The following is a 189,793-nucleotide window of genomic DNA, read 5'->3' as shown; positions in this document are numbered from 1 at the left end:
GCCTGTTCCAGCAGCAGGCCGTTGTCGGCCACCGCATAGCGCTTGAGCGGGCCTTCGTGGTGCCACAGGTAGAGGTAGCCGCAACGCAGCCGGCGCGCCGCCATGGCATGGCTTTGCGGCACAACCCCAGGGTCGCAGCATGGGTGGCTGGCCCACTCCTCGGCCAGGGCGTAGCGCACTGGGACGACGAAGATCTCGGGCTGCGAGGCTTGGCAAAGCTCGACCGGGCTGTTGATGTCGACATGGGGGTGGGCCCTGGCGTCCCGCTCAGCATTGGCCAACTGGCAGACATAGGCTTTCTTTTCGGCGCTCATTCCATGCGCTCCTTGTTGTTGAGGGGCTGTGCTTGTCAGCGGGGCGCTGACCGCAAAGCGCCGAACGCTAGCAAAGATGCTTTGGGATTGATGTAGGGCGATTCCGAAAGTGTTGGTGCAGGCAGCGTGGCGCAGGTGCAGAAGGGCGTGTGGAGCGCAAAAACAAAAAAGCCCCGCAGTGTGCACTGCAGGGCTTTTGAGGGGCTGGCTCGACCTTAGACGATCGGGTCGCCGACGTGCAGGATCTTCATGCCATTGGTGCCACCGATGGTGTGGTAGCTGTCACCCTTGGTCAGGATGACCCAGTCGCCTTGCTCAACCACGCCACGCTGGATCAACTCGTCAACCGCGGCCTGGCTGACTTTGTCCGCTGGCAGGGCTGCTGGGTCGAACGCCACCGGGTACACGCCACGGAACATCGAGGCACGAGCCTGGGTGGCACGGTGTGGCGAGAAGGCAAAGATCGGCACCGAGGAGCGCAGGCGCGACATGATCAGTGGGGTGTAGCCACTTTCGGTGAGGGCGATGATCGCCTTGACACCCGGGAAGTGGTTGGCCGTGTACATGGCCGCCAGGGCGATGCTTTCGTCGCAGCGCTCAAAGCGGGTGTGCAGGCGGTGGCTGGACTTCTGGCTGGTCGGGTGTTTTTCCGCGCCCAGGCAGATGCGCGCCATGGCCTGGACGGCTTCGACCGGATAGGCACCGGCAGCACTTTCTGCCGAGAGCATCACCGCGTCAGTGTTGTCCAGTACGGCGTTGGCGACGTCGGACACTTCGGCACGGGTCGGCATCGGGTTCTGGATCATCGACTCCATCATCTGGGTGGCGACGATCACGGCCTTGTTGTTGCGGCGGGCATGCTGAATGATCTTCTTCTGGATCGCGATCAGTTCGGCGTCGCCGATTTCCACGCCCAGGTCACCCCGTGCCACCATGACCGCGTCGCTGGCGGCGATCAGGCCGTCGAGGGTTTCATCGTCGGCAACGGCTTCGGCACGTTCGATTTTTGCCACCAGCCAGGCCTTGCCGCCGGCTTCGTCACGCAGGCGACGGGCATACTGCATATCGCTGGCGTCACGCGGGAAGGACACGGCCAGGTAGTCCAGGTCCATCTCGGCAGCCAACTTGATGTCGGCTTTGTCTTTCTCGGTCAGGGCCGGGGCGGTCAGGCCACCGCCTCTGCGGTTGATGCCCTTGTGGTCAGACAGTGGGCCACCGATCAGCACGGAACAGTGCAGCGCATCCTCGGTAGCGGTTTCGACACGCATGACCACGCGGCCGTCGTCGAGCAGCAGTTCATCGCCGACGCCACAGTCCTTGACCAGGTCCGGGTAGTCGATACCGACGATGTCCTGGTTGCCCTCGGTCAGTGGGTGAGCCGTGGAGAAGGTGAAGCGATCGCCGACCTTGAGTTCGATCCGCTTGTTGGCGAACTTGGCGATACGAATTTTAGGGCCTTGCAGGTCGCCGAGCAGGGCCACATGGCGGCCGAGGCGGGCGGCGATTTCACGGATCAGCTGGGCGCGAGCCTTGTGCTCTGCGGGGCTGCCATGAGAGAAGTTCAGGCGCGCGACATCCAGACCGGCGAGGATCAGTTGCTCGATAACTTCCGGTGAATTACTGGCGGGGCCGAGGGTGGCGACAATTTTGGTACGGCGGATGGTCATGCACAGACTCCTTTAGTGAAGCGCTGCGAAAGGCTACTCCTGAAAAAGCCTGTAGTCATTGTTCCTGTGTACTACCTTGCAGGCGGAGTGCAGGTCGTTTGAACCGTAGGACGTGTGTCGGGTGGCTCGTCTTCAGATTTGCGGCCAAAAGCCGATACACTGCACATCACAGGAGAATCCCCCATGCGAGCCTTGATAGTCTTAGCCTTGGCGACCAGTGTCGTCGGCTGTACCCGCTGGTCGATGGACCACCATTTGAATAATGCCTACCGTGCCTATGATCGGGGTAACTGCGAGCGGGTGATGCTCGAGCTGTCCCAGGTCGACCGTACCAGCCGAGCCCGGCCGTTCGTACAGCCGGAAGTCGCGATGCTGCGGGGGCAATGCCTGGAGCGCCAGAAGCTCTACCCGGACGCGGTACAGACTTACCAGTACATCATTCAGCGTTACCCACAGAACGAATATGCGTTCCGTGCCCGGGCACGTTTGCAGACGCTGGAACGCCTTGGCCACTACCGCGCAGGTGAGGAGGCGATTACCCGCCCGGCAGCGGTTACCTCCTGGCGCTAGTGCGAAAGTACTAGGGTTCGATTGTGACGTATGGGGTATGTTGCGCTAGTCTTGTCATAGGCAAGCGCCTCCCCATCGGCAGTACTAGCGCGACCCTGCTCAAGGGTTTCCGACAGTGGTTCGAACCATGTTTACCGAGCGCCATATCGAGCGACACCAGCTCCCTTATTTCCTCAAAGTCTTCAACCGCCTTACCGATCAGCCTATTGGTTACTTGGGTAATGTGTCGGAAGACGGCCTGATGCTGATCAGCCAGCTGCCTCTGCTGGTGGGACCGGATTTCGAGTTGCAGATCCGTTTGCCCGGCATTGACGGTGCCCAGCACCTGATCAATCTGACGGCCAGTTGCCTCTGGTGCCATGAGGACCAGACGCCAGGCCACTACGACTCTGGCTTCATGCTGCTGCACCCTCCTCGTGAGTATGATCACCTGGTGCTTGCCCTGCGCAACTACTTCAGCTTCTACCCATTGAGCGCTTCGGCTTGAGGTAGACTCGGGGGATTTTCTGATCAGGGAATTCCCGTGAGCTCCAGCATCTTCTGGCACGACTACGAAACCACCGGCATCAACCCCCGTAGCGATCGCCCGTTGCAGGTTGCCGGTGTGCGCACTGACCTTGAGCTCAACGAGATCGAGGCGCCGGTCAACCTCTACTGTCGACCCAGTGACGATATTTTGCCGCACCCAGCGGCGTGCCTGATCACTGGCATTACGCCGCAGCACTTGGCCGATCATGGCCTTGGCGAAGCTGAGTTCATGACGCGCATTCATGCCGAGCTGGCGCGCCCGGGTACCTGTGGTGCGGGTTACAACACCTTGCGTTTTGACGACGAGGTCACGCGTTACAGCCTTTACCGTAACTTTTTCGACCCCTATGCCCGAGAGTGGCAAGGTGGCAATAGCCGTTGGGACCTGATCGACACGGTACGGGCCGCCTGCGCTTTACGCCCGGATGGCATCAATTGGCCTGAGCAGGACGGACGCATCAGCCTGAAGCTCGAACTGCTGACTGCCGCCAATGGTATCGATCACGGCCAGGCGCATGAGGCGTTGTCCGACGTGCGTGCCACTATTGCGATGGCAAGGTTGATCAGACAAAAACAACCGAAGCTATACGACTGGCTGTTTCAACTGCGTAGCAAGCAGAAAGTACTCGACCATATTCGATTGATGCAGCCCGTTGTACATATCTCCGGTCGCTTTTCCGCCGCGCGTAATTATCTGGGTGTGGTGTTGCCTTTAGCGTGGCACCCACGTAATCGCAATGCACTGATTGTCTGTGACCTGCACCTGGATCCCCAGCCTTTGCTGGAGGAAGAGGCCGAGGTAATACGCCAGCATTTATACACGCGCCGTGAGTCGTTAGCCGAGGGGCAGCTACCGGTACCCTTGAAGTTGATTCACATAAATCGTTGCCCGGTGATTGCACCGTTGTCGGTATTGCGCAATGAAGATCAGCAGCGCTTGGCGCTGGATATGCAGCTGTATCACGACAGGGCTGCTGAGCTGCAAGGTCATCAGGCGATTGTTCAAGATAAGTTGAAAACGGTTTATGCCTCCGAGGAATTTTCGTCCTGTGAAGACCCCGAACAGCAACTGTACGAGGGTTTTTTAGGCGAGCGTGATCGTCGCTTGTGCGAGCAGGTGCGCAGTGTTGATCCACAACAATTGGTGAGCGGGCAGTGGATGTTTGATGACGAACGCTTACCGGAGCTGTTGTTCCGTTATCGTGCCCGAAACTTTCCTGAGACCTTGAGTGCTGAAGAGCATCAACGTTGGGTCGAGTTCTGTCGACAGCGTTTGACGGACGAGGCCATGGGCGCGCCCAACACGCTGCCCGCCTTCGAACAGGCGCTGGAGGGCTGTTGGGCTCAGGCAACGGAGCAGCAGCGTGGATTGCTCGGTACGTGGCGTGAATATGTTCAGGCGCTGAAGGTGCGTTTACAGATGTAAAATATTGCGAACATAAAAAACGCCAGCATGCTGGCGTTTTTATTACAGGCATCAGTATATGCCGGTCGTGATTAACCGAGCAGCGTTGCCCAGCCTTCAACCATGTCGCCGCCCCACTTGGCTTTCCACTCTTTCAGTGTCTTGTGGTTGCCACCTTTGGTTTCGATGACTTCGCCGTTATGTGGGTTCTTGTATTGTTTGACCTTGCGCGCGCGCTTGGTACCGGTGGTTTTCACCGCGCCACGTGGTGCTTTGTTCAGTTTGGCTTCTGGGTCCAGCAGGGCAATGATGTCGCGCAGCGACTTTTGATACTCGCCCATCAGCTCGCGCAATTTGCCTTCGAACTCCAGCTCTTTCTGTAGTTTGTCGTCTTCCGACAGGTTTTTCAGACGGGCCTGCAGTTCTTTGATGGCTTCTTCTGTAGCGCGGTATTCGTTGATCAGGGACATGGGGCAATCCTTGGTGGAAAGGGAAACAGTGCCGCAATAATAGTCAGAGGTTTTCGTCAAGTAAACATTAAACTCGAAAATCACATGAACGCATTTTAATGTCTGGAATCTGTCAGGTAGAAATTTACAAACTTAAAGTGTCTTGGAACAAGTAACTTTTTGTCGCAGCTGGCGTAGCGCCAGTGGTCGAAGACCTTGCGGCCACCGTCCATCTGCCGACCCGGCAGTTGCAATCATTACTGCAGTTTTGCTGGGCAATCGTTAGAATGAGCACCTTTGCGAAGTTCTGGAGTCCATTTTCATGCGCACCTATCGGCTGGTGATTGCGTGCCCCGACCGCGTCGGCATCGTCGCCAAAGTCAGTAATTTCCTGGCGTCCTACAACGGCTGGATCAACGAAGCGAGCCACCATTCCGATGAATTGAGCGGCTGGTTCTTCATGCGTCACGAAATTCGCGCTGAAACCCTGCCGTTTGGTATCGAGGCTTTTCGCGAGGCCTTCGCGCCTATCGCAGAAGAGTTCTCCATGGTTTGGCGGATCACCGATACCGACCAGAAGAAGCGTGTGGTGTTGATGGCCAGTCGCGAGTCCCATTGCCTGGCCGACCTGCTTCACCGTTTTCACAGCAATGAACTGGATTGCGAGATTCCGTGCGTGATTTCCAACCACAACGACCTGCGCAGCATGGTTGAGTGGCACGGCATCCCGTTCTTCCATGTCCCTGTCGACCCTCAAGACAAGCAGCCTGCATTTGCCGAGGTTTCGCGCCTGGTCAAAGAGCATGCCGCCGATGTGGTCGTGCTGGCGCGCTACATGCAAATCCTGCCACCACAGTTGTGCCAGGAATATGCGCAGAAGGTGATCAATATTCACCACAGTTTCCTGCCGTCGTTCGTTGGCGCCAAGCCCTACCACCAGGCGGCAGTGCGCGGCGTGAAGCTGATCGGTGCAACCTGCCACTATGTCACTGAAGAGCTGGATGCCGGCCCGATCATTGAACAGGATGTGGTGCGCGTCAGCCATAGCGACACCATTGAAGACATGGTTCGTTTCGGCCGGGATGTCGAGAAGATGGTGCTGGCCCGTGGCCTGCGTTATCACCTGGAAGATCGCGTACTGGTGCACGGCAACAAAACCGTGGTGTTCAACTGATTCGGCGGTTTCGCGCGATTTCGGTATGAGCCATCCGTCCGCGCTTCGCGCCAGAGACTGCAGGTGTGGTCGGTTGGGTGTGCGGGGGGAGGGCAGGCAGCGACGGGCGTCGCTGCCTGCAGGTGGCGTTAAATGCGGAAGCTGCCGACCAGGTGTTTCAAGCGGGTAGCCTGTTGTTCCAGGTCTGAGCAGGCGCGCAGGGTCGATTGCAGGTTCTCGACACCTTCCTGGTTGAGCATGTTGATTTCATTGATGTCCATGTTGATCGAGTCGACAACCGCCGTCTGCTCTTCAGTGGCGGTAGCGACCGATTGGTTCATGCCGTCAATCTCGCCGATGCGCTGTGTCACGCTGCTCAGGCGCTCGCCTGCCTGGTTGGCGATCGACACGCTGTCCTGGCTGTGGCGCTGGCTCTGACTCATGGTGTCAACCGACTCACGGGCGCCAACCTGCAACTCCTCAATCATGTTCTGCACCTGTTGTGCCGACTCTTGCGTGCGGTGTGCCAGGTTGCGGACTTCATCAGCAACCACCGCAAAACCACGACCGGCCTCGCCGGCTCGCGCAGCTTCGATCGCTGCGTTGAGTGCCAGCAGGTTGGTTTGCTGCGAGATGCTGGTGATGACTTCAAGGATTTGGCCAATGTTGACCGTCTTGTTGTTGAGCGTCTCGATGTGGGCGCTGGACGTGCAGATCAGGTCAGACAGGCGATTCATGGCCTGGATATTGCGGTCGACCACCTGCTGACCTTCTTCGGCCAGGTGCCGTGCAGAACTGGCCTGTTGTGAGGCCTGCGCAGCGTTATGGGCGATTTCCTGGGCGGCGGCACCCAACTGATTGATTGCTGCGGCAACGCTGTTGGTGCGGTTGGACTGTTCGTCAGAGTTGACCATCGACGAGTTTGAGGCGCTGATTACACGCAATGCCACTTCATTGACCTGTTGGGTCGCCGAAGACACTTCGCGAATAGAGCCGTGGATGCGCTCGACGAAACGGTTGAATGCCTTGCCCAGGGTGCCGAACTCATCGTGGTTGTGAATGTTCAGGCGTTTTGTCAGGTCACCTTCACCTTCAGCGATGTCTTCCATTGCCTTGGTCATGATGTTCAAGGGTTGCAACAGCATGCGAATCAGCAGGCCTAGCAGGGCGATGATGATAACGATGGCGACCAGGGTGGCGATGATCGCCGAGGTGCGGAATTTGCTGAGCATGGCATAGGCTTTCTCCTTGTCGATGGACAGGCCGATGTACCAGTTGGCTGACGGCAGGCCTTTGACTGGCGCAAAGCTCAGTACGCGGGTGCGGCCGTTAAGCTCGACTTCGCTCATTTCCTTGGTGAGGCTTGGGGTGTTCTGCGGGAACAGGTCCGACAGTGACTTCATCACCAGGTTTTTGTCGGGGTGCACCAGGATTTTGCCCTGATCGTTCACCAGGAAGGCATAGCCCATGCCGCCAAAGTTCAGCGAATTGATGATCTCTGTCAGGCCGTCGAGGGCCAGGTCACCGCCGACCACGCCGATATTACGGGCTGCCGTGACCACCACGGAAATCACCATCTTGCCGGTGCTGGCGTCGATGTAAGGTTCGGTCAGGATCGGGCCATTGGCTGCCAGGCCATCCTTGTACCAAGGGCGAACACGTGGGTCGTAACCGTCGGGCATCTTGGTCAGCGGACGAATGGTGAAGCCACCATTGATGTCGCCCAGGTAAACCGTCAGGAAGCTTGAAACAAGCGATTGTTGGCCGAGTATCGTGCCGATGGCTTCTTGATTGGGGAAGGCGGCGATGTTCTGGGCCGCGTTTTGTACCAGCAGAATACGACCGTCAAACAGGTTCTTGATGTTGGTCGATGTGGATTCGCCCATTTCCTCAAGATAGTTTTTCAGATCATCGCGAATCGCATTACGCTGCAGGTAATCGTTGTACAAGGTAAAGAGGGCGAAGGCGATCATGACGATCAATGAAGCGGCCATTAGGATCTTATGGCTGAAACGGAGGCTTTTGTTCATAACGTATATGTCCGCTAAGGTCTTCTAATCCGGGTCTGTCGCACAAAGAACAGCTTCAAAGCAGTGCAGGGGCCGATGTCCTTGTCGGGTCTTTTTCTGGCTTTTGGTGCGGTGCATCACACCTAGCTATCGACCGCTTTCATGCAAAGCTTGAATAGAGGAAGAAAAAATAATGACTGACTCCGCACACGTCGTACTGGGCGCAGATGTTGATGGTCAGCCCGTCGTTCAGGCGCTGCGTCTGACCAACCGTCACGGGCTGGTGGCGGGTGCCACGGGTACCGGAAAGACCGTGACGTTACAGCACTTGGCCGAGGCTTTTAGCGACGCGGGTGTGGCGGTGTTTGCCGCCGATGTCAAAGGTGACTTGTGCGGCCTCGGCGCAGAGGGCGATCCGCAGGGGAAAGTCGCCGAGCGCATCGCCTCGATGCCGTGGCTTGAGCATCGCCCGCAGGCCTACCCGGTTACCTTGTGGGATGTTCACGGCCAGTCGGGCCACCCCTTGCGCACGACGCTCAGCGAGATGGGGCCGCTACTGTTGGGTAACTTGCTGGAGCTGACAGACAGCCAGCAAGCCGCGCTGTATGCCGCGTTCAAGGTGGCGGATCGAGAAGGGTTACTGCTTCTTGACCTCAAGGACCTCAAGGCACTGCTTGCGCACTTGAAGGACAATCCGCAGGTATTGGGCGACGATGCGGCATTGATGACCAGCGGCTCCAGCCAGGCGCTCTTGCGTCGTCTGGCCAGTCTTGAGCAGCAGGGCGCCGAGGCGCTGTTTGGTGAGCCTGCGCTGCAACTGGAAGACCTTTTTCAGCCGGCTGCCGATGGGCGCGGGCGTATCCACCTGCTGGATGCCAGTCGTCTGGTGCATGAGGCGCCAAAGGTGTATGCAACCTTCCTGCTCTGGCTCCTGGCCGAACTGTTTGAGCAGTTACCTGAGCGTGGCGACGCAGACAAACCCCTGTTGGCGTTGTTCTTTGATGAGGCGCACCTGTTGTTCAGCGGAACGCCAAAGGCATTGCAAGAACGCTTGGAGCAGGTGGTTCGGTTGATCCGCTCCAAAGGCGTTGGGGTCTACTTTGTTACCCAGTCGCCGGGAGATCTGCCTGACGATGTTCTGGCTCAGTTGGGGTTGCGTATCCAGCATGGCTTGCGTGCATTTACCACCAAAGAGCAGAAATCGCTCAAGGCCGTAGCGGATGGCTTTCGGCCTAATCCGGCGTTTGACACGCTTTCAGTGCTCACGGAGCTTGAGATCGGGGAAGCATTGGTGGGAACCCTGCAGGAGAAGGGAACGCCCGGGATGGTTCAGCGTGTGCGGATTGCGCCACCGCAGTCACGTATCGGGCCATTGAGTGACGCACAGCGAGCACATCTGATTGCAACTTCGCCGCTGGCTGGTCGTTACGATAAGCCGATAGACCGCGAATCGGCTTATGAAATGTTGTCGGCACGTAAAGGTACTGCGCCGGTGCCGGAGCAGGTGTCTGCAGCCAGTGAGGACAGTTTTGCCGATAAAGCCGGTGAGTTTTTACAGAGTGCTGCAGGGCAGGCGATCAAGTCGGCAGTGCGCCAGGCGGCCGGTCAGTTGGGGCGGCAGTTGGTAAGGGGGCTGATGGGGTCGTTGCTGGGGAGTAAGCGCCGCTAGTGCTGGGGAGCTTTCAAGCATAAGAAAGGCGCCGTGAGGCGCCTTTCTTTACTGTGCGGCTACGGGTCAGGCGATGGCTTTGGATGCCAGCCAGAACAGCCCGGCTGCCAGCGACATCGATGCTGGCAAGGTCAATACCCAGGCCAGAAGGATGGTGCGGACAGTGCCGCCTTGCAGGCCGCTCTTGTTCGCGACCATGGTGCCGGCAACGCCAGAGGACAGTACATGGGTGGTCGACACGGGCAGGCTGAACACGTTGGCCATGCCGATGGCGCAGGCTGCGGTGATCTGTGCCGACATGCCCTGGGCGTAGGTCATGCCTTGCTTGCCGATTTTTTCGCCAATGGTCAGTACAACCCGTTTCCAGCCAACCATGGTCCCGACACCCAGTGCCAGGGCGACAGCCAGGATTACCCAGAACGGCGCGTACTCGGTGGTGGCGGTGAGGTCTTTACGCAGCTTCTCCAGGTCGGCTTTTTCACGCGCTTGCAGGTTCGGCAGCTTGCCGACCTTCTTCGCGGTGTCGTCCAGGCAAAGCAGGTAGCGTCGCACTTCGACGCGCTTTTCAGGCGACAGCGAGTGGTAGTCGGAGACGCCCGCGAGCGATTGTGTCAGGGCATTGATGGTCGGTTCGGTCTGCTGCGGGTTGCAACTGAACTGCTCCGGCAGGTCGCCATTCTTTGCCTTGCCCAGTGCGAGGAACTCGCCAAGGGTAGCGTTGTTGCGCTGATAGAACTGGCTCAGGTGCAGGGTTGCGTCGCGGGTGCGCTCGATCTGGTAGGTGGTGCTGTTCAGGTCGAGGACGAACTGCGCCGGGACGATGCCGATCAGTACCAGCATGATCAGGCCAATACCTTTCTGGCCGTCGTTGGAACCGTGTACAAAGCTGACGCCCATGGCTGAAATGACCAATACCAGGCGGTTCCAGAACGGTGGGTGTTTCTTGTCGTCGACCTGGCGGCGTGTCTCCGGAGTCTTGTGCATCTTCGACAGCGGGCGCCACCATTTCAGGGCAAGCAGCACCAGTGCGGCGACCAGGAAGCCGGCCATTGGCGACAATACCAGCGACATGGCGATATCGATTGCTTTCTGCCAGTTGACGCCATCACCCAGCGGAATGTCGTTGAGCATCGCGTTGGCCAGGCCTACGCCCAGGATCGAGCCGATCAGGGTATGGGAGCTGGATGCCGGAATCCCGAAGTACCAGGTGCCCAGGTTCCAGGTGATCGCCGCGGCTAGCAGCGAAAAGACCATGGCCAGGCCGTGACCGGTGTTCACATTGATCAGCAGTTCTACCGGCAGCAGGTGGACGATGGCGTAAGCCACCCCGACGCCGCCGAGCAGAACACCGAGAAAGTTGAACACGCCGGAAAAGAACACGGCCAGGTGCGGTGGCATGGCTTTGGTATAGATGACTGTGGCAACCGCGTTGGCGGTGTCATGAAAGCCATTGATGAACTCGAATGCGAGCACGAAGGTCAAGGCAAGCAGCAGGCTTACCAGGACCCAGGCATCAAGTCCGCTGAATAATTCGATCATGAAGGTTTTCTGACCCGGTCATAAGGGGGCGCGATTATGCCAGAAATCATCGGTAATCGATGCACTAGCTGCTGGTCGGTAAGTACCTGTCCAGCGATGGATCGCGACGGTGAAAAAAGAGGGTTTGCGGGTTCAGGCGGATAAATTTCGGTGAAATTGCGGTTAAATTCCGCGAAATCAAGGATTTTAAACGAGCTCAAAAAAATCATACGTTTGTATGAAATTTGTGAGATTACGTAACCGTTAACTGATCCAGCGCAAGACTCCTCCAGCTATGGCGCTGCACTCATACCCGATAAGAGCCCTCAGGGCAAGGCGGGTAGGCGGTTTGAAAACGATGCTAAGGCTCCTCGGCCTTGAGCTCCTTTTCCATTTTCTGCAGTTCCTGGGCAAATGCCTGGTCAAGAACGCTGGCGCGTTTGCGCCACGGTTTGCGTTCCGGGTCGGGCTGGGCCGCGTAGGTGGTTACTTCACCACCGTAAACTTCCTTGTAACGTTGTTCCTGGCGCTCAAGTTCCGCGCGCAGTTCATCTTTCGTCACAGTTGTTACCTGATAGTTGAAATGACACTCTGGTGTTAAGGCGGATGCTGTCCCGCAGGCAGGCTTCATACGCGACAATTGTGTATGAAACACCGTGGGCAGTCCGGGGTATTTCCGGGTAAACGGATGACCACGCGTATTTTGAAGCTTTCAAGGCGCTGTCGTCGAGCCGTTGAGCACATTTGCATGAGGCTCGAGTGACGGCGTGCACTACCGTGTCATCCAAACGTAAGTTGGATTATAGCAAGTGAGTTGAATAACTCTATCGTTCGGTACTGCCTCGGCTGCAACAACAAAGTTCTGTTGCGCATTCATGAACGTAAATGATGATCGTCCATACATGCGCTGAACGGGTTGTTGAGTCGCTGCAAAAAATAAAAAACGGCCTCGCTTCGAGAGCAAGGCCGTGCCTGGGACTTCTACGGTGGGTACCTGACCAGTCTCTCCAAGAAGCCACATGGTGGCTGGAGAAAGGTATAAGCAATTGTGGGGTGCGGTCAATTGCGATTATCGGTCGATGGTTCGATAATCGCACTCGTGAGCGTTTTGCCGAGGTAAGCCATGAACGACGAACTACAGCCTAAAGGGCCAGGACTCAACGACCAGCTGCGAAGCTCCTTTGCTTCGTTGGCACCCCCGATCGTGGCTTCGCCGGCCAAGCGCATCCAGGCATTTACTGGCGACCCGGACTTTATGACTTCGTTGGCCAGGGGGCTGGCGGTCGTGCAGGCTTTTCAGGAGCGCAAGCGCCATCTGACCATTGCCCAGATCAGTCACCGTACCGAGATCCCCCGTGCTGCGGTGCGCCGCTGCCTGCATACCTTGATCAAACTAGGGTATGCGACCACGGACGGCCGTACCTATTCGCTGCTTCCCAAAGTGCTGACCCTGGGGCATGCCTACCTGTCGTCCACGCCGTTGGCAGTGTCGGCCCAGCCATATCTGGACCGTATGAGCGACCAGTTGCATGAAGCCTGCAACATGGCCACGCTGGAAGGCGACGATATCCTGTACATCGCGCGTTCGGCCACGGTACAGCGGCTGATTTCAGTGGACCTGTCGGTGGGCGGACGGCTACCGGCTTATTGCACCTCGATGGGCAGGATCCTGCTGGCGGCACTTGACGATGCCACCTTGCATGAGTACCTGGAACACGCGGATCTACAGGCCAAGACCAGCCGAACCATTCGTGATCCAGAGGCGCTGCTTGAATGCTTGCAGCAGGTTCGCCAGCAAGGCTGGTGTATTGTCGATCAGGAGTTGGAGCAGGGCCTGCGCTCGATCGCTGTACCGGTCTACGATTCGTCGGGCCAGGTGCTGGCAGCCTTGAATGTCAGTACACATGCCGGGCGTGTCAGTCGCAGCGAACTGGAACAGCGGTTCCTGCCCATCATGTTGGCGGCCAGTCGTGATCTGAGTGCGCAACTGTTCGCTTGAGTGGGCTGTTCAATGTTGTTCGATAAACGCACAGAGTTGCGTTTGTCGAATTGCGCGGTATCGGGTGCCTGATTAATGTCCCTCGCATCGAGTAGCCCGACTGCTCGAACATAATAATGAGCGAGAGGCCAAGCCCCATGAATACTATCCTTCCTGTTCCCGCACGCCTGTCCGACCGCGTCCTGCGCGAAAGCTGAGCCCCCGAAAAGACTGCGTCCTCCAACCGCCTGTGCCGTTTACGCGCGCATGCGTACTTTCACGCATTTTTTCTGGATAACAATAATGAACAGTCCTCAAGCTTCAGTTGGAAACTGCCTTGATGTGCAGTCCTTCATCAATGCACAACCCCTCTCACGCTACCAATGGCGTGTGGTTGTTCTGTGTTTCTTGATCGTTTTCCTGGATGGTTTGGATACCGCCGCCATGGGCTTTATCGCGCCCGCGTTATCCCAGGATTGGGGTATCGACCGTGCCAGCCTGGGGCCGGTCATGAGTGCCGCGTTGATCGGCATGGTTTTCGGCGCCTTGGGTTCTGGCCCGCTGGCTGATCGTTTTGGGCGCAAGGTAGTGCTGGTGGGGGCAGTGATTCTGTTTGGTGCCTTCAGCCTTGCTTCGGCGTATAGCAGCAATGTCGATCAGTTGCTGGTGCTGCGCTTCCTGACAGGCCTGGGGCTTGGTGCCGGTATGCCCAATGCCACAACGCTGCTGTCTGAGTACACCCCTGAGCGGCACAAGTCGCTGCTGGTCACCAGCATGTTCTGTGGTTTCAACCTGGGCATGGCCGGTGGTGGTTTTATTTCTGCCAAGCTGATTCCCGTGTTTGGCTGGCATAGCCTGCTGCTGATTGGGGGTGTTCTGCCCTTGCTGTTGGCGTTGGTGCTGCTGGCCTGGTTACCGGAGTCAGCGCGTTACCTGGTAGTTCGCAACCGTGGTAACGACAAAGTACGCAAGACCCTTTCCCCCATTGACCCGGTTACGGTCGCCCAGGCCGCAAGCTTCAGTGTTCCTGAGCAGAAAACGGTCAAGGCGCGCAATGTGTTCGCGGTGATTTTCTCCGGAACCTACAGCGTTGGCACCCTGCTGTTGTGGCTCACTTACTTCATGGGCCTGGTGATCGTGTACCTGCTGACCAGTTGGTTGCCGACCCTGATGCGCGAAAGTGGCGCCAGCATGGAGCAGGCAGCGTTCATTGGTGCGCTGTTCCAGTTTGGTGGTGTGCTGAGCGCCGTCGCGGTGGGTTGGGCGATGGACCGTTTCAACCCGCACAAGGTCATCGGCGTGTTCTACCTGCTGGCAGGCGTCTTTGCCTACGCAGTAGGGCAGAGCCTTGGCGATATCACCCTGTTGGCGACGCTGGTATTGATTGCGGGCATGTGCGTCAACGGTGCGCAATCGGCCATGCCGTCGTTGGCAGCGCGTTTCTACCCAACCCAGGGGCGTGCCACAGGCGTGTCGTGGATGCTGGGTATCGGTCGGTTCGGCGCGATCCTCGGTGCCTGGATGGGTGCAACGCTGCTAGGGCTTGGCTGGAACTTCGAGCAGGTACTGACCGCATTGGTGATCCCTGCTGGCCTGGCCACGGTGGCGGTGATCATGAAGGGCCTGGTTAGCCACGCTGACGCGACCTGATAGCGCATTGCGGCCGATCCTCGACAGGGTCGGCCGCTGATTGTTCCCTCCATTCCCCACCCTGCAGGCGTTGCCTGTGGGAGCGCGCAAGCAGTGATCGGAGTAGGAACAATCGGTTCGATTATCGAACGCTTAGTCGATTATCGGATTGAACCGCGTTCTGGACGGCCTTAATCTGAGGTCAATCCTCCCTCGACTTCAGCGACTACCAGGAGTCTGTAATGGCTGAAATCCTCTCGCTCCACGACGCCGTGAAGCAGTTCGTCAACGATGGCGACAGCGTCGCTCTCGAAGGCTTCACACATTTGATCCCGACCGCGGCCGGTCATGAAATCATTCGTCAGGGCAAGAAGAATCTGAGCCTGGTTCGTATGACGCCTGACTTGATCTACGATCAATTGATCGGTGCCGGTTGTGCAAGGAAACTGATCTTCTCCTGGGGCGGTAACCCAGGTGTAGGTTCCTTGCACCGCCTGCGCGATGCAGTGGAAAAACAATGGCCGCAGGCCATGGAAATCGAAGAGCACAGCCACGCCGACCTGGCCAACGCCTATGTTGCAGGTGCTTCCGGTCTGCCATTTGCAGTGTTGCGTGCTTACGCCGGCTCTGACCTGCCGAAGGTCAACCCGCTGATCAAGAGTGTCACCTGCCCGTTCACCGGTGAAGTGCTGGCTGCGGTGCCGTCGGTACGCCCCGATGTCACGGTGATTCACGCGCAGAAAGCCGACCGCAAGGGCAACGTGCTGCTGTGGGGCATCCTCGGTGTACAGAAGGAGGCCGCCCTGGCTGCCAAGCGCTGCATCGTCACCGTCGAAGAGATCGTCGACGACCTGAATGCGCCGATGAACGCTTGCGTTCTGCCGACCTGGGCTCTGTCTGCTGTCTGCCTGGTTCCTGGGGGCGCGCACCCGTCCTATGCCCATGGCTACTACGAGCGTGACAACCGTTTCTACCAGGCCTGGGACCCTATCGCCCGCAGCCGTGAGACCTTCACCGCCTGGATCGATGAATACATCCGCGGTACTGCTGATTTCAACGCGTTCAAGGCAAAACTGGCCAGCGCTTCGGAGGCTGAATAATGAGCTACTCCACCAATGAAATGATGACCGTCGCCGCAGCACGTCGTCTGCGCAATGGTGCCGTATGCTTCGTTGGCATTGGCCTGCCATCCAAGGCCGCCAACCTGGCGCGGCTGACCTCGTCCCCGGACGTGGTACTGATTTATGAGTCGGGCCCGATTGGTGCCAAGCCGACTGTCCTGCCGCTGTCCATCGGTGACGGTGAACTGGCCGAGACCGCTGATACCGTTGTGCCGACCGGCGAAATTTTCCGCTACTGGCTGCAGGGCGGGCGTATTGACGTGGGCTTCCTCGGTGCTGCCCAGGTCGACCGCTTCGGCAACATCAACACCACGGTGGTGGGTGATTACCATCAACCCAAGGTTCGCCTGCCAGGTGCAGGTGGCGCACCAGAAATTGCCGGCTCCGCCAAACAAGTGCTGATCATCCTCAAGCAGTCGTCGCGTGCGTTCGTCGACAAGCTGGACTTCATCACCTCAGTCGGTCATGGCGAAGGCGGTGACTCGCGCAAACGCCTGGGGCTGCCAGGTGAAGGGCCGGTAGGCATCATCACCGACCTGTGCATCATGGAACCGGAAGCGGGTACCAACGAGTTTGTGGTGACCTCGATCCACCCGGGTGTTACCCGTGAACAGATTATCGCCGCGACTGGCTGGCCGATCCGTTTTGCCGAAAACGTAGCGCAGACTGCCGAGCCTAGCGAAGTTGAACTGACTGCCCTGCGTGATCTGGAAGCGCGTACGGCGGCCGCTCATGGCCAAGCCCCAGGAGAAGCCTAATGCGTGACGTCTTTATTTGCGATGCAATTCGTACCCCCATCGGTCGTTTCGGTGGCGGTTTGGCCAGTGTGCGTGCCGATGACCTGGCAGCCGTGCCGCTCAAGGCGCTGATCGAACGCAACCCGTCGGTACAGTGGGACCAGATCGATGAAGTGTTCCTGGGCTGCGCCAACCAGGCCGGCGAAGACAACCGCAACGTTGCCCGTATGGCACTGTTGCTGGCTGGCCTGCCGGACAGTGTGCCGGGTGTAACCCTTAACCGCCTCTGTGCCTCGGGCATGGATGCGGTCGGTACAGCCTTCCGCGCCATTGCCAGCGGCGAGATGGAACTGGCAATTGCCGGTGGCGTCGAGTCGATGTCGCGTGCCCCGTTCGTCATGGGCAAGGCCGATAGCGCCTACTCGCGCAACATGAAGCTGGAAGACACCACCATTGGCTGGCGCTTCATCAACCCGTTGATGAAAGCCCAGTACGGTGTCGATGCCATGCCGCAGACTGCCGACAACGTAGCAGATGACTATCAGGTGTCGCGTGCCGATCAGGACGCCTTTGCCCTGCGCAGTCAGCAGCGTACCGCCCAGGCCCAGGCCGCCGGCTTCTTCGCCGAGGAAATCGTGCCGGTGCGTATTGCGCACAAGAAGGGCGAGACGGTTGTCGAGCAGGACGAACACCCGCGTGCCGATACCACGCTGGAAGCACTGACCAGGCTCAAGCCGGTCAATGGTCCGGACAAGACGGTTACCGCAGGCAACGCTTCGGGCGTCAACGATGGTGCCGCAGCGATGATCCTGGCATCAGCCGAAGCAGTGAAAAAACACGGCCTGACGCCGCGTGCGCGCGTGCTGGGCATGGCCAGTGCCGGTGTTGCACCTCGTGTCATGGGTATTGGTCCGGTGCCTGCTGTGCGCAAGCTGGTCGAGCGTCTTGGCCTGGCCGTGACCGACTTCGACGTCATCGAGCTCAACGAGGCCTTCGCCAGCCAAGGCTTGGCTGTACTGCGTGAGTTGGGGCTGGCGGACGATGCACCGCAGGTCAACCCCAACGGCGGCGCCATCGCCTTGGGGCATCCATTGGGCATGAGTGGCGCGCGCTTGATTCTGACCGCGCTGCACCAACTTGAAAAAACCGGTGGCCGTAAAGGCCTGGCAACCATGTGTGTAGGGGTTGGCCAAGGCTTGGCGCTGGCGATCGAGCGCGTGTAAACCAATGACCTCATCGCCCGGCCTCCACGCAAGGTCTGGGTGATGGGGTGATTGTTATGTGGAGCTAGGGTGTTGCCAAGCCTGTCTAGACTTTCATAACCCTCCAAGAGTAAGTAGCCATGACTTCTGTTCGCTACATTGTGCAGTTACTCACTACTCAGCCCGCGTCTGCCGAATCAGGCGGCCTGTTTGCATAACGATCATTGATCTACTGGCGTACCCTTGGCGGTGCGTTTTGTTGAAGGACCTGCCATGACTCAACGACCGGGCAACCAATTGTTCGATGCCTATTTCACAGCACCTGCCATGCGTGAGGTATTTTCCGACCGTGGTCGAGTGCAGGGCATGCTTGATTTTGAAGCCGCGCTGGCCCGTGCCGAAGCCGCTGTCGGGGTTATCCCGCAGGAGGCGGTAGCGCCCATAGAAGCGGCCTGCCAGGCCGATCATTACGATTTCGGCGCCTTGGCTGAAGCCATCGCCGTGGCCGGTAACTCGGCAATTCCATTGGTAAAGGCATTGGGCAAGGTGATCGCCAGTGACGTGCCACAAGCCGAGCGTTTCGTTCACCTCGGCGCTACCAGCCAGGACGCGATGGACACCGGCCTGGTGCTGCAACTGCGTGATGCGCTGGGCCTGATCGAAGCAGACCTCGCACAGCTGTGCGAGGCGCTAGCACGCCAAGCCCTGGCCCATGCCGATACGCCACTGGCCGGACGCACCTGGCTGCAACATGCCACCCCGGTGACGCTGGGAATGAAAATCGCCGGCACCTTGGGTGCCCTGACGCGGCACCGTCAACGCTTGCAGGAACTCAAGCCTCGGGTCTTCTGCCTTCAGTTCGGTGGGGCTTCTGGCACCTTGGCTGCCTTGGGGGAACAGGGTTTACGGGTTGCCGACGCTCTGGCTGAGCAGTTGCACCTGAGCCTGCCCGAGCAGCCCTGGCACACTCAACGGGATCGCCTGGTGGAGTTTGCTTCCGTGCTTGCGTTGATCGCCGGCACCCTGGGCAAGTTGGGCCGGGATGTCAGCCTGTTGATGCAAACCGAAGCGGCCGAAGTGTTTGAGCCTTCTGCTCCGGGCAAGGGCGGCTCCTCGACCATGCCGCACAAGCGCAACCCGGTGGGAGCCGCAGTTTTGATCGGTGCCGCGACGCGCGTGCCAGGCTTGTTATCGACCTTGTTCAGCGCGATGCCTCAGGAGCATGAGCGCAGCCTGGGCCTGTGGCATGCCGAATGGGAAACACTGCCGGAGATCTGCTGCCTGGTGTCCGGTGCCTTGCGTCAGGCGCAGATTCTGGCCGATGGCCTGGAGGTCGATGCCGAACGGATGCGTCGCAATCTGGAGCTTACCCAAGGCCTGGTCTTGGCTGAGGCGGTGAGTATCGTGCTGGCGCAACGCTTGGGGCGTGACCATGCCCACCACCTGCTGGAGAGCTGCTGCAAGCGTGCAGTGGCTGAACAACGCCACCTGCGCGCGGTGCTCGGCGACGATCCGCAGGTGAGCGCCGAACTGTCGGCAGACGAGCTCGATCGTCTGCTGGACCCTGCACACTACCTCGGCCAGGCGCGTGCCTGGGTTGAACGTGCAGTGGCTGAACATACCCGACTGAGTGCCTGAAGGAGACTTTTGTGGCTAGCGTACAACTTGCCGATGGCGTACTGAACTATCAACTCGATGGCCCGGAAGGGGCGCCGGTACTGGTGTTGTCCAACTCACTGGGCACCAACCTGCACATGTGGGACACCCAACTGCCAGCGCTTACCGCGCACTTTCGCGTATTGCGTTACGACACCCGTGGTCATGGCCAGTCGTTGGTGACCGAGGGCCCCTACAGCATTGAACAACTGGGGCGGGACGTGTTGGCCTTGCTCGATGCCCTGCAGATCGAGCGTGCACATTTCTGTGGCCTGTCCATGGGCGGCCTGATCGGCCAATGGCTGGGTATAAATGCCGGCCATCGTCTGAACCGACTGATCGTCTGCAACACGGCGGCCAAGATTGCTACGCCAGAGGTCTGGAACCCACGGATCGAAACCGTGCTGCGTGATGGTCAGGCCGCCATGGTTGGCCTGCGTGACGCGTCCATTGAGCGTTGGTTCACCCCGGCCTACGCGGCGTCCCACCCTGATCAGGCCAAACGCATCACCGACATGCTCGCGGCCACCTCGCCGCAGGGCTACGCGGCCAACTGCGCTGCGGTGCGCGATGCCGATTTCCGCGACCAATTGGGCGAGATCAAAGTCCCTATGCTGGTGATTTCCGGCAGCGCCGACGCGGTGACTCCACCGTCTGGTGGCCTGTTTATCCGGGACAACGTGGAGGGTGCCGAATACGCTGAGTTCCATGCTGCGCACCTGTCCAACGTTGAAGTGGGCGAACCGTTCAGTCGTTGCGTCATTGACTTTCTGTTGGCCCGTTGAGGAGTTAGGTGTGGACGAGAAACAGCGTTACGAAGAAGGTATGAAGGTCCGTCGTGCCGTGCTGGGCGACGCACACGTCGATCGCAGCCTGAACAACCTGACGGCCTTCAATAGCGAGTTCCAGGAAATGATCACCCGTCATGCCTGGGGCGATATCTGGACCCGTCCGGGTTTGCCGCGGCATACCCGTAGCCTGATCACCATTGCGATGTTGATCGGCATGAACCGTAATGACGAGCTGAAGCTGCATTTGCGTGCGGCGGCCAATAATGGCGTCACCCGCGACGAAATCAAGGAAGTGCTGATGCAGAGCGCTATCTATTGCGGGATTCCAGCGGCCAATGCCACCTTCCACCTGGCAGAGTCAGTGTGGGATGAGCTGGGGGTTGAGTCGCGCGAGTGACCTCGACGACCTGAAAAAACGGCGCCTGCACATAGACGTTCCCGCGTCTGTTGCAGGCGCTGGCCTTTACAGCACCATGTCCTTCTAACGCCTGGTCACCGGCCCGGCGCTGCCTTCCACAGCCGCTTTCAGGTCGGGCCGCAGCCCAAGCATGAAAGCCGCTTCTGCGACGATGAACAGCGGTCCGATGATCAGCCCGCTGATGTCATCGACAAACGCCGGTTTGCGCCTTTCGTAATAATGTCCGACGAACTGGATGGCCCAGCCTGCCACGAACAGCCCCAATCCTGCGCTAAACCAGACGGCAGTGCTTTGTGCTGCCAGCCGCTCGCCAGCCCATAGGCACAGACCGAGCAGTGCGCCCATCACCAGGCCAAAGTGTGTGTCCAGTCGCAGGTAAAACCAGGCCGAAGCAGAGGCCACCAGCAGTGCAGGTGACAGCCACATCCCCATCAGCGACAGGCCCGGGCGCGACAGCAGTACCGTCACTGCAACAACAATCAGCGGGATACCAATGAAATGCGTGGCGATGTTGCGTGGATCACGGTGATACGCAGCGTATTGACTGAGGTATGTGGCGAGGTTTTTCATTGTAGTTCCTCCCGTCGAGCGTCAAATGAATAACCGTCATACCTGGCGTATGCAGCCGATTCAAGGCCACAGGTGTGAGCGGTTGCGCATTTCTGTGCAGGATAGCGTGCTACAGGGGAGGGGGAGCGGCGTGCGGGGATTTAACGGGATCAAGGTTCTCGCCCCGGTTCGCCTCAAACAGCTGGCGAACCGTGGCGGAACCTCGACAGGCTAGACGTTGCGGTGCTTACAGAATACCGATCGGGTAGCTGACGATCAGGCGGTTCTCGTCGAAGGAGTTGGTGTTGAAGTCCCGGCGCATGGTCGAGTTGCGCCATTTGAACGAGAGGTCTTTGAAGGCGCCGGATTGGATGACATAGGCCAGCTCCGATTCTCGTGCCCATTCCTTGCCATTGTCGACACTGCTGGTTTGCACGTTGTCGCCGCTGATGTAGCGGTTCATCAAGGTCAACCCGGGTACACCGAGGCTGGCGAAGTTGAAATCATGGCGCAATTGCCAGGAGCGTTCCTTGGCGTTGTCGAAGCTGGAGTTGTAGCTGTCGTTGGCCAGGGTGCCGCCGCTGGTGCCGTTGACCCGCATCCAGGCGCTGTCACCACTGACGTCCTGCAGACCAACATAGAAGGTGTTGCTGCCGTAGCGTGCCGACAACAGGGCTGACGCGGTCTTGTTATCCAGTTTGCCGGCCCGTTCAGCGCCGTCTTCCTTGCCGATGAAGTAACCAAGGTTGGCACCCAGGGTCCAGTTGCCCAGTGGCTGGCTGTGAACAAGGTTGATGTACTGCTGGTTGTAGATGTCCTTGAGTTCGGCATTCCACAGGCCGATCAATGTTCGCTTTTCGTTGAAGCTGTATTCGCCGCCGGCAAAGTTGAAGCGGTCGGAAGTGAAGGCTGGCTTGCCGTTCATGTACATGTCTTCCATGCTAGCGTCATTGCGTGGGCTGTTGCCACGGAACTGGCCACCATAGAGCGTAAGGCCGGTAATCTCCTGAGAGGTGATCTGGCCACCGCGGAAGGTTTGCGGCAACGAGCGGCCATCGTCCGAACGTAGAATCGGCAGCACCGGCATCCATTCGCCGACTTTCAGCTCGGTCTTGGACACCTTCGCTTTCAATGCCACGCCCAGGCGACCGAAGTTGTCGGCTGGGCGGCCGTCATCATGAACCGGTAGCAATTGAGTGCCTGCGGTGCCTTTACCGCCGTCGAGTTTGACCGAGTACAAGCCCAGTACATCGACGCCGAAGCCGACGGTCCCCTGGGTGAAGCCGGACTTGGCATCAAGGATGAAACTTTGGGTCCATTCCTCAGCTTTGCCTTGTTTGTTTGCCGGGTCGACGAAGTTGCGATTGATGTAGAAGTTGCGCAGGTTGAGCGTGGCTTTGGCATCTTCGACAAAACCGCCTTCGCTGGCCAGTGCAGGCAGCGCGCAGGTGGTCATCAACAAGCCGGAAAACACGTGTCGTGCGGGTTGGAAGGTATTCATTGTGGTGTCTCTTGTTTTTATTGGGCCGAGGCCTTCAACCGTAACGTTCAGCCGTCACGGATCGAGGTGCTGAGCTGAATGATCAGTGTTTCAAAGCGGCGAGAGGATGGTGCTGCGAGCGGTGGGGGTGAATCAATTCGTTGCAAACGGTACTGTGCGATAAACGAACACTAACTAGGTGGTACATAATTTTTTGCGGCATTCACGTGGCTGCGATGGCCGTGCAGGCATCGGTGCTGCCAGGGTAAGCAGGCCAGGTAGCGTTTTTTCGTGGGGGCAAAAAAAACCACCGCGAGGGTGGTTTTCAACGAGTGGCTTGCCTGGGTCATGAGCCCAGGCAAGGCAGCAGATTGCTGCCGACGCAATCAGTTCTTCGAAGCCTGCGCTGACGCCTGCTGATCCTGAACGGTTTGTTCATGCCAGCCGCCACCGAGTGCCTTGTACAGGTTGACCTCGCTGACCAGTTGCAACAGGCGGTCGGCGATCAGCGCCTGCTGGCTGCTGAACAGCGAGCGCTGGGCATCGAGGAAGGTCAGGTTGCTGTCGATCCCGATACGGTAGCGACGCTCGGCCAGACGGTAATAGTCCTGGTTGGCAGCGACCAGGTCACGCTGGGCTTGCAGCTGCTCTTTGAAGGTCTGGCGTGCTGCCAGGCCATCGGAGACTTCCTGGAACGCGGTCTGGATTGTTTTCTCGTACTTGGCGACGTTGATGTCTTTCTGGATTTTCGAGTAATCCAGGCTGGCACGCAGGCTACCCGCGTTGAAGATCGGCAGGTTGATCTGCGGCTGGAACAGCCAGGTGCCAGAGCCACCCTTGAACAGGCCGCCCATGTCTGGGCTGAGGGTGCCGGCGTTGGCCGTCAGGCTGATGCTTGGGAAGAATGCAGCCCTTGCCGCACCGATGTTGGCGTTGGCGGCCTTGAGCAGGTGCTCGGCTTCCTGGATGTCCGGACGGCGTTGCAGCAGCTCGGAAGGCAGGCCTGCCGGTACTTCGCTAAGCAGGTCGGCATTGAGTTCCTGGCTGGCCGGGAGGTTGGCCGGCACGCTGGTGCCGAGCAGCACGGTCAGGCTGTTCAGGTCTTGTGCAACCAGGCGTTGGTACTGGGCCAACTTCACCCTGGCACCCTCCACCGACGTGCGCGCCTGGCTCAGGTCCAGTGCCGACGACACGCCGACTTCATTGCTACGTTTGGTCAGCTGGTAGCTTTCCTCGTAGGTCTTGAGGGTTTCCTCGGTCAGCTTGAGCAGGGCCTGGTCTGCTTGCCAGGTCAGGTAGGCGTTGGCCACGCTGGCCACCAGGCTGATCTGTGTCGAACGGCGTGCTTGCTCGCTGGACAGGTAGGTTTCCAGTGCCTGTTCGCTGAGGCTGCGGACACGGCCAAACAGGTCCAGCTCATAGGCACTGACGCCGAGTGTGGCCGAGTACTGGCTGTTGATCGTTGCTTCGCCGGTACTGGAGACATCGCCGGGTACACGCTGACGGCTACCACTGCCATTGGCCGAAACGGCCGGGAACAGGTCGGCGCGCTGAATGCGGTACTGCGCCCGGTAGGCGTCGATGTTCAATGCCGCAACCCGCAGGTCGCGGTTGTTGACCAGCGCCGTCTGAATCAGCTGCTGCAGTGCCGGGTCATGGAAGAACTGACGCCAGCCTTGCTCGGCTGCCGCGACCTCGGCCGACTCGGTTGGCGAGTAGGCCGGGCCTTGCGGCCACTGAGCCGCCGCTGGCGACTCGGGCGTCTGGTAATCGGGAATCAGCGAGCAGCCGCCAAGAATGAAAGCGGTGACCGCCAGGGACAACAGGGACTTACTCATTGCCCAGCCTCATAGCGTGGAGTTTCGGGGGTGGCGTCGGCTTTAGGCTTCTTGCTGGCGAACAGCGACGACACACTGACGAAGAACAGTGGTACCCAGAAAATGGCCAGTACCGTGGCGGTCAGCATCCCGCCGATAACGCCGGTACCGATAGCATGCTGGCTGCCCGAGCCCGCACCGCTTGAGATAGCCAGAGGTACCACGCCGAGAATGAACGCCAGCGACGTCATGATGATCGGGCGCAGACGCATCCGGCAGGCTTCCACTGCGGCGTCGATCAGGCTGCGACCCTGCTCATGCAGCTCTTTGGCGAACTCGACAATCAGGATCGCGTTTTTTGCAGCAAGCCCGATGGTGGTCAGCAGACCGACCTGGAAGTACACGTCGTTGGACAGACCGCGCAGGCTGGTGGCAGCCAGCGCACCGATGATCCCCAGCGGCACGACCAGCATGACGGCAATCGGGATCGACCAGCTTTCATACAGTGCTGCCAGGCAGAGGAACACCATCAGCAGCGACAGCGCGTACAGGGCTGGGGCTTGCGAGCCGGACAACCGCTCCTCGTAGGATAGACCGGTCCATGAATAGCCGATACCGGCGGGCAGTTGCGCTGCCAGGCGCTCGACTTCAGCCATTGCTTCACCGGTACTGTAGCCCGGGGCCGGCGCACCCAGGATCTCCATGGCTTCAACACCGTTGTAGCGCGACAGCTTCGGTGCGCCATAGATCCACTGGCCTTTGGCGAAGGAGGAGAACGGCACCATTTCACCGATCGAGTTGCGCACATACCACTTCTGCAGGTCTTCCGGGTTCATCCGTGAGCCGGGCTCACCCTGGATATAGACCTTCTTGACCCGACCGCGGTCGATGAAGTCGTTGACGTAGCTGGCACCCAAGGCAATCGACAGTGTGCTGTTGATCTCGGCGATGGTCACACCCAGGGCACTGGCGCGTTCGTCGTCGATGGTCAGTTGGTACTGCGGTTCATCGTTCAGGCCGTTCGGTCGTACTGCAGTCAGTACCTTGCTTTGCGCGGCCATACCGAGGAACTGGTTACGGGCTTCCATCAGCTTGGCGTGGCCGACACCGGCGCGGTCCTGGAGGAACACATCGAAGCCGGTGGCGTTGCCCAGTTCCAGTACTGCCGGAGGGGCGAACGCGAACACCATGGCATCACGGAAGGTGAAGAAATGCTGTTGAGCACGTTTGGCCAGGTTGAATACGCTGTTTTCAGCAGAGCGCTGGTCCCATGGCTTGAGCATGATGAAGGCCAGGCCCGAGCTCTGACCACGACCGGCAAAGTTGAAGCCGTTGACGGTAAACACCGAACTGACGGTATCCGACTCCTGCTCCAGCAAATAGCTGCGCATCTGGTCGATGACCACCTGTGTGCGCTCGGCGCTGGAGCCTGCAGGTGTCTGCACCTGGGCGAAGAGTACACCCTGGTCTTCCTCTGGCAGGAACGCCGTTGGAATGCGGGTGAACAGCCAGACCATACCGACGACGATGATCAGGTAGGCCAACAGGTAGGGGGCCTTGTGCCGCAGCATGCTGCCCACGCCGCGCTCGTAGCTGCGTACGCTGCGGTCGAAGTTGCGGTTGAACCAGCCAAAGAAGCCACGTTTGGCAACGTGATGCTCACCTTTTGGCACCGCCTTGAGCATGGTGGCACACAGTGCCGGGGTGAAGATCAGCGCTACCAGTACCGACAAGGCCATGGCCGAGACGATGGTGATGGAGAACTGTTTGTAGATCACCCCGGTGGAGCCGCCAAAGAACGCCATGGGCAACAGTACTGCCGACAGCACCAGGGCAATACCGACCAGGGCGCCCTGGATCTGGCCCATGGATTTTTTGGTTGCTTCTTTGGGTGACAGACCCTCTTCGGACATCACCCGCTCGACGTTTTCCACCACAACGATGGCATCGTCCACCAGCAAGCCGATGGCCAGCACCATGCCGAACATGGTCAGGGTGTTGATGCTGAAACCGGCGGCGGCGAGGATGCCGAAGGTACCCAGCAACACCACTGGTACGGTCATGGTGGTGATGACCGTGGCGCGGAAGTTTTGCAGGAACAGGTACATCACCAGGAACACCAGCACGATGGCTTCGATCAGGGTGTGGATAACCCCGCTGATCGATTCGGTGACCACTGGCGTGGTGTCATACGGGAAGACCGCCTTCATGCCTTGCGGGAAGAACGGCTCCAGTTCGCTGATGGTCTTGCGCAGCGCCCTGGCGGTATCCAGCGCGTTGGCGCCGGTTGCCAGCTTGATCGCCAGGCCCGAAGCCGGTTTGCCGTTGAATTGGGCACTGACCGCGTAGTTTTCGCCACCCAGACCGATCTTGGCGACATCACCCAGGCGTACCTGCGAGCCGTCGCGGTTGACCTTCAGCAGGATCTTCTCGAACTGCTCGGCGGTTTGCAGGCGGGTCTTGCCGATGATGGTTGCGTTCAGTTGCTGGCCGGGCAGGGCGGGCAGGCCGCCGAGCTGGCCGGAGGATATCTGGACGTTCTGCGCGGCAACCGCCGTCTTCACATCCACCGGGGTCAGCTGGAAATTGTTCAGCTTGGCCGGGTCGAGCCAGATACGCATCGCGTACTGGGCACCGAACACCTGGAAGTCACCGACACCGGCGGTACGCGAGATCGGGTCCTGCATGTTCGAGACGATGTAGTTGGCCAGGTCGTCCTTGCTCATGCTGCCGTCTTCGGACACCAGGCCGATTACCATGAGGAAGTTTTTCACTGCCTTGGTAACGCGGATACCCTGTTGCTGCACTTCTTGCGGCAGCAGCGGGGTGGCCAGGTTCAGTTTGTTCTGCACCTGGACCTGCGCGGTATCGGGGTTGGTACCCTGCTCGAAGGTCGCCGTGATGGTCATGCTGCCATCGGAGTTACTTTCCGAGGACACATAACGCAGGTTGTCGATCCCGTTGAGCTGCTGCTCGATCACCTGGACCACGGTGTCCTGCACCGTCTGCGCCGAAGCACCTGGGTAGGTCACGGCGATGGCAATGGCCGGTGGAGCGATGCTTGGATACTGGTTGATTGGCAACTTGAGGATCGACAGTGCGCCGACCAGCATGATCACCAAGGCGATCACCCAAGCGAAGATCGGGCGATCGATAAAGAATCTCGACATGGTTTACTCCCCTTTGGCCTCTGCAGTCGCTGCATTGGCCTGGGCTGGCTTGGCTGGCTGGGCCGACTGGACGTTGGTGGCTTCGCGTGCCTTGACCTCGATGCCCGGTTTGACGAACTGCAGGCCTTCGGTGATCAGGCGGTCGCCCGGGTTCAGGCCTTCCTCGATCAGCCATTGGTTGCCGACGGTACGGTTTGCCTTGAGCTGGCGAAGTTCGACCTTGTTGTCCTGATTGACGACCAATGCGGTTGGAGCACCTTTCAGGTCGCGGGTCACGCCCTGTTGCGGAGCCAGGATCGCTGCGTTCTTGACGCCCGCCTTGAGCTGGGCATGCACGAACATGCCTGGCAGCAGGTTGTGGTCAGGGTTAGGGAACACCGCGCGCAGTGTCACCGAGCCGGTGGTGGGGTCGACCGAGACTTCGGAGAACTCCAGGCGCCCGGCATGGGCATAGCTGCTGCCATCTTCAAGGGTCAGTTGGACCTTGGCGGCATTGCTGCCGACCTTTTCCAACTGACCGCTTTCCAGTTCGCGGCGCAGCGTGAGCAGCTCGACCGAGGACTGGGTGACGTCAACATAGATCGGATCGAGCTGCTGGATGACGGCCATGGCATCGGCCTGGCCATTGTTCACCAGCGCACCTTCGGTGACTGACGAGCGGCCAATGCGGCCGGAGATCGGTGCCAGTACCTTGGTGTAGCGCAGGTCGATCTGGGCGCTTTTTAGGGTGGCCTCAGCCTGCAAACGTTTGGCTTGCGCGTCGTCGTATTCCTGACGGCTCACAGCCTGTTCGGCAACCAACTGCTTGTAGCGCTCAGCCAGCGCACGGGTTGATTGCAGGTTGGCCTGGGCACTGGCCAGGGTCGACTCATACACCGATGGGTCAATCTGGTACAGCTGCTGGCCGAGCTTGACCTCGCTGCCTTCAGTGAAAAGACGCTTGAGAATGATGCCGTTAACCTGGGGGCGAACTTCTGCGACCCGGTACGCGGTGGTACGTCCCGGCAGTTCCGTGGTCAGGGTATAGGCTTGAGGTTGAAGGGTGACTACACCCACCTGGGGGGGCTGTGCGACAGGCGCCGCCGCTTCCTTCTTACAGCCGCTGAGCAGTGTTGCCAGGGCGACGGCGGAAACCAGAGCAGTAACAGCTGGTTTGAAGTGCATGGAGATCCTCGGGTCGCTGAGAGCTGAAGACGCTCAAGAGTAGTGGAAATTGAATGAGAGAAAAAATGGCGTCGAGTGGATAAGTAGCTTACTAACGAATATACTTACATTCACGGCTGTTTGTAAACACCTCTCGTTCGGTCTACCCGACTGCAGCGAGGCCTGAATTAACCCCCGGGAACTGGCTCAGTAGACACTTGCCCGGCACCGAACCCGAGCGCCCACGGCGCGCCCGGCCCCTTGATGAGGTTGTACTGCCATGGTCCGTCGAACCAAAGAGGAAGCCCAGGAAACCCGTAGCCAGATTCTTGAGGCTGCGGAGAAAGCCTTCTACAAACGCGGGGTGGCGCGCACCACCCTGGCCGATATTGCAGAGCTGGCAGGGGTGACCCGGGGGGCCATTTACTGGCATTTCAACAACAAGGCCGAGCTGGTTCAGGCCATGCTCGATACTTTGCGCGAACCGCTTGATGAGCTGGCAAGGGCGAGTGAGAGCGAGGAGGAAGCCGACCCGTTGGGGTGCATGCGCAAACTGCTCATTCAACTCATGCAGCACTTGGTACTCGACCCTAAGACGCGGCGCATCAATGAAATCCTGCATCACAAGTGTGAGTTCACCGATGACATGTGTGACATTCGCCAGCAGCGCCAGAACTCGACCATTGACTGCCATGCACACATCACGTTGTCGTTGGCCAATGCCATAAGGCGAGGTCAACTCCCCGCCAATGTAGACCCAGAGCGAGCCGCCATTGCAATACATGCTTACATAGACGGCATCATCAAACGCTGGCTGCTGTTACCCGAGAGCTTCGACTTGTTCAAGGATGCCGAACTGTGGGTGGACACCGGCCTTGATATGCTGCGCTTGAGCCCAGCCTTGCGCAAATAAGAGTTTGTGAAGGATTGTGAGTAACTGCGTCTATTTGTTTCCAAGGTCCAGTTGTGCCCAAGGCCTCGTTCAGGTGACGTCGACAGGTTCCGTTCTCACGGAGTGTCTGCGCTCTGGTAGTTAGCAGGCTAATTAATTATTTTTCATCGAGTCCTACCATGAGAGCCCTGAACCCGAAGCTTGGTGGTGCCGAACGGCCGCTCAAAGGTATTGCCTTGATCTGCCTGGCGGTGCTGTTGTTTGCCAGCCATGACGCCTTGTCCAAATACCTGTCTGGTTTCTATGCCATTGTGATGGTGGTTTGGGCGCGTTATGTGGTGCATACACTGCTGATGCTTGCGGTTTTTGTGCCGCGTGCGGGGTTTTCGGCGGTGGTGCGTACTCGGCGCCCGGGGTTGCAACTGGCACGGGCCTTGTGTCTGATTGGTACCAGCCTGTTCTTCACTACTGGCCTGCGTTACATCCCACTGGCCGAAGCCACGGCGGTCAACTTCCTGGCCCCCTTGCTGGTGACGGCACTGTCGGTGCCGCTGCTGGGCGAGAAGGTCAGTCGCAGCCAGTGGCTGGCGGTGCTTGGTGGTTTTGTCGGGGTGTTGATTGTGGTGCGCCCGGGGGGCGCGCTGTTCACCCCGGCGATTATCCTGCCGTTGTGTTCGGCGCTCTGTTTCGGTGGCTACCAGTTGCTGACGCGCAAGCTCAGCGGCTTTGATAGCCCAACCACCAGTAACTTTCTCACCGGTATTCTCAACAGCCTGATCATGACCGCACTGGTGCCGTTTTTCTGGACAGTGCCTACCCTGACCCACGGCCTGTTCATGATTGGCCTTGGGACCTGCGGCATGCTGGGCCACATGTTGCTGACCCAGGCATTTCGGCATGCCGCTCCAGCGATGCTGGCGCCGTTCAGTTATGGGCAGATCCTGTTTGCCGGGATGTTTGGCTACCTGGTCTTCAACCACACGCCGGACCTGTTCGGTGTGGTTGGCATTACCATCATCTGCGTCAGCGGGCTGGCGGTAGCCTGGGTTCAACGCCGGGGCGCCTAAGTGCGCCCACGCAGTTGTTGATTGGGCAGCCTGAGAGCGGCACCCAGGCCAAGCAGCGAGATCAAGGCGCTGCCCAGCAGGACGTCGCGGAAGGTCAGGCTCAATGCACTGCGCAAGGCTTGCAATGCTGGGCCATCCACGGTGTTCAGGCTGTCGAGCAGGATGTTGCTGGTAAGGCCGTGTTCACTCATGCCAGGCTGAATCGGGCCTGTATGCCCCAGCATTGCCAGCAGTAGCGCTGACATGCTGGCCACACCAATTGCGCCGCCGAGTGCGCGGAACAGGTTGGTGGTGCTGGTGGCGACGCCAATATCACATGGTTCAACAGAACTCTGCGCGGCGACCAGCGAGGTTGGAAACTGAAGGCCTGAGGCAATGCCGGTCAGCAGCATGAAGGTCGCACTGGTCAGCCATGCGTCTGGCGGGGTCAACGCCATACCGATGATTGCCAGCGGCATGCACAGCGCACCGGTCAGGATCTGCGGCTTGAAGCGACCGCTGCGGGCAGTCAGCCGCCCGCCCGTGTAGGCCCCGATGGGCAGGCCGATGGCCAGCGGCATCAGGTAAAGCGCTGCGCTATCGGCACCCGCACCCGTGATGCTTTGAAAGCGCAGGGGCATCAGCATAGACAGCGAAATGGCCTGGAAACTGGTCATGAAAATAGTGCACCAGCACAGTACTGCTGTGCGATTGCTGAACAGCTTCAATGGCAACAAGGGCTCGGGTGTTCGCCGCTGGTGGGCCACGAACAGCACCAGCCCGACCACGGCAGTACTCAGTAAACCGAGCATTTCCTGGCTGTTCCAGGCGTAGCCTTGGCCGATCAGGGTAATGGCCATCAGCAGGGTACCGAGCCCGGCCACCAGCAGCACGCTACCCAGGTAATCGATCACCGCCGTCCGCTGAGGGATGACCAGTACGCGCAAGGTGCGTCGAGCGATCCACCAGGCGAGCAGACCCAGAGGCAGGTTCAACCAGAACACCCAATGCCAGGACAGGTATTCGGTGAGGTAACCACCAAACACGGGCCCAGTGACGCTGGCCAAGGCATACATACTGCTGAAATAGCCCTGATAGCGCCCACGGTCGCGCGGTGCAATGATGTCGCCAATGATTGCCTGGCTGACCGAGATCATCCCGCCAGCACCGATGCCCTGCAGTACCCTGGCGACTACCAGTTGCTCCATACTCTGCGACAGGGCACAGAATACCGAGGCCAGGGTAAACAGGCCGATTCCGAACAGAATCATCCGCCGACGCCCATACAGATCGCCCAGTTTGCCGTAGATCGGCACGGCCACCGTCATCGCCACCATGTAACCGGATATCACCCAGGCCAACAGGCTGACATTGTTGAACTGGGTCGAAATGGCTGGCATCGACACGGCGACGATGGTCTGGTCCAGTGCGCCAAGGAAAATTGCCAGCATCAGGGCGACCAATACGCTACGCAGGACGGTTGGGGGCAAAGGAGCGTTCACGGACAAACCTTGGAGAAAAGTGAGTGGCCAGTTTACCTGCGTGCGTCGACTTTTCTAATCCGCCAGAGGCGTAACGAGCTAAAGGCCGATGTCCCATGCCGGTTCGGCGTTGAAGCGCTCCGCGAGAAAGTCGAGCATGCTGCGCAAGGTCGCGGGCATATGCTTGCGTGAGGTGTACACCGCATTCAGATTCAGCTCGCGTGGCTTGGCATCCGGCAGCAACCGGATCAGCGCTTTGCTGCGCAGCGACTCGGCCGCCAGGTAGGTTGGCAGCATTGCGATACCGGCCCCGGCCAAGGTAGCCCGTTGCAGCGTCAGTGCCTCATTGGCGCTGATAGCGCCTTGCACCGGAACCGAGACGGCCTCGCCGTGAACCTCGAAATGCCAGAGGCTGTGGCCGAAGTAGGAGTGGGTCAGGCAGTTGTGCCGGGCCAGGTCCTCGACCCGTTGTGGTGCCGGGTGCTCGCGCAGGTACGCGGGTGACGCGCAGATCACTGAACGACAGACCGTCAGGCGCCGTGCAATCAGGTTGGGATCAAGGTCATTGCTGGTCCGGATCGCCAGATCAATGCGTTCATCCACCAGGTTGACGGTGCGGTCGAGCATCTGCAGGTCGACCTTCACGTCTGGATAGCGCTTCACATAGTCGGCGACAGCTTCGACCAACTGCGCATGAGCGAACGAGGTGCTGACACTGATGCGCAGTTCACCGTGTGGCGCATCATCCGGCCGCCTGACCGCCGCTTGCAGGTCGCCGGCCATTTCCAGCATTTGTCGGCAGCGCGGCAGCGTTTCGTTGCCGGCTGCGGTCAGGCTCAGTTTGCGCGTAGTGCGTTGCATCAGCCGTGCACCGACCCAGTCCTCGAGCTCTGCCAGGTAGCGCGAAACGACCGGGCGTGAAAGCTCCAGGTGGTCGGCGGCAGCCGATTGGCTGCCGAGGTCAACCACGGTCACAAACACCCGCATTGCAGTCAGACGGTCCATGATTTGCCCGATTTCAGAAACAAACTATGTCCAAGGATCGCATTTTTTGCGACGGATCATGCAACTAAGCTGTTCCTCATTGATGACTTCAGTGCAACTCAGATCGGAGGTTTCCATGAGCAAGATCGCAATTATCGGTGCTACTGGCCGTGCTGGTAGCCAGTTGTTGGAAGAAGCCTTGCGCCGTGGTCACAGCGTCACGGCCATTGCCCGTAATACGGCCTCCCTGGCCGGACGCTCGGGCGTGACCACACGTCAGCTGGATGTCACTGATGCTGCCGCGCTAGAGCAGGCCCTGGTCGGCCATGACGTGGTGCTCAGTGCGGCACATTTCTCCGGGATCAAGCCGCAGGCGATCATCGAGCCGGTGAAGCGGGCCGGGGTCAAGCGTCTGCTGGTCGTCGGAGGCGCCGGTAGCCTGCTGCTGCCATCCGGGCACAAAGTGATCGACAGCCCGGACTTCCCGGAAGCCTATAAGGCTGAGGCTACAGCAGGCGGCCATTACCTGGACACCTTGCGCCAGGAGCACGAACTGGACTGGACCTTCCTTTCACCCTCGGCCGAGTTTGTTGAAGGCGCGCGTACCGGGGTGTATACGCTGGGCAAGGATCACTTGCTGATTGGTGCTGACGGCAGGAGCTGGATCACCTTTGCCGACTACGCCATTGCCATGCTCGACGAGGTAGAGAAACCAGCCCATTCTCGCCAGCGTTTCACCGTGGGCGCCGGCAAGGGCGACCTATAAGGCGCTGCGTAGCCGGGCCAGGTCTCGTAGCGGCGGTGCCCCGTACAGGCGGCTGTACTCGCGGCTGAACTGTGACGGGCTCTCATAGCCGACGCGATAGGCCGCCACCGAAGCCTCCAGCCCATCGTTGAGCATCAACCGCCTGGCCTCCTGCAGACGCAGTTGTTTTTGGTACTGCAGGGGGCTCATCGAGGTCACGGCCTTGAAGCGGTGGTGCAGCGTCGACGTGCTGAGGTTCACCTCCCGGGCCAGTTCGTCAATGCGCAACGGGTGGTGGAAATGCTCGTTCAGCCATTGAACGGCCTGACAGACACGGTGTGTCTGGCTGTTGGCCATGGCGATCTCGTAAAGCCGGTAACCCTGCTGCCCGCGCAGTAGCCGGTACAGAATCTCGCGGCGTACCAGCGGTGCCAGTACGGCAATGTCTCTGGGGGTGTCGAGCAGGCGGACCAGGCGCAGCAAGGCATCGAGCAGCTCGCTGTCGATGCGTTCGATAAACAGACCGCGCCCTGAGCGTGGGGATGGCACGCTCATTGGGCCGGCTTCGGCAATCAGGCTATGTATTTCAGCCGGGTCGATATCCAGGCGCACGCCAAGTGTCGGGTTTTCAGGGCTCGCATCCAGCAGTACACCACTGATCGGCAGGGCCACCGACACGACCATGTAGTGCAGTGGATCGTAGGTGTAGCACTCATCGCCCAATCGGACTTCCTTGCTGCCATGGGCCATGATGCACAGCGCTGGTTGCGCCAGTGTAGGCATCGAACGCACCCGCTCTTCATAGCGCACCAGGTACAGGTCGTCGATGGCCGATGCAACGCCAATCTGGCTGGCCGCGTGTCGCTTGATCAGGTCGGCCAGTTCCAGTCGTTGCTGCTCGAAAGCAGGTTCCAGTTGAAGGGCGGCGGGGGCTTCGGATGACATGCGACAGCTTCCAGAGGTGACCGGATAAAGCATAGGTTTGTGCAAGTGGTGACGCTAGTCCGATGCTGCCGGGTTCTTGCCTGATCCTGCGTGAGCAGTCTCTCTTGAGGGCACGATGGTGCTGAGTGCTTGCCTGAAACCCATCGGCATGGGCGAGGCCTCGCGTCAGGTTGGGCTTTCGCTGGCGATGAGCCGGTGCAGAATCAGGCAAGTCATCGGCAGGAATTGCCTATCGCCACGCGTGTCTGCGGTTCTACGCTGTGCAACCTGGCAATTTCCCCCTCTGGCCGCTTTCAGGAGAACCGCCCATGACTTCACCGCAACCGGTCAGCCATCTTGCGTTCGTTCGTGCCAGTTCCGGGCGTTCGGCAGAGCTGGGCGAACGCCTGCAGCAGTTGCTTGAGCCTTCTCGACAGGCACCCGGTTGCCTGAGCTTCAGCCTGCAACGCTCTACCAGCGATACGCAGCTTTGGCTGCTCAGCGGCTCCTGGCGCAATTCGGCTGCGATGGCGGACTATTTCGCCTCACCAACCTTGATGCTGTTCGGTGACTTGCTTCAGGCGCAGCTACTCGACAGCCTCGACGTACAGACATTCGGCGAGGCGCACACAGGTTAGAATGCTGGCTTTACAGTCACCGAGGCAGGTTTCAACTCCATGGCACGCAGAGAGTTTGCACAGTACGAGGCCGTTTCGGCCGTGGTTCCGGGAGAGGGCGGTTACAGTGCCGCCATCGCGGTAAAAGGTCTGGGCGCCGGTGGTGCACCACGCTTCCACAAAGTGCTGCCAGGCCAGACCTTCAAGACCGCTCACGAAGCTGACGTCGCCGCGTGTGGCGAACTAGAGCGCTTGGTCGGGGTCAGCGAGGACGCCGAACTGCGCTGGTAACTCACACCTGCGGACGGGTCATCTTGAACAGGTTGCCCAGTTCAAAGTAGTCCGCCGGGCCGCCACCACGAAGGATCGGCTCGGCGGCCGCCGTGTCGTAGATACCCTCTTTGAGCAGATGCTCGGCGATATGCACGGCCACCACTTCACCCAGAATCAGCCAGCTCGGTACCAGTGCCTGGTCGGCACGTTGCAGCTGGACGATCTGCGTCACCTTGCATTCGAACGACACCGGGCTTTCCTGCACGCGCGGTACGGCGATCACCTTCGAGGCGGCGGGTGTCAGCCCGCTCAAGGCGAACTCATCGACGTGCGACGCCACTGCTGCGCAGCTCTGGTTCATGGCTTCGGCCAAGGGACGGGTAGCCAGGTTCCAGGCGAACTCGCCTGTCTGCTCGATGTTGTTCAGGCTGTCTTTGCGCCCGACGCTGCAGAAACCGATGATCGGTGGGATGTAATTGAACGCGTTGAAAAAGCTGTAAGGCGCGAGGTTCAGGCGACCTTCTGCGTCCTGGCTAGAGATCCAGCCAATCGGTCGTGGGCCGACGATAGCGTTGAAGGGATCGTGGGGCAGGCCATGGCCTTTTGCGGGTTCGTAGTAGTACATCGAGGGGTCTGCTAGCAATTTTACGGCCTGCTAGTGTGCCAAGGTCCATCGTCGTTGAAAACGACCAAGCCCGACCGAAGCCGGGCGTTGAGCATGTCGTTGCCGTTGTATTAGCTGAAGCTGTGGGCCTGGGTGCGGTCGAAACCATCTTCGGCAAACTTGGCAGCGCCGGTACGGTCGAAACCATCTTCGGCAAACTTGGCAGCGCCGGTGCGGTCGAAACCGTCTTCGGCAAATTTGCCAGCGCCGGTGCGGTCAAAGCCGTCTTCAGCAAATTTGCCAGCCCCCGTCCGATCAAAACCGTCTTCGACATAGCCGGCTGATTGGCTGTGCTCGCTGGTAAAGCTGTGAGCATGGGTACGTTCAAAGCCATCTTCAGCGAATGCGTTTGCAGCCAGAACCGAGAAGGCGAGGGTCAGGATCAGTTTGCTTTTCATGGTTGTTGCTCCGGGGTAGTGAGGGGTTGTGTGTTTCTATGGGTTCAATGTTACGCTCGTTAAATTGATAAAAAAGCGCAAAAAATAACGCGTATAAATCAGTTAATTCGATACATATGGCGAAACAAAAAAATCCAACGAATTTTTCATCTCTGCTCGACTGGTTTTTCATCCGCCTTTAAGCAGCCTTGCCGCACTTTTTCCTGGAGCGGTGAACGCGTGAATAAACTTCCTCAGATAACCCTGGCGTTCTGGGTCATGAAGATCTGTGCAACCACCTTGGGCGAAACCGCCGGTGACTTGCTTTCGATGACCCTGAACGTTGGCTATGCCCTCAGTTCGGTCATTCTGATCAGCATTTTCCTGGCGACCCTGGTTACCCAGCTGTTTTCCCGTACCTACAGCCCGGTGCTGTACTGGTTGGTGATTCTGTCGACCAGTACCGCCGGTACGACGATGTCCGACTTCATGGACCGCACACTGGGCTTGGGCTATGCCAGTGGTTCGATGATCCTGATCGGTATTCTGGCGGCGATTTTTGTTGCGTGGCGCTTCAGCGGTGACTCGCTCAACGTCAGCCATGTTCAAACGCGGCGTGGCGAGCTGTTCTACTGGGCCGCGATTCTGTTCTCCAACACCTTGGGTACCGCGTTGGGCGACTACCTGGCCGACGACTCCGGCCTGGGCTTTGCCGGTGGTGCGTTGCTGATCGGTTCGGCCATTGGCGTGGTGGTGTTGGCGAGGTACTGGACGCGGTTGTCGGGTGTGTTGCTGTTCTGGGTAGCGTTTGTGCTGACTCGGCCATTCGGCGCCACCTTGGGCGACTTCCTGACCAAGCCGCACGAAAAGGGCGGGCTGGATTTTGGCACCGTTGGTTCATCGCTGGTGCTGGGCGGTGTGCTGTTGGTGCTGATTATCGCAGCCTCGTACTACCAGGGACGTGAGCAACGCCAAGTCTCCGCCGAACTTTCGTGAGGCACTGAACACAAAAAAGGGGGCCATTGCTGGCCCCCTTTTTTGTGTTCTGGCGCTGATCCCTGCGCCGACGCCATCGCAGGCAAGCCTGCATCCCACAAAGACCGCTGTATCAGTCGGTGACGATTCGTGAGTGCTGGCGGGTGTCCTTCATGAATACATACACCAGCAGCGAACAGGCGATGCAGGCGGTGACGTACCAGTAAAAGCCGGCTTCCATGCCATTGCTCTTGAACCACAGTGCCACGTATTCGGCGGTACCGCCGAAAATCGACACGGTCAGTGCATAGGGCAGGCCAACGCCCAGGGCGCGGATCTCGGTAGGGAACAGCTCGGCTTTGACCACGGCGTTGATCGAGGTGTAGCCACTGACGATGATCAGTGCAGCCATGATCAGGAAGAACGCGCCCCACCAGGTCTGGATGGTGTGCAGGGTGCTGAGGATCGGTACGGTGAACAGTGTTCCCAAAACACCAAAGGCAATCAGGATCGGACGACGGCCAATCTTGTCGGACAGGCCGCCGATCACTGGCTGCAGGCACATGAACAGGAACATTGTGGCCGCTGAAATGGTGGTCGAGTCGCTGATGGTCATGCCCACCGTGTTTACCAGGTACTTCTGCATGTAGGTGGTGTAGGTGTAGAAGGCCAGGGTACCGCCCATGGTCAGGCCAACTACCGTCATCAGCTCCTTGGGATGACGTATCAGTGTGCGCATCAGGCTTTCCTTGGACTTCTCCTTCTTGGTGAACGAGCTGGTCTCTTCCATGCCACGGCGCAGGTACAGCGCAACCACTGCACACAGCGCGCCGATCACGAACGGTACGCGCCAGCCCCAGGCGTAGAGCTCTTCGGTGGTCAGTGTCTGTTGCAGGACGATCAACACACCCAGGGCGATCAACTGGCCGGAGATCAGTGTCACGTACTGGAAGCTGGAGAAGAAACCACGGCGCTCCTTGCTGGCCATCTCGCTGAGGTAGGTAGCCGAAGTACCGTATTCACCGCCCACGGACAGGCCCTGCATCAAGCGGGCGATCACCAGCAATACAGGGGCTGCAACCCCGATGGTTTCATAGCCGGGAGTCAGGGCGATGAGCAGCGAGCCGGCACACATCAACAGCACCGAGGCCATCAGTGCAGCCTTGCGTCCCTTGCGGTCGGCGTACAGGCCCATCAGCCAGCCGCCGATAGGGCGCATCAGGAAGCCCACGGCGAAGATCGCGGCGGTGTTGAGCAGTTGTGCGGTGGAGTCGCCTGCAGGGAAGAAGGCCTTGGCGAAATACAGCGAGAATGCGGCGTAGACGTACCAGTCGTACCATTCGACCATGTTGCCGATGGAGCCACTGAAGATCGACTTGAGCCGGCTGGCAGTGTTTTTTTCTGCGGCAGGCGCGATGGCCGCCCCGACAGACAGGGTGCTTGAATTATCCATGATGGATCCTTCTCGTTGTTTTTGTGGAGCGCGTCGAAACGCAGCTTGCCTGTGCCATAGCAGGAGCTGTGCCAGATGCCGGAGGCCCGTTCTAGAAGGGTTTAGCCTCTCTGGTGAGCGGAAATTCGCTTATCGCTCAGGGGGTGATCGGCAAGAATCCGCTTATTGGCTCAGGGCCGGTCGAGAAAGTCTTCACGCTGCAGGCCGTGGCGCTGCATCTTTTCGTTGAGGGTGCGCCGGGGCAGTTGCAGCTCTTCGAGCACCGCCTTGATATCGCCCTTGTTGCGGGTGAGTGCCGCACGCAGGCATTGGGCCTCAAAGGCCTCTGTCTGGGCGGTCAGCGACTGCCCGCTTTCTACCGCCAGCGTTTGAGGGGGTGTCAGGCCCAGAACGTGGCGCTCAGCAGCGTTAGCCAGTTCGCGTACGTTGCCTGGCCAATCGTGGCTGAGCAGGTTGCCCAGTTGTGCGCCGCTTAAAACGGGAGGGGTGCGGGCCAGTCGTTCGGCAGCGGTACGGGCGAAATGCTGGAACAGCAACGGGATGTCTTCGCGGCGCTCGCGCAACGGCGCCAAGTGCAGTTCGGCGACGTTCAAACGGTAGGCAAGGTCTTCACGAAAGCGCCCGGCGCGGGCCTCTTCAAGCAGATCGGGTTTGGTCGCGGCAATGATCCGCAGGTCGATGGCGATGCTCTGGTTGGCCCCCAGGCGTTCGAGCTTCTGTTCCTGCAAGACCCGCAGCAGCTTGGCCTGTTGAGCCAAGGGCATGCTCTCGATTTCGTCGAGGAACACCGTGCCGCCGTTGGCATATTCCAGCTTGCCAATACGTTTGCCCTGAGCACCGGTGAAAGCCCCGCTTTCGTGGCCGAACAGCTCAGCTTCAAACAACTGCTCGGGGATCGCCGCGCAGTTAAGCGCGACAAAAGGTTTGTTCGCACGCGGGCCGAAATCGTGCAGGCAACGGGCAACCTGCTCCTTGCCGCTACCGGTTTCGCCACGTATCAGGACATTGACCGGTAGCGCGGCGAGCTCCAGTACCTGACGGCGTAACTGCTGCATGCCTTGGGACATGCCAAGCAACGTGGACTCAAGCCGCGCCTTGAGGTCGGCCTGTTCATGTAGCGAGCGGTTTTCCAGCACCAATTGGCGTTTTTCCAGGGCGCGGCGCAGGCTGCTGAGCAGGTCTTCGGGGCTGAACGGCTTTTCCAGAAAGTCGTAGGCCCCCTTGCGCATGGCCTGTACGGCCATTGGCACATCGCCATGGCCGGTCAGCAGGATCACTGGCAGGTCGGCATCGCGTGCTAGCAGCTGTTCCAGCAGTTGCAGGCCATCCATGCCGGGCATGCGCACATCGCTCACCACCACACCGGGGAAGTGCTCGGGTAATTGCGCCAGGCACGCCTCGGCACGGTTGTGTAACTGAACGCTGAAGCCCGACAGCGTCAGCCACTGCTCCACCGCAGTAAGGATGCTGGCTTCGTCATCAACGACGATCACCGAATTCAACATGCTGGCTCCGTATCGCTGGGCAAGGTCAGGGTGAAGCGGGCGCCACCCGGCAGGTTTTCGACCTGCAGGCGACCACCGATTTCATGGACGATACCGTAGGAGATAGCAAGACCCAGGCCAAGCCCTTCACCTACAGGTTTGGTGGTGAAGAACGGGTCGAAAACGTTGGCCAAGTGTTCATCGGCAATACCGCCACCGCTGTCCAGTACGCTCAGTTTCCAATCGTGCTGGTCGACCTCAATGCGCACTTCCAGGCGTTTGTAGGGCTTGTCGAGCATGGCGTCGAGGGCATTGCGCAGCAGGTTGATCAGCACCTGTTCAAGGCGGATCGCATCGCCACGCACCCAGGCTGGTCGGGCCAGGTACAGCGCCGTACTGACGCCCTCGGCGCGGATACGCGGATCGAGCAACTGCATGGCCTGATCCACCACCGTGGCCAGGTCCAGGCGTTCGCGCAGGCCGCTGGGGCTGTTGCGGGCGAACGTTTTCAAGTGCCCGGTCAGGGCCGCCATGCGGGTCAGCATCTGTTCCAGCGGTTCCAGTGCCTTACGCGCTTCGTCGAGGCGTTGATTGTCGAGGAGCAGGCGCAAGGTGGCCAGTTGCATGCGCTGGGTGGTCAACGGCTGGTTGATCTCGTGGGCCAGGGCGGCCGACATCTGCCCCAGGGCGGCCAGTTTGGCGGACTGCACCAAGCCTTCCTGAGCGGTACGCAGGTCGCGGGTGCGGGCTTCGACCAAACGCTCCAGCTCCTGGCGGCTACGTTGGCGCAGGCGTGCCATGCGCAGGCGCTGGCTGATGAACAGCAGCGCAAAGAACAGGCTTAGCCATAACGCGGCAGCCGCCAGGGCTGCGTTGCGCCCGTCTTCAGTCACCTGGGGCGAGCGCAACAGGTGCAATGTCCAGCCTTCGGTGCCCAGCGGCAGGCTTTCCCACAGGTAGTCCCTGGTGCCTGCTGGCCCCTGGACACTGACCAGTTGGCTGTTGTCATCAAAGCGGTTCAGTGGATGATGTTTCAGGGGTACCAGCGGCTGTTTGTCGTATTGCCGGGTTTGCTCCAGCTCCTTGCGGTCTTCGGCGCCAAGCGGTTGCAGTTCGCGGTAGCGCCAGCCGTCCTGGTTAGCGATGAAGATAATGCCGCGGGCATCACTGACCAGCAGGATATCGTTGCCCTGGCGCCATTCCCGCTCCAGCTCCGGAAACTCCAGTTTGACCACCATTGCCCCGAGAAAGCGCCCGTTACTGTCCTTGACCGCACTGGAGAGGAAGTAGCCAGGGATGCCGCTGGTGACCCCTACGGCGTAGAAACGCCCACTGCCCTGGTTCATGGTCTGTTTGAAGTAGGGCCGGAACGCATAGTTCTGCCCAACGTAAGTGCTGGGCAAACGCCAGTTGCTGGCGGCGATAGCCAGGCCCGTGTGGTCCAGCAGTTCCAGAGTCGAGGAATTGGCCGCGCCGTTGATACGCTCCAGCTTGTGGTTGAGCGCCTCTTGAACCTCTGCTGTGACCGGGCCGCTAAGGGCTGCGATCAGTTCCGGGTCGAGGGCCAGCACCGCGGGCAAGGCACGGTAGCGTTCGATCAGGGTGTGTAGCGAGTTGGCGTACAGGCCCAGTTGCTGGCTCGCTCTGGAGGCATCCTCCAGCAAGGCCTGGCGCTGGGCATGCTGCCAGGCCCACGCCGTGCTCAAGAGCATGCCTGTGAGCATCAGGAACAGCATCAGGCCCAAGCGCATGGCGCGAAAGGAAATAGGCATGGCAAACAGAATCCCGGCAACGGGGAAGGCATTCCGGCACTTCCCCTTGGACATCGCGGCGACCGCTTACAGCAGCTCGAAACTCTGCTGTTTCACGACCTCTGAGTCCAGCCCGACCTGCACGTTGAACTCGCCAGGCTCTGCAGCGTACTTCAATTGAGCGTTGTAGAACTTCAGGTCGTCTTCGCTGAGGGTGAAATGAACGATGCGTTCTTCGCCCGCCTTGAGGCTGATTTTCTGGAAGTTCTTCAGCTCCTTGATGGGCCGGCTAATCGACGCCGCGACGTCGCGAACGTACAACTGAACCACGGTTTCACCGTCACGCTTGCTGGTGTTTTTCACCCGGATGCTGGCATCGAGGGTTTGCCCAGGCTTCAGGGTCTTGCTGGACAGCGTCAGCTCCGACAGGCTGAACTCGCTGTAGCTCAGGCCATAGCCGAACGGGTAGAGCGGGCCGTTGGGTTCCTCAAAGTACTGCGAGGTGTAGTTGCCCGGTTTGCCCGGTGTGTATGGGCGACCAATGCTCAGGTGGTTGTAGTACATCGGCACCTGTCCGACCGAACGCGGGAAGGTCATTGGCAGTTTGCCGGACGGGTTGTAGTCGCCGAACAGTACGTCCGCGATGGCGTTGCCGCCTTCAGTACCGCTGAACCAGGTTTCGAGCATGGCATCGGCCTGTTCGCGTTCCCAGGTCAGCGACAATGGTCGGCCGTTCATCAGCACCAGCACCAGCGGTTTGCCGGTGGCTTTCAAGGCGGTGATCAGGGCGCGTTGGCTGGCGGGGACTTCCAGCGTGGTGCGGCTGGACGACTCATGGGACATGCCCCGCGATTCGCCAACCACGGCAACCACGACATCTGCTTGCTGCGCAGCCTTGACCGCTTCATCGATCATCACCGCCGCAGGGCGTGGGTCGTCGATGATTTCCGGTGCATCGAAGTTGAGGAAGTTCAGGTAATCGAGGATCGCCTTGTCGTGGGTAATGTTTGCACCCTTGGCGTAGATCACGCGGGCGCGTTCGCCCAGCACACGGCGCATACCGTCATGCACGGTCACGGAGTGACGCGGGCGGCCTGCCGCGGCCCAACTGCCCATCATGTCGATAGGGGCATCGGCCAGCGGCCCGACCAGGGCAATGGTGCCCTGCTTCTTCAAGGGCAGGGTCTGGTTGCGGTTTTCCAGCAAGACCATGCTGCGGCGCGCCACATCACGGGCGGCATCGCGGTGCAGGCGCCCTTCGGCGTAGGTGTCGGCTGGGTCTTCGCTGGCGATACCGATACGTCGGTACGGGTTGTCGAACAGGCCCATGTCGTACTTGGCGCCCAGCACTTCACGCACGGCATTGTCGATATCCGCCTGATTGATCTCGCCGGACTTGAGCAGGCCCGGCAGTTCCTGGCCGTACAGCGAGTCGTTCATGCTCAGGTCGATGCCGGCCTTGATCGACAGCTTCGCCGCTTCGCGACCATCACGGGCGATGCCGTGTTTGATCAGTTCAAAGATCGCACCGTGGTCGCTGACCGTGACGCCCTTGAAACCCCACTCCTTGCGCAGCAGGTCATTCATCAACCAGGTGTTGGCCGTGGCCGGTACACCGTTGATCGAGTTGAGCGCCACCATCACCCCGCCTGCACCCGCATCGACAGCGGCGCGGTAAGGCGGGAGGTAGTCGTTGTACATCTTGATCGGGCTCATATCGACGGTGTTGTAGTCGCGCCCGCCTTCCACTGCACCATACAAGGCGAAGTGCTTCACGCTCGCCATCAGGCTGGTCGCCGATGCCGGGTTGTTGTCCTGAAAGCCCTCGACCATCACTTTGGAGATCCGCGAAACCAGGTAGGTGTCTTCACCGAAGCCTTCACTGCTGCGGCCCCAGCGCGGGTCACGGGCGATATCGACCATGGGCGCGAAGGTCATGTCGATACCGTCGGCACTGGCCTCTATTGCCGAGGTACGGGCGACCGTGTGGATGGCGTTCATGTCCCAACTGGAGGCCAGCGCCAGGCTGATCGGGAAAATGGTGCGGTGGCCGTGGATCACGTCATAGGCGAAGAACATCGGGATCTTCAGCCGGCTGTTCTTCACCGCCGCATCCTGCAGCGGACGGTTCTCGCTACGGGTGATGGAGTTGAACGTACCGCCGATGTTGCCCGCGGCGATCTCCTTGAGGATCTGCGGCTGGGGCATTTCCGGGCCGATGCTGATCAGGCGCAACTGGCCGATTTTTTCCTCGAGCGTCATTTGCTGCATCAGGTCGGCAATAAACGCCTGCTTGTTCTTCTGCGGCTCGGTAGTGGTATCGGCAAAGGCGGTATGGCTGGCCAGGCTGACAAGCAGGCCCAGCAAACAGAGTTTGTTCATGACTATTCGTTCTCAAGGCTCAGAGCAGTATTCACCAGGGAGACTGCACAGCCGAAATTGGGGGAGCAGCTATTGTTGTAATGGGCTGGGATCTTTTAGCCGATTGTGCCATTGCATTCCAGCGATGGCCGGGGATTATGCCTGAAGTCCGGACTTTTACGGTTAATCAAGGAGCACGATGACGATGCAGGTACTTCATGCCAAAGCGATACGGCTCTGGGTCGTGTTGATGCTGTCCAGCCTGCTGGCCGGTTGTGGGATCAACAACATTCCTCAGTATGACGAACAGGTCAAGGCGGCCTGGGCGCAAGTGCAGAACCAATACCAGCGGCGTGCCGACCTGATTCCCAACCTGGTGGAGACGGTAAAAGGCTATGCCAAGCAAGAGCAGACCACCCTGACCGCCGTTGTCGAGGCCAGGGCCAAGGCTACCTCGATTCAGGTCGACGCCAGTACCTTGGACGACCCGGAAAAATTGCGCCAGTTCCAGGCGGCACAAGCTCAACTCAGCGGGGCCTTGAGCCGGCTGATGGCGGTTTCCGAGCGTTACCCGGAGCTGAAGTCGAACCAGAACTTTCTGGCCCTGCAGTCGCAACTCGAAGGCACGGAAAACCGGATTGCCGTGGCGCGCAAGGATTTCATCGCCGCCGTACAGCGCTACAACACCGAGATCCGCACCTTTCCCGGGCGTATCTGGCACAGCTTGATGTACAGCGACATGCCGCTGCGTGAGACCTTCGAGGCGACCAGTGCCGATGCCGACAAAGCCCCTGAAGTGAAATTCTGATGCGCCTGCTCAAGGCTGCTGTGCTGCTGGCACTGTTCTGTGCAGCCTTGACGCTGCGCGCTGAACCCAGCTTCCCGGCCCTGACCGGGCGTGTGGTGGACGAGGCTCATTTGCTCGATGCGGCCAGTATTGCCCAGCTCAGCCAGATGTTGGCGGCCCATGAGCAGGCCAGCGGTGGTGAGCAGGTGGTGGTGGTCACCTTGCCTGACCTGCAAGGCATGAGCATTGAAGACTATGGCTACCAGCTAGGACGGCACTGGGGGATCGGCCAGCGCGGCAAGGACAATGGCGCATTGCTGATCGTCGCGCCGCAGGCGCGCAAGCTGCGTATCGAGGTCGGCTACGGGCTGGAAGAGCGCCTGACCGATGCCCAGTCCTCCGTCATCATCAACAGCATCATTACCCCGGCGTTTCGGCGCGGTGAGTTCAGCCAAGGTATCGTTCAGGGCACGGCTGCGATTATTCAGGTATTGGGGGGCAACCCCTTGGCCGAACCGGCCCAGGCGACGGGCGCAGAGGCCGAAGGCGGCTCGCGTGGCTGGACCATCGGCTTGTTCATCTTGCTGGTGGTACTCGCCTTCACCTTGCAAGGCTTGGGCTTGAGCGGTGGGCGAGGCGGGCGCGGCGGCGGTTTTGGTGGCGGCCTTGGTGGCCTCGGCGGCGGTTCGGGTGGGGGCGGTTTCAGTGGCGGTGGCGGCAGTTTTGGCGGTGGCGGCTCATCGGGCGGCTGGTAGATAACTCATCAACAAGAGCCACAGTGCATGGCATTGCTCAGTGAATTTGAACAACGGCAGGTCGCCGAGGCGATTGCCCAGGTCGAGCGCAACACCGACGCGGAACTGGTCACGGTGTTGGCCGCTCGGGCTGACGACTACACCTATATCCCGCTGCTCTGGGCCAGCCTGCTGGCACTGGTGCTGCCGGGCATCATCTATTACCTCAGCGGCTGGCCGGGTGGGCATGGGCTGCTGATCGCGCAATGGCTGACCTTCATTGTGTTCAGTCTGGTGTTTCGTGTGCCGCGCCTGACCACCCGCTTGATTCCGCGCGCTGTGCGCCATTGGCGGGCCTCGAACCTGGCCCGGCGGCAGTTCCTTGAACAGAACCTGCACCGTACGGTGGGCAGCACCGGCATGCTGATCTTTGTCAGCGAAGCCGAGCGCTATGTGGAAATTCTGGTCGACGAAGGCATTTCCCGGCATTTGGACAATCAGGTCTGGGACCGCATTGTGCAGCGCTTCACCGGGCAGGTCGGGCAAGGCCAGACCTTGCAGGGTTTTCTCGACTGTATTCAGGCGTGTGGCGAACTGTTGAGTGCCCATGTGCCACTGACGCAGGCCCGAAATGAATTGCCCAATCGCCTGGTGATATTGCCGTAAGGGCAGGGCAATCATCGACAAAAGCTGTGCCTGCGCCGGTCATCCACGTAAAATGCCCGGCACTGGCGCCGACTGGCGCGTCCCCGCACTCCGAGGCACCCACTCCTGATGTCCGATACCCCTACCGCCCAGGCCGCGCCGGATGCGCGTGCGCAGTTTCTGGCCCTGCTCGCCACCTGCCTGCAGCAGAATGCCCTGATCAAACTGGTGCTGGCGCGCCATGTCGGCACCGAAGAAGCCCTGCAACGGGTGATCGCCAAGCCGCTGACCGTCAAGGGCCAGGCTTGCCTGTCGTTTGTCTACCGCTACCAAACCCGTGACATCACCCGCAATTTGCCGGTCGACGAAGCCCTGGCACTGGTGACTGAACTGCTGCCAGGCAGTTTTCGCAACGCCCACCTGCAGAGCCTCAGCGATGAAGCCCAGTTGGAGTTCAGCAAGAAAGGCAAGCCGATGCTGCACCACAGCGCAGCACAGCAGGCACGTCAGGCGCCGGCGGGCGAGCATGACCGGGAGAAGAAACGCTACCTGGAACTGAGCCGACCGTTCCTGGTCGACCTGGGTGTCACCGATAAGCAGCATGCGCTGATTCCGGCCATGTCGCGCAAGTGGAAACAGATCAACAAGTTCATCGAGGTGTTTTCCCATGCCCTCGGCAGCTCGACCCTGGGCGCAGAGCAGCCACTGCGTGTCGCGGATTTCGGCTCGGGCAAGGGTTACCTGACCTTCGCCATCCATGATTACCTGCGCAACACCCTGCAGCGTGAGGCTCAGGTCACCGGCGTCGAGCTGCGCCAGGACATGGTCGAGCTGTGCAACAAGGCTGCGGCTCAGTTGGAGCACCCGGGCCTGCATTTCGAACATGGCGACGTGCGCACCGTTGTGCCCAGCGCCATCGACGTGATGATTGCCCTGCATGCCTGTGACATCGCCACCGACTACGCCATCCACACCGGTATCCGCTGTGGTGCAGCCATCATCATGTGCTCGCCGTGCTGCCACAAACAGATTCGCCCGCAAATGCACACCCCGGGCCTGCTCAAGCCGATGCTGCAATACGGCCTGCATTTGGGCCAGCAGGCTGAAATGCTGACCGACAGCCTGCGCGCGCTGTACCTGGAAGCCTGCGGCTATGAAACCAAGGTGTTCGAGTTCATTTCCCTTGAACACACCAACAAGAACAAGATGATCCTGGCGATCAAGCGTCGCGATCCGGTCGATGCGAGCGTGTTGATGGCCAGAATCCAGGAGCTCAAAGCGTTCTATGGGGTTCAGGAGCACTGCCTGGAAACCCTGCTGCGGGCTGACGGTTTGCTCGCGGCCTAAACCTTGGCTGGGCGCTGGGCCGGATACACCCGTGTGCGCCGGCCCAGTACCACAGTCAGAATCACCCCGGTGGCAAACACCCAGGTAATCGGCTCGACCTGTTCGCCAAAGAACAGGGCGGAAAAGGCGATAGTGAAGAAGATCTGCAGCAACTGCACCTGACTCACCCGGGCGATGCCACCCAGCGCCAGGCCGGCGTACCAGGCAAAGAAACCGATGAACTGCGAGAACAGCGAAACATAACCGAAGGCCCACCAGGTTTTGCTGCTGACCTCGCCCTGGTGCTGCAGCGCCAGGTACACCACCGGCCCGAGCAGCAACGGGCTGGCCAGTACCAGCGCCCAGCAGATCACCTGCCAACCGCCCATTTCACGGGCCAGTCGCCCACCTTCGGCATACCCCAGGCCACCCACCGCAATGGCGGCGAGCATCAGCAGGTCACCGGCCTGGATCTGCCCGGCACCCATGATCATGGCGTAGGCCAGCACCAAAACGCTGCCCAGCGCGGCGCAGGCCCAGAAGGCTTTTGACGGGCGCTCGTGGGACAACCAGGCCGCGTACACCGCTACGCACAGCGGTTGCAGGCCGTTGACCAGTGCCCCGTGGGATGCCGGTACGGTTTGCATGGCCCACGCGGAAAACACCGGGAACCCCAGAATGACCCCCAGCGCTACCAGGCTCAGCCCTTTCATTTGCTGCCAGGTCGGCCATTTTTCGCGACGCCAGAGCAACAGCGCGGCAGCGGGAATGGCTGCGACCAGCGCCCGGCCCAGCCCATTGAGCAGTGGGTGCAGTTCCTGCACGACGATACGGGTCATGGGCAGGGTCAGGCTGAAAATGACCACGCCGAGCAGGCCGAGGGCCATGCCGGTGTTTTCGCGGGTAGACATGCGGGAACGCCTTGGGCAGATAAGTCCGTCCATTGAGCCACAGGCGTTGGGTGCGGTCTTGTAACAGTTGCATACAAAACAACGGATACAGTCCCTGCACAGCGTTTAGCGGCGACGTTTGCTCGCAGGGGGAACGGCCACCGCCAATTCAGCCTGCCCCAACGGGTGGCTGCTGGCATCGAAGAAACACAGTTCGATGTCCGGGCGCTCGGCAAACAACGCCGCATAGTGCTGCTTCTGGCCGATGATCGCTGCTTCGCTCAGTGGGTGTACCGCAATCGCGAGGTGGCCGGGGCTGGCCTGTTTGATGGCCTCCACCAGATGCCGGTCGGAACTGTCCAGGCGGTGCCCGAAAATACACAGGCCACCCTCATGGCTGGCCAGTTCGCCGTGGCACCAGCTCAGGTAGTCCGAGGTACGGATAGCGCGCAGTTTGTCGTCGCTGCTGCTTTCATTGATGAACAGCGGCACATCGCCGGGGGTGTTCACCGCAAAGCCGTCGAGCAGGGCGCTTTCGCGGGCACTGCGTTGGCGGGTGCTGCCGTCTTGTTGCTTGAGCAGGTGCAAGCCACCGTGCAGGTAAAGCAGGCGATGGCCTTCACCGCGGCTGCGGCGTACGTCAAACACGCCCTCCTCATCGAACAGCACCTGAAACCCTTCAGGCGCGTAGCTCACCGCCCAATGGGTGAGCAGGTCGTAGTTGCTCGAATAGATGCTGCGGTAATTGCGCAGCTCCTGGTTGAGGGTGTGCAGGGTCGAGGCAGGCAGCAGCTTCCACGGGATATGCACGCTGCGCACGGCATGAATCAGCGCTTCCTTGATTGCGTAATAGCGGTTCAGCGGCGCCGACGAACTGATGGCCAGGGCGGCATTGACCCGTACTGTGGTGTTCAGCGCCGTGAGCACCGGCTCGAACACCTCCGTGCCCATGGACTTGAACAAGGCCTGATCGGTAAGCCCCAAGGGTTTGTGGCGTACCCGCTGGGCCAGCTCGAACAATGAGAAATAGGCGAACGGGCGCCACACCGTACGGCTGGCACCGTTGCCCAGCAGCAACCCGCTGCAAGGACGGCGGGAGGTCAGTTCAGGCCAAGCGGCGAGGGTGGCGTCGAAGTTGGCAGAGGGCATGCAGGGCTCACAGACAGGTAATGCAAAGGAATGGGCGCGACTGTATCACGCACGTCCTGCTTGTCATCATCGCGGGCCATCGGCTGTGCGGCTGGCTGGCTTTTGGAAGCCCGCGTAGACTCTCGAGCCTTGCTCTGTTCAGGCCCCGTGTTCCGATGACGTTTTCGCTTGTATTTGCTGTGCTCGCCTCCGGCTTTATCTATGGCATTACCCCAGGCCCCGGTGTCCTGGCGGTGCTCGGTATTGGCGCGGCACGTGGGCGTAAGGCGGGGGCGGGGTTTCTTTGTGGGCACCTGCTGGGTGATGTGCTCTGGTGTGGCACTGCGTTGGTGGCTATCGTCGGCGCGCGCCAGGTTGGCAGCCTGTTGTTTGATGGCCTGGGCGTAATCAGCGGCGTGTACCTGTTCTGGCTGGGCCTGCGCGCCTTGCGCAGTCGCCCGTCTGCTGAAGACGGGCAGCAGGGGCCGGTGCGTCAGCCGTTCTGGCATGGCGTGGTGTTCGGCCTGACCAATCCCAAGGCCTACCCGGTGGCCGTTGCCACCTTTACGGCATTGTTATCCAGCCGCGCCGAGGCACTGACCTGGTCGATGCTGCCCTTGTTGATCGTGCTCAGCTTTGTGGGTGGCTTGCTGGCCTACGCGATTCTGGTGGCGCTGGTGGGCGCGCGCCAGGTCCGTACGTTATATGTGCGCTATGAACTGTGGATCACCCGTGCCTGCGGGTTGATGTTCATTGGTTTCGCAATCAATGCGCTGGTGCATGCCTTGCCGGGGTTGCTGGCGGGTTGATCGCGTGGCCCCAATCGCAGGCAAGACCTGCTCCCACCCGGCCCCGATCAAACCGCGTGGGATGCAGGCTTGCCTGCGATGGCGTCAGTGAAGGTATTAGCGCTTCATGGCCTGTGCCTCGAACCCGTCGAGCAGGGCGTCAATCAACGCTTTTGCCGCCTCCATCGCGTGCAGCGAGGCCCAGCGCAAGCCTTCCGGGGTGCGCTCATGGCAGAAGCAGGTCTGGTTGACGGCATCAATGCCTGCCTTCAGTTGCAAGGAGGCATGCACCAGCGCGTCTTCGGCACTAATGCCTTCGTTAACGGAAAACAATGGCGGGTGCCCCGCGTCGCAGGAGCCAAAAGGCAGCGAGGCTGTTTTATACGGCGCACAACGTGGTGGGTCGGGAACAATCTTCATCATGGTAAAGCTCCTATAGACATAGAGGAGCTGCCCTGACTCACTTCCACATGAGGGTGGCAGCCACACGCAGGGTGGAAGACCGGTCTATAGGAATCCGGCGCACCCCAAAGGGTGCCCTGCGCGTAGCCGCCATAACAAATCATACAGGCATAAAAGTACGCCAGCATTCACCTGTCAGGGAATACACGCCTATAGAGGGTCCAGACTTCCACATCTGGTCGCTGAATATGCAGCGACCCCCGAAGGCTAGTGGGCATGCCGTTGTGCAACAAGGTCAGCACTTCCCAAGGTTATGTAGGAAGTTTCGCTTACTCCGATGCAAACAGCTCTTTGTTCCGGTTGCGCCATACGCGGTAGGCGCGAATGCCGGCCCGTACCGAGCCGAACAGCAAGCGATCCTCCAGTTCCCGCGCGATCCCCGAGCGCACCAGCATGCGCAAGAACTTGCCGCGGGCACGGGCAATGCCGAACAGAATGCCTTGTGCTTTGAGGGTGTCCCGCACTTCACGCAAGGCCGCGATACCGCTGACGTCGATGGTGCTCACCGCTTCAGCGTCGAACAGCACCGCACGGGGTTGGTGTTCACGTTGTACGGCATCGAGTAGGCGCATTTTGAAGTAGTCGGCGTTGAAGAACAGAATCGCATCATCGAAGCGGTACACCACTAAACCCGGTACGGTGCGGGCATCTTCGTGGTGACGAATGTCCACCTGGCCTTCGACGCCGGGTAGCCAGCCGAGTACGGCATCGGTTGGCTGGTAGATGCTGTACAGCAGGCGCAGGATGGCCAGGGTTACGGCAATGATAATGCCCGGCAGCACGCCCGCCCCGAGCACGCCGACGGTGGTGAACACGCAAAGCCAGAACTCGAAGCGACTGAGTGCACGGATCTTGCGCAGTGACTGCACATCAATCAGCCCCCAGCCGGCCATCAGCAACACCGCGCCCAAGGCGGCTTGGGGAATCCAGGCCAGTGGTGCGGTGAAGAACATCAGGATCGCCGCGATCACCAGCGCGGCAATAATGCCCACCAGCTGGCTCTTGCCGCCGACCATATCGTTGACCGCCGTACGCGAGTCGGCACCGCTGATGGCAAAGCCCTGGGAAACCCCGGCAGCGAGGTTCGACACACCCAGTGCAAGAAACTCGTGGTTGGCATTGATCGCGTAGCCATGGCGCGCAGCGAAACTGCGGGCGGTGAGCATCGCACTACAGAAGCTCACGGTCGCGATACCCAAGGCGTCACGCATCAGGCTTTTCATTTCTGCCAGGTTGGTTTGCGGCCAGGCCAGTTCCGGCATCCCGGCGGGCACCGCGCCCAGAATGGCAACGCCGAAGCGGTCCAGCCGCAGCACGCCAACCGCCAGCGTGGCGATGGCCACGGTCACCAGTGCCGCCGGCAAGCGTTGGAAGTGCCGGGGCAACCAGATCAGTGCAAGCAGCCCGGCAACCCCAATGGCCAACGTCGGCCAATGGATTTCGTTCAGGCGCTGCAGCATGTTGATCAGGCTGAGAATGAAACCATCGCCCTCGATCTGAAAGCCGAGCACCTTGCCCAACTGCCCGGCCAGCAGGCTCAGGCCGATCCCGTTCAGGTAGCCGATCAGAATAGGCCGCGAGAAAAAGCTGGCGATAAACCCGGCCCGTGCCGCCCCGGCGGCGATCAGCATCAGCCCCACCAGTACCGTGACAATCACCGACAATTGCGCCAGCCGCTGCGGATCGCCCATCGCCAGCGGCGCAATTGCCCCGGCAACCATCGCACAGGTGGCGGCATCCGGCCCGACCATCAACTGCCGCGAACTGCCGACCAAGGCATAGACAATCATTGGCAAGATGCAGGCATACAAGCCCACATGGGGCGGCAGGCCGACAATTTGCGCATAGGCAATGGCGATAGGGATCTGAATCGCGGCCACAGACAGCCCGGCCTGAAGGTCGTGGCGAAACCACTCGGCGCGGTAATGCAGCAAATTGGCCAGGCCCGGAAGCCAGCGGGAGAGAAACATGAACGGGTCCTTTCGACTGTTTCAGAACAACGCCGCGTTCATTCCCGAGCGCCGAAACACTGCGGCGGGCAGGGCGCCTGGTCAGGGTGCAGCGAGATGAACTGTTTGTACCCGATTGCAGAAACGTTGCAAGAAATTTCGACAGTAAAGCGACTGGCGTTGTTTTGAGTCAGGCGAGAGGCAATGGCTTGATGGTAGATGCAGTATGGAGATGGGGAGATGCGAAAGGAGGGAGAGCAAGAAGTGGAGCGGGTGAAGGGAATCGAACCCTCGTTATCAGCTTGGGAAGCTGGAGTAATGCCATTATACGACACCCGCTCTGCAGGACGACTTTGTACCAGAAGTGAGGCGGGAATTGAAGCCTTTCTTCACGCGTGTTGTGCGGTCGGCCGGTAACGCAAGGTCTGCATCTTGCGGGTGCCCGAAGGCGTGTGATGCAGGTTGCTGCGTTACCGGCGACCCCGATGCTCAGAGGGCAAAGGCATGTTCTCCCAGGGTAAACGGCGTGCGTACGCGGTGTTCCCGAGGCGAGGGGGTGAGGAAACTCAGCAGTGCATCGCGCGAGTCGCGGCAAGCGGCCTTGTGTTCCATGTCGAGGAAGTGGCCGGCGCTCTGGATACGGCTGAAGTGGCTGTTGCGCACGTGTTTGCTGAACTTCTGGGCGTCTTCGGTGGTGGTGTATTCGTCCCATTCCCCGTTCATGAACAGTACCGGGATGTCGATGACACGGGCCGAGCGCAGGGCGTTGTCCAGGTCGTGCTTGAGCACCTGGTTGATGTGGAAGTGCATCTGCTTGTATTCGTGGTTGTCCAGGCTGCTGACATGCCGGTAGTTGAAGCGCTTGAACAGCGACGGCAGGTGCTTGCCGATGGTGTCGTTGACCAAGGCGCCGACTTCGTAGCGGTCGCACTTGCTCAGGTAGTGTGAGCCGCGCTCGAGGTAGTCGCGCATCGGTTCGTTGATCACCGGCGAGAACGAGCTGATCACCGCCTTTTCGATGCGCCGTGGCTTGTGGGCCAAGGCGAGCAGGGTGCAGGCGCCGCCCCAGGAGAAGGACATGATGTGATCGGCAGCAAAATGGTCGATCAGTTCCAGAAGGATCTGGCCTTCGATCTCTTTGGTCAGCAGATGGTCGTTGCGGTTGTGCGGTTTGGACTTGCCCGAATAGGGTTGATCGTACAGCACAACGTTGAATTGTGGGTGCAGGTTACGCACCGTCTGGGCGAACGAGGCAGTGGTTGCCAGCGATCCATTGATCAGGATGATCGTCTTTTCGGCGGCGTCTGCGCGATAGAACTCCGTGTAAACCCGGTACTGACCTTGTATATCCAGCACAGCAATTTCTGGCCTCATGTCGTCGACTCCTGGCGCAAGAAAGGGTAATCGCGCAAGCAAGATTGCACGTTCTTTATGACAGGTAGGCATACGCCTTGAAGTGAAACTGAGGGCCCTTGTCGATCCGCTACAGGCTGGTCGACGGGTATTGTTCTAGGCGGGCAATCTGCCGGACCCCATCACTTCGAGGTGCTGGTAGCCGGCAAAAAGGTGTCTTTGACTACGGTTGTGACTGGCGAGTCACATGCAGACCGACGTTTGGATTCAAGCAGCCATGTGCGGAACCCGCAAGTGCCGTTGGTGTAATTGGCGATATTTTTCTGCCAGGCGGTCGTGACGTCAGAACGCGCTGATTTCGTCTGGGCGCAAGGCGCGGTACTCGCCGGGCAGCAGCGACGGGTCCAGTTGCAGGGGGCCCATGTGTTCGCGGTGCAGGCGTATTACCTTGTTGTCAAAGAAGCCGAACATCCGTTTGACCTGGTGATAGCGGCCTTCGACGATGCTCAGGCGAGCGCTGTGTGGGCTGAGTATCGTCAGGTCTGCCGGTTGCGTGGTGAGGTCTTCAAAGGCGAAGTAGAAGCCTTCCCGAAACTTTTCGATGTAGTGCTCGTCGATGACGTGCTCGGTTTCGACGTAGTAGACCTTGGGGAGTTTGGTCTGTGGCTGGGTCAGGCGCCTGGACCATTGTCCGTCGTTGGTGATCAGCAGCAGGCCGGTGGTGTTGTAGTCCAGGCGGCCGGCGATGTGCAGGTCGTGTTTGTCCGGCTCGTCGAGCAGGTCAAGGACGGTGCGGTGCTGTGGGTCGACCGTGGCGCTGACGCACCCCGCTGGTTTGTGCAGCATGAAATAGCGCAGTGCTCTGCCGGCTTGCACAAGCTGATCATCGACTTCGATTCGGCTGAACTCGCGCACCTCATGCCGTGGGTCGCCGACCTGCGTGCCATCGACGCGTACGCGGCGTTCTGCCAGCAGCAGGCGAACTTGCTGGCGGTTGTAGCAGGGCAGGTTGCTGAGAAAACGGTCGAGGCGCATGGGGCGAGAGGGGCCAGTATCGGGTGCGCAGTTTAGCGCTTTGCGGCGTCCTTGGCTGCCTGCAGTTGGGCTTCTACCTGGGCGCAGCGCGGGCACAGGCAGGCTTTGTCACGCAGCTCGGCCGGCAGTGCTTCAAGCACCTGCGGGTCGATGCTGACGCCGTAGCACCAGCAATCGTGCGTAGCGCTGCGAGGGTTGGCGAGGCTGCAGTGGTTGCTGGCACCGCAGGCCGGGCAGAGGTTGGGCTCGTTCATGCGTGATCCGTGCAGACGCGGTTGCGCCCGCTTTGCTTGGCACGGTAAAGCGCGTGGTCGGCGCGACCGATCAGGGTGTGTAGCGTATCGTCCGGGCGCAGGCTGCTCAAGCCGATGCTGACGGTCAGCTTGATGTCGGCGTCGGCATAACTGAACGCCAGTTGCTCGGTTTTCTGGCGGATCTTTTCTGCAACGCCGAGTGCCTGTTGATGCTCGCTGCCCTGGAGTAGCACGACGAACTCTTCGCCGCCCCAACGGCAGATGATGTCGGAGACGCGCAGGCAGCTCTCCAGTACGCGGGCAAACTGGCGTAACACTTCGTCGCCACCCAGGTGGCCGTAGGTGTCGTTGAGGGCTTTGAAGTGGTCCAGGTCGAGTAGCAGCGCCACCAGTGGCTTGGGCTCGCGCTGGGCTTCGAGCAAGGCTTGTGCGGCAAGCAGGTCGAAGGCCCGGCGGTTCGGTAAGCCGGTCAGGCTGTCGAGGGTGGCCAGGGCCTGGATGCGCTCTTGGTGGCGTTTGATCATGGCATTGAGCAGCGAGAGTACGACCAGGGTGATCATCGCGCAGATCGCCAGGTTGATGTACAGCGATTGGAGGATGCTGTCCAACCGGCCGTCTTCATGTTTTTCGACGAACAGGTACCAGTTCAGTTCCGGGATGAAGCGCACGTTGAGGAACTGGTTGTGGCCGTCGGCACTGCGGTATTCGCGGCTACCGCTGACGGGGATGGGCATCTGCTGAGCCAGGTCACCCAGCCCTTTTATGTCGCTCAAGAGTTGCCCGGCTCGCATGCCCTGTGGGCCGCCATCAGACCCGGTCAGTACGATGCGGCCCTGGCGATCAGCGAAGTAGACACTGCGCATGTAGCGTTTTTGGTAGTCGTCGATGCACTTGATGACCGATTCGAGGCTTAGCCCGACACCGGCGGCACCGATGAAGTTGTTCTGGTAATCAAGGACCTTGTAGTTGATGAAGATGGCCATGTTGTCCTGGTTGGCCATGTCCAGGTCGACGTTGATTTCGTAAGGCGCATCGAGGTTGCGAAGGCGGAAGTACCAGGCATCACGGGCTTCCTGCAGGTCGATCTGCTTGAGTACACCCTGGGCCTGGAAGTAGGTGTGGGTGAGGTCGGAGACGAAGAAGGCGGTATACGCGCGATTGCGAGCCATCACCTCGTTCAGGTAGCGGGTCATGCGCTCAGGCTCGTGTTCCCCGGCCAGCACCCAGTCGCGCAGGAACGTGTCGTTGGCCATCATCGATGAAATGAGGATGGGGCGTACCAGGTCTTTCTGAATTTCCGAGTAGAGGGTGTCGGCAGTCAGTGGCAGCTCGGTGTTGATGATGTTGTCACGGATCGAACTGCGTGAGGCGAAGTAGCTGAGCAGAGACGTCGCGAGAAAGCCGCAGCCCAGCAGGAGCAGTAACGCCAGGATCAGCGAGCGTTGTGAAAACAAGGCAGAACGAGACGGCATGGCATTTCCGTTGCTGGTACCAGTGGCCTGTATTCTAGTGGTCTTGAAGAAAAATAACTGGATGATTTTTAAGGTTATAAGCCTTGTATCAAATTATTTCGTCTGCGGCACCGGGCGCGCTTTTGCGTGTCTGATGTTGTGCCGGTCGATGACCATCGATTGGCGCCGACCAGCGCCGCTGGATGGCAGCTTAGCGGTCCAGGAGGCCGCCATGTATCGCCGACTTTTGCTGATTGTAGTGTTGGGTTCATTAATGGCTGCGTGCGTACCTTATGGAGACCATGGCTACTACCGCAATGACGTTTACACCGTAGATCGTTACTCCTATCGGGACTACGACCGGCCTTCCTACTCGTATGGGCGAGGCTACTATGTGGTGCCTCAGCAGCGTTATTACGCCCCTGCGCCACGCTACTACCGAGCCGCCCCCGAGCCTTACTACAACAACCGTTATCAGGGGCGTGGTTATGACGCCCGTTACCGTCATGACAACCATGGCTACCGGGATGCGCCTCGCCGGGACCGTGATGGCGGCCGTGGTTATGACCGCAATTATGGCCGTGGTCATGAGCATGACCGTGGTCGGGCTTATGGTCGCGGTCAGGAGCACGGTCGTGGCCAGGATTACGGTCGTGGACACGACCGCGATGGCAGATCGGATCGCAACTGGAACCGCTGACACCTGCTAGCACCCCGGAAGGCATCGCCTTGCGCGGGCTGGCCTGCTACAGCACCTACGTGAGTGGCTGTGTTAGGTCTGCCAGCGGATGGCGACCTTCCCATGCCTTGTTGAAATGCGCCTCGACCACTGCTGCGGGTACATGGCTGATGTCTGGCCAATGCCAGTGGGGCTTCTGGTCTTTGTCGATCAGGCGTGCGCGCACCCCTTCGGCGAATTCCGGGTGGCGACAGCAGTTCAGGCTGATGGTGTATTCCATCTGGAATACTTGAGCCAATGACAGGTGCCGTGCACGAGCAATCTGTTGCCAGACCAGCAGCGCGGTGAGTGGGCAGCCCTCAAGCATCGTCTGTGCGGCACGGTCGAGCAGGCTATCGGGTTGATGCCGTAGCTGGGCGATGGCGCGCCAGGCGCAGACCGGATCACCGACATCAAGCAGGTTGTCCAGATGCTGGCGGCGGGGCAACCACTGCGCGGCTGGCAGAGCAGGCAGGGCTTCCTGTTGCAGGGCTTTTAACAGGCTATTCAGTTGCAGGGCCGTCTGTTCCTGCCAGTTCAGTTGCAGCAGGCCTTCTATGAGGCTTTCCTGCTGATCCGGGGTCATGAAGCGGTCGGCCAAGCCTAGGTCCAGTGCATCGTGGGCGTTGATCGGTGCGCCGGTCAGGCCCAGAAAAAGGCCCAACTTGCCGGGCAGGCGCGAGAGGAACCAACTGCCGCCGACGTCCGGGTACAAGCCAATACTGATTTCTGGCATGGCCAGGCGGCTGTTTGGGGTGACGATGCGCACGCCGGCCGCTTGCAGCAGGCCCATGCCTCCACCCAACACATGGCCGTGGCCCCAGCATAATAGCGGTTTGGGGTAGGTGTGCAGGCAGTAGTCCAGGCGATATTCGGCGGCAAAGAAATGAGCGGCCATCGGCGGTACTTCACCGGGCCGATCAAGGCAGGCCTGGGCCAGGCTGCGTACCTCGCCGCCAGCACAGAACGCCTTGTCGCCGTTACCACGCAGCAGTACGCAGGCAATGCGCGGGTCTTCAGCCCAGGCCTGCAGGTGCGTGTACAGCGCCTGGACCATCGGAAGTGACAACGCATTGAGTGACTGTGGTGCGTTCAGGCTGGCGATACCAATGCCAGCACCGTCAACACCGGTCAATACTTCAAACGCCACGCTCATGGGGAGGCCTCGACAGGTTTATCCCGAAAGTATGGTCGCTGATGGTGATCGTGCCGGTCGTCGGTCGGATCGATTGACAAGCACGAGCGGGTTTCCTAGTGTCCGCCCCATTGTTTTCTGGATGACACCATGACCGACGACGACCGTATCAAACTCGAACCCAGCTGGAAGCAGGCCTTGCGCAGCGAGTTCGACCAGCCCTACATGCAGGAGCTGAAAGACTTTCTGCGCCAGGAACATGCTGCAGGCAAAGAGATCTACCCGCCAGGGCCGATGATTTTCAATGCGCTGAATTCCACGCCGCTGGATAAAGTCAAAGTGGTGATTCTCGGCCAAGACCCGTACCACGGCCCCGGTCAGGCCCATGGTCTGTGTTTTTCGGTGCAACCAGGTACGCCTACACCGCCGTCGTTGCTGAACATTTACAAAGAACTGCAGCGCGACCTGAACATCGACATTGCCAACCATGGCTGCCTGCAGCACTGGGCTGAACAAGGCGTGTTGCTGCTCAATACCACCATGACTGTCGAGCGAGGCAATGCGGCGTCCCATGCCAACAAGGGCTGGCAGCACTTCACCGACCGGATTATCGAAGTGGTGAGTGAGCAGCAGCCAAACCTGGTTTTCCTGCTGTGGGGCGCGCATGCGCAAAGCAAACGCAAATTGATTGATGCCACCAAGCACCTGGTCCTGACGTCGGTGCATCCATCGCCGTTGTCGGCTTACCGTGGTTTTCTCGGGTGTGGCCATTTCAGCCAGACCAATCGCTTCCTCGAGCAGCGTGGCCTGGCGCCTATCGATTGGCGCCTGCCGCCTGCGTAAATGAAGCACCTTCTGTGGGCTGCGCAAACCGCTTGGTTCTTCGGCTTGCGCAAGCGGCAGGTTATTCGCTGTGCCGGGTCCAGTGGTGAAACAAGGGCTCGGCCAGAAACAATACAAACAGCAGGCGCATGACCTGCAACGCCGTCACCAGTGGCACTGACAGTTGCAGGGTTTCGGCGGTCAGGCTCATTTCCGCGATGCCGCCCGGCATCATGCCCAGGGTCAGTGAGCGCAGATCGAGGTGGGTAGCGAGGCTCAAGGCCCAGGCGGCGAGCCCCGCGATCAGCATGCTCAACGAGGTGGCAATCAGTGTCCGCCCAAGAAAGGACGGCGCGCGGCGGAAGAACGCCCGGTTGAAGTGACAGCCCAGGCCGCTGCCAATCAGCCATTGGCCGATCTGGCTGGCGCCGTCTGGCAAGCCGATCTGCAGGTTCCAGCCAATGCTGACACTGGCGGCGACCAGCAATGGGCCGAACAACCAGGGGTTGGGCTGGCGCAGCCGTTGCCATGCCCAGGCCGTTAGCCCGCCCAACGGGATCACCACGACCAGCCAGCGCCAATCGACGTTGCCGGCATGCAGCAGCGGTGCACCGTCGCCGAGCAGGAACTTGAAGGCGGCAGGTACGCACAGCACGACCACCAGCACCCGCAGGCTTTGCGCCGCTGCGACGTGGCTTAGGAACGCGCCATTACGCGCCCCCAGGTTGACCATCTCCCCTGAGCCACCCGGCATGCTTGAGAAGAATGCCGTGGCTCTATCTTCACCGGTTCGACGCAACAGCCAGACCCCGACCACGCTGGACAAGCTGGTAAGCAATGCACCGAAGAAGATCAGGCCAAAGTGGCTCGCCACCTGCTCGACCACCGCTGGGGTGAAGTGCAGGCCGATGCCGACACCGATTGTCCATTGTCCGCCTTTACGGCCGCCGGGGATTTCCTTCAGTTGCCAGGGTGTCAGGCAGCGCACCAGGATGACGGCGAGCAGCGAGCCGACCATCCAGGGCAATGGCCAGCCGACCTGGCTGGCGAGAAAGCCGCCTGCCAGGCCGACCAGTGCGGTTGCCCACCAGCCTTGTGGTGCTGAATCAGGCATCGGCCAGGGCACGTCGCTGCACGCTGCGTTTACGCCAGATACGCAGCAGTGGCAGTACCAGCATGAACGCAGTCAGTACCCATACCGACAGGCTGATCGGGCTGGCCCAGAGGATGTCCAGCGCACCGTTGGAAATCGACAGGGCCCTGCGCAGGTTCTGCTCCATCAAGCCACCAAGGATGAAACCGAGCAGGATTGGCGACAGCGGGAAGTCGAGCTTGCGCAGGATGTAGCCGAAGATGCCGATGCCGATCATCAGGAACAGGTCGAAGGTGGTGGCGTGGACGGCATAGACACCAATGGCGGTAATGATCGCGATCACCGGCACCAGCGCCCAGTTCGGCACGGCGAGAATACGGGTGAACAGGCGAATCATCGGGATGTTCAGAATCACCAACATGATGTTGGCGACGAACAGCGACGCGATCAGGCCCCAGACGATATCGGGTTGTTGTTCGAACAGCAGTGGCCCCGGGGTGATGTTGTACAGGGTCAGGGCGCCGATCATCACGGCGGTAGTGCCCGAGCCCGGCACGCCGAGGGTCAGCATCGGTACCAGAGCGCCGCAGCAGGATGCGCCAATCGCCGTTTCTGGCGCAGCCAGGCCGCGTTTGTCACCTTTGCCGAACGTGCCGCTGGCGCCCGCGATACGTTTTTCGGTCATGTAGGCCACGGCGCTGGCCAGCGTTGCGCCTGCACCCGGCAGCACGCCCATGATGAAACCGAGCAAGCCGCAGCGAATGTTCACCACGAACACTGATGCCGCTTCCTTGAGGTTGAACAGCATGCGTCCGGTGGCTTTTACGGCTTCGTGGCCGTGGTGGGTTTTTTCCAGCAGCAGGAGAATCTCGCTGATGGAGAACAGGCCCAATACCAGGACGACGAACTGGATACCGTCGGCCATGTGCACGCTGTCGCCGGTGAAGCGGTACACACCACTGTTGGCATCAATCCCGACACTGGACAGGAACAGGCCGATCAAGGCGGCGATAAAGGTTTTCAACGGCCTGTCCCCGGCCATACCACCGAGGCAGACGATGGCAAAGACCATGAGCACGAAGTACTCGGCAGGGCCGAAGGCTATCGCCCATTTGGCCAGTAACGGCGCGAACAGCACCATGCCGCAGGTGGCGATCAGGGCGCCGATGAACGAGCTCCAGGCCGACAGCGACAAGGCCACGCCGGCCAAGCCCTGACGCGCCATCGGGTAACCGTCGAGGGTGGTCATGACCGTGGAGGCTTCGCCCGGGATGTTGAGCAGGATCGAACTGATCCGCCCACCGTACTCGCAGCCCAGGTACACCGCTGCCAGCAGGATCAGCGCCGACTCTGGCGGCAGGCCCAGGGCAAAGGCAATGGGGATCAACAGGGCGACGCCGTTGATCGGGCCCAGGCCCGGTAGCAAGCCGACCACGGTGCCGATCAGGGTACCGGCCAGGGCGGTGACCAGGTTGTAGGGGCTCAGGGCGACGCCGAAGCCTTGGCCCAGATAGCTGAGGGTATCCATGTCAATTCTCCAGAATGTCGAGCAGGCCAAGGGGCAGCGGCACATCCATCACCCGGTCGAACAACAGGTACAGGGCAATGCTCATCACGCCGATGATGGCGGCGCTGGGCAGCCAGCGACCGCCGTACAGACGTGCCATCGGTACTCCGATCAGGATGCTGCTGAGGATGAAGCCCAGCGGTTCAAAGGTGGCTGCGAAGACCAGTAACAGCAGTACACAGACGCCGATTTTGTTCAGCGTGGCGCGGTCCAGCGCCGGTTCATCGTCGCTGTGCACGATGGGGGTGGGGCGAAACAGCAGGTACAGCAATGCTGCGCTCATCAGGCCAAGCATCAGCAGAGGATAGGCGCGGGGGCCGACCGGTTCGTAGGAAAAGGCGGCCTGGTAGGGCCAGGCCATGACGGCCAGGACGGCGCATGCCGCCAACAAAACGAAGGCGAAGAGTCGTTGCAGGATCATGGTGAATCCTCTTTGGGGCAGGGGATCGCCGGCAAGGCTGACGCCTACGGGGCGGTGTAGGTGCCTTGCCAGCGATAGGCTTTCTGGATAAGCGGGTTATTGAACCAGGCCGAATTCCTTGGCCAGGGCCTTGTAGTCCGCCACCTGTTTCTTCACGTAGGTGTCCAGTTCATTGCCCGTCAGGGCGAAGGGGAAGAGTTCGCGCTGATCACGCAATGTGGCGAAGTCTTCAGAGGCCAGCAGTTTGTCGAAGGCATCTTTCCACCAGGCATATTCTTCGTCTGTGACCTTCGGCCCCAAGTAGAAGCCGCGCACTACTGGCCAGACAATGTCGTACCCCTGTTCCCTGGCGGTGGGGATGTCTTTCATTTCCGGCTCATCCAGGCGTTTCTCGGCAAACACCGCCAGCAGGCGCATGTTGCCGCTTTGGATGTGCGGCATGGAGTCGGAAATGTCGGTACTGCCCACTTGAATGTGCCCACCCAGCAGTGCCGTGGCGATTTCACCGCCGCCCTCCAGCGCCACATAACGCAGGTCCCGCGGGTTGATCCCCGCAGCCTTGGCGATCAGTGCGGTCTGCATCCAGTCCTGGCTGCCGACGGTACCGCCCGAGCCAATAACCACTTTGCTCGGGTCTTTCTTCAGTGCCGCGACCAGATCGTCGAGAGTCTTGTAGGGGGAGTCGCTCTTCACTGCAATGGCGCCATAGCTGGTGCCGACTGCCGCCAGCCAGCGTACGGCGTTTTCATCGAAGCGACCGAACTTGCCTTGGGCCAGGTTCAGCAGCGAGCCGCTCGACCAGGCAACCAGGGTGCCCGCGTCGGCGGGGCGCTGGGCAACCACGGCGTTGTACGCCACGGCGCCGACACCGCCGGGCATGTAGGTCACGCGCATCGGTTTGGTGAGGATTTTTTCGTTGACCAGTGCGCTCTGTACCAGCTTGCAGGTCAGGTCGAAACCGCCCCCGGGCGAAGCCGGGGCGATGCATTCGGGGCGTTTCGGTTCGCCAGCCAGGACATGGCCGGCCAGTAACAGGCAGCTAGTGGCAAGGGCAATACGGCGCAGGGAAAAGGTCATGGTCATTCTCCTCGGATATTATTGTTATTGGGCTTACCACAGCGCCACGTTGTAGCTCACCAGCAGCCGCACTTCGTCGGCGTCACGGGCGAACGACGAGCGGTAGGTCGCGTTGCGCAGGCGTACGGCGACGTTCTTGAACGTGCCGCTCTGGACGACGTACTTGAACTCGCTGTTGCGTTCCCACTCCTTGCCCTCGCCGCCGTTGGCCAGGCTGACATTGTCGCCGTTTATGTAGCGGCTCATGAAGGTCAGGCCAGGTATCCCCAGCTTGGCGAAGTCGTAGTCGTAGCGCACCTGCCATGAGCGCTCATCGGCCCCGGCGAAGTCGTTGATCTGGACGAAGTTCACCAGGTACGGGTCGGAGCCGTCGACATACGGGAAGGCGCTGTCACCGGACATATGCTGGTAGGCGGCGCTGAGTTTGTGCCCGTTCAGGGCGTAGCTGAGCAGGCCATTGAGCGCGGTGTTGTCGATCTTGCCGCCACGGGCCTGGCCCTGGTCATCGCTGAAGGCCATACGCAGGTCGGCGCCGAAGGTGCCTGGGCCCATCGGCTGGCTGGCGAGCATGCCGACGAAGTGCTGGCGGTACACATCGTCGAGTTGGGCGTAGTGGTAGCTGCCGGTGATCCGATCGGTGAACCGGTAGTCCAGGCCCGCCATGTCGAAGTGGTTGCCGGCGACGGTGCCGAGAAAGCGACCGTTCTTGTTGTTGAGGGCGATGTCTTCCTTGTTGGTGTCGTCGCGGTCCTTGGCCTTTTCCAGGCGACCGCCCGTAAAGGTCAGGTTCTTGATTTCCTTGGAGGTCAGCAGGCCGCCCTCGAAGGTTTGCGGCAGGATGCGCCCGTCATTGGGCTGCAGGGTCGGCAGCTCGGGGATCAGCGTACCGAGCTTCAGTTCGGTGGCGGAGATCTTCACCTTGCCGGTCAGGCCCAGCTTGGAGTACTCGTCGGCGGCATAGCCATTGTCGTGGGTCGGCAGCAGGCCGGTGCCGGTACGGTCGGGGCTTGAGTCGAGCTTGATGCCCAGCATGCCCAGGGCGTCGATGCCGAAGCCAACGGTCCCTTCGGTGTAACCTGACTCCAGGTTGAGCATGAAGCCCTGGGCCCATTCGTCGCGTTTGGATTGCTGGGCGCTGGTGCCGTCGCGAAAGTCACGGTTGAAGTACATGTTGCGGGTTTCAAAGCTGGCACTGCTGTCTTCGATGAAAGCGGCCTGGCTCAGCGGTGCAACGCCAGCAAGGGCGAGTGCGCTGGCAATAGCGGTAGGGCGGGTACGCAAATGACGGGTAGGCGCGAACGCCTGCAGCTGCATCGACAGCATGGTGGATCACTCCGTTATTGTTCTTATTAGCGCGAGCCTTGAGGTTCGCTTATCGGCTTCCAGAGAGGGCCGTGAAGGGATGCTATGAGGTGAAGCTTTCACTAACCTTTCAATGCACTTTCATTGCGACGATGGCTTCACAGTGGTTGTCTCGGCTGTACACTCCGCGCCATTGACCGCGACGTAACCGGGGAAAAAACGATGCGTGTTCTGCTCGTCGAAGACCATCTGCAACTGGCCGAAAGCGTGGCTCAGGCACTCAAGGGCATCGGCTTGACCGTCGATATGCTGCACGATGGCGTGGCCGCCGACCTGGCCCTGGCCAGTGAGGAGTATGCGGTGGCCGTGCTTGATGTCGGCTTGCCGCGCATGGATGGCTTTGAAGTACTGGCGCGCCTGCGCGCACGCGGCAAGAACGTGCCGGTGCTGATGCTGACTGCGCGAAGTGACGTCAAGGATCGGGTGCACGGCCTGAACCTGGGCGCCGACGATTACCTGGCCAAGCCGTTTGAACTGAGTGAGCTTGAAGCGCGGGTGAAGGCGTTGTTGCGCCGTACGGTGTTGGGAGGGGAGCGCCAGCAGCGCTGCGGGCCACTGGTCTATGACCTTGATACCCGGCGCTTCACTTTGGGTGATGAGTTGCTGACACTGACCTCCCGCGAGCAGGCAGTGCTTGAAGCGTTGATCGCTCGCCCTGGGCGGGTGATGAGCAAGGAGCAGCTGGCGGCGCAGGTGTTCGGTCTGGATGAGGAAGCCAGCGCTGATGCCATCGAAATCTACGTGCATCGCCTGCGCAAGAAACTCGATGGTCAGCCAGTGGCGATCGTTACCTTCCGGGGGCTCGGCTACCTGCTTGAGCACCGCGATGCGTGACTCAGGAAGCCTTCGCGGGCGGCTGCTGTGGAACCTGGCGCTGCTGCTGGTGGTGTTGATGGTGGCCAGCGGCCTGAGCGCCTATTGGAACGGTCGAGAGGCTGCCGACACCGCTTACGACCGTACACTGCTGGCCTCGGCGCGAACCATTGCGGCCGGGCTGTCCCAGCGCGACGGTACCTTGAGCGCTGATGTGCCTTATGTAGCGTTGGACACCTTTGCTTATGACAGCGCCGGACGTATTTACTACCAGGTCAACGATATTAATCAGCGTTTGATCTCCGGCTACGAAAACCTGCCGCCACCACCACCGGGTACGCCGCGCACTGACGACTACCCGGCGCTGGCGCGTTTCTACGATGCCCAGTACCTGGGGCAGGACGTACGCGTGGTCAGCCTGCTCAAGGCGGTGAGCGAGCCGAACATGAACGGCATGGCCGAAATTCGTGTTGCCGAAACCGAAGAGGCGCGGGTACGCATGGCCCGCAGCCTGATGGCCGACACCTTGCTGCGGCTAGGGATGCTGGCGATTGGTGCGTTGTTTCTGGTGTGGTTTGCGGTGAGTGCCGCGCTGCGTCCGCTGGGGCGTTTGCGCCGAGCGGTAGAGGAGCGTCAGCCGGACGACCTGCGACCGCTGCCGCAGGTGCAGGTGCAACGAGAGCTTGGGCCGCTGGTGCGCGCCTTGAACCACTTCACTGAGCGCCTGCGCGGGCAGTTTGAGCGTCAGGCACAGTTCATTGCCGAGGCGGCCCATGAACTGCGTACACCGCTGGCAGCGTTGAAAGCGAGGGTCGAGTTGGGGTTGCGCACACAGGAGCCGCAGGTGTGGCGTGACACTCTCGAGGCAACCGCGCAAAGCACTGACAAACTGACCCATCTGGCCAATCAGTTGCTGTCGCTGGCGCGGGTGGAGAATGGTGCCCGGGCAATTGCCGAAGGCGGGGCGCAGTTACTCGACCTCAGTCAGTTGGCGCGTGAGTTGGGGATGGCCATGGCGCCATTGGCTCATGCCCGTGGTGTGGCGCTGGCGCTTGAGGCGCCGGAACCGGTGCAGTTGCGTGGCGAACCAACCTTGCTCAGTGAGTTGCTGAGCAACCTGTTGGACAACGCCTTGGCCCATACCCCGCCCGGTGGCAACGTGATCCTGCGGGTCATGGCCCCGGGTGTTCTTGAGGTGGAGGATGATGGGCCGGGAATCCCGGCGGCCGAGCGCGAGCGGGTCTTCGAGCGGTTCTACCGGCGTGGCGCGCAGGGCACCGGCCTGGGGCTGGCCATCGTGGGTGAAATTTGCCGTGCGCACCTTGCCCAGATCAGCCTGCACGATGGTGAAGGTGGCGGCCTGAGGGTGCGCGTCAGCTTCACCCCGGGCTAGCGGAACATGTGCCGAGCGCTGAGCAGGTCGCTGCTCAGCAGGGGGGTGTTGGCCGGCAACTTCAGGTGCGCGTAGGCCGGCAACGAGGTGAGGGAACGCTCGCGTCCGCTGGTATCGCTGATGGCGCGAGCAATCTGGACGATATCTACGTAATCGATCTGCTGGGTCCGGCGGTCGAGGTCCTGGGTCAGGCTTGGCAGTTTTGCCAGTTGCTCAGGGAACTCCCAGACACTGAGGATCTTGTCGCCCAGCGCGGGATGAATCTGCTCGATGATGTGGTTCAGGCATACCGGATCGGACAGCAGTTCGTTGTGTTCTTCGGCGTAGGTGAGGATGGGCAGCACGCCGATTTGGTGAACCAGGCCGGCGAGGGCGCCCTGATCAGGCTTGAGGTTGGTGAAACGTAGGCAGATTTCATAGCTGATGCCTGCAACCTCCAGGCTTTTTGCCCAGATTTCGCGCATTTTCTGCTCGACGACTTCTGAGCGCGCATGGAAGATCTGTTCGATCACCAGGCCGATAGCAAGGTTACAGCTGTAGTTGATGCCCAGGCGCGTGATGGCTGCTTGCAAGTCGGTGACTTCGCAGGCTGCGCGTAGCAGTGGGCTGTTGACCACCTTGATCAGGCGCGCCGAAAGGGCGGCGTCGCGGCGGATCACTTTGCTCAGGGTGCTGACGCTGATCTCGCTGTCTTCGGCCGCTTCGCGAATACTCAGGGCCACCTCCGGCAGGGTCGGCAGCACCAGGTCGTCGTTGTCGATGGCGGTCAGCAATTGTGCTTCGACCATCTTTGCCAGCGTGTTCATTGTGATTCTCTACCGCATTCAATGAGGGCCCTGACGTACTGTGCGGCAGGGCGGGGCTGGCTCAACGCTGGATTTCGCGGTCGCGATCCAGCTCATAAGGTAACGACAGCAATTGCAGGCTCGGGCCTTCCAGGCTACCCAGGTGCAGGTTGCCGTCTTCTGCTGCGTCGGCCTGGAGCACAGCCAGCAGTTCGCAGCCGTGTTCGCTGCGGGCCGCCAGCACCACCTCGCCAACGGACGAGGCGTGTACCGGAGAAAACAGTGCGCTGCCTGGCTCTGGAAGTGGGCCGTCGATCAGGGCCAGACGGTACAGTCGGCGCTTGAGCTTGCCCAGGTACTGCATGCGCGCGACGATTTCCTGGCCGGTGTAGCAGCCTTTCTTGAAGCTGACACCGCCTACCGCTTGCAGGTTGATCATCTGCGGGATGAACAGCTCGCGGGTCTGCGCCATGACCTGGCCAATACCGGCGCGCACCTGGCCAAGCAGCCAGTCGTTCAGCTCGCCTGCTGCCAGGTGGGCGGCCAGGTGGCTGCGTACCTGGTCGGCATTCGCCGCCGGGCACCAGAGTTCAATGCGGCCTTCCGAGACGGCAATTGCCATCAGCCCATCATGAGCTACAAATTCGTCGGGCTTGGCTGGCGCCGTGATGCCAAGCCCTTGCAGCGCCTGTTCAGCATGGCTCAGGCCGAAGCGAACCCAGGCGGCGCTTTCGTCGGTGAGCTTGGCCTTGGAGAACACGGCGTACTTCTTGAGGTCCGCCAATTGTGGCTCGATCAGCTCGCTGGCCATGGCCAACACATAGCCGTCAGCCTGCGGCAGGATGCGGAAGCTCGACTGCATGCGGCCCTTCTGCATGCAGCGGGCACCCAGGCTGGAGGTGTGTTCATTGAGGTAATTGATGTTGCAGGTCAGTTGACCTTGCAGGAACTTGCCGGCGTCCGAGCCGCGGACGGCGAGGACGCCCTCATGAGACAAGGTGCAGAAAAAAGCGGAATCGGCCATGGGTCATCGCAGGGTGATAAGACTGGGGCTCATCATAGAGCGCCGTCGGAAAAATAGGTAGGTGAACTAGACCAATGCCTTGTGCCTGGCCTTGCCTACCCTTGTATACTGGCGGCCTATTTGAGGAGGGCTCCATGGTCGAACAATCTGAACTCAACCGGCTCTTTTGGCACAGCCGCCGTGGCATGCTCGAGCTGGATGTGCTGCTGGTACCTTTTACCCAGGAAGTCTATGCGACCCTGAGCGAAGCGGACCGTGAGTGCTACCGCAACCTGCTGGCTTGCGAAGATCAGGACATGTTCGGCTGGTTCATGGAACGTACCGAGTCCGAAGACCCTGAACTGCAGCGCATGGTTCGCATGATCCTGGACCGTGTCCAGCCCAAGTGACCGCTTCGAATGTCGCTGGCAAGCCTCTCGGGGGTTGCTGGCGGCCTACCTGTTCGGCCAGCTGTCGGCGCTGCTTGCCCTGACCCTGCTGGACCTTCCCGTTGTCGTGCGCTTACTCGGGGCTGCCCTGTGCCTGTTGCATGGCGCCTGGGTGTTGCCGCGGCATATCGTATTGACTCATCCCCGTGCGTTCAGCCGTTTGCGTAGAGACGCCCAGGGCTGGCATCTGTGGAGCCCTGCGCAGGGCTGGCAGTCGGTGCAGTTGTGCCGCGACAGCCTGGCGTTGCCTGGCCTGGTATTGCTGCGCTTCAGGCGCGCTGGGCGACGGTGGACGGAAAGCCTGTGCATTCCCTTCGACGCGCTGGAGCCGGTGCAGCACCGGCGCCTGCGCGTGCGGTTGAAGTTCAGTCGGCGTAGGTGGGCGGCAGCAGAATAGTGTCGCGTGCTTCTTTCAGCATCTGCGGGTAGTCCAGCGTGTAATGCAGCCCGCGGCTTTCCTTGCGCTGCATGGCTGAACGTATCATCAGTTCCGCGACCTGGGCCAGGTTGCGCAGCTCGATCAGGTCGCGGCTGACCTTGTAGTTGCTGTAGAACTCGTCGATTTCGTCGAGCAGCAGGCGTACCCGGTGTTCGGCACGCTGCAAGCGCTTGTTGGTGCGCACGATGCCGACATAGTCCCACATGAATCGCCGCAGTTCGTCCCAGTTGTGCGCAATGATCACGTCTTCGTCCGAGTCGGTGACCTGGCTGGCATCCCAGCATGGCAATGTTGCGGGCATGCTTACCTGGTCCAGCTTGCTGATGATGTCGGCAGCAGCGGAGCGCCCATACACGAAGCACTCAAGCAGCGAGTTACTGGCCATGCGGTTGGCACCGTGCAGGCCGGTGAAGCTGGTCTCGCCAATGGCATAGAGGCCGGGCACATCAGTATGGCCCTGTTCGTCGACCACTACGCCGCCGCAGGTGTAATGAGCGGCCGGCACTACCGGGATTGCCTGGGTGGTGATGTCGATGCCAAAGGTCAGGCAGCGTTCGTAAACGGTCGGGAAGTGGCTTTTGACGAACTCGGCGGGCTTGTGGCTGATGTCCAGGTAGACACAGTCTGCCCCGAGGCGCTTCATCTCGTGGTCGATGGCGCGGGCGACGATGTCCCGTGGCGCCAGTTCGGCGCGCGGATCGAAGCGTGGCATGAAACGCTCGCCGTTCGGCAGTTTGAGCAGTGCGCCTTCGCCGCGCAGTGCTTCGGTAATCAGGAAGCTCTTGGCCTGCGGGTGATACAGGCAGGTCGGGTGAAACTGGTTGAACTCCAGGTTGGCGACCCGGCAGCCTGCCCGCCAGGCCATGGCGATACCGTCGCCGCAGGCCCCGTCGGGGTTGCTGGTGTAGAGGTAGACCTTGGCGGCCCCTCCGGTAGCCAGTACGGTGAAGCGTGCGCCGTAGGTGTCGACTTCGCCTGTCGAGCGGTTCAGAACGTAGGCACCCAGGCAGCGCTCACCCTCCTGGCCCAGGCGCCGCTCGGTGATCAGGTCGACCGCAACCCGCTGCTCAAGCAGTTCGATGTTGGGGCGCTGTCGAGCCTGGGCGAGCAGGGTGGTAAAGATCGCCGCGCCAGTGGCGTCGGCAGCATGAATGATGCGTCGATGACTGTGGCCACCCTCACGGGTCAAATGGAACTCAAAACTGCCGTCGTCGACGCTGGCATGTTCATCGCGCGTAAACGGTACGCCCTGGTCGATCAACCACTGGATGGCTTCGCGGCTGTGTTCGACCGTGAAGCGCACGGCATCTTCATGACACAGCCCGCCGCCTGCGTTGAGCGTGTCCTCGACATGAGACTGCACGGTATCGGTGTCGTCGAGTACGGCTGCTACGCCGCCTTGAGCCCAGAACGTTGAACCGTTGGCGAGCTCGCCTTTACTGAGAACGGCAATGCGCAAGTGCTCTGGCAAGGTGAGGGCCAGGCTCAGGCCGGCAGCGCCGCTGCCAATCACTAGGACGTCATGTTGAAACTGTTGGCTCATGTCTGGAACTTCCGCGCGGGGCGACCAAGAGGGCGTAGGTGCCCCCTAGTATATAAAGGGGGGGATCGGCACAATAGTCAGGCTTTTATGGCATTGTGAAACTATCGTGAATCGAAATGGGTAGTCTTTATAACAGCCCAATACCCGGTATTTCCATGCTATCTGCCGATTTTGCGTATGAGGTATCCCTGTCGGCAGCGGGAACTTTCCTTGAATTTCGGATATCCATAGAAGGCTGCCTGCATCACAGGACGCCGCGTCGATGGCAGGCAGGGCTTGTGTTAGCCGCTCTGCCCATGCCTTCGATGACCAGACTATCGACGCAGCCGGCGACGACCGTGCTGCGTTTTTTCGTGCGGGCTGACGACAGGCTGCAGGAAACTTGCTTGGAGGGGGAGAACTTTTGCGGAAAGCCCGAGTCTATGTTTGCAAGCCTGAGCGATGGCTGTTGCAGCACTCCTCCAGGTTCACCGAGGAGTATTCATGCTAACCCAGGAAGAGGATCAGCAACTTGTCGAGCGCGTGCAGCGCGGCGACAGGCGAGCCTTCGATCTGTTGGTGCTGAAGTATCAGCACAAGATTCTCGGGTTGATCGTGCGTTTTGTGCACGACACCCATGAAGCCCAGGATGTGGCCCAGGAAGCGTTCATCAAGGCCTACCGGGCTCTGGGCAATTTTCGTGGTGACAGTGCGTTTTATACCTGGCTTTACCGCATTGCCATCAATACGGCAAAGAATTACCTGGTGTCGCGCGGTCGGCGGCCACCAGACAGCGATGTAAGTTCCGAGGATGCGGAATTTTACGACGGCGATCATGGCCTCAAGGATCTCGAGTCCCCAGAACGCTCGTTGTTGCGTGATGAGATCGAAGACACTGTTCATCGAACCATTCAGCAACTGCCAGAAGATTTGCGTACAGCGTTAACTTTGCGCGAATTCGAAGGTCTGAGTTACGAGGACATTGCAAGCGTCATGCAGTGTCCGGTGGGTACCGTGCGCTCCCGAATCTTCCGCGCTCGGGAGGCCATAGATAAAGCCCTGCAGCCCTTGTTGCAGGAAACCTGAGACAGCGGCGACAGCCAAGAGAGGAACCGCCATGAGTCGTGAAGCTTTGCAGGAATCGCTGTCCGCGGTAATGGATAACGAAGCGGACGAATTGGAATTGCGTCGGGTATTGAATGCCGTCGACGATTCTGAAGCCCGTGCAACCTGGTCGCGTTATCAGATTGCGCGTGCAGCCATGCACAAAGAGCTGTTGGTGCCGCAGCTGGACATCGCTGCTGCCGTGTCGGCAGCGCTGGCCGATGAAGCGACTCCAGTGAAGGCTGCCCCTCGGTCATGGCGTAGCCTGGGGCGTCTGGCGGTTGCTGCCTCGGTAACGGTTGCGGTATTGGCAGGTGTTCGCCTGTACAACCAAAATGAGATCACTGGCGCTCAACTGGCAGCCCAGCAGCCTCAGCAAGGTCTTTCTGTGCCACAAGTGCAGGGCCCTGCTGTTTTGGCAGGCTATAGTGAAAGTGCCGACCAGCCAGGGCCGATGGCCAATGGTGTGCTGCAGGGGCAAGCAGGCTGGCAGGATCAACGTTTGCCAGGATACTTGCGTCAGCATGCTCAGGAAGCAGCCCTGAAAGGCACTGAAAGCGCTTTGCCTTATGCCCGTGCGGCCAGCCTGGAAAATCGCTAAGTAAGGAGGATCATGCGCACGCTACCTCTCATACCGCTTTTGCTCGGTGTATGGTTGACGGGCCCGGTCTTCGCCGCCAATTCCTCCACTGAAGCTACTGACTGGCTCAGTCGTCTGGCGAAAGCCGAGCAGCAGCAAAGCTATCAAGGTACTTTCGTTTACGAGCGTAACGGCAGTTTCTCCACTCACGAAGTCTGGCATCGCGTTCAGGATGGCAAGATCAGCGAGCGTTTGGTGCAGCTCGATGGGGCGGCTCAGGAGGTCGTGCGTGTTGACGGTATTACCCGCTGCGTGAGCGGAGCCTTGTTGGCGGAGGTGAGCAGTGTACCGGCCGTTCCCGGTCGTGTACTTGATCCGCTGAAACTGATGAACTGGTATGACCTGGGCATTGCCGGCCGTTCGCGTGTCGCCGGTCGCGACGTCACTATCGTTACCCTCAGCCCGCGTGACCAGCATCGTTATGCGTTTGAACTTCATCTGGATCGCGAAACCGGCTTGCCGCTCAAGTCATTGATGATCAATGACAAGGGGCAGTTACTGGAGCGTTTCCAGTTCACGCGCCTGGACACGACCAATGTTCCGAGCGACGCTCAGTTGCAGCCTGGCGATAACTGCAAGGCGGTTGCCCAGGCTTCTGAAGAGGCTGCACAGCGCGTGACGGGCTGGCGTTCAGACTGGTTGCCGCCAGGGTTTGAGCTGGTCAACAGCTCGATACGCCAAAGCCAGGACGGAAAAAGAACTGTCAGTAGCCTCATGTATGACGACGGGTTGGCGCGCTTCTCTGTGTTTGTCGAGCCTTCTGGCGAGGGTGGCGCTGTCGATACGCGTACCCAGCTTGGGCCGACCGTTGCGGTTTCGCGACGCTTGACGACGCCCAAAGGGGATATGGCGGTGACCGTTGTGGGTGAAATTCCTATCGGCACGGCTGAGCGTGTTGCACTGTCGATGCGTGCGCAAGATGCTCAGGCCAAGCAGTGATTGTCGTTTTAGAGGTGCACGGATGACTGGTACACCGACCAGGGACTGACATGATTGGTAAGCTTTGCGGTTTGCAAAATCTGATGGAATTTTCTATAGGTCAGGCCTTTCGGGGTCTGGCCTTTTCTGCTGTTGCAGCATCAAGAATGCCTATGCATCCAGCCTGTTTGTCGCCTTCACGGGTGCCGCCGGGCTTCTTGCGTTCGCAGGTCCCTACTGCTTAACCACGCTTGTTGTGACGGGAGCCGTATGTCAATACCACGCTTGAAATCGTATCTAACGTTGTTCGCCGCCGTGCTGATGCTCGGTCAGGTGGTCACCGCACAGGCCGAAGCCTTGCCGGACTTCACTACGCTGGTCGAGCAAGCTTCGCCGGCAGTGGTGAACATCAGTACCCGGCAAAAAATGCCGGATCGTCAGCTTGCCGGTGGGCAGATGCCAGACCTGGAAGGCTTGCCGCCGATGTTCCGTGAATTTTTTGAGCGCAACATGCCTCCAGCGCCCCGCTCGCCGCGTGGCGATCGCCAGCGCGAGGCGCAGTCGCTGGGCTCGGGGTTTATCATCTCCAGTGATGGCTACGTGCTGACCAACAATCACGTAGTGGCCGATGCCGATGAGATCATGGTCCGTCTGTCGGATCGCAGTGAGTTCCAGGCCAAAGTGGTGGGCACTGACCCGCGCACCGATGTTGCGCTCTTGAAAATCGATGGCAAGAACCTGCCAACCGTCAAGCTGGGCGATTCGGAGAAACTCAAGGTCGGTGAATGGGTGCTGGCTATCGGCTCGCCGTTCGGCTTCGATCATTCGGTGACCAAAGGTATTGTCAGTGCCAAGGGCCGTACACTGCCTAACGACACCTATGTGCCGTTCATTCAGACGGACGTGGCCATCAACCCGGGTAACTCTGGTGGCCCGCTGTTCAACATGAATGGTGAGGTGGTCGGGATCAACTCGCAGATCTTCACCCGTTCCGGTGGCTTCATGGGCCTGTCCTTCGCTATCCCGATCGATGTGGCGCTGGATGTCTCCAACCAACTGAAGAAAGACGGCAAAGTCAGCCGTGGCTGGCTGGGTGTGGTCATTCAGGAGGTCAACAAGGACCTCGCAGAGTCGTTTGGCCTGGATAAACCAGCCGGTGCGCTGGTGGCCCAGGTGCTTGAGGATGGCCCGGCGGCCAAGGGTGGCCTGCAGGTGGGAGACGTTATCCTGAGCATGAATGGTCAGCCGATCATCATGTCCGCTGATCTGCCTCATTTGGTGGGTGGCCTGAAAGAAGGTGCCAAAGCCAGTCTGGAAGTGGTCCGGGAAGGTAAGCGCCGTACGCTGGATGTCACCATCGGCGCACTGCCGGATGACGATCAGGAAATCGTAGCCAGTGCCAACGGTGGCATCGAGCGAAGCAGCAACCGCCTGGGCGTTTCCGTGGCGGACTTGAATGCCGAGCAGAAGAAGGCGCTTGAGCTGAAGGGCGGTGTGGTCATCAAGGAAGTTCAGGACGGCCCTGCTGCAATGATTGGCCTGCGTCCAGGTGATGTTATTACTCATCTGAACAACCAGGCGATCATTTCGGCCAAGAGCTTCACTGAAATTGCCAAGGACCTGCCGAAGAACCGTTCGGTGTCGATGCGTGTGCTGCGTCAGGGCCGCGCCAGTTTCATCACCTTCAAGCTGGCTGAATAAGCCGGGTTGATTGAAGAGGGCGGCCACGGCCGCCCTTTTTTGTGTCTTCTGATGAGCGCAGAGCGCTCTGTAAGCGCCTGCTGTGGGGGAATCGTACAGTTGGCAGGGGATGTTCCTACGGCGCGAAATCGTTGTTCACGTGACGCCCACGCTGAGCATCAGGTACAATTCCCGGCTATTTTTCGGCGGGCCTCGTTCCGCAGCCTTTTTGAGTGTTGACCCGTGAGTGATTTGAGTCATATCCGCAATTTCTCCATCATCGCCCACATTGACCATGGCAAGTCGACGCTGGCCGACCGCTTCATTCAAATGTGCGGCGGCCTGTCCGCGCGTGAGATGGAAGCCCAGGTACTCGATTCCATGGACCTGGAGCGCGAGCGCGGGATCACCATCAAGGCTCACAGCGTCACCTTGCACTACAAGGCAAAGGACGGTGTCACCTACCAGTTGAACTTCATTGATACCCCGGGTCACGTTGACTTCACCTATGAAGTCAGCCGCTCGCTGGCCGCCTGTGAAGGTGCCTTGCTGGTGGTCGATGCTGGCCAGGGCGTCGAGGCTCAGTCGGTTGCCAACTGCTACACCGCCATCGAGCAAGGCCTTGAGGTCATGCCGGTCCTGAACAAGATGGACCTGCCCCAGGCCGACCCGGAGCGGGTCAAGGAAGAAATCGAGAAGATCATCGGTATCGACGCTACCGATGCCGTTGCCTGCAGTGCCAAGAGCGGCTTGGGTGTGGAAGAGGTGCTTGAGCGCCTGGTGCACACCATTCCTGCACCGACCGGTGATATCGAAGCGCCGCTGCAAGCCCTGATCATCGACTCCTGGTTCGACAACTACCTGGGCGTTGTGTCCCTGGTGCGTGTACGCCACGGTCGCGTGAAGAAAGGCGACAAGATTCTGGTCAAGTCCACCGGCAAGGTCCACCTGGTGGACAGCGTCGGTGTATTTACCCCGAAACATACCCAGACCGTCGACCTCAAGGCCGGTGAAGTGGGCTTCATCATTGCCAGCATCAAGGACATTCATGGTGCGCCAGTGGGCGACACCCTGACCCTGAGCTCAACCCCTGAGGTTGAGGTGCTGCCAGGTTTCAAACGGGTTCAGCCACAGGTTTATGCCGGTCTTTTCCCGGTCAGCTCCGATGATTTCGAAGATTTTCGTGATGCATTGCAGAAGCTGACCCTGAACGACTCGTCGTTGCAGTACTCGCCGGAAAGCTCCGACGCACTGGGCTTCGGCTTCCGTTGCGGCTTCCTCGGCATGCTGCACATGGAGATCATCCAGGAGCGCCTGGAGCGCGAATACGACCTGGACCTGATCACCACCGCGCCAAGCGTAATCTTCGAGGTCAAACTCAAGACGGGCGAAACGATCTACGTCGATAACCCGTCGAAGCTGCCGGATATCTCTGCAGTCGAGGATTTCCGTGAGCCGATCGTGCAGGCGACCATCCTCGTGCCTCAAGAGCACCTGGGTAACGTCATCACCCTGTGCATCGAGAAGCGCGGCGTACAGCGCGACATGCAGTTCCTCGGTTCGCAAGTACAAGTGCGCTACGATCTGCCGATGAACGAAGTGGTTCTGGACTTCTTCGACCGCTTGAAGTCCACCAGCCGTGGTTATGCGTCGCTGGACTACCATTTCGACCGTTATCAGTCGGCGAATCTGGTAAAACTCGACGTGCTGATCAACGGCGACAAGGTCGATGCCCTGGCCCTGATCGTGCATCGTGACAATGCGCACTATAAAGGTCGCGCATTGACCGAGAAGATGAAGGAACTGATTCCTCGGCAGATGTTCGATGTGGCCATCCAGGCCGCCATTGGCGGGCAGATCGTCGCGCGAACCACTGTCAAGGCGCTCAGAAAGAACGTACTGGCTAAATGTTACGGTGGCGACGTGAGCCGTAAGCGCAAGCTGTTGGAAAAACAGAAGGCCGGTAAGAAACGCATGAAGCAGGTCGGCAACGTGGAAATTCCACAAGAAGCCTTCCTGGCCGTGCTCAGGTTGGATAGCTAGGTCCTATGTCGCTAAATTTCCCGCTGTTGTTAGTCATCGCCGTTGCCGTTTGCGGTCTGCTGGCCTTGCTTGATCTGCTGTTTCTGGCGCCACGCCGGCGGGCAGCGATCAGCAACTATCAGGGCAGCGTCAGCCAGCCCGATATGTCGGTACTTGAGCAGCTCAACAAGGAACCGCTGCTGGTTGAATACGGCAAGTCGTTCTTTCCGGTGCTGTTCATCGTGCTGGTGCTGCGCTCGTTCCTGGTAGAGCCGTTCCAGATCCCTTCGGGGTCGATGAAGCCGACCCTTGAAGTGGGCGATTTCATCCTGGTGAACAAGTTCTCCTATGGCATTCGTTTGCCGGTGATCGACAAGAAGGTCATTGAGGTTGGTGACCCTCAGCGGGGTGATGTAATGGTGTTCCGCTACCCCAGCGATCCGAACGTGAACTACATCAAGCGGGTGGTTGGCCTGCCAGGTGACCAGATCCGTTACACCAGCGACAAGAAGTTGTTCGTCAACGGTCAGCCGATTGCCGAGCAACTGGTGGGTACCGAGCCAGGCACCCTGGGCAGCGCCGAGCTGTACAAGGAAAAACTAGGCGAGGTGGAGCACCTGATCCGCAAGGAAATGGGCCGCTACCGGATGCCGCCGGACCAACAGTGGGTAGTCCCGGCCGGGCACTATTTCATGATGGGCGACAACCGCGACAACTCCAACGACAGCCGATACTGGGATGACCCCAACATTCCAAAAGAGCTGCACGGCATGGTTCCGGACAAGAACATCGTCGGTAAGGCCTTCGCTGTCTGGATGAGTTGGCCAGAGCCGAAATTGAGTCACCTGCCGAGCCTTTCGCGGGTTGGGCTGATCAAGTAACACCTAAACGGCGCTGTCTTGGGACAGCGCCGAATGCTTTTCTGGCATAGGCTGTGTTCAGGGTGTCTGTGGATGTCCCCGAATCACTGGGTCGGAAGGGCATGAAGCCAAATAGTCTTTCAGGATCCGGATTTGAACAACGCGTTAAACCTGACGGCCACGAGCCAATCCGATAAGTGTGGGCGCCGGGCTGAGTCCCAGGCGCAAAAAATCGGCCATAAACCGAGCGTGGGTACACTGTGAGCGTTTCCTTGAGCCGCCTCGAGCGCAAGCTCGGCTACACCTTCAAGAACCAGGAGCTGATGCTGCTGGCCCTCACGCATCGCAGTTACGCCGGGCGTAACAACGAGCGCCTGGAGTTTCTGGGCGATGCGATTCTCAACTTTGTTGCCGGTGAGGCGCTGTTCGAGCGTTTTCCGCAAGCCCGTGAGGGTCAGTTGTCACGCCTGCGTGCGCGGCTGGTCAAGGGCGAGACCCTGGCCGTACTGGCGCGTGGGTTCGACCTCGGCGAGTACCTGCGTCTGGGCTCTGGCGAATTGAAAAGCGGCGGTTTCCGTCGCGAGTCGATTCTGGCCGATGCCCTTGAAGCGCTTATCGGTGCGATCTACCTCGACTCGGACATGCACACCGCGCGTGATCGCGTGCTGGACTGGCTGACCGGTGAGTTCGAGAGCCTGACGCTGGTCGATACCAACAAGGACCCGAAAACCCGTTTGCAGGAATTCCTGCAGTCACGGGCCTGCGAACTGCCCCGCTATGAAGTGGTGGATATCCAGGGTGAACCGCATTGCCGGACGTTTTTCGTCGAATGCGAAGTGGCCCTGTTGACTGAAAAAAGCCGAGGGCAGGGTGTTAGCCGGCGTATTGCCGAGCAGGTCGCCGCGGCGGCAGCCCTGATCGCCCTGGGCGTGGAGAATGGCAATGACTGATACGAATACTACCCGTTGCGGCTATGTCGCCATCGTCGGCCGCCCCAACGTGGGCAAATCGACGTTGCTTAACCACATCCTCGGGCAGAAGCTGGCGATTACCTCGCGCAAGCCGCAGACCACACGTCACAACATGCTCGGGATCAAGACCGAGGGCGATATCCAGGCGATCTACGTCGATACCCCCGGTATGCACAAGAGCAACGAGAAGGCGCTCAACCGCTACATGAACAAGACCGCTTCGGCGGCCTTGAAAGACGTCGACGTGGTCATCTTCGTGGTCGATCGCACCCGCTGGACCGATGAAGACCAACTGGTGCTGGAGCGCGTGCAGTACGTGCAAGGCCCGGTGATCCTGGCCATCAACAAGACCGACCGTATCGAAGAGAAGGCCGAGTTGATCCCGCACCTGCAATGGTTGCAGGAGCAACTGCCGAATGCCGAGATCGTGCCGATTTCCGCGCAGCAGGGGCATAACCTCGATGCACTGGAAGCACTGATCGCCAAGCACCTGCCGGAAAACGAACACTTTTTCCCGGAAGACCAGATCACCGACCGCAGCAGCCGTTTCCTGGCCGCTGAACTGGTGCGCGAGAAGATCATGCGTCAACTCGGTGCCGAGCTGCCGTACCAGATCACCGTGGAGATCGAAGAGTTCAAGCAGCAGGGCAAGATCCTGCATATCCATGCCTTGATTCTGGTCGAGCGTGATGGTCAGAAGAAGATCATCATTGGCGACAAGGGCGAGCGGATCAAACGCATTGGTTCCGAGGCACGCAAGGACATGGAGTTGCTGTTCGACGCCAAGATCATGCTCAACCTCTGGGTCAAGGTCAAAGGTGGCTGGTCTGATGATGAGCGTGCCCTGCGCTCCTTGGGTTACGGCGACCTGTAAGCCTCCAGGCCCGATACCGTCCGGTGTCGGGCCGACTCCTTTCTGAAGTTCAACTCATGGAACTACCCGTCGGCCAACCGGCTTACGTCCTGCACAGTCGGGCCTACCGCGAAACCAGTGCACTGGTGGACTTCCTCACGCCTCAGGGCCGGCTGCGCGCGGTGTTACGTCGTGCACGGGGTAAGGCCGGAACGCTGGCGCGTCCCTTCGTTGCGCTGGAAGTCGAGTTCCGTGGCCGTGGTGAACTGAAAAACGTCGGGCGCATGGAAAGCAATGGTGTCGGTATCTGGCTGAACGGTGATGCACTGTTCAGTGGCCTCTACCTCAACGAGTTGATGACCCGACTGTTACCCCTTGAGGACCCGCACCCCCGGTTGTTTGAGCATTACACCGCAACCTTGCAGGCATTGGCCGCCGGGCGCGCGCTGGAGCCGTTGCTGCGCTCGTTCGAGTGGCGCCTGCTGGATGAGCTGGGGTATGCCTTCGAGTTGGATCGGGATCTTGCGGGGGAACCGCTGGCCGCCGATGGCCTGTATCGGTTGCAGGTGGATGCAGGCCTGGAGCGGGTTTACCTGCTTCAGCCGGGTGTGTTCAATGGCGTTGAGCTGACAGCCATGGCCGAAGCCGACTGGAGTGTGCCCGGTGCCTTGAGCGCGGCCAAGCGTTTGATGCGTCAGGCGCTGGCTGTTCATTTGGGCGGAAGGCCATTGGTCAGTCGCGAACTGTTTCGCAAGCCGTAAGCTCGTCGTATGCTGTGAGGCTCAATTTTCAGGAGAGCTTCTTCGTGACCCACAGCAACCGCATTCTTCTCGGCGTGAACATCGACCACGTGGCGACACTGCGCCAGGCCCGTGGCACGCGTTACCCGGACCCGGTCAAGGCCGCGCTGGATGCCGAGGAAGCCGGTGCCGATGGCATCACCGTCCACCTGCGTGAAGACCGCCGGCATATTCAGGAGCGCGACGTGCTGCTGCTCAAGGATGTGCTGCAAACGCGGATGAACTTCGAGATGGGCGTCACCGAGGAAATGATGGCGTTTGCCGAGCGTATTCGCCCGGCACATATCTGCCTGGTACCGGAAACACGTCAGGAGCTGACCACCGAGGGCGGCTTGGATGTGGCTGGCCAGGAAGCGCGGATCAAGGCGGCAGTCGAGCGCCTGTCGCGCCTCGGCTCGGAAGTGTCCTTGTTCATCGATGCTGACGAGCGCCAGATCGAAGCCTCTCGCCGTGTCGGGGCTCCGGCTATCGAGCTGCATACCGGTCGTTACGCCGATGCCGAAACACCCGCTGACGTGGCTGAAGAGCTCAAGCGCGTCGCCGACGGCGTGGCCTTTGGCGTCGCTCAGGGCCTGATCGTAAACGCCGGGCACGGCTTGCACTATCACAACGTGGAAGCAGTCGCGGCAATCAAGGGCATCAACGAGCTGAACATCGGGCATGCACTGGTTGCCCATGCCCTGTTCGTCGGCTTCAAGTCGGCAGTGGCCGAGATGAAGTCTCTGATTCTGGCGGCCAGCCGCGGCTGAGCAATAGGTCACTCATGTATGCCGCCAGACGAGGTGATACCTGGTCGGCGGCTTAGCATTGAGCATTACTTGCGCGCGACCAGCACCGCACGGCGTGGTGCTGGCAAACCTTCGATGGTGCGGCTGTGATCGTTGGGGTCGAGGAAGTCGCTGAGCGACTGATAACGCATCCACTCGGTGCTGCGTTGTTCCTCGATGCTGGTGACGCTGACATCGACGCAGCGCACCTCGCTGAAACCGGCGCGACGCAGCCAGCGCTCCAGCGCTGGTACCGAGGGCAGGAACCAGACGTTGCGCATTTGTGCGTAGCGGTCTTCAGGTACCAATACCTGTTGTTCATCGCCTTCGATGACCAACGTTTCCAGCACCAACTCGCCACCCTTGACCAGGCAGTCCTTGAGCGCCAGCAGGTGCTCGATTGGCGAGCGCCGATGGTAGAAGACGCCCATGGAGAATACGGTGTCGAAGCCTTCGAGGTTCGCTGGTAGGTCTTCCAGGGCGAACGGCAAGTGCCAGGCCGGCAGTTCTGGCAGGTAACGTTGCACGGCCTGGAACTGGCAGAAGAACAGCCAGTTGGGGTCTACGCCAATGACGCTGTCGGCACCGGCACCGAGCATGCGCCACTGGTAGTAGCCATTGCCGCAGCCGACGTCCAGTACACGCTTGCCGCGCAAGTCCAGGTGCGGCGCGACCCGCTCCCATTTCCAGTCCGAACGCCATTCAGTGTCGACGTGAACACCGAACAGGTCGAAAGGCCCCTTGCGCCAGGGCGACAAGCCCATCAGTGCCGTGCGCATCTGTTCACGCGTGGCAGGCTCGCAGTCGCAGTCTAGGCGCAGACCGTTGAGCAGGTCGACGTGCTCGGGTGTGAGCGCGGGCAGGGCATCGAGCGCCGCTTGCCAACGCTCCAGGTCGCCATGGCCTTTTTCCAGCTTGGCATCGAGTTGTGCCTGCAGGCCCTGGGACCATTCAGCCAGAGGGGTGCCCGCCAGGCGGCGAACAAGAGGGGAAAGATCAATCATGGCAGGGCAATCAGTGAGGCGAAATTAAGGCACTGGAACCACGGCACGACCTTGGAGAAGCCCGCTGCGAGTAGACGCTCACGGTGTTCTTCCAGGCTGTCGGGTTTCATCACGTTCTCGATGGCACTGCGTTTCTGGGCAATTTCCAGTTCGCTGTAGCCATTGGCGCGCTTGAACGCGACATGCAGGTCGGTGAGCAGGGCGTGTTCCTGTGGGTCGTTGAAGCGCAGTTTTTCCGAGAGGATCAGGGCGCCGCCGGGCAGCAAGGCCTGGCGAATACGCGACAGCAGTGCCAGGCGCTGCTCTGGGGCAATGAACTGCAGGGTGAAGTTCATCGCCACCACCGAGGCGGGCTGGAACTCAAGGGCGAGGATGTCGCCTTCGATCACTTCGACCGGCAGCAGCTCCTGGAACATTGAGTCTTGGGCCGTGAGGTACTGGCGGCAACGCTCGACCATGGCGGCGGAGTTGTCCACAGCGATAACGCGGCAGCCGTCCTGGCGTACATGCCGGCGCAGTGCCTGGGTGACAGCACCCAACGAGCTGCCCAGGTCGTACAGGGCGGTGTGCGGCTGAGCAAACTGCGCAGCCAGTACGCCGAGGTTCTCGACAATGGTCGGGTAGCCGGGTACTGAACGCTTGATCATGTCCGGGAACACTCGGACCACGTCTTCGTTGAAGGCGAAGTCGGGCACCTGGCCAAGCGGCTGGGCGAATAGGCGGTCGGGTTCTTTGCTCACGGGCAGTCCAGGCGTTCAGCGGTAAAGGGTCGGCATTTTAGCCAAACTGGTAGCGGGATGCATGGCCGGCTGACAAGTGCGGCTTACTTCACCGTAATTGCACAATCAAAGGTCTGTGCCGGGGGGACTTCCGGTGCCCAGGGTTGTTGATAGACCAGTATCAAGTGACCCTCGCCAGCGGTCTTCGCCTGGAAGCGCCATACCGATTGCCCGGCGCTACCGACCAGCCCTGTACCTTCGGGGTTGCTGTAGACCTCCGGGCCAAGGCTGCGCAGGATACTGGCGGCAGGGTTTTGCAATAACCAGCGGTAGCCCGTGGTGGGGTTGCTGGGCAGCGTCAGGGTGAGGGTTTGATCATTTCGCAACTGGACGGGGCAGTCTGCCGTTTTTTCCAGATTGATGTTCTGCCGTGGTTGTTGGGCACAGGCGCTGAGCAGGGCGAGGCTCACGGGAACGAGCAGGCGGGCAAGGGTCATGATGGCTCCGAATGAACAACGAAGACGCAGCATAACCGAAGCGCCCGCACATGTAGGCGTCGGCTTCACCCGCGATGCAGGCAGTGCGTGCGATGCGCCATGGCATCACGCGCATCGCCCGCAAGGCTGGCTCTCTCAGACGCCGCAGTAGTCAGAACAACACGTTGGCAACGTCGCTGAAACGCTTGGCAAAGTGCACGTTCAAGCCCTGTTTGAGGTAGTCCGGCAGCTCTTCAAAATCGCCGCGGTTGGCCTCAGGCAGGATCAGCTCGAAGATTTTCTGTCGGCGTGCGGCAATCACTTTCTCGCGTACGCCGCCAATCGGCAGCACATGCCCGGTCAGTGTCAGCTCGCCAGTCATGGCCACGCCTTTCTTCGGCGCCTGGTCGCGGGCCAGCGATAGCAAGGCACTGGCCATGGTCACGCCGGCACTCGGGCCGTCCTTGGGCGTTGCGCCTTCCGGCACATGCAGGTGGATAAAGGCCTCGTTGAAGAAGCTCGGGTCGCCACCGAACTGCTTCAGGTGCGAGCTGACATAGCTGTAGGCGATCTCGGCAGATTCCTTCATGACATCGCCCAACTGACCGGTCAGTTTGAAGCCGCGGTTCAGGGTGTGGATCAGGGTCGCCTCGATTGGCAAGGTCGCGCCGCCCATGCTGGTCCAGGCCAGGCCGGTGATGACGCCTTTTCCTGCCAGCACCTGTTCACTGCGAAACACCGGCATGCCCAGGGAGGCTTCAAGGTCCTTCGTGCCAATCTTGATGGTTGTGTCGGGGTGCTCCAGTAACTGCACCACGGCTTTGCGCACCAGCTTGCCCAACTGCTTCTCAAGCTGACGTACGCCAGCTTCGCGCGCATAGCCTTCGATGACCGCGCGCAGGGCGCTGTCGGTGATACTCAGGCTGGTTTTGGCCACCCCGGCTTTCTGCAGTTGCTTGGGCCACAAATGGCGCTTGGCGATAGCCAGTTTCTCTTCGGTGATGTAGCCGGAAAGGCGGATCACTTCCATGCGGTCGAGCAATGGCCCGGGAATTGAGTCGAGGGTGTTGGCGGTGCAGACGAACAACACTTTGGACAAGTCCAGGCGCAGGTCCAGGTAATGGTCGAGGAAGTCGACGTTCTGTTCCGGGTCGAGGGTCTCCAGCAGCGCCGAGGCGGGGTCGCCCTGGTAGCTCTGGCCCATCTTGTCGATCTCGTCGAGCATGATGACCGGGTTCATTACGCCGACGTCCTTCAAGGCCTGCACCAGTTTGCCTGGTTGGGCGCCGATGTAGGTGCGCCGGTGCCCCTTGATCTCGGCTTCGTCGCGCATGCCGCCAACACTGAAGCGGTAGAACGGCCGTCCCAGGGATTCGGCAATGGATTTGCCGATGCTGGTCTTGCCGACGCCTGGCGGGCCTACGAGCAGGACAATCGAACCGCTTATTTCGCCCTTGTAGGCACCCACCGCAAGAAACTCAAGGATTCGCTCCTTGATGTCGTCGAGGCCGGCATGGTGAAGGTCCAGCACCTTGCGCGCATGCTTGAGGTCAAGCTTGTCTTTGCCGTAAACGCCCCAGGGCAGGGCAGTTGCCCAGTCCAGGTAGTTGCGGGTGACGGCATACTCCGGTGAGCCGGTCTCAAGAATCGACAGCTTGCCCAGCTCTTCATCGATACGTTTCTGCGTGGCGCTTGGCAGAGTTTTGCCTTCCAGGCGCTGCTTGAACTGTTCCAGATCGGCACTGCGGTCGTCCTTGGTCAGCCCCAGTTCCTGTTGGATGACCTTGAGTTGTTCCTTGAGGAAAAACTCACGCTGATGCTCACCGATCTGCCGGTTCACTTCGGCAGAAATCTCGTTCTGCAGGCGTGCGACCTCGACCTCCTTGCGCAGCATCGGCAGGACCTTCTCCATGCGCTTGAGCATGGGCACACAGTCGAGCACTTCCTGCAGTTGGCTACCGGTGGCCGAGGTCAGTGCGGCGGCGAAGTCGGTGAGGGGGGACGGGTCGTTTGGGCTGAACCGGTTTAAGTAGTTTTTCAGTTCTTCGCTGTACAGCGGGTTGAGCGGCAGCAGCTCCTTGATCGCGTTGATCAGCGCCATGCCGTAGGCCTTCACCTCGTCGGTGGGCTCGCTGGGCTGATGCGGATAATCAACCTCGACCAGATAGGGCGGTCGATGGTGCTTGAGCCAGCCGCGGATACGCACACGGCTCAGGCCTTGGGCAACGAATTGCAGTTTGCCGTTTTCGCGGCTGGCGTGGTGGACCTTGACCAGGGTGCCGTAGGTTGGCAGCGTCGATGTATCAAAGTGCCGAGGGTCGTCAGGCGGAGTGTCCATGAAGAACAGCGCCAAGGCATGGTGCGGTGTCTTGGCCACCAGATCGAGGGTTTCTGCCCAGGGTTCTTCATTGACGATGACCGGCAACACTTGCGCCGGGAAGAACGGCCGGTTGTGAATCGGGATGATATAGACCTTGTCCGGCAGTTGCTGGCCGGGCAATGCCAGGTGGGTACGGCCACTGTGGCTGGCTTCGATATGTTCGACTTCGGCCTGTTCCTTTGGCGTTTCCGGGAGATCCTGCTGGTCGCTCATGGGGCACCTGCGTAAATGACTATGGTGCTTAGATGGGGCGGGTGAAAGGCTGTTTCAATGGCAAAGGTTGTGCCCACGCCATGCAAAAAAAACGGCCACCTAAAGGGTAGCCGTTCAATCACATGAAAGCGCCCGGTTTGCGCGGGGCGCTCTCAGTTGGCATCAGTCAGCCAATTTGTAAGCAATTACGTAGTCACCCATTTTGGTGCCCAGCGAGCCATGGCCGCCAGCCGTCACCAGCACGTACTGTTTGCCGTCCTTGCCGGTGTAGGTCATCGGGGTTGCCTGGCCACCTGCTGGCAGGCGCGACTTCCACAACTCTTTGCCGGTGTTTACGTCGTAGGCGCGCAGGTACTGGTCGAGTGTGCCGCTGAGAAAGCCCAAGCCGGAGGCCGTTACAATTGAACCGCCCATGCTCGGTACACCGATCGGCAGGCCAATCGGCAGCGGTGAGCTGTCGCGGCTGGTACCGTTCTTGTGTTTCCACACCACTTTGCCTTTGTTCAGGTCAATACCGGCGACGTAACCCCAGGCGGGGGCCTGGCACGGTATGCCGAGCGGCGACATGAACGGATGCATGATCACGGCATAGGGCGCACCGCTGTTGGGTTGTACACCGCTGGTTTCGCTTTCACGCTTGCTGCCTGCGGCAACATCGGCGCGCGGCACCAGCTTGGAGACGAAGGCCATGTAGTTCGGGCTGGTGAACAGCAGTTGGCGAACCGGATCAACCGAGACGCTGCCCCAGTTGAATACGCCGACGTTGCCTGGGTAAACCAAGCTGCCTTGCAGCGATGGCGGGGTGTACTGACCTTCGTAGCGCAGTTCACGGAACTGAATGCGGCAGAGCATCTGGTCAAACGGGCTGGCGCCCCACATGGCTTGTTCGGTCAGGTCTGGGCCCAGCAGGTTGAGGTCCGAGCGTGCCTGGGTCGGCGAAGTGTGATCGCCTTCGACCGCGCCCTGAGGTGCCGGGACTTCCTGGATCGGAATGATCGGCGTGCCGTCACGACGATCGAGGACATACAGGCTGCCCTGTTTGGTCGGTGCGATCAGGGCCGGTTTCACGCCATCGGCGGTGGCCATGTCGAGTAGGGTCGGCTGGCTGCCGACGTCCATGTCCCACAGGTCATGGTGGGTGAACTGATAATTCCAGCGCACCTTGCCGGTGGTCAGGTCCAGCGCCACGATGCCGGCGCTGAATTTCTCTGCGCCTGGGGTACGGTCGGCGCCCCATTGGTCTGGGGTCTGGTTGCCCAGTGGCAGGTAGACCATGTTGAGCTTTTCATCGACGCTGGCCAACGACCACATGTTGGGTGAGTTGCGGGTGTAGAACTTGCCCGCTGCCAGCGGTGCTGTGGCCTCAGGGTTGCCGGCGTCCCAGTTCCAGACCAGGTGCCCATCGTGTACGTCGTAAGCGCGGATGACACCGGACGGTTCGTTGGTCGACTCGTTGTCGGTGACGTGGCCGCCAATGATCACCAGTTGGCGGGTAATGGCCGCAGGCGAGGTCGAGTAGTAGCCGCCAGCGGTGAATGGGCCGATACCGGTGGTCAGGTCGATGACACCCTGCTTGCCGAAGCCTTCACAGATTTTGCCGTTATCAGCGTTCAGTGCGATCAGGCGTGCATCAGCGGTGGGCAGGTAGAGGCGGCGAGGGCAAGCGCGGACCACCGCCATGCCGGCTTCGGAGATTTTGGGGGCCGGGCTGCCGTCCATGTTGACGTAGTTGTTCTCGTCGTAATACGACACCCCCCGGCAGGTCATGTGGGCGAAGCCCTTGAAGCCGACCGGGCTTTTGATCTGCGGATCGAAACGCCAGATTTCCGCGCCGGTGTCCGGGTCCAATGCCAGTACTTTGCTGTGCGCGGTGCAGGCATAGAGCATGCCGTTGGCCTTCAGCGGGGTGTTCTGGTTGGTCAGTTCCACCGGATCGTTGTCAGTTGGCAGATCGCCTGTACGGATACGCCAGGCTTCCTGCAACTTGTGAATGTTGTAGGGCGTGATCTGGCGTAGGGGCGAGTAACGGTCACCATACTCAGTGCGGCCATAGGCCTGCCATTCACCGTCCGGCATTTGCGGCGCGGTGCTGGCCATGTCACTGCTGTCGCGGCCCAGCTTGCCATTGATTTCACCTGGGTGAGTGAACTGGCTGGCGATGGCTGTAGCACCCGACAACACGACGGCCAGGCTCAGCAGGCCGGTGTTCACTTTGCTTGGTTGGCCACGCAGTGGGCGGCGTGCCCATGGCAGCAGCAGGACAACGCCAAGGGCGAACCACAGGGCCAGACGGGGCACCAGTTGCCACCAGTCCAGGCCCACTTCCCACAGTGCCCAGAGGGTGCTGCCCAGCAGAACCAGGCCGTACAGGCCGAGGGCATTGCGGCGTAATGCCAGCAGCAGGGTGCCGGACAGGGCAAAACCGATACCGGCAATCAGGTAATACAGCGAGCCGCCAAGCTGGCTTAGCTTTATGCCACCGGCCAGCAGTGCCAGGCCCATCAGCAACAGCAGAATGCCGAGCAGTCTCGGCAGCCAGCGGGTTCTACTCAAGGCACCGTCAGTGCTCATCGTGTGTTCTCCGTACAGTTGAAACAGTTCGAGCCGCAGCTCGGATAAAATTCGGGGTGGTTCATGTTTAGAAGCTGCTCTGGATTTTCAGGCCGCCGATTAGTGCGTCGTCGACCTGCCCGACACCGCCTGGGTGGCGGATGTACTGCAGGTTCGGGCGCACGGTGAGCCAGTTGGCCAAGTGAATGCCGTAGTACAGTTCGGCGCTGTACTCGGTGTCCTGGACCGGCAGGAAGGCGGGGTTGTCGTAGTCATCCAGGCCCTGGGCCGCGTTGCTGGCCTGGGCGTTCTTGCGGTAGGCGGGGTTGGCATGCACGCGTGCCAGGGCGAAACCGATATCGTCCTTGGCACGAGCATCAAACGGGCCCTTGTACACCACACCTGCCTGAACATAGTTGTCGATGGCATTGGTCTTCTTGTCATGCAGCGTGGCGTTGGCGAAAACGCTCATGCCGCGGGAGTGGTCGCTGGCCAGCGACGTCACCTGTTGTTGCGCACCCAGCCAGAAGCCATGCTTGCTCGAACTGCTGCGATAGGCTTGGCCGCTGAGTGCTGCCGGTTGATCGTTGCTGTCTTTATAAACATCGGTTGCCTTGGCACTACTGTAGTAGTAACCGGCGCGATATTCCCCTTTCAGGCCGCTGAAAGTGGGGGCCCAGACCAGTTCTATCGGCAGTACTGCACCTCGGGTGCCGCTGCCGCTGAGCTTGAAACCATTGCCACTTTCAAGGTTGGAGGGGTTCTGCTCGTAAGCGCCGACCTGCGCATAGAGCTCAGGGCTGAGCCGGTACTTGACCCGCATCGCCCACTGGCTGACGGGCCAGTTGTACCAGATACCGCCCACCCAGTTGCCGACCTGTGAGCCACAGAAGGCCAGGTTCTGGAAGTCGCAGGGGAAGCTGTTGAAGTCTTCGCCTTCACCGAAGCGGCCGATCTTCACATCCAGTGCGCCATCGAAATACTGCTGCTTGATCCATAGCTGGGTCAGTCGCCAGGTTTCGCCGCGACCCCAGACCTCCTGCGCAGAGGTGAAACCACCTACGCGAGGATCATTGATGCGGTCGTTGCTGATGTTGTCACCGTGGCGTTCGGTGACGGTCAGTTGAAACTCGGTGGCATGCCAGCCGAGGATCTTCTGCAGGTCCAGGTGCGTACCCAGCGTGAACTGGTCGCTGTAGCGTGCGGTCTTGTCGTGATCGTAGCCGCCGTGCAAGTTACTGCCCATCTCGCCGACGTAACCCAGGGTGAAGTCGTAGCCGCGCTCGGCCAGTTCTGTGCGGGTGCCGCCCCAGTCGCCAAGCATCCAGGGGGAGTCACTGTCCAGCATCGCGGCGCAGGTGTGCGGGGCAATTGCGGCAAGTGTCAAACCTGTCAGCAGTACGGAGGAAGAACGACGGGAGGGTGAAAACTGAGGCATGAGATAGCGCTATCTTTTGATTGTTGGAAAAACGGCAACGCCTCCGAATGTGCTCTATCACCGGAGACAAAACTGCTAATTAGGGAGAGTGAAGCGTTTCAGCGTGCGGCGGGCAGGATATAGATGAATGTGTAAGAAAAAAAGTCCAATCAACGTGAGGCACTGTTGCCGCTTCTGTAACAGTCCTTCAGCAGGGGGCAAAGGTGGTGTTCAGGCCGACGTCGATGCTGCATCTCGCTGGCTGAGCCTTTTGCGACGTGCGCCAGAACGCTCGGGCACACTAGACTGTCGGAAACAGGTCGAGATCTGAGTGCATGGCGTTGCTGAAAAAGCAGACGTGGAGCCAAGGCTCGGCTAAGGTGCGCACCTTTCGTTGGCTGGAGCACAGGCATGACTGCCGGTAATCAAAATCCTCTGCATGGCGTGACCCTGGAACAGATCCTCAATGCCCTTGTTGCGCGTTACCAATGGGAAGGGCTGGCGCAGCGTATTGATTTGCGCTGTTTCAAGAGCGATCCGAGTATCAAATCGAGCCTGACATTCCTGCGACGTACGCCGTGGGCGCGGGAAAGGGTCGAGCAGTTGTACGTCAAGATGCAACGGGGTCGTTAACTGATGCGTCTGGAGCAGCGGGTGCCTTGGGTAGGGCTGCTGGCCTGCCTGGGGTGGGCTGCACTGGCCATTCAGATGTACCTGGTGTTGTGGGCGCGCTGGCAGGCGCAGGCCAGCCTGATAGGCGGGCTGGTGAATGTCTTCAGCTACTTCACCGTACTCAGTAACACCCTGGTTGCTGTAGTGCTCAGTCAGGCGGCGTTTGGCCGAGAAGGCCCGGTGCGGCAGTTTTTTCTGCGGCCATCGGTGAGTTCTGCAGTTGCAGTCAGCATTTCGCTGGTGGGGGTGGCATACAGCCTGTTGTTACGCCACCTGTGGCAGCCGCAAGGCTGGCAATGGCTGGTCGATGAACTGCTGCATGACGTCATGCCGCTGTTGTACCTGGGGTATTGGTGGTGCTGTGTACCCAAGGGCAGTTTGCGGGCAATACAGATTTTACCGTGGTTGCTTTACCCGCTGGGTTACTTTGGCTATGTGCTGCTGCGTGGGCACGAAATTGGCGTCTATCCCTACCCGTTCATTGATGTCGCCACACTGGGGTATGCGCAGGTGATGCTCAATGCGCTGGCTATCCTGGTGGGTTTTGTTGCACTAGGGCTGCTGTTGATTAGCCTCGATCAATGGCAGGGCAGGCGTCTGGCAGCCGCCAGAGCGCAGCCCTGATGCCACGGTTTACGCGTTGTGGTTGTCGTCTTCGCCCAGGCGCCAATAGGCGACCGCTTTGAGCCGGTCCTCCTGAACGCCCTTGTCTTCCAGCAGCAGGCGTTTGGCCTGGCGGGTCAGTGCCTTTTCCAGGGCAACCCAGGTGTACAGCTCACCAGCGGGCAGGGGCAGCTGTTTCAGTACCTCAAGCAGGTCTTGCTGGTGACGCTGAACCCAGATGACCTGTACGTTTGCCAGGCTTGCCAGTGGTTGTTGTTCCAGCGCATTTTCCACTTCAATGACCACTAGCGCGTTACGCGTGGCCGGCAGTTCTTCAAGGCGTCGGGCAATTGCCGGAATGGCGGTTTCGTCACCGATCAACAGGTAGCTGTCGAACATGTCCGGCACCACCATTGAGCTGCGCGGCCCCGCGATGTTCAGCGTCTGGCCCACTGTTGCCTGAGCCGCCCAGGTAGAGGCCGGGCCGTCGCCATGCAGCACGAAGTCGATATCCAGCTCGCCTGCCACTTCGTCGATACGGCGCGGCGTGTATTCGCGCATGGTCGGTTTGACGCCGTCCTGATCCTGTCCCGGGTTGTCCAGTGCGGCCTGTTCTTGTGGCGAGCAGGCAAACAGCAGTTTGATGTGGTCATCACTGCCCAGGCTCAGAAAGCCCTGCAGTTCAGGGCCGCCCAAGGTGATCCGGCGCATACGCGGGGTCAGATCGGTGACGCGCAGTACCTGCAGGCAACGGCGTTTGATCTCATGGTTGACGCGGTGAATCGTGGTGGTGTCGTTAACCGTCATTCGGTTTTCTCCTGAAGGGCCGTTGCCGGGCCGGCAACAATGGCTCTGGCGGTGTCATTGAGCAGGTTGCGCACCCGTACGATTTCTTCGGGGTTCCAGCGCCCGCTGTGCATTTGCAGCGCATGGCGCAGGTTGTGTACGGCTTCGTGGATTTCCTGCGGGCGGTCATGCACGCCGATAGAGCGCTTGCTGACCTCAAGGCGCATGCGCACGCCGTCCAGGGCGATGGCCTGTTCAGCCAAGGCCTGGAGGCCCGCTGCTGTGGCGCTGTAACGCTTCTTGCTGCCTTCGGCCTGGCCGATGATCCACTCGCTTTCTTCAAGAAAGGTCAGGGTGGGGTAGATGACGCCTGGGCTTGGGCTGTAGCGCCCGTCGAACAGGGCTTCGATGCGTCGAATCAGGTCATAGCCGTGACAGGGCTGTTCGGCGAGCATCGACAGCAGCAGCAGCTTCAGGTCGCCCGGGGCAAAGATTCGCGGGCCTCGTTCGCCTCGTTCGCGGCCACTGCGACGTTCAAAGCCGTCATGACGGTCGCTGTGTTCGTGGTGTGAAGGATGATCGCGCATTAGGGCTGCCTTTGGGTCTGAGATATATCTTGAGATACTTATTTAGATATTACTCAAGATATATCTTAAAGCAAGCGCTCGGTGTGCGGGTGTGGTTCACTGCAAGAGGCGTCGTGGGCGTTGCCCTAGGTTTTTTCTTACATAACCCTCGGATTCCCTTTATTCCTGCTTGCCCCTGTCAACTCTAAGATCTGCCGCGTTTCCTTCACCCTTCAGGGGGTATATGACGTGGTTGGTTTTTTCTTGCGTGTCGGCCTGCTCTGGGGCCTTTCATTTTTTGCCCAGGCGAATGTTCATTTGGTTACCCCTAAGGGTGGGCACGACTACGTGGCCCGCCAGGAACTCGAGGCAAACCTCGACCGGTTGGTCGAACGTGCCCATGAGCTCATCGGCGTGCCTTACCGTTGGGGCGGAATGTCGGAAAAGAGCGGTTTTGATTGCAGTGGCTTGTTGGTCTATCTGTACCGTAGTGAGGTGGGTATCAGCTTGCCGCGCACCACATCATCCATGCTCAAGGGGCAGGGCAAGACCATAAGCCCGCCGCAACTCAAGCGCGGTGATGCGGTGTTCTTTAACCGCAACGGCCAAGGTCGTATTGGCCATGTCGGGTTGTACATCGGCGAGGGGCAATTCATTCATGCACCCCGTAGCGGCAAGGCGATTCGTATCGATTCGTTAAGCAATCGTTACTGGCGCAATAGCTTCACCACGGCCAAGCGCTTTCACGGTCATTGAACCGTTGCGCCTCGCTGAGCGGTGAGCGTGGGTATGTTGCACAACGTATGGGTGCCTGGCACAAGGTAGGGCATTAGAAGTGGCGCCATGCCCTTGAGCACTTGTACCGGCAACGCTGAGGTGAACTTGAACGATTCGGCGGCTCGCCCTGGAACGAAGGCGGTCAGGGTGCCGAAATGGCTGTCGCCGATGTAGAACACGAATGTCGCAGTACGGTTCAGTGAGCGTGATCCGAGGATGCGTCCGCCTGCCCCGAAGCTTTCGATGCGGTTGTCGCCGGTGCCGGTCTTGCCGCCCATGACCAATGCTGTACCGTCAGGCAGTTTGAAGCTACCCGACACCCGACGTGCCGTACCGGCATCAACCACTTGTGACAGCGCACCGCGCAGGGCCTTGGCGACCTCCGCCGGCAATACCCGTTCGCCGCGGTCTGGGTCACTGATCAGGCGCGTTTCATAAGGGGTGTCGGCCGCGAAGTGCAGGGTGTCGATGCGCAGGGTGGGCATGCGTACGCCGTCGTTCAAGATGATGCCCATGAGTTCGGCCAGGGCGGCGGGGCGGTCACCAGAACTGCCGATAGCAGTGGCCAACGATGGCACCAGGTGGTCGAAGGGATAACCGACACGTTTCCAGCGTTGATGGATGTCGAGAAACGCCTCAATTTCCACCAGTGTCCGAATACGGCTGTCGCGGGCGCCTTTGTGCCGGCTCTTGAACAGCCAGCTATAGACTTCCTGGCGTTCGAAATGGCTGGCTGTAACCGCGTCCTTGAATTGTGCTCCGGGGTTTTTCAGCAAGTAGCCCAGCAGCCACAAGTCCAGTGGGTGAACCCGGGCGATATAGCCTTGGTCGGGCAGGTCGTAGCGGCCCGGGCCGTAGTTTATGTACATCTCCTCGAGCCGTTTTTCGGTCAACGCGTCTTTCTTGCGCTTGTCGGCTGAAGTGTCCTTTTTCAAGTGGGCTTGCACAAAGGCGTTGAAGGTTGCCTGGTCGGCTTCGGGAAACAGGTACCGGTGTACGGCAGCCAAGCGGATCGGTGTGGCATTCAGGCTGTCGAGAAAGGTGTCGAGGCGCTCCTGGGATGTCTTGCGTTGGTACTTTTTCCAGAATCGCTTGAGATAGTCGGTGCCTTCGCGGTCGGCGAAACGTGCCAGATACTCCTGGCGACGTGGGTCTGCATCGTCTTTGAGCAGTTGGCCGCTGTTGTTCGGTGATTGGTACGTGCTGTAGCGCACCAGATCACGCATCAGGCGAATGAAGGGGAGGTTGATCGATTCGCGCAGGGCATCCTTCAGTGTCGGCAGGCGTCCATTGTCTTCGCGGCGGAAGTTGTTGAAGACGTGCAAGCCTCCACCCGTGAAGAAGGCTTCGCCGGGGTTGGCCGAGTACTTGCGCTCCAGTGCCGCATCAAGCATCGCGCTGAGGTTGCGGTCCTTGTTCTGAATCAGGTAATCCACCGCCCAGCCGGTAATGCGGTCCAGCTCGGGCACCTCGACTTTTTTCAGCTCGGCCGGGCTTTTGTCGGCATAGCGATCATGCAGTTCGGCGATGATCTCCAGGTAGGTGGTCAGTACCCGCAGTTTGGCGGTTGAACCCAGTTCCAACTTGCTGCCTTCGTTGATGTCGAAGGGTTGATCGGTGCTGTCGGTTTGCACCCGTACCCGTGCACCGTCCGGGGTGCGCTCAAAGAGGGTGAAGCTGTAGCGTACCTGGGTTGTGGTGGTCGGGGTCAGCAGGCGCTCGCCGAACAGCCCGGTTTTTTCTGCAAAGGCCGGGTCCGCGAGATTTTTGAGGTATTCGCTGATCTGGTCTTGCAGGCTGGACTGCAGCGTACTGGTGACTGAAAGATCAAGGCGATCCAGGTCATACAGGGGGCGGTTGAGCATCGCCGAGAGCCGCGCACGTGCCAGGCTGATGCCCTTGTTGGTAACGATGGGGACAATGGTCGGCTGGGCAACCCAGTCACGGTAGGTCGCTTTGCTGGCCAGCGCGGCGTCAGCCAGTGATCGATCGATGATGTTGTTGGCCGCGAGCAGGCGCACGTGACTGTCGGCCAGTTCGGCCAGATCATTGCGGCCTTTGGACAGGAAATACGATGGCCGACGCTGCGCGATCATCAGCGAGAGCACCTGACGCAGTGCCAACCCTCGTGCGGCAAGGCTGGCCGGGTCGTTGTCGGTGGACAACAACGACTGATTGACCTGGGCGAAGTCCGCGCCGTACCAGACCCTCAAGCCTTCGGCCATACCATGCACCTCGCCATGCCCGGGGACGGCCGACAGCGGCACACTGTTGAGGTAGTCGCGCACGATACGTTGCCGGGCTTCCAGGGTTTGTGGGCCGTTCTGATAGGCACGGACACTGGCCGAAATCATCTGCCGTATTTTTTCGCTGCCAGACACGGTCAGCCCGTCAGGGGAGTGCCGGTATTTTTCCAGTTGAGTGGCCAGGGTACTGCCACCTGCCGATTGGCCCGGAAGGGCCAGGTACTTGGCGACCTGGGTATAGGCCGCCTTGGCGAAGCGTGGCCAGTCGACTGCCGGGTTTGCATTGGGATCATTGGGGTCAAGCAGGTCGCGGTTTTCTATGAACAGCAAACTGTGAACGATCACCGGCGGGATCGAAGCAAAGTCGGAGTAGAGGTGCTGCGGATAGTGATACTGATACAGGGCCTCGCCTTTACAGTCAGTAATCGACAAGCCCGCCTGGATTTTTTCGGTGTAAGGCACGAAGAAACCATGCTTGGCATAGTTCATCAGCTCGGGGGAAAAGCGTGTTTGCTCGCTGACCAGATAGTCGCGCTTGAGCAGGCGAGGCAGGAAGTCACCGAGTGCGCTGTAGCCCAGGCGCTTATCGAACGGGCCATCGCCCGGATACATGATCGCGTCGCTCGGGCCTTTGTGCATCGAGTAACTGAGGGTTGCTGCAAAGTGGCTGAATTCACGTGACTGCAAACGTGACGTCTGCATTTCTTCGGCGATGGCGAAGCCCACAGCGATGAGGGCGATCAGTAGCAATAACCACAAGGGCCACAGCAGCCGCCACCAGACGCGACGCTTGCGAGGGCTTTTGGGTGGAGGCACGTCTTCCAGACGTTCAGAAGGGGCTTCAGCCGTTGTTGGTTCCGATTGCCACAGTGCGCCCATAGTCTTTAGCCCGGCTACGTGTATTCGTCTTGCTTGCCTGAAGCTTAGACGCTGAGCAGCTTAGGTGAAAAATTTGTAGAAGCTTGTAAGGCATTTCTCGGAGCGTAATCGGAGCATGCGCCTTTGGTTGTGGTTGTAATGCCCTGGTTTGGTGCTATTTTACCCGCCCTGTTTTTGAGGGAGGGGTAAGCGCGGGGAATGCCACTCCGTATAAGCGGATTTTGCCGAGACTTCTCGCCAAAGATCCTGGTTTTTATAGTGAAAAGACCTGCGATGGCCTTTTTATACTGCTCGCCCCTTTTGCTCAGCCTGCGTGGTGTTTTGCGGGTTGACGGGCTCACCCAAAAGGTTGGCCCGGCAAGGCTTCGTACCTGCCTATCGGCGGTGCCAGGTCTGCACGATCGGTTTATATCCAATAACAAAATGAGGTTGTATTTCTATGTCAGTCGGCAACCACCCTTCTCACGGCGAGACCGCCCAAGGCGGTCCGCTCAAGCGAGAACTCGGAGAGCGTCACATCCGCCTGATGGCACTGGGTGCCTGTATCGGTGTCGGCCTGTTCCTGGGGTCGGCCAAGGCCATTGAAATGGCCGGGCCTGCGATCATGCTGTCGTACATCATTGGCGGTCTGGCGATCCTGGTGATCATGCGTGCCCTTGGTGAAATGGCCGTTCACAACCCGGTCGCCGGCTCCTTCAGCCGTTACGCGCAAGACTACCTCGGCCCATTGGCAGGCTTCCTGACCGGCTGGAACTACTGGTTCCTGTGGTTGGTGACCTGTGTTGCTGAAATCACGGCGGTGGCCATCTACATGGGCATCTGGTTCCCTGATGTACCTCGCTGGATCTGGGCCCTGGCGGCCCTGGCAAGCATGGGTGGGGTCAACCTGATCGCAGTCAAGGCGTTTGGTGAGTTCGAGTTCTGGTTCGCCCTGATCAAGATCGTCACCATCATCGCGATGGTACTGGGCGGTATCGGCGTGATCGCGTTTGGCTTCGGTAACGATGGCGTCGCGCTGGGCATCTCCAACCTCTGGAGCAATGGCGGCTTCATGCCTAACGGCGTGACCGGCGTGCTGATGTCGCTGCAAATGGTGATGTTCGCCTACCTTGGCGTAGAAATGATCGGCCTGACTGCCGGCGAAGCGCGTAACCCGCAAAAGACCATTCCGCATGCCATTGGCTCGGTATTCTGGCGCATCCTGCTGTTCTATGTCGGCGCACTGTTTGTGATCCTGTCCATCTACCCATGGAACGAAATTGGCAGCCAGGGCAGCCCGTTCGTGATGACCTTTGAACGTCTGGGCATCAAGACCGCTGCCGGCATCATCAACTTCGTGGTGATCACTGCGGCACTGTCGTCCTGCAACGGCGGTATCTTCAGTACCGGTCGTATGCTCTACAGCCTTGCGCAGAATGGCCAGGCGCCTGCCTCCTTTGCCCGCACCTCAAGCAACGGCGTGCCGCGCAACGCGCTGCTGCTGTCGATCGCGGCATTGCTGCTGGGTGTACTGCTCAACTACCTGGTACCGGAAAAAGTGTTCGTCTGGGTCACCGCTATCGCTACCTTCGGTGCGATCTGGACCTGGGTCATGATCCTGCTGGCGCAACTGAAGTTCCGTGCTGGCCTGTCCAAGGCCGAACGTGACCGTCTGCAGTTCCGCATGTGGCTGTGGCCGTTGAGCTCCTACCTGGCGCTGGCGTTCCTGATCCTGGTGGTAGGCCTGATGGCGTACTTTGAGGAAACCCGTATCGCGCTGTACGTCGGCCCAGCCTTCCTGGTGCTGCTGACGGTGCTGTACTACGTGTTCAAGCTGTCCCCGAAAGAGGACAGTGTGGCCGTGGCGCGCTCTGTGTCCTGATAGAAAACCCGGTCCAGTGACCGGATCAGGCTGCTGACGAACCCCCGCTTTTTAGCGGGGGTTTGTATTTCCAAGCCAACGATGCCATCGCAGGCAAGCCAGCTCCAACAGAGCCCGCGCCAGCTGTAGGAGCGGGTCTTGCCCGCGATGCAGCCACCGCGAATTCACGGACACCCCACCGACGCCATCGCAGGCAAGCCAGCTCCAACAGAGCTCGCGCCAGCTGTGGGAGCGGGGCTTGCCCGCGATGCAGCCACCGCGAACTCACTGACACCCCACCGACGCCATCGCAGGCAAGCCAGCTCCAACAGAGCCCGCGTAACCTGTAGGAGCGGGTCTTGCCCGCGATGCAAACGCCGCGAACTCACGGACACCCCACCGACGCCATCGCAGGCGAGCCTGCTCCAACAGAGCCCGCGCCAGCTGTAGGAGCGGGTCTTGCCCGCGATGCAGGCGCCGCGGACTCACTGACACCCCACCGACGCCATCGCAGGCAAGCCAGCTCCAACAGAGCTCGCGCCAGCTGTGGGAGCGGGTCTTGCCCGCGATGCAGGCGCCGCGAACTCACTGACACCCCACCGACGCCATCGCAGGCGAGCCTGCTCCAACAGAGCCCGCGCCAGCTGTGGAAACGGGTCTTGCCCGCGATGCAGCCACCGCGAACTCACGGACACCCCACCGACGCCATCGCAGGCAAGCCAGCTCCAACAGACCCCGCGCCAGCTGTAGGAGCGGGTCTTGCCCGCGATGCAGGCGCCGCGGACTCGCAGGCACCCCACCGACGCCATCGCAGGCAAGCCAGCTCCAACAGAGCCCGCGCAGCCTGTAGGAGCCGGGCTTGCCCGCGATGCAGGCGCCGCGGACTCGCAGGCACCCCACCGACGCCATCGCAGGCGAGCCTGCTCCAACAGACCCCCGCGTAACCTGTAGGAGCCGGGCTTGCCCGCGACGCAGGCGCCGCGAACTCGCAGGCACCCCACCGACGCCATCGCAGGCGAGCCTGCTCCAACAGAGCCCGCGCCAGCTGTGGAAACGGGTCTTGCCCGCGATGCAGCCACCGCGAACTCACGGACACCCCACCGACGCCATCGCAGGCAAGTCAGTTCCAACAGAGCCCGCGCCAGCTGTGGGAGCGGGTCTTGCCCGCGATGCAGGCGCCGCGGACTCGCAGGCACCCCACCGACGTCATCGCAGGCAAGCCAGCTCCAACAGACCCCCGCGTAACCTGTAGGAGCCGGGCTTGCCCGCGATGCAGGCGCCGCGAACTCACGGGCACCCCACCGACACCATCGCAGGCAAGCCAGCTCCAACAGAGCCCGCGCCAGCTGTAGGAGCGGGTCTTGCCCGCGATGCAGCCACCGCGAACTCACGGACACCCCACCGACGCCATCGCAGGCAAGTCAGTTCCAACAGAGCCCGCGCCAGCTGTAGGAGCGGGTCTTGCCCGCGATGCAGCCACCGCGAACTCACGGACACCCCACCGACGCCATCGCAGGCAAGCCAGCTCCAACAGACCCCGCGTAACCTGTAGGAGCCGGGCTTGCCCGCGATGCAGACTCCGCGAAGGCTCTGACACCCCGCCGAAGCCCCGGCATCCCACAGCAAGCTCGGCCGGTTTTCCGTTGAATCAGGCTACGTCTGTGTGCGCCTCAAAACTGTCAGCCCGGGCCATGCGCCACATACGCTGGTAGAACTCGCCGCTGACTTCGCCTGTCAGCAGTTCACCAGGCTTGAGGAACACGTGCAGTTGCGAGAACAGTTTGATTTCGGTCGCTGACATGCGTCGTACCAGGTGTTTGGCCTGCAGCTGTGAGGGGTGATCCAGGCCCGCCGCCGCGAGCATTTCGGCCAGGGCCTTGAGGGTGTTGCGGTGGAAGTGAAACACCCGCTGGGCTTTGTCGGGTACCACCAAGGCGCGCTGGCGCAGTGGGTCCTGGGTTGCGACACCGGTTGGACACTTGTTGGTGTGGCAGCTTTGCGACTGGATGCAGCCGATGGCGAACATGAAGCCGCGCGCCGAGTTGGCCCAGTCGGCACCAATGGCCAGGACACTGGCAATGTCGAAGGCACTGACGATTTTGCCGCTGGCCCCCAGTTTGATTTTGTCGCGCAGGTTCAGGCCGACCAGTGTGTTGTGTACGAACAGCAGGCCTTCACGCATCGGCACGCCGATATGGTCGGTGAACTCCACGGGCGCCGCACCCGTGCCGCCTTCTTTGCCGTCGATGACGATAAAGTCCGGGAGAATGCCGGTTTCCAGCATGGCCTTGGCAATACCCATGAATTCCCAGGGGTGGCCCAGGCAGAATTTGAAGCCTACCGGCTTGCCGCCGGAGAGTTCGCGCAATTGGGCAATGAACTGCATCAGCTCGATTGGGGTCGAGAAGGCGCTGTGTCGTGACGGTGAGATGCAGTCTTCGCCCATGGCTACGCCACGGGTTTCGGCGATTTCACGGGTGACCTTGTGCTTGGGCAGGATGCCGCCATGGCCGGGCTTGGCCCCTTGGCTCATCTTGATTTCGATCATCCGTATTTGCGGGTTGCGCGCCTGTTCGGCGAAGCGCTCAGGGTCGAAGCGACCCTCCGCCGTGCGGCAACCGAAGTAGCCGCTGCCCAGTTCCCAGGTCAGGTCGCCGCCATGCTCGCGGTGGTAAGGGCTGATGCTGCCCTCGCCAGTATCGTGGGCGAAGTTGCCGAGTTTGGCGCCCTGGTTCAGCGCACGAATGGCATTGGCGCTGAGTGCGCCAAAGCTCATGGCCGAGATGTTGAACACCGAGGCTGAATACGGCTGTGTGCATTGCGGGCCGCCAACCATGACCCGAAAGCTGTTCGGGTCGCTCAGTGGCGCCGGGCGCATGGAGTGGCCAATGAACTCAAAGCCCGATTGGTAGACATCGATCAGCGTGCCAAAGGGCTTGTCCGAGGCCTCGTTCTTGGCTCGGGCATAAACCAGTGAGCGCTGCGCGCGCGAGAAGGGCAGGGCATCACTGTCAGCTTCCAGCAGGTACTGGCGGATTTCCGGTCGAATACCTTCGACCAGGTAGCGGATGTTGCCCAAAATCGGGTAATTGCGCCTGACGGCGTGGCGACTCTGAAGCAAATCAACCAGGCCAATCAGGCTAAGTACGCCTGTGGTCAGGGTGAAGGGCCAAAGCCAGTCGTTTTCAAGAAACGGCAGGCTGGCGAGGGTGAACAGTACACAACAGACAAAAAAGGCGTAGCGACTGAGAAGTGACAGGCTCATACAGGGTCCTTGCGATGGCTCGGTCAGGCTCAGGGCCTGGGCAATCCTGGACCATAGCCCGGTTCAGGATTCAAACGCCAGCCCAGGGTCTCCCGGTGAGGTCTGTGTTCAGAGATCTTGCGTGTATCATTGCGCGTTCTCCGTGAAGAGCCGACCATGACCAAGATCATTCGCATTGCCGCTGCCCTGTTGATCGACCCGCAGGGTCAAACCCTTCTTGTGCGCAAGCGTGGTACGCAGGCGTTCATGCAGCCAGGCGGCAAGATTGAAGCCCATGAGCAACCTGTCGATGCCCTGGCCCGTGAGCTGCACGAGGAACTGGGCTTGCAGATCGACCCCTTGAAAGCAGGCTACCTTGGCGTATTCAGCGCGCCAGCGGCCAACGAGCCGGGGTTTGAGGTGCAGGCGGAGCTGTTCCAGGTTCATACCGACGCCAGTGTCGAGCCCGCAGCAGAGATCGAGGAGGCCGTCTGGGTCGATGCAAACGCGACCCTGAACCTTGAACTGGCCCCCTTGACCCGAGACTGGATTCTGCCGCTCTACAGAACGTTGACGCACGCTCCAGCCTGATCCTTCAACGCACCGCGCTGACGCCGTCGAGCGTGGAGAAGGAGGTGTCCTTGGCGGTCAGCAGGAAGTCGCGCATGTACGGGGCGTCGAGCATATCGGTACGTACCGCCGCGTACAGCGTGGCGAACAGGCCTTTCTCGCCCAGACGCTTGCCCTTCACATAACCACGTGAGCTGTACTCGTGCAGCGCCCAATGTGGCATGCCGCAGACGCCGCGGCCGCTCGCGACCAACTGCATCATCATCACCGTCAGCTCCGCGGTACGCACCTGTGCGGGCTCGATGTCGGCCGGCTCCAGGAAACGGGTGAAGATATCCAGGCGGTCGCGCTCCACCGGGTAGGTAATCAGGGTTTCGCTGGACAGGTCTTCGGGTACGACATAGCTCTTGCCCGCCAGAGGGTGCTGATTGGCGACGGCCAGCATGGCCTCGTAAGTGAACAGCGGAACATAGGTGATCCCGGCCAACTCCAGTGGGTCGGAGGTCACCACCAGGTCCAGGTCACCACGTGCCAGTGCGGGCAGCGGTGCAAAGGCGAAACCCGAGGCCAGGTCAAGTTCGACCTCCGGCCAGGCATCGCGGAACTGGTCGATGGTCGGCATCAGCCACTGAAAGCAGCTGTGGCATTCGATGGCCATATGCAGGCGCCCTGCAGTACCGCCGGCCAAACGCGCAATATCGCGCTCAGCGCTGCGCAGCAAGGGCAGGGTGGCGTCGGCCAACTGCAGCAGGCGCAGGCCGGCACTGGTGAAGCGCAGGGGTTTGGTCTTGCGCATGAACAGTTGCATACCCAGGCGCTCTTCCAGCTCCTTGAATTGATGCGACAGCGCCGATTGGGTCAGGTGCAGGCGTTCTGCTGCCTCTACCAGGCTGTCGGCCTCGCGCAAGGCGTGCAGGGTTTTCAGGTGACGAATTTCAAGCACCGGAAGGCTCCATGAGTAAACTTTGAGATGAACACGAATTTATTGAGTTTGTCTCAAGTTGCCTCGGCTGTCGACAATAGCGTCATCTTTTACAGGGAGCACGTTTTGTCATGGCACTGGCCCACAACCTTGGTTTTCCGCGCATCGGCGCTGACCGTGAATTGAAAAAAGCCCTGGAGGCCTATTGGAAGGGCGACCTGGATCAGGCAGGGCTGTTGGCGGTAGGCCGTGAGTTGCGCGCACGCCATTGGCAGGTTCAGAAAGAGGCGGGTATCGAACTGCTACCGGTCGGTGACTTCGCCTGGTACGACCAGGTACTGGCGCACTCGGTAGCCTTCGGCGCCATTCCTGAGCGCTTTGCCGCGACCAGGGGCGATGACGGTCTGCCAACCCTCGATACCGTGTTTGCCATGGCGCGTGGTGCAACGACCTGCTGCGGTAGTTCGCAGGGGCAAGCCCAGTACGCTCAGGAACTGACCAAGTGGTTCGATACCAATTATCACTACCTGGTGCCGGAGTTCAGTGCCGATCAGCGTTTCCTGCTCAGTTGGGAACAATTGTTCGATGAGGTCGCTGAAGCGCAAGCGCTGGGCCATGCAGTCAAGCCGGTGCTGATCGGCCCACTGACCTACTTGTGGCTTGGCAAGGCCAAGGGCGAGGGCTTCGACAAGCTCGACCTGCTTGAGCGACTGCTGCCCGTGTACGGTGAGATTCTCAGCCGCCTGGCTCGGCAAGGCGTGGAGTGGGTGCAGATCGATGAGCCAATCCTGTGCCTGGATCTGCCGCAGGCGTGGAAGAGTGCCTTTGAGCGGGCTTATCACATTCTTCAGTATTCCCCTCTGAAAAAGCTGGTTGCGACGTACTTTGGGGCCCTGGAGGACAACCTGGGGCTGGCCGTCAGCCTGCCGGTGGATGGCCTGCATGTCGACCTGGTACGTGCGCCGGAGCAACTCCCGGCAGTGCTTGATCGTCTGCCGAGCTACAAGGTGCTGTCGTTGGGCGTGGTCAATGGCCGTAACGTCTGGCGTTGCGACCTGGACCAGGCGCTGGAGCAACTGCAGCAGGCGCGTCAGCGCTTTGGCAGCAACCTCTGGGTCGCCGGCTCCTGCTCACTGTTGCACAGCCCGGTGGACCTGGCGCGTGAGGACAAGCTCGATGCCGAACTGAAAGGCTGGCTGGCTTTTGCCGTGCAGAAATGCAGTGAGATTTCTGTATTGGCCAAGGCGCTGAACAACCTGCAGGACGCTGACGTGCAGGCCGCCTTGAGCAGCAGCCGCGCGGTAAAACACAGCCGGGCGCAATCGTCACGTATTCACAAGCCGCAGGTTCAGGCGCGGGTTGCTGCGGTGAGTGCTCGCGACAGTCAGCGTCAGTCACCTTTCGCCCAGCGTATCGAAGCGCAGCGGCAGCGATTGAAGTTGCCTGCCTTCCCGACCACCACCATTGGCTCGTTCCCGCAGACGTCGGCGATTCGTCTGGCACGTCAGGCCTATAAGCAAGGCAAGCTGTCGGCCAGCGACTACACCGATGCCATGCACAGTGAAATTCGTCATGCGGTAAAGGTGCAAGAGCGCCTGGGGCTGGATGTGCTGGTGCATGGTGAAGCCGAACGTAACGACATGGTCGAGTATTTTGCCGAGCAACTGGATGGCTATGTATTCACCCGTTTCGGCTGGGTGCAGAGCTATGGTTCGCGTTGCGTCAAACCAGCGATCATTTATGGCGACCTGAGCCGGCCGCAAGCCATGACGGTGGCCTGGATCGCGTACGCTCAGCGTCAGACCGACAAGGTCATGAAAGGCATGCTGACAGGCCCGGTCACGATGTTGATGTGGTCCTTCCCGCGTGAAGATGTCTCGCGCAAGGTTCAGGCGCAGCAACTGGCGTTGGCGATTCGTGATGAAGTGCAGGATCTGGAAAAGGCCGGCATCAAGATCGTTCAGATCGACGAGGCGGCTTTCCGTGAAGGTTTGCCATTGCGCCAGGCTCAATGGCAGGGCTATCTGGACTGGGCGGTGGAGGCCTTCCGGCTGTGTTCCAGCGGGGTGCGTGACGATACCCAGATTCATACCCACATGTGCTACAGCGAGTTCAATGATGTGATTGAGGCGATTGCGGCAATGGACGCCGATGTCATCACCATTGAGACATCGCGCTCGGACATGGAGCTGTTGGAGGCCTTTGAAGCGTTCGACTACCCCAATGACATTGGCCCCGGTGTCTATGACATTCACTCACCACGGGTGCCGGACACCGCCGAGATGGTCAAGCTCATCAGCAAGGCCGCCACGCGTATTCCGGCCGAGCGCCTCTGGGTGAACCCGGATTGCGGCCTGAAGACGCGTGCCTGGCCGGAGACCGAAGCAGCCTTGGTTAACATGGTGGCGGCGGCACGGCAGTTACGCAGCCAGCTTGCATAAGGCAAGGGGCCTGCGGCGTTCGCCGCAGGTCTGACCATTTGGCGATTGTCATGAAACGGTCACTGTTTTGTGGCAGCGCGCCCGAATGAAAGTCATCAGACTCGCGCTCTACTGGGGATTTGCATTCTGGTGTTTCTGTCATGCGGGCATTTTTCTTTTTTGTCGCACTGCTGTGCGGTGCACCTGCGTTCGCCGCGTCACGCTGTGACGTCAACGTGCCAACTGAGCGGGTCGAACTGGCGCAGGTCAGCCTGGCTTATCAAAGTATTGGGCGTCGCTCCGACCCTGCGCTGTTGTTGGTCATGGGCCTGGGCGGGCAACTTATCCATTGGCCGGATGAGGTGGTGGCTGCGCTGTGCGAGCAAGGCTTTCGGGTCATTCGCTACGACAACCGCGACGTTGGGTTGTCGGCCTGGAATCAACCACCGGTCGGCGCCAACCTGACCTACGAAGTACTGCGCTACAAACTCGGGCTGCCGGTGTCGGCGCCTTATACCCTGACGGACATGGCCGAAGATGGCCTGGGGTTGATGGACGCGTTGCAGGTCAGGCGCTTTCATGTTCTGGGTGTGAGCATGGGCGGGATGATCGCTCAACACCTGGCTGACCTCGCGCCGCAGCGGGTAGAAAGCCTGACGCTGATCATGTCCAGTTCCGGCGCTTCCGGGTTGCCTGCGCCGAACCCGGCACTGGTGGAGCAACTGGCTCGGCGTGGAGCACCGAACCGGGATGCAGCCATTGAGCAGCAAGCTGACCTGCTTGCCGCCTTGGGCAGCCCGCAGGTGATGGACGACCGGCAGGTGTTGTTGCAACAGGCCGCGGCATCCTACGACCGTGCGTTCAACCCTGATGGGGTCAAGCGGCAGATCATGGCAATCCTAGCCGAACCCAGCCGTGTCGAACTGCTCAACCGTTTGCGGCTGCCGGTACTGGTGGTGCATGGCACGGCTGATCCGCTGTTGCCGGTGATGCATGGTGTGCACCTGGCCGCGCATATTCAGGGCAGCCAGTTACGCTTGATTCCCGGCTTGGCGCACCGCTTTCAGGAGCCGTTCAAGGCGCCTTTGCTTGAGGCCGTGTTGCCTTACCTGCGTCAGCATCGCGAAGACCTCAGCCACTGGGCTCAGCTTTAGTGAAAGCGTACCCAGACGCTTACCAGTACCGTTGCAGCGATCAGCCAGGCGACAGCGGCCAGGGCCAGTGAGGCTTCAAGGCGCAGGCGGTCTACCAGCAGGTAGAGTGCGGCGAGGTAGACGAAGTAGGGGATGATCGACCACATGCCAAACAGGATGGTGGTCTTCAGATCGTCCACGGAGCGGCCCTTGCCGACAATGTAGTGGGCGATCAGGGCGAAGGTGGGGAACAGCGGGACGAGCCCGGCGATGTAGTAGTTGCGGGTTTTGGCCAGGGCCGCGAGTATCACCACGACAGCAGCGCCGAGGCAGGCTTTGAGTAGCAGGTCCACGTTGATTCTCTATCCAGTGGCATCACGCCCGGGCATCAGGCCAGGCCGTATTTCTTGACCTTGTCGAACAGCGTGGTTTTGGCCATGCCCAATTCCTGGCTGGCCTGGCTGAGGTTGCCACCGGTGCGTTGCAGGGCGTCGCTGAGCAGGTTGCGTTCAAAGGCTTCGACAGCTTCGGAAAAACCCAGGCCCTGTGCAGGGCTGGAACCGGCTTTCTTGAAGGCCGGCAGGCCCAAGGCATAGCGCTCTGCAACGTTGCGCAGTTCGCGGACATTGCCCGGCCAATCGTGCGCCATCAGGCGTGACAGGGTCTGGCTGTCGAGCGCTGGTACTTCGCGATCAAAGCGCAATGATGCCAGCAGCAGGAAGTGCTCGAACAACTGCAGGATGTCTTCACGGCGCTCGCGCAGCGGTGGGAGTTCCAGCGTCACCACGTTCAAGCGGTAGTACAGGTCGCTGCGGAACTGGCCGGATTGGCCGAGGGCGTCGAGGTCGGCTTTGGTGGCGGCAATTACCCGGCAGTCGACCGCGATGCTCTGGTTCGAGCCCAAGCGCTCCAGGGTGCGTTCCTGAAGGACTCGCAGCAGTTTGATCTGCAGGTTGATCGGCATGCTTTCGACTTCATCGAGGAACAGCGTTCCACCATTGGCGTGTTCGATCTTGCCGATCCGGCGTTTGCCGGCCCCGGTGAAGGCATTGGCCTCATGGCCGAAGATTTCGCTTTCAAACAGGTTCTCTGGCAGGCCACCGCAATTGAGTGCAACGAACGGTTGACCCTGGCGTCGGCTGAAGTCGTGCAGGCAGCGCGCCACCAATTCCTTGCCGGTACCTGTTTCACCTTCGATCAGCACGTTGGCCGAGGTGTCGGCGACGTTGGCAATCAGCTCACGCAGCTCCTGCATGGCCGGCGAGCGGCCGATGATCCGGCCTTCCAGGGTGCTTTGCTCGGCCAACTGACGACGCAGGGCAAACACTTCGCGGGCCAGGCCACGCTGTTCGAGGGCGCGACGCACCACGTCGACCAAACGTTCTGGCGAGAAGGGCTTTTCCATGAAGTCATAGGCGCCATTGCGCATGGCGCCCACCGCCATATTGATGTCGCCGTGACCTGTGATCAGTACCACCGGCAGGCTAGGGTCGCGGGCTTTGAGTCGACTGAGCAACTCCAGGCCGTCGATGCCAGGCAGGCGAATGTCACTGACGACGATTCCCGCGAAGTCATCGCCGATCCGCTGCAGTGCTTCTTCAGCGCTGCCGACACCCTCACTGGCGATGTCCTCCAGTGCCAATGCCTGCTGGCAGCCGAGCAACACATGCGGGTCATCTTCGACGATCAGGACGGTAAGTGGCGCTTGGTTCATAAGGACTCGGCAGGTTCTGAGGCGGCGGACACCAGGGGCAGGCTGAGGATGAACGCGGTACCGCCACTGGCGGGATGTTCGACACTCAGGCTGCCGCCGGCAGCGGCGGCAAGGCTGGCGGACAAGGTCAGGCCCAGGCCCAGGCCGTGCTCTCCGGGTTTGGTGGTGAAAAAGGGTTCAAACAGGTGCTTACGCGTTTCATCGTCAATGCCATGACCATTATCGCGTACACGCAGACGGTACTTGTCATTCAGCAGTTCGCCTTCCAGCCATAGCTGTGGTTGGGGCTGCGCGGCCATGGCATCGAGGGCGTTGCCGATCAGGTTGACCAGAATTTGCTCCAGCCGCGTCTGGTCGATGGCCAGTTGCTGATCGTCGAACGCGTTGTGCACCTGCAACTGGCTGCTCGCGATACGGTTGCCGAGTACCTGCAGGCTGGCCTCCACCGCTTTGCTCAAGGAGGCTTGGCCGCCGTCATCACCACGTCGTGCAAATGAGCGCAGGCTGGCGGTGATGCGGCCCATGCGATCAATCAGGTCGTTCATGGTCAGCAGGTTGGTACTGGCCGTTTCCAGCGCACCGCGTTCGAGGAAGCGAACGGTGTTGCCGGACAGTGTGCGTAATGCTGCCAGCGGCTGGTTGAGTTCATGAGCGATGCTGGTAGACATCTGGCCGATGGCCGCCAACTTGCCAGCCTGAACCAGTTCGTCCTGAGCATGGCGCAGTGTCTGCTCGGCATGGCGCCGTTCACGGATCTGGCCCTTGAGGCGTTCATTACTGGCGCGCAGATCGGCTGTTCTTTCGGCGATCTTGCGCTCCAGTTGGCTATTGGCTTCTTCCAGGGCTTCTCTGGCGGCCAAGCGCGTGGCGATCACTTTACGCCGCTCGTTCCAGGCAATCAGGAGGATGGCCAGCAGTGCGAAAGCCACGGCCGCCAGTACCCCCTGAACGATGGACTCGCGGCGCAGGTCCTGCAGTGGTGTCAGCAGGGTAAAGTGCCAGGGGGTATCACTCAGGCGGCGAGTCTGGGCCAGGTAGGCGACTTCATGGTGGCTGTCACCGAGCTCGGCATTGGCCGGGAAACTCAGCTTCTCCACGCCGTCGCCCAGTTTCTCGCGCGACAGCGGCTGCAGTTCGTTGAGTGGCCACCAGTAGTATTGCAGGCTACGCGCGAGGCGCTCCTTGGTTTCCGGTGTCAGTGGTCGTACTGACTTCAGACGCCGTGCAGGGTCGCTGGAGAGGATGATGATGCCATTCTCATCGCTGACGAAGGCTTCCAGACGTGCCCGTTGCCAGCGTTCTTCGAGGGCTTCAAGGCGCACCTTGATGACTGCAACGCCAATGATCTTGCCATGCTCTTCCAGGCCGTGTGCCAGGTAATAGCCGGGTTCGCCCGTGGTGCTGCCAATGCCATAGAAACGTCCAGGCTGGCCGCGCACGGCATCCTGGAAGTAGGCACGGAAGGACAGGTCTTCGCCCAGGTAGCTGTCGACATCGCGCCAGTTGCTCGTGGCCTGTACCCGGCCGCTGGTGTCCAGGACATAGATCGCCCGGCTGCGGCTGCGTCGGTTCAGGCCCTCGAGGTATTCATTGACGGCCTGGCGATGTCCGCCATCCGTTTCGTTCAGCAGGCTTGAGACACTCTGCTCCAACTCCAGCAAGCTTGGCAGGTAGGTGTACTTGCTGATTTCGCTCTCGACCGCTCGCGCATGCAGCTCAAGCTGGCGTTCGCCTGTTTCGCTCAAGGTGCGTATGCCGTTGTGTTCGCTGATCAGAAAGCCGGCCACGCCCAGGCCGATCATCAGCAGGAGGATCAGTGGCGGCAGAAACAGGTGACGGATCAGACGGGGTTTCACGGCAAGTGCAGGCTTGGCTGGGCGAAAGAGCGTAGGGTCGCATTTCATCACAGTGGCCTTGGTACGACCAGCGCCGCCTGCCCGGCGAACACCGGACAGGCGGCAGTGGTGCATTAGTGTTGCAGGATCTTGCTGAGGAAGTGCTGTGTACGCTCATGGCGCGCATCGGTATTACCGAAGAACTCCTCTTTCTGGCAGTCTTCGATGATCCGGCCCTGGTCCATGAAAATCACTCGGTTGGCGACCTTGCGAGCGAACCCCATTTCGTGGGTAACGCACATCATGGTCATGCCTTCGTGTGCCAGCTCAACCATGACGTCCAGTACTTCGTTGACCATCTCAGGGTCCAGTGCCGAAGTCGGTTCGTCGAACAGCATGACGATCGGGTCCATCGACAGCGCGCGGGCAATTGCCACACGCTGCTGTTGACCACCTGAGAGTTGCCCCGGGTGCTTTTTCGCATGGGCACTGAGGCCAACGCGGTCCAGCAAGGCCAGGCCTTTCTTGGTCGCTTCGGCTTCACTGCGGCCCAGCACCTTGCGCTGGGCAATGGTCAGGTTCTCGGTGATGGTCAAGTGGGGGAACAGCTCGAAATGCTGGAACACCATGCCCACTCGCGAACGCAGTTTCGGCAGGTTGGTCTTCGGATCGGCAATCGAGGTGCCGTCGACAATGATGTCGCCTTTCTGGAACGGCTCCAGTGCGTTGACGCATTTGATCAGGGTCGATTTACCCGAGCCCGACGGGCCGCAGACCACGACCACTTCGCCTTTTTTGACTTCGGTGCTGCAGTCGGTCAGTACCTGGAAGTCGCCGTACCACTTGTTGACGTTCTTGATAGAGATCATACGGTTAACCTTTTCTGCAGACGCTTGACCAGGAAGGAGGCGGAGAAGCTGATAACGAAGTACACGGCACCGGCGAACAACAGAAACTCGTTGGATTGCCCGATGATGTCGCCGCTGGCACGTGCGGAGTTGAGGAAATCTACCAGGCCGACGGTGTAGACCAGCGAGGTGTCTTGAAACAGGATAATGCTCTGCTGCAGCAGCAGTGGGGTCATCTTGCGAAAGGCCTGAGGCAGGATGATCAGGCGCATGGTTTGACCGTAGGTCATGCCCAGTGCCTGCGCAGCACCCATCTGGCCTTTGGCGATCGACTGCACACCAGCACGGACGATCTCACAGAAGTACGCCGCCTCGAACATCATGAACGCGATCAGGCACGAGGTGAACGCCCCGACGGGTGTGTCTTCGCCGGTAATCCAGCGCAGCACGAACGGTACCGCCAGGTAGAACCAGGTGATGACCAGCAGCAGCGGAATGGAGCGGAAGTAGTTGACGTAGGCACCCGCGAGATTGGCCAGCAGCTTGTTGGAGGACAAGCGCATCAGCGCCAGCACGGTACCCAGGGCAATACCGCCAATGACCCCCAGGACCATGAGTTGCAGGGTCATCAGCATGCCGTTCCAGAGGGCCGGCAGGGCGGGAATGATTCCACTGAAGTCCATCATTTACCTCCCACGGAGATCAGGCCAGGCACGGCGACTTTCTTCTCGATCAGACGCATGAGCAGCATCAGGCTCATGTTCAGGGTGAAGTAGATCAGGGTGGCCAGGGTGAAGGCTTCAAACAGGTTTGCGGAGAACTCGGCGGTCTGCTTGGTCTGTGCCAGCAATTCCATCAGGCCGATCAGCGAGGCCACCGAGGAGTTCTTGAACACGTTCAGGAATTCCGAGGTGAGCGGCGGAATGATGATCCGATACGCTTGCGGCAGCAGTACGTTCCAGTAGATCTGCGGCAGGCTGAAGCCCATGGCGCGCGCGGCGGACTCCTGGCCTCGTGGCAGCGCCTGGATGCCGGTACGGACTTGCTCGCAGACCCGTGCAGCCGTAAACAGACCCAGGCAGATCACCACGCTGATGAAGGCCGAGGTGGTCGGATTGAGGTCTTGCTTGTACCACTCTTGCAGGCCTTCGGGCAGCATGTCCGGTATCAGGAAGTACCATATGAACAGCTGCACCAGCAGCGGTACGTTACGAAAAAGTTCCACGTAGGCCGTGGCAATACCCGATACCAGACGGTTCGGGACGGTGCGCATGACGCCGAGTACCGAACCCAGCAACAGCGCAATGACCCAGGCGGCGGCGGCAATGCCGACGGTCCAGCCTAGCCCGGAGATGAACCAGTCGAGATAGATCTCGCTGCCTACGCCGGTGGACTTGAAAAAAACGCCCCAGTCCCAGTTGTAATTCATCGGGGTCTCCCCTCAGATCAGTTGTTTCACGGGCACCTTCGAGCATCCGAGTGCGCACAGGGCGCCCTCGGATGAAAGGTTAGTCACTGCCTGGGATCAGGACTTCTTTTCGTCTGCAGCTTTGTCAGTGGGGTTGGCGATCAGCGCCTTGAGCTCGTCGCTCATCGGGAACATCAGGTTCAGGCCTTTTGGCGGAATTGGCTGCTGGAACCATTTATCGTAGATCTTGTTGATCTCGCCTGATTTGTAGAGTGCAACGATCGCGTCATCGACGGCTTTCTTGAAGGGCGCATCGCCTTTGCGCACCATGCAACCGTAGATCTCATAGGACTGCGGGGTGCCGGTCACTTCCCAGTCGGTTGGCTTCTTGGCCTTGGCCATTTCGCCAGCGAGCAGGGCGTCATCCATCATGAAGGCAACGGCACGACCGGACTCGAGCATCTGGAAGGACTCACCGTGGTCCTTGGCCGAGATGACGTTCATCTTCATCTGCTTATCGGCGTTCATCGCCTTGAGAATGCGCTCGGAGGTGGTGCCGGCGGTGGTGACCACGTTCTTGCCGGCCAGGTCCGGGAAGTCCTTGTACTTGGAATCCTTTTTCGTCAGCAGGCGGGTGCCGATCTCGAAGATGCCGACCGAGAAGTCGACCTGTTGCTGGCGTTCGACGTTGTTGGTGGTCGAACCGCACTCGACGTCCACTGTGCCGTTCTGCACTAGCGGAATACGGGTTTGCGAGGTCACCAGGTTGTATTTGACCTGAAGGTTTGGTGCGTCCAGGTCCTTCTTGAGGGCCTCGACGATTGCCAGCTGGATGTCGTGTGCATAACCGACCGGTTTGCCCGATGCGTCAGCGATGTAGGAGAACGGAATGGAAGCGTCGCGGTGCCCCAGGGTAATGGTGCCCGATTCCTTGATTTTCTTCAGCGTGCCGGTCAGATCGGCGGCAAATACTGGCGTGCTGATCAAAGCGGCCGCGATAGCGGCGCCCAACAGGTGGGGAACGATACGCATCAAAATTTCCTCGACGTTGTTTTTTTTATGGAGCCTTTGCTGGGCTCATTCGTTCAGCGAACACTGCAATCAAGCGGTTTGCGCATTCGGGTACTGAGTGTAGAGCATGAGTCGTGCCAAGCCCCGGAATCTATTGTAACGCTATGATTTTATTGAATATTAATTTGATTTTTCGGTTTTTGATGGCGCTTATTCGTACGGCTTGCCGAACATCGTCATGTGGCGCGTTCGGAAGGCCGAACGCTTTTAGGGTGGCAAACGTGCGTGTGCAGGTGTTGATTTCCAGAGGGCGGGGTTGTTGAGAGCGGTTGATCCCGCAAACGGCGGGCGCCCGGAAACATTGCCTGCTGCTCCCGGTAATGCCGAGAAAGCAGTATGACCTTGCTGGCAACGGAGCCAGAGAACTTACAAGGAGTGCATCATGAGCACAGCAATGAAGCAGTATTTCGTTGAATCCAGCAACGGCGGTGATGATGACGACGAAGATGCCGAGCATGGGCACGGCTGGCGCAAGGCTTGACCTGAGTCGGGCGAACGTAACCGTTTAGGTTCGTCTCATCCGGGCGAAAAGTTCCGCTCAGGCTTAGTGCCGTTTGGTTCGGCACATGAGCGTGAGCGGGCCTCTCGGAAATCCGATACCAGATTCTGGTGTCGGATTTTTTATGCGCTGTCACCTGTGAGTCAAACGGCTCAGGCCGCTTCGGACTTGCTGCGGTTCAGTGCGACGCGGAGCAGGTACTGCTTTAGTTTCTCTTGCTCGGCTGGGCTGGTGAACAGCCCAAGCTTGGTTCGCCGCCAGAGAATATCCTCGGCGCTGGTAGCCCACTCTTCGCTGCACAGGTAATCCACCTCGCGGGCGAACAATCCCCCACCCATGGCTTCGCCCAGGTCTTCGGGACCCTGGACGCCTTCGAGCAGGCGCCAGACGCGGCTGCCGTAGGTCAATGCCCAGCGTTGAGCGATGGCACCTGGCAGCCAGTCGTATCGGGCCTGGATGCTCTCGCTCAGCGCCTTGGGTGTGCTCATGTCTTCGCCGCCTGGCAGTGGGGCGGTGGCAGTCCAACTGCCTTTCATCTGCGTGAAGAATGGCGCCAGCTCACGCATGGCCGACTCGGCGAGCTTGCGGTAAGTGGTCAGTTTGCCGCCAAACACCGACAACAAAGGCGCTTGTTCAGCCTCGGCTGAAAGGGACAGGGTGTAATCGCGCGTGATGGCCGATGGATTGTCCGACTCGTCATTGCACAGCGGACGAACACCAGAGTAACTGTTGACGATATCGGCACGGCTTAACGGGTGTTTGAAGTGGTCATTGACCACCTTGAGCATGTAGTCGGTTTCCGCCTCGGTGATGACCACCTTGTCGGGATCGCCATTGTACTCGCGGTCTGTCGTGCCAATCAGGGTGAAGCGCTCCAGATACGGAATGGCAAACACAATGCGCTGGTCTTCATTCTGCAGGATGTAGGCGTGCTCGCCTTCGTAAAGCTTCGGCACAATCAGGTGGCTGCCTTGGATCAGGCGAATCCCGTAGGAGGTATCGAGCTTCAGGTCATCCTTGATGAACGTTGCAACCCAAGGGCCTGCGGCATTGACCAGTGCCCTGGCCTGGATCGTCTGTTGGGTGCCGTCGGCACGCTCGATTTGTACACGCCACAGGCCGTTGACGCGATGAGCGCCGAGGCAGCGGGTATGGGTCAGGATGTGTGCGCCGTTTTCCCGGGCCGCCATGGCGTTGAGTACCACCAGGCGGGCGTCGTCTACTGCACAGTCGGCATACTCGAAACCACGGGTGATCACCGGCTTCAGCGGGCTACCCGGGCCGAAGCGCAGGCTACGCGATGCACCGAGGCGTTTGCGTTTACCCAGGTGGTCGTAGAGGAACAGGCCCGCGCGAATCATCCAGGCTGGGCGCAGGTGAGGGCGGTGAGGCAGTACGAAGCGCATCGGCTTGACGATGTGCGGGGCCTTGGCCAGCAGTACTTCGCGTTCTGCCAATGCTTCGCGTACCAAGCGAAACTCATAATGCTCCAGATAGCGCAGGCCACCATGGATCAACTTGCTGCTGGCAGACGAGGTATGGCTGGCCAGGTCGTCTTTTTCGCAAAGCAACACGGACAGCCCGCGCCCTGCTGCATCTGCGGCAATCCCTGCGCCATTGATACCGCCGCCGATCACGGCGATGTCATAGGTTTCATCGAGGGTAGTGGGCGCTTGGCGGGAGAGGGACACGGGCGGCTCCTGAATTTGAATGTGAACATTGATGTTCATTTTCGAAAATATTAGCGCAATGGCATAGCCGCCGCTAGCCGGACTTGATAGAAAATGCTGATCTATAGGTCTAAATGAAAAATAACGAACATGATGGGCGGCTGTCGCTGGCGGCAGCCGTGAGGGGAGGGGCTAGACGACTTCCAGGCGGATCTTCTGCTGGTTGAGCAACTGAGTCAGTGCGGCGACGGGCTGCTGATCGGTGACCAGGCAGTCCACCAGGCTGATTGATCCCAGGCGTACCATCGCGTTGCGCCCGAACTTGCTGGAGTCGGCGGCCAGGATGACCTGCCGTGCATTGGCAATGATGGCCTGGGATACACGCACTTCCTGGTAGTCGAAGTCCAACAGGCTGCCATCTTCATCGATGCCGCTGATGCCGACCAGGGCGAAGTCGACCTTGAACTGGTTGATGAAGTCGACACTGGCTTGGCCGACCACACCGCCGTCGCGGCGTACGTTGCCACCGGCCAGCAGCACTTCGAAATCGTCTTTTGCACTCAGGATCGAGGCCACGTGAAGGTTATTGGTGATTATTTTCAGGTGGTTGTGATTGAGCAGCGCGCGCGCAATGGACTCGGTGGTGGTACCAATGTTGATGAATAGCGACGCATGGTCGGGAATTTGCGCTGCGACAGCTTCGGCGATGCGTTGTTTTTCGTCGCGCATCTGATCGGCGCGCATCGCGTAGGCGGTGTTTTCGATGCTGGAGTCGTAGGCGGCGCCGCCATGGTAACGGCGCAGCAGGTTGACTTCGGCCAGTTGATTGATGTCCCGCCGAATGGTTTGCGGCGTCACGACGAACAGTTGGGCCATTTCCTCGATGCTGACATAGCCGCGTTCGCGGACCAGTTCGAGGATTTGCTGCTGACGAGGAGGCAGGTTCATGGGCTGTCCTTTGGGCGGCCGGGCAAATTTCTCCATGATGCCGGAGGAAATCTCCTACGACCAGCCCGGAGGATGGCACAACGCCTTGCATTGACCTGCGGCCTTGGCGCCGGCAAAGCCGACGCCCAGCGTTTTCGCGCTGCCTTCAAGGGGCACTGCGGTGGTTTCAGTTCTCGTCGTGCGGTTCCCAGTCACGGGTGCGGTCTACGGCTTTCAGCCAGCCGGCATACAGTTTTTCTTTCTGCACTTCATCCAGTTGCGGGGTGAACGTGCGTTCGATGATCGCTTTGCCGCGCAGTTCGTCCAGGCTACTCCAGAAGCCGCATGCCAGGCCGGCGAGGTAAGCAGCACCGAGGGCGGTGGTTTCGCGCATCTGTGGGCGCTCAACGCAGGTGCCGAGAATATCGGCCTGGAATTGCATCAGGAAGTTGTTGGCGACTGCACCGCCATCGACGCGAAGGGCGCTCAGGCGTTCGCCGCAATCCTGTTGCATGGCGTCGAGTACGTCCCGGGTCTGGTAGGCAATCGACTCCAGGGCCGCTCGGATAATGTGGTCAACCTTGACCCCTCGGGTCAGGCCGAACAGCGCGCCGCGGGCATAGGGGTCCCAGTAAGGGGCGCCAAGGCCGGTGAACGCTGGCACCAGGTAGACCCCGTTGCTGTCCTTGACCTTGCTGGCGAAGTACTCGGTGTCGTGGGCGTCATTGATGATTTTCAGTTCGTCACGCAGCCACTGTACGGTGGAGCCACCGTTGAATACGGCGCCTTCCAGGGCGTAAGCCACTTCGCCGCGAGGGCCGCAGGCGATGGTGGTGAGCAGGCCGTGAGACGACGTGACGGCCTTTGTTCCGGTGTTCATCAGCAGAAAGCAGCCGGTGCCATAGGTGTTTTTTGCCTGCCCGGCGTCCACGCACATCTGGCCGAACAGTGCGGCCTGCTGGTCGCCGGCGATGCCCGCAATGGCGATACCGCTTTTGGTGTGCCCGTATACCTCGGAGGAGGCGCGAACCTCAGGCAGCATTTGGCGAGGAATGCCCAGGACTTGCAGCATCTTCTCGTCCCACGTCAGGGTGTGGATGTTGAAGAGCAGGGTGCGCGAGGCGTTGGTGTAGTCGGTGACGTGAACCTTGCCGCCAGAGAACTTCCAGATCAGCCAGGTATCGATTGTGCCGAACAACAGTTCGCCTTTTTCAGCGCGTTCACGGGCGCCCTCGACGTTGTCGAGAATCCATTTGAGCTTGGTGCCGGAAAAGTAGGGGTCGGTCACCAGGCCTGTGGTTTCGCGAATGTAGTCCTGCAGGCCATCGCGCTTGAGCTGTTCGCAAATTTCGGTGCTGCGTCGGCACTGCCAGACGATGGCGTTGTAGATCGGTCGACCGGTTTCCTTGTCCCAGACCACGGTGGTTTCGCGCTGGTTGGTGATGCCGATGGCCGCCACTTGATCATGGCTCAGGCCTGCCTGGGCCAGCGCCTCGACCATGGTTGCGCTCTGGGTGGCGAAGATCTCCATGGGGTCGTGCTCGACCCAGCCAGCCTGAGGGTAGTGCTGTGCGAACTCGCGCTGCGAGGTGCCGACCACGTTGGCGTCCCGGTCGAAAATGATGGCCCGCGAACTGGTCGTGCCCTGGTCCAGGGCAATGATGTAGTTCTTGTTATGGGTGTCTGTCATGTCGTTGGCCTTGCACTAAATAAGGTGGAGTCAGGGTAGGGCGGGCGTTGGCCCGCTGGCCCGGCATCAGGATGCCTGGGTCTTGCCCTGAGGGTTGTCGTCGGTCTGGACGGTCATGTTCGCTGCAGAGGGCAGGTTGCGGGCGAACACGCCGCGGTACAGGGCGGCACCAAGGCTTGCCCCTATGATCGGCGCAATTACCGGGATCAGAAAATAGGGCACCTCACGGCCACCGGTGAAGGCGATTGGTCCCCAGCCCGTAAGGTAGGTCATCAGTTTAGGCCCGAAATCGCGTGCGGGGTTCATCGCAAAACCGGTCAGCGGGCCCATCGCGCTGCCGATCACTGCGATCAGCAGGCCGATCAGTACGGGTGCCAGCGCGCCACGTGGCAAGCCGTTGTTGTCGTCAGTAAGGGCCATGATCACCGCCATCAGGATGGCGGTAATGATCACCTCAACCAGGAAAGCCTGGCCGGTAGAGAGCGCCGGGTGCGGATAGGTCGAGAACACGGCGGCCAGCTCAAGGCTGCCTTGGGTGCCGCGCAGCATCTGATGGGTTTGTTCGTAATCGAAGAACAGCGTGCTGTAGAGCGTGTACACCAGCGCAGCGCCGCAGAAAGCACCGGCGATCTGGGCGACGATGTAGAACGCCAGTTTGTGTTTTTCAAAACCTGCGAACAGGCACAGGGCAATGCTGACCGCAGGGTTGAGGTGAGCGCCGGAGATGCCGGCGGTCAGGTAGATTGCCATGCTCACGCCAATGCCCCAGATGATGCTGATCTCCCACAATCCGAAGCTGGCGCCGGCGACCTTGAGCGCTGCAACGCATCCCGTGCCAAAAAATATGAACAAGGCTGTTCCCAGGAACTCGGCCATGCACTGGCTGGAAAGTGTCGGTTGTTGCTGGGCAATGGTCATTCGTTACCTCGGTTCTTGTTGTTGTGAGGCGCTTTGGCGCTCGACATGCTCCGGCAGAAATTCCCCAATTTCTGCTGGAAGGGGCTTTGGGGGTGTTGGCTTATATTCAAAATCGAAAAAATATAGACAAGAAACGCTTATGTCAAAGGTCGAAAGTGAACGGTCATTCACAATCTGACTATTGGTTTGCAGGATGGTGCTGGACGCTGCAAGGGCTGTGCTTGGACGTGATGTAGCCCCCTGTGTAGCTGCTCTGTGGGTTTTGTCCTAAAGTAGCCGACGAAATTTGTCTTTACGGCCTGCCAGGAGTCCGCATGACCCCCGCTCTCGATCTATTGAAAAAGGTTCGTGCCGAACATCGCGTACACAGTTACGAACATGACCCCAAAGCGGCTTCTTATGGGCTGGAGGCTGCGGAGAAGTTGGGGCTGGAGCCCGCGCGGGTGTTCAAGACGCTATTGGCCTGCAGTGAAAAGGGCGAGTTGCTGGTGGCGGTGGTGCCGGTGGCAGGTTCCCTGGACCTCAAGGCCCTGGCCCATGCTGCCGGGGTGAAGAAGTGCGAGATGGCCGACCCCGCTGCTGCTCAGCGTGCCACGGGTTATCTGTTGGGGGGCATCAGCCCGCTGGGGCAGAAGAAGCGCTTGCGCACGTTCATTGATCAGTCTGCACAGCCGCTGCCGACGATTTTTGTCAGTGCCGGGCGGCGTGGCCTGGAGGTTGAGTTGGCGGCTGACGTATTGGCGACCCACACGCAGGCAAGCTTTGCCGAGATCGCCCGCGACTGATAGCAGCTGTGTGGATCGATAAGGCGTGTGGGGCGAGCAAGCCCGCCCCTGGCTATCAAGCGGCCGGGCTGTAACGACGCACGCCGTTGTCGCCTGGCTGGAGTTGTGCGGCAACGCTGCCGGGTGCCGGAAACAGTACCAGGTGGTCTGCCGCAACCACGATACCGACTTCGCTGCCAGGCAAATGGTCGATGTGGCTGGGGAATATCGCTTCGAGCTGGCTGCCGGTTGCCAGTTGCAGGCGATACAGCGTGGACGCGCCGAGGAAGCTCTTGCCGACAATGCGTGCCTTGAGCTCGCTGTCAGGTGCATAGACGATATCGTCTGGCCGCAGCAGTACATCCACTGCGCTGCCAATGGCCATGGTGTAGGCGCGATTTCCGCAGAGCTCGCCGAGTTCAGTCTGTACCGACTCCGGGCTGGTCAGTTGACCGCGAATGAAGTAGCCCTGGCCAATGAAGCTGGCCACGAAGGGGGTCAGGGGCTCATGGTACAGGTTGTAGGGCGTATCCCACTGTTCCAGTCGACCTTCCTTGAACACACCGACATGGTCGCTGACCGCAAAGGCTTCTTCCTGATCGTGGGTAACCAGGATCGCGCTGGTACCACGGCTCTTTAGAATGTCACGCACTTCATGGCTGAGGCGTCGACGCAGTTCGACATCAAGGTTCGAGAACGGCTCGTCAAGAAGCAGCAGTTGTGGCTCGGGCGCCAAGGCGCGGGCCAGGGCAACCCGTTGCTGTTGGCCACCAGAAAGCTCATGAGGGTAACGTTGGCCCAGACCACCGAGCTTGACCAGCTCGAGCATTTCCTCGACCACGTGTTGCTGTTGTGGGTGTTTGCCAATGCCGAATGCAATGTTCTGCGCCACGGTGAGGTGAGGGAACAGTGCATAGTCCTGGAACACCATGCCGATTCGGCGTTTTTCTGGCGCGAGGGTGAACCCTGCTTTGGAGATGACTTCGCCGGCCAGCTGTATCTCGCCCTCATGCACGGGCTCAAAGCCGGCGATGGCGCGTAGCGTGGTGGTTTTCCCGCACCCGGAAGAGCCGAGCAAACAACCGATATCGCCGGCGTTCAGGTGCAGGTTGAGGTTCTGGACAACGCGCTGGCCTTGGTACCCACAGGCCAGGTTGCGAAGGTTGAGCAGTAAAGGTTGACTCATGCGTGGTGGTAAGCCGGTTCAACAAGGAATTCAAGAAGCGCCTTCTGTGCGTGCAGACGGTTTTCCGCCTGGTCCCAAGCGACCGAGCGTGGGTCGTCGAGAAGGTCCATGCTGATTTCCTCGCCGCGGTGAGCAGGCAGGCAATGCATGAACAACACATCGGGGGCAGCGAGGTCGAGCAGCTCGCGCGTTACCTGGTAAGGTGCGAACGTCTTCAGACGCCGTGCAGTTTCCTCCTCCTGCCCCATGGAAGTCCAGACATCGGTGCTCACCAGATGGGCGCCCCGCACAGCCTCCTTCGGATCACGGACGATCGTGACGCGGTCTCCGGCTTGGGCGACGAATTGAGGATTCGGCTCGTAGTCTTCCGGGCAGGCGATGCGCAATTGGAAGTCGAACTGGATGGCGGCTTCTATATAGCTGTTGCACATGTTGTTGCCGTCGCCGATCCAGGCCACGGTTTTGCCCTGGATCGAGCCGCGGTGTTCGAGGAATGTCTGCATGTCGGCCAGCAGTTGGCAAGGGTGCAGGTCATCGGACAGGCCGTTGATCACCGGTACCCGCGAATTGGCGGCGAACTCGGTCAGCGTGCTGTGGGCGAAGGTACGGATCATCACCGCATCCAGCATGCGCGACATGACGATGGCGCAGTCGCTGATCGGCTCACCGCGACCCAGCTGGGTGTCGCGCGGCGAGAGGAAGATGGCCTGGCCGCCGAGCTGGATCATGCCAGCCTCGAATGACAGGCGGGTGCGGGTCGAAGACTTCTCGAAGATCATCCCCAGTACGCGGTTCTTCAGGGGTTCGAACAACACGCCTCGGTTACGCAGGTCCTTCAGCTCGATGCCACGACGGAGCACACCGAGCAGTTCGTCGGGGGTGCAGTCCATCAGGGAGAGAAAGTGCCTTGCGTTCATCATTGACTACCTTTTTGCAACAGACCGCAGATCATCTAAAGCCGGTTTTTGGAAAAACGGGTGAGACCTGCGGCGAAAGCCGCACGTGGCGACGAAATTAGGGGGAGACGCAATACTATAATTAAATGTCGCGTCTTACCAAGAGGGGCTGCAACATCGGCACTGCCGAATCTGCGATAACCCAATGGGGAACAGCTTTTTTGTGTACGCCACAAGGTTTTACACTGCCTGCCAGCGGCTTGGCAAACGCTGCTCACGCTGTTGAGTGCATAACCGCACCGGCTAGCTGCTCATTCGCATATCCGGCGCAAGGTATCTGCTCACTCAAGCGTGGCCCTCCGGACGGCTCCAGTTGCGCTAAATTTGCCCCTGGACGGTGGGCGAAGGGGGATGTTGGCAAGGCCGAGCGCCACGCTCGGCTTTCCGATACAATGCGTCACCGTGCCGACAACCGCGTCGGAAAGTTCAGCCGAGGTGCTCCATGGATATCATCGAAACAATCAAAGAGCAGATTGCCAACAACACCATTCTGCTTTACATGAAAGGCTCGCCCAATGCCCCGCAGTGCGGCTTCTCCGCCAAAGCGGCGCAAGCTGTAATGGGTTGTGGTGAGAAGTTCGCTTACGTGGACATCCTGCAAAACCCGGAAATTCGCGCCAACCTGCCGAAGTACGCCAACTGGCCAACCTTCCCACAATTGTGGGTGGCCGGTGAGCTGGTCGGCGGCAGTGACATCATGACCGAGATGTTTGCCAACGGCGAACTGCAGACGCTGATCAAGGAAGCGGCTGCCAAGGCCAAGGCTGCCGAAGCCTGATTCTTGTCAGCCAACAAAAAGCCCCGCATTGCGGGGCTTTTTGTTGGCTGCGAGAAAGACGGGCTTACTCGCCCATCTGCGACTGCAGGTAGTTTTCCAGGCCGACCTTGTCGATCAGGCTCAGTTGGGTTTCCAGCCAGTCGATATGCTCTTCCTCGGCTTCGAGGATGTCTTCCAGCAGCTCGCGGCTACCGAAGTCGCCAACCGTTTCACAGTGGGCAATCGCGGCCTTGAGATCGGCTAGACCTGTCTGCTCGATTTTCAGGTCGCACTGGAGCATTTCCTTGGTGTGCTCACCAATGAACAGTTTGCCAAGGTCCTGCACGTTCGGGATGCCTTCGAGGAACAGAATCCGCTTGATCAGTTTGTCAGCGTGTTTCATTTCATCGATGGATTCTTTGTACTCGTGCTTGCCGAGCTTATCCAGGCCCCAGTCTTCATACATACGGGCATGCAGGAAGTATTGGTTGATTGCGACCAGCTCGTTTCCGAGGATCTTGTTGAGATGCTGGATGACGCTAACGTCGCCTTTCATGATGGGGTCCTGCCCTGTAGGTGTGCACAATGGTCTGGAGTGTGAGCCGGACAACTTTTGCTGTCAAACCTAAGTTATTGAATAATAAATAGAAACTAATAGGAATAAGAATGTTTTTGTTCCGCGTCTTAGTCCTAAGCACTTGAATTACAGGCATAAAAAAACCGGACGCTGGGTCCGGTTCTTGGAAAGTCTGAATTATGCTGCAGTAAATTCTACTGGATAAGGCAGTGCAGCCTGGCTCACTTGCAGCTCAGTCAGGGTTTCGCGTACGACTTGTTTAGCCAGGCAGGCGCATTTGCCGCACTGAGTGCCCACATTGGTGGCTTCGCGTACGTCACGGTAGCTACAGCAGCCGTCGTAGATTGCATCGCGGATCTGTCCGTCGGTAACACCAACACAAAGACACACATACATAGAGGAGACCATCGTGGCTAAAGGCTCAATGCGGAGGATCTTAATGTTAATGAGAATGCTTGTCAAAGCACTTTGTTGAGCGGTCCCGTTCGCCGCGACGGACGGCAGCCTGGTCAGTGACCGCCCTTAAATTCGGCGGTACACGTTGGGCGGTGTATGATGGTTAGTCCATGCGATGCCAGGTGGGCCATGTGCCCTGCTGTGTATACCATTCCACTACATCAGGAGATATCGAATGAGCGTGCTCGTAGGCAAAAAAGCCCCGGATTTCACGGTTCCAGCCGTACTCGGCAATGGCGAGATCGTCGACAGCTTCAACCTGGCTTCGGCCATCAAGGGCAAGTACGGCCTGGTGTTCTTCTACCCACTGGACTTCACTTTCGTCTGCCCGTCCGAGCTGATCGCCCTGGACCACCGTATTCCTGACTTCCAGGCGCGTAACGTCGAAGTCATCGGTGTTTCGATCGACTCGCATTTCACCCACAATGCTTGGCGTAATACCCCCGTCAACAACGGCGGTATCGGCCCGGTCAAATACACCCTGGCCGCTGACATCTCCCACGAGATCTGCAAGGCCTATGACGTTGAGTCCGAAGGCGGCGTAGCCTTCCGTGGCGCGTTCCTGATCGACACCAACGGTGTGGTCCGTTCGCAAATCGTCAACGACCTGCCGCTGGGCCGTAACATGGACGAGCTGCTGCGTCTGGTCGACGCCCTGCAATTCCACGAAGAGCACGGCGAAGTCTGCCCTGCCAACTGGAAAAAAGGCGACAAGGGCATGACCGCTTCGCCAGAAGGCGTTGCTGCTTACCTGAGCGAAAATGCTGGCAAGCTGTAAGCACCACGCATAAAAAAACCGGCCCCAGTGGCCGGTTTTTTTATGCGTGGCTGTCGACTTCAGTCGTCGAAGTCTTGCCAGCCGCCCATTTGTTTCCAGCGGTTGACGATACCGCAGAACAGCTCGGCGGTTTTTTCGGTGTCATAGCGAGCCGAATGTGCTTCACGTCCGTCAAAGTCGATGTCGGCACTTTGACAGGCCCTGGCCAGTACGGTCTGGCCATAGGCCAGGCCCGCCAGGGTAGCCGTGTCGAAACTGGAGAACGGATGAAACGGGTTGCGCTTCATATCGTTCCGGGCTACCGCGGCATTGAGGAAGCCCAGGTCGAAACTGCTGTTGTGGCCGACCAGAATTGCCCGCTTGCAGCCATTGGCCTTCAAGGCCTTGCGCACACCACGGAAAATGTCGGTTAGCGCGGCCTCCTCGCTAACGGCCATGCGTAGCGGATGGTCCAGCTTGATGCCGGTGAACTCCAGTGCGGCCTGTTCAATATTGGCGCCTTCAAACGGTTCGACACGGAAGAAATAGGTGTGCTCGGGGAACAGGAAACCTTTCTCATCCATGCCGATGGTCACGGCGGCAATTTCCAGCAAGGCGTCGGTTGCGCAGTTGAAACCGCCCGTCTCGACATCCACAACTACTGGCAGGTAACCACGAAAGCGTTCGGCCATGGGGTGACGCGGGCCGCCGCTATGACCTTCCTGGTCGAGGTCGAAGTGATCATCACTCACGCATTTGTCTCCAGCAGGCGCCAGCGCAGTTGTTCACCGGCGCGCAGCGGTACCACGGTGTGCTCGCCGAATGGCAGGCTATCCGGGGCGGTCCAGCTTTCGCGGACCAGGGTAATAGTGTCGGTATTGGTCGGCAGGCCGTAGAACGCAGGGCCATGCAGGCTGGCGAAACCTTCGAGTTTGTCCAGCGCATTGCGCTGCTCGAATGCTTCGGCATACAGCTCGATAGCGGCGTAGGCGGTGTAGCAGCCGGCACAACCGCAGGCGGCTTCCTTGGCGTGACGGGCATGCGGCGCCGAGTCGGTGCCCAGGAAGAACTTGCTGTTGCCGCTGGTAGCGGCATCGAGCAGGGCGACCTGGTGCGTATTGCGCTTGAGGATCGGCAGGCAGTAGTAGTGCGGGCGAATGCCACCGACCAGCATGTGGTTGCGGTTGTACAGCAGGTGCTGAGCAGTAATGGTTGCCCCGACGTTGGCCGGTGCTTCTGTCACGAACTGCACGGCATCGGCCGTTGTAATGTGTTCGAAGACCACTTTAAGCGTCGGGAAACGCTCGACTACGCGGCGCATGTGTTCGTCGATGAACTGCTTCTCGCGGTCGAAGACGTCGACCTCGCTACGCGTTACTTCACCGTGGACCAGTAACGGCATGCCGACTTCAGCCATGGCCTCGAGCACCGGGAAGATGTTGTCGATGCTGGTGACACCCGAGTCCGAGTTGGTGGTCGCACCCGCTGGATAAAGCTTGGCGGCGTGGACGAAACCGCTGGCTTTGGCCGCGCGGATTTCCTCGGGTTGGGTACGGTCGGTGAGGTACAGGACCATCAACGGCTCGAAGCGGCTACCAGCCGGACGGGCCGCGAGGATACGCTCGCGATAGGCGCCGGCTTCGGCGGCGTTGCGCACTGGTGGTACCAGGTTTGGCATGATGATCGCGCGGGCAAAGGTGCGCGCCACATCGCCAACGGTGTGGGGCAGGACGGCACCATCACGAAGATGGATATGCCAGTCGTCAGGACGCAGGAGGGTCAGGCGGTCGGACATTGGGGATTCCAGGCGGGTCGAACTCAAGGTGAATGCTACCGGAAAAGCCGGGTCCGAGCACTCGCTATCAAGTTTTGCCAGGGCTTACCGATACCTTGCAGGTATGCCGTGAAAAATTTGTGGAGCCGCCCGTGCGCCAGCATTATCTAGCCCTGCTCAGCATGTTTGCCAGCCTGCCTGCCATGGCACTTACTTTCCAGACGCGTCTGGAAAGCGTCGAGTGGAAGGTCGAGGGTGATCAGTTCGAGTGCCGATTGATTCAGCCGATTGCCAATTTTGGCTCCGGTGAGTTCGTGCGTCGCGCGGGCGAACAGCCGACCTTCCAGTTGCGTTCGAACAGCAATGTACTGGGGACAGGTTCGGCAACCTTGCTGGCCGCCGCCGCGCCCTGGCAGCCCGGGCGTGGCGATATCAACCTGGGCACTGTGCGCATGGCCCGTAATGGTGTGCTGTTCAACAGCACGCAAGGCCAGGCCAGCCGTTTGATCAATGGCCTGCTGGACGGCCGCAGTACCGTGGTCCGCAATTATGCGGGTGAGGCGGGGCGGGCGATGGAAGTGCGCGTGTTGCCAGTCAAGTTTGGCCAGGCCTACGGTGACTACCAGGTCTGTGCGGCCAAGTTGTTGCCGATGAACTACGACCAGGTGCGTCAGACCCGGGTCGACTTCCCGGGTGGCGGTATCGACCTGGATGCCAATGCCCAAGCGCGACTGGACATCATCCTCGACTTCCTCAAGGCTGATCCGACGGTCAATCATATTGAGCTTGATGGCCATTCGGACAACAGTGGCAATCGCCTGACCAACCGTGACCTGTCACGTCGGCGTGCGCTGGCCGTCATGGATTACTTTAAAAGCCACGGTATTGCAGAAGAGCAGATCACGCTGCGTTTCCATGGTGAGCGGTATCCACTTGCACCGAACAACAGCCCGGCCAACCGCTCGCGCAATCGCCGCGTGAACATTCAGTTGGACCGAGTGGCGCCCGTTGAAAAGCCGGTAGAAGCCGCCAGCGAAAAACCGCTTGGCAAGGCACCAGATGCGGCGTCGACAGCACCAGGCCAAGTGCCTGCAGCCAACACCTCTGTTACCAAGCCGGCCGTTAAGTCCTGAGGTTGAGGGGCGACCGTCCGTCGCGCCCTCGACCGTTCCTGTCGCTTTGTCGTCACAAGCTGTCGCCCCACTGTAAATGTTGCGGTAAGACCGGTAGAATCATCGGTTTTCCGTACAACCCCGTGGAGTGATGGCATGGCGGACGTAAAAAAGGTCGTACTGGCGTATTCCGGCGGCCTTGATACTTCGGTAATTCTCAAGTGGCTGCAAGATACCTATAACTGCGAAGTGGTGACCTTCACCGCCGACCTGGGGCAGGGCGAGGAGGTCGAACCGGCCCGCGCCAAGGCTCAGGCCATGGGTGTCAAAGAAATCTACATCGACGACCTGCGCGAAGAGTTTGTGCGTGACTTCGTGTTCCCGATGTTCCGCGCCAACACCGTTTACGAAGGTGAGTACCTGCTGGGTACCTCCATCGCTCGTCCGCTGATTGCCAAGCGTCTGATCGAAATCGCCAACGAAACCGGCGCCGATGCCATTTCTCATGGCGCGACCGGCAAGGGCAACGACCAGGTACGTTTCGAGCTGGGTGCCTACGCGCTCAAGCCAGGCGTGAAGGTTATTGCGCCATGGCGCGAGTGGGACCTGCTCTCGCGTGAAAAGCTGATGGACTATGCCGAGAAGCACGCGATTCCAATCGAGCGTCACGGCAAGAAGAAGTCGCCGTACTCGATGGACGCCAACCTGCTGCATATCTCCTATGAGGGCGGTGTGCTTGAGGATACCTGGACCGAGCACGAAGAAGACATGTGGCGTTGGACCAAGTCGCCGGAAAACGCGCCGGACGTACCGACCTACATCGAACTGACCTACCGCAACGGTGACATCGTTGCTATCGACGGCGTGGAAATGACCCCCGCTACCGTGCTGGCAACCCTCAACCGCATCGGCGGCGAGAACGGCATCGGGCGTCTGGATATCGTCGAAAACCGCTATGTCGGCATGAAGTCTCGTGGGTGCTACGAAACCCCGGGCGGCACCATCATGCTGCGTGCACACCGCGCCATCGAGTCGATCACCCTCGACCGTGAAGTCGCTCACTTGAAAGATGAGCTGATGCCGAAGTACGCCAGCCTGATCTACACCGGTTACTGGTGGAGCCCAGAGCGTCTGATGCTGCAGCAAATGATCGATGCTTCGCAGGTGAACGTGAACGGTGTTGTACGTCTGAAGCTGTACAAGGGCAACGTGATCGTGACAGGTCGCAAGTCTGATGACTCGCTGTTCGACGCCAACATTGCTACCTTCGAGGAAGATGGCGGTGCTTACAACCAGGCCGATGCAGCGGGCTTCATCAAGCTGAACGCCTTGCGCATGCGCATTGCCGCAAACAAGGGTCGTTCGCTGATTTAAGCGTTCTCCTCGTTTGAAAAAAACCCGGCCTTGGCCGGGTTTTTTTATTCATCGTTTTTATTACTGTGGGTCTGTACATGGCCATGCCTTATGGGGTGTGGAGGACATGGGTTTATTGGTAATCGTCGTTTGAATACCAGCATCCATATTGTAAAAAACCAACGACTCTCCACTTCCGTTACTGGGTGAAAGTCGTGATTGCTTCAGCGCGCTTAATACATGATGTTCAATAAACTGATTCGCGCCGCTGCCGGATAGAAAGATGCTGGATGGGGGTGTGTTGTCGGGTAAAACCGGGCTGTTCGGCGTGTTTATCATGAGTTCTAATTGTGCGAGTTTTTCGCACAGCTCATTGAGTTTCTCATGAAGTGTGTCATTGGGATCATCTCGACACTGTTCGCGTTTTACCGTGCTCGTCGTTGAATATTCAACTGCACTTGAAGAGTGCTCGGCTATGGGCTCTTCATTGCTGTTTTTTTCTTGGGTCAAGCTGTTCGATGCCGCTGTTTCCTGTGCGTGCTCTGTGGGTGATTCAGTATTGTCAGGGACATACAGTGATCGTGTGTTGAAATTTAATGTAAGAAAGAAAAGCAGTGTCAGGAAGGGCGGAAACCCTACAAGAAACCACGTGTAAATTTCTTGGCTGTCTTCACCGAGAAATGGCAGGGAGGCCAGCGCAGAGGCCTCAATGATTCCGGCGAAGATGGCGATGATGGTCAACGGACTTTTGGGTTCGGCGTTGCTCATAATTCAGTACCTTCTGCTCATTTTGGCGGAGATGCATGACGGGCCGCCATGCTCAGAAGGATCGCTCGAATAGTCCGTACAGGTGGGTAATTATGTGTTGTTTCAAGCAATCCGTAAGGCTGCTGTATGGGGTGATTTTTAAAGAGGACTACGAACTTCTATTAATCTAATGGCACTATGGGAAATTTCCTTCAACGATTGTGGCGTCGCTTCATAGGTTGTGACTTTGAATGATGATAGTGTTGTTTTACAGCGGATTTTACTTGCGTTTTCTTTGGCGGGTGCTGCTGTTTTCTGAGTTTGGCATTAATAAAATTTGTAGGAATTGTCCTATGATTTTGTAGGCCGTGTCTTTGAGTGTAAGTGCTTGGCGGGAGCAGAATGCAATATTTCGAATGAATGGGATATTGTGCGAGCTTAAAAACCGAACAGCAAAAATTTGGATTTGCCCATGAATAAAGTGCTGATCGTGGATGATCATCCAGTCATTCGTTTGGCTGTACGCATGCTGATGGAGCGGCATGGTTACGAAGTCATTGCGGAGACGGATAATGGTGTAGATGCACTGCAACTTGCCCGGGAATATCTTCCCGACATTGTTATTCTGGATATTGGAATCCCTAAACTCGACGGGCTTGAGGTCATTACCCGCTTGGCCTCTACAGGGGAGGCGTTGAAGGTGCTGGTGCTGACATCCCAGGCGCCGGGGCATTTTTCAATGCGTTGCATGCAGGCGGGGGCTGCCGGTTATGTTTGCAAGCAACAGGATTTGACCGAGCTCCTCAGCGCAATCAAGGCTGTGCTGTCGGGCTACAGCTACTTTCCCAATCAGGCGTTGCATTCGGTTCGTTCCAATCTGGGAGGGGCCAGTGAAGCGGAGATGGTCGAACGCCTCTCGGGTCGGGAAATGATGGTGCTGCAACAATTGGCGCGCGGCAAAAGCAACAAGGAAATCGCCGATAGCATGTTCCTCAGCAACAAGACGGTCAGTACCTACAAGACGCGTTTGCTGCTGAAACTTAACGCCCGCTCCCTGGTCGATCTGATTGAGCTCGCTCAACGTAACGATCTGGTATGAAATGACGTTCAAAATAGCTTCCCGACCAGGAGGCTTTTTGATAACCCACTACTCGCCGCCCTGTTGATTGGGCGGCTGTTCGTTAAAGATCGAAGTCGTAGTCCGCCAACTGTTTCTGCAAACGGCGCTCTTCCAGCAGGTTGTCAATGGTGCGGCGTTTACTCAGATTGGTTTTTGCCGTCTCTACCGGAACATCCGCGACAGGCGAATCTTCGCTGGCAGTAAAGTCGTCATCCAGATCCAGGTCTTCTTTATCGGTGCTCATAAGTCACTCCACGGCAAGAGGGCCATTGGCGCACCTTATAACGAGATTCTCAGGTCCGGTAAAAAAGATTTTTTCAATCGGCTAATCAGCTTTTTCGCTATTTGCTCAATCGTCTGAAGTCTTGTGCTTGTAATCACACAGGTCTTCGATCCGGCAACTGCCGCAACGTGGCTTGCGCGCCTGGCACACATAGCGACCATGCAGGATCAGCCAGTGGTGGGCGTCCAGCAGGTAAGCCTTGGGTACAAACTTCAGCAGCCCCTTTTCAACCTCTAGAACGTTCTTGCCGGGGGCTATACCCGTGCGGTTGCTGACACGGAAAATATGGGTGTCGACAGCCATTGCGGGTTGTCGGAAGGCGGTGTTGAGCACCACGTTAGCGGTTTTTCGACCCACCCCAGGCAGTGCCTCAAGGGCTTCACGGTTATCCGGCACCTGACTGCCATGCTTTTCCACCAGTAATCGGCAGGTTTCGATAACGTTTTTCGCTTTGCTGTTGTACAGGCCAATGGTCTTGATGTACTCCGACAGCCCCTCGACGCCTAGTGCGTATATTGCCTCTGGCGTATTGGCCACCGGGAACAGGCGTGCAGTGGCCTTATTGACCCCAACGTCGGTAGCCTGTGCGGACAGGATGACTGCAATCAGCAGCTCGAAGGGCGATGTGTAGGCAAGCTCGGTCTTCGGTTCTGGATTGTCTTCATGCAGCCTGCGAAATATTTCCAGGCGTTTTGTAGCATTCATGGGTCAGCGAATTCCTTGGCAGCGAGAGGACGCACGTTGGCGCCAGGCCCTATTGTACAGGGCGAGCAACAGGCCAAGAAGGAACAGGGCCCCAGGGGTGAGATGGGCCAGGCGCATACCGCTGCCCATCAGCTCACGAGCCACACCCAGGCTGATACAGAGTGCAGCGAACCCGAGTAACAGGCTCAGCGGGAGGCGCCAGCTTTTGGCGTGTCCCAGCGCATGCTCGAACAGCACGCACTGCAGCGCGATCAGTGCGGTGTAAAGGCCCAGGCTCTGGTAAAGCACCAAGGCGTAGGCGCGTAGGCTCAGTTCCAGGCAGGTGACGATTGTCGCAGCCAAAAGCATGCTGGCGACTTCTGCACCGATACCCGTCAGTAGCCGCCTCAGGGGCGTCATACCGAGGCGATGCAACAATATTGCCAGTAGGCTGAGCGCTGCTATCGAAGCGCCCTGCAGGAGCGTTTGCGTGGCGCCCAGCAGCGGTGCCAGGCTTAGGCCGGCAAGCCAGTGTCTATTCATCTGTGGCCCCTTCGAGTAGGTCTTTGGCATGCTCATCGAAGTAGCGCAGGGCGTCATGTAGCGCCTGGATCACGGCGCGAGAGGTCACACTTGCGCCGGCCAGTTGGTCGAACTGGCCATTATCGCGTTTCAGTGCCCAGGCGGCATCGGGCGTAGTCGTGAGCCCATGGCCGATGAAGTGCTGCAGCCAGGTGTTACCGGGTTCTACAAGCTGCGCGCCAAGGCCCGGGGTTTCCTGTTGTTGCAGGACTTTCAGGCCCATCAGCCGGCCGCTGGGGTCTATGGCAATCAGTATGTCCAGCGCGCCGCCGTAGCCCTGCGTACGACTATGCAGTACCACGGCGCTCGGCTGTCCGCCAAGTAGCGCACGGTAGCCTGCGCGCAGTGTGCTATGCGCCAGGCGGGTATCACTCAGGCGGATGGGGTGTTGCAGGGGGCTATTGTCATAGGCGTCAGCGGGCAGCACGCTTAGCCATGTCTGTGCCTTGAGTTGTTCCTGTGCGACCCTGATCGGCGCGGCAGCGTAGTGATGCCAGGCCATGCTGACCGCGACTGCCAGTAACGCAAGGGCAGCCAGCAGCATGCGGCTGCGCAGACCTGTACGGTTCATGTTGCCTCCCGTTCCCAGCGGCCGGCCCAACGTTCCAGGGCTGGCACCGCAAGGTTCATCAGCAGCACTGCGAACGCTATGCCGTCTGGGTAGCTGCCCCACGTTCTGATCAGGTAGATCAATGCCCCGACTCCTGCGCCAAACAGCAGGCGGGCCTTGGGGCTCCTGGGGCCGGACACCGGTTCTGTGACAATGAAGAACGCCGCGAACAGGGTTGAGCCGGATAACAGGTGCAGCAGTGGCGAGCCGTGGGAGTCGGAGCCCGAACCGTTCCAGCAGAACAAGCTGATGATAAACAGACTGCTCAGTAGCCCTACTGGCGCATGCCAGCTGAATACCTTGCGCTGGAGCAGGAACACGCCGCCCAGCAAGAAGCCAAGGCTGGCCCACTCGGTACCTTTACCGCCGAAATGGCCAAATCCGGGGTGCTGGGCGAACAACTCATCCATGGTCAGGCTTCTGTTGTTGCGCAAGCCATCCAGTACGGTGGCTTGTACCCAAGCGTCGGGTTGTGTGCTGCTGGCGATACCAAACACCTGGTGCAGGCTGCTGCCAAGGTCCAGCGGTTGGGGGGCAGGCCACTGGGTCATCGCAACCGGGAACGACAGCAAGACCAGGGCATAGCCAAGCATGGCGGGATTGAATGGATTCTTGCCCACACCGCCGTACAGGTGTTTGCCTATCGCAATCGCGCTACTGGCGGCGATCATCGGCAACCACCAGGGCGCATAGGCGGGCAGTGCAATGGCCAGCAATGTCGCGGTGACCAGGGCGCTGCCGTCGCTTAACGCGACCCGAACAGGGCGCTGCATCAGCATGAGCAAGCCAGCCTCGGTTGCCAGCGCTCCGACGCTGGTCAGCAGCAGGTTGAGCAGCAAGCCCCAGCCGTGCAACCAGAGCAACGCCAGAAGCCCTGGGGCGCAGGCCAGCAGCACCAGCCCCATGGTGGAGCGCAGACGCTCGCTGACATCAGCCGCGGCCATGCTCGCTCACTGCCTGGAGCGATTCAAGGTGCGCTTGCGCAGCCTGAGATTCGCGCTCCAGTTCCAGTAATTGGGCATGCTGGGCGTCGCTCGGGGTTTCACCGAACGCCGTACGGGCCTTGTTCAGCTGGGCGCGACTCATGGCTGCGGCGATCTTCGCCTGCTTCAGGGCCGCATCGGCTGCGGCGATCTTTTGAGCCTTGACGCGTTCGATAGCTGCCTTGATTGGGTCATCGGTTGCCGTTTCGGTCGTGGCATTGGCCGCTGGGCGTTGGCTGCGGGCAAGGCGTTCGGCTTGTTTGCGAGCCTCGTCACGCTGCAGGCGTGCATTGCGCTGTTCGTAACGTTGCCTGGAGTGGTCACGCTTGGCGGTTCGTGCAGCCCGTTGCTCGGCATCGGTTGCCAGCCCGCCAACGATGGGGATGATTACGCTGTTCGCCGGTAAGGGCAGCAAGTCGATGCAGTCGACCGGACAGGGCGCAACACACAGGTCACAGCCGGTGCATTCGGTGCTGATGACCGTGTGCATCAGTTTGGCTGCGCCGACAATCGCATCCACCGGGCAGGCCTGGATGCATTTGGTGCAGCCGATACATTCCGCTTCCCTGATGTAGGCGACCTGAGCCGGTGCACTGCCGCGCTCGGGGTCCAGCGCCAGAATCGGTACGTTAAGCAGCTCGGCCAGGGCGGCGATCGTTTCGTCGCCGCCTGGCGGGCATTTGTTGATGGCCTCGCCCTTGGCCAGGCCTTCTGCGTATGGGCGGCATCCGCCGTGGCCGCATTTGCCGCATTGGGTCTGTGGCAGCAGAGCGTCGATGCGTTGAATCAGACTCATGATGTAAACAATCCGTTGAGGCCGAGAAAGGCCATGGCCATGATACCGGCGCCAATCAGCTCCAGTGGCAGGCCGCGAAAGGACTCGGGTATGGCGTCGTTGTCGAGGGTACGCTGTCTAAGGTCGTCGAGCAGTATCAGTACCAGCCAAAAGCCCAGGCCGCTGCCTATGCTCAAGGCTATGACCTGCAGCACGTCGAGTTCAGGGCTACTGGCGGTGAGGCTCAGCGCCAGCACGCCGGCATTGCCAAGCAGCAGAGGCTTCAGACCCGTCTGCGGCAGTTGGGGCTGCCAGCGACTGACAAGGGTAAGCAGTGGCGTGATCAGTACGATGCACAATGGCAGGAACACGAACAGGCGCAGATAGTCCAGCTGCAAGGGCAGGAGCAGGTAGCGATAGAGGAGCTGACCGATCAGGGTGCTGCTCAGCATCAGCAGGCCGGTGGTCAATCCCAGTGCATGGATCTTGTGTCGGTCTGCAGCGCCATCAATACGCAGGGCGGGATCAAGGGCCAACCCCTGGTGCAGGACGATGTTGTTGATCAATGCAGCGCCGATGAGCGTAACGATCAGTTCTGTCATTGGAGGGCCGAAAAATCAGGGCTGTCCGCCATTATCCGGCAACGACGAGGGGAAGAGAACGCCCCGGTCTGAGATGACCGGGGCGGATATCACTTATTTGATGCGTTGACCCGGTTTTGCACCGCTGTCCGGGCTCAACAGGTAGATCTCTTCACCGCCAGGGCCGGCAGCCATTACCATGCCTTCGGAGATGCCGAAGCGCATTTTGCGTGGTTTCAGGTTGGCGATCATCATGGTCAGCCGACCTTCCAGCTTGGCCGGGTCCGGGTAGGCCGACTTGATGCCGGAGAACACGTTGCGCTGTTCGTCACCGATGTCCAAGGTCAGGCGCAGCAGTTTGTCGGCACCTTCCACTGCTTCGGCCTTGAGGATCAAGGCAACACGCAGGTCGACCGCCGCAAAGGCGTCGAAGTCGATCTCCGGCGACAGTGGATCCTTGGCCAACTCGCCGTTGCCAGTTGCTACGCTGGTCTGGGTCGCTTCCAGGTCTTCTTTGCTGGCAGCCGTCATGGCCTCGACCTTGAGCGGGTCGATACGGCTCATCAGGGCCTTGAACGGGTTCAACTTATGGTTGACGAGGCGGGTCTGATGGTCGGCCCAGGTCAGCGGGGCAACGTTCAGGAACGCTTCGGCATCGGCGGCCAGTACTGGCAGCACCGGCTTGAGGAAAATCACCAGTTGGCGGAACAGGTTAACGCCTTGGGCGCAGATCGCCTGGACTTCTTCCTGCTTGCCTTCCTGCTTGGCCAGTGACCAAGGTGCCTTGTCGGCAATCCAGGCGTTTGCGCGGTCGGCCAGGGCCATGATCTCGCGCATGGCGCGGGCGAAATCGCGGTTCTCGTAGGCTTCGGCAATGCCGGGTGCGGCGGCCAGGAAGGCTTCGGTCAGTTCCGGTGCTGCGTCGCCATCGACCATCACACCGTCGTTGCCCTTGTGGATGAAACCGGCGCAACGGCTGGCAATGTTCACCACCTTGCCAACCAGGTCGGAGTTGACCTTCTGTACGAAATCTTCGAGGTTCAGGTCGAGGTCGTCCACGCCGCGGCTGAGTTTGGCGGCGTAGTAGTAGCGCAGATATTCCGGCGACAGGTGATCCAGGTAGGTGCGGGCCTTGATGAAGGTGCCGCGCGACTTGGACATTTTCTGGCCGTTGACCGTCAGGTAGCCGTGGACGTTGATGCCGGTAGGCTTGCGATAGCCGGCACCTTCGAGCATGGCAGGCCAGAACAGGGCGTGGAAGTTGACGATGTCCTTGCCGATGAAGTGGTACAGCTCGGCTTTCGAGTCCTTGTTCCAGAACGCATCGAAGTCGAGCTCCGGGCGGCGTTCGCAGAGGTTCTTGAAGCTGGCCATGTAGCCGATCGGCGCATCCAGCCAGACGTAGAAGTATTTGCCAGGCTCGTCCGGGATCTCGAAGCCGAAGTACGGTGCGTCACGGGAGATGTCCCACTCCTGCAGGCCGGCATCGAGCCATTCGGCGATCTTGTTGGCTACCGCGTCCTGCAGGGTGCCGCTGCGGGTCCAGCTCTGCAGCATGGCCTGGAAGTCTGGCAGCTTGAAGAAAAAGTGCTGGGAGTCTTTCAGTACCGGTGTGGCGCCGGAGATTGCCGACTTGGGGTTCTTCAGTTCGGTTGGCGCGTAGGTGGCACCGCATTTCTCGCAGTTGTCACCGTACTGGTCTTCTGCCGCACATTTCGGGCAGGTGCCCTTGATGAAGCGGTCGGCCAGGAACATTTTCTTGTCCGGGTCGAAATACTGGGTGATCGAGCGGGTTGCGATGTGCCCGGCGTCGCGCAACTTCAGGTAGATATGGCTCGACAGCGCCCGGTTCTCTTCGGCGTGGGTCGAGTGGAAGTTGTCGAAGTCCACCAGGAAGTCAGCAAAGTCGCTGCTGTGCTCAGCTTGCACGCCGGCAATCAGTTGCTCCGGAGTGATGCCTTCTTTTTCGGCGCGCAGCATGATTGCCGAGCCGTGGGCATCGTCAGCGCATACATAGATGCACTGGTTACCGCGAAGCTTCTGGAAACGCACCCACATGTCGGTCTGGATGTATTCGAGCATGTGGCCAAGGTGGATGGAACCGTTGGCATAGGGGAGGGCGCTGGTGACTAGAATCTGGCGTGGCTCGGACATGGGGGCTCGGCTACTTTCGGCTACAAGAGATGAAACGGAGATCGGTCACTATAAAACGCCGGGAAATATATTTCACCCCGTGCACGTATCTGGGCGTGTTTCACGGGTTAGCATAGTGACCTGTTTTGCTCAGTCTTTTATCGGGAGTCTCCATGAGTGCCGTCACTCGCGCAGCCGTCGAATCCGTCCTTCGTCAATACACCGACCCTTACCTGAACCAGGATCCGGTCAGCGCTGGCTGTGTCCAGGCCATCGATATCCAGGGCGAGCGCGTCAGCGTGAAGCTGCAACTGGGCTATGCCGCCGGGCTGTTCAAGAAAGGGTGGGCGCAGGTGCTGCAGACCGCCATCGAGGGGATGGAGGGTGTCGCTGCGGCCTCGGTCGAGATCGACTGCGTGATCGCCGCACACAAGGCCCAGGCGCAGATTCCGGGGTTGGCCAACGTCAAGAACATCGTTGCCGTAGCCTCCGGCAAGGGTGGCGTCGGCAAGTCGACAACAGCTGCCAATCTGGCGCTGGCGTTGGCCCGCGAGGGTGCCCGTGTGGGTATTCTGGATGCGGATATCTATGGTCCGAGCCAAGGTGTGATGTTTGGCATCCCTGAAGGCACCCGACCGAAGGTCAAGGATCAGAAGTGGTTCGTGCCACTTCAGGCTCACGGTGTTGAGGTCATGTCCATGGCATTCCTGACCGACGACAACACACCGATGGTGTGGCGTGGCCCGATGGTCTCTGGCGCCTTGCTGCAATTGGTGACACAGACCGCATGGGACAATCTGGACTACCTGGTGATCGACATGCCGCCGGGCACGGGCGATATCCAATTGACCTTGGCGCAGAAGGTGCCGGTGGCGGGTTCGGTTATTGTGACTACGCCCCAGGATCTGGCCCTGCTGGATGCCCGCAAAGGAGTGGAAATGTTCCGCAAGGTGAACATTCCGGTGCTGGGTGTGGTTGAGAACATGGCCGTACATATCTGCTCGAACTGTGGCCATGCCGAGCACCTGTTCGGTGAAGGCGGTGGCGAGAAGCTGGCGGCACAGTACGGGGTCGAGTTGTTGGCGTCATTGCCGTTGTCGATGCTGATTCGCGAGCAGGCTGATAGCGGTAAGCCAACAGCCATCGCCGAGCCCGAGAGCCAGATCGCCATGGTGTACCAGGAACTGGCTCGTCAGGTCGGCGCACGGATCGTGCTGCAGGAAGCCGCAACCCCGGCGATGCCGAGCATTACCATCAGCGAAGACTAATGCCTGTAGGCGCCGGCGATACTATCGCCGGCAGTGCCGGTTATTTCAGTGCCGGGTAAACTGAGGGCATAAAAAAACCCCGCCTGTTGAGGGCGGGGTTTTTTCAAGCTAAAAAGCGGAAGTTAGATAACTTCTACTTCTTCAGCCTGCATGCCTTTCTGGCCGCGGGTAGCGACGAAAGAAACCTGCTGGCCTTCTTTCAGGCTCTTGAAGCCGTCAGCCTTGATGGCTTTGAAGTGTACGAACAGGTCGTCACCGGATTGTGGAGTGATGAAGCCGAAGCCTTTTTCATCGTTGAACCACTTAACGGTACCGGTTTGGCGATTGGACATTGGATGTCTCCTTGGACAAAGTTAACTACGGTTCAGGAAACGCCCTGGCCGAGACTGAGTGCAAAGAGCAGGAAAATTCATGAAGATGTGTTGATCGAAATCTTGCATCAGGTAGAGATTCTCAGTGACATTGTGCAGCACAGTGACGCCACCTTAACCCTTTTTCCAGAACGTGCCAATGGTCTTGTTGAGCTTTCGCGCAAATGCATGACTGACGGTGCATGTCGCGCCTGTCCAAGTGCCATCCGGCCGCTATCTGACGGCCACCGTTGCACGGAACTTTGAACCCGGCGCCCGGCCCGGTAAGATGCGCATCAGATTTTTTCACCTCGCTATTTTCAGGACACCGCCATGAGCATCAAATCGGACAAGTGGATTCGCCGCATGGCGCAAGAGCACGGCATGATCGAGCCTTTCGTCGAGCGCCAGATGCGCGGTGAGGGTGCCGACCGGCTGATCTCCTTTGGCGTCTCCAGCTACGGCTACGACGTGCGTTGTGCCGACGAGTTCAAGGTGTTCACCAACATCAACTCGGCGACCGTCGATCCGAAAAACTTCGACGCCGGCAGTTTTGTCGACATCAAAAGTGACGTTTGCATCATTCCGCCGAACTCCTTCGCCTTGGCACGCACGGTCGAGTACTTCCGTATTCCTCGCAACGTGCTGACCATTTGCCTGGGCAAGAGCACCTATGCCCGTTGCGGCATCATCGTCAACGTAACGCCGCTGGAGCCGGAGTGGGAAGGTCACGTCACCCTGGAGTTCTCCAACACCACGACGTTGCCGGCCAAGATCTACGCCAATGAGGGCGTGGCACAGATGCTGTTCCTGGAGTCAGACGAAGAGTGTGAGGTGTCGTACAAGGATCGTGGTGGCAAGTACCAGGGCCAGCGTGGCGTGACCTTGCCGCGCGCCTGAGGCGACGAAGCGAGGGAATTCCGGGTGTATGCTGTACTCCAATGAAGGCCGCCGGTGCACACTACGTGTACCGGCCCTGATTGGGAGTGACTGATGAAAATCGACCCGACCCTCAGCGCCAAGCTGGCGATACTGCAGCCCAACCAGGTTGGTGTGCTGGCATGGTCGCTGCTTGCGCACCCACATCCTGTCAGTGCAGGCGGGATCCCCGGCCAGCCGGACCCCGACACCCCGAATACCCCTGAGCCGGGCACGCCACAGCAGCCGATGGAGCCGGGCGAGCCGACGTTGCCTGACGAGCCGCCGCCAGCGCCTGTGGCTTGAGCCGTCGTCCCTTCACGTTACCTTACTTCAGGTTGCCGCTGAGGAACTGACGCAGGCGTTCACTTTTCGGGGCTCCCAGTACCTCCTGCGGCGACCCTTGTTCCTCGACCAGCCCTTTGTGCAGGAACAGAACCTGGCTTGAGACTTGCCGTGCGAAGGCCATCTCGTGGGTGACCATGATCATGGTGCGACCTTCCTCGGCGAGCCCCTGAATTACCCTGAGCACCTCGCCAACCAGTTCCGGGTCGAGCGCGGAGGTCGGTTCGTCGAACAGCATCACTTCCGGCTCCATGGCCAGCGCACGGGCGATGGCCACGCGCTGTTGTTGACCGCCGGAGAGAAAGGCCGGGAATTGCTCCGCCAGTTGCGGGGCGAGGCCTACTTTGTTCAGGTACTTCCGGGCGCGTTCCTCTGCTTCGTGTTTGCTCACCCCGAGCACGCGGCGTGGCGCCATGCTGACGTTCTCCAGCACGGTCATGTGGCTCCACAGGTTGAAGTGCTGGAATACCATGGCCAGCCGTGTGCGGATTCGTTGCAGCTCATCAGGATCGGCGACGTGCATGCCGTGACGGTCATGACGCATTTCAACGGGTTTACCATCAAGGGTCATACGACCATCATCAGGCTGTTCCAGAAAGTTGATGCAGCGCAGGAAGGTGCTCTTGCCCGAGCCACTGGCGCCGATCAGGCAGATGACATCACCCGCGTTGGCTTTTAGCGAAACACCCTTCAAGACATGATGTTCGCCATAGCTTTTGTGCAGGTCTTCGATTGTCAGTTTGTACATGCGCGGCTCTCAAGGCGATAACAGGTAGCCGCTGCGGTAGGCCTCACGACCTGCCACGTGGGCAATGACCATGCCGGCAGTTGCCATGCGTCGTAACGAGCGCGCATAGAGCAGGCCGGGTTGCGTGTTGCATACCGGGGTTACGCGATCGTTGAGCGGGTCGATGACCTCGGCGATCAGCTCGCCTGCCTGCAGGTATTGGCCCGGTTTGGCGTGGAACACCAATAGTCCCCCCAATGGTGTTGCCACCGGCTCTACGCCTGCCAGCGGCGTGGCGGGGTAGCGCAGCGCGGGCAGTGGGGCCGCTTCGCCTTCGATGGCACCGGCATGTACCAGGTAGCGCAGGATCGCTTCACAGTCGGTCTGGGCCAGTGGGTGGCTGACGTCGCCTTGACCCCGTAGCTCTACCGTGACGGAGAAGCTGCCTTGGGGGATCGGGTAATGCTTGCCGAAGCGCTGTTGCAGTTGCCACCAGACAAGGGTGAAACACTCGTCGAAGGATTGGCCGCCGGAGTCGGTTGCCAGCAGGCTGGCCTGCGCGCCAAGGTAGCGCGACAGCGGCTCGACCTTCGGCCAGGCCTCTGGCGTGGTGTACAGGTGTTCGACGGCCTCGAAGTCGCAGTGCAGATCGAGGACCATATCGGCATCGCATGCAAGGCGCTGGAGGGTCAGGCGCTGCGACTGCAGGGGTGTCAGGGCTGAATGCTCCTCCAGGGCCCGGCGCAGGCTTTGACGGATCAGCTCGATGTTGTGTTGTGCATCCTGCGTCAGTCTGGCCTCGATCTGATCGCCGATCACATCGCTGAGATCGACGAAGTTTCGATTGAAGTTTTCCCCGCTTTGCAGCTCGTAGCGGCCCAGTGGAACGTCCATGAGCACTTGTTCGAGGCCCACCGGGTTGGCAATGGGTACCAGAACGATTTCTTGTCGCAGGCGCCCCTGGGTTTCCAGTGTGCTCAAACGCTGCTTCAAGTGCCAGGCCACCAGCATGCCGGGCAGTTCGTCGGCATGCAGTGACGCCTGGATATAGATTTTACCGGCGCCTTTGGGGCCGAAATGGAAGCTGTGGATTTGCCGGGCGATACCTGGTACCGGGGCCAGGATTTCGTGGGTTTTGTGATGCATGAACAGTCCTAGTGAGCAGGGCCTAGAAAGGCCAGCCAGCGTCGTTCGGCCAAGCGGAACAGGCCCACAAGGGCGAAGGTCACGCTCAGGTAGATCAGTGCAGCGATACCGAACGACTGAAATGTCAGAAATGTAGCCGAGTTGGCGTCGCGGGCGACCTTGAGGATGTCCGGGATCGTGGCGGTAAAAGCCACGGTGGTCGAGTGCAGCATCAGGATCACCTCATTGCTGTAGAACGGCAGCGAGCGCCTAAGGGCCGACGGCATGATGATGTAAGCATAGAGTTTCCAGCCGCGCAGGCCATAGGCTTTGGCTGCCTCTACCTCGCCATGGGCCATGCTGCGGATTGCTCCGGCGAAAATCTCCGTGGTGTAGGCGCAGGTATTCAGGGCAAACGCCAGGATGGTGCAGTTCATCGCGTCGCGAAAGAAACTGTCGAGCAACGGTTGCGCGCGCACGGCCGCGATGCTGTAGATGCCGGTGTAGCAGATGAGCAGTTGGATATACAGCGGGGTGCCACGAAACAGGTAGGTGTAGAACTGTACCGGCATGCGGATCCAGAAAGACCGCGAAACCCGTGCGATCGACAAGGGAATGGAGACGAGAAAGCCGATCAGCAGCGAGGCCGAGAGCAGCCACATCGTCATCGCCAGCCCAGTGATATGGGTGCCGTCTGTGTAGAGAAAAGCACGCCAGTATTCCTGCAGCAGTTCGATCATCGTAGTGCCTCCCGGGTACCTGCGTTGTAGCGCCGTTCAAGCCAGCGCAGGGCAACGTTCGAGGCACTGGTGATCATCAGGTAGATCAACGCCGCCAGCACCAGGAAGTAAAACAGCTGATAGGTACTCTTGCCGGCGTCCTGGGCTGCCTTGACCAGGTCGGCCAGGCCGATGATCGACACCAGTGCGGTGGCCTTGAGCATGACCATCCAATTGTTGCCGATACCCGGCAATGCATAACGCATCATTTGCGGAAAGACCACAAAGCGAAAGCGCTGGAAGCGTTTGAGTCCATAGGCTGTCGCCGCTTCGACCTGGCCACGGGGAACCGCGAGAATCGCACCGCGAAATGTTTCGGTGAAGTAGGCGCCATAGATGAAGCCCAAGGTGATGACCCCGGCCGCGAACGGGTCGATCTCGATGTAATCCCATTCCAGCGCTTCGGTCAGGCTGGTCAGCCAGGTTTGCAGGCTGTAGAAAATCAGCAGCATCAGCACAAGATCGGGTATTCCACGAATCAGTGTGGTGTAGACCTGAGCGGTAATCCGTAGCACGCGTACGGAAGAGAGTTTGGCGCTGGCGCCGAGCAGGCCCAGGCCGACGCTGACCAGCAGTGACATCAGCGACAGATTGATGGTCATCCAGGTGCCTTTTAACAGCAGTGGGCCGAAACCCTTCAAGCTGAATGCCGAGAGCCCCAGATGCTGCAGCAGGTCTTCGAACATGACATGACCCTATGGCCGTGGTGAAAAAACAGTATTCGGCAGTGCAGGAGCCGACGGCACTGGCGATTCAGGCGTATGCACTGAACCGCCAGTGCGCAGGAGCCTCCCTTGGCAAGGCCGGCTTCTGCGGCTTACTTGCCGCTGTACAGGTTCAGGTCACCAAAGTGTTTTTTCTGCAGTTTTTCGTAGGTGCCATCATCGTGTAACGCTTTGATACCTTTGTTGAGGAGTTTTTGCAGCTCGCTGTTACCTTTGCGGATACCGATGGCTGTCTTGGACGGTAGCAGTTCGCTGTCGACGGGCTTGCTGACTTCATAGCCGCTGCCCTGTGGGGTTTTCAGGAAGCCCAGTTCAGCCTGCAGCATGTCCTGGATCGAGGCATCGAGGCGTCCAGAGATCAGGTCGGCGTAAACCTGATCCTGGTTTTGATAGGCCTGGGTCTTGACCCCGGCCTTGTCCAGAACGGCCTTGGCGTAGGCTTCCTGAATGGTGCCTTGTTCATAGCCGACGGTCTTGCCGGCCAGTGAGGCCGGGTCGGCGCTCAGGCCTGCGCCTTTCTTGAAAACCAGCGAGGTTGGGCCGGAGAACAGTTCATCGGAGAAGTCGATCGCTTTTTCTCGAGCGGGCGTGACTGTCATCGACGAGATCACACCGTCGAACTTGTTGGCCTTGAGGCCGGGAATCATGCCGTCGAAGTCACTTTCAACCCACTTGCATTTGACCTTCAACTCCGCACAGATAGCATTGCCCAGATCAATATCGAAGCCCACCAGGCTGCCATCAGCGGCCTTGGATTCAAACGGTGCGTAGGAAGGGTCGACGCCGAAGCGCAACTCCTTGTACTCCTTGGCTATAGCAGTGTTAGCGGCCAGGCACAATGCAAGTGCGGAAAGCGTCAGCCATGCTTTTTTCATTGTGTTGTCCTTGCGTCCGAGGGGGTGCTTTAAGTGTGTCCCGGCCGTTACCGACCGAAGTGAGACATCAATGTGATAGCAAATTTCGCACCATATCTGCGCATGGCCTTAGCAGGCGCTGAACCAGGCCTGTCGCAAGGAGACTGTAGTGCCTTTAATGCTCAGGAATGGAGCAATGTAAGAGGCCAGGCGCACCGAGAGCGCCTGACTGTTGCTTTCAGGCCTCAATAGCGTGCGTCGACCGCTTTCCCAGGATTGGGGCAATCCTTGATGTTTTTTGATGTGAGTATCAGGCGCAAAGCCGAGGCCAAGCTGGCCCTGGCTTTTTTGGGGGGATGTACCGTGGTGCGCCCTTGATCGGGGCAAGGGCGCAAGGCGGTTATGAGGCTATCGACCCGGCACCAAGGTCAGGCGTTTGCTGCCATAGGCACGTTCGAAGTTTTGTGTCTGCATCGGGAAGCTGACGTAGCGGCCTTTGAACCAGGCATCCAGCCCGTCGGCAAAGTGGCTGCTGGCTGGGTTGCCCGACTGCCCGCTGCTACTGATGCCTTGCAGGGGTTCGGCCAGGCCGAAATCCACCACCATGCGCATGGACGGCATCAGGCGCGCATTGAAGTCCTGCCCCCAGGCATAGGCTGAACTGTTCAGCGTGGTGTGGTCTCCGCCCGTGGCCAGCGGCCCACGGTTGAGCGTATCGCCCAGGCCATGGAAGCTGGCGACCGGCCAACGGTACTGATGCAGCTTGCCCCATTGCCAGGTACGGTGGTCGCTACCCATTTCGCGCTCACCGACGTTGATCGCAGCCGCCAGGCTACGCGCGAGAATCGTCGGTTTGTCCTCTTTCTGCGCGGTGTTGCGGTCATCCCAGAATGGGCTGTCGTCACGTCCGAGCAAATGATCGGCCTGTGCCGAGTAGGAAAGCCGGGCGTTACTGATAAAGGCCTGCCAGGCAGCACCGCTCTCTGGGCCCAATTCATCGAGGAAGGTCAGTTTGGCACTTTCCTGCAGGAACAACTGGTACAGCGCTGCGTCAGCCGAGGTGGCACTGAGACGGCCATCAAAGGCCATCAGGCGGTCGTAGGCTTCGCGGGCCTTGGCGCGTTGATCCTGAGGCAGGGCGTCGATAGCCTGTTTCAAAGGCTGGGCCATGCCCGGTGCCTGGAACATGCTTTTGAGCTTGGCAGCGTACAGCGTGGTTTGGTCGTTCTGCATGGTCATCAGGCTACGGCTGTCATGTTTGCCGTTGGCTGCCATCTGCGCCAGGCGCTCCGCACGCTCGGGGTAGTACCAGGTGTTGGACAGTTGCATGCCGTAACCGCGCGGTACGCTGCGCTGGTTGGCGTTGCCCAGCCAGCCCTGAGGCGGGTCCTGGTCATAGGGATGGAGCATCGGGTCGGCATAGCCGTCCCAGTCGTAACGTCCTTCCCAGCCGGGCGAAGGCAACAGACCCTGGCCTTCACGGCGGTTGGGGAAGTGGCCGGTGACCTGCCAGCCGATATTGCTGGCATCGGCAAACACCAGGTTCAGTGCCGGAGCACCAATCTCGCGGCTGGTCTCAAAGGCGCCTTCGACGTTGGCCTTGCGCGACAGGTCGAAGAACGCATCGAGGCTCTTGTCGCCTTTGAGCGCCGGGGTTTGCAGGGCAAGGGCGAGGCTTGCATTCTGCGCCGGATTTAGCAGGGCGCCGTGACGGGTGTCATACAGGGTTTCGCGGATTGGGCGCTGACCCTTGATGAAGAATGTTTCGTTACGGGCCATGGCCGGTTGCCATTTGCCGTCTACCTGATAGAACAGGCGGTTCCCTTCACGGCGGATTTTTTCCAGGAACAGGTCCTGGTTATCGCCCATGACCGCACTGGTGCTCCAGGCCAGTTTGCCGTTGAATCCAGACAGCACCAGTGGAAGGCCTGCAAGGGTGAAGCCGGCAGCCTGATATTTCGGTGCACGGATTTGTACCGGGCTCAAGGCCCATGCACCTTGGCTGTCACTGGCCAGCAGGCTCTTGCCACTGCGGCTATGCGGCGCGGCTATGGCCCAGTTGCTGGAGCCGGGGGCGCCGAGCAGGTTGAATGCAGCCAACTGCTGGCTCACGGCGTTGAGTGCAGACAGGTTGGGCAGTTGGCTGCTCAGGTTCAGTCCGCCAAGTTTATCGGCTTCAGCGTGTGGAAGTGGTTCATCCGGATAGTTCGGCAGCAGCCAGGCCAGTTTGTCGCTGCCGACTTTCTGCGCCAGTACCAAGGCCGCGAGTTCTTCCTGCAGGTTCACCGACTGGCTGAAGTTGTAGAGGCAGAAAATCAGCGCCGAGTCTTCCGGCTTCCAGTACTCCGGACGGTAGCCGGTCTGGGCCAACGGGGCTGGCAACTTGTCGCGGTAGCGGAACAGATAGGCGTTGACCCCGCGTGCATAGACTTCAAAGAAGCGTTTGAGGCGTGGTGAGGCGTCGGCGTAGAGCTGGTTGGCGCTCTGCTTCAGGTTGACCGCACGCATCAGGCGGTCGACTTCCAAGGCATCTGGGCCGGCCATTTCTGCCAGGCGTCCTTGGGCCAGCAGACGCATGCCAACCATCTGACCAATACGGTCGCCGGCCTGCACATAGCCCAGGGTGAAGAGTGCGTCATGGAAGGTGCTGCTCTCGATCAGCGGCATGCCCATGGCATTGCGCCGCACCGAAACGTTTTGCGCCAGGCCCTTGAGAGGCTGTACACCCGTGGTCGGCGGTACGCTGTCGTGGTAGCCGCCCATCTGGCAGCCGCCGAGGCTGAGTAGCCCGAGCATCGCTGCGGCAACGCCGAATCGGGGAAGAAAAGGGGGTAAGGCTGGCGAGGCCATGGTAAGGCTCCTGCAGGGTATGGCGGCGGAAAGGCGCTACGTTAGTGAGCGCGACCACACCATGCAAGCGGGGGCACAGCCTTTATTTTCAACGTGCTGCACCCCTTGCCTGTGACTCAGGGTTGTGGCGGGTTGATCTTTTCGACCAGGGCATAGGCCCGCTGTGTGGCGGGACGCGCCTTGATACGCTCGAACCAGGCCTTGAGTGCCGGGAAATCATCGAGGTTCTGGCTCTGCCACTGATGGGAAACAATCCACGGGTAGATGGCCATGTCGGCGATGCTGTACTCGGCTCCGGCGACGAACGGTCGGTCGGCCAGGCGTTTGTTCAGCACGCCATACAAGCGCGCGGTTTCATCCACGTAGCGTTTGATTGCATAAGGGATTTTTTCGGGCGCGAACCGGCTGAAGTGGTGGTTCTGGCCGGCCATCGGGCCCAAGCCGCCCATTTGCCAGAACAGCCATTGCAGGGTTTCCTGGCGGCCACGCAGATCCTTGGGCAGGAAGTGTCCGGTTTTTTCCGCAAGGTACAGCAGGATGGCGCCCGATTCGAACAGCGACAGCGGCGCCTGATGGTCGGCCGGATCATGGTCGACGATCGCTGGAATACGGTTGTTCGGGGCGATCTTCAGGAAGTCGGCAGCGAACTGTTCGCCTTTGCCGATGTTGATCGGGTGAATGCGGTAGGGCAGCCCGGTTTCCTCAAGAAACAGGGTAATTTTGTGGCCATTGGGGGTGGTCCAGTAATACAGGTCGATCATGGCACGCTCCGTCGAGGGTTCGGCAGCGACAATGTCGCTGCCGCCAGGCTGCGCTTGGGCGCAGCGGTCGCCTTATGGATATCACAAGGTGCGACCTCGATGCAGCGTTGATCTACGCGGCTGCCCTCAGGCCCCGTGGCACTTCTTGAATTTCTTGTTGCTGCCGCATGGGCATGGGTCGTTACGGCCAACGTCCTTCAGGGCATTGCGTACAGGCTCTTGAGGCGCGTGGTTGCAGTGCGGGCCATGGACATGACCATGGTCGTGATCGTGGTGATGGTCATGATCGTGGTTGCAATCGGGGCCATGAACATGAGGTTGCTGGGTCATTGCGGTTACTCCGGAATAAAATCGCCGGGAATTATCTCACCACTGCGTGATAAGTGCAGGCTGCGTGGCCAGAAAAATCCGCTGCTCAGGTCGCCATCCAGTCGGTAGTGGATCGGTCGTTCAGGATGCTTGAGCAGCTTGACGACGTCCTTGAGGTGTTCCCAGAGGTTGGTCCTTATTGGCACCTTGAATGTCTTGTGACTGTGGGCGGCCACATTGACCCACTGGTCGGACTCGCCCTCGGCCAGCGTCAGCTCATTCAGCCGCACCTTGTAGCGCAGTGCCCTGACCAGCAGACGTGAATCGTTGGGGTTGTCGATGCGAAAATGCAGTACGAACTCTTGTTGCAGCAGACGTGCCTTGACGGTTTCGACCTTGACCAGATGAACCTCTGGGTCTTGGTAGGGAGTTCCGAACCAGCTCGCACAGCCACTCAATAGTAGAAGGCTTATCAGCATGAGGCTGGTTCGAATAGGCATCAGGCTAGCTTCCTAGATAGCTGGCACAGCACTTCTTGAACTTCTGTCCGCTAGCGCAGGGGCAAGGGTCATTGCGCCCGGCTTTCAATCCAACCGTCGGGTCGATGAAGTACCAGGTACCCTTGTTCTGCACAAATGCCGAACGCTCGCGATGGGCGTGCTCACCGGTGCTGTCATGCCAGCGTGCGGTGAAGGTCACGAAGGCATGTTCCGGTTGCCCGCCAAAGACTTCAGCAGATTCCACGTCCAGCCCCAGCCAGGTGCTCTGCGTACTCCACTCGGCAATGGCGTTGCGGTCCAGGCCTGCTTGCTGAATGGGCAGGGTGGTTGCCACCAGGTAATCGACCAACCCCAATACGTAGGCGCTATAGCGCGAACGCATCAACGTCTGTGCGTCAGGGGCCGGCGAGCCTGCGTGATAGTGGCCGCAGCAGGCATCCAGCAGGTTGCCGCTGCCACAGGGACAAACCGTGACACTCATTGTTCTACCACCAGTACTTTCCAAAATTCTGCGGGTTGGCCCAGAACTTGGCATTCAGCCAGTCCGGAACCTGCTTGTATTCTCGTAGATCATAGGTGAACAGGCTTAGCACCTGCTCGTCGCGTTGGAAGCGTTCACTGGCCTGGAGGGCCAGGGCGAAGAAGTCGGTGTCTTTCCAGCCGCACGCGGGCAGGTCGGCCAGTACCGCAACCCGACTGGCGTTGAGGTTTCGGATACCGCCCAACAGTTCCAGGCCTTGGCGTCTGGGCAAATGCTCCAGGCAGTCGACCAACAGTGCCAAATCAAAGCGTTGCGAGGCGAGTTCAAGGGGGAGGGGGCCAGGATTGGTGACGTGAATCTCAGCCTGCGGGTGGGCTTGCGCGAACGCATCCAGAGCCGGGAAACGGCTGCCTACGACCAACAAGCGTTGCGGTGCCTGGCGCTCCAGCAGAGCAGCCAATGCCTGCTGTGGGGTGCGTTGGGAAAAACTCTCGGTCATCAGCAGTCCTCAAATCAGATAATCCAAGACTACACTGAGTCATGGCTTATTGCTGGCGGAGTTGGGGTGTGCGGTCTTTACTCAACTGAGCATCGGTTATGCACCGATTCCCCGAGGAGACGCATCAAATGAGCATAGTACGCACAGCATTACCTCTGGTTCTGCTAACCAGCGTGTTGACTGGTTGTGCAGGTTTGCAAAAAACCGACTGGCCTAAGTGTGCCGCCGTCGGAGGCGTCGGCGGCGCTGCGTTGGGTGCAATCGAGAGTTCCAGCTGGGCAGGCTGGGGCGCGTTGCTCGGTGGCGGCCTGGCAGCCGGCTACTGCTGGGCCAATGGCGACGGTGACGAAGATCACGATGGCGTGCCGGACAGCCGCGACAAGTGCCCGGGCACACCGCGCGGCGTTCAGGTCGATGCCAACGGTTGTCCACCTGCACCGGTTGTTGAGCAACCGGTAGTGGTCAAGGAAGAAGTGATCGTTATTCGTGATGTCCACTTCATGTTCAACTCAGCCAAGCTGACCGCCGCGGATAAAGTGCGTCTGGACAAGGTTGCCAGTCGTCTGAAAAGCGAGGCACCGGGCGCCAGGCTGAGCGTGACCGGGCATACCGACAGTGTCGGCAGCGATGCCTACAACCAGAAACTGTCTGAGCGCCGCGCTTATTCAGTGACCGACTATCTGGTTGAAAGCGGCGTACCGCGCAGTAGCTTCGTATCGGTACGGGGCGCAGGCGAAAGTCAGCCAGTGGCTGATAACAAAACGGACGATGGCCGCAGTATGAACCGCCGGGTGGAAATCCGGATCGAGCGCTGAGCCTCTATCAGGCCCACGGCCCCAGACGTGCCGTGGGCTTGCCTTTGTCTGTGTATTAACGCCGATGCAGAAGCCTTTCCGATAGCGCTACCCTCTGGCGCAAGTCGGGAGGCGGGGTTACTGTTGCAGGCGATGCCGAGGGATTGAGGTCTTGGTATTGCCAATAAAAAGAATAAGTCGAGAGGGGCGGGCGCGTATGAAGGTGTTCTGGGGCCTGGGCAAGGCCTTGACAGTGGTGTTCTGGTGGGTGGTGTTGATGAATCTGCTCAGTCCTGCGGAAAAACCCTTCCACCTGCTGATCAACGCCGCTGGGGCGACAGTGTTGGCATTGCATGTCCTGGAAGTGCTGGTGTTCAACCGTCTTCTGCGTGAGCGCAGCCATCGTTGGTTCGACCGTCTGCAGATCCTGCTTGTCGGTATTTTCCACATCCAATCGATACCGGCACCGCGCCAGGAGGCAGGTCATGCGTAAATTCATGGTGTTGCTGACATTGGTCAGCCCATTGGCAATGGCCGAGAGCCTGAGTGTCGGAGCGCATTCAGTACTGCGTCTGCCCAACAAAAGCAGCGTGGTTCAACTCGAACGCCTTGATGTGGCGGACTACGGGACCTTGCTGTTGCCGGCCAGTTTGACTGAACTGAATGTCGGCTCGTTGCGCCTGGGCCGAGAGGCGCGGATCGCGGTTGTACCGGCTGGGCAGGCGCTACGTATTGAAGCTGGCGCTGCCGAGTTGGCGGATGGCAGCCAGATCCTTGCCCACGGTGCCCCCGGGACATTCGAGAAAGCTGCCATGCCGGGACGAGACCTTGAGCTGCGCCTGCATCGTTTGCAGGCCGCGCAACTGTCGATTGACGCTCGCGGAGGGGCAGGTGCACCTGGGTATGTCGGGCTTGATGGGGCCAATGGCAAGGCCGGTGGCTGTACCTGGGGGCAGGCTGAACCCGGGGCGAACGGCCAGAACGGTGGTGATGGCCATGACGGCGCAGCAGGTGGGCGTGTGCTGTTGGCGCTGCCCGCCAGCTACCCCGAGGCTCAGATCAAGGTGCGAGTGGATGGTGGGGCGCCGGGCCTGGCTGGTGCTGCCGGTAAACCGGGGAAAGGCGGTGCGAGCAAAGGGTGCTTTGTGTACCGTACCCAAGGCGGCGCAAGCGGCAAACCTGGCGCACCAGGGCAGCCCGGTTTGGCGGGCGCGGCAGGCGCCTTCACACTGAAGCGTTTGTAAAACCCTCGGCGGGGGCGGCACGTACGCAGCGTCTGTAGCGCTGGCACGCTCGCTTCCTGCCGATCAGCCTTGTGAGATCACACCAGCAGACGTGAAGAGGCCACCGCTACCACGGCCAGGCCCAGCAACAGGTTTACGCCGACCAGTCGACGAATCCGCCCGAGTACACCGGCACCTGCCGACCAGTCTTCAGCCTGCACGGCCTTGCGCAGTGCAGGCAGCAGCAACGTCTGGATACGAATAAACAGCGCCAACATGGCGATAGCGCCGCCAATCATCACCTGTACATAGCGTGGGGCCGTTTCAAAACCGGCAAAGCGCAGGTGCAGCATGCCCATGCCGCTGATCACCAGCACCGCGACGGCAATCCAGACCCACACGAAAAAACGCTGAAACACTTCTACCCAGAGGCGCAGGCGAGCAGGGCCGTCCAGGGCGGCAACAGCGGCCGGGCGCAGTACCAGCCAGGCGAAGAACATGCCGCCGACCCAGACCAGGGCGGCCAGAACATGCAGGCTATAAGGGATGGCAAAGGCGGTCATCGGGAACTCCGTTCAGCGCAAAGGGCAATAGCGGGTTATGATAGCGGCCCAATCGAAACACTGAAAATATATCCAGCCCTTCGGGCGCCCCGACACCATGATCAGCAACGAACTCAAATCCCAAATTCAGGGCGCCTACTCGCGTTTTCTCGAAGCCAAGAGCCTCAAACCGCGCTATGGCCAGCGCCTGATGATTGCCGAAGTCGCCAAAGTATTGGGCGATATCGAGTGCGACGACGAGGGACGACGCAGCGGCGACCCTGCGGTGGTGGCGGTCGAGGCCGGTACCGGTACGGGTAAAACCGTGGCCTACAGCCTCGCTTCGATTCCGGCGGCCAAGGCTGCTGGCAAGCGCCTGGTGATTGCCACCGCCACGGTTGCCCTGCAGGAGCAAATCGTATTCAAGGACCTGCCGGACCTGATGCGCAACAGTGGCCTGAACTTCAGCTTCGCCCTGGCCAAGGGGCGTGGGCGCTACCTGTGCCTGTCCAAGCTCGACCTGCTGTTGCAGGAAGGCCATGCACAGTCGGCGACGGCCCAGTTGTTCGAGGAAGAAGGCTTCAAGATCGAGGTGGACGAAGCCAGCCAGAAGCTCTTCACCAGCATGATCGAGAAACTTGCCGGCAATAAATGGGACGGTGACCGCGACAGCTGGCCTCAGGCTCTGGAGGATCAGGACTGGGCACGGTTGACCACTGATCACAGCCAATGCACCGGCCGACATTGCCCGAATTTCCAGCAATGTACCTTCTACAAGGCCCGTGAAGGCATGGGCAAGGTCGATGTCATCGTGACCAACCATGACATGGTCCTGGCCGACCTGGCCCTGGGCGGTGGTGCAGTGCTGCCCGATCCGCGCGACACTATTTATGTCTTCGACGAAGGGCACCACCTGCCGGACAAGGCCATTGGCCATTTCGCGCACTACACGCGTTTGCGCTCCACCGCCGACTGGCTTGAGCAAACGGCCAAGAACCTGACCAAGCTGTTGGCCCAGCATCCACTGCCGGGCGATCTCGGCAAGCTGATCGAACAGGTGCCGGATCTGGCGCGAGAGATCAAGACGCAGCAACAGTTCATGTTCACGGCCTGCGAGCAACTGGCGGACTTCCGTGCCGGTGAAGACATGGAGGGACGTGAGCGCCCGCGTCACCGCTTTGTGGCAGGCGTGGTGCCTGAGCACATGCGGGAAATGGGTATCGAGCTGAAGAAAGGCTTTTCGCGCTTGAACGACCTGTTCACCCGCCTGACCGAGTTGCTCAAGGAGGGTATGGATGGCGAGGTGAACATCGGCATCGCCAGCCATCAGGCTGAAGAGTGGTACCCGCTGTTCGGCAGCCTGTTGATGCGCGCCCAAGGCAACTGGGAGCTGTGGACTGCCTTTACCGCCGAAGATCCTGAGGACAGCCCGCCCATGGCGCGTTGGCTGACCTTGGCTGAAAGCGGCGCATTGTTTGACATTGAGGTTAACGCCAGCCCGATCCTTGCCGCCGAAATGCTCCGGCGCAACCTCTGGAGCGTGGCCCATGGCGCACTGGTTACTTCCGCTACCCTGACAGCCCTGGGTAAATTCGACCGTTTCCGCATGCGTGCGGGTTTACCCAAGGCCGCTGTGACTGCGGTTGTGCCGAGCCCGTTTCACCATGTCGACGCAGGCGTGCTACGTGTGCCTGATTTGCGCGCCGACCCCCGTGATGCGGCTGCACATACAGCCGCGATCATCCGCGACCTGCCTGAATTGGTCGAAGGCTCGCGGGGCTCGCTGGTGCTGTTCTCGTCGCGTAAACAGATGCAGGACGTCTTCGATGGCCTGGACCGTGATTGGCGCAAGCAGGTGTTTATCCAGGGCAACCTGTCCAAGCAGGAAACCTTGAACAAGCACAAGGCGCGGGTGGACGGTGGCGATTCCAGTGTGCTGTTTGGTTTGGCCAGTTTTGCTGAAGGTGTCGACCTGCCGGGGGCCTACTGCGAGCACGTGGTCATCGCCAAGATCCCCTTCGCGGTACCTGATGACCCGGTTGAAGCCGCGTTGGCCGAATGGATCGAAGCGCGAGGCGGTAATCCGTTCATGGAGATTGCTGTCCCGGATGCGTCCTTGCGCCTGATCCAGGCCTGTGGTCGCCTGCTGCGTACAGAGGAAGACCGCGGCATCATTACCCTGCTTGATCGTCGCGTGGTCACCCAACGCTATGGCAAGGCTATTCTCAATGCATTGCCACCGTTTCGCCGGGAAATTTCCTGACGCCCGGAGCTTAATGTACCTGGGCGTTGTCTATCACTGAGATCAAGGCCCACCCGGGTCATCAAGGAGAGCTCCAGCCTTATGCTTCACCGCACCCTGCCTGCCGTATTCGCCCTGTTGTTCGCTCAGCCGCTTCTGGCCGGGCAACAGACGCTGTTCAGCTTCGTTCGTCCGACCGCCGTGGTGCAGGTCGCGACCGAGGATGCCAGCTTGCCGCAGTACAATGCAGAGCAAACGGCGGAAGGCGAGGTGCTGCGGCGTGTGGTTTTCAACCCGGCGCAGCGTCCGAGCCTGCGCCTCAGCCCGCAGACGGGGGCCTGGGACTGGTCAACTGCAAGCGCCATGACCTTGCGCCTGCAAAGTGCAATGGATTGGGCGTTGACGCTGGATGTCACGCTCCAGAGCAGCGATGGCAAGACCCTTACCAGTCGCATCGACCTGCCTGCCGGCCCTGCGCAGACTGTATGGGTGCCGCTCAAGGCCAGTTCACCGCTGAGCCAGGGCATGCGTGCCGGGCCGCCGATGCCCTGGGTGCATGAGGGCCAGCGCGTGTTGCTGACCAGCAGTGCGGGCGAACTGGACCTCTCGCAGGTGGTGTCAGTGACCTTGTCGATGACCAAGCCTAATGTCGCCCAAAGCGTGCTCATCGAGCGTTTCGGCACACAGGACGACGATCAACTGCAAAAGGCCGCTTATGCCGGCATTATCGATGGCTATGGCCAGTTCAGTCGCGGTCGCTGGCCTGAGAAGGTGACCAGTGATGAGCAACTGCGCAGCGCTGCTGCCAAGGAACAGCAACAGCTCAAGGGGTGGCTGGTTGAGCGTGCCAAGTTGCCGCTAGATACCTTCGGTGGCTGGAAGGGCGGGCTGGCCTTTGAGGCCAAGGGCTTCTTTCGTACCGAGAAGCGCGACGGTCGCTGGTACCTTGTCACACCTGAAGGGCATCCGTTCTACTCGCTAGGGGTCAACACCGTGGCTGCAGACGGTGGCCGTACCTATGTCGAGGGCCGTGAGGCGATGTTTACGAGCCTGCCGCAAGGCCAGGAGCGGTTGGCGTCCCTCTATGGTGAAGGGAACAATCACGATGGCAATGGTTCCTCCCGTGGTCGCGCGTTCGATCAGGGCCGTTGGTTCGATTTCTATGCTGCCAACCTTGAGCGCAGCTACGGCCGGCCCTGTGCCGATGCCAGTCACTGTCCTGCGGTGAGCCTTGATGCCAAGCGCTGGCAGTCTCATGCCCTCGACCGATTGCAGGCCTGGGGCTTCAACACCTTGGGGAACTGGAGCGACCCGGCCTTGGGGCAACTTGGTCGCGTGCCTTACACCCTGCCGCTGGCCATCGTGGGCGACTACAGCAGTATCAGTACCGGGATGGACTGGTGGGGGGCCATGCCCGACCCGTTTGATCCGCGTTTTGCGATGGCGACCGAGCGCGCAGTGGCCATCGCTGCGCGTGATCACCGGGATGATCCCTGGTTGATCGGATACTTTGCGGATAACGAATTGGCCTGGGCGGCACCGGGCGATGACCCGAAGGCCCGCTATGCCTTGGCGTTCGGTACATTGCGCCAGACTACGGACGTGGCCGCCAAGCGCGCATTTCTCAAGCAACTGCGAGACAAGTACCGCAACCAGGAGGGGCTGTCCAAGGCCTGGGGCATCCAGCTGACGGCCTGGGAACTCATGGAAGACCCGGGATTCGAGGCGCCACTGCCTAATCCTGAGCACCCCGAGATAGAAGCGGATTACCAGTATTTCCAGAAGGTATTTGCGCAAACCTACTTCAAGACCATCGACGACGCGTTGAACTGGCATGCGCCCAACCACCTGTTGCTGGGCGGCCGCTATGCGGTGAGCAGTCCGGAGGCGGTTGCAGCCTGTGCCGAGTACTGTGATGTGATCAGTTTCAATTTCTACACACCCACGCCTCAAGATGGCTATGACTTCACTCAGCTCAAGGCACTGGACAAGCCGGTACTGGTGTCTGAGTTTCAGTTCGGCTCACGGGACCGTGGGCCGTTTTGGCCCGGGCCAATGGAGGTTGCCCGGGAAGAAGACCGAGGGCCTGCCTATGCGAACTTCCTCAAGGCCGCTTTGGCCGAGCCTATGATTGTTGGCGCGCACTGGTTCCAATACATGGACCAGCCTGCCAGCGGACGTTTGCTCGACGGTGAAAACGGTCACTTTGGTCTGGTCGGCATTACCGATGTACCGTTCCAGGGTTTTATCGGTGCCGTACGCAAGGCCAACCTGCAGGCTCAGGAACAGCTCGCCAAGTAGGGTTCAACTCTCGGCTCCTGCGGTTGTTGCAGGAGCCGATCTGGGCGGTATTGTCCTGCGCAACCATTCGCCAGCTATCTGTTCCCAAATCGGCGTCAGGCTGGAACAATGCACGCCATTTAGAACACGGGTTGTGCAGGGAGTCGGCAGGTGCAGATTCAGGGTCATTACGAACTTCAGTTCGAAGCGGTACGCGAAGCCTTTGCCGGCTTGTTCGACGATCCTCAGGAGCGCGGCGCAGCGCTGTGTATTCAGGTTGGCGGAGAGACGGTGGTCGATCTTTGGGCCGGTAGCGCTGACAAGGACGGCGAGCAGGCCTGGCACAGCGACACCATCGCCAATGTGTTCTCCTGCACCAAGGCCTTTACTGCCGTGACTGCACTGCAACTGGTCGGTGAGGGCAAGTTGCAGCTCGACGCGCCAGTGGCGCGCTACTGGCCGGAGTTCGCAGCGGCAGGTAAAGAAGCCATCACCCTGCGCCAGTTGCTTTGCCATCAAGCCGGCCTGCCTGCCATCCGTGAATTACTGCCTGCCGAAGCGTTGTACAACTGGCAGACAATGGTCGATACCCTTGCCGCCGAAGCCCCCTGGTGGACGCCCGGTACTGCCCATGGCTATGCCGCGATTACCTTCGGTTGGCTGGTTGGCGAATTGATTCGCCGCGCTGATGGTCGGGAGCCGGGTACCTCAATCGTTGCACGTACCGCACGGCCATTGGGCCTGGATTTCCACATCGGCTTGGCCGATGAAGCGTTTCACCGCGTTGCTCACGTCGCCCGTGGCAAAGGTGTGATGGGGGATGAAGCGGCCCAGCGCCTGCTGCAAGTGACCATGCGCGAGCCCCAGGCATTATCGACACGAGCGTTTACCAACCCGCCTTCGGTGCTCACCAGCACCAACAAGCCAGAGTGGCGCCGTATGCAGCAGCCAGCGGCCAATGGTCATGGCAATGCCAGAAGCCTGGCCGGTTTCTATGCCGGTTTGCTGGAGGGCAGCCTGCTTGAGGCGGAGCTTCTGGATGAGTTGACCCGCGAGCACAGTATCGGCCAGGACCTGACCTTGCTGACGCAGACCCGGTTCGGCCTGGGCGTGATGCTGGATCAACCAAACGTTCCCAATGCCACCTTTGGCCTCGGGCGCAGGGCGTTCGGGCACCCGGGAGCGGGTGGTTCGGTTGGCTTTGCCGACCCTGAATACGATGTTGCCTTTGGCTTTGTCACCAACACCCTGGGCCCCTATGTGTTGATGGACCCGCGTGCCCAGAAACTTGTACGGGTGCTAGCGACGTGCCTGTGACCAGTCATGTCGACCAGGTGCTGGAACCCATGGCCCATTTTGCTTTCCAACGGCCCGGCTGTATCGGCCGATTCTTAATCCTTTTTACGGTGTATCGTTGATGTACTCTCATAAAACGCTCGCGCTTGCTTTGTGCCTTGCGGTAACCGGATGCGCCCAGCACCCGCAGAACGCTTCGGCGAAAAACGATCATGGCTGGTGGCCATTTGGTGGTAGCGAAAAGGTTGCTGATCAGGATGTGAAAAAAGCGATCGATGAGAAAGTGGCCAAGGCCGACGCCAAGTCTGAAAGTGAGAGCCACGGGTGGTGGCCATTTGGCGAGAGCAAGAAGGTAGATGCACCTAAAGCCTTGAAGATGCCTGATCCGAAGGTGACCCAGGCCTGGCTCGACAACTATGAACCGCGCTTGCGTGAAGCGATCAAGGGCAGCAAGTTCGAACTGGAGCGCCGTGATAATGTACTGGTCATCACTGCGCCGGTTGACAGCTCATTCAACCCTGATCGCCCTGCAATGTTGCTGCCGGTCACGTTAGGGCCGATCACTCAGGTGGCCAAGGTCATCGAGAGCGATCCAAAAACAGCTGTTTTGGTCGTGGGGCATGGTGATACCAGCGGTGCGACAGCGGCTAACCAGAAGACCAGCCAGGAGCGGGCACAGTCGGTGGCAGCGATTTTCCGTCTCAGCGGCCTGCAACGTGACCGCTTGATGCTGCGTGGCATGGGCTCGTTGATGCCGCGTGCGGCCAATGACAGCCAGAAAGGCCGTGCGTTGAACCGTCGGGTGGAGATGGTACTGACCCCGCAAGACACCATGTTGGCGTTGCTCAGCAAGTACAGTCAACCAACGCCAAGCCCGGCTGAGCTGGTTGCGGTACAGGATGCCAAAGCACCGGCCAAGGTCGCAGCCAAACCATCGGCCAAGACGCCGACCAAGAAAGCCGCGGCGGCCAAGAAAACCGTAGCGAAGAAGAACACCGCGGTGAAGAAGGCTGCAGCCAGCAAGCCAGCTGCCAAGCCAACGGCCAAGAAAGCGCCAGCGGCGAAGGATGTTGCTGCCGTCAGTACCGCGAAGACCAACTGATCGTCAAGGAACGCTGCTATGACCCAGACTCTGGCCGATATGCGCCGTGACTACACCCGTGATGGACTGGCTGAAGCCCAGGCACCGAGCGAGCCGTTCGTTCTGTTCCACCAATGGTTCGCTGAAGCTGTTAAAACCGAACAGCCACCTGTAGAGGCCAACGCCATGACCCTGGCGACGGTCGATGCAGATGGCCGTCCACATTGTCGCGTGTTGTTGCTCAAGGGGCTGGATGAGCAGGGTTTCACGTTCTTTACCAACTATGACAGCGCCAAGGGCATGCAACTGCTGTACAACCCTTATGGCGCCATGACCTTCTTCTGGCCAGCCCTGGAGCGGCAGGTGCGCATTGAAGGCAAGGTGGTCAAGGTGTCGCCACAGGAGTCCGATGCGTACTACCAGGTTCGCCCTTTGGGCAGTCGCCTGGGGGCCTGGGCTTCACCGCAGAGCCAGGTGATTGCAGACCGTGCAGAGCTCGAAGCGTTGCTCAAGGACACTGAGCAGCGCTTCAGCGACAGCCAGCCGCATTGCCCTGAGCATTGGGGCGGTTACCGTTTGCTGCCCGATCGCATCGAATTCTGGCAGGGGCGTCCAAGCCGTTTGCATGACCGCCTCAACTACCGCTTGGTGGATGGGCACTGGGTGCGTGAGCGCCTGGCGCCTTAACTCGCCTGATACCCGGCAGCTTCGCGTTCCAGCCAGGCTGCCAGGTCACGGCGTTTGACCTTCTGGGTCTTGGCGCTGTCTAACCGCTGTAGCATGTACTCGCGCTTCAGGGGATCGCTACCTGCCAACGAGAGCGCCAGGTCACGGTCCGACCAGCGCTTGATGCGGACGTAGAGCCACCAGTGGAAGTACAAACCCGCGACGGTAGTGGCCGCGATGATGAAGTAATCCATGTTTATCCTTGCGCAGTAAAAACAGTTTTTACAGACCGGTCGATGGGCCGCCTGTACGGATGCTGTATGGAAGCAATTTTATACTGCCGCTGTCGTGACAGCCGTCAACGCGCGGAGTCTAATGGCAACTTGTCTTTTGGAGATGATCCTATGCGTAAATCTGTTCTGCTGGTAGCGTCCGTGACCACCCTGTCACTGCTTCTTGGTGGTTGTGCGTCCAGCCTGACCGGTGACTCCTACTCCCGTGATGAGGCTCGGCGCGTGCAGACCGTACGCATGGGGACCATTGAGTCTCTGCGACCGGTGAAAATCGAAGGTACCAAGACGCCCATCGGTGGTGGTGCGGGTGCCATCGTTGGTGGCGTAGCCGGCAGTGGCGTTGGTGGTGGCCGTGGCAGCGTGGTGGCCGCCGTGATTGGCGCGGTTGCCGGCGGCCTGCTCGGCTCTGCGGCAGAAGAGGGCATTACGCGTACTCAGGGTGTTGAAATCACCGTGCGCGAAGATGACGGGAGCATGCGCGCCTATGTGCAACAGGTTCAGGAAAACGAGATTTTCCGCGTGGGTGACCGTGTACGCATCATGACCGTCGACGGCACCAGCCGCGTGACTCGCTGATACCCCGGCGCATAAAAAACAAAACCCCGACGCGGCTTGGCCGGTCGGGGTTTTTTATTGCCTGCGTGTTTCAGGCCTTGGCGGTCTTGCGGCTGGCCATTGCCGTGATTGCATAACCGATCAGTGCGGCAAGGATCGAGCCAGTCAGGATACCCATTCGGTCCATGCCGGCAAATTCGCTGCTACCCGGCTCAAACGCCAGCGAGCCGACGAACAGGCTCATGGTGAAGCCAATGCCGCACAGAACCGCCACGCCGAGAATCTGCCCCCAGTTGGCGCCGGTCGGCAAGGCCGCGAGGCCAGTCTTTACGGCTATCCAGGTCAGGCCGAATACACCAACGGTCTTGCCCAGCAGCAAGCCGACGGCGATGCCCATGGGCACGTGGTGGGTGAAGCTCTCTACCGTGACACCGGCCAATGAAACGCCTGCATTGGCGAAGGCAAACAGCGGCAGGATACCGAAGGCGACCCACGGGTGCAGGGCGTGCTCCAGGCTCATCAGCGGAGACGGCTCGGCGTTTTTCGTGCGCAGCGGGATACACAGTGCCAGCGTGACGCCTGCCAGCGTGGCATGTACGCCACTCTTGAGTACACAGACCCAGAGGATCAGGCCGACGATCATGTAGGGGCCAAGCTTGATGACGCCCAGTCGGTTCATCGCGATCAGTGTCAGCAGGCAGGCGCCCGCCAACATCAGCGACAGGCTTGACAGCTCACCGGAGTAGAACAGGGCGATGACAACGATCGCGCCAAGGTCGTCGATGATCGCGAGGGTCATCAAGAACAGCTTGAGCGATACCGGGACCCGCTTGCCGAGCAGCGCGAGCACGCCCAGGGCGAAGGCAATGTCGGTCGCGGTAGGGATAGCCCAGCCCGCCACGGCAGCCGGGTTGTCCTTGTTCAGGAACCAGTAGATCAGCGCCGGTACAACCATGCCGCCAATCGCAGCTGCGCCGGGCAGAACCACTTGCGAGGGTTTGGACAGGTGCCCGTCAACCAGCTCGCGCTTGACCTCAAGGCCAATGAGCAGGAAGAACAGCGCCATCAGGCCATCGTTGATCCACAATAGCAGAGGCTTGGCGATTTTAAGCGCGCCGACCTGGGCAACGACAGGCACCTCGAGCAGGCCATTGTAGAGAAAGGACAGGGGTGAATTGTTGACGATAAGTGCCAGGGCGGCTGCAGCAATCAGCAACAGACCGCTGGCAGCTTCCAACTGAAAGAAACGAGTGAAAGTGCTACGCAGAGGCAAGGTCGCTCTCCATCCTGAAATTCAAAAAAGGGATACACCCTAACCTGTGAGCTTAGGCATTAAAACAAAAATTATATTCTTTTTTGTTATAAGCTGTTGCTCAGCATTAGGACGGCCAGCCTAGCAGTCGAGTCGGAAATTTGAGTGCAGCCGTATCTGTCTGTCTTGTAGGAATTTTCCTTATGACCCGCTGGGGTCATTGATCACAACCCATGAGAGTCCAGTATGAGCAACCAACGTCAGTGGGCGCGTGAAGCCATTCGAGTCATTGAAGCAGACTTTCAGCGTAGTGCTGATACTCATCTGATTCCTTTGCCACTGCCTGGATTTCCAAGCGTTGAGCTGTACTTCAAGGACGAATCCAGCCATCCAACGGGCAGCCTCAAGCACCGTTTGGCCCGCTCGCTGTTCCTGTATGCGCTGTGCAACGGCTGGTTGCGCCCTGGTGCGCCGGTTATCGAGGCATCCAGCGGTTCCACGGCGATTTCTGAAGCCTACTTTGCCCGGCTTCTGGGGCTGCCGTTCATTGCGGTCATGCCGGCCAGTACGTCCCAGGAAAAGATCGCACAGATCGCTTTTTACGGTGGTCAGAGCCATCTGGTACAGGACCCCACGCAGATCTATGCAGAGTCTGAACGCTTGGCCCGCGAGAGCGGCGGGCATTTCATGGACCAGTTCACCTATGCTGAACGCGCCACCGACTGGCGGGCGAACAACAACATTGCCGAGTCGATCTTTACCCAGATGCGCTTTGAGCGCCATGCAGAGCCTGCCTGGCTGATATCCAGCCCAGGAACCGGCGGCACTACCGCGACGTTGGGGCGTTATGTGCGCTACCGCCAGCATGCCACCCGGGTGTTGTGTGCTGATGCCGAACGTTCGGTGTTCTTCGAGAGCTATTGCAGCGGTGACCGCTCGTTGCGGTTGGAGTGTGGTTCGCGCATCGAAGGCATAGGCCGGCCAAGGGTTGAAGCGTCGTTTCTACCGCAGGTGATCGATGCGATGGTCAAGGTGCCCGATGCCTTGTCGCTGGCGGCCATGCATTACCTGGCACAGCGTCTTGGCCGGCATGTCGGCGGTTCCAGCGGTACCAACCTGATCGGCGCGTTGGCGGCGGCGCAGCATATGAAGGCTGCGGGGGAGGCGGGGTCGATTGTTGCCATTCTGTGTGACAGTGGCGAGCGCTATGCCACCACTTATTACGATCAGGCCTGGTTGAATGGGCAGGGGTATCAGCTTGACGGCCTGATTGCAGCCGTCGCCGCCTGCGCAGAGCGCGCAGAGCCCCTACCGGAAAGCGTGTTGCACGCTGGTCTGTAGAGCCCCTGTACAGCTGTCGGCACCTGCAATCCGCTTGCAGGCGCCGACGGACCGGATCAGTCGTTGAGGCCCAGCATCTGCCGCGCGACGGCTTCGGCGATACGAATGCCATCGACGCCGGCAGAGAGAATGCCGCCAGCATAACCGGCACCTTCACCGGCTGGGTACAGGCCTTTGATGTTCAGGCTTTGCATGTCCGCACCACGGGTGATCCGCAGCGGCGAGGAGGTGCGCGTCTCGATCCCTGTGAGCACGGCATCGTGCAGGTTGTAGCCCTTGATCTGACGGTCGAAGGCCGGAAGGGCTTCGCGGATCGCTTCAATGGCGAAGTCCGGCAGGCTTGGCGCCAGGTCGCCCAGGCTTACACCTGGCTTGTAGGAAGGCTCGACGCTACCCAGTGCGGTAGAGGGGCGACCTGCGACAAAATCACCGACCAGCTGTGCCGGGGCCTGATAGTTGCTGCCACCCAGTACATAGGCATGCGCTTCCAGGCGCTCTTGCAGCTCAATGCCCGCCAGCGGGCCACCCGGGTAGTCTTGTTCGGGGGTGATACCCACGACAATACCGGAGTTGGCGTTGCGTTCATTGCGCGAGTACTGGCTCATGCCATTGGTGACCACGCGGCCAGGCTCGCTGGTCGCTGCGACCACGGTACCGCCTGGGCACATGCAGAAGCTGTAGACCGCGCGACCGTTCTTGGCGTGGTGAACCAGTTTGTAATCGGCTGCGCCGAGCTTGGGGTGGCCGGCGTATTTGCCCAGGCGCGCCTTGTCGATCAGCGATTGCGGGTGCTCGATACGGAAGCCGATCGAGAACGGTTTGGCCTCCATGAACACACCACGGGCGTGCAGCATACGGAAGGTGTCACGGGCACTGTGGCCCAGGGCCAGAACCACATGCCGGGAATGCAGCTGTTCGCCGTTTTCCAACACCACGCCCTGCAACTGATCGTTGTCGATCAGCAGGTCGGTAACCTTCTGCTCGAAACGAACCTCGCCTCCGAGCGCCTGAATCTCATGACGCATGTTTTCGACCATGCCGGTCAGGCGGAAGGTACCAATATGCGGTTTGCTGACGTAGAGGATCTCTTCTGGCGCGCCGGCCTTGATGAACTCGTTCAGCACTTTGCGGCCGTGGTGATGCGGGTCCTTGATCTGGCTGTAGAGCTTGCCGTCGGAGAAGGTCCCGGCACCGCCTTCGCCAAACTGCACGTTGGATTCTGGGTTCAGTACGCTTTTACGCCACAGGCCCCAGGTGTCCTTGGTGCGCTGGCGTACTTCCTTGCCGCGTTCAAGGATGATCGGCTTGAAGCCCATCTGGGCCAGCAACAGGCCTGCAAAGATCCCGCAGGGGCCGAAGCCAACCACGATCGGGCGCTCGGTCAGGCCTTCAGGGGCTTGGCCCACCGGCTTGTAGCTGACATCCGGAGCGGGGCCGATGTTGCGGTCATCGGCGAACGTGTGCAGCAGCGCGGCCTCGTCACGCACGTCCACATCGATGGTGTAGATGAACAGCAGTTCGGTGTTCTTCTTGCGCGCATCGTAGCTGCGCTTGAACAGGGTGAAGTCCAGCAACTGGTCATCGCTGATGCCCAGGCGTTGCACAATGGCTTCGCGCAGGGCTTCGTCAGTATGGTCCAGCGGCAACTTCAGTTCAGTGATTCGTAGCATGACAGGGTCCAGTATCCCGGCCATGAAAGGGCCGGCAGCTTTGCACAAACCGCCAAGTATAAGCCTTTCATCAGCGCTTCAGGCAGGATAAACGCGCCGACGGTCAGTCGTTGCGTGAACCACCGTAGTAACCGCAGCCACGCAAGGTCTTGCCGTTGATACGCAGCTCTGCACTCAGGTGCTGTACAGCGCCTGTCATGCTATCGACGCAACGTTGCGGCGCTACCCACAGTTCTACGCGTTGGCCATTGGCTTCGCTACTCAGGTTGAAGCGGCCATCGGGCAGTTGTTCTTCCAGATAGGGCAGTGCCAGGGAGGCTTCCTGAGGGCGGTCAAGCACCATGCCCTTGCCACTGACCTTCACGTTCCATTCGGGTTCATGGCCGCTGGCGCGCAAGGTCAGGCGCTTGAAGTTGGGGTCGCTGCAGGCACTGTTGGAGCGCTCGACCCGGTACAACTGGTGTACGTTGAACTGGCCATCGTTGCCGCTGTTACTGCTGAGCGTACCGCGTACGTCGGCAAACAGTGCGCCGGGCTCGCTGGCCAGGGTAGCGGCTTCCTGCAAGAGGCTGGTGTTGCCGCTGTCCTGAACCACAAAGCGGCGGCTTTCTCCACAGGGTTGGAACAGCAGCTTGCCGCCCTCGGCCTTGAGCTCACCCTGCAGACGGGTCATTCCCGCCGTAGAGACCGAGGTCTTCTCGGCAAACATCTGGCAACCGGCGAACAACGGCAGCAGGGCGGCTAACAACAGGGAAGGGGCGACACGCATCGAAAGAGCTCCAAGTCTCTACCGGAAAAGTGTCGCCACGTTACTCAGGCTGGCGCTCAATCTCAAGGGTTTAGCCAACGTGATAGGTTTGGCCGGTCTGCAGGCCTTCTACGCTCTTGGCATAAGCCAGGGCTACATCGGCAGCGGGCACAGGCTTGAACCCGCGGAAGTAAGGGGCGTATGCAGGCATGGCTTCGACCAGCACGTTCGGGCTGACCGAGTTGACTCGCAGGCCGCGCGGCAGTTCGATAGCGGCTGCCTTGACGAAGGCGTCGATGGCGCCGTTGACCAGGCTTGCCGAGCTGCCGGTGCGGATCGGGTCGTGGCTGGTGATGCCGGTGGTGAAGGTGAAGGAGCCGCCATCATTGATGAACTCGCGGCCGATCAACAGCAGGTTGACCTGGCCCATGAGCTTATCGTTCAGGCCAAGGGCGAAGTGCTCCTCGGTCATATCCTCCAGTGCGGCGAAGGTCACGTTGCCCGCTGCACAGACCAGGGCATCGAAACGGCCGGTCTGTTCGAACAGTGACCGAATAGACGCGCTGCTACTGATATCCACCTGGTAGTCGCCGCGGGTGCGGCCAATGCGCAGCACGTCGTGGCGCTGCTCCAGCTCGTTTGCCACTGCCGAGCCAATGGTGCCGCTGGCACCGATCAACAGAATTTTCATCGCACGCTCCTTTGGGGGAATGGCCCAAGTCTACGGTGGATTTTTGCGTCGATAAGCGTGCTAATAGGCAACCTTTTGTTTTTCTATGGAAACAATCCATGAGTGAGCTGGACGATTTGGCGGCCTTCGCTGTCTTGATGGATGCCGGTAGTTTCACCCTGGCCGCAGGGCAGTTGGGGTGGAGCAAAGGGCAATTGTCGAAGCGGATCAGTCAGTTGGAAAGCAGCCATGGGGTGAAGTTGCTGCATCGCACGACCCGTCGCCTGAGCCTCACGGCCGCCGGCGCCATGCTGTTGCCGCAGGCCCAGGCATTAGTCCGGCAGATGAATGGGGCAAGGCAGGCCTTGGCCATGCTTAAGGATGACCTGTCTGGCCCCGTGCGATTGACGGTGCCCGTGTCGCTGGGTGAGACCTTCTTTGAAGGCTTGTTGCTCGAGTTCACCGAGACGCACCCTCAGTTGCAGGTAGAGCTTGAGTTGAGCAATAGCTATCGGGATCTGTTGGGTGAAGGTTTCGATCTGGCGATTCGTACCGAAGTCCAGAGCGATGCCCGGTTAGTTGCCCGGCCATTGTTGGCCATGCAGGAACTGACGTGCGCCAGCCCCGCGTACCTGGAGCGCTTTGGTGAGCCGAAGACCCCAATGGCGTTGAGCGAGCACCGCTGCCTGCTGAACAGTCACTACCGTGGTCGCGAGGAGTGGTTGTATCACCAACAACACGAATTGCTGCGTGTGCCGGTCAGCGGTTCCTTTGCGAGTAACCATTACAGCTTGCTGAAAAAGGCGGCTTTGCTCGGCGTCGGGATTGCTCGCCTGCCGTCTTACATGCTGGCGGCAGAGTTGAGTAACGGCCAACTGCATTGGTTGCTCCGGGACTTTCAGACCCGTAGCACGCCGCTGTTTCTTGTACATCCCTACCAGAGCGCAATGCCGAAAAAGGTTCAGGTACTGGCCGACTACCTGAGGCGCTGGTTTCAGCGTGGCAGTACCGTATTGGGGCAGTTGTGAGTGCGTGGCGTAAGACGGTTGGGCAAAAAAAACGATCCCGAAGGATCGTTTTTTCATTGACCGCTAAAAACGGTTATCAACCGCCCAGGTAGGCATCACGCACTTTCGGATCGGTCAACAAGGTTTCCCCTGTCCCTTCCATCACCACCCGACCGTTCTCCAGCACGTAGGCACGGTCGGCGATCTTCAACGCCTGGTTGGCGTTCTGCTCCACCAGGAACACCGTCACGCCATCACGGCGAAGTTGTTCGATGATGTCGAAGATCTGTTGAATGATGATCGGCGCCAGGCCCAGTGATGGCTCGTCGAGCAGCAACAGCTTCGGTTTGCTCATCAGCGCACGGCCGATGGCAAGCATCTGCTGCTCGCCACCGGACATGGTGCCGCCGCGCTGGCTGAAGCGTTCCTTGAGCCGTGGGAACAGGTGCAGCACCTTGTCCATCTGCTCTTCGTAGTCGCCCTTGGCGGTAAAGAAACCGCCCATGGCCAGGTTTTCCTCGACGGTCAGACGAGAGAACACGCGGCGACCTTCCGGAACCACCGCAATGCTCTTGCGCATGATGCGGGCAGAGTCCTGGCCAACCAGCTCTTCGCCCAGGTAGCGGATGCTGCCGCTGTGGGCTTGTGGCGAACCGCAGAGCGTCATCAGCAAGGTTGACTTGCCAGCGCCGTTGGCGCCGATCAGGGTGACAATTTCGCCCTGACGGATCTCAACATTGACGCTGTGTAGCGCCTGGATCTTGCCGTAGAAAGTGGAAACGTTTTCAAACTGCAGCATTTACGCTTCCCCCAGGTAGGCTTTGATCACTTCAGGGTTATCGCGGATCTGTTCCGGTGTACCGTCGGCCAGCGGGGTGCCCTGGTTGATCACAACGATGTGGTCGGAGATGCTCATGACCAGCTTCATGTCATGCTCGATCAGCAGGACCGTGACGTTGTGCTCTTCGCGCAGCACACCGATCAGTGCCTTGAGGTCTTCGGTTTCCCTTGGGTTCAGGCCGGCAGCGGGTTCGTCGAGCATGAGGATCCGTGGACGGGTCATCATGCAGCGAGCGATTTCCAGGCGACGCTGCTGACCGTAGGCCAGGGTACCGGCCGTACGGTTGGCGAACTCGGTGAGGTTGACCTTGTCCAGCCAGAAGTGCGCGTACTCCATCGCTTCGCGCTCACTGCGGCGAAAGCCTGGGGTCTTGAGCAGGCCGGCGAGGAAGTTGGTGTTCAGGTGCCGGTGCTGAGCAATCAGCAGGTTTTCCAGTGCGGTCATCTCTTTGAACAGACGCACGTTCTGGAAGGTTCGTACTACGCCCTTGCGGGCGATCTGGTGACCGGCCAGGCCCTGGATCGGCTGGCCGTCGAGCAGAATCGTACCCGCGCTGGGCTTGTAGAAACCGGTCAGGCAGTTGAACACCGTGGTCTTGCCGGCACCGTTCGGGCCGATCAGGGCAACCACTTGTTTTTCCTTGACGGTCAGGGCCACGCCGTTGACCGCCAACAAGCCGCCGAAGCGCATGCTCAGGCCGCTGACTTGAAGAATTTCGCGGCTCATCGACGCAGCTCCATGTGAGGACGTTGCATAGGCAGCAGACCTTGCGGACGCCAGATCATCATCAACACCATCAGGGCACCGAACATCAACATGCGGTACTCGCTGAAGTCACGCATCAGTTCGGGTAGCAGGATCATCACAATGGCCGCGAGAATCACGCCCAATTGCGAGCCCATGCCGCCCAGCACGACGATGGCGAGGATGATCGCCGACTCGATGAAAGTGAACGACTCCGGTGTCACCAGGCCTTGGCGCGCGGCAAAGAAGCTGCCCGCGAAGCCGGCGAAGCAAGCACCCAGCGTGAAGGCCGAAAGCTTGATCACGGTAGGGTTCAGGCCCAAGGCACGGCAGGCGATTTCGTCTTCGCGCAGGGCTTCCCAGGCACGACCGATCGGCATGCGCAGCAGACGGTTGATCACGAACAGTGCAAACAGCGCCAACAGCAATGCCACCAGGTACAGGAATATCACCTTGTTGATCGAGTTGTACTGCAGGCCGAAGTAATCGTGGAAGGTCTGCATGCCCTCGGCGGCCTTGCGTTCAAAGGTCAGGCCGAAGAAGGTTGGCTTCTCGATGTTGCTGATACCGTTGGGGCCACCCGTCAGCCCGGTCAGGTTACGCAGGAACAGGCGGATGATTTCACCGAAGCCCAGGGTCACGATTGCCAGGTAGTCACCGCGCAGGCGCAGTACCGGGAAACCGAGCAGGAAGCCAAAGGTGGCTGCCATCAGGCCGGCAATCGGCAAGCAGATCCAGAAGCTCAGGCCGTAGTAGTGCGACAGCAGCGCGTAGCTGTAGGCGCCGACGGCGTAGAAGCCGACATAACCCAGGTCGAGCAGACCGGCCAGACCGACCACGATGTTCAGGCCCAGCCCGAGCAACACATAGATCAGGATCAGGGTGGCGATATCGACCGCACCACGGGAGCCGAAGAACGGCCAGATCAGCGCCGCGACGACCAAGCCGAGGATGATCCAGCGCTGGGTACGCGGCAGGGTCAGGAAGTTGCTGACCTTGGGCGATACCAGCGAGCCTTTCGGCGCGGACCGCATCAGTGCGCTCCACTGCTTGTCGAACAGCACACGCAGGAACATCAGCACCGAACACACGGCGATCACGGTGAGGGTGAGAGGACCAGTGCCCTGAACTTCCAGGTTGATACCGACGATGCTCAGTTTGAGCCCCAGTACCGGGAAGGCCACGGCCCATACCAGCAAGGCGCTGAAAAACGCCGATTTGAGATGTCTGTTCATACTTTTTCAACCTCCGGACGGCCCAGAATGCCGGTCGGCCGGAACAACAGCACCAGAACCAAAAGGCCGAATGCCACAACGTCCTTGTACTGGTCACCGAAGATATCGGCGCCAAAGGCTTCAGCCACCCCGAGCACCAGCCCACCGAGCATGGCGCCCGGAATACTGCCAATGCCGCCCAAGACCGCCGCGGTGAAGGCCTTCAGGCCCACCAGGAAACCGGCGTTAGGGTTGATCACACCGTACTGCATGCTCAGCAGCACGGCCGCCACGGCTGCCAGTGCGGCACCGATGACGAAGGTCAGGGCGATGATGTTGTTAGTGTTGATCCCCAGCAGGTTGGCCATCTTGATGTCTTCGGCACAGGCACGGCAGGCACGGCCCAAGCGCGAACGGGAGATGAACAGGGTGAGGCCGGTCATGGCCACCAGAGTGACCACGAACACTAGAATCTGCATGTAGGAAATCAGGACTTCCTCAGCACCACCTGGGCCGAAGGAGAAACTCCCCGGAATCAGGTTGGGAATGGACTTGTCCTTGGAGTCCTGCGAGAGCAGTACCGTGTTTTGCAGGAAAATCGACATACCAATGGCAGAAATCAGCGGGATCAACCGGTTGCTGTTACGCAAGGGACGGTAAGCGACCCGTTCAATACTGTAGCCATAGGCACTGGTCACGACGATCGTCGCAAGAAACGCGGCGGTCATCAGTAGCGGCAGAGAATCAAGCCCCATCATGGCCAGCCCGGCAAGGACGATGAAGGCCACGTAAGAACCGATCATGTAGACCTCGCCATGGGCGAAGTTGATCATTCCAATGATGCCGTAAACCATTGTGTAGCCAATGGCTATCAAGGCATAGGTGCTGCCAATGGTCAGACCATTAACCAGCTGTTGGAAAAAGTGATAGATCTCAGGCATTACAGCGCTCCTAAAAACCTGATACGCATTTCACTGGTGGGGGAGCCCCGTGTGGTGCCTTGTGGTCTTTGGCCACTTCGGTACCAGCACCTGCCAGCGAACCGCTGGTGACGGTTTTAAGATTTTCAGGTGAACCAGCTCCCGGATCGCGGGAATCAGGTCCATGAACCTCGTAAAACAAAGCCCACTGCTCGCACAGTGGGCTTCTTAGTCAATGGTCAGACTGGGTTATTGAGGCGAAACTTCGGTTTTAGGTTTGCCGAAATGCCATTGGTAGACCACGAATTTGAAGTCTTTCAGGTCGCCTTTGTCGTCGAAGGACAGGTCGCCCGTCGGGGTCTTGAAGGTGCCCGCGTGGATAGCAGCAGCTACCTTGGCAGTGTCTTCGCTCTTGGCGGCCTTGATGCCTTCAGCAATCACTTCTACAGCCGAGTAGGCCGGGAACACGAACGGGCCGGTCGGGTCCTGCTTCTTGTCGGCGAAGGCTTGTACCAGTGCCTTGTTGGCAGGGTCCTGATCGAAGGATTTCGGCAGGGTAACCAGCAGGCCTTCGGAGGCGTCCTGGGCGATCTGCGAGATGGAGTCGTTGCCGACGCCTTCTGGGCCCATGAACTTGGCGTTCAGGCCTTTTTCCTTGGACTGACGCAGGATCAGGCCCAGCTCTGGGTGGTAGCCGCCGTAGTAGACGAAGTCGACGTTGGCTTGCTTGAGCTTCTGGATGATCGAGGAGAAGTCCTTGTCGCCAGCGTTCAGGCCTTCAAAGACGGCAACCTTGGTGCCTTTCTCTTCGAGGGTTTTCTTCACGGCGGTGGCGATACCTTCACCGTACTGCTGCTTGTCATGCAGAACGGCAACGACCTTCGGCTTCACGTGGTTGGCAATGTAGTTGCCAGCCGCTGGACCCTGGGCGCTGTCCAGACCGATGGTGCGGAAGATCATCTTGTAGCCACGGGAAGTGATATCCGGGCTGGTGGCTGCCGGGGTGATCATGATCACGCCTTCATCTTCATAGATGTCGGAGGCAGGTTGGGTAGAGCTGGAGCACAGGTGGCCGACGACAAACTTGACGCCATCGTTGACCACTTTGTTCGCTACGGCCACGGCTTGTTTAGGGTCGCAAGCGTCGTCGTATTCCTTGGCTTCGAGCATCTTGCCGTCGACGCCGCCCTTGGCGTTGATCTGCTCAATGGCCATTTTGGCACCGATGAACTGCATGTCGCCGTACTGAGTGACCGGACCGGTCTTGGGACCTGCGATGCCGATCTTGATGGTATCGGCGGCAAACGAATGGCTGGCAACCCCGGCCAGAACCATTGCGGCAAACAGCTTGGAAATCTGCTTAGTAGCCTTACTCATAGTGCTCCACTCATTCTGTTGTATTTTTTATAGTCCTGGCGGCCAAAGCTACAGGACCGGATCAGGTTCTCCGTCGAGGCCTCGCCTCATACCGCAGACCCGAATTTCCCCGGCCTTACCCCCGGCAACTGTACCGGTACAGTGTAGAGCGCCGCTTCATCGCTTGAAAAGCGGGCTCGCAGAGGCAAAACCTGGGCGCGTCGCTTAATTGACTGAAAGTTATAAAAAAGCGTCTTCAGTTTTGCCCTATATGTCGGCAATCCTTGGCTTTTCCTGCACTCACCGATCAATTGCTTATTTGAAACTGGGTTTTCTGCAAAAATACCGGCTTTTAGCAGCCGAATTATTTCTGGTAGGAACCCATGACTGATGAAGTAAGCACCCTCTATGCCAAACTGCTCGGCGAGACCGCGGTCATTGAGTGGAAAGCACTGGAGCGTTTTTGGGCCAAGGGTGACCTGATTTGGGTCAAGCCGACACTGGACCTGATCGAGGTCGCCGAGGCGATGGCCGAAAACCGGGGCGAAGCCTTTGCTGCATGGCACGCTGAGGGTGCTGTCGGCAAACTCTCTGATGAGCAGGCGCTAGACCTTCAGGCGCGAGATCCGCAGATATGGGCGGTGGTGGTTTCCCCCTGGATCGTGATTCAGGAAAAACCGGCGCCCTGATTTGGTGCGCAAAAATGCACAGTGGCTCATGGTTGGTGCGCGGTACTGTTCAGCCGGGGTGACACTTGGTAACAGTCCAGCGACTTCAAGGGGTGTCGGTAACAGTCCGTACCGATTGATAAGAGCCGCTTTGCGGGTGAGGAAGGTCTGCGCAGCCATCGAGGCTGCGCAGATCTTGGCGCCGGCGAAACCGGGCCCTGATCACGGGTATCTCAGTAATCAACCTTGCCCGTATGGGTGTTGAGGGAGATAACCCGTGTCTTGCCAATCCGGTGACGGTAAATTTCTCGCAGGTATTTCACCGCTTTCTTCACGCATTCGCGTGACAGCCGGATGTCGTTGATCGAGACAAACTTGCTCTTGTCATTGATCAGCTCACGGTACTTCTTCTCATACATCGGTTTGATCGCGTACCAGTTGGTATCGAGGATCTTGGCCGGATTCTCGAACTCGTTGAGCAGCTCATCGATGTGGTTTTCGTCGAAGTGATCGCTGGTGATGAAGTCGAGCATGGCGTTGTCCAGCGTATCGTCGAAACGGTACGGGTTACGCGCAAAGCAACGCTTGATGAAGGCCACGATCAGCGTCAGGAAGTCGTCCGACAGGCACGGGCTCTTGGCGATCAGGGTGGTCAGCGACAGGTTGGCGGAGGCGCCGATGACCAGCGCATAGCGCTTGAGCGTCGTATTGGGGAACAGGCTGTTGAGGTGGGTCTTGAGCCGGTTCAGGTCCATGTAGGAGAGCTTGTAGTCCTTGGGCAGCGAGACGATCGAGACCACCGATGAGCAGTTCTTGAAGAAATGCAGATCATGCAGTGCCGCTGCGTCATAACCTGAGGTCTTGTACTGCTCCAGGGCTGCGCGGTAGCGCTTGGACTCAATCGGCAAGAGGCTGATGCCTTCAATGGCCTGGGTCTGCTTGTTGAAGTGCGGTAAGTCGATGGAGCGGAAAAACAGGTCGTCGATATCCAGGCGAGGCTGCTCTTTCTCGAACACCTTGAACTTGTCCGAGCTCGGGGTCTGCTGTTCCGGTACCACTGATTCGGCGTAGGCAATGGCCACCGGGCCTGCCAGGCTCATGAACAGGTCATTGGCATCCAGGCGGATGGTTTCGCCAATATCGATACCGGCGCGACGGAAGTAGGCCTGATCGTAGTCGGTGGTTACCGCCTGGGCGGTAAGGATGTTGAAGATCTGCTGCGAGATGTACTGGTTAGCGTGCTTTTCCATCGCATTGACATCAATGTTCTGGATAGTGCCGTCATCGCTTTCTTCTGCATAACGCATGATGTCGTTGGAGATCAGCATCATCGCGTTCCAGGGGCGAATACGGCCCATGACACTGGCTTCGCTGCTGTCTTCATTGTCGAAGTTGTAGGAGAAGTCCCATTCTTCCGAGAGATACTTGCACAGCAGGCGTCCGGCGTTGATGTGCAGGGCCTCGGACATCTCGCTACGGTGGTCGGAGATGTTCGGCAGTACGCAGATACCGCTGGTGAAGATCGGCTCAAAGACGAACGAGTGTCCGCTCTTGCCGTCATTCTCGTCAGCCGGTTTGGTGTCGAACGTCTTGTTCATGTAGGAGTACTGCTGGGCCAGGCCGAACTCCGAGGCCATGCCCGAGCCGGTACCACCACCGGCGCTGAAAATGTAGAAGTACAGGCGCGACTGGTTGGCTTTGATGCCACAGGAGTCGATCAGGTACGAATGGATCAGCTTCCAGTCAGTGCTGGAGAAACGCTGGGTTTCCTTGTTCAGGATGATCTTCGCCAGGTACTGACCCAGGATCGGTGCGTTACCGGCGCCCCCGGCATGAACCTCAGACAGGTCCATGATTTTCATTTTGCTGTAATCGCGGATAAAACCGCTGGTCTCGCCTTTGCGCGAGAAACGGATGCGCCCGGCGATGTCTTTGTCCAGGTCGCCCAGCATCACCAGTGGTTCAACCAGAAAGACCGGTTTGCTGCTCTTGTTCTGCACCAGACGCAGGTTGTTGCGGATCCATCGCGCCGGGCTGTAGCTGATGTCGTTGCTGACCCTTTCCTCGTTGTTGAACTCATTGAGGTAGAAGGTGCGTGCGTTGTAGACCAGTTCTGCGACGTCCAAGGCAATGTTCGAGCCGCAACGGCCCAAACCGATCAGACAGACCGATGGGAACTGTTGATCAAGGCGCAGTTGGCTTTCATCTTCCTGATGTGGGCTTGGCGGAAAGACCAGGTCGCGCAGGCCGTCGAGGTTGTCGAGGATGCGCTGGATGTCGGTTTCTGTGTAGTACAGGTACTGCTGTGGGTTCAGCGTGCGAGTGCCGTAGTATTCCCTAGACCCTGTAGCAGTGTACGTGGCAGTAGACGACATCAGTTCGGAAACCACATTGGCAGGAGTGTTCTTGGAAGTCATTGTGTGCCGTGTGCCTTGGGGGGATGGCTGTTCAAAGGGAACATCATAGAGTACTCACGGAACCGGTTGTGCGGGTTTAGTCACGAGCCGTCTGTGTGAGTCCTGGGATTTTCCCTAAAACTCTGTAGGTAAATTTTCTGTTTACGCCTGCAATCTTGATCGTCCAATTGCGCAACTTCTTTAATCAAACTTTCTGGAGTGTTTCATGAGTGTTGCACGACCTTCGTTGGGGTTTGCTGGTATCGGTCTTATGGGGCTACCCATGTGCAAGCGGCTTTTGGCGGCCGGCTACCCGTTGACGGTGTGGAATCGTTCACCGGAAAAGTGTGCAGACTTGGTTGCCGCGGGGGCTCGCCTGGCCACTACACCTGCCGAATTGTGCCAGTACGCCGATGTCGTGATGCTGTGTTTGGCCGACACTGCGGTGGTCCGTGAGGTTGTGTTTGGTGAAAACGGCGTGGCCAGTGGCGCCAGGGCCGGGCAGTTGTTGGTGGATTTTTCCAGTATTGAGCCTGGTGCCACCCGTGAGATGGCTGCCGAGCTGGCGGCGCTCAACGGCATGAGTTGGCTGGATACACCTGTGTCAGGAGGCACACCGGGCGCTGAGGCCGGCACCCTGGCGATCATGGTCGGCGGTGCTGCGCAGGACCTGGCGCGGGTGCAGCAGGTTTTACTGACCCTGGGCCAGCGTGTTACCCATATGGGGCCGGTTGGAGCAGGGCAGGTGACCAAGGCGTGCAATCAGATGATTGTTGCCTGTAATGCGTTGGTGATCGCTGAAGTGGTAGCGCTGGCCGAGCAGTCTGGGGTTGATGCACGCCTCATTGCCGAAGCCCTTGCTGGCGGTTTTGCCGACTCCAAGCCCTTGCAGATTCTCGCGCCGCAAATGGCCGAAAGCCATTTTGAACCGGTCAAGTGGCATGTGCGCACCTTGCTCAAGGACCTTGATACTGCCGTCAAGTTTTCGCGTGAGCAGGGTTCAGCTACGCCCATCAGCGGGCTTGCTGCCCAATTGATGCGTCTGCATGGTAGTCAGGGGTACTTGCAAAAAGATCCGGCAACCCTGGTGCAGCTGTATCGGCGCAAGGACTGATACCAAGGCCGGCGTCTACAGCACACTGTTCATTGTGCTGTAGACGCCGGGTTTGCCAGCAAGACGTTCCGATACCGATCAGCCGGCAACCAGTACCCGGATGGCTTCCAGGCGCAGTGCAGCTTTTTCGAGCATGGCCAGGCCATCTCTACCTTGCTTGCGCAGGGCTTCGATTTCGCTGTCGCGTACGCTCGGGTTGACGGCCTGGAGGGCGGTCAGGCGTGCCAGTTCTTCTTCGGTCTCGGCAGCCAGGCGACGCTGCGCTTCGGCTACGCGTTCGGCATGACGCGGCATGATCTTGGCTTCGCCTGCGTTGATCCGTGGCGCCAGCACATCGCGCTGAGCCTGGATGAACTTGTTTGCGCTGGCCTTGGGCACACTCTCCAGTTGGTCGTTCAGGGTTTCAAACGAGACCCGCGCGGCCAAGTCGTTGCCGTTGGTGTCGAGCAGGCAGCGCAAGGCGGCTGGTGGCAGGTAGCGGCCCAACTGCAAGGCGCGTGGCGCTACCACTTCGCTGACGTACAGCAGTTCAAGCAGCACGGTGCCAGGCTTGAGCGCCTTGTTCTTGATCAAGGCTACAGCGGTGTTACCCATCGAACCGGACAGGACGAGGTCCATGCCACCCTGCACCATAGGGTGTTCCCAGGTGAGGAACTGCATGTCTTCCCGCGACAGCGCCTGATTGCGGTCGTAGGTGATGGTCACACCTTCGTCGTCGCCGAGCGGGAAGCTGGCGTCGAGCATCTTCTCGCTTGGCTTGAGGATCAGGGCGTTTTCCGAATGGTCTTCGCTATCGATGCCAAAGGCGTCGAACAGGGTTTCCATGTAGATCGGCAGGGCGAACTGGTCATCTTGTTCCAGGATCGCCTCGACCAGTGCCTGGCCTTCGCCGGCACCACCGGAGTTGAGCTCCAGCAGGCGGTCGCGACCGCTGTGCAGCTCGGCCTCAAGGCGCTCGCGTTCGGTGCGCGCCTCAGTGACCAGCGCTTCCCATTGCTCGACATCAGTGTCTTCCAGCAGCGGCAGCAGGCGCGGGCCGAACTGATGCTGCAGGGCGTTGCCGGTAGGGCAGGTGGCCAGGAAGGCATTCAGGGCCTGGTGGTACCACTGGAACAGGCGCTCTTGCGGGCTGTCTTGCAGGTACGGCACATGCAGTTCAATGGTGTGCTTCTGGCCGATACGGTCCAGGCGGCCAATACGTTGTTCGAGCAGGTCCGGGTGAGCGGGCAGGTCGAACAGTACCAGGTGGTGAGAGAACTGGAAGTTGCGGCCTTCGCTGCCGATCTCTGAGCAGATCAGTACCTGAGCACCGAATTCTTCGTCGGCGAAGTAGGCGGCGGCACGGTCGCGCTCCAGGATGCTCAGGCCTTCGTGGAAGACCGTAGCTGGAATGCCGGAGCGCACACGCAGGGCGTCCTCCAGGTCCATGGCGGTTTCGGCGTGAGCACAAATCACCAGAACCTTGACCCGCTTGAGCATCTTCAGGGTATCAATCAGCCAGTCGACCCGTGGGTCGAAGTGCCACCAGCGTTCATCTTCGCTGGTGTCGCCTTGGGCCTGGAATGAGACTTCCGGGTACAACTCGGCATGTTCGCCCGGCGACAGCTCCATGTATTGATCGGGGCAGGGCAGCGGATACGGGTGCAATTGGCGCTCAGGGAAGCCCTGGACTGCGGCACGGGTGTTACGGAACAGAACACGGCCGGTACCGTGACGGTCGAGCAACTCGCGAATCAAGCGGGCGCTGGCCTGTGTATCGCCGTCGTTGACCGCCGCCAACAGGGCTTCGCCCTCGGCGCCCAGGAAGTTCTGGATGGTCGCGTGGGCCTTGGGTGACAGGCGGCCTTCATCGAGCAGCTCCTGGACGGCTTCGGCTACCGGGCGATAGTGCTCGCTCTCGGCGCGGAAGGCTGCCAGGTCATGGAAGCGGTTCGGGTCAAGCAGGCGCAGACGGGCGAAGTGGCTGTCCTGACCGAGTTGCTCAGGGGTTGCCGTCAGCAGCAGAACGCCTGGAATAATCTGGGACAGTTGTTCAACCAGCGCATACTCAGGGCTCACCTGATCTTCGTGCCAGACCAGATGGTGGGCTTCGTCGACTACCAGCAGGTCCCAGCCCGCGGCAAACAGCGCATCCTGGGCTTTTTCGTCTTCGCTCAGCCACTCCAGAGCCACCAGGGCCAGCTGGGTGTCTTCAAACGGGTTGCTGGCATCGCTTTCGATGAAGCGCTCGGCATCGAACAGGGCAACCTGCAGGTTGAAGCGACGACGCATTTCCACCAGCCACTGATGCTGGAGGTTTTCCGGTACCAGGATCAGCACGCGGCTGGCACGGCCCGAGAGCAGTTGGCGATGGATAACCAGGCCGGCTTCGATGGTTTTGCCCAGGCCCACTTCGTCGGCCAGCAGAACCCGTGGCGCAATACGGTCAGCAACTTCGCGGGCAATGTGCAACTGGTGGGCGATGGGTTGGGCGCGCGCACCACCCAGCCCCCACAGTGACGACTGCAACTGACGGCTGGTATGTTCCAGCGTGTTGTAACGTAGCGAGAACCACGGCAGTGGGTCGATTTGCCCTGCGAACAGACGGTCACTGGCCAAGCGGAACTGGATGAAGTTCGACAGCTGGGTTTCCGGCAGGGTGCAGGCCTGATTCTGGCCATCCAGTCCGTGGTAAACCAGCAGACCGTCGACATCATCGACCTCACGCACGGTCATCTTCCAGCCTTCGAAATGGGTGATCTGGTCACCAGGCGAGAAGCGCACCCGTGTCAGTGGCGCATTGCGCAGGGAGTACTGGCGAGTGTCGCCAGTGGCCGGGTAGAGCACGGTCAACAAGCGGCCGTCCTGTGCCAGAACGGTCCCCAGACCTAGCTCGGCTTCGCTGTCGCTGATCCAGCGTTGCCCCGGTTGATACTGCTGCGCCATACTGCCTGACTCCCGCCATGAAAAGCCGACTATCTTAACGGATAGGTCTCTGTAGACCAAAGAGTCTAGCAACTTCGTCGACGAAATCTGCCGATGCTGCATGACCCGCAACAGAAGGACTGTCTTGCCATGTCTGTAAAGCGCTTGTGGTTACTTCGTCCTTTCATCGTGAGCGGCCTGGTACTGCTTTCAGCCTGTGGACAGGGCGGCTTTGAAGTGCTTGCACCATTGCCCGCAGCGCAGATTGATGCGCTGGGTGTCGACGCCCCGTTGAAGACGGTGCATTTTCGCGACAAGGACGGTGAGGGCTTGCTGGTATTGAGCCGTACCGACGGCCAGGCAACCGACGAAGAAACGGCTGAGGATGTCGATAAAGTGGTGTTGATCGCGACACTCTATGGTCGAACGACGGCCGATGAACCGTTCAAGTCGCGCTGGCAGATCGACAACGAAACCACCTGCGCTGGCCTGGACCTTGATGTCGGGTTCTACCCGGATGTCACGGAGGTCAGTGACCTGAACAATGATGGGGTGGCGGAGTTGACGATCGCTAGCCACGCCTTCTGCGGTGGAGGTATCGACCCTCACGCTATCATGGTCGAGTTGCGTGAGGGGCAGGCGTATTACGCCATCGAAGGGCAATCGCTGGTAAGTGTGCCTGGTGACGGTTCATATGGGGGTGAGCGCAAAGACAGCCCGTCGTTGACGAATGCCCCCAAAGTACTGCGTGATCATCTGGAGGCTGTCTGGAGCAAAGTCTACAAGCGCCCCTGGAGCCATATCGACGGTGGTGACGACAACGCGGCTCAATAGCGGTGCCAGCCGCCCAGGCTATACTGATCGTTCAGGACGCCCATCTCATCAGGCGCGAATGTGCTCGTCTCGGCTCAAGGTAATGGGGTTGCGGCCGACACACTGGCGACAGGAGACCCACCCATGCTGCCGCCTATCATCCCGCTCAGTGCTGCGCCCGTAACCTCGCAACTGGACCCGGTCAAACCGACGCCGGACATCCCTCCCGTGGTGCCAGCCCAACCGAGCTCCGGTGATGGCAGCATTAATCTGAAGCAGCGTGACCCGGAACAGGACACCTACTTAATGCGTGAGCAACAGCGCCGCCAACAGCGTCGCCGCAGAGATCACGACGAGCAGTACGATGCTGTACCGGGCGACGAAGTCAATGCCGACAATACGGTGCCGGTGGCGCCGCTGATAGGTGAGCAGCCACGTCAGGGGCTGCTGGTCGACATCGAAGTCTGAAGAAACACCGCTGTACTGGTCAGCGCGAGCCTTAGCCTTCATTATTGCCACTTCTGCCGTCAGCGTTTCGAGCTAACCATGAGCCAAGACAATCTGATCGACTTCGGTGCCGAGCGTGCCAAGCGCGTTCACGACCTCAACGAGAAGCGCCTGAATGAAGTCCGTCAGGCATTTGAACAGGCCATGCCGTTGGGCAAGGGCAAGAAAAAGCCCAAGGGCAAACCCAAGAAGCGTTGAAAACTTGATGCAGGTCAACCCTGCACCTGCCTCGCCCCCAGCTCTGGTGGGCGCTATTGACCTCGGTCAATTTTCCCTCCCGCCTTATTCGCTAACTTAGGCCCCATCAAACAGGTGCAGGCGAATGGAGGCCGATATGTTCTTCGATAATGTGGTTATCGCTGGCGTTGTGACAGTCGGGCTGATGCTGCTCTTCTTCGCGGGCCTGGGCATTTTCATCTGGAAGGATTCGAGCAAACGCAAATCGCGTTGATTCTTCCGATACAACGAGCACGCAAGGCATTTAGGGCGACTTCGGTCGCCCATTTTTTTTGCCTGAAAAAAACCAGGCGCTCGCGCTAGCACGCTTCTGTAGACATGGGTATCGCTTGCAAGGTCGGCGGGCAAGTGGGTGATGATGGTACGGAAAAAAACTGCTGGACGAACAATAGTTAGCTAGCTAATAATCTGGCTCTGATTCATTGCCGCTTAACTGTCTATCGTTAGATTACTGTTCATCAAGGTTCGTTTCGTGCCGATCACTTTGCAGGCCCTGTTGGCGCCGGACATGCGCGCTGTGCAATTTGCCCTGAAGACGCTTCTGGGCGGTGGGCTGGCGCTTTGGCTAGCGTTGCGTTGGGGGCTTGAGCAGCCTGCCTGGGCATTGATGACAGCCTTTATCGTTGCCCAGCCGCTATCAGGAATGGTGGTGCAGAAGGGGTTGGCCCGTTTGCTGGGGACCCTGGTTGGCACGGTCATGTCGGTGTTGTTCATCGGCCTTTTTGCGCAGACGCCGTGGTTGTTCCTGTTGGCCTTGGCCTTATGGTTAGCACTGTGTACGGCCTGCTCGACACTGTTGCGCAGTGCTTGGGCTTACGCCTTCGTGCTGGCCGGTTACACCGTGGCCATTATTGCACTGCCGGCGGTTGATCATCCGTTGTTGGTGTTCGATCAGGCCGTGGCACGTTGCACCGAGATTTGCCTGGGCATCGTATGTGCCACCCTGACCAGTGCGCTGCTCTGGCCATTGCGGGTTGAACAGCAACTGGCCGGGCAAGCGCGTCAGGCATGGGTGAATGGCATGCAGGCCGCGAGAGCTTCCCTGATCGGCGAAGAGCAGGACCGTAGAGAACTGCTGGATATTCTTGGGCGCATTGTTGCGGTCGATTCGCAGCGTGAACATGCCTGGTTCGAGGGGCATCTAGGGCGTGAGCGGGGGCGGGCCATTCGCGGCTTGAGCCAGACGTTGCTAGTTCTGCTGCGTATAGCGCGTTCGGTGCGACGCCAGTGGCGACAGCTGGATGAGCGCGAGGCAGCACAGGTGGCACCTTGGTTCAGCAAGGTTTACGAGGCCCTGGCAGCGCCGGATCTGGCTAGCCTGTTGCTGCTGCGCCAACGTGTTTGGGAGGCTGCCAGTGATCAGGCGCGCAGCTCTGCAGAACACTACTGTCTGGCCCGGTTGACGCTGTTGCTGGATAAGATCATGAACGCCACCGTGGCGCTACATGCGGTTGAGGAGGGTAAGGCGCCGGCCGACCTGCCTGACAGCCTGGCAGTGCACCGCGATCTACCGTTGGCATTGTTGTTCGGTTCGCGCAGTGCGCTGGCGTTCCTGGCGATGGCCAGTTTTTGGCTGGCCACTGGCTGGCTATCAGCGCCGGGTGGCTTGGTGCTGACCTGCGTGGTCTGCAGCCTGTTCGCCAGCCGCGAAAATGGTGCGCAGATCGGTCTGAGCTTCTTGCGGGGAATGCTGCTCGCTATTCCGACAGCGTTTTTCGTGGGGCAAATCCTGCTGCCACAGTGGAGTGGTTTCCCCATGTTGTGCATGGCGATGGGGGTGCCGTTGTTTTTCGGCGCGCTAGGTATGGCCAATCCGAAAATCGGCGCTACGGCCACCTCGTACAGCCTGCATTTCATCGTCCTGGTCGCGCCACTCAACGCCATGCATTTTGATGTGGCGGTGTTCCTCAACAGTGCCCAGGCGATGATGGTCGGTGTCGGCGCTGCAGTGTTGGCGTTCAAACTGCTGGTGTTACGTGATCCCGCCTGGCATGGCCGCCGTCTGCGGGCTGCGACGCAGAGCGACCTGGTGCGCTTGACCCGGCGTGATCTACGGGATGCGGAAACCTGGTTTGGCGGGCGTATGGCAGATCGTCTGCTACAGATGGCGCGACACTACGCCGCGTTGCCGGTGCAAGCACGTGAGCGCTGGGACGATGGCCTGCATGGGCTGGATATCGGTGATGAGTTGCTGCACCTGCGCATGTGTCTCGAGGTTGCCCAAATGCCTTTGCTTCAGGCTCAGCGTGCGTATCTACAGCAGCTTGAGCAGGTGCTGGTGCTGGGGCCAGGGGCTGGTCGTGAGGGACTACTGGATGAAGCCAGTGCGACTTTTATCGCGGTGTTGCAGCGACAACCGTCAAGTGACCCTCTGCGCCTGGCGATAGGTGCTGTACTGCAACTGCAAAAGAGCTGGGGCAAATGGTGCCTTCGGCAGGAGGAACTGCATGGGTTTGCGTGAGTGGGCAGTGGGCGGCGTGTTGCTCAGCCCGTTTTTGGTGTACGTGCTGTTGGCCTTGCTGCTGACGGGTGTGCTGCGTCTGCTGCTAAGGCTGACCCCTTTGGGCAGTTGGGCATGGCATGAGGCGCTGTTCGATTGTGCGTTGTTTGTTTGTATCCTGACCCTGATCACGCGTGTGCTCGGGCCTCTGTAAGGAGTTTGACCATGCGTGCTTATGTCCGTGTTGCCGTGACCTTGTGTCTGGTCGTTGTCGCGGTGTTTGCCGGGCTTGAATTGTGGCGTTACTACATGCTGACACCCTGGACCCGTGACGCAAAGATTCGTGCCGATGTAGTCATCATCGCCCCGGACGTTTCCGGGTGGGTGCGAGAACTCAAGGCCCATGACAACCAGGCGGTCAAGGCGGGTGATCTGCTGATGTCGATTGATCGGGACCGCTTCGAGGCGGCACTTGAAAAGGCCAATGCGGTCGCCGAAACCCGCCAGCATCAACTGCGCTTGCGCGAGCAGGAAGCTTCACGTCGTGCGGCACTGGGGCCGCAAGCGATCAGTGCCGAGTTGCGCGAAAATGCCCAGATCATTGCTGCTGTTGCTCGTGGTGAACTGCGTGAAGCCCGGGCGGAGGTAAAGGCTGCCGCGTTGAACCTGGCGCGTAGCGACGTTCGGGCGCCCCGCAGCGGGCACATCACCAACCTGCGGCTGGCTGAAGGTAACTACGTCAACGCCGGCCAACCGGTAATGGCACTGGTGGATGATTCGACCTTCTATGTCCAGGCCTACTTCGAAGAAACCAAACTGCCGCGCATCAAGGTCGGAGCGCCGGTGAAAGTCTGGCTGATGAGCGCTGGTGAGCCAATGCAAGGCCATGTCGAGAGCATCAGTCGCGGCATTACTGACCGCAACGCTACCCCCGACAGCCAGTTACTGGCCGAAGTCGAGCCTACCTTCAACTGGGTGCGTCTGGCCCAGCGCATTCCGGTGCGGATCAAGCTCGATCAGGCTCCCAAGGACGTCATCCTGAGTGCCGGCATGACTGCCAGCGTTCAGGTTCAGGAGAACTGAAGTTTCAGTGCTATGGGGGAGTGGAGGGTGACACGCCCTTACCCGGAATACAGCGCATCAAAAACCTTTTCCGACGCAGGCTTATTTCCATTAGGCTAAGTCGCATCAATTCCCCAGCAGAGGGAACCTCGGTGTTTTTTCCGTTGCCAGGCGTGCCATTCCTTTTCTGTATCAGTGAGGTTGGACATGCACATCACGTCCCAGGACATTTGCGCCGCAGCCGATCAGCTCAAGGGCTTCGTCGGTTTCAATCGTAAGCTCGATAAGCACATCGTGCGATTCAGCGAGGACTCATTTGGCATGGACGTGGCTGAAGACAGCATCACGCCCAGCAGTGAGTTCGTCTGGAGGCGCAGCAGCGATGAGGTCATGACACTGGGTCGTGATCTCATCGAGGTGTTGTTGGCGCAGAACATCGACGAGCGGCTAAACATCAGTGAGCCTCTACGGGTCTATCTGCGGCGTAACGATCTTCCAGAGATCTCGGCGCGGCGCCGCATAGTGGCTTGAGTGTTCTGCCAAGGACAATGAACGCGTCTATAACCGCCAGCGATCAGGTCAATACGCACGGGGAGATGCCGCGGGCCTCAGGCTAGGCTAACGCTGGCGTATGTCGTGCAGCGGCGAAGCTGACTTGATTGCGGCCGTTGTTCTTGGCGCTGTAAAGCGCTTTGTCGGCTTCATCGAGCCAGCTCACTGGGTCGTCGAATGTTTCGTGGCAAAGGGCCAGGCCAATGCTCAGGGTGATGCGCAGATCGGGTAGCTGCTCGTTGCGGTAGGCACTGATTTTTTCGCGCAGGCGTTCCATGATCTGAACGGCTTGCTCTATGTCGATGTTTGGCAGGATCACGCAGAACTCATCGCCCCCATAGCGCCCGGCCAGGTCGTCTTCACGCAGGTTTTTCTTTATCTCGGTGCCCAACTGGCGCAATACACAGTCACCGACGACATGACCGTACGTGTCATTGATACGCTTGAAGTGATCAATGTCGATAATGGCAATAACTGCTTGCCGACAGTCCTGCTGGCATCTCTGAAACTTGAGCTGTAGGGCGTCTTTCCACGAACCATGGTTGAGCAGGCCGGTCAGGCTGTCGGTGCGGCTCAAGGTACTCAAGGCACGCTTGTGTTCGGCTAGCTTGATTGCCAACTGGTAGCAGACGCCTCCCACTGCCAGCGGGTAAAGGGTGAGCATCGGCAGGCAGGCATAGACCTGCAGTGAGGTGCTGTGCAACTGAAGGCCGGGGCCGAACAGGGCAATAGACACGGCCATGCCCGTACCTTGAGCCAGCAGCCCTGACAGGCACAGACGCTTGCCGCCAGCGGCCACATTGTTCATCGTCATCATCGAAAGGATGGTTACGCTGGGCAGCGGGTTGAATTGCATGGTTGCGGCCCAGAATCCACCCATCAACGAGTCGACCAAGAGGTTTCGGCGTTCAGCGTCGTAGGGTGTTCTGGATCTCAATGCGATTCGATAAGCAATGTGCGGCCAAGCCAGGCCGTTGATAAACAGCAGCACCCAGACCCACGGCGCAACGGAAACACTGCCCAGTGCTGCCCAGACACTGAACAGGCCGATCCCCAGGCCGATGATGCGTGGCAGGTAGATTCGCCTGACAAATGATGTCCCTTTCCCGTGTTGGTGTTCCGTCATAGTCGTCGATCTTTTTTGGGGCGCCGTTTATCGCATAATTTGCATGAATATTGTTGAGTATTCGGTTGCGATTGCGGAGTGGCTTTACAGGCCATTTCACGGTTGCTACGGGTAGCAACACAAAGTAATGGCCTTTTGATGCGGAGGGCGCGCTACTCGCTGCTCTCACTGGCATCGGCCTGAGCCCAATTGGCACGCCACAACTGGTTCAATGCCTGGTCGACGGGAGTGGTGAACACGCCCGCGTTACCTGCAATGTAGCCGGCTTTCCAGAACGCGTAGCCTTGGGTGAAGTCCGGTACGGGCCCTTTACCTTTAAGTGACGTAACGCTGGCCTCAATGGCCGACCTGGCGAAGGGCATGTGTGGCATTGCACTGTAGCTACCCTGAGCGCGGGCGTTCGGCATTTGGAACCCATCGACGCGAACATGCAGCACGTCGCCCATGTCGGGGTAGTGTTCGACCTTGAGAATGGTCAGGGTTGAAGCCTGTTCGTTGGGCCGGGTTTTATAAGACCAGATTTGGCCGGGTTGAAAGTCTTGAGCCAGAACACTGCTGGAAAGCAGCAAGGCGGCGAGAGCGACGTGCGGGTAGCGCATGACAAATCCTTTTGAGCATGAAAAACAGAAGTAAATCGCAATGCTTATCGGCACGAAGTTGATTGACTGTAATCAGCGTCGACACTGATGGCACCGACGCACGTGTTGCATTGCTATAGTGTGTTTCAAACCTCGACGTTCCGGGATGATGCTATGTATGCCGCCTATCTGCAGCCTTTGAATGACCGTGAACTGGGTAGGCTGGATGACCTCCTGCTCAAGTACGGCAACGACGATGCAATACAGACCCTGTCCGAACTGGATGGCCTGTTCGTTGCGCTGGCTAGCTCGCCAAGTGCATTGATGCCAAGCCAATGGCTGCCTGAAATCAGTGGTGGGCGAAAGGTGAAGTTCAAAAAGGAGGCCGAGGGAGAGGCTTACTACGCGCTGTTGCTGCGACATATGAACAGTATCGAGCAAAGCCTGCAGGATGCTACCGACCGGTTTGAACCGCCTTTCCTGGGCTGCAGCGAGGGAATAGGTGTCGCAGACATGATTGAAGACTGGTGTTTCGGTTACATGCGCGGGGTTCAGCTTGCGCAATGGCCAGAGCTACCGGTAGAGCAGGCAGCCCACCTGGCCGCTATTGAACTGCACGGCCTGGAAGAAAACCTCTCCAAAGTAGAAGCGCTTACTAAAGAAGAGCATTCCGCGTCGATCGAACCCATTGTTGTCGCCGCTCGCGCCTTGAATGGCTATTTTCTGGCGCAGCGCGCTCCAGAAGACGGCGCCTCGTAGCCGATCTGATTAACCCCTTCAGCGGCGGGGCGGCTTTGTTGTCACGGCTGTTGCCGGAGAGGAAAGGTCGGGCTTTCCAGATAGCTATATAAGTAGCGATTCTTCTTTTTGCGGCGTTTCCAGTATTAGTGCTTGACGCCCCGTTTCATCTCTCTATAATGCGCACCTCTTCCGGCGCAGTCGAAACGGAAAACTCCTTGATAATCAA

Annotated in this window: 177 protein-coding genes, 1 tRNA gene and 3 pseudogenes; 78 read left to right on the top strand and 103 right to left on the bottom strand. The window is 59.7% G+C overall.

Annotated features, from left to right (window positions below; genetic code table 11):
• Together UIA24_RS15225 and pyk are read right to left on the bottom strand one after the other, a co-directional pair.
• Positions 1 to 314, bottom strand: a 314-nt coding sequence (locus tag UIA24_RS15225) for a toxin VasX (RefSeq protein WP_330523200.1), incomplete at its 3' end; no start/stop codon positions are given.
• Positions 315 to 529: 215 nt separating this feature from the next.
• On the bottom strand, positions 530 to 1,981 hold the full coding sequence (pyk, locus tag UIA24_RS15220) for a pyruvate kinase (protein WP_065761857.1): 1,452 nt from the start codon (positions 1,979 to 1,981) through the stop codon (positions 530 to 532).
• A 183-nt stretch (positions 1,982 to 2,164) separates the two neighbouring features.
• Between pyk and UIA24_RS15215 the strand changes: the two genes are divergently transcribed.
• The 3 genes from UIA24_RS15215 to sbcB all read left to right on the top strand — a co-directional run bounded on the left by UIA24_RS15215 (position 2,165) and on the right by sbcB (position 4,505).
• On the top strand, positions 2,165 to 2,551 hold the full coding sequence (locus UIA24_RS15215) for a tetratricopeptide repeat protein (protein ID WP_065761856.1): 387 nt from the start codon (positions 2,165 to 2,167) through the stop codon (positions 2,549 to 2,551).
• 127 nt (positions 2,552 to 2,678) lie between these two features.
• Positions 2,679 to 3,038 (top strand): PilZ domain-containing protein, encoded by a 360-nt coding sequence (locus tag UIA24_RS15210; protein WP_065761855.1) that lies wholly within the window; start codon positions 2,679 to 2,681, stop codon positions 3,036 to 3,038.
• A 36-nt stretch (positions 3,039 to 3,074) separates the two neighbouring features.
• Positions 3,075 to 4,505 (top strand): exodeoxyribonuclease I, encoded by a 1,431-nt coding sequence (sbcB, locus tag UIA24_RS15205; RefSeq protein WP_099775680.1) that lies wholly within the window; start codon positions 3,075 to 3,077, stop codon positions 4,503 to 4,505.
• 71 nt (positions 4,506 to 4,576) lie between these two features.
• Here the strand turns inward: sbcB and mvaT are convergent, their stop codons facing one another.
• The gene (gene mvaT / locus UIA24_RS15200) at positions 4,577 to 4,954 is read right to left on the bottom strand and encodes a histone-like nucleoid-structuring protein MvaT (protein WP_330523199.1); all 378 of its coding nucleotides are present in this window, start codon (positions 4,952 to 4,954) and stop codon (positions 4,577 to 4,579) included.
• A gap of 301 nt (positions 4,955 to 5,255) precedes the next feature.
• Between mvaT and purU the strand changes: the two genes are divergently transcribed.
• Positions 5,256 to 6,107: a formyltetrahydrofolate deformylase gene (purU, locus tag UIA24_RS15195; protein ID WP_065761852.1), complete on the top strand. Its 852-nt coding sequence runs from the start codon at positions 5,256 to 5,258 to the stop codon at positions 6,105 to 6,107.
• 128 nt (positions 6,108 to 6,235) lie between these two features.
• Here purU and UIA24_RS23335 read toward each other — a convergent pair whose 3' ends face one another.
• Entirely contained in the window at positions 6,236 to 7,000 is a 765-nt protein-coding gene (locus UIA24_RS23335; RefSeq protein WP_371917216.1) for a methyl-accepting chemotaxis protein, read from the bottom strand.
• 93 nt (positions 7,001 to 7,093) lie between these two features.
• A pseudogene (locus UIA24_RS23330) lies at positions 7,094 to 8,059 on the bottom strand (HAMP domain-containing protein); the annotation flags it as partial.
• Between the two features lie 229 nt (positions 8,060 to 8,288).
• Here UIA24_RS23330 and UIA24_RS15185 point away from each other — a divergent pair.
• Positions 8,289 to 9,764, top strand: a complete 1,476-nt coding sequence (locus UIA24_RS15185) for a helicase HerA-like domain-containing protein (protein WP_099775679.1) — start codon at positions 8,289 to 8,291, stop codon at positions 9,762 to 9,764.
• Positions 9,765 to 9,830: 66 nt separating this feature from the next.
• Here the strand turns inward: UIA24_RS15185 and UIA24_RS15180 are convergent, their stop codons facing one another.
• Both UIA24_RS15180 and UIA24_RS15175 read right to left on the bottom strand, forming a co-directional pair.
• Positions 9,831 to 11,303 (bottom strand): inorganic phosphate transporter, encoded by a 1,473-nt coding sequence (locus tag UIA24_RS15180; protein WP_099775678.1) that lies wholly within the window; start codon positions 11,301 to 11,303, stop codon positions 9,831 to 9,833.
• A gap of 340 nt (positions 11,304 to 11,643) precedes the next feature.
• A complete protein-coding gene (locus UIA24_RS15175; RefSeq protein ID WP_065758709.1) occupies positions 11,644 to 11,844 on the bottom strand; it encodes a hypothetical protein in 201 nt (66 codons plus the stop codon).
• A gap of 561 nt (positions 11,845 to 12,405) precedes the next feature.
• On the opposite strand from UIA24_RS15175, the gene pcaR reads away from it, so the two are divergent.
• From pcaR to pcaC, 8 genes are all read left to right on the top strand, one after another.
• Complete coding sequence (pcaR, locus tag UIA24_RS15170) at positions 12,406 to 13,281, top strand: pca regulon transcriptional regulator PcaR (protein ID WP_065758708.1); 876 nt, start codon at positions 12,406 to 12,408, stop codon at positions 13,279 to 13,281.
• Positions 13,282 to 13,563: 282 nt separating this feature from the next.
• A complete protein-coding gene (locus UIA24_RS15165) occupies positions 13,564 to 14,910 on the top strand; it encodes an MFS transporter (RefSeq protein WP_330523198.1) in 1,347 nt (448 codons plus the stop codon).
• A 221-nt stretch (positions 14,911 to 15,131) separates the two neighbouring features.
• Positions 15,132 to 15,989 (top strand): CoA transferase subunit A, encoded by an 858-nt coding sequence (locus tag UIA24_RS15160; RefSeq protein WP_330523197.1) that lies wholly within the window; start codon positions 15,132 to 15,134, stop codon positions 15,987 to 15,989.
• A complete protein-coding gene (locus tag UIA24_RS15155) occupies positions 15,986 to 16,768 on the top strand; it encodes a CoA-transferase subunit beta (protein ID WP_176717404.1) in 783 nt (260 codons plus the stop codon). The genes UIA24_RS15160 and UIA24_RS15155 overlap by 4 nt, the downstream gene beginning before the upstream one ends.
• Positions 16,768 to 17,970, top strand: coding sequence for a 3-oxoadipyl-CoA thiolase (pcaF, locus tag UIA24_RS15150; protein WP_065758704.1), 1,203 nt, complete (start codon positions 16,768 to 16,770; stop codon positions 17,968 to 17,970). The genes UIA24_RS15155 and pcaF overlap by 1 nt, the downstream gene beginning before the upstream one ends.
• Positions 17,971 to 18,222: 252 nt before the next feature.
• Positions 18,223 to 19,587: a 3-carboxy-cis,cis-muconate cycloisomerase gene (locus tag UIA24_RS15145; protein ID WP_330523196.1), complete on the top strand. Its 1,365-nt coding sequence runs from the start codon at positions 18,223 to 18,225 to the stop codon at positions 19,585 to 19,587.
• Positions 19,588 to 19,598: 11 nt separating this feature from the next.
• Positions 19,599 to 20,390 (top strand): 3-oxoadipate enol-lactonase, encoded by a 792-nt coding sequence (pcaD, locus tag UIA24_RS15140; protein WP_330523195.1) that lies wholly within the window; start codon positions 19,599 to 19,601, stop codon positions 20,388 to 20,390.
• Positions 20,391 to 20,400: 10 nt separating this feature from the next.
• Complete coding sequence (gene pcaC, locus UIA24_RS15135; RefSeq protein ID WP_065758701.1) at positions 20,401 to 20,793, top strand: 4-carboxymuconolactone decarboxylase; 393 nt, start codon at positions 20,401 to 20,403, stop codon at positions 20,791 to 20,793.
• Positions 20,794 to 20,877: 84 nt separating this feature from the next.
• Here the strand turns inward: pcaC and UIA24_RS15130 are convergent, their stop codons facing one another.
• From UIA24_RS15130 to UIA24_RS15110, 5 genes are all read right to left on the bottom strand, one after another.
• On the bottom strand, positions 20,878 to 21,384 hold the full coding sequence (locus UIA24_RS15130; RefSeq protein WP_099775674.1) for an Mpo1 family 2-hydroxy fatty acid dioxygenase: 507 nt from the start codon (positions 21,382 to 21,384) through the stop codon (positions 20,878 to 20,880).
• A gap of 226 nt (positions 21,385 to 21,610) precedes the next feature.
• A complete protein-coding gene (locus UIA24_RS15125) occupies positions 21,611 to 22,864 on the bottom strand; it encodes an OprD family porin (protein ID WP_065758699.1) in 1,254 nt (417 codons plus the stop codon).
• A gap of 365 nt (positions 22,865 to 23,229) precedes the next feature.
• Positions 23,230 to 24,681: an AdeC/AdeK/OprM family multidrug efflux complex outer membrane factor gene (locus UIA24_RS15120; protein WP_099775673.1), complete on the bottom strand. Its 1,452-nt coding sequence runs from the start codon at positions 24,679 to 24,681 to the stop codon at positions 23,230 to 23,232.
• Positions 24,678 to 27,830, bottom strand: a complete 3,153-nt coding sequence (locus UIA24_RS15115) for an efflux RND transporter permease subunit (protein WP_099775672.1) — start codon at positions 27,828 to 27,830, stop codon at positions 24,678 to 24,680. The genes UIA24_RS15120 and UIA24_RS15115 overlap by 4 nt, the downstream gene beginning before the upstream one ends.
• Before the next feature lie 3 nt (positions 27,831 to 27,833).
• A complete protein-coding gene (locus UIA24_RS15110) occupies positions 27,834 to 28,994 on the bottom strand; it encodes an efflux RND transporter periplasmic adaptor subunit (RefSeq protein WP_330523194.1) in 1,161 nt (386 codons plus the stop codon).
• Between the two features lie 259 nt (positions 28,995 to 29,253).
• Between UIA24_RS15110 and UIA24_RS15105 the strand changes: the two genes are divergently transcribed.
• Positions 29,254 to 29,886 carry a TetR family transcriptional regulator gene (locus UIA24_RS15105; RefSeq protein WP_065758695.1) on the top strand — a complete coding sequence of 211 codons (633 nt, stop codon included), beginning with the start codon at positions 29,254 to 29,256 and terminating at the stop codon, positions 29,884 to 29,886.
• 158 nt (positions 29,887 to 30,044) lie between these two features.
• Positions 30,045 to 30,932: a DMT family transporter gene (locus UIA24_RS15100; RefSeq protein ID WP_065758694.1), complete on the top strand. Its 888-nt coding sequence runs from the start codon at positions 30,045 to 30,047 to the stop codon at positions 30,930 to 30,932.
• Here UIA24_RS15100 and UIA24_RS15095 read toward each other — a convergent pair.
• Together UIA24_RS15095 and UIA24_RS15090 are read right to left on the bottom strand one after the other, a co-directional pair.
• Positions 30,929 to 32,362, bottom strand: a complete 1,434-nt coding sequence (locus tag UIA24_RS15095; protein ID WP_330523201.1) for an MDR family MFS transporter — start codon at positions 32,360 to 32,362, stop codon at positions 30,929 to 30,931. The two genes, UIA24_RS15100 and UIA24_RS15095, sit on opposite strands and share 4 nt — an antisense overlap.
• Positions 32,363 to 32,491: 129 nt before the next feature.
• Positions 32,492 to 33,397, bottom strand: a complete 906-nt coding sequence (locus tag UIA24_RS15090; protein WP_330523193.1) for a LysR family transcriptional regulator — start codon at positions 33,395 to 33,397, stop codon at positions 32,492 to 32,494.
• A gap of 115 nt (positions 33,398 to 33,512) precedes the next feature.
• Between UIA24_RS15090 and UIA24_RS15085 the strand changes: the two genes are divergently transcribed.
• Positions 33,513 to 34,142, top strand: a complete 630-nt coding sequence (locus UIA24_RS15085; protein ID WP_065758691.1) for an NAD(P)-dependent oxidoreductase — start codon at positions 33,513 to 33,515, stop codon at positions 34,140 to 34,142.
• Here the strand turns inward: UIA24_RS15085 and UIA24_RS15080 are convergent.
• A complete protein-coding gene (locus tag UIA24_RS15080; RefSeq protein ID WP_099775669.1) occupies positions 34,137 to 35,066 on the bottom strand; it encodes an AraC family transcriptional regulator in 930 nt (309 codons plus the stop codon). The genes UIA24_RS15085 and UIA24_RS15080 overlap by 6 nt on opposite strands.
• Before the next feature lie 308 nt (positions 35,067 to 35,374).
• On the opposite strand from UIA24_RS15080, the gene UIA24_RS15075 reads away from it, so the two are divergent.
• Both UIA24_RS15075 and UIA24_RS15070 read left to right on the top strand, forming a co-directional pair.
• Complete coding sequence (locus UIA24_RS15075) at positions 35,375 to 35,683, top strand: antibiotic biosynthesis monooxygenase family protein (protein ID WP_099775668.1); 309 nt, start codon at positions 35,375 to 35,377, stop codon at positions 35,681 to 35,683.
• A gap of 39 nt (positions 35,684 to 35,722) precedes the next feature.
• A complete protein-coding gene (locus tag UIA24_RS15070; RefSeq protein ID WP_099775667.1) occupies positions 35,723 to 35,953 on the top strand; it encodes a hypothetical protein in 231 nt (76 codons plus the stop codon).
• 1 nt (position 35,954) lies between these two features.
• On the opposite strand, the gene UIA24_RS15065 is transcribed toward UIA24_RS15070, so the two are convergent.
• Positions 35,955 to 36,560, bottom strand: a complete 606-nt coding sequence (locus UIA24_RS15065) for a flavin reductase family protein (RefSeq protein ID WP_099775666.1) — start codon at positions 36,558 to 36,560, stop codon at positions 35,955 to 35,957.
• A 110-nt stretch (positions 36,561 to 36,670) separates the two neighbouring features.
• Positions 36,671 to 36,997 (bottom strand): hypothetical protein, encoded by a 327-nt coding sequence (locus UIA24_RS15060; protein WP_330523192.1) that lies wholly within the window; start codon positions 36,995 to 36,997, stop codon positions 36,671 to 36,673.
• Between the two features lie 219 nt (positions 36,998 to 37,216).
• Here UIA24_RS15060 and UIA24_RS15055 point away from each other — a divergent pair, with 219 nt between their 5' ends.
• Positions 37,217 to 37,972 carry a COG4705 family protein gene (locus tag UIA24_RS15055; protein ID WP_330523191.1) on the top strand — a complete coding sequence of 252 codons (756 nt, stop codon included), beginning with the start codon at positions 37,217 to 37,219 and terminating at the stop codon, positions 37,970 to 37,972.
• Between the two features lie 112 nt (positions 37,973 to 38,084).
• On the opposite strand, the gene UIA24_RS15050 is transcribed toward UIA24_RS15055, so the two are convergent.
• The 4 genes from UIA24_RS15050 to bglX all read right to left on the bottom strand — a co-directional run bounded on the left by UIA24_RS15050 (position 38,085) and on the right by bglX (position 45,021).
• The gene (locus UIA24_RS15050) at positions 38,085 to 39,404 is read right to left on the bottom strand and encodes an MFS transporter (protein ID WP_330523190.1); all 1,320 of its coding nucleotides are present in this window, start codon (positions 39,402 to 39,404) and stop codon (positions 38,085 to 38,087) included.
• A 170-nt stretch (positions 39,405 to 39,574) separates the two neighbouring features.
• Positions 39,575 to 40,909, bottom strand: a complete 1,335-nt coding sequence (locus UIA24_RS15045; RefSeq protein WP_330523189.1) for a sigma-54-dependent transcriptional regulator — start codon at positions 40,907 to 40,909, stop codon at positions 39,575 to 39,577.
• On the bottom strand, positions 40,903 to 42,660 hold the full coding sequence (locus tag UIA24_RS15040; protein ID WP_330523188.1) for a sensor histidine kinase: 1,758 nt from the start codon (positions 42,658 to 42,660) through the stop codon (positions 40,903 to 40,905). Before UIA24_RS15040 ends, UIA24_RS15045 begins: the two co-directional genes overlap by 7 nt.
• Before the next feature lie 66 nt (positions 42,661 to 42,726).
• On the bottom strand, positions 42,727 to 45,021 hold the full coding sequence (gene bglX, locus UIA24_RS15035; RefSeq protein ID WP_330523187.1) for a beta-glucosidase BglX: 2,295 nt from the start codon (positions 45,019 to 45,021) through the stop codon (positions 42,727 to 42,729).
• A 184-nt stretch (positions 45,022 to 45,205) separates the two neighbouring features.
• Between bglX and UIA24_RS15030 the strand changes: the two genes are divergently transcribed.
• The 4 genes from UIA24_RS15030 (at position 45,206) to UIA24_RS15015 (ending at position 48,513) form a co-directional block, all read left to right on the top strand.
• Entirely contained in the window at positions 45,206 to 45,808 is a 603-nt protein-coding gene (locus tag UIA24_RS15030; protein WP_099775660.1) for a LemA family protein, read from the top strand.
• Complete coding sequence (locus tag UIA24_RS15025) at positions 45,808 to 46,542, top strand: TPM domain-containing protein (protein WP_330523186.1); 735 nt, start codon at positions 45,808 to 45,810, stop codon at positions 46,540 to 46,542. Before UIA24_RS15030 ends, UIA24_RS15025 begins: the two co-directional genes overlap by 1 nt.
• A 27-nt stretch (positions 46,543 to 46,569) precedes the next feature.
• Positions 46,570 to 47,187, top strand: coding sequence for a TPM domain-containing protein (locus tag UIA24_RS15020; RefSeq protein WP_330523185.1), 618 nt, complete (start codon positions 46,570 to 46,572; stop codon positions 47,185 to 47,187).
• 108 nt (positions 47,188 to 47,295) lie between these two features.
• Positions 47,296 to 48,513, top strand: a complete 1,218-nt coding sequence (locus tag UIA24_RS15015) for a class I SAM-dependent methyltransferase (RefSeq protein ID WP_099775657.1) — start codon at positions 47,296 to 47,298, stop codon at positions 48,511 to 48,513.
• Here the strand turns inward: UIA24_RS15015 and UIA24_RS15010 are convergent.
• Both UIA24_RS15010 and UIA24_RS15005 read right to left on the bottom strand, forming a co-directional pair.
• Positions 48,510 to 49,403, bottom strand: coding sequence for a DMT family transporter (locus UIA24_RS15010; protein WP_330523184.1), 894 nt, complete (start codon positions 49,401 to 49,403; stop codon positions 48,510 to 48,512). The genes UIA24_RS15015 and UIA24_RS15010 overlap by 4 nt on opposite strands.
• 105 nt (positions 49,404 to 49,508) lie before the next feature.
• Positions 49,509 to 50,531 (bottom strand): DUF4917 family protein, encoded by a 1,023-nt coding sequence (locus UIA24_RS15005; RefSeq protein ID WP_330523183.1) that lies wholly within the window; start codon positions 50,529 to 50,531, stop codon positions 49,509 to 49,511.
• Between the two features lie 155 nt (positions 50,532 to 50,686).
• On the opposite strand from UIA24_RS15005, the gene UIA24_RS15000 reads away from it, so the two are divergent.
• Entirely contained in the window at positions 50,687 to 51,319 is a 633-nt protein-coding gene (locus tag UIA24_RS15000; protein ID WP_099775654.1) for a LysE family translocator, read from the top strand.
• Between the two features lie 96 nt (positions 51,320 to 51,415).
• Here UIA24_RS15000 and UIA24_RS14995 read toward each other — a convergent pair whose 3' ends face one another.
• The 7 genes from UIA24_RS14995 to UIA24_RS14965 all read right to left on the bottom strand — a co-directional run bounded on the left by UIA24_RS14995 (position 51,416) and on the right by UIA24_RS14965 (position 57,823).
• Entirely contained in the window at positions 51,416 to 51,721 is a 306-nt protein-coding gene (locus UIA24_RS14995; protein ID WP_065758674.1) for a DUF3077 domain-containing protein, read from the bottom strand.
• Positions 51,722 to 52,029: 308 nt separating this feature from the next.
• The gene (locus UIA24_RS14990; RefSeq protein WP_330523182.1) at positions 52,030 to 53,730 is read right to left on the bottom strand and encodes a SulP family inorganic anion transporter; all 1,701 of its coding nucleotides are present in this window, start codon (positions 53,728 to 53,730) and stop codon (positions 52,030 to 52,032) included.
• Positions 53,731 to 53,974: 244 nt separating this feature from the next.
• Positions 53,975 to 54,048 (bottom strand) — tRNA-Gly (locus tag UIA24_RS14985).
• 150 nt (positions 54,049 to 54,198) lie between these two features.
• Positions 54,199 to 55,083: an alpha/beta fold hydrolase gene (locus UIA24_RS14980; protein ID WP_330523181.1), complete on the bottom strand. Its 885-nt coding sequence runs from the start codon at positions 55,081 to 55,083 to the stop codon at positions 54,199 to 54,201.
• A 321-nt stretch (positions 55,084 to 55,404) separates the two neighbouring features.
• A complete protein-coding gene (locus UIA24_RS14975) occupies positions 55,405 to 56,097 on the bottom strand; it encodes a pseudouridine synthase (protein ID WP_330523180.1) in 693 nt (230 codons plus the stop codon).
• Between the two features lie 32 nt (positions 56,098 to 56,129).
• Positions 56,130 to 56,351 (bottom strand): cysteine-rich CWC family protein, encoded by a 222-nt coding sequence (locus UIA24_RS14970; protein ID WP_065761120.1) that lies wholly within the window; start codon positions 56,349 to 56,351, stop codon positions 56,130 to 56,132.
• Positions 56,348 to 57,823: a sensor domain-containing diguanylate cyclase gene (locus UIA24_RS14965; RefSeq protein WP_330523179.1), complete on the bottom strand. Its 1,476-nt coding sequence runs from the start codon at positions 57,821 to 57,823 to the stop codon at positions 56,348 to 56,350. The genes UIA24_RS14970 and UIA24_RS14965 overlap by 4 nt, the downstream gene beginning before the upstream one ends.
• A 211-nt stretch (positions 57,824 to 58,034) precedes the next feature.
• On the opposite strand from UIA24_RS14965, the gene UIA24_RS14960 reads away from it, so the two are divergent.
• A complete protein-coding gene (locus UIA24_RS14960; protein ID WP_102052646.1) occupies positions 58,035 to 58,502 on the top strand; it encodes a hypothetical protein in 468 nt (155 codons plus the stop codon).
• A gap of 55 nt (positions 58,503 to 58,557) precedes the next feature.
• On the opposite strand, the gene UIA24_RS14955 is transcribed toward UIA24_RS14960, so the two are convergent.
• A complete protein-coding gene (locus UIA24_RS14955) occupies positions 58,558 to 59,676 on the bottom strand; it encodes an enoyl-CoA hydratase/isomerase family protein (protein ID WP_330523178.1) in 1,119 nt (372 codons plus the stop codon).
• 129 nt (positions 59,677 to 59,805) lie between these two features.
• On the opposite strand from UIA24_RS14955, the gene ung reads away from it, so the two are divergent.
• Positions 59,806 to 60,498: a uracil-DNA glycosylase gene (ung, locus tag UIA24_RS14950; protein WP_065761116.1), complete on the top strand. Its 693-nt coding sequence runs from the start codon at positions 59,806 to 59,808 to the stop codon at positions 60,496 to 60,498.
• A 61-nt stretch (positions 60,499 to 60,559) separates the two neighbouring features.
• Here the strand turns inward: ung and UIA24_RS14945 are convergent, their stop codons facing one another.
• From UIA24_RS14945 to UIA24_RS14925, 5 genes are all read right to left on the bottom strand, one after another.
• Positions 60,560 to 61,591 (bottom strand): AbrB family transcriptional regulator, encoded by a 1,032-nt coding sequence (locus UIA24_RS14945; RefSeq protein WP_330523177.1) that lies wholly within the window; start codon positions 61,589 to 61,591, stop codon positions 60,560 to 60,562.
• The gene (locus tag UIA24_RS14940; RefSeq protein ID WP_065761114.1) at positions 61,584 to 63,098 is read right to left on the bottom strand and encodes a tripartite tricarboxylate transporter permease; all 1,515 of its coding nucleotides are present in this window, start codon (positions 63,096 to 63,098) and stop codon (positions 61,584 to 61,586) included. Before UIA24_RS14940 ends, UIA24_RS14945 begins: the two co-directional genes overlap by 8 nt.
• Position 63,099: 1 nt before the next feature.
• Positions 63,100 to 63,558, bottom strand: coding sequence for a tripartite tricarboxylate transporter TctB family protein (locus tag UIA24_RS14935; protein ID WP_065761113.1), 459 nt, complete (start codon positions 63,556 to 63,558; stop codon positions 63,100 to 63,102).
• Positions 63,559 to 63,654: 96 nt separating this feature from the next.
• On the bottom strand, positions 63,655 to 64,635 hold the full coding sequence (locus UIA24_RS14930; RefSeq protein ID WP_065761112.1) for a Bug family tripartite tricarboxylate transporter substrate binding protein: 981 nt from the start codon (positions 64,633 to 64,635) through the stop codon (positions 63,655 to 63,657).
• 33 nt (positions 64,636 to 64,668) lie between these two features.
• A complete protein-coding gene (locus tag UIA24_RS14925) occupies positions 64,669 to 65,958 on the bottom strand; it encodes an OprD family porin (protein ID WP_065761111.1) in 1,290 nt (429 codons plus the stop codon).
• Positions 65,959 to 66,159: 201 nt separating this feature from the next.
• On the opposite strand from UIA24_RS14925, the gene UIA24_RS14920 reads away from it, so the two are divergent.
• A complete protein-coding gene (locus UIA24_RS14920; RefSeq protein ID WP_102052650.1) occupies positions 66,160 to 66,831 on the top strand; it encodes a response regulator in 672 nt (223 codons plus the stop codon).
• Complete coding sequence (locus tag UIA24_RS14915) at positions 66,824 to 68,203, top strand: sensor histidine kinase (protein WP_099775639.1); 1,380 nt, start codon at positions 66,824 to 66,826, stop codon at positions 68,201 to 68,203. The genes UIA24_RS14920 and UIA24_RS14915 overlap by 8 nt, the downstream gene beginning before the upstream one ends.
• Here UIA24_RS14915 and UIA24_RS14910 read toward each other — a convergent pair.
• On the bottom strand, positions 68,200 to 69,009 hold the full coding sequence (locus UIA24_RS14910; RefSeq protein ID WP_330523176.1) for an HDOD domain-containing protein: 810 nt from the start codon (positions 69,007 to 69,009) through the stop codon (positions 68,200 to 68,202). The two genes, UIA24_RS14915 and UIA24_RS14910, sit on opposite strands and share 4 nt — an antisense overlap.
• Before the next feature lie 61 nt (positions 69,010 to 69,070).
• The gene (gene ygfZ, locus UIA24_RS14905; RefSeq protein WP_065761107.1) at positions 69,071 to 70,012 is read right to left on the bottom strand and encodes a CAF17-like 4Fe-4S cluster assembly/insertion protein YgfZ; all 942 of its coding nucleotides are present in this window, start codon (positions 70,010 to 70,012) and stop codon (positions 69,071 to 69,073) included.
• A gap of 134 nt (positions 70,013 to 70,146) precedes the next feature.
• On the opposite strand from ygfZ, the gene UIA24_RS14900 reads away from it, so the two are divergent.
• On the top strand, positions 70,147 to 70,401 hold the full coding sequence (locus tag UIA24_RS14900; protein WP_065761106.1) for an FAD assembly factor SdhE: 255 nt from the start codon (positions 70,147 to 70,149) through the stop codon (positions 70,399 to 70,401).
• Entirely contained in the window at positions 70,385 to 70,837 is a 453-nt protein-coding gene (locus tag UIA24_RS14895) for a protein YgfX (RefSeq protein WP_330523175.1), read from the top strand. The genes UIA24_RS14900 and UIA24_RS14895 overlap by 17 nt, the downstream gene beginning before the upstream one ends.
• Here the strand turns inward: UIA24_RS14895 and nadB are convergent.
• The gene (gene nadB / locus UIA24_RS14890) at positions 70,806 to 72,422 is read right to left on the bottom strand and encodes an L-aspartate oxidase (protein WP_099775636.1); all 1,617 of its coding nucleotides are present in this window, start codon (positions 72,420 to 72,422) and stop codon (positions 70,806 to 70,808) included. The two genes, UIA24_RS14895 and nadB, sit on opposite strands and share 32 nt — an antisense overlap.
• A gap of 483 nt (positions 72,423 to 72,905) precedes the next feature.
• Between nadB and rpoE the strand changes: the two genes are divergently transcribed.
• From rpoE to pdxJ, 10 genes are all read left to right on the top strand, one after another.
• Positions 72,906 to 73,487 (top strand): RNA polymerase sigma factor RpoE, encoded by a 582-nt coding sequence (gene rpoE / locus UIA24_RS14885; protein WP_099775635.1) that lies wholly within the window; start codon positions 72,906 to 72,908, stop codon positions 73,485 to 73,487.
• A 31-nt stretch (positions 73,488 to 73,518) separates the two neighbouring features.
• Positions 73,519 to 74,106 (top strand): RseA family anti-sigma factor, encoded by a 588-nt coding sequence (locus UIA24_RS14880; protein ID WP_065759359.1) that lies wholly within the window; start codon positions 73,519 to 73,521, stop codon positions 74,104 to 74,106.
• Between the two features lie 12 nt (positions 74,107 to 74,118).
• The gene (locus tag UIA24_RS14875) at positions 74,119 to 75,084 is read left to right on the top strand and encodes a MucB/RseB C-terminal domain-containing protein (RefSeq protein WP_330523174.1); all 966 of its coding nucleotides are present in this window, start codon (positions 74,119 to 74,121) and stop codon (positions 75,082 to 75,084) included.
• Positions 75,085 to 75,384: 300 nt separating this feature from the next.
• On the top strand, positions 75,385 to 76,764 hold the full coding sequence (locus tag UIA24_RS14870; protein ID WP_371917217.1) for a DegQ family serine endoprotease: 1,380 nt from the start codon (positions 75,385 to 75,387) through the stop codon (positions 76,762 to 76,764).
• 222 nt (positions 76,765 to 76,986) lie between these two features.
• Positions 76,987 to 78,786 (top strand): translation elongation factor 4, encoded by a 1,800-nt coding sequence (lepA, locus tag UIA24_RS14865; RefSeq protein ID WP_065759356.1) that lies wholly within the window; start codon positions 76,987 to 76,989, stop codon positions 78,784 to 78,786.
• A gap of 5 nt (positions 78,787 to 78,791) precedes the next feature.
• A complete protein-coding gene (gene lepB / locus UIA24_RS14860; RefSeq protein WP_330523173.1) occupies positions 78,792 to 79,646 on the top strand; it encodes a signal peptidase I in 855 nt (284 codons plus the stop codon).
• A gap of 239 nt (positions 79,647 to 79,885) precedes the next feature.
• Positions 79,886 to 80,575, top strand: a complete 690-nt coding sequence (rnc, locus tag UIA24_RS14855; RefSeq protein WP_065759354.1) for a ribonuclease III — start codon at positions 79,886 to 79,888, stop codon at positions 80,573 to 80,575.
• Positions 80,568 to 81,470, top strand: coding sequence for a GTPase Era (gene era, locus UIA24_RS14850; RefSeq protein WP_065759353.1), 903 nt, complete (start codon positions 80,568 to 80,570; stop codon positions 81,468 to 81,470). The genes rnc and era overlap by 8 nt, the downstream gene beginning before the upstream one ends.
• 56 nt (positions 81,471 to 81,526) lie before the next feature.
• On the top strand, positions 81,527 to 82,210 hold the full coding sequence (recO, locus tag UIA24_RS14845; protein ID WP_065759352.1) for a DNA repair protein RecO: 684 nt from the start codon (positions 81,527 to 81,529) through the stop codon (positions 82,208 to 82,210).
• 44 nt (positions 82,211 to 82,254) lie between these two features.
• Positions 82,255 to 82,998, top strand: a complete 744-nt coding sequence (gene pdxJ / locus UIA24_RS14840) for a pyridoxine 5'-phosphate synthase (RefSeq protein WP_065759351.1) — start codon at positions 82,255 to 82,257, stop codon at positions 82,996 to 82,998.
• Positions 82,999 to 83,063: 65 nt separating this feature from the next.
• Here pdxJ and cmoB read toward each other — a convergent pair whose 3' ends face one another.
• The 6 genes from cmoB to UIA24_RS14810 all read right to left on the bottom strand — a co-directional run bounded on the left by cmoB (position 83,064) and on the right by UIA24_RS14810 (position 91,796).
• Positions 83,064 to 84,020 (bottom strand): tRNA 5-methoxyuridine(34)/uridine 5-oxyacetic acid(34) synthase CmoB, encoded by a 957-nt coding sequence (gene cmoB, locus UIA24_RS14835; RefSeq protein WP_102052658.1) that lies wholly within the window; start codon positions 84,018 to 84,020, stop codon positions 83,064 to 83,066.
• Complete coding sequence (gene cmoA, locus UIA24_RS14830; RefSeq protein ID WP_065759349.1) at positions 84,017 to 84,760, bottom strand: carboxy-S-adenosyl-L-methionine synthase CmoA; 744 nt, start codon at positions 84,758 to 84,760, stop codon at positions 84,017 to 84,019. Before cmoA ends, cmoB begins: the two co-directional genes overlap by 4 nt.
• Before the next feature lie 83 nt (positions 84,761 to 84,843).
• Positions 84,844 to 85,236, bottom strand: coding sequence for a protease inhibitor I42 family protein (locus UIA24_RS14825; protein ID WP_330523172.1), 393 nt, complete (start codon positions 85,234 to 85,236; stop codon positions 84,844 to 84,846).
• A gap of 151 nt (positions 85,237 to 85,387) precedes the next feature.
• Positions 85,388 to 87,808 carry an endopeptidase La gene (gene lon, locus UIA24_RS14820; protein ID WP_065759347.1) on the bottom strand — a complete coding sequence of 807 codons (2,421 nt, stop codon included), beginning with the start codon at positions 87,806 to 87,808 and terminating at the stop codon, positions 85,388 to 85,390.
• 162 nt (positions 87,809 to 87,970) lie between these two features.
• A complete protein-coding gene (locus UIA24_RS14815) occupies positions 87,971 to 90,379 on the bottom strand; it encodes a glucose/quinate/shikimate family membrane-bound PQQ-dependent dehydrogenase (RefSeq protein WP_330523171.1) in 2,409 nt (802 codons plus the stop codon).
• A 67-nt stretch (positions 90,380 to 90,446) separates the two neighbouring features.
• Entirely contained in the window at positions 90,447 to 91,796 is a 1,350-nt protein-coding gene (locus UIA24_RS14810) for a carbohydrate porin (protein ID WP_330523170.1), read from the bottom strand.
• 390 nt (positions 91,797 to 92,186) lie between these two features.
• On the opposite strand from UIA24_RS14810, the gene UIA24_RS14805 reads away from it, so the two are divergent.
• Both UIA24_RS14805 and UIA24_RS14800 read left to right on the top strand, forming a co-directional pair.
• On the top strand, positions 92,187 to 92,408 hold the full coding sequence (locus tag UIA24_RS14805) for a VF530 family DNA-binding protein (protein WP_065759344.1): 222 nt from the start codon (positions 92,187 to 92,189) through the stop codon (positions 92,406 to 92,408).
• A gap of 3 nt (positions 92,409 to 92,411) precedes the next feature.
• Positions 92,412 to 93,071, top strand: coding sequence for a Pr6Pr family membrane protein (locus tag UIA24_RS14800; protein WP_330523169.1), 660 nt, complete (start codon positions 92,412 to 92,414; stop codon positions 93,069 to 93,071).
• Positions 93,072 to 93,080: 9 nt separating this feature from the next.
• Here the strand turns inward: UIA24_RS14800 and UIA24_RS14795 are convergent, their stop codons facing one another.
• Both UIA24_RS14795 and UIA24_RS14790 read right to left on the bottom strand, forming a co-directional pair.
• Positions 93,081 to 93,857, bottom strand: a complete 777-nt coding sequence (locus UIA24_RS14795; protein ID WP_330523168.1) for a siderophore-interacting protein — start codon at positions 93,855 to 93,857, stop codon at positions 93,081 to 93,083.
• Entirely contained in the window at positions 93,854 to 94,423 is a 570-nt protein-coding gene (locus UIA24_RS14790; RefSeq protein ID WP_102052663.1) for a PadR family transcriptional regulator, read from the bottom strand. The genes UIA24_RS14795 and UIA24_RS14790 overlap by 4 nt, the downstream gene beginning before the upstream one ends.
• 228 nt (positions 94,424 to 94,651) lie before the next feature.
• Here UIA24_RS14790 and UIA24_RS14785 point away from each other — a divergent pair, with 228 nt between their 5' ends.
• Positions 94,652 to 95,158: a C40 family peptidase gene (locus UIA24_RS14785; protein ID WP_065759340.1), complete on the top strand. Its 507-nt coding sequence runs from the start codon at positions 94,652 to 94,654 to the stop codon at positions 95,156 to 95,158.
• On the opposite strand, the gene UIA24_RS14780 is transcribed toward UIA24_RS14785, so the two are convergent.
• On the bottom strand, positions 95,152 to 98,304 hold the full coding sequence (locus UIA24_RS14780; protein WP_330523167.1) for a transglycosylase domain-containing protein: 3,153 nt from the start codon (positions 98,302 to 98,304) through the stop codon (positions 95,152 to 95,154). The genes UIA24_RS14785 and UIA24_RS14780 overlap by 7 nt on opposite strands.
• Before the next feature lie 439 nt (positions 98,305 to 98,743).
• On the opposite strand from UIA24_RS14780, the gene UIA24_RS14775 reads away from it, so the two are divergent.
• Positions 98,744 to 100,165: an amino acid permease gene (locus tag UIA24_RS14775; protein ID WP_099775624.1), complete on the top strand. Its 1,422-nt coding sequence runs from the start codon at positions 98,744 to 98,746 to the stop codon at positions 100,163 to 100,165.
• Between the two features lie 1,627 nt (positions 100,166 to 101,792).
• On the opposite strand, the gene UIA24_RS14770 is transcribed toward UIA24_RS14775, so the two are convergent.
• Positions 101,793 to 103,409, bottom strand: a complete 1,617-nt coding sequence (locus UIA24_RS14770; RefSeq protein ID WP_330523166.1) for an FMN-binding glutamate synthase family protein — start codon at positions 103,407 to 103,409, stop codon at positions 101,793 to 101,795.
• Positions 103,410 to 103,565: 156 nt separating this feature from the next.
• Between UIA24_RS14770 and UIA24_RS14765 the strand changes: the two genes are divergently transcribed.
• Positions 103,566 to 103,979, top strand: coding sequence for an NUDIX hydrolase (locus UIA24_RS14765; RefSeq protein WP_102053766.1), 414 nt, complete (start codon positions 103,566 to 103,568; stop codon positions 103,977 to 103,979).
• Between the two features lie 4 nt (positions 103,980 to 103,983).
• Here the strand turns inward: UIA24_RS14765 and metR are convergent, their stop codons facing one another.
• Positions 103,984 to 104,901 carry a transcriptional regulator MetR gene (metR, locus tag UIA24_RS14760; protein WP_065759335.1) on the bottom strand — a complete coding sequence of 306 codons (918 nt, stop codon included), beginning with the start codon at positions 104,899 to 104,901 and terminating at the stop codon, positions 103,984 to 103,986.
• 110 nt (positions 104,902 to 105,011) lie between these two features.
• Between metR and metE the strand changes: the two genes are divergently transcribed.
• Positions 105,012 to 107,321 (top strand): 5-methyltetrahydropteroyltriglutamate--homocysteine S-methyltransferase, encoded by a 2,310-nt coding sequence (gene metE, locus UIA24_RS14755; RefSeq protein ID WP_102053767.1) that lies wholly within the window; start codon positions 105,012 to 105,014, stop codon positions 107,319 to 107,321.
• 140 nt (positions 107,322 to 107,461) lie between these two features.
• Positions 107,462 to 108,454 carry an alpha/beta fold hydrolase gene (locus tag UIA24_RS14750; protein WP_330523165.1) on the top strand — a complete coding sequence of 331 codons (993 nt, stop codon included), beginning with the start codon at positions 107,462 to 107,464 and terminating at the stop codon, positions 108,452 to 108,454.
• Here UIA24_RS14750 and UIA24_RS14745 read toward each other — a convergent pair.
• From UIA24_RS14745 to UIA24_RS14695, 11 genes are all read right to left on the bottom strand, one after another.
• Entirely contained in the window at positions 108,451 to 108,786 is a 336-nt protein-coding gene (locus tag UIA24_RS14745; RefSeq protein WP_065759332.1) for a GlpM family protein, read from the bottom strand. The genes UIA24_RS14750 and UIA24_RS14745 overlap by 4 nt on opposite strands.
• Positions 108,787 to 108,821: 35 nt before the next feature.
• Complete coding sequence (locus tag UIA24_RS14740) at positions 108,822 to 110,147, bottom strand: sigma-54-dependent transcriptional regulator (RefSeq protein ID WP_330523164.1); 1,326 nt, start codon at positions 110,145 to 110,147, stop codon at positions 108,822 to 108,824.
• The gene (locus UIA24_RS14735) at positions 110,144 to 112,051 is read right to left on the bottom strand and encodes a sensor histidine kinase (protein ID WP_330523163.1); all 1,908 of its coding nucleotides are present in this window, start codon (positions 112,049 to 112,051) and stop codon (positions 110,144 to 110,146) included. Before UIA24_RS14735 ends, UIA24_RS14740 begins: the two co-directional genes overlap by 4 nt.
• A 65-nt stretch (positions 112,052 to 112,116) precedes the next feature.
• Positions 112,117 to 112,851 (bottom strand): amino acid ABC transporter ATP-binding protein, encoded by a 735-nt coding sequence (locus tag UIA24_RS14730; protein ID WP_102053771.1) that lies wholly within the window; start codon positions 112,849 to 112,851, stop codon positions 112,117 to 112,119.
• Complete coding sequence (locus UIA24_RS14725) at positions 112,848 to 113,516, bottom strand: amino acid ABC transporter permease (RefSeq protein ID WP_102053772.1); 669 nt, start codon at positions 113,514 to 113,516, stop codon at positions 112,848 to 112,850. Before UIA24_RS14725 ends, UIA24_RS14730 begins: the two co-directional genes overlap by 4 nt.
• A complete protein-coding gene (locus UIA24_RS14720) occupies positions 113,513 to 114,259 on the bottom strand; it encodes an amino acid ABC transporter permease (protein WP_102053773.1) in 747 nt (248 codons plus the stop codon). Before UIA24_RS14720 ends, UIA24_RS14725 begins: the two co-directional genes overlap by 4 nt.
• 96 nt (positions 114,260 to 114,355) lie before the next feature.
• A complete protein-coding gene (locus UIA24_RS14715) occupies positions 114,356 to 115,270 on the bottom strand; it encodes a glutamate/aspartate ABC transporter substrate-binding protein (protein WP_065759327.1) in 915 nt (304 codons plus the stop codon).
• Between the two features lie 690 nt (positions 115,271 to 115,960).
• Positions 115,961 to 117,538: a glycerol-3-phosphate dehydrogenase gene (glpD, locus tag UIA24_RS14710; protein WP_442963035.1), complete on the bottom strand. Its 1,578-nt coding sequence runs from the start codon at positions 117,536 to 117,538 to the stop codon at positions 115,961 to 115,963.
• A gap of 132 nt (positions 117,539 to 117,670) precedes the next feature.
• Positions 117,671 to 118,426 carry a DNA-binding transcriptional repressor GlpR gene (gene glpR / locus UIA24_RS14705; RefSeq protein WP_099775620.1) on the bottom strand — a complete coding sequence of 252 codons (756 nt, stop codon included), beginning with the start codon at positions 118,424 to 118,426 and terminating at the stop codon, positions 117,671 to 117,673.
• A gap of 166 nt (positions 118,427 to 118,592) precedes the next feature.
• Positions 118,593 to 120,095, bottom strand: a complete 1,503-nt coding sequence (gene glpK, locus UIA24_RS14700; protein ID WP_330523161.1) for a glycerol kinase GlpK — start codon at positions 120,093 to 120,095, stop codon at positions 118,593 to 118,595.
• Positions 120,096 to 120,161: 66 nt separating this feature from the next.
• Positions 120,162 to 121,013 (bottom strand): MIP/aquaporin family protein, encoded by an 852-nt coding sequence (locus UIA24_RS14695; RefSeq protein ID WP_102053775.1) that lies wholly within the window; start codon positions 121,011 to 121,013, stop codon positions 120,162 to 120,164.
• A gap of 314 nt (positions 121,014 to 121,327) precedes the next feature.
• On the opposite strand from UIA24_RS14695, the gene ybaK reads away from it, so the two are divergent.
• Positions 121,328 to 121,798 (top strand): Cys-tRNA(Pro) deacylase, encoded by a 471-nt coding sequence (gene ybaK / locus UIA24_RS14690; RefSeq protein WP_065759322.1) that lies wholly within the window; start codon positions 121,328 to 121,330, stop codon positions 121,796 to 121,798.
• 55 nt (positions 121,799 to 121,853) lie between these two features.
• Here ybaK and UIA24_RS14685 read toward each other — a convergent pair whose 3' ends face one another.
• Positions 121,854 to 122,963, bottom strand: a complete 1,110-nt coding sequence (locus tag UIA24_RS14685; RefSeq protein WP_099775618.1) for an ABC transporter ATP-binding protein — start codon at positions 122,961 to 122,963, stop codon at positions 121,854 to 121,856.
• The gene (gene argF, locus UIA24_RS14680) at positions 122,960 to 123,880 is read right to left on the bottom strand and encodes an ornithine carbamoyltransferase (RefSeq protein ID WP_065759320.1); all 921 of its coding nucleotides are present in this window, start codon (positions 123,878 to 123,880) and stop codon (positions 122,960 to 122,962) included. The genes UIA24_RS14685 and argF overlap by 4 nt, the downstream gene beginning before the upstream one ends.
• Positions 123,881 to 124,361: 481 nt before the next feature.
• Here argF and grxD point away from each other — a divergent pair, with 481 nt between their 5' ends.
• The gene (gene grxD, locus UIA24_RS14675) at positions 124,362 to 124,697 is read left to right on the top strand and encodes a Grx4 family monothiol glutaredoxin (protein ID WP_065759319.1); all 336 of its coding nucleotides are present in this window, start codon (positions 124,362 to 124,364) and stop codon (positions 124,695 to 124,697) included.
• A 64-nt stretch (positions 124,698 to 124,761) separates the two neighbouring features.
• On the opposite strand, the gene bfr is transcribed toward grxD, so the two are convergent.
• Both bfr and UIA24_RS14665 read right to left on the bottom strand, forming a co-directional pair.
• The gene (bfr, locus tag UIA24_RS14670) at positions 124,762 to 125,232 is read right to left on the bottom strand and encodes a bacterioferritin (RefSeq protein WP_065759318.1); all 471 of its coding nucleotides are present in this window, start codon (positions 125,230 to 125,232) and stop codon (positions 124,762 to 124,764) included.
• A gap of 198 nt (positions 125,233 to 125,430) precedes the next feature.
• A complete protein-coding gene (locus UIA24_RS14665; RefSeq protein ID WP_065759317.1) occupies positions 125,431 to 125,649 on the bottom strand; it encodes a bacterioferritin-associated ferredoxin in 219 nt (72 codons plus the stop codon).
• 235 nt (positions 125,650 to 125,884) lie between these two features.
• Between UIA24_RS14665 and UIA24_RS14660 the strand changes: the two genes are divergently transcribed.
• A complete protein-coding gene (locus UIA24_RS14660; RefSeq protein WP_065759316.1) occupies positions 125,885 to 126,487 on the top strand; it encodes a peroxiredoxin in 603 nt (200 codons plus the stop codon).
• Between the two features lie 59 nt (positions 126,488 to 126,546).
• Here UIA24_RS14660 and rnt read toward each other — a convergent pair whose 3' ends face one another.
• On the bottom strand, positions 126,547 to 127,218 hold the full coding sequence (gene rnt, locus UIA24_RS14655) for a ribonuclease T (protein ID WP_099775617.1): 672 nt from the start codon (positions 127,216 to 127,218) through the stop codon (positions 126,547 to 126,549).
• On the bottom strand, positions 127,215 to 128,261 hold the full coding sequence (gene pyrC / locus UIA24_RS14650; RefSeq protein ID WP_099775616.1) for a dihydroorotase: 1,047 nt from the start codon (positions 128,259 to 128,261) through the stop codon (positions 127,215 to 127,217). The genes rnt and pyrC overlap by 4 nt, the downstream gene beginning before the upstream one ends.
• A 131-nt stretch (positions 128,262 to 128,392) precedes the next feature.
• Here pyrC and UIA24_RS14645 point away from each other — a divergent pair, with 131 nt between their 5' ends.
• Together UIA24_RS14645 and UIA24_RS14640 are read left to right on the top strand one after the other, a co-directional pair.
• Positions 128,393 to 129,373, top strand: coding sequence for a flagellar protein MotY (locus UIA24_RS14645; protein ID WP_099776764.1), 981 nt, complete (start codon positions 128,393 to 128,395; stop codon positions 129,371 to 129,373).
• Between the two features lie 135 nt (positions 129,374 to 129,508).
• Positions 129,509 to 130,726, top strand: a complete 1,218-nt coding sequence (locus UIA24_RS14640; RefSeq protein ID WP_065761933.1) for an argininosuccinate synthase — start codon at positions 129,509 to 129,511, stop codon at positions 130,724 to 130,726.
• 450 nt (positions 130,727 to 131,176) lie between these two features.
• Here UIA24_RS14640 and UIA24_RS23325 read toward each other — a convergent pair.
• Positions 131,177 to 131,473, bottom strand: a pseudogene (locus tag UIA24_RS23325) (hypothetical protein); the annotation flags it as partial.
• 451 nt (positions 131,474 to 131,924) lie between these two features.
• Between UIA24_RS23325 and UIA24_RS14630 the strand changes: the two are divergent.
• On the top strand, positions 131,925 to 132,551 hold the full coding sequence (locus UIA24_RS14630; protein ID WP_065760458.1) for a response regulator transcription factor: 627 nt from the start codon (positions 131,925 to 131,927) through the stop codon (positions 132,549 to 132,551).
• Between the two features lie 82 nt (positions 132,552 to 132,633).
• On the opposite strand, the gene UIA24_RS14625 is transcribed toward UIA24_RS14630, so the two are convergent.
• The 8 genes and pseudogenes from UIA24_RS14625 to metG form a co-directional block, all read right to left on the bottom strand.
• Positions 132,634 to 132,816: a PA3496 family putative envelope integrity protein gene (locus UIA24_RS14625; RefSeq protein WP_065760457.1), complete on the bottom strand. Its 183-nt coding sequence runs from the start codon at positions 132,814 to 132,816 to the stop codon at positions 132,634 to 132,636.
• 105 nt (positions 132,817 to 132,921) lie between these two features.
• Complete coding sequence (gene nth / locus UIA24_RS14620) at positions 132,922 to 133,560, bottom strand: endonuclease III (protein WP_102053396.1); 639 nt, start codon at positions 133,558 to 133,560, stop codon at positions 132,922 to 132,924.
• Positions 133,561 to 133,563: 3 nt separating this feature from the next.
• A complete protein-coding gene (locus tag UIA24_RS14615) occupies positions 133,564 to 134,082 on the bottom strand; it encodes an Rnf-Nqr domain containing protein (RefSeq protein WP_330523160.1) in 519 nt (172 codons plus the stop codon).
• Positions 134,075 to 134,692 carry an RnfABCDGE type electron transport complex subunit G gene (locus UIA24_RS14610; RefSeq protein WP_065760454.1) on the bottom strand — a complete coding sequence of 206 codons (618 nt, stop codon included), beginning with the start codon at positions 134,690 to 134,692 and terminating at the stop codon, positions 134,075 to 134,077. Before UIA24_RS14610 ends, UIA24_RS14615 begins: the two co-directional genes overlap by 8 nt.
• Positions 134,689 to 135,675 (bottom strand): RnfABCDGE type electron transport complex subunit D, encoded by a 987-nt coding sequence (locus tag UIA24_RS14605; protein WP_330523159.1) that lies wholly within the window; start codon positions 135,673 to 135,675, stop codon positions 134,689 to 134,691. Before UIA24_RS14605 ends, UIA24_RS14610 begins: the two co-directional genes overlap by 4 nt.
• Positions 135,676 to 135,685: 10 nt before the next feature.
• Positions 135,686 to 136,510, bottom strand: a pseudogene (gene rsxB, locus UIA24_RS14600) (electron transport complex subunit RsxB); the annotation flags it as partial.
• The gene (locus UIA24_RS14595; protein WP_099775610.1) at positions 136,507 to 137,091 is read right to left on the bottom strand and encodes an Rnf-Nqr domain containing protein; all 585 of its coding nucleotides are present in this window, start codon (positions 137,089 to 137,091) and stop codon (positions 136,507 to 136,509) included. The pseudogene rsxB and the gene UIA24_RS14595, both read right to left, overlap by 4 nt.
• Positions 137,092 to 137,184: 93 nt before the next feature.
• Positions 137,185 to 139,224: a methionine--tRNA ligase gene (metG, locus tag UIA24_RS14590; protein ID WP_102053390.1), complete on the bottom strand. Its 2,040-nt coding sequence runs from the start codon at positions 139,222 to 139,224 to the stop codon at positions 137,185 to 137,187.
• A 152-nt stretch (positions 139,225 to 139,376) separates the two neighbouring features.
• Between metG and apbC the strand changes: the two genes are divergently transcribed.
• The gene (gene apbC, locus UIA24_RS14585; RefSeq protein WP_065760449.1) at positions 139,377 to 140,471 is read left to right on the top strand and encodes an iron-sulfur cluster carrier protein ApbC; all 1,095 of its coding nucleotides are present in this window, start codon (positions 139,377 to 139,379) and stop codon (positions 140,469 to 140,471) included.
• 122 nt (positions 140,472 to 140,593) lie between these two features.
• On the opposite strand, the gene UIA24_RS14580 is transcribed toward apbC, so the two are convergent.
• Positions 140,594 to 140,803 (bottom strand): cold-shock protein, encoded by a 210-nt coding sequence (locus UIA24_RS14580; RefSeq protein ID WP_009396490.1) that lies wholly within the window; start codon positions 140,801 to 140,803, stop codon positions 140,594 to 140,596.
• A gap of 351 nt (positions 140,804 to 141,154) precedes the next feature.
• Between UIA24_RS14580 and dcd the strand changes: the two genes are divergently transcribed.
• Both dcd and UIA24_RS14570 read left to right on the top strand, forming a co-directional pair.
• Entirely contained in the window at positions 141,155 to 141,721 is a 567-nt protein-coding gene (dcd, locus tag UIA24_RS14575) for a dCTP deaminase (RefSeq protein ID WP_065760448.1), read from the top strand.
• A gap of 93 nt (positions 141,722 to 141,814) precedes the next feature.
• Complete coding sequence (locus UIA24_RS14570; protein WP_330523158.1) at positions 141,815 to 142,045, top strand: hypothetical protein; 231 nt, start codon at positions 141,815 to 141,817, stop codon at positions 142,043 to 142,045.
• A gap of 22 nt (positions 142,046 to 142,067) precedes the next feature.
• Here UIA24_RS14570 and UIA24_RS14565 read toward each other — a convergent pair whose 3' ends face one another.
• The 11 genes from UIA24_RS14565 to UIA24_RS14515 form a co-directional block, all read right to left on the bottom strand.
• On the bottom strand, positions 142,068 to 142,832 hold the full coding sequence (locus tag UIA24_RS14565; protein WP_065760446.1) for an ABC transporter ATP-binding protein: 765 nt from the start codon (positions 142,830 to 142,832) through the stop codon (positions 142,068 to 142,070).
• A gap of 9 nt (positions 142,833 to 142,841) precedes the next feature.
• Positions 142,842 to 143,957 carry a succinylglutamate desuccinylase/aspartoacylase family protein gene (locus UIA24_RS14560; protein WP_330523157.1) on the bottom strand — a complete coding sequence of 372 codons (1,116 nt, stop codon included), beginning with the start codon at positions 143,955 to 143,957 and terminating at the stop codon, positions 142,842 to 142,844.
• A gap of 8 nt (positions 143,958 to 143,965) precedes the next feature.
• Positions 143,966 to 144,676, bottom strand: a complete 711-nt coding sequence (locus tag UIA24_RS14555) for an ABC transporter permease (RefSeq protein WP_065760444.1) — start codon at positions 144,674 to 144,676, stop codon at positions 143,966 to 143,968.
• Positions 144,673 to 145,401, bottom strand: coding sequence for an ABC transporter permease (locus UIA24_RS14550; protein WP_065760443.1), 729 nt, complete (start codon positions 145,399 to 145,401; stop codon positions 144,673 to 144,675). The genes UIA24_RS14555 and UIA24_RS14550 overlap by 4 nt, the downstream gene beginning before the upstream one ends.
• 131 nt (positions 145,402 to 145,532) lie before the next feature.
• On the bottom strand, positions 145,533 to 146,315 hold the full coding sequence (locus tag UIA24_RS14545) for a transporter substrate-binding domain-containing protein (protein ID WP_330523156.1): 783 nt from the start codon (positions 146,313 to 146,315) through the stop codon (positions 145,533 to 145,535).
• Positions 146,316 to 146,702: 387 nt separating this feature from the next.
• On the bottom strand, positions 146,703 to 149,144 hold the full coding sequence (locus tag UIA24_RS14540; protein ID WP_330523155.1) for a penicillin acylase family protein: 2,442 nt from the start codon (positions 149,142 to 149,144) through the stop codon (positions 146,703 to 146,705).
• 116 nt (positions 149,145 to 149,260) lie between these two features.
• Complete coding sequence (locus tag UIA24_RS14535) at positions 149,261 to 149,905, bottom strand: glutathione binding-like protein (protein ID WP_330523154.1); 645 nt, start codon at positions 149,903 to 149,905, stop codon at positions 149,261 to 149,263.
• 126 nt (positions 149,906 to 150,031) lie between these two features.
• The gene (locus UIA24_RS14530; RefSeq protein ID WP_083199829.1) at positions 150,032 to 150,235 is read right to left on the bottom strand and encodes an SEC-C metal-binding domain-containing protein; all 204 of its coding nucleotides are present in this window, start codon (positions 150,233 to 150,235) and stop codon (positions 150,032 to 150,034) included.
• A gap of 5 nt (positions 150,236 to 150,240) precedes the next feature.
• Positions 150,241 to 150,714: an LEA type 2 family protein gene (locus tag UIA24_RS14525; RefSeq protein WP_065760439.1), complete on the bottom strand. Its 474-nt coding sequence runs from the start codon at positions 150,712 to 150,714 to the stop codon at positions 150,241 to 150,243.
• Positions 150,715 to 150,718: 4 nt separating this feature from the next.
• Entirely contained in the window at positions 150,719 to 151,195 is a 477-nt protein-coding gene (locus UIA24_RS14520) for a YchJ family protein (RefSeq protein WP_065760438.1), read from the bottom strand.
• A gap of 4 nt (positions 151,196 to 151,199) precedes the next feature.
• Complete coding sequence (locus UIA24_RS14515; protein ID WP_065760437.1) at positions 151,200 to 151,694, bottom strand: DUF6231 family protein; 495 nt, start codon at positions 151,692 to 151,694, stop codon at positions 151,200 to 151,202.
• Between the two features lie 128 nt (positions 151,695 to 151,822).
• Between UIA24_RS14515 and UIA24_RS14510 the strand changes: the two genes are divergently transcribed.
• The 3 genes from UIA24_RS14510 (at position 151,823) to UIA24_RS14500 (ending at position 153,732) form a co-directional block, all read left to right on the top strand.
• A complete protein-coding gene (locus tag UIA24_RS14510) occupies positions 151,823 to 152,509 on the top strand; it encodes an OmpA family protein (protein WP_330523153.1) in 687 nt (228 codons plus the stop codon).
• Positions 152,510 to 152,705: 196 nt separating this feature from the next.
• Complete coding sequence (locus UIA24_RS14505; protein WP_102053382.1) at positions 152,706 to 152,981, top strand: DUF1145 domain-containing protein; 276 nt, start codon at positions 152,706 to 152,708, stop codon at positions 152,979 to 152,981.
• Positions 152,974 to 153,732, top strand: a complete 759-nt coding sequence (locus UIA24_RS14500; RefSeq protein WP_102053381.1) for a hypothetical protein — start codon at positions 152,974 to 152,976, stop codon at positions 153,730 to 153,732. The genes UIA24_RS14505 and UIA24_RS14500 overlap by 8 nt, the downstream gene beginning before the upstream one ends.
• 77 nt (positions 153,733 to 153,809) lie before the next feature.
• Here the strand turns inward: UIA24_RS14500 and UIA24_RS14495 are convergent, their stop codons facing one another.
• Positions 153,810 to 154,274 carry a CopD family protein gene (locus tag UIA24_RS14495; RefSeq protein ID WP_330523151.1) on the bottom strand — a complete coding sequence of 155 codons (465 nt, stop codon included), beginning with the start codon at positions 154,272 to 154,274 and terminating at the stop codon, positions 153,810 to 153,812.
• Positions 154,275 to 154,371: 97 nt separating this feature from the next.
• On the opposite strand from UIA24_RS14495, the gene dinG reads away from it, so the two are divergent.
• From dinG to pdxH, 5 genes are all read left to right on the top strand, one after another.
• Positions 154,372 to 156,516, top strand: a complete 2,145-nt coding sequence (dinG, locus tag UIA24_RS14490; RefSeq protein WP_330523150.1) for an ATP-dependent DNA helicase DinG — start codon at positions 154,372 to 154,374, stop codon at positions 156,514 to 156,516.
• An 81-nt stretch (positions 156,517 to 156,597) separates the two neighbouring features.
• A complete protein-coding gene (locus tag UIA24_RS14485) occupies positions 156,598 to 158,796 on the top strand; it encodes a beta-galactosidase (RefSeq protein WP_330523149.1) in 2,199 nt (732 codons plus the stop codon).
• 150 nt (positions 158,797 to 158,946) lie between these two features.
• A complete protein-coding gene (locus UIA24_RS14480) occupies positions 158,947 to 160,092 on the top strand; it encodes a serine hydrolase domain-containing protein (protein ID WP_065760430.1) in 1,146 nt (381 codons plus the stop codon).
• Positions 160,093 to 160,192: 100 nt separating this feature from the next.
• Complete coding sequence (locus UIA24_RS14475; RefSeq protein ID WP_330523148.1) at positions 160,193 to 161,173, top strand: OmpA family protein; 981 nt, start codon at positions 160,193 to 160,195, stop codon at positions 161,171 to 161,173.
• An 18-nt stretch (positions 161,174 to 161,191) separates the two neighbouring features.
• Positions 161,192 to 161,839 carry a pyridoxamine 5'-phosphate oxidase gene (pdxH, locus tag UIA24_RS14470; RefSeq protein WP_065760428.1) on the top strand — a complete coding sequence of 216 codons (648 nt, stop codon included), beginning with the start codon at positions 161,192 to 161,194 and terminating at the stop codon, positions 161,837 to 161,839.
• Here pdxH and UIA24_RS14465 read toward each other — a convergent pair.
• Positions 161,836 to 162,072, bottom strand: a complete 237-nt coding sequence (locus UIA24_RS14465; RefSeq protein WP_065760427.1) for a hypothetical protein — start codon at positions 162,070 to 162,072, stop codon at positions 161,836 to 161,838. The two genes, pdxH and UIA24_RS14465, sit on opposite strands and share 4 nt — an antisense overlap.
• A gap of 150 nt (positions 162,073 to 162,222) precedes the next feature.
• On the opposite strand from UIA24_RS14465, the gene UIA24_RS14460 reads away from it, so the two are divergent.
• A complete protein-coding gene (locus UIA24_RS14460; protein ID WP_065760426.1) occupies positions 162,223 to 162,687 on the top strand; it encodes a glycine zipper 2TM domain-containing protein in 465 nt (154 codons plus the stop codon).
• A 70-nt stretch (positions 162,688 to 162,757) separates the two neighbouring features.
• Here the strand turns inward: UIA24_RS14460 and nhaA are convergent, their stop codons facing one another.
• Positions 162,758 to 163,939, bottom strand: coding sequence for a Na+/H+ antiporter NhaA (gene nhaA / locus UIA24_RS14455; protein WP_330523147.1), 1,182 nt, complete (start codon positions 163,937 to 163,939; stop codon positions 162,758 to 162,760).
• A gap of 225 nt (positions 163,940 to 164,164) precedes the next feature.
• Between nhaA and UIA24_RS14450 the strand changes: the two genes are divergently transcribed.
• A complete protein-coding gene (locus UIA24_RS14450) occupies positions 164,165 to 165,259 on the top strand; it encodes a PLP-dependent cysteine synthase family protein (RefSeq protein ID WP_065760585.1) in 1,095 nt (364 codons plus the stop codon).
• A 56-nt stretch (positions 165,260 to 165,315) separates the two neighbouring features.
• Here UIA24_RS14450 and UIA24_RS14445 read toward each other — a convergent pair whose 3' ends face one another.
• The 3 genes from UIA24_RS14445 to UIA24_RS14435 form a co-directional block, all read right to left on the bottom strand.
• Positions 165,316 to 166,929 (bottom strand): NAD(P)/FAD-dependent oxidoreductase, encoded by a 1,614-nt coding sequence (locus tag UIA24_RS14445; protein WP_102053373.1) that lies wholly within the window; start codon positions 166,927 to 166,929, stop codon positions 165,316 to 165,318.
• A gap of 103 nt (positions 166,930 to 167,032) precedes the next feature.
• Positions 167,033 to 167,698, bottom strand: a complete 666-nt coding sequence (locus UIA24_RS14440) for a COG3650 family protein (RefSeq protein WP_102053372.1) — start codon at positions 167,696 to 167,698, stop codon at positions 167,033 to 167,035.
• Positions 167,699 to 167,768: 70 nt separating this feature from the next.
• Complete coding sequence (locus UIA24_RS14435) at positions 167,769 to 168,368, bottom strand: short chain dehydrogenase (RefSeq protein ID WP_065760582.1); 600 nt, start codon at positions 168,366 to 168,368, stop codon at positions 167,769 to 167,771.
• A gap of 98 nt (positions 168,369 to 168,466) precedes the next feature.
• Here UIA24_RS14435 and UIA24_RS14430 point away from each other — a divergent pair, with 98 nt between their 5' ends.
• A complete protein-coding gene (locus tag UIA24_RS14430) occupies positions 168,467 to 169,375 on the top strand; it encodes a LysR family transcriptional regulator (RefSeq protein WP_065760581.1) in 909 nt (302 codons plus the stop codon).
• A gap of 76 nt (positions 169,376 to 169,451) precedes the next feature.
• Here the strand turns inward: UIA24_RS14430 and UIA24_RS14425 are convergent, their stop codons facing one another.
• From UIA24_RS14425 to UIA24_RS14405, 5 genes are all read right to left on the bottom strand, one after another.
• Entirely contained in the window at positions 169,452 to 170,153 is a 702-nt protein-coding gene (locus tag UIA24_RS14425) for an ABC transporter ATP-binding protein (RefSeq protein ID WP_065760577.1), read from the bottom strand.
• Positions 170,154 to 170,921 carry a high-affinity branched-chain amino acid ABC transporter ATP-binding protein LivG gene (gene livG / locus UIA24_RS14420; protein WP_065760576.1) on the bottom strand — a complete coding sequence of 256 codons (768 nt, stop codon included), beginning with the start codon at positions 170,919 to 170,921 and terminating at the stop codon, positions 170,154 to 170,156.
• Positions 170,918 to 172,174 (bottom strand): high-affinity branched-chain amino acid ABC transporter permease LivM, encoded by a 1,257-nt coding sequence (locus tag UIA24_RS14415; RefSeq protein WP_065760575.1) that lies wholly within the window; start codon positions 172,172 to 172,174, stop codon positions 170,918 to 170,920. The genes livG and UIA24_RS14415 overlap by 4 nt, the downstream gene beginning before the upstream one ends.
• Positions 172,171 to 173,094: a high-affinity branched-chain amino acid ABC transporter permease LivH gene (gene livH, locus UIA24_RS14410; RefSeq protein ID WP_065760574.1), complete on the bottom strand. Its 924-nt coding sequence runs from the start codon at positions 173,092 to 173,094 to the stop codon at positions 172,171 to 172,173. The genes UIA24_RS14415 and livH overlap by 4 nt, the downstream gene beginning before the upstream one ends.
• A 228-nt stretch (positions 173,095 to 173,322) precedes the next feature.
• Positions 173,323 to 174,450 carry a branched-chain amino acid ABC transporter substrate-binding protein gene (locus UIA24_RS14405; RefSeq protein ID WP_065760573.1) on the bottom strand — a complete coding sequence of 376 codons (1,128 nt, stop codon included), beginning with the start codon at positions 174,448 to 174,450 and terminating at the stop codon, positions 173,323 to 173,325.
• A gap of 362 nt (positions 174,451 to 174,812) precedes the next feature.
• On the opposite strand from UIA24_RS14405, the gene UIA24_RS14400 reads away from it, so the two are divergent.
• Positions 174,813 to 175,118: a DUF2288 domain-containing protein gene (locus UIA24_RS14400; protein ID WP_065760572.1), complete on the top strand. Its 306-nt coding sequence runs from the start codon at positions 174,813 to 174,815 to the stop codon at positions 175,116 to 175,118.
• A 212-nt stretch (positions 175,119 to 175,330) separates the two neighbouring features.
• On the opposite strand, the gene UIA24_RS14395 is transcribed toward UIA24_RS14400, so the two are convergent.
• Entirely contained in the window at positions 175,331 to 177,514 is a 2,184-nt protein-coding gene (locus UIA24_RS14395; RefSeq protein ID WP_065760571.1) for a hypothetical protein, read from the bottom strand.
• A gap of 205 nt (positions 177,515 to 177,719) precedes the next feature.
• Between UIA24_RS14395 and UIA24_RS14390 the strand changes: the two genes are divergently transcribed.
• Positions 177,720 to 178,607 (top strand): NAD(P)-dependent oxidoreductase, encoded by an 888-nt coding sequence (locus UIA24_RS14390; RefSeq protein ID WP_102053370.1) that lies wholly within the window; start codon positions 177,720 to 177,722, stop codon positions 178,605 to 178,607.
• A 78-nt stretch (positions 178,608 to 178,685) separates the two neighbouring features.
• Here the strand turns inward: UIA24_RS14390 and rapA are convergent, their stop codons facing one another.
• Complete coding sequence (rapA, locus tag UIA24_RS14385) at positions 178,686 to 181,532, bottom strand: RNA polymerase-associated protein RapA (RefSeq protein WP_330523144.1); 2,847 nt, start codon at positions 181,530 to 181,532, stop codon at positions 178,686 to 178,688.
• Positions 181,533 to 181,661: 129 nt separating this feature from the next.
• On the opposite strand from rapA, the gene UIA24_RS14380 reads away from it, so the two are divergent.
• From UIA24_RS14380 to UIA24_RS14345, 8 genes are all read left to right on the top strand, one after another.
• The gene (locus UIA24_RS14380; protein ID WP_330523143.1) at positions 181,662 to 182,345 is read left to right on the top strand and encodes a M949_RS01915 family surface polysaccharide biosynthesis protein; all 684 of its coding nucleotides are present in this window, start codon (positions 181,662 to 181,664) and stop codon (positions 182,343 to 182,345) included.
• Positions 182,346 to 182,468: 123 nt separating this feature from the next.
• On the top strand, positions 182,469 to 182,792 hold the full coding sequence (locus tag UIA24_RS14375) for an aspartate-semialdehyde dehydrogenase (RefSeq protein ID WP_330523142.1): 324 nt from the start codon (positions 182,469 to 182,471) through the stop codon (positions 182,790 to 182,792).
• A 78-nt stretch (positions 182,793 to 182,870) separates the two neighbouring features.
• Entirely contained in the window at positions 182,871 to 183,029 is a 159-nt protein-coding gene (locus tag UIA24_RS14370; RefSeq protein WP_099775586.1) for a hypothetical protein, read from the top strand.
• Positions 183,030 to 183,165: 136 nt separating this feature from the next.
• The gene (ccoM, locus tag UIA24_RS14365) at positions 183,166 to 183,282 is read left to right on the top strand and encodes a cytochrome c oxidase subunit CcoM (RefSeq protein ID WP_281182074.1); all 117 of its coding nucleotides are present in this window, start codon (positions 183,166 to 183,168) and stop codon (positions 183,280 to 183,282) included.
• Between the two features lie 258 nt (positions 183,283 to 183,540).
• Positions 183,541 to 185,529: an FUSC family protein gene (locus UIA24_RS14360; RefSeq protein WP_330523141.1), complete on the top strand. Its 1,989-nt coding sequence runs from the start codon at positions 183,541 to 183,543 to the stop codon at positions 185,527 to 185,529.
• Positions 185,516 to 185,722, top strand: coding sequence for a DUF1656 domain-containing protein (locus tag UIA24_RS14355; protein WP_065760567.1), 207 nt, complete (start codon positions 185,516 to 185,518; stop codon positions 185,720 to 185,722). The genes UIA24_RS14360 and UIA24_RS14355 overlap by 14 nt, the downstream gene beginning before the upstream one ends.
• Positions 185,723 to 185,733: 11 nt before the next feature.
• Complete coding sequence (locus UIA24_RS14350; RefSeq protein ID WP_102053366.1) at positions 185,734 to 186,591, top strand: efflux RND transporter periplasmic adaptor subunit; 858 nt, start codon at positions 185,734 to 185,736, stop codon at positions 186,589 to 186,591.
• A 186-nt stretch (positions 186,592 to 186,777) separates the two neighbouring features.
• On the top strand, positions 186,778 to 187,101 hold the full coding sequence (locus UIA24_RS14345; protein WP_065760565.1) for a DUF2025 family protein: 324 nt from the start codon (positions 186,778 to 186,780) through the stop codon (positions 187,099 to 187,101).
• 82 nt (positions 187,102 to 187,183) lie between these two features.
• Here the strand turns inward: UIA24_RS14345 and UIA24_RS14340 are convergent, their stop codons facing one another.
• Together UIA24_RS14340 and UIA24_RS14335 are read right to left on the bottom strand one after the other, a co-directional pair.
• Positions 187,184 to 188,248 carry a diguanylate cyclase gene (locus tag UIA24_RS14340; RefSeq protein ID WP_330523140.1) on the bottom strand — a complete coding sequence of 355 codons (1,065 nt, stop codon included), beginning with the start codon at positions 188,246 to 188,248 and terminating at the stop codon, positions 187,184 to 187,186.
• Positions 188,249 to 188,400: 152 nt separating this feature from the next.
• Positions 188,401 to 188,847: a hypothetical protein gene (locus UIA24_RS14335; RefSeq protein WP_065760563.1), complete on the bottom strand. Its 447-nt coding sequence runs from the start codon at positions 188,845 to 188,847 to the stop codon at positions 188,401 to 188,403.
• A 153-nt stretch (positions 188,848 to 189,000) separates the two neighbouring features.
• Between UIA24_RS14335 and UIA24_RS14330 the strand changes: the two genes are divergently transcribed.
• Entirely contained in the window at positions 189,001 to 189,585 is a 585-nt protein-coding gene (locus tag UIA24_RS14330; protein WP_330523139.1) for a UPF0149 family protein, read from the top strand.
• The last annotated feature ends 208 nt before the right edge of the window (positions 189,586 to 189,793 follow it).

This window comes from Pseudomonas sp. AL 58, from assembly GCF_036348395.1.
GTDB classification, from domain to species: domain Bacteria; phylum Pseudomonadota; class Gammaproteobacteria; order Pseudomonadales; family Pseudomonadaceae; genus Aquipseudomonas; species Aquipseudomonas defluvii.
This window is presented reverse-complemented; position numbering and strand designations above follow the sequence as displayed.

Coding starts and splice junctions, on each gene's coding strand:
- pyk (WP_065761857.1), bottom strand. CDS start 1,981: ATGACCATCCGCCGTACCAAAATTGTCGCCACCCTCGGCCCCGCCAGT.
- UIA24_RS15215 (WP_065761856.1), top strand. CDS start 2,165: ATGCGAGCCTTGATAGTCTTAGCCTTGGCGACCAGTGTCGTCGGCTGT.
- UIA24_RS15210 (WP_065761855.1), top strand. CDS start 2,679: ATGTTTACCGAGCGCCATATCGAGCGACACCAGCTCCCTTATTTCCTC.
- mvaT (WP_330523199.1), bottom strand. CDS start 4,954: ATGTCCCTGATCAACGAATACCGCGCTACAGAAGAAGCCATCAAAGAA.
- purU (WP_065761852.1), top strand. CDS start 5,256: ATGCGCACCTATCGGCTGGTGATTGCGTGCCCCGACCGCGTCGGCATC.
- UIA24_RS23335 (WP_371917216.1), bottom strand. CDS start 7,000: ATGGTCAACTCTGACGAACAGTCCAACCGCACCAACAGCGTTGCCGCA.
- UIA24_RS15185 (WP_099775679.1), top strand. CDS start 8,289: ATGACTGACTCCGCACACGTCGTACTGGGCGCAGATGTTGATGGTCAG.
- UIA24_RS15180 (WP_099775678.1), bottom strand. CDS start 11,303: ATGATCGAATTATTCAGCGGACTTGATGCCTGGGTCCTGGTAAGCCTG.
- pcaR (WP_065758708.1), top strand. CDS start 12,406: ATGAACGACGAACTACAGCCTAAAGGGCCAGGACTCAACGACCAGCTG.
- UIA24_RS15165 (WP_330523198.1), top strand. CDS start 13,564: ATGAACAGTCCTCAAGCTTCAGTTGGAAACTGCCTTGATGTGCAGTCC.
- UIA24_RS15160 (WP_330523197.1), top strand. CDS start 15,132: ATGGCTGAAATCCTCTCGCTCCACGACGCCGTGAAGCAGTTCGTCAAC.
- pcaF (WP_065758704.1), top strand. CDS start 16,768: ATGCGTGACGTCTTTATTTGCGATGCAATTCGTACCCCCATCGGTCGT.
- UIA24_RS15145 (WP_330523196.1), top strand. CDS start 18,223: ATGACTCAACGACCGGGCAACCAATTGTTCGATGCCTATTTCACAGCA.
- UIA24_RS15130 (WP_099775674.1), bottom strand. CDS start 21,384: ATGAAAAACCTCGCCACATACCTCAGTCAATACGCTGCGTATCACCGT.
- UIA24_RS15125 (WP_065758699.1), bottom strand. CDS start 22,864: ATGAATACCTTCCAACCCGCACGACACGTGTTTTCCGGCTTGTTGATG.
- UIA24_RS15120 (WP_099775673.1), bottom strand. CDS start 24,681: ATGAGTAAGTCCCTGTTGTCCCTGGCGGTCACCGCTTTCATTCTTGGC.
- UIA24_RS15115 (WP_099775672.1), bottom strand. CDS start 27,830: ATGTCGAGATTCTTTATCGATCGCCCGATCTTCGCTTGGGTGATCGCC.
- UIA24_RS15110 (WP_330523194.1), bottom strand. CDS start 28,994: ATGCACTTCAAACCAGCTGTTACTGCTCTGGTTTCCGCCGTCGCCCTG.
- UIA24_RS15105 (WP_065758695.1), top strand. CDS start 29,254: ATGGTCCGTCGAACCAAAGAGGAAGCCCAGGAAACCCGTAGCCAGATT.
- UIA24_RS15100 (WP_065758694.1), top strand. CDS start 30,045: ATGAGAGCCCTGAACCCGAAGCTTGGTGGTGCCGAACGGCCGCTCAAA.
- UIA24_RS15095 (WP_330523201.1), bottom strand. CDS start 32,362: ATGCTGGCAATTTTCCTTGGCGCACTGGACCAGACCATCGTCGCCGTG.
- UIA24_RS15090 (WP_330523193.1), bottom strand. CDS start 33,397: ATGGACCGTCTGACTGCAATGCGGGTGTTTGTGACCGTGGTTGACCTC.
- UIA24_RS15085 (WP_065758691.1), top strand. CDS start 33,513: ATGAGCAAGATCGCAATTATCGGTGCTACTGGCCGTGCTGGTAGCCAG.
- UIA24_RS15080 (WP_099775669.1), bottom strand. CDS start 35,066: ATGTCATCCGAAGCCCCCGCCGCCCTTCAACTGGAACCTGCTTTCGAG.
- UIA24_RS15075 (WP_099775668.1), top strand. CDS start 35,375: ATGACTTCACCGCAACCGGTCAGCCATCTTGCGTTCGTTCGTGCCAGT.
- UIA24_RS15070 (WP_099775667.1), top strand. CDS start 35,723: ATGGCACGCAGAGAGTTTGCACAGTACGAGGCCGTTTCGGCCGTGGTT.
- UIA24_RS15065 (WP_099775666.1), bottom strand. CDS start 36,560: ATGTACTACTACGAACCCGCAAAAGGCCATGGCCTGCCCCACGATCCC.
- UIA24_RS15060 (WP_330523192.1), bottom strand. CDS start 36,997: ATGAAAAGCAAACTGATCCTGACCCTCGCCTTCTCGGTTCTGGCTGCA.
- UIA24_RS15050 (WP_330523190.1), bottom strand. CDS start 39,404: ATGGATAATTCAAGCACCCTGTCTGTCGGGGCGGCCATCGCGCCTGCC.
- UIA24_RS15045 (WP_330523189.1), bottom strand. CDS start 40,909: ATGTTGAATTCGGTGATCGTCGTTGATGACGAAGCCAGCATCCTTACT.
- UIA24_RS15040 (WP_330523188.1), bottom strand. CDS start 42,660: ATGCCTATTTCCTTTCGCGCCATGCGCTTGGGCCTGATGCTGTTCCTG.
- bglX (WP_330523187.1), bottom strand. CDS start 45,021: ATGAACAAACTCTGTTTGCTGGGCCTGCTTGTCAGCCTGGCCAGCCAT.
- UIA24_RS15030 (WP_099775660.1), top strand. CDS start 45,206: ATGCAGGTACTTCATGCCAAAGCGATACGGCTCTGGGTCGTGTTGATG.
- UIA24_RS15025 (WP_330523186.1), top strand. CDS start 45,808: ATGCGCCTGCTCAAGGCTGCTGTGCTGCTGGCACTGTTCTGTGCAGCC.
- UIA24_RS15020 (WP_330523185.1), top strand. CDS start 46,570: ATGGCATTGCTCAGTGAATTTGAACAACGGCAGGTCGCCGAGGCGATT.
- UIA24_RS15015 (WP_099775657.1), top strand. CDS start 47,296: ATGTCCGATACCCCTACCGCCCAGGCCGCGCCGGATGCGCGTGCGCAG.
- UIA24_RS15010 (WP_330523184.1), bottom strand. CDS start 49,403: ATGTCTACCCGCGAAAACACCGGCATGGCCCTCGGCCTGCTCGGCGTG.
- UIA24_RS15005 (WP_330523183.1), bottom strand. CDS start 50,531: ATGCCCTCTGCCAACTTCGACGCCACCCTCGCCGCTTGGCCTGAACTG.
- UIA24_RS15000 (WP_099775654.1), top strand. CDS start 50,687: ATGACGTTTTCGCTTGTATTTGCTGTGCTCGCCTCCGGCTTTATCTAT.
- UIA24_RS14995 (WP_065758674.1), bottom strand. CDS start 51,721: ATGATGAAGATTGTTCCCGACCCACCACGTTGTGCGCCGTATAAAACA.
- UIA24_RS14990 (WP_330523182.1), bottom strand. CDS start 53,730: ATGTTTCTCTCCCGCTGGCTTCCGGGCCTGGCCAATTTGCTGCATTAC.
- UIA24_RS14980 (WP_330523181.1), bottom strand. CDS start 55,083: ATGAGGCCAGAAATTGCTGTGCTGGATATACAAGGTCAGTACCGGGTT.
- UIA24_RS14975 (WP_330523180.1), bottom strand. CDS start 56,097: ATGCGCCTCGACCGTTTTCTCAGCAACCTGCCCTGCTACAACCGCCAG.
- UIA24_RS14970 (WP_065761120.1), bottom strand. CDS start 56,351: ATGAACGAGCCCAACCTCTGCCCGGCCTGCGGTGCCAGCAACCACTGC.
- UIA24_RS14965 (WP_330523179.1), bottom strand. CDS start 57,823: ATGCCGTCTCGTTCTGCCTTGTTTTCACAACGCTCGCTGATCCTGGCG.
- UIA24_RS14960 (WP_102052646.1), top strand. CDS start 58,035: ATGTATCGCCGACTTTTGCTGATTGTAGTGTTGGGTTCATTAATGGCT.
- UIA24_RS14955 (WP_330523178.1), bottom strand. CDS start 59,676: ATGAGCGTGGCGTTTGAAGTATTGACCGGTGTTGACGGTGCTGGCATT.
- ung (WP_065761116.1), top strand. CDS start 59,806: ATGACCGACGACGACCGTATCAAACTCGAACCCAGCTGGAAGCAGGCC.
- UIA24_RS14945 (WP_330523177.1), bottom strand. CDS start 61,591: ATGCCTGATTCAGCACCACAAGGCTGGTGGGCAACCGCACTGGTCGGC.
- UIA24_RS14940 (WP_065761114.1), bottom strand. CDS start 63,098: ATGGATACCCTCAGCTATCTGGGCCAAGGCTTCGGCGTCGCCCTGAGC.
- UIA24_RS14935 (WP_065761113.1), bottom strand. CDS start 63,558: ATGATCCTGCAACGACTCTTCGCCTTCGTTTTGTTGGCGGCATGCGCC.
- UIA24_RS14930 (WP_065761112.1), bottom strand. CDS start 64,635: ATGACCTTTTCCCTGCGCCGTATTGCCCTTGCCACTAGCTGCCTGTTA.
- UIA24_RS14925 (WP_065761111.1), bottom strand. CDS start 65,958: ATGCTGTCGATGCAGCTGCAGGCGTTCGCGCCTACCCGTCATTTGCGT.
- UIA24_RS14920 (WP_102052650.1), top strand. CDS start 66,160: ATGCGTGTTCTGCTCGTCGAAGACCATCTGCAACTGGCCGAAAGCGTG.
- UIA24_RS14915 (WP_099775639.1), top strand. CDS start 66,824: ATGCGTGACTCAGGAAGCCTTCGCGGGCGGCTGCTGTGGAACCTGGCG.
- UIA24_RS14910 (WP_330523176.1), bottom strand. CDS start 69,009: ATGAACACGCTGGCAAAGATGGTCGAAGCACAATTGCTGACCGCCATC.
- ygfZ (WP_065761107.1), bottom strand. CDS start 70,012: ATGGCCGATTCCGCTTTTTTCTGCACCTTGTCTCATGAGGGCGTCCTC.
- UIA24_RS14900 (WP_065761106.1), top strand. CDS start 70,147: ATGGTCGAACAATCTGAACTCAACCGGCTCTTTTGGCACAGCCGCCGT.
- nadB (WP_099775636.1), bottom strand. CDS start 72,422: ATGAGCCAACAGTTTCAACATGACGTCCTAGTGATTGGCAGCGGCGCT.
- rpoE (WP_099775635.1), top strand. CDS start 72,906: ATGCTAACCCAGGAAGAGGATCAGCAACTTGTCGAGCGCGTGCAGCGC.
- UIA24_RS14880 (WP_065759359.1), top strand. CDS start 73,519: ATGAGTCGTGAAGCTTTGCAGGAATCGCTGTCCGCGGTAATGGATAAC.
- UIA24_RS14875 (WP_330523174.1), top strand. CDS start 74,119: ATGCGCACGCTACCTCTCATACCGCTTTTGCTCGGTGTATGGTTGACG.
- UIA24_RS14870 (WP_371917217.1), top strand. CDS start 75,385: ATGCTCGGTCAGGTGGTCACCGCACAGGCCGAAGCCTTGCCGGACTTC.
- lepB (WP_330523173.1), top strand. CDS start 78,792: ATGTCGCTAAATTTCCCGCTGTTGTTAGTCATCGCCGTTGCCGTTTGC.
- era (WP_065759353.1), top strand. CDS start 80,568: ATGACTGATACGAATACTACCCGTTGCGGCTATGTCGCCATCGTCGGC.
- recO (WP_065759352.1), top strand. CDS start 81,527: ATGGAACTACCCGTCGGCCAACCGGCTTACGTCCTGCACAGTCGGGCC.
- cmoB (WP_102052658.1), bottom strand. CDS start 84,020: ATGATTGATCTTTCCCCTCTTGTTCGCCGCCTGGCGGGCACCCCTCTG.
- UIA24_RS14825 (WP_330523172.1), bottom strand. CDS start 85,236: ATGACCCTTGCCCGCCTGCTCGTTCCCGTGAGCCTCGCCCTGCTCAGC.
- lon (WP_065759347.1), bottom strand. CDS start 87,808: ATGAGCGACCAGCAGGATCTCCCGGAAACGCCAAAGGAACAGGCCGAA.
- UIA24_RS14815 (WP_330523171.1), bottom strand. CDS start 90,379: ATGAGCACTGACGGTGCCTTGAGTAGAACCCGCTGGCTGCCGAGACTG.
- UIA24_RS14810 (WP_330523170.1), bottom strand. CDS start 91,796: ATGCCTCAGTTTTCACCCTCCCGTCGTTCTTCCTCCGTACTGCTGACA.
- UIA24_RS14805 (WP_065759344.1), top strand. CDS start 92,187: ATGACTGCCGGTAATCAAAATCCTCTGCATGGCGTGACCCTGGAACAG.
- UIA24_RS14800 (WP_330523169.1), top strand. CDS start 92,412: ATGCGTCTGGAGCAGCGGGTGCCTTGGGTAGGGCTGCTGGCCTGCCTG.
- UIA24_RS14795 (WP_330523168.1), bottom strand. CDS start 93,857: ATGACGGTTAACGACACCACCACGATTCACCGCGTCAACCATGAGATC.
- UIA24_RS14790 (WP_102052663.1), bottom strand. CDS start 94,423: ATGCGCGATCATCCTTCACACCACGAACACAGCGACCGTCATGACGGC.
- UIA24_RS14780 (WP_330523167.1), bottom strand. CDS start 98,304: ATGGGCGCACTGTGGCAATCGGAACCAACAACGGCTGAAGCCCCTTCT.
- UIA24_RS14775 (WP_099775624.1), top strand. CDS start 98,744: ATGTCAGTCGGCAACCACCCTTCTCACGGCGAGACCGCCCAAGGCGGT.
- UIA24_RS14770 (WP_330523166.1), bottom strand. CDS start 103,409: ATGAGCCTGTCACTTCTCAGTCGCTACGCCTTTTTTGTCTGTTGTGTA.
- UIA24_RS14765 (WP_102053766.1), top strand. CDS start 103,566: ATGACCAAGATCATTCGCATTGCCGCTGCCCTGTTGATCGACCCGCAG.
- metE (WP_102053767.1), top strand. CDS start 105,012: ATGGCACTGGCCCACAACCTTGGTTTTCCGCGCATCGGCGCTGACCGT.
- UIA24_RS14750 (WP_330523165.1), top strand. CDS start 107,462: ATGCGGGCATTTTTCTTTTTTGTCGCACTGCTGTGCGGTGCACCTGCG.
- UIA24_RS14740 (WP_330523164.1), bottom strand. CDS start 110,147: ATGAACCAAGCGCCACTTACCGTCCTGATCGTCGAAGATGACCCGCAT.
- UIA24_RS14735 (WP_330523163.1), bottom strand. CDS start 112,051: ATGAAATGCGACCCTACGCTCTTTCGCCCAGCCAAGCCTGCACTTGCC.
- UIA24_RS14730 (WP_102053771.1), bottom strand. CDS start 112,851: ATGATCTCTATCAAGAACGTCAACAAGTGGTACGGCGACTTCCAGGTA.
- UIA24_RS14725 (WP_102053772.1), bottom strand. CDS start 113,516: ATGATGGACTTCAGTGGAATCATTCCCGCCCTGCCGGCCCTCTGGAAC.
- UIA24_RS14720 (WP_102053773.1), bottom strand. CDS start 114,259: ATGAATTACAACTGGGACTGGGGCGTTTTTTTCAAGTCCACCGGCGTA.
- UIA24_RS14715 (WP_065759327.1), bottom strand. CDS start 115,270: ATGCGTATCGTTCCCCACCTGTTGGGCGCCGCTATCGCGGCCGCTTTG.
- glpD (WP_442963035.1), bottom strand. CDS start 117,538: ATGAACATCAATGTTCACATTCAAATTCAGGAGCCGCCCGTGTCCCTC.
- glpR (WP_099775620.1), bottom strand. CDS start 118,426: ATGAACCTGCCTCCTCGTCAGCAGCAAATCCTCGAACTGGTCCGCGAA.
- glpK (WP_330523161.1), bottom strand. CDS start 120,095: ATGACAGACACCCATAACAAGAACTACATCATTGCCCTGGACCAGGGC.
- UIA24_RS14695 (WP_102053775.1), bottom strand. CDS start 121,013: ATGACCATTGCCCAGCAACAACCGACACTTTCCAGCCAGTGCATGGCC.
- ybaK (WP_065759322.1), top strand. CDS start 121,328: ATGACCCCCGCTCTCGATCTATTGAAAAAGGTTCGTGCCGAACATCGC.
- UIA24_RS14685 (WP_099775618.1), bottom strand. CDS start 122,963: ATGAGTCAACCTTTACTGCTCAACCTTCGCAACCTGGCCTGTGGGTAC.
- argF (WP_065759320.1), bottom strand. CDS start 123,880: ATGAACGCAAGGCACTTTCTCTCCCTGATGGACTGCACCCCCGACGAA.
- grxD (WP_065759319.1), top strand. CDS start 124,362: ATGGATATCATCGAAACAATCAAAGAGCAGATTGCCAACAACACCATT.
- bfr (WP_065759318.1), bottom strand. CDS start 125,232: ATGAAAGGCGACGTTAGCGTCATCCAGCATCTCAACAAGATCCTCGGA.
- UIA24_RS14665 (WP_065759317.1), bottom strand. CDS start 125,649: ATGTATGTGTGTCTTTGTGTTGGTGTTACCGACGGACAGATCCGCGAT.
- UIA24_RS14660 (WP_065759316.1), top strand. CDS start 125,885: ATGAGCGTGCTCGTAGGCAAAAAAGCCCCGGATTTCACGGTTCCAGCC.
- pyrC (WP_099775616.1), bottom strand. CDS start 128,261: ATGTCCGACCGCCTGACCCTCCTGCGTCCTGACGACTGGCATATCCAT.
- UIA24_RS14640 (WP_065761933.1), top strand. CDS start 129,509: ATGGCGGACGTAAAAAAGGTCGTACTGGCGTATTCCGGCGGCCTTGAT.
- UIA24_RS14630 (WP_065760458.1), top strand. CDS start 131,925: ATGAATAAAGTGCTGATCGTGGATGATCATCCAGTCATTCGTTTGGCT.
- UIA24_RS14625 (WP_065760457.1), bottom strand. CDS start 132,816: ATGAGCACCGATAAAGAAGACCTGGATCTGGATGACGACTTTACTGCC.
- nth (WP_102053396.1), bottom strand. CDS start 133,560: ATGAATGCTACAAAACGCCTGGAAATATTTCGCAGGCTGCATGAAGAC.
- UIA24_RS14615 (WP_330523160.1), bottom strand. CDS start 134,082: ATGAATAGACACTGGCTTGCCGGCCTAAGCCTGGCACCGCTGCTGGGC.
- UIA24_RS14610 (WP_065760454.1), bottom strand. CDS start 134,692: ATGAACCGTACAGGTCTGCGCAGCCGCATGCTGCTGGCTGCCCTTGCG.
- UIA24_RS14605 (WP_330523159.1), bottom strand. CDS start 135,675: ATGGCCGCGGCTGATGTCAGCGAGCGTCTGCGCTCCACCATGGGGCTG.
- UIA24_RS14595 (WP_099775610.1), bottom strand. CDS start 137,091: ATGACAGAACTGATCGTTACGCTCATCGGCGCTGCATTGATCAACAAC.
- metG (WP_102053390.1), bottom strand. CDS start 139,224: ATGTCCGAGCCACGCCAGATTCTAGTCACCAGCGCCCTCCCCTATGCC.
- apbC (WP_065760449.1), top strand. CDS start 139,377: ATGAGTGCCGTCACTCGCGCAGCCGTCGAATCCGTCCTTCGTCAATAC.
- UIA24_RS14580 (WP_009396490.1), bottom strand. CDS start 140,803: ATGTCCAATCGCCAAACCGGTACCGTTAAGTGGTTCAACGATGAAAAA.
- dcd (WP_065760448.1), top strand. CDS start 141,155: ATGAGCATCAAATCGGACAAGTGGATTCGCCGCATGGCGCAAGAGCAC.
- UIA24_RS14570 (WP_330523158.1), top strand. CDS start 141,815: ATGAAAATCGACCCGACCCTCAGCGCCAAGCTGGCGATACTGCAGCCC.
- UIA24_RS14565 (WP_065760446.1), bottom strand. CDS start 142,832: ATGTACAAACTGACAATCGAAGACCTGCACAAAAGCTATGGCGAACAT.
- UIA24_RS14560 (WP_330523157.1), bottom strand. CDS start 143,957: ATGCATCACAAAACCCACGAAATCCTGGCCCCGGTACCAGGTATCGCC.
- UIA24_RS14555 (WP_065760444.1), bottom strand. CDS start 144,676: ATGATCGAACTGCTGCAGGAATACTGGCGTGCTTTTCTCTACACAGAC.
- UIA24_RS14550 (WP_065760443.1), bottom strand. CDS start 145,401: ATGTTCGAAGACCTGCTGCAGCATCTGGGGCTCTCGGCATTCAGCTTG.
- UIA24_RS14545 (WP_330523156.1), bottom strand. CDS start 146,315: ATGAAAAAAGCATGGCTGACGCTTTCCGCACTTGCATTGTGCCTGGCC.
- UIA24_RS14540 (WP_330523155.1), bottom strand. CDS start 149,144: ATGGCCTCGCCAGCCTTACCCCCTTTTCTTCCCCGATTCGGCGTTGCC.
- UIA24_RS14535 (WP_330523154.1), bottom strand. CDS start 149,905: ATGATCGACCTGTATTACTGGACCACCCCCAATGGCCACAAAATTACC.
- UIA24_RS14530 (WP_083199829.1), bottom strand. CDS start 150,235: ATGACCCAGCAACCTCATGTTCATGGCCCCGATTGCAACCACGATCAT.
- UIA24_RS14525 (WP_065760439.1), bottom strand. CDS start 150,714: ATGCCTATTCGAACCAGCCTCATGCTGATAAGCCTTCTACTATTGAGT.
- UIA24_RS14520 (WP_065760438.1), bottom strand. CDS start 151,195: ATGAGTGTCACGGTTTGTCCCTGTGGCAGCGGCAACCTGCTGGATGCC.
- UIA24_RS14515 (WP_065760437.1), bottom strand. CDS start 151,694: ATGACCGAGAGTTTTTCCCAACGCACCCCACAGCAGGCATTGGCTGCT.
- UIA24_RS14510 (WP_330523153.1), top strand. CDS start 151,823: ATGAGCATAGTACGCACAGCATTACCTCTGGTTCTGCTAACCAGCGTG.
- UIA24_RS14505 (WP_102053382.1), top strand. CDS start 152,706: ATGAAGGTGTTCTGGGGCCTGGGCAAGGCCTTGACAGTGGTGTTCTGG.
- UIA24_RS14500 (WP_102053381.1), top strand. CDS start 152,974: ATGCGTAAATTCATGGTGTTGCTGACATTGGTCAGCCCATTGGCAATG.
- UIA24_RS14495 (WP_330523151.1), bottom strand. CDS start 154,274: ATGACCGCCTTTGCCATCCCTTATAGCCTGCATGTTCTGGCCGCCCTG.
- dinG (WP_330523150.1), top strand. CDS start 154,372: ATGATCAGCAACGAACTCAAATCCCAAATTCAGGGCGCCTACTCGCGT.
- UIA24_RS14485 (WP_330523149.1), top strand. CDS start 156,598: ATGCTTCACCGCACCCTGCCTGCCGTATTCGCCCTGTTGTTCGCTCAG.
- UIA24_RS14475 (WP_330523148.1), top strand. CDS start 160,193: ATGTACTCTCATAAAACGCTCGCGCTTGCTTTGTGCCTTGCGGTAACC.
- pdxH (WP_065760428.1), top strand. CDS start 161,192: ATGACCCAGACTCTGGCCGATATGCGCCGTGACTACACCCGTGATGGA.
- UIA24_RS14465 (WP_065760427.1), bottom strand. CDS start 162,072: ATGGATTACTTCATCATCGCGGCCACTACCGTCGCGGGTTTGTACTTC.
- UIA24_RS14460 (WP_065760426.1), top strand. CDS start 162,223: ATGCGTAAATCTGTTCTGCTGGTAGCGTCCGTGACCACCCTGTCACTG.
- UIA24_RS14450 (WP_065760585.1), top strand. CDS start 164,165: ATGAGCAACCAACGTCAGTGGGCGCGTGAAGCCATTCGAGTCATTGAA.
- UIA24_RS14445 (WP_102053373.1), bottom strand. CDS start 166,929: ATGCTACGAATCACTGAACTGAAGTTGCCGCTGGACCATACTGACGAA.
- UIA24_RS14440 (WP_102053372.1), bottom strand. CDS start 167,698: ATGCGTGTCGCCCCTTCCCTGTTGTTAGCCGCCCTGCTGCCGTTGTTC.
- UIA24_RS14435 (WP_065760582.1), bottom strand. CDS start 168,368: ATGAAAATTCTGTTGATCGGTGCCAGCGGCACCATTGGCTCGGCAGTG.
- UIA24_RS14430 (WP_065760581.1), top strand. CDS start 168,467: ATGAGTGAGCTGGACGATTTGGCGGCCTTCGCTGTCTTGATGGATGCC.
- UIA24_RS14425 (WP_065760577.1), bottom strand. CDS start 170,153: ATGCTGCAGTTTGAAAACGTTTCCACTTTCTACGGCAAGATCCAGGCG.
- livG (WP_065760576.1), bottom strand. CDS start 170,921: ATGAGCCGCGAAATTCTTCAAGTCAGCGGCCTGAGCATGCGCTTCGGC.
- UIA24_RS14415 (WP_065760575.1), bottom strand. CDS start 172,174: ATGAACAGACATCTCAAATCGGCGTTTTTCAGCGCCTTGCTGGTATGG.
- livH (WP_065760574.1), bottom strand. CDS start 173,094: ATGCCTGAGATCTATCACTTTTTCCAACAGCTGGTTAATGGTCTGACC.
- UIA24_RS14405 (WP_065760573.1), bottom strand. CDS start 174,450: ATGAGTAAGGCTACTAAGCAGATTTCCAAGCTGTTTGCCGCAATGGTT.
- UIA24_RS14400 (WP_065760572.1), top strand. CDS start 174,813: ATGACTGATGAAGTAAGCACCCTCTATGCCAAACTGCTCGGCGAGACC.
- UIA24_RS14395 (WP_065760571.1), bottom strand. CDS start 177,514: ATGACTTCCAAGAACACTCCTGCCAATGTGGTTTCCGAACTGATGTCG.
- UIA24_RS14390 (WP_102053370.1), top strand. CDS start 177,720: ATGAGTGTTGCACGACCTTCGTTGGGGTTTGCTGGTATCGGTCTTATG.
- rapA (WP_330523144.1), bottom strand. CDS start 181,532: ATGGCGCAGCAGTATCAACCGGGGCAACGCTGGATCAGCGACAGCGAA.
- UIA24_RS14380 (WP_330523143.1), top strand. CDS start 181,662: ATGTCTGTAAAGCGCTTGTGGTTACTTCGTCCTTTCATCGTGAGCGGC.
- UIA24_RS14375 (WP_330523142.1), top strand. CDS start 182,469: ATGCTGCCGCCTATCATCCCGCTCAGTGCTGCGCCCGTAACCTCGCAA.
- UIA24_RS14370 (WP_099775586.1), top strand. CDS start 182,871: ATGAGCCAAGACAATCTGATCGACTTCGGTGCCGAGCGTGCCAAGCGC.
- ccoM (WP_281182074.1), top strand. CDS start 183,166: ATGTTCTTCGATAATGTGGTTATCGCTGGCGTTGTGACAGTCGGGCTG.
- UIA24_RS14355 (WP_065760567.1), top strand. CDS start 185,516: ATGGGTTTGCGTGAGTGGGCAGTGGGCGGCGTGTTGCTCAGCCCGTTT.
- UIA24_RS14350 (WP_102053366.1), top strand. CDS start 185,734: ATGCGTGCTTATGTCCGTGTTGCCGTGACCTTGTGTCTGGTCGTTGTC.
- UIA24_RS14345 (WP_065760565.1), top strand. CDS start 186,778: ATGCACATCACGTCCCAGGACATTTGCGCCGCAGCCGATCAGCTCAAG.
- UIA24_RS14340 (WP_330523140.1), bottom strand. CDS start 188,248: ATGACGGAACACCAACACGGGAAAGGGACATCATTTGTCAGGCGAATC.
- UIA24_RS14335 (WP_065760563.1), bottom strand. CDS start 188,847: ATGCGCTACCCGCACGTCGCTCTCGCCGCCTTGCTGCTTTCCAGCAGT.
- UIA24_RS14330 (WP_330523139.1), top strand. CDS start 189,001: ATGTATGCCGCCTATCTGCAGCCTTTGAATGACCGTGAACTGGGTAGG.